Origin of the sequence: Streptomyces sp. NPDC005808, from assembly GCF_042871385.1 — a bacterium.
In the GTDB taxonomy this organism is placed as follows: Bacteria; Actinomycetota; Actinomycetes; order Streptomycetales; family Streptomycetaceae; genus Streptomyces.
In genome coordinates this window covers 1-226,843 of the sequence record NZ_JBIAIK010000001.1, presented here as the reverse complement: position 1 = coordinate 226,843, position 226,843 = coordinate 1, and the positions used below count along the sequence as shown (strand labels likewise).

The 226,843-nt window shown below is 69.8% G+C and carries 202 protein-coding genes, 10 pseudogenes and 1 riboswitch (1 of these 213 cut by a window edge); of the genes and pseudogenes, 93 read left to right on the top strand and 119 right to left on the bottom strand.

Annotation, left to right across the window (positions count from 1 at the left end):
* Both ACFYPC_RS01060 and ACFYPC_RS01055 read left to right on the top strand, forming a co-directional pair.
* On the top strand, positions 1-2,084 hold the 3' portion of the coding sequence (locus ACFYPC_RS01060) for a HAMP domain-containing protein (protein WP_388668663.1). Its footprint begins 2,194 nt before the window's first position; only the last 2,084 of its 4,278 coding nucleotides appear in the window; the start codon falls outside the window, past its left edge; its stop codon occupies positions 2,082-2,084.
* A gap of 157 nt (positions 2,085-2,241) precedes the next feature.
* Positions 2,242-4,596: a SpoIIE family protein phosphatase gene (locus tag ACFYPC_RS01055; protein WP_388669969.1), complete on the top strand. Its 2,355-nt coding sequence runs from the start codon at positions 2,242-2,244 to the stop codon at positions 4,594-4,596.
* Positions 4,597-4,617: 21 nt separating this feature from the next.
* On the opposite strand, the gene ACFYPC_RS01050 is transcribed toward ACFYPC_RS01055, so the two are convergent.
* Positions 4,618-5,322 carry a GAF and ANTAR domain-containing protein gene (locus ACFYPC_RS01050; protein WP_388668660.1) on the bottom strand — a complete coding sequence of 235 codons (705 nt, stop codon included), beginning with the start codon at positions 5,320-5,322 and terminating at the stop codon, positions 4,618-4,620.
* Between the two features lie 315 nt (positions 5,323-5,637).
* Here ACFYPC_RS01050 and ACFYPC_RS01045 point away from each other — a divergent pair, with 315 nt between their 5' ends.
* The gene (locus ACFYPC_RS01045) at positions 5,638-5,895 is read left to right on the top strand and encodes a WhiB family transcriptional regulator (RefSeq protein WP_388668657.1); all 258 of its coding nucleotides are present in this window, start codon (positions 5,638-5,640) and stop codon (positions 5,893-5,895) included.
* 69 nt (positions 5,896-5,964) lie between these two features.
* A complete protein-coding gene (locus ACFYPC_RS01040; RefSeq protein ID WP_388668654.1) occupies positions 5,965-6,399 on the top strand; it encodes an ATP-binding protein in 435 nt (144 codons plus the stop codon).
* A gap of 32 nt (positions 6,400-6,431) precedes the next feature.
* On the opposite strand, the gene ACFYPC_RS01035 is transcribed toward ACFYPC_RS01040, so the two are convergent.
* The 4 genes from ACFYPC_RS01035 to ACFYPC_RS01020 form a co-directional block, all read right to left on the bottom strand.
* Positions 6,432-6,779 (bottom strand): PRC-barrel domain containing protein, encoded by a 348-nt coding sequence (locus ACFYPC_RS01035; RefSeq protein ID WP_388668651.1) that lies wholly within the window; start codon positions 6,777-6,779, stop codon positions 6,432-6,434.
* A 119-nt stretch (positions 6,780-6,898) separates the two neighbouring features.
* Entirely contained in the window at positions 6,899-7,399 is a 501-nt protein-coding gene (locus ACFYPC_RS01030) for a DUF6328 family protein (protein ID WP_388668648.1), read from the bottom strand.
* Between the two features lie 119 nt (positions 7,400-7,518).
* Positions 7,519-8,382, bottom strand: coding sequence for a SigB/SigF/SigG family RNA polymerase sigma factor (locus tag ACFYPC_RS01025; protein ID WP_388668645.1), 864 nt, complete (start codon positions 8,380-8,382; stop codon positions 7,519-7,521).
* Between the two features lie 366 nt (positions 8,383-8,748).
* Entirely contained in the window at positions 8,749-9,201 is a 453-nt protein-coding gene (locus ACFYPC_RS01020; RefSeq protein ID WP_388668642.1) for an ATP-binding protein, read from the bottom strand.
* A 393-nt stretch (positions 9,202-9,594) separates the two neighbouring features.
* Here ACFYPC_RS01020 and ACFYPC_RS01015 point away from each other — a divergent pair, with 393 nt between their 5' ends.
* Both ACFYPC_RS01015 and ACFYPC_RS01010 read left to right on the top strand, forming a co-directional pair.
* Positions 9,595-10,071 (top strand): Lrp/AsnC family transcriptional regulator, encoded by a 477-nt coding sequence (locus tag ACFYPC_RS01015; RefSeq protein ID WP_388668639.1) that lies wholly within the window; start codon positions 9,595-9,597, stop codon positions 10,069-10,071.
* A 47-nt stretch (positions 10,072-10,118) separates the two neighbouring features.
* On the top strand, positions 10,119-10,814 hold the full coding sequence (locus ACFYPC_RS01010; protein ID WP_388668636.1) for an HAD family hydrolase: 696 nt from the start codon (positions 10,119-10,121) through the stop codon (positions 10,812-10,814).
* A gap of 25 nt (positions 10,815-10,839) precedes the next feature.
* Here the strand turns inward: ACFYPC_RS01010 and ACFYPC_RS01005 are convergent, their stop codons facing one another.
* Genes ACFYPC_RS01005 through ACFYPC_RS00990 form a run of 4 tightly spaced genes read right to left on the bottom strand, consistent with a single transcriptional unit; the run spans position 10,840 to position 15,794 of the window.
* The gene (locus ACFYPC_RS01005; protein ID WP_388668633.1) at positions 10,840-12,132 is read right to left on the bottom strand and encodes an XdhC family protein; all 1,293 of its coding nucleotides are present in this window, start codon (positions 12,130-12,132) and stop codon (positions 10,840-10,842) included.
* Positions 12,125-14,239, bottom strand: coding sequence for a xanthine dehydrogenase family protein molybdopterin-binding subunit (locus ACFYPC_RS01000; RefSeq protein ID WP_388668630.1), 2,115 nt, complete (start codon positions 14,237-14,239; stop codon positions 12,125-12,127). The genes ACFYPC_RS01005 and ACFYPC_RS01000 overlap by 8 nt, the downstream gene beginning before the upstream one ends.
* Positions 14,236-15,228, bottom strand: coding sequence for an FAD binding domain-containing protein (locus tag ACFYPC_RS00995; protein ID WP_388668627.1), 993 nt, complete (start codon positions 15,226-15,228; stop codon positions 14,236-14,238). The genes ACFYPC_RS01000 and ACFYPC_RS00995 overlap by 4 nt, the downstream gene beginning before the upstream one ends.
* The gene (locus ACFYPC_RS00990) at positions 15,225-15,794 is read right to left on the bottom strand and encodes a (2Fe-2S)-binding protein (RefSeq protein WP_388668624.1); all 570 of its coding nucleotides are present in this window, start codon (positions 15,792-15,794) and stop codon (positions 15,225-15,227) included. Before ACFYPC_RS00990 ends, ACFYPC_RS00995 begins: the two co-directional genes overlap by 4 nt.
* Positions 15,795-15,968: 174 nt before the next feature.
* Between ACFYPC_RS00990 and ACFYPC_RS00985 the strand changes: the two genes are divergently transcribed.
* Positions 15,969-16,580 (top strand): TetR/AcrR family transcriptional regulator, encoded by a 612-nt coding sequence (locus tag ACFYPC_RS00985; RefSeq protein WP_388668621.1) that lies wholly within the window; start codon positions 15,969-15,971, stop codon positions 16,578-16,580.
* Positions 16,581-16,622: 42 nt separating this feature from the next.
* Here the strand turns inward: ACFYPC_RS00985 and ACFYPC_RS00980 are convergent, their stop codons facing one another.
* Together ACFYPC_RS00980 and ACFYPC_RS00975 are read right to left on the bottom strand one after the other, a co-directional pair.
* Positions 16,623-17,255, bottom strand: coding sequence for a dihydrofolate reductase family protein (locus ACFYPC_RS00980; RefSeq protein ID WP_388668618.1), 633 nt, complete (start codon positions 17,253-17,255; stop codon positions 16,623-16,625).
* A 148-nt stretch (positions 17,256-17,403) separates the two neighbouring features.
* A complete protein-coding gene (locus tag ACFYPC_RS00975; protein WP_388668615.1) occupies positions 17,404-18,771 on the bottom strand; it encodes an FAD-dependent oxidoreductase in 1,368 nt (455 codons plus the stop codon).
* Positions 18,772-19,081: 310 nt separating this feature from the next.
* On the opposite strand from ACFYPC_RS00975, the gene ACFYPC_RS00970 reads away from it, so the two are divergent.
* A complete protein-coding gene (locus ACFYPC_RS00970) occupies positions 19,082-19,903 on the top strand; it encodes a DUF1684 domain-containing protein (RefSeq protein WP_388668612.1) in 822 nt (273 codons plus the stop codon).
* An 88-nt stretch (positions 19,904-19,991) separates the two neighbouring features.
* On the opposite strand, the gene ACFYPC_RS00965 is transcribed toward ACFYPC_RS00970, so the two are convergent.
* From ACFYPC_RS00965 to ACFYPC_RS00940, 6 genes are all read right to left on the bottom strand, one after another.
* Positions 19,992-20,723, bottom strand: a complete 732-nt coding sequence (locus ACFYPC_RS00965) for a GntR family transcriptional regulator (RefSeq protein ID WP_388668609.1) — start codon at positions 20,721-20,723, stop codon at positions 19,992-19,994.
* A 105-nt stretch (positions 20,724-20,828) separates the two neighbouring features.
* Positions 20,829-22,430 carry a sugar ABC transporter ATP-binding protein gene (locus ACFYPC_RS00960; protein WP_388668606.1) on the bottom strand — a complete coding sequence of 534 codons (1,602 nt, stop codon included), beginning with the start codon at positions 22,428-22,430 and terminating at the stop codon, positions 20,829-20,831.
* Positions 22,427-23,506 (bottom strand): ABC transporter permease, encoded by a 1,080-nt coding sequence (locus tag ACFYPC_RS00955; RefSeq protein WP_388668603.1) that lies wholly within the window; start codon positions 23,504-23,506, stop codon positions 22,427-22,429. Before ACFYPC_RS00955 ends, ACFYPC_RS00960 begins: the two co-directional genes overlap by 4 nt.
* Positions 23,503-24,576 (bottom strand): ABC transporter permease, encoded by a 1,074-nt coding sequence (locus tag ACFYPC_RS00950; protein WP_388668600.1) that lies wholly within the window; start codon positions 24,574-24,576, stop codon positions 23,503-23,505. Before ACFYPC_RS00950 ends, ACFYPC_RS00955 begins: the two co-directional genes overlap by 4 nt.
* The gene (locus ACFYPC_RS00945; RefSeq protein ID WP_388668597.1) at positions 24,573-25,661 is read right to left on the bottom strand and encodes a mandelate racemase/muconate lactonizing enzyme family protein; all 1,089 of its coding nucleotides are present in this window, start codon (positions 25,659-25,661) and stop codon (positions 24,573-24,575) included. The genes ACFYPC_RS00950 and ACFYPC_RS00945 overlap by 4 nt, the downstream gene beginning before the upstream one ends.
* Before the next feature lie 78 nt (positions 25,662-25,739).
* Positions 25,740-26,771, bottom strand: a complete 1,032-nt coding sequence (locus ACFYPC_RS00940) for a sugar ABC transporter substrate-binding protein (RefSeq protein ID WP_388668594.1) — start codon at positions 26,769-26,771, stop codon at positions 25,740-25,742.
* Between ACFYPC_RS00940 and ACFYPC_RS00935 the strand changes: the two genes are divergently transcribed.
* Positions 26,662-26,937, top strand: a complete 276-nt coding sequence (locus ACFYPC_RS00935; RefSeq protein ID WP_388668591.1) for a hypothetical protein — start codon at positions 26,662-26,664, stop codon at positions 26,935-26,937. The genes ACFYPC_RS00940 and ACFYPC_RS00935 overlap by 110 nt on opposite strands.
* Positions 26,938-27,200: 263 nt before the next feature.
* Here the strand turns inward: ACFYPC_RS00935 and ACFYPC_RS00930 are convergent, their stop codons facing one another.
* The 10 genes from ACFYPC_RS00930 to ACFYPC_RS00885 all read right to left on the bottom strand — a co-directional run bounded on the left by ACFYPC_RS00930 (position 27,201) and on the right by ACFYPC_RS00885 (position 39,234).
* Entirely contained in the window at positions 27,201-28,040 is an 840-nt protein-coding gene (locus tag ACFYPC_RS00930; RefSeq protein WP_388668589.1) for an ABC transporter permease, read from the bottom strand.
* A 16-nt stretch (positions 28,041-28,056) separates the two neighbouring features.
* Entirely contained in the window at positions 28,057-28,860 is an 804-nt protein-coding gene (locus ACFYPC_RS00925; protein ID WP_388668586.1) for an ABC transporter ATP-binding protein, read from the bottom strand.
* A 63-nt stretch (positions 28,861-28,923) separates the two neighbouring features.
* Positions 28,924-29,934, bottom strand: coding sequence for an ABC transporter substrate-binding protein (locus ACFYPC_RS00920; RefSeq protein WP_388668583.1), 1,011 nt, complete (start codon positions 29,932-29,934; stop codon positions 28,924-28,926).
* 265 nt (positions 29,935-30,199) lie between these two features.
* Entirely contained in the window at positions 30,200-30,631 is a 432-nt protein-coding gene (locus ACFYPC_RS00915) for a heme-binding protein (RefSeq protein WP_388668580.1), read from the bottom strand.
* Between the two features lie 496 nt (positions 30,632-31,127).
* Positions 31,128-32,303, bottom strand: coding sequence for a cytochrome P450 (locus ACFYPC_RS00910; RefSeq protein ID WP_388668577.1), 1,176 nt, complete (start codon positions 32,301-32,303; stop codon positions 31,128-31,130).
* A gap of 610 nt (positions 32,304-32,913) precedes the next feature.
* Positions 32,914-35,310, bottom strand: a complete 2,397-nt coding sequence (locus tag ACFYPC_RS00905; RefSeq protein ID WP_388668574.1) for an ATP-binding cassette domain-containing protein — start codon at positions 35,308-35,310, stop codon at positions 32,914-32,916.
* 322 nt (positions 35,311-35,632) lie between these two features.
* On the bottom strand, positions 35,633-35,986 hold the full coding sequence (locus tag ACFYPC_RS00900; RefSeq protein WP_388668571.1) for a VOC family protein: 354 nt from the start codon (positions 35,984-35,986) through the stop codon (positions 35,633-35,635).
* Positions 35,987-36,322: 336 nt separating this feature from the next.
* Complete coding sequence (locus tag ACFYPC_RS00895) at positions 36,323-36,946, bottom strand: TOPRIM nucleotidyl transferase/hydrolase domain-containing protein (protein ID WP_388668568.1); 624 nt, start codon at positions 36,944-36,946, stop codon at positions 36,323-36,325.
* 142 nt (positions 36,947-37,088) lie between these two features.
* Positions 37,089-38,450, bottom strand: coding sequence for a beta-1,3-glucanase family protein (locus ACFYPC_RS00890; protein ID WP_388668565.1), 1,362 nt, complete (start codon positions 38,448-38,450; stop codon positions 37,089-37,091).
* Between the two features lie 361 nt (positions 38,451-38,811).
* Positions 38,812-39,234, bottom strand: coding sequence for a secondary thiamine-phosphate synthase enzyme YjbQ (locus ACFYPC_RS00885; protein WP_388668562.1), 423 nt, complete (start codon positions 39,232-39,234; stop codon positions 38,812-38,814).
* Positions 39,235-39,395: 161 nt separating this feature from the next.
* On the opposite strand from ACFYPC_RS00885, the gene ACFYPC_RS00880 reads away from it, so the two are divergent.
* Positions 39,396-40,493 carry an NAD(P)-binding domain-containing protein gene (locus tag ACFYPC_RS00880; RefSeq protein WP_388668560.1) on the top strand — a complete coding sequence of 366 codons (1,098 nt, stop codon included), beginning with the start codon at positions 39,396-39,398 and terminating at the stop codon, positions 40,491-40,493.
* Between the two features lie 31 nt (positions 40,494-40,524).
* On the opposite strand, the gene mltG is transcribed toward ACFYPC_RS00880, so the two are convergent.
* Together mltG and ACFYPC_RS00870 are read right to left on the bottom strand one after the other, a co-directional pair.
* On the bottom strand, positions 40,525-41,373 hold the full coding sequence (mltG, locus tag ACFYPC_RS00875; RefSeq protein ID WP_388668557.1) for an endolytic transglycosylase MltG: 849 nt from the start codon (positions 41,371-41,373) through the stop codon (positions 40,525-40,527).
* Between the two features lie 43 nt (positions 41,374-41,416).
* Positions 41,417-43,285, bottom strand: coding sequence for an ABC transporter ATP-binding protein (locus ACFYPC_RS00870; RefSeq protein WP_388668554.1), 1,869 nt, complete (start codon positions 43,283-43,285; stop codon positions 41,417-41,419).
* A gap of 184 nt (positions 43,286-43,469) precedes the next feature.
* On the opposite strand from ACFYPC_RS00870, the gene ACFYPC_RS00865 reads away from it, so the two are divergent.
* Positions 43,470-43,925: a MarR family winged helix-turn-helix transcriptional regulator gene (locus ACFYPC_RS00865; RefSeq protein WP_388668551.1), complete on the top strand. Its 456-nt coding sequence runs from the start codon at positions 43,470-43,472 to the stop codon at positions 43,923-43,925.
* A gap of 156 nt (positions 43,926-44,081) precedes the next feature.
* Here ACFYPC_RS00865 and ACFYPC_RS00860 read toward each other — a convergent pair whose 3' ends face one another.
* Both ACFYPC_RS00860 and ACFYPC_RS00855 read right to left on the bottom strand, forming a co-directional pair.
* A complete protein-coding gene (locus tag ACFYPC_RS00860; RefSeq protein ID WP_388668548.1) occupies positions 44,082-45,509 on the bottom strand; it encodes a cation:dicarboxylate symporter family transporter in 1,428 nt (475 codons plus the stop codon).
* A 150-nt stretch (positions 45,510-45,659) separates the two neighbouring features.
* A complete protein-coding gene (locus ACFYPC_RS00855; RefSeq protein WP_388668545.1) occupies positions 45,660-47,276 on the bottom strand; it encodes a peptide-N4-asparagine amidase in 1,617 nt (538 codons plus the stop codon).
* A gap of 293 nt (positions 47,277-47,569) precedes the next feature.
* Between ACFYPC_RS00855 and ACFYPC_RS00850 the strand changes: the two genes are divergently transcribed.
* The 6 genes from ACFYPC_RS00850 to ACFYPC_RS00825 all read left to right on the top strand — a co-directional run bounded on the left by ACFYPC_RS00850 (position 47,570) and on the right by ACFYPC_RS00825 (position 54,131).
* The gene (locus ACFYPC_RS00850) at positions 47,570-49,414 is read left to right on the top strand and encodes an ABC transporter transmembrane domain-containing protein (protein WP_388668542.1); all 1,845 of its coding nucleotides are present in this window, start codon (positions 47,570-47,572) and stop codon (positions 49,412-49,414) included.
* The gene (locus tag ACFYPC_RS00845; RefSeq protein ID WP_388668539.1) at positions 49,411-51,192 is read left to right on the top strand and encodes an ABC transporter ATP-binding protein; all 1,782 of its coding nucleotides are present in this window, start codon (positions 49,411-49,413) and stop codon (positions 51,190-51,192) included. The genes ACFYPC_RS00850 and ACFYPC_RS00845 overlap by 4 nt, the downstream gene beginning before the upstream one ends.
* A 235-nt stretch (positions 51,193-51,427) precedes the next feature.
* Positions 51,428-51,898 carry a DUF5709 domain-containing protein gene (locus ACFYPC_RS00840; protein ID WP_388668536.1) on the top strand — a complete coding sequence of 157 codons (471 nt, stop codon included), beginning with the start codon at positions 51,428-51,430 and terminating at the stop codon, positions 51,896-51,898.
* Between the two features lie 36 nt (positions 51,899-51,934).
* Positions 51,935-52,201, top strand: coding sequence for a type B 50S ribosomal protein L31 (locus ACFYPC_RS00835; protein WP_388668533.1), 267 nt, complete (start codon positions 51,935-51,937; stop codon positions 52,199-52,201).
* A 368-nt stretch (positions 52,202-52,569) separates the two neighbouring features.
* Positions 52,570-53,349: a tyrosine-type recombinase/integrase gene (locus tag ACFYPC_RS00830; RefSeq protein ID WP_388668530.1), complete on the top strand. Its 780-nt coding sequence runs from the start codon at positions 52,570-52,572 to the stop codon at positions 53,347-53,349.
* Positions 53,350-53,528: 179 nt separating this feature from the next.
* Positions 53,529-54,131, top strand: coding sequence for a hypothetical protein (locus tag ACFYPC_RS00825; RefSeq protein WP_388668527.1), 603 nt, complete (start codon positions 53,529-53,531; stop codon positions 54,129-54,131).
* Between the two features lie 332 nt (positions 54,132-54,463).
* Here the strand turns inward: ACFYPC_RS00825 and ACFYPC_RS00820 are convergent, their stop codons facing one another.
* Positions 54,464-55,258: a metal-dependent hydrolase gene (locus tag ACFYPC_RS00820; protein WP_388668524.1), complete on the bottom strand. Its 795-nt coding sequence runs from the start codon at positions 55,256-55,258 to the stop codon at positions 54,464-54,466.
* Between the two features lie 145 nt (positions 55,259-55,403).
* On the opposite strand from ACFYPC_RS00820, the gene ACFYPC_RS00815 reads away from it, so the two are divergent.
* Both ACFYPC_RS00815 and ACFYPC_RS00810 read left to right on the top strand, forming a co-directional pair.
* A complete protein-coding gene (locus tag ACFYPC_RS00815; RefSeq protein ID WP_388668521.1) occupies positions 55,404-57,917 on the top strand; it encodes a DEAD/DEAH box helicase in 2,514 nt (837 codons plus the stop codon).
* A 19-nt stretch (positions 57,918-57,936) separates the two neighbouring features.
* Entirely contained in the window at positions 57,937-58,803 is an 867-nt protein-coding gene (locus tag ACFYPC_RS00810) for an acyl-CoA thioesterase (RefSeq protein WP_388668519.1), read from the top strand.
* Between the two features lie 17 nt (positions 58,804-58,820).
* Here ACFYPC_RS00810 and ACFYPC_RS00805 read toward each other — a convergent pair whose 3' ends face one another.
* Positions 58,821-59,882, bottom strand: coding sequence for a DUF6397 family protein (locus tag ACFYPC_RS00805; RefSeq protein ID WP_388668516.1), 1,062 nt, complete (start codon positions 59,880-59,882; stop codon positions 58,821-58,823).
* Between the two features lie 181 nt (positions 59,883-60,063).
* A complete protein-coding gene (locus ACFYPC_RS00800; RefSeq protein ID WP_388668513.1) occupies positions 60,064-60,492 on the bottom strand; it encodes a roadblock/LC7 domain-containing protein in 429 nt (142 codons plus the stop codon).
* A gap of 94 nt (positions 60,493-60,586) precedes the next feature.
* Here ACFYPC_RS00800 and ACFYPC_RS00795 point away from each other — a divergent pair, with 94 nt between their 5' ends.
* Positions 60,587-61,015: a PPOX class F420-dependent oxidoreductase gene (locus ACFYPC_RS00795; protein ID WP_388668510.1), complete on the top strand. Its 429-nt coding sequence runs from the start codon at positions 60,587-60,589 to the stop codon at positions 61,013-61,015.
* Positions 61,016-61,088: 73 nt separating this feature from the next.
* Here ACFYPC_RS00795 and ACFYPC_RS00790 read toward each other — a convergent pair whose 3' ends face one another.
* From ACFYPC_RS00790 to ACFYPC_RS00770, 5 genes are all read right to left on the bottom strand, one after another.
* Positions 61,089-61,712, bottom strand: coding sequence for an ATP/GTP-binding protein (locus ACFYPC_RS00790; protein WP_388668507.1), 624 nt, complete (start codon positions 61,710-61,712; stop codon positions 61,089-61,091).
* A gap of 264 nt (positions 61,713-61,976) precedes the next feature.
* Positions 61,977-62,390: a DUF742 domain-containing protein gene (locus ACFYPC_RS00785; protein ID WP_388669966.1), complete on the bottom strand. Its 414-nt coding sequence runs from the start codon at positions 62,388-62,390 to the stop codon at positions 61,977-61,979.
* Positions 62,391-62,409: 19 nt separating this feature from the next.
* On the bottom strand, positions 62,410-62,847 hold the full coding sequence (locus ACFYPC_RS00780) for a roadblock/LC7 domain-containing protein (RefSeq protein WP_388668504.1): 438 nt from the start codon (positions 62,845-62,847) through the stop codon (positions 62,410-62,412).
* The gene (locus ACFYPC_RS00775; RefSeq protein ID WP_388668501.1) at positions 62,844-65,399 is read right to left on the bottom strand and encodes a nitrate- and nitrite sensing domain-containing protein; all 2,556 of its coding nucleotides are present in this window, start codon (positions 65,397-65,399) and stop codon (positions 62,844-62,846) included. The genes ACFYPC_RS00780 and ACFYPC_RS00775 overlap by 4 nt, the downstream gene beginning before the upstream one ends.
* Before the next feature lie 62 nt (positions 65,400-65,461).
* A complete protein-coding gene (locus tag ACFYPC_RS00770; RefSeq protein WP_388668499.1) occupies positions 65,462-66,235 on the bottom strand; it encodes an MHYT domain-containing protein in 774 nt (257 codons plus the stop codon).
* 143 nt (positions 66,236-66,378) lie between these two features.
* Here ACFYPC_RS00770 and ACFYPC_RS00765 point away from each other — a divergent pair, with 143 nt between their 5' ends.
* The 4 genes and pseudogenes from ACFYPC_RS00765 (at position 66,379) to ACFYPC_RS00750 (ending at position 68,757) form a co-directional block, all read left to right on the top strand.
* Positions 66,379-66,987 carry a class I SAM-dependent methyltransferase gene (locus ACFYPC_RS00765; RefSeq protein ID WP_388668496.1) on the top strand — a complete coding sequence of 203 codons (609 nt, stop codon included), beginning with the start codon at positions 66,379-66,381 and terminating at the stop codon, positions 66,985-66,987.
* Between the two features lie 3 nt (positions 66,988-66,990).
* A pseudogene (locus ACFYPC_RS00760) lies at positions 66,991-67,124 on the top strand (PadR family transcriptional regulator); the annotation flags it as partial.
* A 335-nt stretch (positions 67,125-67,459) separates the two neighbouring features.
* Positions 67,460-67,765, top strand: coding sequence for a hypothetical protein (locus ACFYPC_RS00755; RefSeq protein WP_388669963.1), 306 nt, complete (start codon positions 67,460-67,462; stop codon positions 67,763-67,765).
* 137 nt (positions 67,766-67,902) lie between these two features.
* Complete coding sequence (locus ACFYPC_RS00750) at positions 67,903-68,757, top strand: hypothetical protein (RefSeq protein ID WP_388668494.1); 855 nt, start codon at positions 67,903-67,905, stop codon at positions 68,755-68,757.
* Positions 68,758-68,957: 200 nt separating this feature from the next.
* On the opposite strand, the gene ACFYPC_RS00745 is transcribed toward ACFYPC_RS00750, so the two are convergent.
* Positions 68,958-69,140, bottom strand: coding sequence for a hypothetical protein (locus ACFYPC_RS00745; protein WP_081223009.1), 183 nt, complete (start codon positions 69,138-69,140; stop codon positions 68,958-68,960).
* Positions 69,141-69,553: 413 nt separating this feature from the next.
* Between ACFYPC_RS00745 and ACFYPC_RS00740 the strand changes: the two genes are divergently transcribed.
* The 3 genes from ACFYPC_RS00740 to ACFYPC_RS00730 all read left to right on the top strand — a co-directional run bounded on the left by ACFYPC_RS00740 (position 69,554) and on the right by ACFYPC_RS00730 (position 75,133).
* Positions 69,554-72,418 (top strand): DEAD/DEAH box helicase, encoded by a 2,865-nt coding sequence (locus ACFYPC_RS00740; protein WP_388668490.1) that lies wholly within the window; start codon positions 69,554-69,556, stop codon positions 72,416-72,418.
* Positions 72,415-73,701, top strand: a complete 1,287-nt coding sequence (locus ACFYPC_RS00735) for an SWF or SNF family helicase (protein ID WP_388668487.1) — start codon at positions 72,415-72,417, stop codon at positions 73,699-73,701. The genes ACFYPC_RS00740 and ACFYPC_RS00735 overlap by 4 nt, the downstream gene beginning before the upstream one ends.
* Before the next feature lie 88 nt (positions 73,702-73,789).
* Positions 73,790-75,133, top strand: a complete 1,344-nt coding sequence (locus tag ACFYPC_RS00730) for an esterase-like activity of phytase family protein (RefSeq protein WP_388668484.1) — start codon at positions 73,790-73,792, stop codon at positions 75,131-75,133.
* A 75-nt stretch (positions 75,134-75,208) separates the two neighbouring features.
* Here the strand turns inward: ACFYPC_RS00730 and ACFYPC_RS00725 are convergent, their stop codons facing one another.
* Both ACFYPC_RS00725 and xylA read right to left on the bottom strand, forming a co-directional pair.
* On the bottom strand, positions 75,209-75,832 hold the full coding sequence (locus ACFYPC_RS00725) for a hypothetical protein (protein ID WP_388668481.1): 624 nt from the start codon (positions 75,830-75,832) through the stop codon (positions 75,209-75,211).
* Positions 75,833-76,312: 480 nt separating this feature from the next.
* The gene (gene xylA, locus ACFYPC_RS00720) at positions 76,313-77,479 is read right to left on the bottom strand and encodes a xylose isomerase (RefSeq protein WP_388668478.1); all 1,167 of its coding nucleotides are present in this window, start codon (positions 77,477-77,479) and stop codon (positions 76,313-76,315) included.
* 204 nt (positions 77,480-77,683) lie between these two features.
* Between xylA and xylB the strand changes: the two genes are divergently transcribed.
* From xylB to ACFYPC_RS00680, 8 genes and pseudogenes are all read left to right on the top strand, one after another.
* Entirely contained in the window at positions 77,684-79,129 is a 1,446-nt protein-coding gene (xylB, locus tag ACFYPC_RS00715; protein WP_388668475.1) for a xylulokinase, read from the top strand.
* Positions 79,130-79,213: 84 nt separating this feature from the next.
* Positions 79,214-80,434: an ROK family protein gene (locus ACFYPC_RS00710; protein WP_388668472.1), complete on the top strand. Its 1,221-nt coding sequence runs from the start codon at positions 79,214-79,216 to the stop codon at positions 80,432-80,434.
* Positions 80,435-80,913: 479 nt separating this feature from the next.
* Positions 80,914-81,171: pseudogene (locus ACFYPC_RS00705) on the top strand (acetamidase); the annotation flags it as partial.
* Between the two features lie 322 nt (positions 81,172-81,493).
* Positions 81,494-82,093, top strand: coding sequence for an N-acetylmuramoyl-L-alanine amidase (locus ACFYPC_RS00700; RefSeq protein ID WP_388668469.1), 600 nt, complete (start codon positions 81,494-81,496; stop codon positions 82,091-82,093).
* Between the two features lie 118 nt (positions 82,094-82,211).
* Positions 82,212-83,459 (top strand): annotated as a pseudogene (locus ACFYPC_RS00695) (GAF domain-containing protein); the annotation flags it as partial.
* A gap of 383 nt (positions 83,460-83,842) precedes the next feature.
* Positions 83,843-85,366 carry an aldehyde dehydrogenase gene (adh, locus tag ACFYPC_RS00690; protein WP_388668466.1) on the top strand — a complete coding sequence of 508 codons (1,524 nt, stop codon included), beginning with the start codon at positions 83,843-83,845 and terminating at the stop codon, positions 85,364-85,366.
* Between the two features lie 10 nt (positions 85,367-85,376).
* Positions 85,377-85,733: a DUF779 domain-containing protein gene (locus ACFYPC_RS00685; RefSeq protein WP_388668464.1), complete on the top strand. Its 357-nt coding sequence runs from the start codon at positions 85,377-85,379 to the stop codon at positions 85,731-85,733.
* Between the two features lie 90 nt (positions 85,734-85,823).
* Complete coding sequence (locus tag ACFYPC_RS00680; RefSeq protein ID WP_388668461.1) at positions 85,824-87,053, top strand: phosphodiester glycosidase family protein; 1,230 nt, start codon at positions 85,824-85,826, stop codon at positions 87,051-87,053.
* 39 nt (positions 87,054-87,092) lie between these two features.
* Here ACFYPC_RS00680 and ACFYPC_RS00675 read toward each other — a convergent pair whose 3' ends face one another.
* The 6 genes from ACFYPC_RS00675 to ACFYPC_RS00650 all read right to left on the bottom strand — a co-directional run bounded on the left by ACFYPC_RS00675 (position 87,093) and on the right by ACFYPC_RS00650 (position 92,463).
* Positions 87,093-87,287, bottom strand: a complete 195-nt coding sequence (locus ACFYPC_RS00675) for a hypothetical protein (RefSeq protein WP_365440206.1) — start codon at positions 87,285-87,287, stop codon at positions 87,093-87,095.
* A gap of 165 nt (positions 87,288-87,452) precedes the next feature.
* A complete protein-coding gene (locus tag ACFYPC_RS00670; protein ID WP_388668458.1) occupies positions 87,453-88,307 on the bottom strand; it encodes a phosphatidylinositol-specific phospholipase C/glycerophosphodiester phosphodiesterase family protein in 855 nt (284 codons plus the stop codon).
* A gap of 206 nt (positions 88,308-88,513) precedes the next feature.
* A complete protein-coding gene (locus ACFYPC_RS00665; RefSeq protein WP_388668455.1) occupies positions 88,514-89,599 on the bottom strand; it encodes an acyl-CoA dehydrogenase family protein in 1,086 nt (361 codons plus the stop codon).
* Positions 89,596-90,813, bottom strand: coding sequence for an acyl-CoA dehydrogenase family protein (locus ACFYPC_RS00660; RefSeq protein ID WP_388668453.1), 1,218 nt, complete (start codon positions 90,811-90,813; stop codon positions 89,596-89,598). The genes ACFYPC_RS00665 and ACFYPC_RS00660 overlap by 4 nt, the downstream gene beginning before the upstream one ends.
* Positions 90,810-91,787 carry an NADPH:quinone oxidoreductase family protein gene (locus ACFYPC_RS00655; RefSeq protein WP_388668450.1) on the bottom strand — a complete coding sequence of 326 codons (978 nt, stop codon included), beginning with the start codon at positions 91,785-91,787 and terminating at the stop codon, positions 90,810-90,812. The genes ACFYPC_RS00660 and ACFYPC_RS00655 overlap by 4 nt, the downstream gene beginning before the upstream one ends.
* An 85-nt stretch (positions 91,788-91,872) precedes the next feature.
* Positions 91,873-92,463 carry a helix-turn-helix domain-containing protein gene (locus ACFYPC_RS00650; RefSeq protein ID WP_388669960.1) on the bottom strand — a complete coding sequence of 197 codons (591 nt, stop codon included), beginning with the start codon at positions 92,461-92,463 and terminating at the stop codon, positions 91,873-91,875.
* Between the two features lie 116 nt (positions 92,464-92,579).
* Between ACFYPC_RS00650 and ACFYPC_RS00645 the strand changes: the two genes are divergently transcribed.
* The 5 genes from ACFYPC_RS00645 to ACFYPC_RS00625 all read left to right on the top strand — a co-directional run bounded on the left by ACFYPC_RS00645 (position 92,580) and on the right by ACFYPC_RS00625 (position 97,505).
* Positions 92,580-93,515, top strand: coding sequence for an NAD(P)/FAD-dependent oxidoreductase (locus ACFYPC_RS00645; protein WP_388668447.1), 936 nt, complete (start codon positions 92,580-92,582; stop codon positions 93,513-93,515).
* A 236-nt stretch (positions 93,516-93,751) separates the two neighbouring features.
* The gene (locus ACFYPC_RS00640; protein WP_388668444.1) at positions 93,752-95,290 is read left to right on the top strand and encodes an ATP-dependent DNA ligase; all 1,539 of its coding nucleotides are present in this window, start codon (positions 93,752-93,754) and stop codon (positions 95,288-95,290) included.
* A complete protein-coding gene (locus ACFYPC_RS00635) occupies positions 95,287-95,754 on the top strand; it encodes an NUDIX domain-containing protein (protein ID WP_388668441.1) in 468 nt (155 codons plus the stop codon). Before ACFYPC_RS00640 ends, ACFYPC_RS00635 begins: the two co-directional genes overlap by 4 nt.
* Before the next feature lie 100 nt (positions 95,755-95,854).
* Positions 95,855-97,240 carry an NADP-dependent succinic semialdehyde dehydrogenase gene (locus tag ACFYPC_RS00630; protein ID WP_388668438.1) on the top strand — a complete coding sequence of 462 codons (1,386 nt, stop codon included), beginning with the start codon at positions 95,855-95,857 and terminating at the stop codon, positions 97,238-97,240.
* A gap of 25 nt (positions 97,241-97,265) precedes the next feature.
* Positions 97,266-97,505 (top strand): DUF6213 family protein, encoded by a 240-nt coding sequence (locus ACFYPC_RS00625; protein WP_266468554.1) that lies wholly within the window; start codon positions 97,266-97,268, stop codon positions 97,503-97,505.
* A gap of 40 nt (positions 97,506-97,545) precedes the next feature.
* Here the strand turns inward: ACFYPC_RS00625 and ACFYPC_RS00620 are convergent, their stop codons facing one another.
* Complete coding sequence (locus ACFYPC_RS00620; RefSeq protein WP_388669957.1) at positions 97,546-98,220, bottom strand: transcriptional regulator; 675 nt, start codon at positions 98,218-98,220, stop codon at positions 97,546-97,548.
* 181 nt (positions 98,221-98,401) lie between these two features.
* Between ACFYPC_RS00620 and ACFYPC_RS00615 the strand changes: the two genes are divergently transcribed.
* Genes ACFYPC_RS00615 through ACFYPC_RS00605 form a run of 3 tightly spaced genes read left to right on the top strand, consistent with a single transcriptional unit; the run spans position 98,402 to position 101,224 of the window.
* On the top strand, positions 98,402-99,475 hold the full coding sequence (locus ACFYPC_RS00615; protein WP_388668435.1) for a type III polyketide synthase: 1,074 nt from the start codon (positions 98,402-98,404) through the stop codon (positions 99,473-99,475).
* 5 nt (positions 99,476-99,480) lie between these two features.
* Positions 99,481-100,695: a cytochrome P450 gene (locus ACFYPC_RS00610; protein WP_388669954.1), complete on the top strand. Its 1,215-nt coding sequence runs from the start codon at positions 99,481-99,483 to the stop codon at positions 100,693-100,695.
* A 7-nt stretch (positions 100,696-100,702) separates the two neighbouring features.
* A complete protein-coding gene (locus ACFYPC_RS00605; protein ID WP_388668433.1) occupies positions 100,703-101,224 on the top strand; it encodes a cupin domain-containing protein in 522 nt (173 codons plus the stop codon).
* A gap of 18 nt (positions 101,225-101,242) precedes the next feature.
* Here the strand turns inward: ACFYPC_RS00605 and ACFYPC_RS00600 are convergent, their stop codons facing one another.
* Entirely contained in the window at positions 101,243-102,469 is a 1,227-nt protein-coding gene (locus ACFYPC_RS00600; protein ID WP_388668430.1) for an acyl-CoA dehydrogenase family protein, read from the bottom strand.
* Positions 102,470-102,639: 170 nt separating this feature from the next.
* Here ACFYPC_RS00600 and ACFYPC_RS00595 point away from each other — a divergent pair, with 170 nt between their 5' ends.
* Positions 102,640-103,284: a TetR family transcriptional regulator gene (locus ACFYPC_RS00595; RefSeq protein ID WP_388668427.1), complete on the top strand. Its 645-nt coding sequence runs from the start codon at positions 102,640-102,642 to the stop codon at positions 103,282-103,284.
* Positions 103,285-103,343: 59 nt separating this feature from the next.
* Here ACFYPC_RS00595 and def read toward each other — a convergent pair whose 3' ends face one another.
* Complete coding sequence (gene def / locus ACFYPC_RS00590; RefSeq protein ID WP_388668425.1) at positions 103,344-103,883, bottom strand: peptide deformylase; 540 nt, start codon at positions 103,881-103,883, stop codon at positions 103,344-103,346.
* A 153-nt stretch (positions 103,884-104,036) separates the two neighbouring features.
* Here def and ACFYPC_RS00585 point away from each other — a divergent pair, with 153 nt between their 5' ends.
* From ACFYPC_RS00585 to ACFYPC_RS00565, 5 genes are all read left to right on the top strand, one after another.
* Positions 104,037-105,275: a MurT ligase domain-containing protein gene (locus ACFYPC_RS00585; protein WP_388668422.1), complete on the top strand. Its 1,239-nt coding sequence runs from the start codon at positions 104,037-104,039 to the stop codon at positions 105,273-105,275.
* A 19-nt stretch (positions 105,276-105,294) separates the two neighbouring features.
* On the top strand, positions 105,295-106,023 hold the full coding sequence (locus tag ACFYPC_RS00580; protein WP_388668419.1) for a type 1 glutamine amidotransferase: 729 nt from the start codon (positions 105,295-105,297) through the stop codon (positions 106,021-106,023).
* A 165-nt stretch (positions 106,024-106,188) separates the two neighbouring features.
* Complete coding sequence (locus tag ACFYPC_RS00575) at positions 106,189-107,214, top strand: 6-phosphofructokinase (RefSeq protein WP_388668416.1); 1,026 nt, start codon at positions 106,189-106,191, stop codon at positions 107,212-107,214.
* 113 nt (positions 107,215-107,327) lie between these two features.
* Positions 107,328-108,281, top strand: a complete 954-nt coding sequence (locus ACFYPC_RS00570) for a cytochrome c oxidase assembly protein (RefSeq protein WP_388668413.1) — start codon at positions 107,328-107,330, stop codon at positions 108,279-108,281.
* A 173-nt stretch (positions 108,282-108,454) separates the two neighbouring features.
* Complete coding sequence (locus tag ACFYPC_RS00565) at positions 108,455-108,625, top strand: hypothetical protein (RefSeq protein ID WP_385728505.1); 171 nt, start codon at positions 108,455-108,457, stop codon at positions 108,623-108,625.
* A gap of 3 nt (positions 108,626-108,628) precedes the next feature.
* Here ACFYPC_RS00565 and ACFYPC_RS00560 read toward each other — a convergent pair whose 3' ends face one another.
* Genes ACFYPC_RS00560 through ACFYPC_RS00545 form a run of 4 tightly spaced genes read right to left on the bottom strand, consistent with a single transcriptional unit; the run spans position 108,629 to position 112,686 of the window.
* The gene (locus ACFYPC_RS00560) at positions 108,629-109,834 is read right to left on the bottom strand and encodes a sensor histidine kinase (RefSeq protein ID WP_388668410.1); all 1,206 of its coding nucleotides are present in this window, start codon (positions 109,832-109,834) and stop codon (positions 108,629-108,631) included.
* Complete coding sequence (locus ACFYPC_RS00555) at positions 109,831-111,558, bottom strand: cation acetate symporter (RefSeq protein WP_388668407.1); 1,728 nt, start codon at positions 111,556-111,558, stop codon at positions 109,831-109,833. The genes ACFYPC_RS00560 and ACFYPC_RS00555 overlap by 4 nt, the downstream gene beginning before the upstream one ends.
* Before the next feature lie 2 nt (positions 111,559-111,560).
* Positions 111,561-111,920: a hypothetical protein gene (locus tag ACFYPC_RS00550; RefSeq protein ID WP_388668404.1), complete on the bottom strand. Its 360-nt coding sequence runs from the start codon at positions 111,918-111,920 to the stop codon at positions 111,561-111,563.
* Positions 111,921-111,930: 10 nt separating this feature from the next.
* On the bottom strand, positions 111,931-112,686 hold the full coding sequence (locus ACFYPC_RS00545; RefSeq protein WP_388668401.1) for a LytR/AlgR family response regulator transcription factor: 756 nt from the start codon (positions 112,684-112,686) through the stop codon (positions 111,931-111,933).
* A 260-nt stretch (positions 112,687-112,946) separates the two neighbouring features.
* Between ACFYPC_RS00545 and ACFYPC_RS00540 the strand changes: the two genes are divergently transcribed.
* From ACFYPC_RS00540 to ACFYPC_RS00525, 4 genes are all read left to right on the top strand, one after another.
* Positions 112,947-113,450 (top strand): Lrp/AsnC family transcriptional regulator, encoded by a 504-nt coding sequence (locus ACFYPC_RS00540; protein ID WP_388668398.1) that lies wholly within the window; start codon positions 112,947-112,949, stop codon positions 113,448-113,450.
* Positions 113,451-113,573: 123 nt separating this feature from the next.
* Complete coding sequence (gene ddaH / locus ACFYPC_RS00535; protein WP_388668394.1) at positions 113,574-114,386, top strand: dimethylargininase; 813 nt, start codon at positions 113,574-113,576, stop codon at positions 114,384-114,386.
* A complete protein-coding gene (rocD, locus tag ACFYPC_RS00530; protein WP_388668391.1) occupies positions 114,383-115,618 on the top strand; it encodes an ornithine--oxo-acid transaminase in 1,236 nt (411 codons plus the stop codon). The genes ddaH and rocD overlap by 4 nt, the downstream gene beginning before the upstream one ends.
* 468 nt (positions 115,619-116,086) lie before the next feature.
* Entirely contained in the window at positions 116,087-116,812 is a 726-nt protein-coding gene (locus tag ACFYPC_RS00525) for a lysophospholipid acyltransferase family protein (RefSeq protein ID WP_388669951.1), read from the top strand.
* Between the two features lie 108 nt (positions 116,813-116,920).
* Here the strand turns inward: ACFYPC_RS00525 and ACFYPC_RS00520 are convergent, their stop codons facing one another.
* From ACFYPC_RS00520 to ACFYPC_RS00485, 8 genes and pseudogenes are all read right to left on the bottom strand, one after another.
* A complete protein-coding gene (locus ACFYPC_RS00520) occupies positions 116,921-118,516 on the bottom strand; it encodes an alpha/beta hydrolase (protein WP_388668388.1) in 1,596 nt (531 codons plus the stop codon).
* Positions 118,517-118,654: 138 nt separating this feature from the next.
* On the bottom strand, positions 118,655-119,419 hold the full coding sequence (locus ACFYPC_RS00515; RefSeq protein ID WP_388668385.1) for an urease accessory protein UreD: 765 nt from the start codon (positions 119,417-119,419) through the stop codon (positions 118,655-118,657).
* Positions 119,416-120,093 carry an urease accessory protein UreG gene (gene ureG / locus ACFYPC_RS00510; protein WP_388668382.1) on the bottom strand — a complete coding sequence of 226 codons (678 nt, stop codon included), beginning with the start codon at positions 120,091-120,093 and terminating at the stop codon, positions 119,416-119,418. Before ureG ends, ACFYPC_RS00515 begins: the two co-directional genes overlap by 4 nt.
* A gap of 145 nt (positions 120,094-120,238) precedes the next feature.
* On the bottom strand, positions 120,239-120,913 hold the full coding sequence (locus tag ACFYPC_RS00505; protein WP_388668379.1) for an urease accessory protein UreF: 675 nt from the start codon (positions 120,911-120,913) through the stop codon (positions 120,239-120,241).
* Entirely contained in the window at positions 120,913-122,634 is a 1,722-nt protein-coding gene (locus ACFYPC_RS00500) for an urease subunit alpha (protein WP_388668375.1), read from the bottom strand. Before ACFYPC_RS00500 ends, ACFYPC_RS00505 begins: the two co-directional genes overlap by 1 nt.
* On the bottom strand, positions 122,627-122,938 hold the full coding sequence (locus ACFYPC_RS00495) for an urease subunit beta (RefSeq protein ID WP_385728474.1): 312 nt from the start codon (positions 122,936-122,938) through the stop codon (positions 122,627-122,629). Before ACFYPC_RS00495 ends, ACFYPC_RS00500 begins: the two co-directional genes overlap by 8 nt.
* A 16-nt stretch (positions 122,939-122,954) precedes the next feature.
* Positions 122,955-123,257, bottom strand: coding sequence for an urease subunit gamma (locus ACFYPC_RS00490; protein ID WP_365444797.1), 303 nt, complete (start codon positions 123,255-123,257; stop codon positions 122,955-122,957).
* 261 nt (positions 123,258-123,518) lie between these two features.
* Positions 123,519-124,100, bottom strand: a pseudogene (locus ACFYPC_RS00485) (TetR/AcrR family transcriptional regulator); the annotation flags it as partial.
* A 5-nt stretch (positions 124,101-124,105) separates the two neighbouring features.
* On the opposite strand from ACFYPC_RS00485, the pseudogene ACFYPC_RS00480 reads away from it, so the two are divergent.
* A pseudogene (locus ACFYPC_RS00480) lies at positions 124,106-124,734 on the top strand (ABC transporter permease); the annotation flags it as partial.
* Between the two features lie 5 nt (positions 124,735-124,739).
* Here the strand turns inward: ACFYPC_RS00480 and ACFYPC_RS00475 are convergent.
* Together ACFYPC_RS00475 and ACFYPC_RS00470 are read right to left on the bottom strand one after the other, a co-directional pair.
* Entirely contained in the window at positions 124,740-126,383 is a 1,644-nt protein-coding gene (locus tag ACFYPC_RS00475) for an IS200/IS605 family accessory protein TnpB-related protein (RefSeq protein ID WP_388668370.1), read from the bottom strand.
* Positions 126,376-126,954 carry an IS607 family transposase gene (locus tag ACFYPC_RS00470; RefSeq protein ID WP_388668367.1) on the bottom strand — a complete coding sequence of 193 codons (579 nt, stop codon included), beginning with the start codon at positions 126,952-126,954 and terminating at the stop codon, positions 126,376-126,378. Before ACFYPC_RS00470 ends, ACFYPC_RS00475 begins: the two co-directional genes overlap by 8 nt.
* A gap of 68 nt (positions 126,955-127,022) precedes the next feature.
* Between ACFYPC_RS00470 and ACFYPC_RS00465 the strand changes: the two are divergent.
* A pseudogene (locus ACFYPC_RS00465) lies at positions 127,023-127,289 on the top strand (ABC transporter permease); the annotation flags it as partial.
* Positions 127,290-127,685: 396 nt separating this feature from the next.
* Here the strand turns inward: ACFYPC_RS00465 and ACFYPC_RS00460 are convergent.
* Positions 127,686-127,964, bottom strand: a complete 279-nt coding sequence (locus ACFYPC_RS00460; RefSeq protein ID WP_388668364.1) for a type II toxin-antitoxin system Phd/YefM family antitoxin — start codon at positions 127,962-127,964, stop codon at positions 127,686-127,688.
* Positions 127,965-128,085: 121 nt separating this feature from the next.
* On the opposite strand from ACFYPC_RS00460, the gene ACFYPC_RS00455 reads away from it, so the two are divergent.
* The 3 genes from ACFYPC_RS00455 (at position 128,086) to ACFYPC_RS00445 (ending at position 130,070) form a co-directional block, all read left to right on the top strand.
* Positions 128,086-128,721, top strand: a complete 636-nt coding sequence (locus ACFYPC_RS00455; RefSeq protein WP_388668361.1) for an ATP-dependent Clp protease proteolytic subunit — start codon at positions 128,086-128,088, stop codon at positions 128,719-128,721.
* Between the two features lie 7 nt (positions 128,722-128,728).
* A complete protein-coding gene (locus ACFYPC_RS00450; protein ID WP_388668358.1) occupies positions 128,729-129,037 on the top strand; it encodes a hypothetical protein in 309 nt (102 codons plus the stop codon).
* Between the two features lie 391 nt (positions 129,038-129,428).
* Positions 129,429-129,593: riboswitch (cyclic di-AMP (ydaO/yuaA leader) on the top strand.
* Positions 129,594-129,596: 3 nt separating this feature from the next.
* Positions 129,597-130,070: a C40 family peptidase gene (locus tag ACFYPC_RS00445; protein ID WP_388668356.1), complete on the top strand. Its 474-nt coding sequence runs from the start codon at positions 129,597-129,599 to the stop codon at positions 130,068-130,070.
* 370 nt (positions 130,071-130,440) lie between these two features.
* On the opposite strand, the gene ACFYPC_RS00440 is transcribed toward ACFYPC_RS00445, so the two are convergent.
* On the bottom strand, positions 130,441-130,902 hold the full coding sequence (locus ACFYPC_RS00440) for an ATP-binding protein (protein WP_388668353.1): 462 nt from the start codon (positions 130,900-130,902) through the stop codon (positions 130,441-130,443).
* Positions 130,903-131,114: 212 nt separating this feature from the next.
* Here ACFYPC_RS00440 and ACFYPC_RS00435 point away from each other — a divergent pair, with 212 nt between their 5' ends.
* Both ACFYPC_RS00435 and ACFYPC_RS00430 read left to right on the top strand, forming a co-directional pair.
* On the top strand, positions 131,115-131,972 hold the full coding sequence (locus ACFYPC_RS00435; RefSeq protein WP_388668350.1) for a helix-turn-helix domain-containing protein: 858 nt from the start codon (positions 131,115-131,117) through the stop codon (positions 131,970-131,972).
* A 9-nt stretch (positions 131,973-131,981) separates the two neighbouring features.
* Complete coding sequence (locus tag ACFYPC_RS00430) at positions 131,982-132,206, top strand: DUF397 domain-containing protein (RefSeq protein WP_388668347.1); 225 nt, start codon at positions 131,982-131,984, stop codon at positions 132,204-132,206.
* Positions 132,207-132,269: 63 nt separating this feature from the next.
* On the opposite strand, the gene ACFYPC_RS00425 is transcribed toward ACFYPC_RS00430, so the two are convergent.
* Positions 132,270-133,394: an 8-amino-7-oxononanoate synthase gene (locus tag ACFYPC_RS00425; protein WP_388668344.1), complete on the bottom strand. Its 1,125-nt coding sequence runs from the start codon at positions 133,392-133,394 to the stop codon at positions 132,270-132,272.
* A gap of 521 nt (positions 133,395-133,915) precedes the next feature.
* On the opposite strand from ACFYPC_RS00425, the pseudogene ACFYPC_RS00420 reads away from it, so the two are divergent.
* Positions 133,916-134,522 (top strand): annotated as a pseudogene (locus ACFYPC_RS00420) (transposase); the annotation flags it as partial.
* A gap of 313 nt (positions 134,523-134,835) precedes the next feature.
* Here the strand turns inward: ACFYPC_RS00420 and ACFYPC_RS00415 are convergent.
* The 26 genes and pseudogenes from ACFYPC_RS00415 to ACFYPC_RS00290 form a co-directional block, all read right to left on the bottom strand.
* Entirely contained in the window at positions 134,836-135,855 is a 1,020-nt protein-coding gene (locus ACFYPC_RS00415; RefSeq protein WP_388668341.1) for an aspartate-semialdehyde dehydrogenase, read from the bottom strand.
* Positions 135,856-135,871: 16 nt separating this feature from the next.
* Positions 135,872-136,378: a flavin reductase family protein gene (locus tag ACFYPC_RS00410; protein WP_388668338.1), complete on the bottom strand. Its 507-nt coding sequence runs from the start codon at positions 136,376-136,378 to the stop codon at positions 135,872-135,874.
* Complete coding sequence (locus ACFYPC_RS00405) at positions 136,362-137,657, bottom strand: methylaspartate mutase (protein WP_388668335.1); 1,296 nt, start codon at positions 137,655-137,657, stop codon at positions 136,362-136,364. The genes ACFYPC_RS00410 and ACFYPC_RS00405 overlap by 17 nt, the downstream gene beginning before the upstream one ends.
* 1 nt (position 137,658) lies before the next feature.
* Positions 137,659-138,156: a cobalamin B12-binding domain-containing protein gene (locus ACFYPC_RS00400; RefSeq protein ID WP_388668332.1), complete on the bottom strand. Its 498-nt coding sequence runs from the start codon at positions 138,154-138,156 to the stop codon at positions 137,659-137,661.
* On the bottom strand, positions 138,156-139,448 hold the full coding sequence (locus ACFYPC_RS00395; protein ID WP_388668329.1) for an MFS transporter: 1,293 nt from the start codon (positions 139,446-139,448) through the stop codon (positions 138,156-138,158). Before ACFYPC_RS00395 ends, ACFYPC_RS00400 begins: the two co-directional genes overlap by 1 nt.
* The gene (locus ACFYPC_RS00390) at positions 139,445-140,689 is read right to left on the bottom strand and encodes an acetyl-CoA carboxylase biotin carboxylase subunit family protein (protein ID WP_388668326.1); all 1,245 of its coding nucleotides are present in this window, start codon (positions 140,687-140,689) and stop codon (positions 139,445-139,447) included. Before ACFYPC_RS00390 ends, ACFYPC_RS00395 begins: the two co-directional genes overlap by 4 nt.
* Before the next feature lie 39 nt (positions 140,690-140,728).
* A complete protein-coding gene (locus tag ACFYPC_RS00385) occupies positions 140,729-141,802 on the bottom strand; it encodes an LLM class flavin-dependent oxidoreductase (protein ID WP_388668323.1) in 1,074 nt (357 codons plus the stop codon).
* 48 nt (positions 141,803-141,850) lie between these two features.
* Positions 141,851-143,098 (bottom strand): ATP-grasp domain-containing protein, encoded by a 1,248-nt coding sequence (locus ACFYPC_RS00380; RefSeq protein ID WP_388668320.1) that lies wholly within the window; start codon positions 143,096-143,098, stop codon positions 141,851-141,853.
* Positions 143,099-143,107: 9 nt separating this feature from the next.
* On the bottom strand, positions 143,108-145,483 hold the full coding sequence (gene hypF, locus ACFYPC_RS00375) for a carbamoyltransferase HypF (RefSeq protein ID WP_388668317.1): 2,376 nt from the start codon (positions 145,481-145,483) through the stop codon (positions 143,108-143,110).
* Positions 145,484-145,522: 39 nt separating this feature from the next.
* Positions 145,523-146,554 carry a hydrogenase expression/formation protein HypE gene (gene hypE / locus ACFYPC_RS00370; protein ID WP_388668314.1) on the bottom strand — a complete coding sequence of 344 codons (1,032 nt, stop codon included), beginning with the start codon at positions 146,552-146,554 and terminating at the stop codon, positions 145,523-145,525.
* Positions 146,551-147,138 carry a cysteine hydrolase family protein gene (locus ACFYPC_RS00365; RefSeq protein ID WP_388668311.1) on the bottom strand — a complete coding sequence of 196 codons (588 nt, stop codon included), beginning with the start codon at positions 147,136-147,138 and terminating at the stop codon, positions 146,551-146,553. The genes hypE and ACFYPC_RS00365 overlap by 4 nt, the downstream gene beginning before the upstream one ends.
* A complete protein-coding gene (locus ACFYPC_RS00360; protein ID WP_388668308.1) occupies positions 147,135-148,028 on the bottom strand; it encodes an EamA family transporter in 894 nt (297 codons plus the stop codon). The genes ACFYPC_RS00365 and ACFYPC_RS00360 overlap by 4 nt, the downstream gene beginning before the upstream one ends.
* A gap of 3 nt (positions 148,029-148,031) precedes the next feature.
* Positions 148,032-149,243: a hypothetical protein gene (locus ACFYPC_RS00355; protein WP_388668305.1), complete on the bottom strand. Its 1,212-nt coding sequence runs from the start codon at positions 149,241-149,243 to the stop codon at positions 148,032-148,034.
* Complete coding sequence (locus tag ACFYPC_RS00350; protein ID WP_388668303.1) at positions 149,233-150,594, bottom strand: aspartate aminotransferase family protein; 1,362 nt, start codon at positions 150,592-150,594, stop codon at positions 149,233-149,235. The genes ACFYPC_RS00355 and ACFYPC_RS00350 overlap by 11 nt, the downstream gene beginning before the upstream one ends.
* A 424-nt stretch (positions 150,595-151,018) precedes the next feature.
* Positions 151,019-151,522 (bottom strand): diaminobutyrate acetyltransferase, encoded by a 504-nt coding sequence (ectA, locus tag ACFYPC_RS00345; protein WP_388668300.1) that lies wholly within the window; start codon positions 151,520-151,522, stop codon positions 151,019-151,021.
* A gap of 197 nt (positions 151,523-151,719) precedes the next feature.
* Positions 151,720-152,898, bottom strand: coding sequence for an ATP-grasp domain-containing protein (locus ACFYPC_RS00340; protein ID WP_388668297.1), 1,179 nt, complete (start codon positions 152,896-152,898; stop codon positions 151,720-151,722).
* Between the two features lie 10 nt (positions 152,899-152,908).
* The gene (locus tag ACFYPC_RS00335; protein ID WP_388669949.1) at positions 152,909-153,229 is read right to left on the bottom strand and encodes a terpene synthase family protein; all 321 of its coding nucleotides are present in this window, start codon (positions 153,227-153,229) and stop codon (positions 152,909-152,911) included.
* A 19-nt stretch (positions 153,230-153,248) separates the two neighbouring features.
* Positions 153,249-153,404 (bottom strand): annotated as a pseudogene (locus ACFYPC_RS00330) (terpene synthase family protein); the annotation flags it as partial.
* 321 nt (positions 153,405-153,725) lie between these two features.
* On the bottom strand, positions 153,726-155,099 hold the full coding sequence (locus ACFYPC_RS00325; RefSeq protein WP_388668294.1) for a cation:proton antiporter: 1,374 nt from the start codon (positions 155,097-155,099) through the stop codon (positions 153,726-153,728).
* 106 nt (positions 155,100-155,205) lie between these two features.
* Positions 155,206-156,405 carry an acyl-CoA dehydrogenase family protein gene (locus tag ACFYPC_RS00320; RefSeq protein WP_388668292.1) on the bottom strand — a complete coding sequence of 400 codons (1,200 nt, stop codon included), beginning with the start codon at positions 156,403-156,405 and terminating at the stop codon, positions 155,206-155,208.
* On the bottom strand, positions 156,402-158,003 hold the full coding sequence (locus tag ACFYPC_RS00315; RefSeq protein ID WP_388668289.1) for an amino acid adenylation domain-containing protein: 1,602 nt from the start codon (positions 158,001-158,003) through the stop codon (positions 156,402-156,404). The genes ACFYPC_RS00320 and ACFYPC_RS00315 overlap by 4 nt, the downstream gene beginning before the upstream one ends.
* Positions 158,000-158,764, bottom strand: a complete 765-nt coding sequence (locus tag ACFYPC_RS00310; protein ID WP_388668286.1) for a thioesterase II family protein — start codon at positions 158,762-158,764, stop codon at positions 158,000-158,002. Before ACFYPC_RS00310 ends, ACFYPC_RS00315 begins: the two co-directional genes overlap by 4 nt.
* A gap of 11 nt (positions 158,765-158,775) precedes the next feature.
* Entirely contained in the window at positions 158,776-159,042 is a 267-nt protein-coding gene (locus ACFYPC_RS00305) for a phosphopantetheine-binding protein (protein ID WP_388668283.1), read from the bottom strand.
* Positions 159,043-159,060: 18 nt separating this feature from the next.
* Complete coding sequence (locus ACFYPC_RS00300; protein ID WP_388668280.1) at positions 159,061-160,014, bottom strand: chlorinating enzyme; 954 nt, start codon at positions 160,012-160,014, stop codon at positions 159,061-159,063.
* 1,571 nt (positions 160,015-161,585) lie between these two features.
* Entirely contained in the window at positions 161,586-162,959 is a 1,374-nt protein-coding gene (locus tag ACFYPC_RS00295) for a benzoate/H(+) symporter BenE family transporter (protein ID WP_388668277.1), read from the bottom strand.
* 232 nt (positions 162,960-163,191) lie between these two features.
* Positions 163,192-163,707, bottom strand: coding sequence for a helix-turn-helix domain-containing protein (locus ACFYPC_RS00290; RefSeq protein ID WP_388668274.1), 516 nt, complete (start codon positions 163,705-163,707; stop codon positions 163,192-163,194).
* A gap of 118 nt (positions 163,708-163,825) precedes the next feature.
* Between ACFYPC_RS00290 and ACFYPC_RS00285 the strand changes: the two genes are divergently transcribed.
* Positions 163,826-164,317, top strand: a complete 492-nt coding sequence (locus tag ACFYPC_RS00285) for a YbaK/EbsC family protein (RefSeq protein ID WP_388668271.1) — start codon at positions 163,826-163,828, stop codon at positions 164,315-164,317.
* 137 nt (positions 164,318-164,454) lie between these two features.
* Positions 164,455-165,658, top strand: a pseudogene (locus tag ACFYPC_RS00280) (IS1380 family transposase); the annotation flags it as partial.
* A gap of 171 nt (positions 165,659-165,829) precedes the next feature.
* Here ACFYPC_RS00280 and ACFYPC_RS00275 read toward each other — a convergent pair.
* Entirely contained in the window at positions 165,830-166,018 is a 189-nt protein-coding gene (locus ACFYPC_RS00275) for a hypothetical protein (protein ID WP_388668269.1), read from the bottom strand.
* A gap of 565 nt (positions 166,019-166,583) precedes the next feature.
* Here ACFYPC_RS00275 and bioB point away from each other — a divergent pair.
* The 3 genes from bioB to bioD are packed head-to-tail and all read left to right on the top strand — an operon-like array spanning position 166,584 to position 169,762.
* Complete coding sequence (gene bioB / locus ACFYPC_RS00270; protein WP_388668266.1) at positions 166,584-167,759, top strand: biotin synthase BioB; 1,176 nt, start codon at positions 166,584-166,586, stop codon at positions 167,757-167,759.
* On the top strand, positions 167,752-169,044 hold the full coding sequence (locus ACFYPC_RS00265; RefSeq protein WP_388668263.1) for an adenosylmethionine--8-amino-7-oxononanoate transaminase: 1,293 nt from the start codon (positions 167,752-167,754) through the stop codon (positions 169,042-169,044). Before bioB ends, ACFYPC_RS00265 begins: the two co-directional genes overlap by 8 nt.
* Position 169,045: 1 nt before the next feature.
* Positions 169,046-169,762 carry a dethiobiotin synthase gene (gene bioD, locus ACFYPC_RS00260; protein ID WP_388668260.1) on the top strand — a complete coding sequence of 239 codons (717 nt, stop codon included), beginning with the start codon at positions 169,046-169,048 and terminating at the stop codon, positions 169,760-169,762.
* Between the two features lie 75 nt (positions 169,763-169,837).
* Here the strand turns inward: bioD and ACFYPC_RS00255 are convergent, their stop codons facing one another.
* Positions 169,838-172,201 carry a LuxR C-terminal-related transcriptional regulator gene (locus tag ACFYPC_RS00255; RefSeq protein WP_388668257.1) on the bottom strand — a complete coding sequence of 788 codons (2,364 nt, stop codon included), beginning with the start codon at positions 172,199-172,201 and terminating at the stop codon, positions 169,838-169,840.
* Positions 172,202-172,449: 248 nt separating this feature from the next.
* Between ACFYPC_RS00255 and ACFYPC_RS00250 the strand changes: the two genes are divergently transcribed.
* Both ACFYPC_RS00250 and ACFYPC_RS00245 read left to right on the top strand, forming a co-directional pair.
* Complete coding sequence (locus ACFYPC_RS00250; protein WP_388668254.1) at positions 172,450-173,133, top strand: esterase/lipase family protein; 684 nt, start codon at positions 172,450-172,452, stop codon at positions 173,131-173,133.
* Between the two features lie 129 nt (positions 173,134-173,262).
* On the top strand, positions 173,263-173,973 hold the full coding sequence (locus tag ACFYPC_RS00245; RefSeq protein WP_388668251.1) for a class I SAM-dependent methyltransferase: 711 nt from the start codon (positions 173,263-173,265) through the stop codon (positions 173,971-173,973).
* On the opposite strand, the gene ACFYPC_RS00240 is transcribed toward ACFYPC_RS00245, so the two are convergent.
* Together ACFYPC_RS00240 and ACFYPC_RS00235 are read right to left on the bottom strand one after the other, a co-directional pair.
* On the bottom strand, positions 173,968-174,342 hold the full coding sequence (locus ACFYPC_RS00240; RefSeq protein WP_388668248.1) for a fic family toxin-antitoxin system, toxin component: 375 nt from the start codon (positions 174,340-174,342) through the stop codon (positions 173,968-173,970). The two genes, ACFYPC_RS00245 and ACFYPC_RS00240, sit on opposite strands and share 6 nt — an antisense overlap.
* 4 nt (positions 174,343-174,346) lie before the next feature.
* Positions 174,347-174,622, bottom strand: coding sequence for an antitoxin (locus tag ACFYPC_RS00235; protein ID WP_388668246.1), 276 nt, complete (start codon positions 174,620-174,622; stop codon positions 174,347-174,349).
* A 206-nt stretch (positions 174,623-174,828) separates the two neighbouring features.
* Between ACFYPC_RS00235 and ACFYPC_RS00230 the strand changes: the two genes are divergently transcribed.
* The 10 genes from ACFYPC_RS00230 (at position 174,829) to mug (ending at position 185,630) form a co-directional block, all read left to right on the top strand.
* Entirely contained in the window at positions 174,829-175,812 is a 984-nt protein-coding gene (locus tag ACFYPC_RS00230) for an ABC transporter ATP-binding protein (protein ID WP_388668243.1), read from the top strand.
* Positions 175,813-175,819: 7 nt separating this feature from the next.
* Positions 175,820-178,387 carry an ABC transporter permease gene (locus tag ACFYPC_RS00225; RefSeq protein WP_388668240.1) on the top strand — a complete coding sequence of 856 codons (2,568 nt, stop codon included), beginning with the start codon at positions 175,820-175,822 and terminating at the stop codon, positions 178,385-178,387.
* Between the two features lie 37 nt (positions 178,388-178,424).
* Positions 178,425-179,297, top strand: coding sequence for an LLM class F420-dependent oxidoreductase (locus ACFYPC_RS00220; protein WP_388668238.1), 873 nt, complete (start codon positions 178,425-178,427; stop codon positions 179,295-179,297).
* Positions 179,298-179,358: 61 nt separating this feature from the next.
* Positions 179,359-179,784 carry a GNAT family N-acetyltransferase gene (locus ACFYPC_RS00215; protein ID WP_388668235.1) on the top strand — a complete coding sequence of 142 codons (426 nt, stop codon included), beginning with the start codon at positions 179,359-179,361 and terminating at the stop codon, positions 179,782-179,784.
* 169 nt (positions 179,785-179,953) lie between these two features.
* Complete coding sequence (locus ACFYPC_RS00210) at positions 179,954-181,279, top strand: hemolysin family protein (RefSeq protein WP_388668232.1); 1,326 nt, start codon at positions 179,954-179,956, stop codon at positions 181,277-181,279.
* Entirely contained in the window at positions 181,276-182,289 is a 1,014-nt protein-coding gene (locus tag ACFYPC_RS00205; protein ID WP_388668229.1) for a hemolysin family protein, read from the top strand. The genes ACFYPC_RS00210 and ACFYPC_RS00205 overlap by 4 nt, the downstream gene beginning before the upstream one ends.
* 100 nt (positions 182,290-182,389) lie before the next feature.
* Positions 182,390-183,172 carry an SGNH/GDSL hydrolase family protein gene (locus ACFYPC_RS00200; RefSeq protein ID WP_388668226.1) on the top strand — a complete coding sequence of 261 codons (783 nt, stop codon included), beginning with the start codon at positions 182,390-182,392 and terminating at the stop codon, positions 183,170-183,172.
* 60 nt (positions 183,173-183,232) lie between these two features.
* On the top strand, positions 183,233-183,583 hold the full coding sequence (locus tag ACFYPC_RS00195; RefSeq protein WP_388668223.1) for a DUF4326 domain-containing protein: 351 nt from the start codon (positions 183,233-183,235) through the stop codon (positions 183,581-183,583).
* A gap of 59 nt (positions 183,584-183,642) precedes the next feature.
* A complete protein-coding gene (gene purB, locus ACFYPC_RS00190) occupies positions 183,643-185,085 on the top strand; it encodes an adenylosuccinate lyase (RefSeq protein WP_388668220.1) in 1,443 nt (480 codons plus the stop codon).
* Positions 185,082-185,630 carry a G/U mismatch-specific DNA glycosylase gene (mug, locus tag ACFYPC_RS00185; protein ID WP_388669946.1) on the top strand — a complete coding sequence of 183 codons (549 nt, stop codon included), beginning with the start codon at positions 185,082-185,084 and terminating at the stop codon, positions 185,628-185,630. The genes purB and mug overlap by 4 nt, the downstream gene beginning before the upstream one ends.
* Before the next feature lie 96 nt (positions 185,631-185,726).
* Here mug and ACFYPC_RS00180 read toward each other — a convergent pair whose 3' ends face one another.
* Positions 185,727-186,449, bottom strand: a complete 723-nt coding sequence (locus ACFYPC_RS00180) for an ABC transporter permease (protein ID WP_388668217.1) — start codon at positions 186,447-186,449, stop codon at positions 185,727-185,729.
* 2 nt (positions 186,450-186,451) lie between these two features.
* Complete coding sequence (locus ACFYPC_RS00175; protein ID WP_388668214.1) at positions 186,452-187,387, bottom strand: ATP-binding cassette domain-containing protein; 936 nt, start codon at positions 187,385-187,387, stop codon at positions 186,452-186,454.
* A gap of 108 nt (positions 187,388-187,495) precedes the next feature.
* Here ACFYPC_RS00175 and ACFYPC_RS00170 point away from each other — a divergent pair, with 108 nt between their 5' ends.
* From ACFYPC_RS00170 to ACFYPC_RS00160, 3 genes are all read left to right on the top strand, one after another.
* A complete protein-coding gene (locus tag ACFYPC_RS00170) occupies positions 187,496-188,650 on the top strand; it encodes a sensor histidine kinase (protein WP_388668211.1) in 1,155 nt (384 codons plus the stop codon).
* A 24-nt stretch (positions 188,651-188,674) separates the two neighbouring features.
* Entirely contained in the window at positions 188,675-189,337 is a 663-nt protein-coding gene (locus ACFYPC_RS00165) for a response regulator (RefSeq protein WP_388668208.1), read from the top strand.
* A gap of 99 nt (positions 189,338-189,436) precedes the next feature.
* Positions 189,437-190,594 carry an ROK family transcriptional regulator gene (locus ACFYPC_RS00160; RefSeq protein ID WP_388668205.1) on the top strand — a complete coding sequence of 386 codons (1,158 nt, stop codon included), beginning with the start codon at positions 189,437-189,439 and terminating at the stop codon, positions 190,592-190,594.
* A gap of 154 nt (positions 190,595-190,748) precedes the next feature.
* Here ACFYPC_RS00160 and ACFYPC_RS00155 read toward each other — a convergent pair whose 3' ends face one another.
* Both ACFYPC_RS00155 and sigJ read right to left on the bottom strand, forming a co-directional pair.
* A complete protein-coding gene (locus ACFYPC_RS00155; RefSeq protein WP_388668202.1) occupies positions 190,749-191,510 on the bottom strand; it encodes a GntR family transcriptional regulator in 762 nt (253 codons plus the stop codon).
* A 276-nt stretch (positions 191,511-191,786) separates the two neighbouring features.
* Positions 191,787-192,677, bottom strand: a complete 891-nt coding sequence (sigJ, locus tag ACFYPC_RS00150) for an RNA polymerase sigma factor SigJ (RefSeq protein ID WP_388668199.1) — start codon at positions 192,675-192,677, stop codon at positions 191,787-191,789.
* 411 nt (positions 192,678-193,088) lie between these two features.
* Between sigJ and ACFYPC_RS00145 the strand changes: the two genes are divergently transcribed.
* On the top strand, positions 193,089-193,919 hold the full coding sequence (locus tag ACFYPC_RS00145) for an alpha/beta fold hydrolase (protein WP_388669943.1): 831 nt from the start codon (positions 193,089-193,091) through the stop codon (positions 193,917-193,919).
* Between the two features lie 45 nt (positions 193,920-193,964).
* Here the strand turns inward: ACFYPC_RS00145 and ACFYPC_RS00140 are convergent.
* Positions 193,965-194,801 (bottom strand): annotated as a pseudogene (locus ACFYPC_RS00140) (DMT family transporter); the annotation flags it as partial.
* Positions 194,802-194,848: 47 nt separating this feature from the next.
* Here ACFYPC_RS00140 and ACFYPC_RS00135 point away from each other — a divergent pair.
* The 4 genes from ACFYPC_RS00135 (at position 194,849) to ACFYPC_RS00120 (ending at position 201,363) form a co-directional block, all read left to right on the top strand.
* Positions 194,849-196,306, top strand: coding sequence for a PLP-dependent aminotransferase family protein (locus ACFYPC_RS00135; protein WP_388668196.1), 1,458 nt, complete (start codon positions 194,849-194,851; stop codon positions 196,304-196,306).
* Positions 196,307-196,546: 240 nt separating this feature from the next.
* Positions 196,547-198,142, top strand: coding sequence for an alkaline phosphatase D family protein (locus ACFYPC_RS00130; RefSeq protein WP_388668193.1), 1,596 nt, complete (start codon positions 196,547-196,549; stop codon positions 198,140-198,142).
* 327 nt (positions 198,143-198,469) lie between these two features.
* Complete coding sequence (locus ACFYPC_RS00125) at positions 198,470-199,900, top strand: GNAT family N-acetyltransferase (protein ID WP_388668190.1); 1,431 nt, start codon at positions 198,470-198,472, stop codon at positions 199,898-199,900.
* Positions 199,901-200,178: 278 nt separating this feature from the next.
* Complete coding sequence (locus ACFYPC_RS00120; protein ID WP_388668187.1) at positions 200,179-201,363, top strand: GDSL-type esterase/lipase family protein; 1,185 nt, start codon at positions 200,179-200,181, stop codon at positions 201,361-201,363.
* Positions 201,364-201,377: 14 nt separating this feature from the next.
* On the opposite strand, the gene ACFYPC_RS00115 is transcribed toward ACFYPC_RS00120, so the two are convergent.
* A complete protein-coding gene (locus ACFYPC_RS00115; RefSeq protein ID WP_388668184.1) occupies positions 201,378-202,577 on the bottom strand; it encodes a trans-sulfuration enzyme family protein in 1,200 nt (399 codons plus the stop codon).
* A gap of 59 nt (positions 202,578-202,636) precedes the next feature.
* On the opposite strand from ACFYPC_RS00115, the gene ACFYPC_RS00110 reads away from it, so the two are divergent.
* Positions 202,637-203,119, top strand: a complete 483-nt coding sequence (locus ACFYPC_RS00110; RefSeq protein ID WP_388668181.1) for an Lrp/AsnC family transcriptional regulator — start codon at positions 202,637-202,639, stop codon at positions 203,117-203,119.
* 76 nt (positions 203,120-203,195) lie between these two features.
* The gene (locus tag ACFYPC_RS00105; RefSeq protein WP_388668178.1) at positions 203,196-204,887 is read left to right on the top strand and encodes a DUF885 domain-containing protein; all 1,692 of its coding nucleotides are present in this window, start codon (positions 203,196-203,198) and stop codon (positions 204,885-204,887) included.
* Positions 204,888-204,985: 98 nt separating this feature from the next.
* Here the strand turns inward: ACFYPC_RS00105 and ACFYPC_RS00100 are convergent, their stop codons facing one another.
* Both ACFYPC_RS00100 and ACFYPC_RS00095 read right to left on the bottom strand, forming a co-directional pair.
* The gene (locus ACFYPC_RS00100; RefSeq protein WP_388668175.1) at positions 204,986-205,501 is read right to left on the bottom strand and encodes an immunity 21 family protein; all 516 of its coding nucleotides are present in this window, start codon (positions 205,499-205,501) and stop codon (positions 204,986-204,988) included.
* Between the two features lie 246 nt (positions 205,502-205,747).
* Positions 205,748-206,278 carry a rhodanese-like domain-containing protein gene (locus ACFYPC_RS00095; protein WP_388668172.1) on the bottom strand — a complete coding sequence of 177 codons (531 nt, stop codon included), beginning with the start codon at positions 206,276-206,278 and terminating at the stop codon, positions 205,748-205,750.
* Positions 206,279-206,437: 159 nt separating this feature from the next.
* On the opposite strand from ACFYPC_RS00095, the gene ACFYPC_RS00090 reads away from it, so the two are divergent.
* Positions 206,438-206,884, top strand: coding sequence for an Lrp/AsnC family transcriptional regulator (locus ACFYPC_RS00090; protein WP_385728382.1), 447 nt, complete (start codon positions 206,438-206,440; stop codon positions 206,882-206,884).
* 100 nt (positions 206,885-206,984) lie between these two features.
* On the opposite strand, the gene ACFYPC_RS00085 is transcribed toward ACFYPC_RS00090, so the two are convergent.
* The 5 genes from ACFYPC_RS00085 to ACFYPC_RS00065 form a co-directional block, all read right to left on the bottom strand.
* Positions 206,985-209,972, bottom strand: a complete 2,988-nt coding sequence (locus ACFYPC_RS00085; RefSeq protein WP_388668169.1) for an AAA family ATPase — start codon at positions 209,970-209,972, stop codon at positions 206,985-206,987.
* Between the two features lie 196 nt (positions 209,973-210,168).
* A complete protein-coding gene (locus tag ACFYPC_RS00080) occupies positions 210,169-211,332 on the bottom strand; it encodes an exonuclease SbcCD subunit D (RefSeq protein ID WP_388668166.1) in 1,164 nt (387 codons plus the stop codon).
* Positions 211,333-211,426: 94 nt separating this feature from the next.
* Positions 211,427-212,053, bottom strand: a complete 627-nt coding sequence (locus tag ACFYPC_RS00075; RefSeq protein WP_388668163.1) for a YigZ family protein — start codon at positions 212,051-212,053, stop codon at positions 211,427-211,429.
* A 150-nt stretch (positions 212,054-212,203) separates the two neighbouring features.
* Positions 212,204-213,049, bottom strand: a complete 846-nt coding sequence (locus tag ACFYPC_RS00070) for an SDR family oxidoreductase (RefSeq protein ID WP_388668160.1) — start codon at positions 213,047-213,049, stop codon at positions 212,204-212,206.
* A complete protein-coding gene (locus ACFYPC_RS00065; protein ID WP_388668157.1) occupies positions 213,046-214,170 on the bottom strand; it encodes a helix-turn-helix transcriptional regulator in 1,125 nt (374 codons plus the stop codon). The genes ACFYPC_RS00070 and ACFYPC_RS00065 overlap by 4 nt, the downstream gene beginning before the upstream one ends.
* A 76-nt stretch (positions 214,171-214,246) precedes the next feature.
* On the opposite strand from ACFYPC_RS00065, the gene ACFYPC_RS00060 reads away from it, so the two are divergent.
* The gene (locus tag ACFYPC_RS00060) at positions 214,247-214,861 is read left to right on the top strand and encodes a TIGR03086 family metal-binding protein (RefSeq protein ID WP_388668154.1); all 615 of its coding nucleotides are present in this window, start codon (positions 214,247-214,249) and stop codon (positions 214,859-214,861) included.
* A 64-nt stretch (positions 214,862-214,925) separates the two neighbouring features.
* Here the strand turns inward: ACFYPC_RS00060 and ACFYPC_RS00055 are convergent, their stop codons facing one another.
* From ACFYPC_RS00055 to ACFYPC_RS00035, 5 genes are all read right to left on the bottom strand, one after another.
* The gene (locus tag ACFYPC_RS00055; protein ID WP_388668151.1) at positions 214,926-216,452 is read right to left on the bottom strand and encodes an FAD-binding oxidoreductase; all 1,527 of its coding nucleotides are present in this window, start codon (positions 216,450-216,452) and stop codon (positions 214,926-214,928) included.
* Between the two features lie 176 nt (positions 216,453-216,628).
* Positions 216,629-218,329: an NAD(P)/FAD-dependent oxidoreductase gene (locus ACFYPC_RS00050; protein ID WP_388668148.1), complete on the bottom strand. Its 1,701-nt coding sequence runs from the start codon at positions 218,327-218,329 to the stop codon at positions 216,629-216,631.
* Between the two features lie 101 nt (positions 218,330-218,430).
* The gene (locus tag ACFYPC_RS00045) at positions 218,431-219,906 is read right to left on the bottom strand and encodes an FAD-dependent monooxygenase (RefSeq protein WP_388668145.1); all 1,476 of its coding nucleotides are present in this window, start codon (positions 219,904-219,906) and stop codon (positions 218,431-218,433) included.
* A 222-nt stretch (positions 219,907-220,128) separates the two neighbouring features.
* Complete coding sequence (locus ACFYPC_RS00040; protein ID WP_388668142.1) at positions 220,129-220,530, bottom strand: pyridoxamine 5'-phosphate oxidase family protein; 402 nt, start codon at positions 220,528-220,530, stop codon at positions 220,129-220,131.
* Between the two features lie 14 nt (positions 220,531-220,544).
* On the bottom strand, positions 220,545-222,029 hold the full coding sequence (locus ACFYPC_RS00035) for an MFS transporter (RefSeq protein ID WP_388668139.1): 1,485 nt from the start codon (positions 222,027-222,029) through the stop codon (positions 220,545-220,547).
* 191 nt (positions 222,030-222,220) lie between these two features.
* Here ACFYPC_RS00035 and ACFYPC_RS00030 point away from each other — a divergent pair, with 191 nt between their 5' ends.
* Positions 222,221-222,622, top strand: coding sequence for a winged helix-turn-helix transcriptional regulator (locus ACFYPC_RS00030; protein ID WP_388669940.1), 402 nt, complete (start codon positions 222,221-222,223; stop codon positions 222,620-222,622).
* A gap of 59 nt (positions 222,623-222,681) precedes the next feature.
* On the opposite strand, the gene ACFYPC_RS00025 is transcribed toward ACFYPC_RS00030, so the two are convergent.
* Genes ACFYPC_RS00025 through ACFYPC_RS00015 form a run of 3 tightly spaced genes read right to left on the bottom strand, consistent with a single transcriptional unit; the run spans position 222,682 to position 225,039 of the window.
* Positions 222,682-223,218, bottom strand: a complete 537-nt coding sequence (locus ACFYPC_RS00025; protein ID WP_388668136.1) for a flavin reductase family protein — start codon at positions 223,216-223,218, stop codon at positions 222,682-222,684.
* A gap of 13 nt (positions 223,219-223,231) precedes the next feature.
* Positions 223,232-224,584 carry a cation:proton antiporter gene (locus tag ACFYPC_RS00020; RefSeq protein WP_388668133.1) on the bottom strand — a complete coding sequence of 451 codons (1,353 nt, stop codon included), beginning with the start codon at positions 224,582-224,584 and terminating at the stop codon, positions 223,232-223,234.
* Positions 224,581-225,039 (bottom strand): nuclear transport factor 2 family protein, encoded by a 459-nt coding sequence (locus tag ACFYPC_RS00015; protein WP_388668130.1) that lies wholly within the window; start codon positions 225,037-225,039, stop codon positions 224,581-224,583. Before ACFYPC_RS00015 ends, ACFYPC_RS00020 begins: the two co-directional genes overlap by 4 nt.
* A 225-nt stretch (positions 225,040-225,264) precedes the next feature.
* Between ACFYPC_RS00015 and ACFYPC_RS00010 the strand changes: the two genes are divergently transcribed.
* Both ACFYPC_RS00010 and ACFYPC_RS00005 read left to right on the top strand, forming a co-directional pair.
* On the top strand, positions 225,265-225,954 hold the full coding sequence (locus tag ACFYPC_RS00010) for an antibiotic biosynthesis monooxygenase family protein (protein ID WP_388668127.1): 690 nt from the start codon (positions 225,265-225,267) through the stop codon (positions 225,952-225,954).
* A 388-nt stretch (positions 225,955-226,342) separates the two neighbouring features.
* Positions 226,343-226,843: aromatase/cyclase (locus tag ACFYPC_RS00005; protein WP_388668124.1), on the top strand; the 501-nt coding region annotated here is incomplete at its 3' end.

The window sequence follows — 226,843 nt, the reverse complement described above, 5'->3', positions numbered from 1 at the left end:
CGGCTCTGGTGGTACTGCCCATCGTGGTCGAGGAACAGGTGCTCGGCGTGATCGAACTCGCCTCGGTCACGCGCTTCACCCCGGTCCACCAGACCTTCCTGGAACAGCTGATGGAGACCATCGGTGTCAACGTCAGCACCATCGTGGCCAATGCCCGCACCGACGAACTCCTTGGCGAGTCCCAGCGGCTGACGGCCGAACTGCAGGCCCGCTCCGAGGAGTTGCAGGTCCAGCAGGACGAACTGCAGCGTTCCAACGCCGAGCTGGAGGACAAGGCCTCGCTCCTGGTCACCCAGAACCGGGACATCGAGGCCAAGAACCTGCAGATCGAACAGGCCCGGCAGGAACTCGAAGCACGCGCCCAGCAGCTCTCGCTGGCCTCGAAGTACAAGTCCGAGTTCCTGGCGAACATGAGCCATGAGCTGCGGACCCCGCTCAACAGCCTGCTCATCCTGGCCCAGTTGCTGGCCCAGAACCCCTCGCGCAATCTCACGCCGAAGCAGGTCGAGTACGCGGGGATCATCCACTCCGCGGGCTCGGACCTGCTCCAGCTGATCAACGACATCCTCGATCTGTCGAAGGTCGAGGCCGGCAAGATGGACCTCTCCCCCGAACAGGTCTCGCTGCGCCGCCTGTTGGAGTACGTCGAGGCCACCTTCCGTCCCATGACCTCGCAGAAGAGCCTGGACTTCACGATCACCACCGCGCCGGGCGCACCCGACAACCTGCTCACCGACGACTCCAGGCTGCGTCAGGTGCTGCGCAACCTGCTGTCGAACGCGGTCAAGTTCACCGAGCAGGGGCGCGTGGAGCTGCGTATCGAGCCGGCGACCGGAGCCGAGATCCCGCAGGGGGTGCTGCACGCCGGCACCGTCATCGCCTTCCGGGTGAAGGACACCGGTATCGGCATTCCGGAACAGCAACTCGAGACGATCTTCGGGGCGTTCCAGCAGGCCGACGGCACCACGAGCCGCAAGTACGGCGGCACCGGTCTCGGTCTGTCCATCACCCGGGAGATCGCCCATCTGCTCGGTGGCCAGGTCACCGTGGACAGCACCCCCGGCCAGGGCAGCACCTTCACCCTCTTCCTGCCTGTGGCCCGTCCCGACTTCGAGGAGCTGCTGAGCGGCGGCCGGCAACCGGACTCCGCGCCGCGCGAGGACGCCGCCGACGTGGTGAAGGCGGGCAATCCGGCACAGGGCACGGCCGGACCGCCCCGGCAGAACCGGCGTCGGCTACTGGTCGTCGAGGAGCGGCCACGCGGTCTGCTCACCCTCGTCGCCGAGAGCGCGGTCGGGGATCTCACCCGCAGTCGTGACGACAGCGACGCCCGGGAGACGATCGACGTCGTCACGGTGGTGGGCGCGCAGGAGGCGGCGAGCGCGCTGGCCGCCGGCGCGTGCCACTGCGTGGTCCTCGAACTCGGCATGGCGGACGGGGAGGCGGCCGGTTTCCTGGAGGCCGTCGAGGGCGACCCGGCCCTGGCGAACGTCCCCGTGCTCGTCCACAACGGCAGCCGCGTGGACCTCGCCCAGGAGCAGGACCTGCAGTCCCGGTCCGGTCCCCGGACCCTGGAGTTCCTCTCCAGCCTGGACGAGTTGCGCGAGCGCATCGCCCTGCATCTCTCCGCCGAGGAACCGGGGGACGTGCTCCCGCTGGTCCGCGCCGAGAAGCCGCAGCCCCAGGACCCGACGGTCGTCGGCGACGCCTTCCACGGCACCACCGTGCTCGTGGTCGACGACGACGCCCGCAACCTCTTCGCTCTCAGCGGCATCCTGGAGCTGCACGGATTCCAGGTGCTGCACGCGGAGAACGGCAGGAAGGGCATCGAGACCCTGCTCAGCCGTCCCGAGATCGCGGTGGTCCTGATGGACGTGATGATGCCGGAGATGGACGGGTACACGGCCACGGCGGAGATCCGCAAGATGCCTCAGTACGCCGACCTGCCGATCATCGCGGTCACCGCGAAGGCGATGCCCGGCGACCGGGAGAAGAGTCTTCTGTCGGGCGCGAGCGACTATGTGACCAAGCCGGTCGACACCGACGACCTCATCGCCTGCGTCCGGCGCTGGCTGAGCATGTGACACCGCTCGGCGCCCGCCGGCCCGAGCAGCCGGCCGGGCGCCTTCCCCACACCCCTCTTCTCCCCCGCCCACGCGGACGTCCCAGCCGAGGAGCAACCGCACCGTGAGCACTCCCGAACAGCCCCCGGGCACCCGGACGGCCGAACCGACGGACGGCCTGACCGACGTCGCGTCGACGTCCATGGTGGGCAGACTGGCCGCCACGGTGGACCGGTTGCGTCGCGAGGTGCAGGCCGCTCAGGCCGAGGCCGACGGCCGCGCTCTCATCGAGCTCGCCAAGGGCATCCTGATCGAGCGTCTGGGCTGCGGACCCGCGCAGGCCGCCCGACAGCTCACCGAGCTGACCGAGCAGGGCAACGTGGGCATGCTCGAACTCGCCGTCGACGTCATCAACCAGGCGGCGCGCGACCGGCTGTCCGAGGTGACCAGAACGTTCCTCGCCGCCACGACCGGCTCCGACGACGCCCAGGGCACCTCCTCCTCGGCGGTACGGCTGCGGGAGGCGGAGAGCGGTGTGCTGGCCGCCGACGACACCCAGTCGGTGGCCGACTCCCTGCTCCAGCACGCCCTGGCCCCCCTCGGCGCGGTGGCCGTGGCCATCTGGGCGGTCGGCGCCGACGGCTGTCTCACCCTGGCGGGCAGCGCGGGGTTCTCCGTGGCGGAGGCGGAGCGCTGGCGCTCTGTGCCGCCCGGCGTGGCGACAGTGGCGCGCCGGGCCCTGTCCGGTCGTACGACACAGTGGACCGCGTCACTCGCCGAGGCCGGCCAGCCGACCATCGGGCGCACCCACTTCCCGTACGGCGGGAGGGTGGCAGCCCCGGCCGGTGTCGGCGGCCGCATCCACGGCGTCCTCGAAATCGCCTGGCCGTCCCCTCTGGAGAGGCAGTCACCCCAGGTCGTCCGCCAGGTCGAGGCGCTGGCCGAGTTGTGCGCCCACACGTTGGAGAGCGGCCCTCTCCTGAGCGAGCGTCAAAGCGCCAACGGCCCGTACGTCACGCCCGGTGTCGCGGAACTGATCGATCTGATCGACGGACTGCACGATCCCGCGCTGCTCCTCGAACCCCACCTCGACGACGGCGGGCAGCTGGTGGACTTCCGGATCCGCCATGTGAACAGCCGTTTCCTCGACCCGGCCGGCCGGCCCCGCGGTGTCGTCAACGGTGCGCTGCTGCTGGAGGCCTATCCGTTGGCCGCCGGGGAGAGCGAGCTCTTCCAGCACATCGAGCGGGTCTACGCCACGGGTGAGCCGTTCCGGGCCCACCGGATGGACCTCACGGCACTGGTCGACCAGGTACCGCTGCCGAGCGTGGCGGACATCAGCCTCAGTCGGCACGGCGACAGCGTGCTGCTCCTGTGGCGTATCGAGGACGAGGCCGCGCGGCTCGCGAGTCTGCTTCAGCACGCCCAGCGGCTCGGCAGGATCGGCGGCTTCGAGGAGAACCTGCTCACCGGCGAAATCACCTGGAACGGCACGCTGTTCAGTCTGTACGGGCGCTCCGCCTCCGACACGCCCGTGCCGCTCGAGGACCTGCCCGCGCACGCACACCCCGACGACGCCGTGGCGATCGGCCGTTTTCTGCGTACCCTTCTGCACCACCGGCGGCCGGCCACGGCGGCGTTCCGGCTCCAGCGCCCGGGCGGGGTGACCCGGCATCTGCGGGTGGTGGCCGAGCCCGTGCTCGACGCCGAGAACCGGCTGCTCGTCGTACGAGGGGCCTGTCAGGACATCTCGGCCCAGCACTGGACGGAGGTCGCGCTCGCGGCGACGCGTGACCAACTCGCCCACAGCGAGCAGCAGGCGCACGAACGCAACCGGCTGACCCTGCAGCTGCAACACGCGATCATGCCTCCGGCCCAGGCCCCGCTGCAGGCACCGGGGCTCCAGGTGGCCGTCCGCTACCGTCCGGCGGAGACCGAACAACTGGTGGGCGGCGACTGGTACGACGCCGTTGTCCTGCCCTCCCGGCGGGTGCTCCTGTGTGTCGGCGACGTGGCCGGTCACGGGATCGAGGCGGCGACCAGCATGGTGGTCCTGCGGAACGCGCTGCGCGGACTCGCCGTGACGGGTGCGGGGCCCGGCCAGTTGCTGTCGTGGCTCAACATCGTGGCGCACCATCTGACGGGTTCCATCACGGCCACTGCGGTCTGCGGCCTCTACGACCCGGCCCGGCGCACCCTGCGGTGGGCCAGGGCCGGTCACCTGCCGCCTGTCCTGGTCCGTGACACGGAAGCGAACCCGCTGCCCCTCCTCAAGGGGATTCTGCTCGGTGCCGTGCCCGAGGCCACGTACGAGGAGGGCGAGATTCAACTGGCGGTCGAGGACACCCTGTTGATGTACACGGACGGGCTGGTCGAGCGGCGTGACCGGTCGGTCGAGGAGTCGATGGCCCAGCTGCTGACCAGCGCGCGCACGGTGCGCAGCACGCTGGACCACCAACTGGACCGGCTCCTCACCTACAGCAGGTCGGACACCGACGACGACACATGCATCGTCGGGATCCGGGTGTCGTAGCACCGTGCGCCGAGGGCACGCTCAGTCGGGTCTCTCGCCGGTCCGGCAGATCTGACGCGCTATGTCGCGGAGTTTGATGTTGCGGTCCTGGGAGGCCTTCTTGAGTGCCTTGAAGGCCGTGTCCTCGCTCAGTCCGTGGCGTTCCATGAGGATGCCCATGGCCTCACCGATCTCGTGACGTGTCTCCAGGGCGTGGCTGAGCTGTTGCTGCGTGCGGGCGGCGGAGAACGCCACGGCCGCGTGAGAGGCGAGCACCCAGCCCGCGCGCTGCGCCATGTCGTCGAAGGCGTGCGGCACCCGGGAGTAGAGGTTGAGCGCGCCGAGCGCGTCGTCCTCGGTGAACAGCAGAAACCCCAGGGAGCTCCCCATGCCGAGCTTCCTCAGCTCGGGGGCGAAGCGGGTCCAGCGCTCATGCGGCTCACGCAGATCCTCGATGGTGTAGACCTGCCGGCGGTCGACGACGGCGTCGAAGCAGGGCCCCTCCCGCAGATCCTGCTGAATCCGGTCCGCGGTACGCACGAGGTCACTCGTCGCGGACAGAGCGTGAATCTCTCCGTGACGGACGGTGAGGATGCCGGCCTCGTCGACTCCCTTGATCAGAACCGAGGCGTGCGCCACAATCCGGTCCAGGGTGGCCTGCACCGAGTCCTGGGCCAGCAGATCCCGCGCCATGTCCGCCAAGCCGATGGCGAACGGCTCCCAGACGTCGTCGGGTTCCTGCGCCATGTCCCACCTCCCTACTCGTTGGCAGGTGCTGTACGGGACGGCAGGGGACTGCCGTTCGCCCCGGCGCCGGCACCTTGCCTGCCGCGGGATCCGCTTTCCCTGGTTGGTCAAGGTTCAAGCAGACGGTTTTCGGCAGGACATCCGGGCCGGGCGCCAGAGGGCTTTCGGCGCATGCGGCAGCAGGACACCCGGCACACGCGTCGGCAGGACATTCGGGTCATCGGCGCATTTCTGTTTCACCTGTGCCATCACGGGTGACCCGAACACCGAAGGAAACCGCACCGATCCACACGACTGCGAGCGCAGGAGGCCCTCATGGACAACTGGCGCGAATCCGCGGCATGCCGCACCGTCGATCCCGATCTTTTCTTCCCCGTCGGAACCACAGGTCCCGCGATTCTGCAGATCAACGAGGCGAAGGCGGTCTGCCAGGGCTGCCCGGTACGCGACGAGTGCCTGGAATGGGCCCTCGAAACGGGCCAGAGCATCGGGGTCTGGGGTGGTACAAGTGAGGCTGAGCGGCGTTCACTGTGGCGGCGGGCGGCTCGGCGGTCCCGGGACACCGCGGCGTAGGCAGTCCCGGCGAGGGGGACGCGGCCCACGCCGGGGGAGAGCGTGGAGGAGCCCACACGGGAAGGCGAGATGGCAAGCGATCCGAGTGGGAAAAGGGAACCGTCGCAACAGGGGACCGAGACGCTCTCCAAGGTCTTCGCCGGCCAGTTGCGCAACGTGACCGATGCGCGCCTGACAGCGGAGAGCTATCTGACCTCGCTCGCCCAGGCGTCGCCGCCGAGCGCGGTCGAGCACTGGGACGACATCCTGCTGGTGGTCACCGAACTCGTCGCCAACTCGGTCCAGTACGCCCCAGGTCCTTTTGAACTCCATATGCGCCGCACCTTCGACGGCGTCCATGTGACCGTGCGGGACAGCAGCACCACCCGGCCCGCGCCCCGCCCGTTCCATCCGCGGCAGGGCGGTGGCGGAATCGGCTGGCACCTCATTCACACGCTGTGCGACCAGGTCAGCGTGGTGCTGCGGCCCGACGGCAAGGACGTGCACACCTTCTTGCCCTGGTGAGCGGCCGTTGCCAGGGGCGGACCGGGGGCGCCTCAGTGACCGGATCCGTAGTGGCCGCCCAGCTGGTCCCGGTAGGCGGGGTCGCCCAGGTGTTTGTCCTCGTCGAACTCGGGTGACGCCTTGATCTCGGCCTTGCTGAGGGACACATGGACCTGCCGGGCCTCGTGGTCGATGCCCACGATCGTGCCGGCGGGCAGCATGACCTTCCTGCCGAAGATCCACACACCGGTGTCGACCACGACGTACTGGGCGACGACTTCACCCGAGTGTTTGTCGACGGTTCCGATCTGGCCGTCCGTGGCCTCGACCGAGTAACCGGTCAGGTCGTCGTCGGGTGTGTGACCGCTGGTGGGCGCGTAGTTCCACAGGGACTCGTGCACGGGTACTCCAGGTGTCGGGGGTGGTGCCGGTGGCGCAGTGGTTCGGCCGGTCCGTGGTTCAGCCGGTCCGTGGTTCAGCCGCTGGTGTATCGGACGCCGGTGTATCGAACGTCGGCGGATCAGTCGCTGGTGTAGCGGTAGCGCACCCACATGGGCAGGACGAACCAGCAGAACAGGTACCAGGCGACGACCCCGGCGACGAGCCACGGCACATACGCGTCGTGCGTGGCCACCCGGAGGATCAGCAGCAACGACGCGGTCATGGTCGCGAGGAGCAGAACGAGCCCTACGAAGGTCAGCCGCGAAGCCCACCTCACCGCCTGCGGTTTGACGCGCCGCCCGGAGACGATCCGGTGAAGGGCCACGGGACCTATCAGCGCACCAGTGGCAGACGCGCCGAGGACGACCGTGACGATGTAGATGCCCTTGTCCAGCTGCGCCAGCTGCCCGTATCGCGGAGTGAAGACGACGGTGAGCAAGAAGCCGAACAGGATCTGCACGCCCGTCTGAGCCACCCGGATCTCCTGGACGAGCTCGTTCCATCTGCGGTCGGCTCCCTCTTCCTGGGTCTCATCGCGCCCACTCTTCCCGGTGGCTGCTTCGTTTTCCGAGACCGTCAACTTTCCTCCCTGTTCAGGTGTTTCGGTGTGTCGGTTCCAGTGGCTCGGTTCAGTCGCCGACGCGCTCCCGGCCGCTGTCAGTCGCTCATCGGGGACACCAGCGCGGTCTCGGTGACTGGTCAGGTGGTCTGCGTCGGTCCCTCAGGGGCTTGGCGGCGCGCCTCGTCGTCCAGCGCCTCGGCGCGTACGCGGGCACAGCTGTTGGTGATGAGCCGGGAAACGTGCATCTGGGAGATGCCCAGCTGGTCGGCGATGCGGTTCTGGGTCATGCCCTCGAAGAACCGCATGTACAGGATGGCGCGTTCACGCTCGGGCAGGCGGCTCAGCCCCCGCTTCGCGGCCTCGCGGTCCACTACGGTGTCGAAGGTGGAGTCGGCCGCGCCGAGCGTGTCGGCGAGGCTGTATCCGTCCTCGCCGGAGGACAGTTCGGCGTCCAGGGAGAGGGTGCTGAAGCTCTCCATCGCTTCCATCCCGTCACCGACCTCATCCTCCGAGAGACCGGCGTGAGCGGCGATCTCGGCGGTCGTGGGCTCGGGCGACCCGGGGAGCTGACTGAGTTCACGCCGAGCGACCCGCACCTTGTTCCTGAGTTCCTGCACACGCCGCGGAACCCGCAACGCCCACATGCGATCGCGGAAGTGGCGCTTGATCTCGCCGGTGATGGTGGGCACCGCGTAGCTCTCGAAGGCCCCGCGCACCGGGTCGAAACGGTCGACGGCCTTCACCAGACCCAGCGCCGCGACCTGCCGAAGGTCCTCGACCGACTCGCCCCGGTCACGGAAGCGGCCCGCGATGCGATAGGCCATCGGCAGCCACGACTGGACCAGTTCGTCGCGGATGAGGTCGCGTTCGGGCCCCTCACTCAGCTCCGCCAGCCGGGCGAAAGCCGAGGCGCAGTCCGGTGCGTCGTCGTACGGTCGTTTGGCGGCGGACCCGCTCGGAGCGGGGCCGGGGGAAAGGCGTGCGGATACGTCAGTGAGCATGCGAAATCGCTCCTCCACGGTGCTTTCTGGGTCTGACCGCGAGACGCGGTGCCGTCGGGCCCGACGAGGCGCCCGCACGGCATACCACTCCCGCCGGCGCGCCTCCGGTCCGAAGCACGAAATCCAGTTGCCCGGCATTCCTCCGGCCAAACGGGGGGGGGTCGCTTCTTTCGGCGATTCATGTCCATCGCTCGGCTCTTGTCCGAAAAGAACACGTGAGTGCGCGGGAAGAGCACGTGACAGCGCGGGCTCAATTCTCCTCGGTTTCGGACGCCAGGCATATGCACTGCGAGCCGGGGCATGCGGACCGGTCGCGAATATCCCCGGTGGAAGGACGGAAACGCGGCCGATACTCTCCGGAGAGCCTCAGGACGACGCGAGGGGCACCACAGCCGTGATGCGCTTTCCTCCGGTACCCAGATCCGAGACGACGACATCGCGCGCGAGACGGCAGACGATCGGCCAGCCATGGCCTCCCACCCGCAGGTCCACCGCCTCGTCGCCACCACGCACGACCAGCGGCAGTTGCTCGCTTCGATCACTTACCGACAGGAACACTTCGCGGCCGGCCAGCGTGACCTGGAAGTCCGTGACACCGCCCCCGTGCCGAATCGCGTTGGTCGTGAGCTCGGAGGCCACGAGCAAGGCGTCACTGACGGCGTCCTCGTCATCAGCGGTACCGCTGCGGAACCGCCCCTCGAGTGCGCGCCTGACCGCCTGGCGCGCCTCGGCGGGACTGCGCGGCCCGGAGCGCCGCTGCTCCGGGACAGTCACCGTGTCGGTGGAGAGCGTCCGGTTCGTCCGGTGTTCCGCGCACATCCTTCGCTCCTAAGTGTCGTGCTGTGACCTTTTCTTGTGATCCGTTCTCGTGATCCGTTCTCATGACGTGTTCTCAGGACGTGTGATGGCCCGTTGTCATGACGTGTTCTCATGACATGTACTCATGACGTGTTCTCATGACTTTTCTGGGGACCATGTACGTGTTTTTCTCATGGCCTGCTCGCATGAGACGGAATTCCGGTCGTACTTGAACTGATCTGTCGTGTCCTCGGCGGAGGATCCACCTCTACGGCTGACCCCGGAATGCCGCTCCAAACCCCGTCGACAGCGAGGACATGGGGGCATCCGGTACTGGCTCATCAGATTCGTCTCGAGCTGTGCCATTGGTACAGTCAGAAGCGATCACCCGAGGCGGCAGGAGGGCGAAGGACCATGGCTGTGGACGAGCTGGACACCCGTATTCTGCGGCTGCTGCTGGAGCAGCCACGCACCAGCGTGCGTGAGTACGCCCGTACCCTCGGCATCGCCCGCGGCACTTTGCAGGCCCGCCTCGACCGGCTGGAGCGGGACGGAGTGATCACCGGCACGAGCCCGACCCTGTCTCCCGCGGCGCTCGGTCACCCCGTGCTCGCCTTCGTGCACATCGAGGTCACGCAGGGCCATCTCGACGATGTGGGCGACGCGTTGGCCGCCGTACCGGAGATCATCGAGGCGTTCTCGATCACCGGCGGCGGTGATTTGCTGACTCGGGTCGTGGCGCGCGACAACGCGCACCTGGAGGATGTCATCCAGGCGCTGATCAGCCTGCCGGGCGTCGTGCGCACCCGCACGGAAGTGGCACTGCGCGAGCGCGTCCCGCAGCGGTTGCTGCCGCTGGTGGAGTCGATCGGCCGCGCCGCGAAGAGCTGACCCACCCAACACCGGCCGTCCACCGTACTGACGGCATCCTGGACCCCATGAGCACTCTCGGCAGCACCTCAGTCATCTTCGATCTCGACGGGACGCTCGTGGACAGCGAGCCGAACTACTTCGAGGCGGGTCGGCAGTCGCTCGCCGAGCTCGGCGTGACCGACTTCACCTGGTCCGACCACGAGAGTTACGTCGGTATCAGCGCCCGGGAGACACTCGCCCTCCTGAAGGAACGCTACGGCCTGGCGGTGCCGCTCGACACCCTGTTCGCCGAGACGAACCGTCGCTATCTGGAGCTGGCCCGCGCCTCCACCCGCGTGTACCCGGAGATGCGGAAGTTCGTGGAACTGCTGGCCGGGGACCGCGTTCCGATGGCCGTGGCCTCGGGTTCGTCACCGGAGGCGATCGACGCGATCCTGACCGGCACGGGCCTGTCCTCCTACCTGCCGACCGTCGTGTCGTCCGACGAGGTGGCGCACGGCAAGCCCGCACCCGACGTCTTCCTGGAGGCGGCGCGGCGCCTGGGAGCGTCCACGTCCGACTGCGTGGTCCTGGAGGACGCCGCTCCGGGCGCCGCAGCCGCGGACGCGGCCGGGATGCGCTGTATCGCCATCCCCTACGTCGCCGCTCAAGCCGACGACCCGCGGTTCGCCACGGCGGGGCTGCTGCTGCGCGGCGGCCAAGCCGAATTCACGGCACGGGCCGCGTACGACTGGCTCGCGAACTCGGCTCCGGCTTCCTGAACTTCCCGCGCCGACCGACACCGGGTCACGCCGCTTCCTCGGTGCGCGTCGGCGCACCGGCGTCCCTCCCGTCCACGTCGCGATGGATCGGCGTCCCCGATCCGGTCAGCGGTACGCCGGTCCCTCCCCGGCGAGCCGCGACGATCTCCGCAGCGATGGACAGGGCGGTCTCCTCGGGCGTAAGGGCGCCGAGATCTAGCCCGATCGGGGACCGAAGGCGGCCCAACTCAGCCTCGGTTAGCCCGGCTTCACGCAGTCGGCGGTCACGGTCCTGATGGGTGCGGCGCGAGCCCATCGCGCCGACGAACGCGACCGGCAGCCGCAGGGCCGTCTCCAGCAGCGGGATGTCGAACTTGGCGTCATGCGTGAGCACACACAGCACCGTGCGTCCGTCGGTCCCCGTGCTCCGGAGGTAGCGGTGGGGCCAGTCGACCACGATCTCGTCGGCCTCGGGGAAGCGGAGGCGGGTGGCGAAGACGGCACGGGCGTCACAAACCGTCACGTGGTAGCCGAGGAACTTGCCCGCCCGCACCAGCGCCGCGGCGAAGTCCACGGCACCGAACACGATCATGCGGGGCGGCGGCACCCTCGTCTCCACGAAAAGGGTCACTCCGCCCGGGCAGCGTGATCCGTCCTCCGAGATCTCGACCGTGCCCGTCCGACCGGCGTCCAGCATCGCTCGGATCTCCGCCAGCGCAGTCCGGTCCACAGCCGGGAGGTCGTCGGCACCTGCACGAGGGCCTTCGGGACGGCGGTCGTACGAGCCGTCCGGGCCACCTCCGTACGAGGCGCGCACGCCGCCCTCGCGCAGCCCGGCCGAGCCCAACTTCTCCAGGCCCCTCTCGTCCAAGCCCCCGAGCCCCCCGTCGTGCGACCCGTCGGCGTGGACCAACAGCGCGCCGCCGAGCAGCTCGGCCGGACCGCGGACCACCCGGGCCACGGCGACCGCCTCCTGGCGTGCCGCAGCCGACAGGGCCGCCGCGAACACCTTCCTGTCGGGCGCGTCCGCTCGCACCGGCGTGACCAGTACGTCGATGATCCCGCCGCAGGTGAGGCCCACCGCGAAGGCGTCCTCGTCGCTGTAGCCGAACCGTTCGAGCACCGGGTGGCCGTCCTGGAGGGCCTGGACGCACAGCTCGTACACCGCCCCTTCGACGCAGCCACCGGAGACCGAGCCGATGACCGTGCCGTGGCCGTCGACGGCGAGGGCGGCGCCGGGACCGCGTGGCGCGCTACCGCCGACGGACACCACGGTGGCGACAGCGAAGTCCCGGCCCTCCTCGGCCCACCGGTTCAACTCGTCGGCGAGGTCAAGCATGTCCGCCCGCAGTCGCCATCAGCACGCGGTCGGGCCTGATCGGCAGGTTCCGGTGGCGTACGCCGGTCGCGTGCCAGACCGCGTTGGCGATCGCCGCGGCGGCGCCCACGACCCCGATCTCACCGATGCCCTTGATTCCGACGGGGTCCTCGGGGTCCGGGTCGTCCACCCAGTCCGCCTCGATGGGCGGAATGTCGGCGTGCGCGGCGAAGTGGTAGCCCGCGAGGTCGGCGCCGACATGGCCGCCGGACGCCTGGTCCCTGACCGCTTCCTCGTGCAAGGCCATGGACAGCCCCCAGACCATTCCGCCGATGAACTGGCCGCGTGCGGTCAGCGGGTTGATGATCCGGCCCGCGGCGAAGATGCCGAGCATCCGCCGTACGCGCACTTCACCGCTGGTGACATCCACGGCGACTTCGGCGAACTGCGCCCCGAACGCGTTCCTTTCCTTCTTCGACAGGGCGCGGACCGCCTCGGAGGTGTCCGACCGTGCGGTGATCCCCTCGGGTGGAATGCCACCGCCCAGGGCCAGTTGGGCACGCAGCTCGCGGGACGCGACGGCGATCGCCCAGGACCAGGAGCGGGTTCCCATCGAGCCGCCGGCGATGATCGCGGGACCGAAATCGCTGTCGGCTATCCGTACCCGCACCCGTGCCGGTTCCACCTCCAGGGCGTCCGCGGCGATCTGCGTCAGCGCGGTGCGCGCCCCCGTCCCGATGTCCACCGCGGTGATCCGCACGGTGAAGGTGCCGTCCGCCTCCGCCGTCACGGCCGCCGTCGACGGTGCGGAGAGCGTCGGAAACGCGGCCGCCGCCATCCCGGTACCGAGCAGCCAGCGCCCTTCGCGGCGGATGCCGGGGCGTGGGTCGCGGTCCGCCCAGCCGAACCGCCGAGCGCCCTCCCGGTAGCAGGCGAGGACGTTGCGGCTGCTGAACGGCAGCCCGGAGACGGGCCCCACGTCGGGTTCGTTGCGTACGCGCAGCTCGATCGGGTCGATGCCGCACTTCTCGGCGAGTTCGTCGAGCGCGGATTCCACCGCGAACGAGCCCGGTGCCTCGCCCGGCGCGCGCATCCAGCTCGGCGTCGGCACGTCGAGCCGTACGACACGGTTCACTGTGTGATGGGCGTCGGCGTCATACATCGCATGCCCGAAGTTGGCGCTGTTCTCGACGAATTCACGGACGGTCGAGGTCAGACACTCCGCCTGGTGGTCGAACGCGCGGAGCCGCCCGTCGGCGTCGGCCCCCAGCCTGACGCGCTGCGCGGTGGGGCTGCGGTAGCCGACCAGCGAGAACATCTGAGGGCGGGTCAGCACGACCCGGACCGGGCGGTGCAGGACGGTTGCCGCCATCACGGCGAGGACCGAGTGCGGACGGGTCCCCTTGGCTCCGAAGGCGCCGCCGACGTGTTCGGACCGCACCCGCACCGAGTCCCGGTCGAGCGAGAACAGCTTTGCGAGCTCGTCCGCCACGAACGCGCTGCCCTGGTTGGAGTCGACAACTTCGAGCCGGCCGTTGTCCCAGCGCGCCGTCGCCGCGTGCGGCTCCATGGGGCTGTGGTGTTCCTCCGGCGTCGTGTACTCGGCGTCCAGGACGACGGCGGACGCGGCGAGTTCGGACTCCAGATCCCCTTTCGCCGTCTCCGAGTCGTCCGGTGTGTACGTCCCCGGTCGCCCGGCGAAGAACGCGACGTCGTGCGGCTCCTGGTCGTAGCGGACCACCAGCGCCTCGGCGGCCTCCCTCGCCTGCTCGGGCGTCTCGGCGACGACCAGGGCGACCGGCCAGCCGACGAAGGGAACGTGGTCGTGCTGGAAGAGCTGCAGAACAGGGTCGGGCTGCCCGAACCCGTTCACGTAGTTCGCGTCGAGGCGCGGGGCGTTTCCGTGGTGCAGGACTGTGAGGACTCCGGGCATCCCGAGGACGGAAGCGTCCTCCACGGAGCGGATCCGGCCGCGAGCCACGGTCGACAACACCAGCCAGCCGTGGGCGAGTTCGGCGTAGGGGATCTCTCCGGCGTAGCGGGCCGCTCCGGTGACCTTGGCCCTGCCCTCCACGCGGATGTGAGAGGTGCCGACGGCTCGGGGCGTCGTGCTCGTTTCCGTCGTCATCGGGTCGCCTCCTCGGTGAGTTCGGCCAGCACGGCCACCACGAGATTGCGGATCAACGTCACCTTGTATCCGTTGTGGGGCAGCGCTTCGGCGGCCGCCAGTTCGGCGTCGGCCGCGGCGGCGAACGCCTCGGCGCTCACCGGTCCCCCGGTCAGCACCCGTTCGGCCGCCGAGGCCCGCCACGGCCGGGACGCCACCGCCCCGAAGGCCAGCCGCACTTCACGTACGACATCACCCTGCACGTCGAGCGCGGCGGCGACCGAACCGATGGAGAAGGCGTACGAGGCGCGGTCGCGCACCTTGCGGTAGCGGGAGTTGGCGGCGACCCGCGCGGGCGGCAGGGTGACGCCGGTGATCAGCGCGCCGGGTGGCAGTGCCGTCTCCAGATGAGGGGTCTCACCCACGGGGAGGTAGAACTCCGCGAACGGCAACTCGCCCGGCCCGTACGCCGTTTCGTACGACACGACGGCGTCGAAGGCGGCGAGTGCGACCGCCATGTCCGAGGCATGGGTGGCCACGCAGTGTTCGGAGGCACCGAGAATGGCGTGGTTGCGGTGCTCGCCCTCGACGGCGGGGCAACCGCTGCCGGGGGCACGCTTGTTGCAGGGTTTCGACAGGTCGGTGAAGTAGCCGCAGCGGGTGCGCTGAAGCAGGTTCCCGCCGACCGTGGCCATATTGCGCAGCTGGCCGGAGGCGCCGGCCAGCACGGCCTGTGTCAACGCCGGGTAGTGGCGGCGTACTTCGGGGTGGGCGGCGAGGTCGCTGTTGGTGACCGTCGCGCCGATGCGCAGTCCGTCGTCCGGCGTGAACTCGATGCGGTCCAGGGGCAGTTCGCGTACGTCGACGAGCCGTCTGGGCCTCTCCACGCCGGCCTTCATCAGGTCGACCAGGTTGGTACCGCCGCCGAGGAAACGTGCCCCGGGATCGGCGTCGAGCAGGGCGACCGCGCCGGCGACGTCGAACGCGCGCTGATAGTCGAACTCCCTCATGCCGCTGCCCCTTCGGTCTGGCTGTCGCTCTCGGCCGCCTGGGCCTGCGCGGCCCGCTCGACCGCCCGTACGATCGACACATACGCGCCGCAGCGGCACAGGTTGCCGCTCATCCGCTCACGTATCTCCTCGGCGGTGAGCGGCGGAACCTCCGCGTCGGGCCGGACATCGGCGGTGACGGCGCTCGGCCAGCCCGCCGCGTGTTCCTCGATCACCGCAATGGCCGAACAGATCTGCCCCGGCGTGCAGTAGCCGCACTGGTAGCCGTCGAGATCGAGGAAGGCCTGCTGGACGGGGTGCAGCTGCTCACCGTCCGCCACTCCTTCGATGGTGGTGACCGCCCGCCCCTCGGCGGCGACCGCGAGCTGCAGGCAGGAGAGGACCCGGCGCCCGTCGAGCAGCACTGTGCAGGCGCCACACTGGCCCTGGTCGCAGCCCTTCTTGGTGCCGGTCAGGTCAAGGCGCTCGCGGAGCGCGTCGAGCAGGGTGGTGCGGTGGTCGACGGGCAGCGTGTGTTTCTCCCCGTTGATGTTCAGGGTGATGGCGCTCGACGTCGAGGGAGCCATGATCGGCCTTCTTTCGCATAGCACTGGAGGTGGGGGAGTCGGTGGCGGTGGAAATCAGTCGGCCATACTGGCCTGATCCGCCACTACAGTGGACTCTAAGCGGACAGCTGTCCGGTACTCCAGAACCTAACGGACAGCTGTCCGCTTAGCAAGACCCGGCCGGAAGGAGGACGCGTGCGGCCCGAGGAGAACACGAGCGACAAAGACACTCCCCTGCGTTCGGACGCGCAACGCAATCGCGAGCGCATCCTCGCGGTGGCGCTGACGGAGTTGACATGCGCGGCGGACGCCCCGCTGAGCGTGATCGCGAAGAAGGCCGGCGTCGGGCAGGGCACGTTCTACCGGAACTTCCCGAACCGCGAGGCACTCGTCCTCGAGGTCTACCGCTACGAGGTGCAGCAGGTCGCCGACACCGCGGCTCAGCTGCTGGAGACCCGCGCCCCCGACCAGGCCCTGCGGGAGTGGATGGACCGCCTCGCCCAGTACGCCATGGCCAAGGCCGGTCTGGCCGACGCGCTGCGCAAGACCGCAGGCCCGCCGCACGGCACCCTTTCCAAGGTGGGGTACGGCCCGGTGACCTCGGCCGTCACCCTGCTGCTGAAGGCGAACGAGGAGGCCGGCACCATCCGCCCGGGAGTGACCCCCGACGACTTCATTCTCGCCATCGCCGGACTCTGGCAGATCGATCCGCACGGAGAGTGGCAGCCGCGCGCCCGACGGCTGCTGGACCTGGTCATGGACGGCTTGCGGGCGGGCGCACCCGGGTCTCGACACGGCGGCGCATGAGCCTCGTCCGTCGGGGCGAACGAGCCGGTCAGGTGCGGCTGGTCAGCGACGGAGCAGCCTGGCGTGCGTGACGGCCGCCGAGCTGACCAGCTCCGCGACCCGGTAGCCGTCGACTCCGTCCCCCAGGTTGTCGAACAGGCGCTCACCCCTCCCGAGGAGATTCGGGAAGATGGCGAAGTGCATCTCGTCGATCAGGCCGGCGCGCAGATACTGCTGAACGGTGGCCGCCCCTCCGCCGATCCGCACGTCCTTGCCCGCCGCCGCCTCGAACGCCCGCTCCAAAACCCTCTCGACGGGCTCGTCGGTGAAGTGGAACGTGGTCCCGCCCTCCATCACCAGCGCGGGACGCAGGTGGTGCGTGTGCACGAACACGTCGTTGTGGTAGGGCGGGTTGTCGCCCCACCAGCCGCGCCAGGTCTCGTCCGGCCACGGTCCTCGCTGGGGCCCGAACATGTTGCGCCCCATGATGGTGGCCCCGATGTTCTCCTCACTGCGGGCGACGTGCTCGACATCGATCCCCGTCCTGCCCTCGGCCAGGTCGCCCAACGCGGCGAACATCCATGCGTGCATGTCCTCCCCGAAGCCCTCGCCGAGCGGATACTCCAGTCGCTGGTCGGGCCCGGCGGCGAAGCCGTCCAGCGAGATCGTGATGTTGTGTACGCGCAGCTTCGGCATGGCCGTACTCCTTGGGTTCGCCGTTTCCCGTTCTCACTCCTACGTCGAACAAGAAACACCCGGATCGACAGCCCCCGACGACGACTTGCGGATCAGGAGGATAAGTCGCGCTGGCACCGGCGCCCGGCAGGCACGGCGAGCCGGAGTCCTACGCGCCGCTGGCGTCCAGCATCTCCTCGCGCTCGACGATCTTCACGCGCTCGCGGCCCTGCGGTTCACCGAGCGACTTCTCCGCGGCGTCGAGGCGGTACCAGCCCTCCCATGTGGTGTAGCGGACGTTCCGCTCGGCCAGGAACGCGTCCACGGCCTCCGGGGCGGGTGCGACAGGGGTGTGCAGGCGGCCGTTGCCGTGGTCGTCGAGCAGGCTGGCCACCGTCTCGTTGGCGTCGCCCTTGGTGTGACCGATCAGACCGACCGGGCCGCGCCGGATCCAGCCGGTGACGTACGTCGACTGCATGTGCTCACCGGTCTCCTCGATCACCCGGCCGCCCTTGTCCGGAACCGTGCCGGAGTCGACGTCCCAGGGCAGCTTGGGCAGCTTGTCGGAGAGGTAACCGACGGCACGGTAGACGGCGCCGAGGTCCCAGTCCTTGAACTCGCCGGTGCCCTTGACGTTGCCGGTGCCGTCCAGCGCGGTGCGCTCGGTGCGCAGGCCGACCACCTTGCCGTCCTCGCCGAGGATCTCGGTGGGCGACTCGAAGAAGTGCAGGAAGAGCTTGTGCTGCCGGTTGCCGACGTCGCGGATGGCCCAGTTCTCCAGGGTCTTGGCGACCATGTCGGTCTGCTTCTCGCCGCGCCGGGCGGCGATCGAGCCCTCGTCGTAGTCGATGTCCTCGGGGTCGACGATGACCTCGATGTTCGGGGAGTGGTCCAGCTCCCGCAGCTCCATCGGGCTGAACTTCGCCTGCGCCGGGCCGCGACGGCCGAAGACGTGGACCTCAAGCGCCTTGTTGGCCTTGAGGCCGTCGTGGACGTTCGGCGGGATCTCGGTCGGCAGCAGCTCGTCCGCCGTCTTGGCCAGGATGCGGGCCACGTCGAGGGCGACATTGCCGACGCCGAGGACGGCGACCTTCTCGGCGTCGAGCGGCCAGGTCCGCGGCACGTCCGGGTGCCCGTCGTACCAGGAGACGAAGTCCGCCGCGCCGTACGAGCCGTCGAGGTCGATGCCGGGTATGGCGAGCGCCCGGTCCGCCGTCGCGCCCGTGGAGAAGATCACCGCGTCGTAGAAGGCACGCAGGTCGTCGAGGTTGATGTCGCCCGGGTAGTCGACGTTGCCGAAGAGGCGGACCTGGGGCTTGTCGAGGACCTGGTTCAGGGCCTTGACGATGCCCTTGATTCGCGGGTGGTCGGGGGCGACGCCGTAGCGGATCAGTCCGAAGGGGGCCGGCATCCGCTCGAAGAGGTCGATGGAGACACCGGGCTCGGTCGCCGCCACTGCGGACTTCAGCAGCGCGTCGGCAGCGTAGATCCCGGCGGGGCCGGCTCCGACAATGGCTACCCGCAGAGGGCGAGGCATGTTGAGGTTCCCTTCGAGCGACAAATGACGTACTCGCGGGAAGCCTAAACTAAGGCAAGCCTAAGTCAGTAGCCGGGTTCGATCTATGACCTCATAAGTCCGGCTTATGAGGCGACGGTCCTGAAAATCGCCCCGCCAGACCCCCAGAAACCCGAGGGACGCGGCCATCACCGACCCGGCTGGGTGATCGCGGCCCGACCCCTGCGGCAATGCGGAATCACCTACCGGGCTCCGCAGTTGCATTCAACAGATGAGTGCGGCGGACGGGCGGTGCGCCTGTCCGCCTCGGGCACCATACGAGGGAGCGGGAATGACGGTCCAAGATGTCGACCTGGTGAGCTTCGTACGGGAGTGGGAGCAGTGGCACCTCGCGAAGGAAGAAGTGCTCGCGGGTCCGCACGGGTTTCTCGCGATCACGAGTCTGCGCTGGCTGAGCGCGGAGCCGGCTCGGTTCGAGGACGCCCCGGGAGCCTGGTCGAGCACCGCCGACGGGGTGGTGGTCGAGCTGGACGAGGGTGAGGAACTGACCGTCGACGGCACGACGGTGCGCGGCCGGTACAGCTTCGGGGTCATCGCCGAACGGGCCGGCGTCCAGGCCGGCTGGGGTGACGCGGTGATCGAGGTCGCCAAACGCGGAGGCCACGACATCGTGCGGCCCCGCCACCCCGACAACACGCTGCGCACCGCCTTCACCCGGACCCCGGCGTACGCCCCCGACCCCCGCTGGGTCCGCACCGGGCGGTTCCTGCCCTTCTCCGAACCGCGCCCGGTGACCGTCGGCGCCGCCGTCGAGGGCCTGGAGCACGTCTACGACTCGCCCGGCCGGATCGAGTTCGAACTGGACGGCACGCCGTACCGGCTGACCGCGTTCAACGGCACGGTCCCGGGCAGCCTGATGGTGCTGTTCACGGACAAGACCTCAGGTGTGACCACGTACGCCGCGAACCGCTCCCTCCAGATCGCTCCCCCGGACGGCGAGGGCAGGGTGACCGTCGACTTCAACCGCGCCGGCAACCTCCCCTGCGCCTACACGGACCTGGCGACCTGCCCGCTCCCGCCTACGGAGAACCGGTTGCCGGTCGCTGTCGAGGCGGGCGAGAAGATCCCGCTGGAGCGCGGCGGACAGCTCTGACCTTGCTTCGGGCCGGGTCTTGCGGAGGGGGCGGCGACGGAACCGTTCGCCGCCCCCGGCCAAGCGCGGACACCCCGGTCCCGCCGGTTCAGCTGCCTTCGCGGAAGCAGATCAACTGGCGCTCGAGACTGCGCTCCAAGTGCTCCCGCATGGATTGCGCGGCTCGGTCGGCGTTGCGTCTCAGTACGGCACGCAGGATCCGGTCGTGTTCGGCGACCGTCGCCGGGCCCGCACCCGCGATGGCGCTGAGACGGAAGATGTGGAGGTGGGCGTGGAGGCGCTCGACGGCGTCCGCGAGCAGACCGCGCCCCGTGGCCCTGGCGAGCGCGTCGTGGAACTGCTGGTCGAGGGCGGCAAACCGGCCGTACACGGCGTAGCTCCCGCCCTCCTCCGGCTCGCCCCGCATCTCCTCCATGAGCGCTTCTATCCGGTCCAGTTGGGCTTCGGTGGCCCTCTCGGCCGCCAGCGCCGCGGCGTGCGGTTCCAGCAGCAGCCGCATTTCGAAGAGCTCCTGGATGCCCTCGACAGTGAGGAGTTCGGTGGCGCGATAGCCGGCGAGGGACCGCTTGGTGACCAGGCCGTCCGCCTCCAACCGGGCAAGGGCCTCGCGCACCGGCGTGGGTGACACCTCCAGGGTGCGGGCGAGCGCCTCGATGCCCACCCGGGCTCCCGGCTTGATCTGGTGGTCCATCACCATGGCCTTGATGGCTTCGTACACACTGTCCGCGAGAACCTGCCGCTGAGGCATGACCCGGGGCGGCGGGACGGCGCCGGCCGGAGCACTGTCCGGCACATGGGCGTCAGGCTCTTCCGACAGCATGTCCTGCCTCCCCCCTTGAACCTTTCCGACTGAACCTTTCCGACCAGGTAACGCCTGTGAATCATATAGGGATTCGCGTGTCACGGCCCGAGTCCCGCGTCGGGTTCACCTGTCCGCGGATGCTGCCTTGTCGGTGGACGCCTTGTCGGTGGACGCCTTGTCGCTGGGCTCCTTGTCCCTGGACTCCCCGTCCCTGGGCGCCTGTCCGTGGATGAGGCGGATGACCTGGCCGCTCATCCGCTCGTAGTCGTGTTCGTTGCTGATCTCTCCCCGGATCCGGTAGTCCGCCATGACGAGGATGCGGTCGGCCAGCGTCACCATCTCGCCGAGGTCACTGCTGATCAACAGGATGGGCAGACCGTCCCGGGCGAGTTCCCAGATGAGTTCGTGGAAGGCGTGCTTGGTGCGGACGTCGACGCCGACGGTCGGCTCGTCGACGACGAGCAACCGGGTGTCCGCCGCAAGCCACTTGGCGAGGCTCACCTTCTGCTGGTTGCCGCCGGACAGTTCACCGGCGTTCTGCTCCAGTGAGGCGATGCGGATGCCGAGGCGTTCCACGAGGTCTTCGGCGACGCTCCTTTCGCGCTTGTCGGAGACGTAGCCCAGGGCCTGCGCCAGCTTCTTCCACACGGTGACGGTGATGTTCCGCAGAATCGGCTGTTCGAGGAAGACGCCTTCCTCTTTGCGGTTCTCGGTGAGATAGCCGATTCCGTACTCGTGCAGTGCCTGCCGCGGGGAGGAGATCCTCGCCGGCTCGCCGTACACCCGGACCTCTCCGGCCGTGACGCGTTCGAGGCCGAGGACGGCCCGGACCAGTTCGCTGCGGCCGGCGCCGACGAGGCCGTACAGCCCGACGATCTCCCCGGGGCGCACCTGCAGAGCGATGTCGTTGTGGCCCGCGGCGGTGGCCACACCCGTGAGGGACAGGGCCGGATCCGCCTTCTGGTCCACCGTCCGCGGGGAGAGTGTGGAGGCCTCGTGGGTGCGGCCCACCATCAGGCTCACGATCTCGTCGTGAGTGTGCTCGGCGAGGGGAGCCGACCGCAGTACGGAGTGCCCGTCGCGCAGCACGGTGACGGTGTCGCAGACCGCGAACACCTCCTCCAGTTTGTGGCTGACGAAGACGACGCAGGTGCCCCGTACCGTCAGCCGCCGGATCACCTCGAAGAGCCTCTCCGCCTCCTGCGGCGAGAGGGACGCCGTCGGTTCGTCGAGCAGGAGTACCCGGCTGTCGGTGTGGAGCGCCTTGGCGATCTCGACCAACTGCTGCTGGGCGACCGAGAGTTCGCTGACGGGTGTGTGCGGGTCCAGGTCGAGCCCGACGTCCCGGAGACAGCGCTCCACCGGGTCGGTCATGGCCGCGCGGTCGATGAGGCCGCGGCGTGCCGGGGGCTTCAGGAGCGTGATGTTCTCCGCCACGGAGAAGGCGGGGATCAGATTGCGTTCCTGGTGCACCACACCGATTCCGGCGCGGGTGGCGTCCAGCGGGTTCCTCAGCTGAACCTCGCTGCCGCTCACCAGCAGACGGCCGCCGTCCGGAGGGTGCACCCCGGTCAGCACCTTGATCAAGGTCGACTTGCCGGCGCCGTTCTCGCCCAGCAGGGCGTGCACGGAACCGGCCGTGAGGCGCAGGGCCACCCGGTCCAGGGCGCGCACTCCGGGAAAGACCTTGACGATGTCCTCGCACTCCAGCAGTACGTCGTTCACTGGGCACCCCCGGTGCTCGGCAGGGTGGTGGCGGGCGCCGCCCGGTTGTCGGGGGGCCGTTGCCCGTTCTTGTGCGGACGTGCGGTGCTGACGTGTGCCTGGTGGAGGCGGCCGCCGACGACCGTGGCGAGCACGACGACGCCGATGAGGAAGTTGACCCAGCTCGGATCGAGCGAGAACTCGGCGCGTGCGGAGTCGATGAGCCGCATGACGAAGGCGGCCAGTACGGTACCGAGAATCGCCACCGACCCGCCGGTCAGGGCCACACCGCCGATGATCGGGGCCGCGAAGCTGGGGAGGAGCCAGTCGCCGCCGACGCTGCGATTGACCCCGGGCAGTGACGCGGTCGCGATCAGCGCGGCCACGCCGATCAGCAGGCCGGACAGAGTGTGCGCCAGGACGATCTGGCGGTCGGTGGAGATGCCGGAGAGCCGTGCGGCCAGCGGATTGCCGCCCGCCGCGAGGAGCCGCCGGCCCGCGATGCCCCGGTGCATGAACACGGCGAGGAGAGCGGCCACGACAAGCGCCGTCACGAGGACGAGCGGAATGTTCGCGGGGGCGGCCCTGCCCAGGTCGCGCAGGGTCGCGGAGTAGCCGTCGACGGTACGAGTGCCCGCCAGCCGGTACTGCGCCCCCAGCAGGATGGTCATGGTGCCGAGCGTGACGATGAATCCGTTGATCTGGGTGACCACGATGAACACACCGGTGACAGCTCCGATCGCGGTGGCCGTCAGCACACCGATCCCGACGGCGAGTCCGGCCGGCATACCGGCATCGGCCATGAGAACGCCCATGGCGCAGGCGGTGAATCCGCCCAGTGCGCCGACCGCGAGATTGAGCTGTCCGACGCACAGACAGACCATCTGCGCGAGCCCGATGAGGATGGGAGTCGCCAGGTACTGCAGGAACGTCCGGACCGAGTTGCCCTCGAAGAACGAACCGGACGACGCCACACCCAGGCCGATGTAGCCGGCCACCACGACGCAGAGCAGGGTCAGCGAGGTGGAGCGGGAGAAGCGGCGCAGCGAGGAGAGGGCTTCGGCCTTCCAGGGGCGGGCAGTTGCGGGCGCCGTCATGTCGAACGCACCACCTTTCGGTAGCTGACGATGTGGCGCACCCGGTCGGCCGAGAGGGCGAGGAGCAGCACACAGCCCAGGTAGATGTTGAGGCTCTCCAGCCCCACACCGAGCAGGTCGAGGCCCTTGCGGATGACGCCGACGAGCGAGGTGCCCAGCAGAGCGCCGATGACCGAGACGACGCCGCCGGTGAGCAGGGTGCCGCCGAGGACGGCTCCGAGGAACGACGGCAGCATGAAGTCGTCCCCGATGGACGCGCGGAAGGTCCCGGTGCTGACGGCGGCCATGAATCCGGCGAGCGCGGCCAGCAGACCCGACAGCATGTGTGCCGTGATGACGCGGCGGGCGGTGGGGATGCCCGACAGTTCCGCGGCGGCCGGGTTGGCGCCCGTGAGCAGGAGTTCCCTGCCGGTACGGGTGTAGCGGTAGAGGAAGCCGAGTCCGAGGACGGCCAGGACGGTGAACTGGGCCAGTTGCGGGATCGCCGGTGAGCCGCAGACGGGACCGACGCAGATGTCGGCGAGCGAGTACTGGCGCAGCTCCGTCATCCCGGACGGTGTGCTGGTGAAGGCGGCGTTCTCGGTGAGCGCGGAGTACAGCAGGGACACCAGCCCGAGGAGGGCGAAGTCCATGGCGAGCGTCACCACGAAGGAGCTCACGCCGGTGCGCGCGATGATCCATCCGCTCAGGGCGCCGATCAGGGCTCCCGCGAGCAGGCAGACCAACAGGCCCACGGACAGCGGCAGTCCGAAGCGGTCGTAGCCGAACCCGGCGAACAGCGCGCCGAACGAGGCCATACGGCCCACGGCCAGGTTCATGTGCCCGACGGACAGGACGACCATCTGGGCCAGTGCCACCACGGTCAGCGTCGAGATGTCGCGCAGCAGCGGGAAGAGGACGAGTCGTGCGTCGAAGAACGCCGGGCGAAGCAGGCCGAAGAGGACGACCAGCGCGACGACCAGTCCGAGCAGGCCCAGTTGCTGGGGGGCCAGGATGCGCCGCCGGGGCGTTCGGCGCTGTGGCACCGGTGGCCGGTCGATGTCCGCCGGAGGCGGCGAGGTGGTGGTCATGCCACCCTCCGGTCGTCGATCGCGTCGTGGTCCCAGTCGATGCCGATGCCCGGCTCGTCCGGCGCCACCGCCCGGCCGTCGCGCACGGTCAGTTCGGTGCGGGTGACGGCCCGCAGCTGCGGGATGTACTCGACATACAGGCCGTTGGGCACCGCCGCCGCGAGGCTCACGTGCAGTTCCATCAGGAAGTGCGGGCAGACCATGACGTTGTACGCCTCTGCCAGGTGGGCGACCTTCAGCCAGGGGGTGATGCCGCCGACGCGTGCCGCGTCGACCTGCACCACCGAGGCCGCTCCGGCCTCCAGGTACTGCCGGAACTGCCCCAGCGAGTAGAGGGTCTCCCCCACCGCGATCGGTACGTTGGTCGCGCGGGCCAGCTTCGCATGGCCGCTCACGTCGTCCGCCGGCATCGGTTCCTCGAACCAGAACGGTCCGTGGGGTTCGAGCGCCGAGGCCAGTCGCACGGCCGAGGACAGCGTCTGGGACTGGTTGGCGTCCGTCATGATGTGCAGCGCGGGCCCGACGGCCTCGCGGACCGCGCGCAGTCGTTCCACGTCCTCCGCGGGGTGCGGCTTGCCCACCTTGATCTTGACGCCGGCCCATCCGGCGTCGCGGGCCGCCAAGGCCGACTTGACCAGGTCCTCGGTGCTCAGATGCAGCCAGCCGCCTTCGGTGTCGTACAGCGGTATCTCCTGACGGTGGCCGCCCGCCAGCCGCCACAGCGGCTCGCCGGCCCGCTTGCATCTCAGGTCCCACAGAGCCGTGTCGACCGCGGCGAGGGCCAGCGAGGTGATGGCTCCGACAGCGGTCGCCCGCGTCCGGGCGAGCAGTAGCTGCCACAGGGCCTCGACGTTACGGGCGTCCTGACCGGGCAGAGCCGGCAGCAGATGGTCGTTCAGCAGGGCCAGCACGGAGGAGCCGCCGGTGCCGATGGTGTAGCTGTAGCCGATGCCTGCCAGTCCGTCGTCGGTGGCGAGGTCGACGAATATCGTCTCCTGCTTGATGAACGCCTGGACGGCGTCGGTGCGGTTCTGCTCCACGGCGATGTCGGCCAGCCTGGCCGTGGCGGTCGTGATGATGCTCATGGGGGTGTCCGGGTCTCCCTGGTCAACGGCCGTGGTCGGTGGCCGTGTCGGCGCGGTAGGTGCGGAACTACGTCGGGGTCAGCCGCAGTTGAGGAGCTTGTCGGCGAACTCCGTCTTGAGCTCGGCGGTCTTGCTCTGCCGCGCCTTGTCGTAGTCGGCGACGTTCGCTTTGGTGACCACGAAGGATCCGGAGTCCACGACCGCGCCCGGGGTGCGCATGACGCACTGCTTGCTCTGCAGCAGCGCGAGCGCCCAAGTGCCCACAGCCGCCTGGCCTGTCGGGTTCTGTACGACGGTGGCACTGACGGAGCCGTCCTTGATGGAGCTGATGATCTTGGCGTCGTCGTCGATGGCCACGACCTTCGCCTTGGATCCCGAGCTCCGGACGGCCTCGGCGGCGGCGACCGCGGGGTTGTAGGCGGTGGTGACGATGCCCTGGATCTCGTTCCCCTTGGCGGCCAGGAGATCGGACACCGCCTTCTGCGCGGTCTGCAGGTCCTTGTCGATGTCGGTGACCGTCTGCAGGAGTTTCACCTTCCCCTTGGTCTCGTCCACCGCATCGGCCACGCCCTTGATCCGGAGTTGGGTGTTGGCGTCCACGTTGTTGCCGGTCAGATGGACCAGGGTGCCGGTGCCGTCCATGGCGTCGATGGTGGCGCGGGCCGCGCGGTAGGCGGCGAGTTCGACGTCCGTGGACAGGCAGAAGTCGGCGTCGTTCACGTCACCGGCCGGGCACGAACCCAGTGAAGCCACCGCGTAGCCCTGCGACTTGAGATCGGAGAACGTGCTGTTGATATCGGTGGGCGAGACGCCGAATACGCCGAAGGCGTTGTAGCCGCGCGCCGCGAGCGTGGACAGCAGGTCGTTCTGCTGTTGCTGATCCCACTCGGCGGTCTCGTCGAACGTCACGCCCCCGAGGCCGTATTCGTCGCGCGCCGCTGCTCCCGCCGTCTTCCACGGCTGGAAGTACGGGTGGGCACCGCCCGGCACGAGCGCGACCTTGACGGCGGAGCCGTCGGCCAGCTCGGCCGTCCCGTTTCCCGTCCCCTGTGCGGAGGCCACGCTTGCCCCGGCCGGTTCCCCGGAGTTCTTGAGAGTGCATCCCGCCAAGGCACTGGTGAGTACCGCCACGACGGCAGCACCGGACAGGACAGGCCTGATGCGGAAGTACGACGTCACTGTCACAACTCCCCTTGGATTCCATAGGATATTCGCGGGGAGATGCTGCGACAGACACCGGCTCACGTCAAGGCGTTCGACAAGAGTGGGCAACTGAAGCGTATTTGAGGCGCTTTTGGTGCTCGCGCGGCCATCGCCGCACAGGACTGCACGGCAGCCGCGCTACCCGACCAAGGCCCAGAGCTCAGAATCCCATAGGAAAGTAGAAGCCTTGCATCGCGTAAACAGCCGCAGTTACGTGGGCACGTTCGTCGAGATGGGCCGCCCTGGTGAAGCGTGTTCCGCCGGACGGCCCCCGTCGGAGCCCAGCGAGCCGTCGTACGACCGCGACCGCTGGGCTCCGTCGGGTGCGTCACCCGGTCAGTCGCGCTGCCACTTCAGCGCCCGCCGCTCGAAGACGCCGATGAGCGAACTCCCGAACACCACCATCGCCACGATGATCACCAGCGCGGCGAACAGTCCGGCCGGGTCGAACTGCTGGGTCGAGGTCATGGAGTAGTAGCCCAGTCCCTTGTCCGCCGAGATGAACTCGCCGGCGATGACGCCGATCATCGCGAACGACACACCGGCCTTCAGTCCGGCGAACAACGGCACGCTGACGGACGGCAGAACCACCTTGCGCACCACGAACATGCGCGACGCACCCATGGACTGAGCCACCTCGACGAGCGGCTGTGGCACATTACGCATGCCCGAGTAGACGTTGAAGAAGACGAGGAAGAACACGATCATGCTGGCGATCGCGATCTTCGAGCCCATCCCAAGTCCGAACCAGAGCAGCATCATGGGTGCGAGGGCGACCTTGGGAATCCCGTTGACCGCGTTGAGGATCGGCTCCATGATCTCGCCGGCGGTCCTGAACGCGCCGAGCGCCCAGCCCACCACGGCGCCCGCGGACGCCCCGAGCGCCCAACCGAGGATCAGTTCCTGGCCGGTGGCCATGATGTGGCCGTGCATCGTGCTGTCCCCGAGGACGTTGTAGAGCTTGGCGACGACGTCGACGGGGTTGCTGATGAGGAAGTAGTCGATCACGCGCCCGCTGAGGAGCTGCCAGACCCCCAGGAAAAGCAGCACGATGCCGAGCTGCCCGAGCATGACCATGGTGCCGTGGCGTCCGCGTGGACGCCCTTTGGGGTTCTTCGGCCGGACCGCCCGGCCCCGTCGCATGGTGAGTGGTTCCTGCTCGCCGACGACAGCCATTGCGCTCTCCTTCTCCTCAGGCCTTGGGATCGATGTCGATGTCGGTTTCGAGCAGGCTCCACAGCTCGCGCCGCAGCTCCTGGAAAGTCGCCAGATCCGTGATGTTGAAGACGTCCCTTGGCCTGTCGAGGGGAATGTCCACCGTCCGCCGGATCCGGCCGGGGCGCCCCGTCATGACCGCGACCCGGTCCGAGAGGGCGATCGCCTCGGTCAGGTCGTGGGTGATGAAGATGACGGAGGTCTGGCGCCGCTGCCACAGGTCCAGAACGGTCTTCTGCATCGTCTGCTTGGTGATCGCGTCGAGCGCGCCGAAGGGTTCGTCCATGAGCAGTACTTCGGGCTCGTAGACCATGGTGCGTGCGATCGAGCAGCGCTTCTGCATTCCGCCGGAAAGCTGCCGCGGATAGTGGTTCTCGAAGCCTTCCAGGCCGACGATCTTGATCCATTCCCTGGCGCGCTCGATCCGCTCCTGCTTGGGAACCCTGCGGATCTCCAGCGGCATCATGATGTTCTCGATCACGGTGAACCAGGGGAAGAGATTGGAGTCCTGGGTGATGTAGCCGATCTCCAGCTTGTCCAGTTCCCGGTCACCCTTCAGACACCGGATGGTGCCGTCGGTCGGCTGGAGCAGACCGGACGCGATGTTCAGCAGGGTGCTCTTTCCGCAGCCGCTGGGCCCGACGACCGTGAAGAACTCCTTTTCCCGGACCGTGAGGGACACATCCCGCAGGACGTCCATCATCTTTCCGCTCGGAGTGACGAACCGGTGTGTGAGATCCCCGAGGATCACCGCCGGCCGCTCAGTACTGACGTCCTGCATATCTTCCTCCGCCTCGTCCCTGCCCCGGCGTCAGCACAGACCGTGCCGGCGTTCCGCTCCGGTTCACTTCTGGTAGTCCGACGTGTAGGCCCCTTCGACCACTTCCGCGGACGGCTGCTCGAACATGCCGAGTCCGGCGAGGACTTCGACGCTCTTGGCGAACTGGTCCTCACTCATCGCCGCGTCCTTCGCCCACTTGTAGGTCTCCATGCTGTCCGCGAGGACTTTCTCGTCGAACGAGTTCATGTCCTTGTGCAGGGTCTTCGCGGCCTCGTCGGGGTGCTCGTCCAGGTAGTTGTTGGCCTTGCCGACGGCGTTGCAGATCTTCTCGCTGATATCGGGGTGCTCGGTGGCATAGGTCGTCGAGGAACCGATTCCCGACCAGGAGACTCCGTCCAGTTCGGAGAACAGGTCGGAACTCCCGGTGTCGTAGATGATGCGGCCCGGAGCCACCGAAAGAACCTGGTCGGGGATCGGCTGCGGCTGAAAGACCAGACCCACCTGGCCCTTCTGGAACGCGGCTGTCGACGCGGCGGTACTGGCCTGCGAGAGCACGCCGATCGATTCCGCGGGAAGGCCTTCCTTCTTCAACAGGCTTTCCAGCAGCTTCGCGCCGGGATTGACGGTGCGGCCGCCGATCGCGGTGATGTTCTCGCCCTCCAGGGCCGCCAGTTTCTCCTTGAGCGTCATGGACTCGTCCATGTTGTTCCGGTCCCATGCCACATTGCTCACCGCGAGGATGTACGACGGGTCCACCTGCGTCACACAGACCTGCTGCAGATCCGTGTCCTGCGCCGCCGCCTGGATGACCGTGCTGGTGTTCACGGCGCCGTACTGCACTTTTCCTGTGGCGATCTGCAGACTCGCGTTCGCGATGATCTGCACCTTGACGTCGAGGCCTTCGTCCTCGAAGTAGCCGAGCTCGTCGGCAAGGAAGATCGGGGCGTTCGCCGGCGCCGCTATGGAGACCGACACGGTGATCTGGTCTCCCGCACCGGGATTGGAGCCGCCGGCGCAGCCCGCGGCCGCCGTCAGCGCGATCGCCGCTGTGACGGCGCCCAGGCGCCGTCTCACTGGCCCGGACAGTGCTTTCGATGAAGCGCCGTTGCTTCGGTTGTTCATTTCAGGTCCCTATCTCGCGACTCTTCAGGTCCCGATCTCGCGGCTCTCGGACGCTCACACGGCTTGGTCCGAACTCTCCGCACCTTCAAGTGCTGGTCGTAGCAGCCCGTGGTGCCCTGTGGGCCGGGCAAGAGGCGGTTGGAACTTCTCTTCGATGCCGAAAGCGCTTGGCTGTACGGCGAGTTCGATGCCGTCGGCCTCGCCGGAGACGGAACGATCAGCCCGCGTCGGCGACCAGGCCGGCCTTCTCCACCCCGAAGACGGCGACGGCCTCGTCGTTGTCGGGCCGGTCACCGCTGACGCCGACCGAGCCGAGCAGTTCGCCGTCCTCGTCCCGGATCAGCACACCGCCCCTGGACGAGGCGACCCGTCCCTCGGAGATCGCGGCCAGCGCCGCGAAGAACGCCGGGTCACGGGTGGCGTGGCGAGCTCCCACGGCGCCGCCCTGGCCGGTACCGAGAGAGCCCCAGGCCTTGGCGTGGGCGATCCCCGGACGCAGAATGCCCGCCCCGTCCTCGCGTTTGACGACCTTCGGATGACCGCCCGGGTCGAGCACGGTGACCGTCAGGGGACGCAGTCCCAGCTCACGTGCGTGGCTCAGGGCCGCGTCCACGATTTCCGAAGCCTGGGTCAGGCTCAGTCCACTCATGTCTGTCGCTCCTCGTTTCTTGTCGGTGTGGGAGTGATCGATGGAGCAGGTGGGAGCCGGGGCTCGTGGGGGCTCTTCGCGGGCGCCTGTTGTCGAGTGCGCAGCCCTGCACGACCGGCCGGCCGGCGGGAAGGTACAGAACGGGGCGTACAGCATGGGCGCGATCGGTCGAAATGTGGTTCTTCCGCAGTCCCGTTGCGGAGTCCCTCAACACGTCCGGCCGCCTTGAGACCAAGAAACCTTCTTAGTAGGTATGGTGTCAAGGTAGGTGACGGGTATTTCATGACGGGCCTTTTACCCGGAGGCGCCGGCGGCTGCCCGGCGCGCAGGAAGGGGCTGCGCCTGCGGCCCGCCGCCGATGCTCGACACTGTGACCGCCCTGTGCAGCGCGGCCGACCCGCCCCGCAACTGGGGCGCTTCACCACGTCCGCCGCCAGGCCACCGGGTCAATCCGGTGCGCGCTTCCGTAGGAGTCATCCGCGACGCCTGAGGGCAGTCAGGCGGTGCCGTCCCACAGCACATGCAGGGTCGAGGGCTTGCGGAAGACCAGGCCCTGCACGGTGGCGGGGCGCTCGGGGTCGAGTCTCAGGGCAGGGAGGAGTTCGAGGAGGCGCTGGAGGGCGATGCGGGTCTCCAGGCGGGCGAGGTGGGCGGCGAGGCAGTGGTGCGGGCCGTGTGCGAAGGCCAGTTGGAGGCGGGCGTTCTCGCGGCGGACGTCGAAGTGGTCGGGGTCGGGGAAGACATCGGGGTCGCGGTTGGCGCCGGCCAGGGAGACGGTGACCAGGTCACCGCGGCGGATCGCGGCCGGCCCGAGGACGGTGTCGCGGGTGGCGTACCGGTCCACTACCGCCGCACCGGGTTCGAGGCGCAGGGATTCTTCGATCGCGCCGTCCAGCAGACTGAAGTCGGCCTGGACGAGAGCGAGTTGGTCTGGGCGTCGCAGCAGGTGCAGCAGCGCGTTTGTGATCATCCCCTCGGTGGTCTCGATGCCTCCGAACATCAGCACCGCGGCATTGGACGCCACCTCGGGCACCGTCAGTTGTCCGGTGGCGGAGCCGAGGAGCGACGCTGAGCCGGTCTGTGCGACGGTGGCTTCCACAGCGGCCCGCAGCTCCGCGTACGCCGCCGTACCGGCGGGCCCCGCCTCGCGTCCGGCGGTGATGTCGGAGACCGCGCGCACGATGGAGTCGTACCAGGCAAGGACCCTGGCCGGGGTGGCGCCGACGAGCCCGAGCGCCTCGGTCACGACGGCGACCGCTAGCGGGCCGGCGAAGGCGCGTCGCAGTTCGACGGCGCCGGCCGGTTCCAGTGCGGTGATGAGCCGGTCGGTCTCCCGCTCGATGAACGAGGCGAAGCCGGCACGGACTTCCCGGAGGCGGAAGGGAGCGGTGAAGGGCTCGCGGTGGCGGGCGTGCTGGTCGCCGTCCAGCGACAGCATGCTCGGCCCGACGACCTGTGCGGTGGAGAAGCGGGGGTCGTCGACGGTGAACGTCGCGGCGTCCCGCATCACGCTCAGCGCGAGGTCGCGCCGGGTCACCAGCCAGCCGTCCAGCTCGGGCAGCCAGGACACGGGCTCGCGCTCACGCAGCAGCGCCAGTCGGGGATGCGGATCCCGGGCGAGTTCGGCGAGCGTGGTCGCGGCACCGAGGGGGAACGAGTCGACGACGCTCATCACGAGCCTTGGCCGGGGAGCAGGCTTGAGCGCGGTCCGGGCCCGGGGGCGGGTGCCGGCCCGGGGGCGGGTGCCGGCCCGGATGCGGGCGCCGGCCCGGATGCGGGCGCCGGCCCGGATGCGGGCGCCGGCCCGGATGCGGGCGCCGGTATGGATGCGGGCGCCGGCCCGGATGCGGGCGCCGGTATGGATGCGGGCGCCGGTATGGCGAAACCGATCACAGCCAAGGCTAACAATCGCCCCTGGCGCGGTGCGGACCGGTACACCCCGGCGCCCGCCTCCACGGGCCTGACCGGCCGGCGCAGCCGAACGATTTCCTGGTCGTGCAGGACCTGACCGACCCGTTCTGTCCGGCGCCGGCCCGCGGCCTGCGGCAGACCGCCGCCGAACGCGGCCACATCGTCCTGCCGGCCGGCGTGGGCACCGGTGCTCCGACGCGTTCCTCGGTCAAACCGTGCAACGCCGGGTGGACGGAGACGTGCTCGCCTCCAGCGGGCACCAGCCCACCAGCCCACCGGGCACCGCCCCTCCCCGCCCCGGGCGCGCGGGGAGAAGGCGCGGGGCTGAGAGCGGGAGAGCGCCTGCTCGACTTCGTCGAGCGCCACCTCGGTCAGCCGCCGACGTACGCCGCGAGGTGCTCGCCGGTGAGGGTGGAGCGGGCGGCGACGAGGTCGGCCGGTGCGCCCTCGAAGACGATCTTGCCGCCGTCGTGGCCGGCGCCGGGCCCCAGGTCGATGATCCAGTCGGCGTGTGCCATGACCGCCTGGTGGTGCTCGACGACAATGACCGACTTGCCGGAGTCGACGAGCCGGTCGAGCAGGCCGAGCAGCTGCTCGACGTCGGCGAGGTGGAGCCCTGCGGTGGGCTCGTCGAGGACGTAGACGCCGCCCTTCTCCGCCATATGGGTGGCCAGCTTGAGCCGTTGCCGCTCGCCGCCGGATAGCGTGGTGAGCGGCTGGCCGAGGCTGAGGTAGCCGAGCCCGACGTCGGCGAGCCGGCGGAGGATGGCGTGCGCGGCCGGCGTACGCGCCTCGCCGGCGCCGAAGAACTCCTCGGCCTCGGTCACCGACATCGCGAGCACCTCGCTGATGTCACGTCCGCCGAAGTGGTACTCGAGCACCGACGCGTCGAACCGCTTCCCCTCGCAGTCCTCGCAGGTGGTCGCGACGCCGGCCATCATCCCCAGGTCGGTGTAGATCACGCCGGCGCCGTTACAGGCGGGGCAGGCGCCCTCCGAGTTGGCACTGAAGAGGGCCGGCTTGACGCCGTTGGCCTTGGCGAACGCCTTGCGGATCGGTTCGAGCAGTCCCGTGTAGGTCGCGGGGTTGCTCCGCCGCGAGCCGCGGATCGCGCCCTGGTCGACCGACACCACACCCTCGCCGGCCGGGATCGACCCGTGCACGAGCGAGCTCTTGCCGGAGCCCGCGACGCCGGTGACCACGGTCAGCACCCCGAGCGGGATGTCGACGTCGACATCCTGGAGGTTGTGCGTCGAGGCGCCGCGGATCTCCAGCATCCCGGTCGGCTTGCGCACCGACTCCTTGAGGGTGGCCCGGTCGTCGAAGTGGCGGCCGGTGATGGTGCCGCCGGTCCGCAGCCCCTCGACGGTGCCCTCGAAGCAGACGGTGCCGCCCCCCGTACCGGCGCCGGGGCCGAGGTCGACGACGTGGTCGGCGATCGCGATCGTCTCCGGCTTGTGCTCCACGACGAGCACTGTGTTGCCCTTGTCGCGCAGCCGCAGCAGCAGGTCGTTCATCCGCTGGATGTCATGCGGGTGCAGGCCGATGGTGGGCTCGTCGAAGATGTAGGTGACGTCGGTGAGCGAGGAGCCGAGGTGGCGGATCATCTTGACGCGCTGCGCCTCACCGCCCGACAGCGTGCCGGAGGGCCGGTCGAGCGAGAGGTATCCGAGGCCGATCTCCACGAACGAGTCGAGGGTCTGCTGCAGCGCGGTGAGTAGCGGCGCCACCGAGGGCTCGTCGAGGCCACGGATCCATTTGGCCAGGTCGCGGATCTCCATCGCGCAGGCGTCCGCGATGCTGATCCGCTTGATCTTCGAGGACCGGGCCCCCTCACTGAGCCGGGTGCCGTCGCACTCGGGGCAGGTGGTGAAGGTGACCGCCCGCTCCACGAACGCCCGGATGTGCGGCTGCAGCGCCTCCTTGTCCTTGGACAGGAACGACTTCTGGATCTTGGGGATCAGCCCTTCGTAGGTGAGGTTGACGCCGTTGACCTTGACCTTGACCGGCTCCCCGTAGAGGAAGTCCCGCAACTCCTTCTTGGAGTACTCGCGGATCGGCTTGTCCGGGTCGACGAAGCCGGACTGGGCATAGACCTGCACGGTCCACTGGCTGTCCGACTTCCAGCCGGGAATGGTGAAAGCGCCCTCCGCGAGCGACTTGGAGTCGTCGTAGAGCTGCGTGAGGTCGATGTCGGAGACCGCGCCCCGGCCCTCGCAGCGCGTACACATGCCGCCGGTGCGGTTGAAGGTCGCTTTCACGGTCTTGGTCCTGTCGGCGCCGCGTTCGACGGTGATCCCGCCGCTCGCCCGGACCGAGGCGGTGTTGAAGGAGTACGCGCTGGGCGGGCCGATGTGCGGTTTACCGAGCCGGCTGAAGAGGATGCGCAGCATGGCGTTCGCGTCGGTGGCGGTGCCGACCGTGGAGCGGGGGTCGACACCCATCCGCTGCTGGTCGACGGTGATCACGGTGGTGAGCCCGTCGAGGACGTCGACCTCGGGCCGCGCCAGCGTCGGCATGAAGCCCTGCAGGAAGGCGCTGTACGTCTCGTTGATCAGCCGCTGCGACTCCGCGGCGATCGTGTTGAACACCAGCGAGCTCTTGCCCGAGCCGGAGACTCCGGTGAACACCGTCAGCCTGCGCTTGGGGATCTCGATGCTGACGTCCTTGAGGTTGTTCACGCGCGCCCCGTGCACGCGGATCATGTCGTGGCTGTCGGCGAGGTGCGGCGCAGGCGACTGCGTGGGGGTCCTGGCGGCCATGCTCATCGTCTCTCCATCTGTCGGGCGGGGGCGCCTTCGCGGCCTCCGTCGTCGCCTGGCTCGGAACTGACCGGCTTCGAGCAGTACGTCTGGTTCTACTTCGTCGACACCGTCGCGGGCAACGGTCCGGCGTCCGTCCGATCAGCGGTGTCGGCCGGGGCGGCGCGCCCGGCCGAGGCGTCGGACCGGCCTGCGGTACGACGTGGCCGGTGCACCCGGGCCGAACCGGCGTACGCGCTGACCTACGCGCCGACGTACGCGCCGAAACCCTCTCCCCGCTCCTGCGGGGCGAGACGACGCCGGGCTCTGGAGCGGGGGGCGGTACCCATCAGTCCTGAAGCAGCCCGAGGACGTTGCCGTCGGGGTCGACGACCGCGGCCACCAGACGGCCGCCACCGACGTCGTGCGCGGGCTCCTTCACGGTGGCTCCCGCGGCGATCACCTCGGCCAGCTTGGCCTCGATGTCCGGCACGTGCCAGTAGGCCACCGGTGACTCCATGCTCTGTGGTCCTTTGCCCGGCACCAGCCCGATGTGCTGGCCCCCGGCCTCGAAGCCGACGTAGTAGGACTCGTCGGTCGTGGGCGCCACGCCGAGCAGGGCGGCGTACACCGCCTTGGACTTCGTCAGGTCGGACACGGGATGCAGCACGGTCTTGATTCCCTGGGTGGCAGAGCTGGTCATGGTCGCTCCTAAGTCGTGGGTCTCATCGACCCGGTGGGGCTGCGGGCGCTGCGGGGCTCGGAGAGGAACTCACGTGGACCGTGATGTCCATGACCTTCACGCTAGCTCCGGCACGATGACCGGCGCTTCTCGAATCCTGACCGGTCTGTTCGGCTGTCCCACAGCGGTCTGGGTCAAGCCGGCAGGCAGGCGTCGGGACGGCAGGAAAACCCGGCGCGCAAACGTCAGAAGGCGCGTGTGCAACAGAGGGGCCCGGGCGCGCAGTTCGGCCAGGATGAACAGAGCGACGTAACCCGAGATCGCTCCGGCCGCGACCGACGGCGGCCCTCGGAGGTCTCAGGCGGCGGCGTCCGCGAGCAGGAGTTCCAGGGGCCGCGGCACGCGTGCCGGATCGAGGTGCTCCACGAGCGCGCGTGCGTACTGCGCCTTCCTGCCGCTGTGTGTGCCCAGGAAGCGCCGGAGCTGTTGCTCCACGGTGCGCCGGCGCTGAGCCGGCTGCTTCTGGAAGGTGCGGAACGAGCGCAGCTCGCCCTGTTCCTCGACGACCTGCTGGACCGAGTCGGCGCCGAGTGCGCGGATCAGCTCGTCCTCGAGGTCGGCTTCGCAGACGTAGAAGGCGCTGAAGCCGAGTCCCACCTGCTCCAGGCGGCGCCGGAAATAGGGCTCCTCGCCGATATCGCAGAGGCCGGCCAGCCGCAGTCCGAGGCCCTGCGGACCGAAGAGCTTCAGGAACCTTCCGATGCTCATCGCACCCCCCAGCGGCACGATCGCGATGCCCTCCTCGTCGAGATCCCGGCCCCGGCGTGCGGCCAGAGCTTCGAGGGCGGCCTGGTCGCTGACGCCCTCGACGAGTACCACCATGCGCAGGCCGGCGGCCAGTTCCTGCGCCGCCGGGGCGGCATGGGTACCCCCGGCCGCCCACTCAACTGCCGCCCGGCTGAAGCGTCTTGTCTCATCCATGGGCATGAGTGTCTCTCGCCGTCCGGCGCACCGCCTCGGCAATATTTCCAGGGAGGTATCCATGCCTCAGCCTCAGGCGTACGTGCGCGCCCCGCCCGGACGCTGCGGCGAGCAGCGTACGGGCGGGGACCACCACCTCGGGTCAGAAGCCGACGGCCACCGACAGCCACTGCGGGTTGGCATGGGAGATGAAGGACGACTGGCTCGCGACGTCGTCGTAGGGGAAGCCGTAGGCGAGCTTGTTGATGGCGTTGTCGTGCCAGAACTTGGCGTAGTAGTTGGCCGGGGCCGACAGGTAGTACTGATTCGGGTCCGCCTGGCCCGAGGACGGCAGTGTGGCGACGTGCCGGTTGAGCGCCGCGCACATGTCGGGATCGCCGGCCATGCTGCCGGCGCAGCCGAAGATGTACTGCGTCGTCTCGTTGACGCCGACCGACTGGGCGTAGGAGGTGAAGTAGTTCGCGTTCACACCGCCCGGCTGGAAAGTCGGGTCGCTGCCCGGGGCGATGATGCGGTACGGGGCCTGACTCTGCGCCAGCACCTTGAACTCCTGCGGCACGGCGTTGATGAAGTCCTGGAAGACCTGGGTACGGGACTTGGCGAAGAAGGCCTGGGTCTCCCCGACCTGGACGTCGTAGCCGTCATAGGAGTGCAGTCGCATCGCGAGAGGCAGGCCGTAGGCGTCCACGCGCGTGGTGTTGCCGTTGAACACGCCGCCGCCGACGGTGAATTCGATGAAGTCGTAGTACTGGCTGGTGGGTGAGCCGACGTAGAAGTACATCCGGCCGGCCGAGTTGGCGGGCATGTCGAAGTAAGGCTGCTCCGCGATGGAGTGCGTCTGGCCGTTGTAGCTCCAGTACACCTGGCTGTCCGGGTAGGCGCCGTTGGTCCGGTTGAGGATCGCCACCGTGACCGCGTTCTGGGGGTTCGGGATGGCGCTCGTGTCGCCCCAGAACGCGTCCGGCGGGGTCGTGGTGCCGCCGGTGCCGTAGACCTGGAACTCCCAGAGGGAGAAGCCGTACGCGCTGGCCCGGGCGGTGCCGTACATGCGGACGTACCGTCCCGAGCCGGTGACGTTGAGCGTCTGCACGCCACCCGTGCCGGTGGTGGTGGAGTAGATCGAGGTCCAGGTGGTGCCGTCGGCGGAGGTCTGGATCTGGAAGGCGGTCCCGTAGGCGGCCTCCCAGTTGAGGACCACCTGGCTGATCTGGGCCGTGGCACCGAGATCCACCTGAAGCCACTGCGGGTTACTGAACGCGCTGGACCATCGTGTGGTGGTGGAACCGTCCACGGCGGCCGAGGCGGGGGTTCCCGCCGCCTCGGTGGACGAGGCGGTGGCCGGCTTCCCCTGCGAGAGCAGGGTGTCGACCGCGTGGGCCTGGGGCTGGGCCACAGCGACCAGGAGGGCCGCCAGCAGGGCGACCAGCAATGCGATGACAAGAGGGGTTCTTGGCTTGTGCCGAACCGGCTGCCGATGCGCCGGACACGTGGGGTTGCTCGGCATGATGTCTCCTCAACAGGGTGGGGTCCTGGGGATCCTGAGGTGCTGCCTGGCAATCCTGAGTGAGCGCCGTAGACTTCCTGAGGCTTCTTGAGAGCGCTCTCTCAGGGGTGATTGGTATGTACCTTCGCCAATGCGCCCGTGTCAATGAAAATGACATCCGCGCGGGGAACGGCGCGGACTGTGACAATCGCGCGGCGCCCGGACCACCACCGCGGGCACCGCCTTCCGGAGCGGCGTCTTCCGAAGCAGCGTCTTCCGGAGCGCCGCCTTTCCGAAGCAGCGTCTTCCGAAGCACCGCCTTTCGGACAGCGTCTTCCGAAGCAGCGCCAAAGGCGCCGGGATGAGGCTGCCGCTCCCCTCCTCAGCCAAGGAATGACAGCCGAACCAGCCTGTCCGGATTGTCGCGATTGATATCCACCAGACACACCGACTGCCAAGTCCCCAGCTCCAGCCTCCCGCCCAGCACGGGAAGCGTCGCGTGGGGCGGGACGAGGGCGGGGAGTACGTGGTCGCGGCCATGACCGGGGCTGCCGTGACGGTGTTGCCAGCGGTCGTCCGCGGGAAGCAGGGAGTGCAGGGCGGTGAGGAGGTCGTCGTCGCTGCCGGCGCCGGTTTCGATGATCGCGATGCCGGCGGTCGCGTGGGGCACGAAGACGTTCAGGAGGCCGTCGCGGCCGGCCGCCGCCTCCCTGAGGAAGGCCTCGCAGTCGCGGGTGAGGTCGACGACCGTCTCCGAGGAACCAGTGGCAACGTTCAGGACTCGGGTGGTGAAGGCATCGGACATGCCGCAATCCTCGCTCATACGTGGCTTCTCGCACCTGCTGCGACAGGGAACACCACGGCCGCCACCGCCCCGCGAAGTATCCGGCAGGATTCGCGACACCTCGGCCCGCCGGGAAGATTCCGGACCCCGGTCCGGTTAGTGGAAGCGTGAAAGACACCGGGGTGCAAGTACGCGAAGCCGACGCCGAGGCCGGCACGGACGTCGATGTCGTGGTGATCGGGGCCGGGCAGGCCGGTCTGTCCAGCGCCTATCACCTGGCTCGCACCGGTTTCGAGCCGGGGCGGGGCTTCGTGGTCCTCGACCACGCGCCGCGTCCCGGCGGCGCCTGGCAGTACCGCTGGCCCTCGCTGACGTACGGCAAGGTGCACGGGATGCACTCGCTGCCCGGCATGGAACTGACCGACGCGGACCCGACCCGACCGTCGGCCGAGGTCGTCGCGGAGTACTTCGACACGTACGAGCGCGCCTTCGACCTGCGGGTACGCCGCCCGGTCGACGTGCACGCGGTGCGCGAGGGCTCAAGGGACCGGCTGCTCGTGGAGACCTCGGCCGGAAACTGGTCGGCCCGCGCGCTGATCAATGCGACGGGTACCTGGGACCGGCCGTTCTGGCCTCGCTATCCCGGTCAGGAGACCTTCCGCGGGCGGCAGTTGCACACGGCGCAGTACCCGGGCCCCCGGGAGTTCGCCGGACTGCGGGTGGTCGTGGTGGGCGGCGGCGCGTCCGGCACGCAGCACCTGATGGAGATCTCCCCTTACGCGGCCGGGACCACATGGGTGACGCGCCGGCCGCCCGTCTTCCGCGAGGGGCCCTTCAACGAGGAGTTCGGCCGGGAGGCCGTGGGATTGGTCGAGGAGCGGGTCCGTCAGGGGCTGCCGCCGCAGAGCGTCGTCTCGGTGACCGGACTCCCGCTGAACGACGCGATCCGGCAGGCTCTGCACGACGGAGTCCTGGACCGGCAGCCGATGTTCGACCGCGTCACCGCGGACGGTGTCGCGTGGGACGACGGGCGTCACGTGAGCGCCGACGTCATCCTCTGGGCGACCGGCTTCCGGCCCGCCATCGACCATCTGGCACCCCTTCGGCTGCGCGAGCCGGGCGGCGGCATCCGTGTCGAGGGAACGCGCGCGGTCGCCGATCCGCGAATCCATCTGGTCGGGTACGGGCCCTCGGCGAGCACCATCGGCGCCAACCGGGCGGGGCGTGCCGCGGTCCGGGAAATCAGGCGACTGCTGGCGGGAGCGCCGGTCGACGCCTGATGCTCCGTAGGACTGATGCCCGTACGACGGCTCAGTGGGTGGGGCCCGGGGAGGCGGAGGTGCTCTTCCGGTTCTGGTTGAACTCGGCGACGTTCTTCAGATGGTCCTCGTAGCTGACCGTGAAGCGGGTGTCGCCCGGCTTGACCGTGACGAAGTACAGCCAGTCACCCGGCGCCGGAGAGATCGCTGCGCGCATCGCCTCCTCGCCGGGGTTGGCGATCGGCGTCGGCGGCAGACCCATGCGTTGATACGAGTTGTAGGGGCTGGCGATCTTCGTGTCGTTCTGGCTCGTGTTCAAGGTGAAGCGGTTCAGGGCGTAGTTGATGGTGGAGTCCATCTGCAGCGGCATGCCCCTCTCCAGGCGGTTGAAGATCACCCGGGCCACCTTCCCCATGTCCTCCTTGGTCGCCGCCTCTGCCTGGACGATGCTCGCGATGGTGACCGCCTGGTAGACGTTCATCGCGTTGTGCTGCGCCCCGGCCGCGATCGGGGCCTTGTTGAACTTCTGGTTCGCGGTGCTGACCATGAAGGACAGCAGTGACTCAGGAGTCGACTTCTTGTCGATCGGATACGTCGCCGGGAAGAGGTACCCCTCCGGGTTGCCCTCCGCGTCGTTCGGCAGCTTCAGGTTGGCCTTCCCGAGCGACTTCTTTGCGGTGCCCGGCGGGATCCGGAGAACCTTGTCGACGGCGTCGTAGATCTGGCCCGAGCGCCAGCCCTCCGGGATCACGAGGGCCGCGGGCGGCGCTTCCTCGCCTCCCATACGCAGCAGCGGCACCGCCACGGCGGTGGCCGCCACGACAGCTCCGGTCGCGATGAGGGCGCCCCGGCCCCGGCGCGTCAGTCGAATCGTCTTCCGTGGCGGAATGTTCATCTGCATGCGGGCACGGTAACCCGCTAATGCATATAAACCCGACATATCGTCATCCTGTCGGCTCCAGTTGGGCGTCCCGGTGGACGAGGGCGGCATAGCGCCCGTTCTGCTCCAACAGCTCCTCGTGCGTGCCCCGTTCGACCGCGTGACCGGCATCGAGGACCACGATCTGGTCGGCCCCCCGAATGGTGGACAGCCGGTGCGCGATGGTGAGTGTGGTCCGGTTGGCCGACAGAGCGTCGATGGCCTCCTGCACGGCGTGCTCCGTACGGGTGTCCAGGGCGCTGGTCGCCTCGTCCAGGATGAGCACCGGCGGGTCGCGCAGGATGGTGCGGGCGATGGCGAGGCGTTGCTTCTCGCCGCCCGAGAAGCGGTGGCCGCGCTCGCCCACGACCGTGTCGTACCCGTCCGGAAGAGACGCGATGTGGTCGTGGATCTGGGCCGCCTGCGTCGCCGCCCGCAGTTCCTCGTCGGTGGCGTCCGGCTTGGCGAAGCGCAGGTTCTCGGCGACCGAGGCATGGAAGAGGTACGTCTCCTGGGAGACGACGCCCACCGCGCGCGCGAGCGTGTCGAAGTCCAGGTCGCGGACATCGACCCCGTCGAGCGTGACCCGCCCGCCCGTGACGTCGTACAGCCGCGGCACCAGATAGCTGAGCGTGGACTTGCCTGCTCCGGTCGGGCCGACGACGGCGAGGCTGCCGCCTGCGGGGACAGTGATGTCGATGCCGTCGAGGATCGGGCCGCTTCGGTCGTCGTAGCGGAACTCGACGTCCTCGAAGCGGATCTCGCCCTCGACCCGGTCGAGGTGGACGGGGTTCTCCGGCTCGGTGATGTCTATGGGGAGGTCGAGGTACTCGAAGATGCGCTGGAAGAGCGCGAGCGAGGTCTGGATCTGCACGCCGGTCGACAGCAGGCTGACCGTCGGGCGGAACAGGCCCTGCTGGAGCGAGACGAAGGCGACGAGTGTGCCGATCGACACGGTCGGGCCGCCGAGCTGGAAGGCGATGCCGGCGGTCCAGTAGATGACGGCGGGCATGGCGGCCATCACGATGGTGATGACGGCCATCCGCCAGCGGCCCGCCATGTTCGACCTCACTTCGAGGTCGACAAGGCGCTCGGATTCGTCCCCGAAGGACTTCGTGAGCGAGTCGGCACGGCCCATGGTGCGGCCGAGCAGGATGCCGCTGACGGAGAGCGACTCGGTGACAGTGGCGGCCATCGTGGCCATCTGCTTCTGGCGTTCCGTGGCGATCTTCTTACGCTCGCGGCCGACCCGGCGGCTGATCCAGACGAAGACCGGCAGCAGGAGCAGTGAGACGGCGGTGAGCCGCCAGTCCAGCGCGAGCATCGCCACGATCGTGGCGACGACGCTGGTGAGGTTGGAGACCAGCGAGGTGGCGGTGGAGGTGACGGTCGCCTGCATACCGCCGATGTCGTTGGCGATGCGGGACTGGACCTCGCCGGTGCGGGTCCGGGTGAAAAAGGCGAGCGACATGTGCTGGAGCCGGCCGTAGACGGCGGTGCGCAGGTCGTGCATGACACGCTGGCCGACGGTCGTCGAGATCAGGGTCTGCAGCACGCCGAAGATGCTGGTGACGACCGCGCTGAGGATCATGCCGAGCGCGAGCAGGCTCAGCAGGCCGGTGCGGCCCTGCGGGATCGCCACATCCAGGATTTCCTTCAGCAGGAAGGGCGTGGCGACGGAGACGAGGGACGCGGCACCGACCAGCAGGCCGACGATCCCGAGACGGCCCCGATAGGGCCGGAACAGCTTCAGAATGCGCCGTACCTGCCGCGGCTGTTCCTTGTCGAAGCGCGGCCGTTCGCCGTCGGCGCGCGGCCGTTCATGGTCAGTACGTGACGGGGTCCAGGTGGATCGGTCGGGACGGTCAGGTCGGTCAGGTCGGTCGGGACGCATGGGCTCCTACGGGAGGTGAGACGGGCAGGGCGTGCGGTAATCAGCGATCACGGCTCGCGGAGACGAGTGATCACCGCTTGCGGTCGTTGACGATGGGGGCTCACGGTGGGCTGGAGACGACTGACGGAGCTTAGCTCACTGTTACCTATACTCACAATGAACTAGGTCCTGATATTGTTCCCACATGACCACCCCCGATGTCGACGGCTTGCTCGCTGAGCAGCTGCTGCGGCTGACGCGCCGAGTGCACCGCATCCAGAAGCACCATCTGGAGCATCGCGAGCTGGGCATCACACCGGCCCAGTCCCGCCTGCTGCGCACGCTCGCGCACTACGGCTCACCGCCCCGCATGGCCGATCTGGCCGAGCGCCTGGAAGTGGTGCCCCGCGCCGTGACCACTCTGGTCGACGGCCTGGAGACGAGCGGCAAGGTGCGCCGGGTACCCGATCCCACCAACCGCCGGGTGATCCGCATCGAGGTCACGGACGATGGCCGCAAGGCGCTGGGCGAGCTGCGCGCCGCTCGCCGGTCGGCCGCGGACGAGATCCTCGCTCCCCTCACGGACGAGCAGCGCGAGGTGCTCGGCGGGCTGTTGAACACACTGGTGGACGGGGCGCCCGGGCGGCAGCACGACTGCTGACCGGACGACAGCACGGCTGCTGAAGTGCACGGCTGTGCTGAGCTCCGCCACTTCGCACGGGCCGGATCAGGCCCCGAGATACGACGCAACGGGCTGCGGCGCAGACTCCGTACCGCTGGAGTCTGCGCCGCAGCCCGTTGCCTGGGACTGCTTCGGTCAACCGACCTCGGGTGCGGGCTCCATGGCCTTCTCAGCGGGCACGTCGACCTCGCCCGCTTGCGCGGGAACGCCGGCCTTGACCAACTGAGGCTCCCGCACCGGCGCCTCGGGCTCCGCTTCGTCTTCCGCCACGAACACGATCTCCCCGTCCAGCACCTTCTTCGCCCGGTCCACGTCCAGCGCGCCCTCCCAGCGGGACACGGCGAAGACCGCGACGCAGTTGCCCAGCAGGTTCGTCACGACGCGCATCGAGTCCATGATGCGGTCGACACCCAGAAGCAGGGCGACGGCGCCGGCCGGGATGGCTCCCAGGGAGGACGCGGTCGCGGACAGCGCGAGGAATGCCGAACCGGGAATGCCCGCCATGCCCTTGCTGGTCAGCATGAGCACGAGGATCACGGTGATCTGCTGGCCCAGACTGAGGTCCACACCCACGGCCTGCGCGATGAACAGCGTGCCGATGGACAGGTAGAGCGAGGCACCATCGAGGTTGAAGGAGTAGCCCGTCGGCAGCACCAGACCCACGGCGTCGTCACGGGCGCCGGCCCGGCGCAGCTTCTGCATCACCCGCGGCATGACCGACTCGGTGGAGGCGGTGCCGAGCGCGAGGAGGATCTCCTCACGGATGTAGCGGACGAACTTCCACAGGCTGAGCCCGGTGACCAACTTGAGCGCGACGCTGAGCAGCGCGACGAAGAGCGCGGCGGCGGCGTAGCACAGGATGATCAGCTTGGCGTACGTCTCGATCACGCCGAGCCCGTACTGGCCGATGAGGACGGCCATCGCACCGAACACCGCGATCGGGGCGAGCCGCATGATGAAGCCGACGACCGCGAAGATGATCTCCTGGGCCTGCTCGATGGCGGGCAGGACCTGCGGCACCCTGGTGTGACCCAGGTGCAGCAGCGCGGCGCCCACCAGGCAGGCCAGGATGAGCACTTGAAGGAGCTCGTTCTCGGCGAAGGCTCCGATGAAACTGGTGGGCAGCGCGTTGAGGACGAACTCCGTCGTCGAGGGCAGTGAACCGCCACCGGTCTTCGCGTCGACCGCCGAGGTGTCAAGTGTGGACGGGTCGACGTTCATGCCCGAGCCGGGCTGGACGACATTGGCGGCCACGAGACCGATGAAGAGGGCGGCCGTGCTCGCGACCTCGAACCAGATCAGGGCCTTGAGCCCGATCCGGCCGAACGCCTTGAGGTCGCCGGCCTTCGCGATACCGACGACGACCACGCAGAACACCAGGGGCGAGATGATCGTCTTGATGAGCCGGGTGAAACCGTCGCCGAGCGGCTGAAGGTCAGCGGCCGTGCCCGGCCACAACTTCCCGACGATGATTCCGAGCACGAGCGCGCAGGCGACCTGCGCGAACAGTGAGGTACGCAGTATGTGTGCGACGCGTCGCGGGGACGGTACAGACGGCGGCACGGGCACTCCTCCGAGCAGACTTCTGGTATGCGGAAAACCGCTTCCGCGGTGATCACTATTGAGGAGTGATTAATTCCGCTGGAGACCTCCGTGTCACGTCCATGTAAATCATGGACGTGACACGCGACGCCTCCCCGTCCCCCTCCCGCCTCAGCAGCCGGTCCGGTCCACGGTCAGTACGCCCTGCACGGTGGCCACGCTGCGGTCATGGCAACCCGCCGAGCCGTACAGCCGGTAGTGCTCGCTGGTCGAACCAACCGCGTGGCGCTGGTCACGCGGCACGTTCGCTGTATACGTCGTATCGCCCGCGTAGGTGTCGTCGAGCCGTGACCACGCGGTGCGCCGCCCGCCACGCTTCTCATCGACCGCCGCCCGATCGCCGAGCGTCAGAACGGTGCGCAGCCGGTCGTCCGCGCCCAGCGTGGTCGTCCCGTCCATCGTGTACGTCCGCTGCGTGCGGGTCACGGTGGCCGGCCCCCGCCCGTCGACGGTGACCGTCTCGTCGTCGGTCCAGGTGGCCTTGAGACCGTCCGTGTTCTCACCGTCGGTCCAGCGGTGCACGGAGGTGTTCGCCAGCTTGCGGCTCACCGTGGTCTTCACCCGGCCGTGCGAGGTGTCGACGTACCCGGCGACCGTCAGCCGGTGGCTGCCCTCGGTATCCAGACGGTGTTCCGAACCGGGTGTGTACGTCGAGGAGTTGGCGAGGGTGCCTGCCTTGGCCTCCGTCAGCGCACCGCTCACGTGCTCCTTGTTCGCGTCCTGCCAGACGAGCACATTGACCGGGGCGCTCCATCCGGTCTGCCCCTCGGGGACACCGACGACGGAGACATCGATGCGGTGCGGGCGACCGTCGTTGAGGAGTCCCGCGAATGGCGTCAGGTCGTACTCGATGGGCTTGATGTCAAAAGCGCGCGGACCCGGAATCACGTACCAGAGGAAAGGGTTGGACCAGCCGCCCGTCCACACGGTCGGGAACGGCTCCGCGATACCGGCGAGTTGACCGTCGACCTTGATCTGCACCTCCCGGTAGGGGCCGTTGTCGGCCTCGCAGGAGTACGGCGCCGATGCGGGAACCGTCAGATACCAGTACTCCTCGCAGCCGCCGCCGGATCCGGTCGCGTACACCTCGGCGACGATGCGCTCGCTGTTGCGCGGTGTGGTGAGGGCGCCGTCCTGGAGAGTGAGGACGCGGTCGGGGGTCTCGGCCGTGGCCTGCTCGTCGGTGCCCTCGGCGGCGTAGAAGGTCAGCGTGACCTTGACGTCGATGATGCCGGTGTACGTGCTGTCGACGACGTTGCCGATGAGCATCTCGACGGGCTGCTGCGCGCGCAGGGTTTCGCTGTACCGCGTGACGTCCTTCTCGACCGACCACTCGATGCCGTCGGGCGAGGGCTGGGGAGTGGACGTACGGAAGATCTCGACGCCGCCGATGTGGAGGTAGCCGAGACGGTCGAACTGCCGTCCCTTGACGTTGCCCTCGAGCCGCAGCACGACCTTGCTCCAGCGGTCACCGCAGTCGCCGGGCGGCGCGTAGCTGCCCTCGTACGGCGTGAAGTCCTTGAACTGGGCCTGGGCCACGGTGACTTCACATGACCGCGTGTCGGGCTTGGTGACGGGTGGCGCTGCGGTCAGCGGGTCGTGCCAGTCGGTGCCGAACTCGGCGGGTGGGTCGGCGGATCGGGCGGCGGACGCCGGGCTCGCTCCCAAAAGGGTGCTCGCCAGGAGGGTCACTCCGGAGAGCATGGACATGATGATCCGTCTTCTCATGAGCGGTGTTCTACGGGGAGTTGGCGCCGGCCGCAACGGCCTCTCCCGTCACACTCTCCTCACTCGGGCCCTCAGGTCCGTCTTGTCGCCCCTCACCACGACCGCGTGACGCCGTTCCGGTGTACGGAAGAACGCCGCGGCCGATTCCTTGCCCTGGGGCGAAAAATCGTTTGCTTCCGACCACGCTGCGACGCGAACCTTTCACGGTTTGTTGCCGACAGTTGCCGAGCCCCGCAGTCGACCGACCGCGATTCCGCGACCCCCTCCCGCCTGACACGAGCCCCTGGGACGTCATGCAGATTCAAGACCTTCCGTACCCCGACCCCGGGGTGCCCGACGCGCGCTCGGGTCCCCGATTCCTCTGGTGGCTCGGCCGAAATCAGCTCGGCGGGCAGTTCAAGGCCCTCGCCTGGGGGCTGCTGCACTTCGTGTCGGTCTCCGCGCTGCCGTTCTGCGTGGGCCTCGCCGTCCAGGCAGTCGTCGACCGCTCCGGCTCGCGGCTGGCGCTGGCCGGCGGAGTGATGGTGCTGTGCGGGGCGGGCATCGCGCTGGGCGAGACCATGCTGCACCGCGCGGCGGTCACCAACTGGATCATGGCCGCGGCACGCGTCCAGCAGCTGCTCGCCCGCAAGACCGCCCAGCTCGGCTCCGCGCTGACCCGCCGGGTCGCGGCCGGCGAGGTCGCCTCGGTCTCCACGGGTGACGTCGAGAAGATCGGCTGGTTCGTGGAGGCGGTGTCCCGGTTCACGGCGGCGGCGCTCACCGTCGTGCTGGCCTGTATCGGTCTGGTCGTGTACCAGCCGGCGCTCGGCGTGATCGTCGCCGTGGGGGTGCCCGTCCTGGCACTCGCCGTACTGCCACTGCTGCCCCGTGCCACCCGGCGCGCCGACTTCCAGCGCGAGAAGGCCGGCCGCGCCACCGAGCTGGCCTCGGACACCGTCGCGGGCCTGCGGGTGCTGCGTGGCATCGGCGGCGAGGAACTGTTCCTCGACCGCTACCGCCGCGCCTCCCAGGAAGTCCGCCACGCGGCCGTACGCAGTGCCCGGATGTGGTCGCTGATCTCGGCGATCCAGGTGCTGCTACCCGGTCTGCTGCTGATCGCCGTCATCTGGCACGGCGTGGGTCTGGCCCGCGACGGCCGGATCACGGTCGGCGAACTCGTCACCGTCTACAGCGCGGTCATGCTGCTCAGCTACCTGCTGCGGCACTTCGAGGAGATCGCCATGGCGTACTCCTTCTCACGCCCGTCCGCCAAGCGAGCGGCCCGGGTGCTGTCTCTCGAACGCGCCATGGACAGCGACGGGTCACGATCGGCAGAGGTGCCCGTCGGGGATCTGTACGACCCGGCGACCGGGCTGCTCGCGCCCGCCGGGCAGCTCACCGCGGTGGTGTGCGGCGACCCGGACATGGCGGGACTGCTCGCCGGGCGGCTGGGCGGACATCCCGGAGTCGAGGGCACTTCGGCGCTCCTCGGCGGAGTCCCGCTGGACGAACTGCCTCTCGACTCGGCCCGCACCGCCGTCCTCGTCCAGGACAAGGACCCGGTGCTGCTGTCCGGCTCGCTGCGCGAGCTGCTCGACGTGCCCTCGTCGGGCACGGTGAGCGCAGCCGAGGCGCTGGCAGCCGCGCAGTGCGGCGACGTGCTGGACGCGCTCGGCGAGGGGTCGCTGGACGCGGAGGACCCGATGGACGCCCACGTCACCGAACGTGGCCGCTCACTGTCGGGCGGCCAACGCCAGCGTCTCGCGCTGGCCAGGTCGCTGGTCACCGATCCCGAGGTGCTCGTCCTGGACGAGCCGACCTCCGCCGTCGACTCGCACACCGAGGCACGGATCGCCGACGGTGTGAGCGCCCTGCGCACCGGCCGCACCACCGTGGTCTTCACTTCCTCGCCGCTGCTCCTGGACCACGCCGACCGTGTCGTACTGGTCCACGAGGGCGAGGTCGCGGCGGTCGGCGTACACCGCGAGCTGCTCCACAGCGAGCCGAGGTACCGGGCCGTGGTGACCCGGGAGACCGACGAAGAGACCTCCGCGGGCGGCGCACTGGCAGACGTGCTCAAAGCGGAAGCCGCGCTGGAAGAGATCGACGCAGACGTGATCGAAGACGTATTCGAAGAAATCGAGGAGACCGCATGATCGGCCTGGCGCCACCGGCATACGATCCGGCGGCTCCGACGACGGCGAACACGCTGCCCGTCGGCGCCCCCGCGACCGTGCGCGCCTACGTGGCCGAACTGTTCCAACGGCACCGACGGGCCTTCCTGCTGCTCATCACCGTCAACACCGTGGCCGTCGTGGCCTCGATGGCCGGCCCCTACCTGCTGGGCTCGCTCGTCGAAGGGGTCTCGGACCACGCGCGTGAACTCCATCTGGAACGCACGATCGCGCTGTTCGTCCTCGCCCTCGTCATACAGACCCTGTTCGTACGTCAGGTGCGGCTGCGCGGCGCCATGCTCGGCGAGCGAATGCTGGCCGACCTGCGCGAGGACTTCCTCGTACGGTCGGTCGGACTGCCGCCCGGCGTGCTGGAACGTGCCGGAACGGGCGATCTGCTGTCCCGCATCACCACGGACATCGACCGGCTCGCCAACGCGATGCGCGAGGCCGTGCCCCAGCTGGCCATCGGCGTCGTATGGGCTGCGTTGCTGCTCGGCGGACTGGCGGTGACGGCGCCGCCGCTCGCCCCCGCCGTGCTGATCGCCGTACCGCTCCTGGTGGTCGGATGCCGCTGGTACTTCAAGCGCGCGCCCTCCGCCTACCGCTCGGAGGCCGCAGGCTACGCCGCCGTTGCCGGCGTCCTGGCCGAAACCGTGGACGCCGGGCGCACCATCGAGGCTCACCGGCTGGGCAAGCGCCGCATCGACCTGTCCGACCGCCGGGTCAAGGAGTGGACCTCCTGGGAGCGCTACACGCTCTTCCTGCGCTCGGTGCTCTTCCCCGTCGTCAGCGTCACCCACGTCACGGTCATCTGCTCGGTCCTGATGGTCGGCGGAGCGTTCGTCCTGCAGGACTGGATCAGCGTGGGCCAGCTGACGACAGGCGCGCTCATCGCGCAGATGCTCGTCGACCCGGTGGGACTGATCCTGCGCTGGTACGACGAGTTGCAGGTCGCCCAGGTCTCGCTGGCCCGTCTGGTCGGTGTCCGGGACATCGAGCCCGCCGCAGGAGACCCAGGGGTCGCTCCGGACGGGCGTGACGTGCGCGCGGACCAGGTGCACTTCAGCTACCGCGCCGGCGTGGACGTCCTGCGGGACGTCTCTTTGGCGGTCGCGCCCGGTACCCGGCTCGCCCTGGTCGGCCCCTCCGGCGCGGGCAAGTCCACCCTGGGCCGCCTGCTCGCCGGGATCTACGCACCCCGGAACGGGCGGATCACCCTGGGCGGCGCGGAGCTGTCGCGGATGCCCGCCGAGGATGTGCGCTCCCACGTGGCCCTGGTCAACCAGGAGCACCACGTCTTCGTGGGCTCCCTGCGCGACAACCTGCTGCTCGCCCGGACGGGTGCCGTCGACGCCGAGCTGTGGGCAGCACTCGGCGCGGTCGACGCGGACGGCTGGGCTCGGGCACTGGACGACGGCCTGGACACCGAGGTCGGCTCGGGCGGGCTGGCGCTGACTCCGGCCCAGGCCCAGCAGATCGCGCTGGCCCGGCTGGTGCTCGCCGATCCGCACACGCTGGTCCTGGACGAGGCGACCTCGCTCCTGGACCCGCGCGCGGCCCGTCACCTGGAACGCTCCCTGGCCCGCGTCCTCGACGGCCGCACCGTGGTCGCCATCGCCCACCGGCTGCACACCGCTCACGACGCGGACATCATCGCCGTCGTCGAGAACGGCCGCATCAGCGAGCTCGGCGGCCACGACCAGTTGGTCGCCGCCGACGGTGCGTACGCGGCACTGTGGCGGTCCTGGCACGGGTGAGTGAGCGGGCCGGGCCCGGGCCATGTGCGCCCCTGGACACCCATGGGCGCACATGGTCGGACCGTGTGGCGTTGCGCGGTGCCGAAGGGGGGTGGAAGGCTGGACGTGGACACCGGCCCGGGGAATCCCCGGAAACCACCCGGATCGCACCGGTCGACGCCTGTGTCCAGCGGCCCGCGCGCCCGCCGTCGAGCGCGGCGCTACCGGGCCCGGCCCGCACCACCTGGAGGTAGCCGTGGACAGCTCCGACGGATGGGGAGACGACGTCTACCAGCCCGACGGGTCCGAGGTGCAGGACGACGCGGGGCTGCTCGACGCCGAGGACACCCTCGACGCCGACGGAGTCGGTGACCCCCTCGACCGGGGCTGGTCACCGCCGGAGCGGCCGTGGGCCGTGGAGCACTCCGGGGTGACCGCCGCGGAACGCCACCAGGGCGAGACCCTGGACCAGCGTCTCGCGGAGGAAGTCCCCGACATCGCCGAACCCGACGGAGACGGCATCGGCGACTGCCAGAGCTCCGACGGCGAACCTCTCGACAACGAGGTGGGCACCCTGCGCTCCGGCCGTCTCGTGGCTCCCGACGAAGGAGCGCACGAGGACGAGGAGAGCGGGCTCATCGCCACGGACATAGGCATCGACGGCGCCGCGGCCTCCGCCGAGGAGGCCGCGATGCACATCGTCGACGAGGACTCGCCGTACGGCTGACCGGGCCCCACCACTCCCCCGCAAGGAGCATCCACCATGCAGCAGGACAAGCAGCCCGACTACCACCCCGTCGTCTTCCGCGACCGCGCCGCCGGCTACGCCTTCCTCACCCGCTCCACCGCGACGAGCGACAGGACCATCGATTGGGACGACGGCGAGACCTACCCCGTCGTGGACGTCGAGATCTCCTCGGAGAGCCATCCGTTCTACACGGGCAAGGCGCGGACAGTGGACACGGAGGGACGGATCGCTCAGTTCGAGCGGCGGTACGGGGGTGCCGGGCAGCAGGCCGACGGGGCGTGACGGGCTGCCGCGGTCGCTCGTCCCGCAGCCGCTGATGACGGCCTGCTGCTCGCCGGCTTCGTGGTCACTCACCGCGTCGAGCAGCGTCGCACCGGGCCGCTCACACTCCAGGGCGAAGTAGCTCCAGTCGGCTGGTACGCACCCGGTGGGCGGGATCTCCCGCAGGCAAGCACAGCGCGCGTAGCAGAGACCGCATGCGCGGAAACCTCACGGCCCTATGGGCTCTGGACCTCCCGGGCGGGCGGTCAAAGGGCCGCGTCATCCCCTCGCATGCATGCTTCCGGCATGGTCGCCGCGTGTGAAGTGGACGGATCTCCAACCGAGCACGCAGGCTCCCTCCGCGTGGGACGATGGGCGGGGAGGTGCGGATGCTGGACTGGGAACCTCGGGACATGCTCCAGGAGTGGCTGAATACGAACACCTATCCGGCCCGTGTTTGCGAGAACTACCGGCGTTCCGCCGCGCGTTGGCTTGCTCATTGCGCCGAGGAGGGCCTCGGGTGGGACAGAGTCGCCGCTCAGCACATCGCGCTGTGGGCGCACGTGCCCGGAGCACCCCATAGATCAACTGCGCAACGGATCTCCGCAGTTCGTTCCTTCTACGCCTACGCCGAGTGCCAGAACGCGCTCCCGTACAACCCGGCGGCGCGCGGTCCCCGGCTGACCAGTGCCGCACAGCTCACCCCGTCCCGCTTGGACCCCTGGCAGTCCGCGGTCCTGCTCGCCGCCCTCGACGAGCGGCGACGGACCGACTCACCACAGCCTCGCCTGGACCGTGTCTGCGGCTATCTGCAGGTCGGCCTGGGCCTTCGGTCTGCCGAGATCGTGCGCATCACCCTCGACGACCTCACGACCGTCCGTGACATCGGTGGCGGCCCCGACACCCTGCGGCTGTACGACTCCGGCGGCCATCAGCGTCTCGTACGGCTCCCAGCGGTGGTCCGCAGCGTGGTCAACGCCTACCTTCCGCACCGACGCCCTCCCCGCGACCCCGTACACGGCGGCCCACTCCTCACCAGCCGGGCGGGGATCAAGATCCCGCACCACCAGCCGATCGAACTGCTACGCAGTGTGGCCGCGGAGAGCGGGCTGCTGCATGTGCCCGCATCCGCGGCCCACCCGCGGACGGCAGGAATCGGTCGCCACTGACGGAGCGCGTCAGTCGCGTAGCAGCACGCCAGTTTCCATCTGTGCCCACAGCGGCGGCTCCGTGTGATGAGGCACATACACAACGACGCCGCGGCTTCTGCCTGACCCACTGTCCGATCCGCCCAGACGCGCGCCGATACCAGCCCACAGCCCACATCGTCCTGACAAGGAGTCGCCATATGACCGACCACACGCCCGAGAGACCCGGGACCGCGGCCCAGGCCCCGGTCCTGGCAACTGCCACGCAGCCGTCGTTCCCCACGGCACCGCCCACCGTTCCTGCGGCCGCCACGGCCGGCCCCCAGCGTCACCCTCGCAAGCTGGCCCTCATAGCCGCCGTCACCGTCGCGGTCCTGCTCGTCGGCGGAGGGATCACCTGGCGGGCCCTGGCTGACGGTGACGACCCGATGAGCCACGTCGAGGTCACGGGCGGCAAGATCACGGAGAGCGAGAACAGCCTTCTCGAAGACGGTGAGGTATGCGACGACGCCGACGAGTTCACCTACAACGACTGCGACGCCAGCGTCGCCTACGAGTTCATATACAAGATCACTAACGAGGGCGACGAACCTGCCAACTACGCCGTGATCGTCAACGGCTTCGACGAGGACGGCGAGTTCGTCGGCCAGTCGTTCGTCAGCGCGACCCACCTCGGTCCCGGCAAGATCGACGCCGACACCGGAGAGTTCGGCGACTACGCCGAGCTCGCAGGCGACCACAGTGTGTCCGACATCGCATCCGTCAAGGTCGCCCACGTAGAGCGGGTCTCTCTGGCCAACTGACCCACCGGTGAGCCGATGCGTCCCGGCGGCGTACGCCACGACATCACCGCCGGGATACGCGGATTCAGCCTCAGGCCCCCGACACGGAGTCCACGAACCATGACCATCCTTCACGGCAGGTAGCGGGGCCTCGGCCCCTTCAACCCGCTCGTGAGCGTCTCCGTCAGGGACCGGGCGTGGGCCCGCGTACTGGACATACGTGGGTCCGCGCCCGGTGCGGCGAGTGGGGGCACCTCCCACACCCTTAAGGCGGTGGGGGAGCGTGCATGGCGTCGCAAGGCGGACGGGAATTGTCAGACGGGCTCTGGGGCTGCTCCCCCGACGGCTGCGGCTCAGAACACATTGAGCGCCGCCGCACACCCCACCCCGCCCAGCAGTATGAACACCGGCATCAGCACCTTGAGCTCCACCCAGCTGCCGGCCCGGAAGCGCAGCATCTTGGGCGGGCCGATCGGGTACCAGCGCTTGCGGCCGACCGGGATCGGCCACAGGATCGGGCAGCCCGAGACCGTCAGCGCGTCCCCGATGTCGTGGACCAGAGCGCCCAGGACGACCGGCAGCCCGAGCCACAGGTACTCCTGGCCCGGGGCCGTGAACAGCCAGTCCGAGCCGTTGCCCGGCTTGTCCAGGGTTCCCGCGAGGATCCAGGCACTGGTCGCGGCCAGCAACCAGACCAGGACGTCGGCGCTGGAACCGCGGGTCGCCCGCCAGAGCAGCCCCTCGATGGCGAGCACCAGGTGCACGAACAGGATGCCCAGGACCGCCCAGCGGCCTCCCGTGATCGCGGCGACCGAAGAGCCCACGCCCAGCAGCACCGCCCACAGCCAGGTGTGCGTCAGCGTTCGATGACCGCCGGAGCGGCGCGGGTCGCCCGGCTTGCGTGTCCCCTTGTAGACGGCGTACGAGAGCTTGTCGACGACCTCGCACAGCCACTTGGACACAGGCCCGAAGGCACGCGAGATGGTGGCCGCCTTGTGGTCCAGGTCGGGGGCTAGCGCCGCCCCCGCGCAGATCAGCGCGCCGACCAGAAGGACCGGCCAGGGCATGGCATGACCGGCGGCTGCCGCCGCCGCTCCGACGCCGAGCCAGGCCGCAGCTCCCGACAGTGAGTGTGCTGGTCCCATCATGGCCGTTCCCCGCCCCATTCCTCTTGTGCCGCTGTCCAGTTGCCCGCATGCGCTGACACTTCGTCGGCGGCACAGCGTAACGTTCGCGATCTTCGGACCGGCATCCGATTCCCGCATCGAGTGGGTTCACAGGCAAGATGGGGGCGTGACCCTTATCGATCAGCTGCCGCAGACCGCAGATCCCGACGCCCTTTACGAAGCCTTCGAGTCGTGGGTCGAAGAACGCGGTCTCACCCTCTATCCCCACCAGGAGGAGGCGCTGATCGAGGTGGTTTCGGGTGCGAACGTGATCGTCTCGACACCCACCGGCTCGGGCAAGAGCATGATCGCCGCGGGCGCGCACTTCGCGGCGCTCGCGCGCGACGAGGTCACCTTCTACACGGCACCGATCAAGGCGCTCGTCTCGGAGAAGTTCTTCGAGCTGTGCAAGATGTTCGGCACAGAGAACGTCGGCATGCTGACCGGGGACGCCTCCGTGAACGCCGACGCGCCCATCATCTGCTGTACCGCCGAGGTACTGGCTTCGATCGCGCTGCGCGACGGCAAGCACGCCGACGTCGGCCAGGTCGTGATGGACGAGTTCCACTTCTACGCCGAGGGCGACCGCGGCTGGGCCTGGCAGATCCCGATCCTGGAACTGCCCCAGGCGCAGTTCATCCTGATGTCGGCGACGCTCGGCGACGTCTCGATGTTCGAGAAGGACCTCACCCGGCGCACCGGCCGTCCCACGTCGGTGGTCCGCTCGGCGACCCGGCCCGTGCCGCTGTCCTACGAATACGTGCTGACCCCGCTGACGGAGACCCTCACCGAGCTGCTGGCGACCAAGCAGGCTCCCGTCTACATCGTGCACTTCACGCAGGCCCAGGCGGTGGAACGGGCGCAGGCGCTGATGAGCATCAACATGTGCACCCGTGAGGAGAAGGACCGGATCGCCGACCTGATCGGCAACTTCCGCTTCACCACCAAGTTCGGCCAGAACCTCTCCCGCTACGTGCGCCACGGGATCGGCGTGCACCACGCCGGCATGCTGCCCAAGTACCGACGTCTCGTGGAGAAACTGGCCCAGGCCGGCCTTCTGAAGGTCATCTGCGGTACGGACACTCTCGGCGTCGGCGTCAACGTCCCTATTCGCACCGTGCTGTTCACGGCTCTGACGAAGTACGACGGCACCCGGGTCCGGACCCTCCGCGCCCGCGAGTTCCACCAGATCGCCGGCCGTGCCGGCCGGGCGGGCTTCGACACCGCGGGCTTCGTCGTCGCCCAGGCGCCCGAGCATGTGATCGAGAACGAGAAGTCGCTCGCCAAGGCCGGCGACGATCCGAAGAAGCGCCGCAAGGTGGTGCGCAAGAAGGCTCCCGAGGGCTTCGTCGGCTGGACGGACAACACCTTCGAGAAACTCATCACCTCCGAGCCCGAGCCGCTGACCTCCCGCTTCCGTGTCACGCACACCATGCTCCTTTCGGTGATCGCCAGGCCCGGGAACGCTTTCGAGGCGATGCGGCATCTGCTGGAGGACAACCACGAGCCCCGCAAGCAGCAACTGCGCCACATCCGGCGGGCGATCGCCATCTACCGCTCGCTTCTCGACGGCGGCGTCGTCGAGAAGCTCGACAAGCCGGATGCCGAGGGCCGCATCGTGCGCCTCACCGTCGATCTCCAGCATGACTTCGCGCTCAACCAGCCGCTGTCGACCTTCGCGCTCGCCGCATTCGAACTCCTGGAGCCCGAATCCCCCTCGTACGCCCTGGACATGGTGTCTGTCGTCGAGTCCACGCTGGACGATCCGCGGCAGATCCTCGCAGCCCAGCAGAACAAGGCGCGCGGCGAAGCCGTGGGGGCGATGAAGGCGGACGGCGTCGAGTACGAGGAGCGCATGGAACGGCTCCAGGAGGTGTCGTACCCCAAGCCCCTGGAAGAGCTGCTCTTCCACGCCTACAACATCTACCGCAAGAGCCACCCGTGGGTCGGTGACCATCCGCTGTCGCCCAAGTCCGTCATCCGTGACATGTACGAACGGGCCATGACTTTCACGGAGTTCGTCTCCCACTACGAACTCGCCCGTACCGAAGGCATCGTCCTGCGCTACCTCGCCAGTGCCTACAAGGCCCTTGAGCACACCGTCCCGGACGACCTCAAGTCCGATGACCTGGAGGACCTGATCGCCTGGCTGGGTGAGATGGTGCGTCAGGTCGACTCCAGCCTCCTCGACGAGTGGGAACAGCTCGCCAACCCCGAGGTGATGACGGCAGAGGAGGCCCAGGAAAAGGCCGACCAGGTCAAGCCGGTCTCCGCGAACGCCCGCGCCTTCCGCGTCCTCGTCCGCAACGCCATGTTCAGGCGCGTCGAACTCGCCGCCCTCGACCATGTGAACGAGCTCGGCGAGCTGGATGCCAACTCCGGCTGGGACGCCGATGCCTGGGGCGAGGCAATGGACAAGTACTGGGACGAGTACGAGGACCTCGGCACCGGCCCCGACGCCCGTGGACCCAAACTGCTGTCGATCGTGGAAGAGCCGCAGAACGCCCTGTGGCGCGTCCGTCAGACCTTCGCCGACCCGAATGGCGATCATGACTGGGGCATCAGCGCGGAGGTCGATCTCGCGGCCTCCGATGCCGAGGGCCGAGCGGTCGTCCGGGTCACCGACGTCGGCCAGTTGTGAGCACAGGAGATCTCCACACATGACGAATCCAGCCGAGCGCCTTGTCGACCTGCTCGACCTTGAGCAGATCGAAGTCAACATCTTCCGTGGCCGCAGCCCGCAGGAGTCACTGCAGCGGGTGTTCGGCGGCCAGGTGGCCGGCCAGGCCTTGGTCGCCGCCGGGCGCACCACGGAAGGCAACCGGCCGGTGCACTCCCTGCACGCGTACTTCCTGCGGCCGGGAATCCCGGGCGTGCCGATCGTGTACCAGGTCGAACGGGTCCGGGACGGGCGGTCGTTCACCACCCGTCGCGTCACCGGCGTGCAGCAGGGCCGCACGATTTTCAATCTGACCGCCTCCTTTCACAAGCCTGAGGAAGGGAGCTTCGAGCATCAGCTGCCGCCGGCCCGCGAAGTCCCTGATCCGGACTCGCTGCCGACGTTGGCCCAGGAGATCAAGGAGCATCTGGGCACTCTCCCCGAAGCGTTGGAGCGCATGGCGCGGCGCCAGCCTTTCGACATCCGCTATGTGGACCGGCTCCGCTGGACGCCCGAGGAGATCAAGGACGCCGAGCCGCGCAGCGCGGTATGGATGCGCGCCGTCGGGCCGCTGGGCGACGACCCGCTCGTGCACACCTGCGCGCTCACGTACGCGAGCGACATGACCCTCTTGGACGCCGTCCGCATTCCGGTGGAACCGCTGTGGGGTCCGCGAGGATTCGACATGGCGTCGCTGGACCACGCCATGTGGTTCCATCGGCCGTTCCGCGCGGACGAGTGGTTTCTCTACGATCAGGAGTCCCCGATCGCGACGGGTGGGCGCGGGCTGGCCCGCGGACGCATCTACGACCTGCAGGGCCGCCTGCTCGTCTCGGTTGTCCAGGAAGGGCTTTTCAGGGCTCTGTAGGGATTTGCCCAGGGCGGTCAGAGGTTCTTGCGGCGCAGCCGGCCGAGCAGCTTCCACGATCGCCCAGGCTCTTCGGATTTTTCGGCTGCTTCGGGTTTCTCGGGCTCTTCGGGCTTGGGCCGGTCCGGCAGGAGGAGCGGCACTGGCTGAGAAGACATCGGCTGTGCGGCCGGGGACGGTGAAGAAGCCGGCTGTGCGCCTGTCAGCTGTGAAGCCTTTGGTACAGGGCGCGGCGCGGGGCGGAGGTCTCGGGCCTCGGCGAGCAGCTGCGCCAGGTCGGCCCGGAGCCAGCTGATCTCGTCGGGATCGCCCGCCGTCATGATTCGCGAGGCGGTCTGTGCGGCGGGAGAGTCGGGTGTGCCGTGCGAGGCTCGTTCGGGCCGGAGCCGATTCACATATGCGCGCTCGTACGGATCCCTGACGATCTCGGCCACGTCGACCGGGTTCAGCAGGGACCCCACGATCGCGGCCCGCTCCCAGGGGTCCTCGCTCTGCCGCAACAGGAATCCCATGTGTCGCCCCCGCCAGTTACGGGGACGGAGGTCCAGCCCTTCGTCCAGCTGGTCCCGGAGTCCTTCGGGCGTACGGCCGCTCAGCAGCCTGGCATTGTTCTTGTCGGCCGCGAACTGCCGCAGCTCTTCTGCCAGATACAGCCACACGACCGCACGGTAACGGTTGAGGTAGAAGGCCACCGGAACCGCCAGACCCAGCCGAGCCAGCCGCGTGAACCTGGCGGTCGTCACCTCCATGAGGGCGGCGGCCTCGGTCGTACCCACGGTTTTGACGCGGTTCCGCAGGGACTCGGGATAGCCGTCCGCGGAGCGCACCCGGTCGATCTCGGTGCGGGAGACTCGGCGTCCGCCTCCCCCTTCGTCGGGAACAGTCCGGACGCAACCGAGGTGCACGGCGAGATCGAACTCCCTGCGCCTGAGATCGAGTTCCCGCGCGGCACGGCTGAGCGCGAGGGCCCGTGGGCGTGTCCCTGTGCCTGCGGGAACCGAGGCGGGTGTGGCGGGCACGGAGATGCGGGCCGCGGACGTGGCGGTTGGTGTGACGGCCGTGATGGTGTTGCCGGACATGGCGGTTCTCCCCCGTCTTACGAGTTGCTCGCGCTGGCGTGCGCTTGCTTCGGGAAAAACCGTAGCCGGTTCGGCCGATCTCACGTCCGGCCTGTGGATAACTCTGACCGCGACGACGTATGTGCAGGTCAGAGGCCTTAAACAAGTGCATGCTTCGGGGATCTCCGACCGGGGGCACGTTTCAGAGGTCTTCGACGGGGGCGCGGTCTTCGGCAGGTGCGTTCTCCGGATGTCGCTCGTCCACGCCGAGGTGTTCGCCCACACGGTTCACAAGCAGGGTCATCTCGTACGCGACCTGGCCGATGTCGGCCTCCGCCGCAGCGAGGACACACAGACAACTACCGGCGCCCGCCGCAGTGACGAAGAGCACCGCGGAGTCGAACTCGATCATCGTCTGGCGCACCCGGCCCGCGCCGAAGTGGAGGCTGGAGCCCTTGGCGAGGCTGTGCAGACCTGACGAGACGGCTGCGAGATGCTCGGCGTCCTCACGACGCAGGCCCGTACTCGCGCCCCTCACCAGCCCGTCGTTGGAGAGCACCAACACGTGCCGTACGTGTGCGACGCGCTCTGTGAGATCGTCCAGCAACCAGCCGAGTCCCGTCCGCGCCATGAATCGGTCCCCCCGTGGTGGCCCTCCCCCTGACCGGAGGATCTGGCCAGCCAGCCTTCACCACAGCCGCTGCCCCGGCAAGGAGGATGGACGCATGGCACAGAAGATGACCGATGAGCAATGGCGGGCGTTCGTCTCGCACGGAACCCGCACCGGAAAACTGTCGACCGTCCGAGCCGACGGAGGACCCCATGTGACGCCGATCTGGTTCCTGCTGGACGGTGACGACCTGCTCTTCAACACCTCGAAGGAGAGCGTCAAAGGACGGAATCTGTCCCGGGACGGACGGGTCGCGTTGTGCGTGGACGACGACCGGCCGCCCTTCGCCTTCGTCGTCCTTGAAGGGCAGGCCGAACTTTCGGAGGATCTCGACGAACTGCGGCACTGGGCCGCCCGGATCGGCGCCCGTTACATGGGCGAGGAGCGCGCCGGGGAATTCGGGGAGCGCAACGGGGTCCCCGGTGAACTCCTCGTACGTGTAAGGATCAGGAAGGTTCTGGCCTACGCCGCGGTGGCCGACTGAAAGTCGCGATCCCGCCCGCGGCCGGGCCATGGCCACGGAACGGGCCAAGGCCACGGAACGGCCGCGACATGTCTCAGCCGACGGAGTCGAGCAGCCGGGCCGTGTGCACGCGCCCGGCGTACTCGACCAGACGAATCAGAACTTCCTTCCCGGAGTCGCGATCACGCGCGTCGCAGAGCACCACGGGCGTGCCCTGATCGAGATCGAGGGCACGGGACACGTCCTGGGCACCGTAGGCGCGGGCACCCGTGAAGCAGTTGACGGCCACCACGAACGGGATGTGCCGGTGCTCGAAGTAGTCCACCGCAGGAAAACAGTCCTCGAGCCGCCTGGTGTCCGCGAGGACCACGGCGCCGAGGGCTCCCTGCGAGAGTTCGTCCCACAGGAACCAGAACCGGTCCTGGCCCGGGGTTCCGAAGAGATAGAGCGAGAGACCGGACCTGATGGTGATCCGGCCGAAGTCCATGGCGACGGTCGTCGTGACCTTCTGGTCCACACCGTCGGTGTCGTCCACCGACTGCCCCGCCTCGCTCAGCAGTTCCTCCGTGCGCAAGGGCCTGATCTCGCTGACCGCGCCCACCAGGGTGGTCTTGCCCACGCCGAATCCACCGGCGACCAGTATCTTCAACGCCAGGGCGGTCATGTCACCATCCGAGGCGTCGGAGTTCTCGGAGCTTTTGGAGTTCTCGGAGACCATCGATCACTTCTCTCGGGAGTGCCGGCAACGATCGACGTGAGTACGTCCGTTCGAGTTCCGGGTCGGCAACGTCGTATGGGTGCGCGAATTCAGCATCATGACAACTTCAGTCCCCCTTCGAGGGATTGGACCGCTATTTGTTCGATGCGGACGGCTACCGCGCATCCGGTATCCGGATGTGCCAGCAAATGAGCGCAAGACAGGGCGCCTTGGTTCTTCGGTTACTCGCCGGTCGCTGACTTCGTTCATCCTCACCTGGTTCATCTAGAGCGCCCTCAGCCCGTCGATCACCTCGCGCAGGATGCGCTCGTCGGGCAGTTGGGCGGGTGGCACGGGGCGGCTCACTGTGACGCAGCCCAGTTCCAGGAGATCGCCCAGGAGCACCCTGACCACGCCCACAGGCAGGTCGGCGTCGGCGGAAAGTTCGGCCACCGACTGTGTCTCGATACGGCACAGCTCGATCAAGGTCCGGTGTTCCGGTCCCAGTGAGGTGTCGTCGTCGACGCAAGGTGCGCCCGTATCCAGCGTGACAAGGGCGATCAGGTCGAAGCGCACGCCCGTGGGGCCGGGTTTGGTGCGCCCACCGGTCATCGCGTACGGGCGGACGAGGGGGCCGGCCTCGTTGTCGTACCACTGGCTGCCCTCCTGCTGGAGGGCGCCCGGCATGTCCTCGGTCATCTGCACCGACCGTCCTCGTTCATCCGGCTGCGGGCGGCTGCGCGCCGACGCGCGCCGGTGTGTAGAGGTGCTCACCGACCCTCTTGACCAGCAGCGCCATCTCGTACGCGACCAGGCCGATGTCGGCTGTCACGGCGGTGAGGACAGCGAGGCACGAGCCGTCGCCCGCGGCCGCGACGAACAGGAAGCCGTCGTCCATCTCGACCATGGTCTGACGTACTCCCCCGGCCCCGAAGTGCCGTCCGGCACCCTTGGCCAGGCTGTTGAAGCCTGAGGCGACCGCGGCGAGGTGTTCGGCGTCCTCGCGCCGCAGCGCGGTGGACGCGCCCACCGCGAGTCCGTCGTTCGACAGCACCACCGCGTGCCGCACCTCGGCCACGCGCAGCACCAGGTCGTCCAGCAGCCAGTCGAGTTCGCCGGACTGCGGGGCGGCCCTCATGTTCGGATCCTGGATCATGCGGGGTCTCCTTCGCTGCTGTCGTTGCCCGCTTCGGGATCGGGATCGGGATCGGGTGTGGCACGGGGGCCGGGCGGCCGGCCTCCGCCGCGCGTCCAGCCGTCGCGGTAGGCCGACATGCGGTCCCGCGCGAGTTCGGGGGTTCGCTGGTCGTCGGTCCGGTCGCCCGGCGTTTCGACCGGCTCTTCTGAGCGCTTTGCGCGCAGTTGGGGCGCGAGGCTCGCCTGCCGCACCCGCCGGGGGAGGTCGTCGGACTCGTCAGGGGTGTCCTGGGGCCGGTGCAACCGCAGTGTGGTGATTCCAGAGGGTCCAGGGGGCGGGTTCTCGGGCGAACCGTTCACCGGGGCTTCCACGCCTGTCTGTATGGGGGGCACCAGTGCGGGACGCTCCGTGACTGCCTGGACGGAGCCCGTCTCCGGTGCGGCCGACACCCGCGCATACTCGCGTTCCGCGGTCCTTTCCGTGTCGGCCCGGCGAGGGGAACGTTCCACCGCGCCGCCCTGCAGCAGGCTGGTGGGCAGCAGGACGACCGCGGTGGTGCCGCCGTAGGGCGAGGTCCGCAGGTGCACCTTGATGCCGTGCCGGGCCGCAAGCCTGCTGACCACGAAGAGGCCGAGCCGGTCGCTGTCGAAGAGGTCGAGCGCCTCGGACTGCTCGATCCGGCGATTCGCCTCGGCGAGTGTCTCCTTGCCCATGCCGAGGCCCCGGTCCTCGACCTCCACGACGTAGCCGTTACCGACGGGCTCGCCGCTGACCCGGACTCGGGTGTGCGGCGGCGAGAACTGGGCGGCGTTCTCGACGATCTCCGCCAGGAGGTGGGTGAGGTCGGCCACCGCGCCACCCACCACCGGCGCCTCGGGGAGGTGTCGTACCTCCACGCGCGCGTAGTCCTCGACTTCGGACACGGCCGCGCGGACGACGTTCGTCAGCGAGACAGGCATCCGCCAGGCGCGGCCGGGTGCGGCCCCGGAGAGGATGATCAGGCTCTCCGCGTGGCGCCGCATCCGCGTGGTGAGGTGGTCGAGGCGAAAGAGGTCACTCAGCTCGTTCGGGTCGTCGGACCTGCGCTCCATGCTGTCCAGCAGGCTCAGTTGACGGTGCACGAGAACCTGGCTGCGGCGAGCGAGATTGACGAAGACCCCGGAGATTCCGCCGGCGAGCTCGGCACGCTCGACGGCGGCGCGAAGCGCGGCTCGGTGCACGGTACCCAGGGCCTCCGCGACCTGCCCGGCCTCGTCCTCCGCGGGTGGTCCGGGCGGAGCCTCGGCGCGGACGTCGATCTCCTCTCCCGCGCGCAGTTTGCGCATGGCTTGCGGGAGTTTGCGGCGCGCGATCTCAAGGGCGCTGTTGCGCAGGCTCACCAGCTCGACGACGAGCCCGCGTCCGATGCGCACCGAGATGACGAGCGACGCGGCGACCGCGCCGAGCCCGAGCAGAACCGCGGCACCGGCCGGAGTGAGCACTCCGCGTGTGAACGGGTCGGCCCGGTCCGCGACACCGCGGGCCGCGTTCTCCTCGATCGTCCGCATCGCCCCCTGCACGCGCGCGTGGGCGGTGTTCCAGTCGGCTTCCGGCGCGGCGGCGATCGCCTTGCCGCCACCTCGGGCCGCGAGCACCTTCTCCTCGACGGCGCGCACGTCCTCGTACGCGCCCCCCTCCACGAGCGTGTCCCAGGCGGCTCGTTCGGGTCCGCCGAGATCCGCCACAGCCGCGTCCGTCAGCGTACGGCGGGTGTCGACGGCCCCCGTGAACAGCCGCAGTCGCTCTCCGTCGAGAGTCCCGGCGAGCCGGGCGCTGGAGAGCACCGCGTCCTCCTGGGCGAGCGTCTCCCCGGCCCGGGAGAATTCGAGCAGCACGCGCGCGTCGGAGCCCAGTTCGGCGTCCTGGATGCCGGTGAGCGCGCCGTCCACGGCGTAGGCCGTCGTGATGGTTTCGGTGTATGTCCTGTACGTGTCGTCCCAGCCCTTACGGCGGTCCAGTACGGCGGCGCGCAGGGATCGCAGTCGCTCGGCTCCGGTGACGAACGCGTCGAGGCGCGCGGCCACTCCAGCGGGCAGGTCGGCGCCGTCGGCGACGGTGTTGTGCTCGCCCAGTCGCAGCTTCGCGACCGCGCGGTCGGTGCGCCTGCCCAGCTCCTTGAAGTTGTTCTCCTGCGCAGCGGAGGGGGCAGTCGCGTACCGGACAGCGGCCACGCGTTCGGTCTGGAGCGCGGCGACGGCGGCGTCGACCGGTGCCCGGACCGTCGAGTCCACGCTCTGCAACTGCCGTAGCCGTGCGACGTCCTGAGCGGTCGTCACTGTGGCGTACGCCCACAGTGCGAGCAACGAGACGACCGGCACCATCAACAGGCAGACGATCTTGGCCCGTACGGTGCGGGGGCGAATGCGCCACGTTCCCGCGCGCGAGGGTGCTTCCGGCGGCGCGTCGGTGACGGTTTCGTCGACGTCCACGCGCTCGTCGGCCGGCGGGCCGGCGTGCGCGCGGCGGCCTCGTGCCGGGGGCTGGGGCGACGGCTCGGCGCCCGCCTTGGGGGTCCTACCGGGTGTACGCATGGCCTCCTCGCTCGGATGGTTTCGGCTCGTGCCTGCCGGCCTGTCGTGGCCGGGGGGCGCCGCTAGCGGGCAATGGACTCGACCGGCCGCTGGGCCGACGCGGATGCCTCGCGCTCACCGGTCGTCGGCGACAGGGCGACGAACGCCGATGTCAGGAAGAGATAGGACCCGAGGCCCACGGCAAGGGGGAAGATGAACTGCATCGCCGTGGCCCCGGGCAGGGCCTCGCCGGAGGGGCTGACACGCACGTTCACCGCGATCATCCCGGTGTAGTGCATGCTGCTGACGGCCCCTCCCATGACGAGGGAGGCGACAGCGACCGCCACCGGCGACTTGATGTTGAGTGCCGCCCACAACGCCGCCGTGGCGGCGACCACGGCGATCACGACAGAGAGTCCGACAAGGGCCGGGTCGTAGTGCACGTCTCCGTGCAGCCGCAAAGCAGCCATACCCAGGTAGTGCATGCTCGCGACGCCGAGACCGGTGGTGAGCCCGCCGACGGCGAGGGCTCGGCCGCGGTCGCGGCCGTATCCGACGGCGAAGACGCCCGCACCGACGACGACCATGGCGACGAGCAGGCTGACGATCGTCAGCGGCACGTTGTAGCGCATTTCCGTACCACTGACGCTGAAGCCCAGCATCGCCACAAAGTGCATCGTCCAGATGCCGGTGCCGATCGCCGAGGCCGCGGTGAGGAGCCAGTTGCGGCGCGAACGCCCCGTGGCACCGAGCGCGCGGACGGTGCAGCGCAGCCCCAGGGCTGCGCCGATGCAGGCCATCGCGTACGACAGCACGGGTGTGAGCCAACCGAAGGTGGCGTGGTCCAGGTGTCCCATGGCTCAGGGACGCTAGTCCTGCCAGGGGCGCACAAAGGGGGCGCATTTCGAAAGGTGTTGAAATATGACGGAGAGGTGTGACTGAACGATCGCGTCCCGCTCGAACGTGTGCGCCGGGTCGTACTTCGTGTCGGTGAGGGATCATGCGGAACATGAGCGACCACCACACACATGTCCAGGAGTTCTTCGGGGCACGCGCGGCCGACTGGGACACCCGGTTTCCCGACGACGGCCCCGCATACGCGGCAGCGGTCGCCGAACTGGGACTGCGCGAGGGCGCCCGCGTGCTCGACGCGGGCTGCGGCACCGGGCGCGCCCTGCCGCCACTGCGAGCGGCCGTGGGGCCCTCCGGAGTGGTCCTGGGAGCCGATCTGACTCCTGCCATGCTGGAGGCCGCCGTGCGGGCCGGACGGGGCCGCGAGGGGCAGCTACTGCTCGCGGATGTCGCCCGGCTGCCGCTGCGCACCGAGTCGCTGGACGCCGTGTTCGGGGCGGGCCTCATCGCCCACTTGGCCAACCCCGCGGAGGACCTGCGGGAGTTGGCACGAGTCGTGCGACCCGGCGGGATCCTGGCACTCTTCCACCCGATCGGCCGGGCGGCGCTCGCGGCCCGCCAGGGCCGGCGGATCACTCCGGACGACCTGCGCGACGTGGCCAACCTCCGCCCCCTACTGGCCCGCTCCGGCTGGGACATGACGTCGTACGTCGACGAGGACAGCCGATTCCTCGCGCTGGCCGCCCGCCGCGCCTGACGCCTCAGGCCCGAAGAGGTGGACGATCCCTTCCGGCGCGGCATCCTCACCATCGCGCGGGCAACAGCCAGGCCGAACTGGGCTGGCTGCGGGTCACTGTCGACTCACTCGACGGGAGTGGTGAGGGGAACCGATGAGGCCAGAGGGACTGGTGAACGTGAGACAAGAGTGAGTGAGAGGGACTGCTGAAGGTGACACGCGAGTGAGATGAGAGGAACTGCTGAAGGTGAGACACGAGTGAAGTGAGAGGGATCGGTGAAGGATGAGATGGGTGAGGCAAGAGGGATCGGTGAGGGATGAGAGACGGTTGAGGCGCACACAGCGCATCCGCGGGCGTGCCGGGTCAGACCGCTTCACCGGCCCGACCCTCTTCTGTCGCCGAGGCTCCAACTCAACGTTGAGTAGCATTAGTTGACCGGTGAGCGACGGCCCCTCGGGTCGTCACTAGGGGGAAGGCGGCCAGATGTCCGGAATATTCGGCAGACTCCGCAAGACGTGGGGCAAGAGGGCGGCCGAGCGGTCCCTGGGAGAGCCGGCCACGACACGACGGCCGGAGAAGGCGCGGCACAACCTGTTCGAGGCGGCTGCGGCGTACGTGTCGGCGTGCGCGGAGGACGACCAGGACCGGCTCGAAGAGGCCGCAGCCTGGGTGTCACCAGAGGCCCTGTCGTTCGGCGTGAACGAGCTGGCCTGCCGGGCTGTCATCGCCCTGGCACGGGAGCGCGACGAGTCGCCGCAGACGGTGGCCCGGACACTGCTCGGACTGCCCGCCGCGTGACGGGGGAGAGCCCCGGACGGTCTTTTCACCCCTGTCCAGCCGGATAGCCGCAGCTCCACCTGCGCCGGGCACTCGTGACAAGCGCCTTCCGGTCGCACTAGGGTGCGCCGACGGACACAGGCGATGGGGAGGCTGGGATGGCCGGGACGGACGATGACGCCGTCGCCGCCGGGGACGACGACGCGCTTTATGTGCTGACGGCGGTGCTGCTGACACCGGCGAAGTTCCCCAGCGTACTGGGGGACGACTACCCGGCGGCCTGCGCCGCACTCGACCTGGTACCCCTGACCGACGGCTACGGCCTCGTGATCGGCCAGGACGGCGAAGGCGCGCGGTGGACTGTTGTCATCGACGACGTCTCTCTCGTCGCCGTCGCCATCGCCTCCTGGGACTGCGGCATGGAGCACGATCTGTCGCCGGACGAGCGCACGGTCGTCTCCGCGCTGCCCGGCTGGCCCCTCGATGTCGCCGTCGCGGCCCCGGGGGTGCCGGCCCCGCACGATCCCGCACCCGAACTCACAGAGCGGCCCCCGCTGCGCCCACCGGACACCACTACCTGGGGTCCGGCTCAACGGCGCCTCGGCGCCGACGAGATCGCACAGCAGTGGGCGATCTGGCGCGAGCAGATCGACGACACCGATTTCGTGAAGCCGGACGGTGAGACGCCGACCGAAGAGACCCCTCGGGATCATCCGGACCAGCCCGAGAGCACCGACGGCGAGGCACTCAGCGGTGTCCGCCGGGCCCTGGCGGAGGCACGCTCCTACCTGGACACGCCACCTCCACTCGGCCGCGTCCGCTCCGCCTTCGCCAATGGCGAGGCCCGGACCCTGCGCGCCGACGGACCAGGCTGGTCCCTGGTCGCCAGGACCGACGACATCGCTTTCGTCCTTCTCGACGAGGAGCCCGGGGAAGTCCTGCCCATCGGCCGCGGTCCGGAGCTGCCGGGCCTCCTGGACGCCCTGGACAAGATGGCAGTACGCCCCAGCTGAGGGCCGTGCCACGCGATACCCGGACGAGACGGCCGCCACCGGGATGAGCGCCCCGAGCTTCCGGGCCGCCACCGTGCGGAGCGAGGCATGGGAGCAGGGCGCACATCACCGCTCGCGGACGGCGCCAGTGGCAGGCCCGCGAGCGGTGATGTGGTCGGCTCCGGCGCGCTGGGCGGAGGCGTGACCGGTCGGTGGCGTATCTAGCGACCGATCTCCTTGCGCGTGACGCGGCGCAGCCTGCGCCGCTGCGAGGGGTCCAGCGCCAGGTACGCGGCCGCCGGGACTCCCAGCACGATCAGGAAGGCGGCCCACCAGGGCAGCCAGATCAGCAGGATGAGCCCGACCGCCACACCCCCTGCGGCGATCTTCGCGTTTTTCGACATGTGTCGCCTCCTTCGCGGCTGATGCCGCTCTCTGTTCTGAGAACGGGTCCGCGCCTCCCACGGTTCCGGACCGAGACCCTGATACGACCCTGAGGCCCGACCCCTAGCCAACCCTGAGAGGCCTTCCCGCCCTCGCGTGTGTGGCGCAAGGCCTGTCGGCAGGAATCGACGAGCCCGGTATCCGTATAGGGGATACCCAAATCTTGGCAGCGCGCGCCAATCAGTGGCCGGGCGACCGCGTACAGGGCGGGGCCTCTCACTGCCCGCGCCGCTGGGCAGGCAAGCCGTATGCCGATGCGAGACCGAGCAGTGCCTGGCCCCCAGCAGGAAGGTACCCACACCACAACATCCGTTCTCGCCTCTCACCCAAGTGCTGTACCCTCGGCGACTCGCCCGGTAGTCAAATTTGAGGAATGCGCATCGTTGTGCAGAGGATTCCTGCGGCAACTCCCGCCGAGATCACTGAACTGGCCCACTGCTGTGCCGTTTTCGTACCCCCCGGTCCGTCCCGCGGCCCCAGCGTCGCCTTCTGGCATCCGGATGGCGAAGCTCCTCCCGAGGTGGCGTCCGGTTCCGCGGAGAGTCTGACCGTCGTCCTGCCCGCGGACGAGGACGTCGACCTCGTGACCGTACCCGCCGTGTTTCTCTCCGTGCGTGCCGCTCTACCGGTCCTCACACGCGCGCGTGCGGCGGCGCAGGCGCACCGGGCAACCTCGTTCTGGGGCGCGGCCGCCGTGCTCGCTCTCCAGTTCGCCGCGCGCGGACTGCTGCTGCCCGGCCTGACCGCCGATGACCACGACACCTGGCGCGCGGGGCCGCTGCGGCCGCAGGACCTGGAGCAGATCCGTGCGCTGGCCGCCGCGATGCCGCCCCATGCGCACGCGGCGCCGGTGGCGGGCGACGGGCCACTGCGGCTGCCCGATCCGGAGTGGCTGCTGCGGGCGTTCCTCGACGCGGTCGCCGATGCGCTGCCCCGCTCGCCCGCGGCGGCGCTCGCGGCAGGCGGTCGGGCCTTCGCGGCCCAGGAGCCGCAGCATGTGCCCGAGCAGCGCGCCTGGGCCGCGCACATCGCCGCGGGACACGACTCGGACGTACGGATTTCTCTGCGCATCGAGGTACCAGGGCTCGCTTCGGCCGTGTCGGAGGAGACCCGGCTGCCGTTCCGCGCGGTGCCGCAGGTGCACAGTGAGAGCGATCCCCATCTCGTCGCGGACGCCTCCGCCGTCTGGGCCGGCTCCTCACCCTTCGGCCCGCGCGCGCGGATGACCGCCCTGCTCGCGCTGCGCCGCGCTGTCCGGGCCTGGGACCCGCTGGCCCCCCTGCTGTCGGCAGCCGTACCGGATGCCGTCGAACTCGCCGACGAGGACGTCGCGGAACTCCTCGGCGAAGGCGTCCGCAAGCTGGCCTTCGCGGGCATCGACGTGCACTGGCCGAAGGAACTGGCGCAGAAGTTGACCACGCGCGCGGTGATCGGCCCGCCGGAGGACGAGAAGGGCCCGGCCAAAGCGTCGTCGGACGCGCCGTCGTTTCTGTCCGCGGACGCCCTGCTCGCCTTCAACTGGAGGTTCGCGCTGGGAGATCAGCAGCTCACCCGGCAGGAACTGGACCGGCTCGCCGAAGCGAACCGGCCCATGGTGCGGCTGCGCGACCAGTGGGTGCTCGTCGACCCGCAGGAGGTACGTCGCGCCCAGGCTCAGCAGGACCGCAAGGTCACGCCCATCGACGCGCTGAGTGCCGCTCTGACGGGCTCCACGGAGGTGGACGGCCTCCGGGTCGAGGTACGGCCCACGGGGTGGCTGGCGACGCTGCGGGAACGGCTTGCGGACCCGGAGGCACAAGAGCCCGTCGAGCAGCCCGCCGCACTCACCGCGACGCTGCGGGACTACCAGCTTCGGGGACTCAACTGGCTCGCCCGCATGACCTCCTTGGGGCTGGGCGGCTGTCTCGCCGACGACATGGGGCTGGGCAAGACCATCACGCTGATCGCCCTGCATCTGCACCGGCAGAGGGACGAGTCGGCCGCGGGCCCCACCCTCGTGGTCTGTCCGGCCTCCCTGATGGGCAACTGGCAGCGCGAGATCGAGAGGTTCGCCCCCGGCACCCCCGTACGGCGTTTCCACGGCGCCCGGCGCAGCCTGGAGGGCCTGGCCGCCGGGGAGTTCGTCCTCACGACGTACGGCACGATGCGGCTCGACGCACCACGGCTCGCCGAGGTGACCTGGGGCATGGTCGTCGCGGACGAGGCCCAGCACGTCAAGAACCCCTACTCCGCGACGGCACGAGCACTTCGCACGATCGGCTCACACGCGCGTGTGGCGCTCACCGGCACGCCGGTGGAGAACAACCTCTCGGAACTGTGGGCGATCCTCGACTGGACGACTCCCGGACTGCTCGGCAGGCTCGGCACGTTCCGTACCCGGTACGCGCAGACCGTCGAGGGCGGCGAGGATCCGGCGGCGGCGGAACGGCTCGCCCAGCTCGTACGACCGTTCCTGCTGCGCCGTCGCAAGTCCGACCCGGGCATCGCGCCCGAACTGCCGCCGAAGACCGAGACCGACCGTGCCGTGTCGCTCACCAAGGAGCAGGCGGGGCTGTACGAGGCGGTGGTGCGCGAGACCCTCGCGGAGATCTCGGGCGCGGACAGCATGGCGCGACGGGGTCTGATCGTGAAGCTGCTGACCGGGCTGAAGCAGATCTGCAACCACCCTGCGCAGTTCCTCAAAGAGGATCAGCCGAAGATTCCGGGCAGGTCCGGGAAGCTTGAGCTGCTGGACGAACTGCTCGACACCATCCTCTCCGAGGGAGCGAGCGTCCTGGTCTTCACGCAGTACGTGCGGATGGCGCGCCTCATCGAGAGTCACTTGGCGACGCGCGGTGTGTCGACGCAGTTCCTGCACGGAGGGGTGCCCGTCAGCGAGCGCGAGGCGATGGTGGACCGCTTCCAGGCAGGCGAGATCCCTGTCTTCCTGTTGTCGTTGAAGGCGGCGGGAACGGGGCTGAACCTGACGCGGGCCGAGCATGTCGTGCACTACGACCGCTGGTGGAACCCCGCAGTCGAGGCGCAGGCCACGGACCGCGCGTACCGCATCGGCCAGAGCCGGCCCGTGCAGGTGCACCGGTTCATCACCGAGGGGACCATCGAGGACCGGATCGCCGACATGCTGCGGCACAAACAGCTGTTGGCGGACTCGGTGCTCGGCGCCGGGGAGGCGGCCCTCACGGAGTTGACCGATGCCGAACTGGCCGACCTGGTGGAGCTGCGAGGGGGCGCCCGATGACTGATCGCGACAAGGAGCGCACGTTTGCCGCTCTGCCGCCCGCGCACGGGCGTGGCTTCGCGCAGACCTGGTGGGGCCTGGCCTGGCTACAGGCCCTGGAGGACGCGGCATTGGACTCCCGGCAGGTGAAAACGGGGCGCAGGCTCGCGCGTGCCGGGGCAGTGGGCGCCGTCTCGGTGCGTCCGGGGCGCATCACAGCCGTCGTACAGGACCGCGACGGCACCGCGCACCGTGCGGATGTGCTGCTTCAGGAGCTGTCCGGCAGGCAGTGGGACCGTTTCCTGGACATGGCCGTCGCACGCGCGGGGCACATCGCCGCGCTGCTCGACCGCGAGATGCCCCCGCATCTGGTCGAGGACGCGGCGGCTGCCGGAGTCGAACTCCTGCCGGGACTGGGCGATCTGGAGGCGAAGTGCGACTGTGAGGCCTGGGACCACTGCAGGCACACCGCCGCGCTCTGCTATCAGACGGCGCGGCTGCTGGACCAGGATCCGTTCGTCCTGCTGCTGATGCGGGGGCGGGACGAACACACCCTCCTGGAGGAGCTTCAGGCGCGTGGCAGCGCGCCCGCACAGGAGCCGGCGGACACGCCGAACCCTGGTCCTGTGGATAGCGTGAGCGCCGCCGAGGCCTACGCGGTCGGGGACCTCCTTCCGCCGCTGCCTGCTACTCCGGTGCTGCCGGAAGGGCCGGGGCAGCCGCCTTCCCTGGACACGGAGGCCGCTCCGGCACCGGGAATCAACCCGGCCGCCCTGGAGTTCCTGGCAGCCGCGACCGCAGGCGAGGCATATCGGTTGCTCACCGAGGCACTCCGTCCCGGGCACGGACAGCGGGCCGTCGAGACGGAGTTGACGCTTGCCCAGGACGCGGTCCGGATTGCTGCCCACCACCCGGAGACTTCGATCGCCCAGCGGCTCGCGGAGGGGTCGGGGCGCCACGCCGAGGAGCTGGAACTCGCCGTACGAGCCTGGCGGTACGGCGGTGTGGCCGCGCTGTCCGTTCTTGAGGACGAGTGGACCGGCGAGCCGGAATCGCTGGCACGCGCGCGTGCCGCGCTGGAGTCGGCCTGGGAGGAGGACGAGCGTCCGCGGTTTCGTGCAACCACAAACCGCTGGAGCCAGGTCGGTGCGTCGGCTCAGCTGCGGTTGGGGCGCGACGGCCGATGGTGGCCCTATCGCAAGGAGCGGGGCCTGTGGAGCCCTGCGGGGCCGGCGGTCGCGGATCCCGCGACGGCTCTCGCCCTTGCCGAAAGGGACCTGAGCGGTGGTCCGACGAGTGGTTGACGTGCCGCGTTCACCTAGGGATCATGCTGCGTTTGGTGCCAGGGCGAACCCTGGCCGCTGTCAGCCAACTTGTGCCCCAGGAGGCCAAATGTTCCCGCACGCCGCCAGTCGGCGCCGCGTCCGCCGATCCGTCGCCGCGGGCATGCCGCTCGCCGTGGTGGCCGCCCTCGTGGTGACCGGCACCGCGAGCGCGGAGGGCCACCCGGCGCAGCCGCTGGTGACGGGCACCGCGACGCTCGGCGACATCCCGCTGGGCACCTTCAGCAACGCGCTGCTGCCGGGCAGCGTGGCCGACGACCGGGGCGTGGACCTCGGTGGCATCGGCAGCGACATCTACCCGGCCGGGCGTAAGGGCGAGTTCTGGACGGTGACCGACCGTGGGCCCAATGGCCAGATCAAGGTGGACGGCACCAAGCGCCGCACGTTCCCGGTGCCCGGCTTCGACCCGGCGATCGTGAAGATCCGGGTGTCCGGTGACACCGTGCAGGTGCTCGACTCGATCCCGATCACCACGTCCGGCGGGAAGCCCGTCACCGGGCTGCCCAACCAGGCGGGGCGCGACGAGGCGCCGTACTCCTACGACGCGCAGAGCCCGCTCGCTTACAACCCGAACGGTGTCGACACCGAGGGCATCGTGCGGGCCGCCGACGGCACGTTCTGGCTCGTCGACGAGTACGGCCCGTCGCTGATCCATGTCTCCGCGCGCGGGGAGGTACTCACCCGCTATGTGCCCAAGGGGCTGAACCTGTCGGGCACGGACTACCCGGTGGTCGAGGCGCTGCCCTCCGTTCTGCTGCATCGCAAGACCAACCGGGGCTTCGAAGGGCTCGCCCTGCTCCCCGGTGGTGACCTGGTGCTCGCGGTGCAGAGCCCGCTCTCGCTGCCGGACGGCGACGCGGGAGACGCCTCGCTCACGACGCGGCTGCTGCGCTTCTCGCCGAAGAAGCGGGCCGTCACCGCCGAGTACGCCTACCGCTTCGACCCGGTGAACGTGGTCGACCCGAGCGAGGACGACACCTCTGAGCTCAAGATCTCCTCCGTGGTGGCCGTCGGCCGCGACGAGCTGCTCGTGGAGGAGCGCACCGACAAGGCGGCGCGCCTGCAGACGGTCGAGCTCACCAGCAGCGCGAACATCCTCGGCAGCCGGTGGGACACCGACACGACGTCGCCCTCCCTGGAGCAGCTCGCCGACCCGGCGGCCTCCGGCGTCCCGGTGCTGCGCAAGCGGCTGGTCGTGGACCTGGGGACGGTCGAAGGGGTGCCCGGCAAGATCGAGGGCGTCGCGCGCGTGGACGACAGGACACTCGCCCTCATCAATGACAACGACTTCGGGATGACCGACGGGACCGGCGCGTTCGACGCGCAGGGCCGGCTGGTGGACAGCGGAATCGAGACGACCGTCACATACGTGCGGCTGCCTCGCGGTATCTGATCCGTCCCCTGAAGAGGAGGTCTTCGTACGGCACGCGCGCGTGAGCCGCGAACGTCGGCCACGCACGCGTGCCGTTCACTTCAGAGGCTGCATGAGCTTGTGGGTACCGCTCCCGATGTCGGCGGCGAGGCTGCAGGCGACGTTGTCTATGCCGACCTCGTAGCCGCCGGGGTCCGGGTACTGCACGAGAGTGCCGCGTACGGTCCCCGCCGGCTGTTGGGCCGCCTTGCGTTCCAGAGGGGCTTCGCACAGAGCCGACGCGGCCTTCTGGAGGGCTGCGTCGGTCGAGTAACTCCCGTTGAGCTCGGCGACCTTCACGACTTCGGCGTCATGCGGGGTGCCGCACGAGCGCCTGGCGGCCTGCCCTGGCTGACCGTCGTTCGCGTTGAAGCAGTCGCCGGTCCTCAGCAAGTAGAACGGCACTTCGTCGTCCGCAAGGCTCGGGAAGAGCGACTCCAGGCCGCTCGGCAGCTCCGACGGAAGATCACTGGGGAATTCCGAGGGCAGTTCACTGGGCAGATCAGAGGGTAGGGACGGCAGTTCGCTGGGGAACTCGGACGGGATGCTGAACGACGGGGAGGGTGATCGCGTGCTCCCGCCACTCTCAGTGGGTGACTTCTTGTCGTCGTCGCCATTCCCGCTGGTGGTCACCAACGCCACGGCGACGACGACTGCGAGGCCCACCAGTACAGCGAGCACAAGGAACAGGGTGCCGTGGCGCCGTCCTCCACGATGGCCGCCCGGTCCGCCCGGTGATCCCGGCGGTTGCGGTGGCTGCCCGCCTCCCCCGCCCTGCGACGGTGGACCGTAGTAGCCGCCGGAGCCGCCGGATGGAGGCCCGTAGCCGCCGGAGTCTGCGGGTGGAGGCCCGTAGCCTCCTGACGACGGTGGGCCGAAACCACCGCCTCCAGAAGGCGGGGACTCTCCCGGTGGCCGAGGAGGTTGGGGCGGTAAGGGCGGCATGGCCATACCGTCAAGAGTCGCCTCGAACCGGTCATGAGGCGACCCCTGTGCGGAAGTTGATACGGACCCATGCCATGGATCGCATGATTCCGGAGAATTCCGCGCGGAGAACACCGGAAAGCAGCGCAGACCGACCGCATGAAGCGGGGGCCGCCCACAAGCGCCGCCCCCGGCCCCCCTCCGGCCACCCCCTGCCGCCCCCAGCCGCCCCGCGGATCAGCCTCGCGCGCCCAACAGGTGGTCCATGGCCAGCTGGTCCAGCCTCTCGAAGGCCATGCCGCGCGCGGCGGCCGCCTCAACGTCGAAGTCCTCGAAGGACGCGCGGTCCGCGAGCAGCCCCTTCAGGCCGTCCGCGGCGGTGAGCTGCGCCAGCTCGTCCAGCCGCGAGGCGCGCAGCGCGGCCTGGACCTCGGAGTCGGCACGGAAGGCGGCCGAACGCTCGCGCAGGATCAGGTAGTTGCGCATGCACCCCGCCGCCGATGCCCATACGCCGTCCAGGTCCTCGGTGCGCGGCGGCTTGAAGTCGAAGTGCCTGGGCCCCGCGTAACCGGCACTCTCCAGAAGGTCGACCAACCAGAACGCCGAACGCAGATCGCCCGCCCCGAAGCGCAGGTCCTGGTCGTACTTGATGCCGGACTGACCGTTGAGGTCGATGTGGAAGAGCTTGCCCGCCCACAGCGCCTGCGCGATACCGTGCGTGAAGTTCAGCCCGGCCATCTGCTCGTGGCCCACCTCGGGGTTGACGCCGTACATCTCCGGGCGCTCCAGGCGCTCGATGAAGGCCAGTGCGTGGCCGACCGTGGGCAGCAGGATGTCGCCGCGCGGCTCGTTCGGCTTCGGTTCGATCGCGAACTTCAGGTCGTATCCCTGTGAGATCACGTACTCGCCGAGGAGGTCGAAGGCCTCCTTCATGCGGTCCAGGGCGACGCGTACGTCCTTGGCGGCGCCTGACTCGGCACCCTCGCGGCCGCCCCAGGCGACGTACGTCTGGGCGCCCAGCTCGACCGCCAGGTCGACGTTGCGGACCGTCTTGCGCAGCGCGTAGCGGCGCACGTCACGGTCGTTGGCGGTGAACGCGCCGTCCTTGAAGACGGGGTGCGTGAACAGGTTCGTGGTGGCCATCGGCACCTTCATCCCGCTGGCGTCGAGGACCTGCCTGAACCGCTTGATGTGGGATTCGCGCTCGCTGTCCGAGGACCCGAAGGGGATCAGGTCGTCGTCATGGAAGGTCACTCCGTGGGCGCCGAGCTCGGCCAGGCGCTGCACCGACTCGACCGGGTCCAGGGCGGGCCGGGTGGCGTCGCCGAACGGGTCCCTTCCCTGCCAGCCGACGGTCCACAGGCCGAAGGTAAACCTGTCCTCGGGGGTGGGCTGGTAGTTCATATCGCGGCTCCCTGCTGGCCTCGGCTATTTCGTCATGGCGCTTAACAAATTAGTATGCTGAGGCATATCTGGGAAGAGACACGGTGCCTGAAGACGGGGACAAGCTGTCTGAGGGCAGGGACAAGGTGCGAAACCCGCGTCACAGTGGTCCAGGGCACTTCGAAAACAGGCCGATCCCGCGAAGGCGCGGAAGAGGGAGAACCGATGTCAGCAGCCGAGGGTCCGCTTGTCGTCGGGGTGGACTCGTCCACCCAGTCCACCAAGGCCCTGGTCGTCGACGCAGCGACCGGACAGGTCGTGGCGAGCGGGCAGGCGCCGCACACCGTGACCTCCGGAGCGGGCCGCGAGAGTGACCCGAGGCAGTGGTGGGACGCGCTCTGCGAGGCACTGCACCAGTGCGGCGACGCGGCGCGCGAGGCCGCGGCGGTGTCGATCGGCGGCCAGCAGCACGGTCTGGTCACACTCGACGCCCAAGGCGACCCCGTACGCCCGGCCCTGCTGTGGAACGACGTCCGTTCGGCACCACAGGCCCGCCGACTGGTGGAGGAACTGGGCGGCCCGAAGGCCTGGGCCGAGCGCACCGGCAGCGTGCCCGGCCCCTCCTTCACCGTCACGAAGTGGGCCTGGCTGGCCGAGAACGAACCCGACGCCGTCCGCGCGACTGCGTCCGTGCGCCTGCCCCACGACTACCTCACCGAACGTCTCACGGGACAGGGCACCACCGACCGCTCGGACGCCTCCGGCACCGGCTGGTGGGCATCGGGGACCGAGGCGTACGACGACGAGATCCTCGCGCACGCAGGCCTGGACCCCGCGCTGCTCCCCCAGGTGGTCCGCCCCGGCGAGGTAGCCGGAACCGTGCACTCCAGGGGTGGGCTGCCCTTCTCCAGAGGCACGCTGGTCGCCGCCGGCACCGGCGACAACGCGGCCGCCGCGCTCGGACTCGGGCTGCGCCCCGGCACGCCGGTCCTGAGCCTCGGCACCTCTGGCACGGTGTACGCCGTCTCCACGCGCCGCACCGCCGACCCGACCGGCACAGTGGCGGGCTTCGCCGACGCGCGCGGCGACTGGCTCCCGCTGGCCTGCACGCTGAACTGCACACTCGCTGTCGACCGCGTGGCCGCGCTGCTCGGTCTGGACCGCGAGGCCGTCGAGCCCAGCACAGGCGTGACCCTCCTGCCCTACCTGGACGGCGAGCGCACCCCGAACCTGCCGCATGCCTCGGGGCTGCTGCACGGGCTCCGGCACGACACGACCGGCGGGCAACTGCTCCAGGCGGCGTACGACGGCGCCGTTCACTCCTTGCTGGGCGCCCTCGACCTGGTGCTCGACCCTGACGCCGACCGCTCCGCGCCACTGCTGCTCATCGGAGGGGGCGCTCAGGGTGCGACCTGGCAGCAGACCGTACGTCGTCTGTCGGGGCGGCCCGTCCAAGTACCGGAGGCCAGGGAGCTGGTGGCACTGGGCGCCGCCGCTCAGGCCGCGGGTCTGCTGACCGGCGAGGACCCGGCCGCGGTGGCGCGCCGCTGGAACACGGCCCGCGGGCCCGTGCTCGACGCGGTGGAGCGGGACGAGGAGACGCTCGCCAGGATCGCCGGGGTACTCTCCGACGCGGCCCCGCTGCTGGAGCGGGAGCCGAACGGGAACTGAAGCGGCGCGTGTGAATACACGACCCGCACAAGGACTGAGAGCGGACCGCCTGAACGGACAGGCCGCACAAGGACTGAGAGAGGCATGACCGCACCGTTGCACGAGGCCCATCCGAACGGTTCCGGCCGGCGCCTGCCCGACACCCAGCAGGGCATGCGGCGCCGCAACCTCTCCCGGGTCATGCACACGGTCAATGCCGAGGGGCCGTTGTCACGTGCCGCCGTCGCCTCGCGCATCGGCCTGACCCGAGCAGCCATCTCGACGCTCGTGGACGAGTTGATCCGCTCGGGGCTCCTCGAAGAGCTGGGACCCGAGCGGCCGGGGCGGGTGGGGCGGCCCGGCTCGGCGCTCGCTGTCAGCGCTCACGGTCCGGCGGGGATCGGCGCGGAAGTGGGCGTCGACCATCTCGCGGTGTGCGCGGTCGATCTGCGCGGCGTGGTGCGGGCGAGGGCACTGCGGCACGGGAAGAATCGCGGCCGGGCGCCCGCACCCGTGATCGCGGAACTCACCGGAATGATCCGTCAGGTCATCGCCGAGGCGGAGCGGGAGCGGCTGTGGCCCGCAGGCCTGGCGGTCGCCGTGCCCGGTCTGGTGGCACGGGACGCACGGACCGTGGTCCGCGCCCCCAACCTCGACTGGCACGACACGGACCTCGGCGCCCTGCTGCCCGGCGAGCTGCCGCTGACCGTGGACAACGAGGCCAACTTCGGGGGCCTCGCGGAACTCTGGCTCGGCGACGCGACTCCGCGCGACTTTCTGCATGTTTCGGCGGAGATCGGGATCGGTGCGGCAGTGCTCGTCGACGGGCAACTGCTGCGCGGAACGCGCGGTTTCGCAGGCGAGTTGGGGCATGTACCGGTCCGGCCGGAGGGGCCCGAGTGCCCGTGCGGTGGCCGCGGCTGCCTGGAGCAGTACGCCGGTGAGGAGGCCGTTCTGCGTGCCGCCGGGCTGGAGCCTGGCGGCGACCGCGTCGGCCTGCTCGCCGAGCGTGCGGCTCGGGGCGACGCGGATGTACGTCGTGCGCTGCGCGGAGCGGGAACCGCGCTCGGCATCGCCCTCACCGGAGCGGTCAACCTGTTGGACCCGGAGACCGTCGTGCTGGGCGGAGCGCTGTCCGGCCTCGCACCATGGTTGTTGCCCGCGCTGGAAAGCGAGTTGGCGCGACGCACGGCGGGGCCCGCCTGTGCCGTGTCCGTTTCGCGGCTGGGTCCTGAGGGACCACTGCTGGGCGCGGCGCACTCGGTGGTACGCACCGTGCTCGACGATCCGGCGTCCGTGGCCGTGGCCGTGGCAGGGCGGTCCTAGTGTCCTGCGTCCGAAGTTTGCGGGCAGTTCCAGCTGTGCCATGAACGGCCGGGACGCCTGGTCGGCGTCCCGGACTCGGCGATAGCCGTAGAGCAAAACTACCGACGGATTACCGGCGCGGGACGTTGGCGGATGGCCGACAGAGGCAGGCGCAGGAAGCCGTCGGCGTACGTCAGGACTCCCGTCGCTGGAGCCCTGTTCCCCCTTTCGGGTGGCCGAGTTGTCCACAGTCCGGCCGCTGTCCCCTGATTCAGGGCCGTCTCCTGTGCTCAACCGGTAGGCGCCGTACCGTGATTCACGCGAGGCACAGCCGTCGGACCGACGGCAGCGTGTCCCGGCCCACCGACCCCGGAAGAGCGGAGCTGTCCAGCCATGAGCGACCCCCGAATCCTGACCGTGCGGCCCGAACCCGGTGAGTTCGCGTGGACGTTCGGCGGCGCGCCGCCGGTCGCTCGGATCGCGCCCGGCACCGGACGATCGGCTCCGCACGCCCGTTGGAGGACGCGTTCCGGATATCCCAGCTCGGCCTGGTGCGACGGCTGGTGCGCGACTACGGATTCAGCGAGCTGGACGCGTACCAGTTCGCGCCCAAGGCGGTCGGGTCGCCGCCCGCCAACGACTGCGACACCAATTGCACGTGCATCGCCAAGCTCCGCAAGGAATGGCTTCCGGCACGCGAGACTCATGGCGGACTGCACGCGCAGCTGCGCGGGACGGCCGCGGCACTCGGGCCGTGAGCCGACCGTTTCCAGTACAGCAGCGATCACGTGCCAGCACTGAAGCCATGGCGATCCGGCGCCGAGCCGATGGCGATCCGGCACTGAAACTCCAGCAGTACGGCAGCACTCAGGCCACAGCTCTCCGGCACTGAGGTCATGGTTCACCGGCACTGCGCCATGGCTGTCCGGCAGGTCACGGTTCACCGCCACTGCGCCACGGCTGTCCGGCACTGAGGTCATGGTTCACCCTGCGGTCAGGGCATGGCTCCCCGGCGTGGGGCCGCCGAGCCCAAGTGTCTCGCGGGGCGTTCGCCCCGCCACAACGAAAGGCAGACACACCATGGAACGGGCCAGATGGTCCCCCAGCCGGCGACGCGTCCTGAAGGGCGCCGCTCTCACCGCCCTCCCCTACGCGTTACTCCCCGACGCACGGGCCACGGCACAAGCCGCGGCCGTCGACTACCCGCCGGCCGAGTGGGTTCCGGCGACCACCTCCAACTACACGGCGTCCAGCCGGCCGACGAGCTATCCGGTCGACTACGTGATCATCCATGTCACCCAGGAGAACTACTCCGACACCCTGTCCATCTTCCAGAACCCGCAGAAGAAGGTGTCGGCCCACTACCTGGTGAGATCGGCCGACGGGCATGTGGCGCAGTGCGTGAGGGAGCGGGACATCGCCTGGCAGGCGGGGAACTGGGACTACAACACGCGCAGCATCGGCATCGAGCACGAGGGCTGGGTGGACCAGCCCGTCTACTTCACCAACGCCCTGTACGAGGAGTCCGCCAAGCTCACCGCGGCGGTCTGCACCAGATACGGCATTCCCAAGGACCGCGCGCACATCATCGGCCACTACGAGGTGCCGGGCTCGGACCACACCGATCCGGGGCCGAACTGGGACTGGACGCGCTTCATCAGACTCGTCAACTTCGCCTGAGCCACCGGCCACCGGCCCGTCAGCTGTCCGTCCGGCCGGGGGAATGGTCACAGAGCTTGTCCGGATCCGCACCGCGCGTGACGATGGGGCCAGCCGCATCGTTTTCCGGGAGGCCGAGTTGACCGATCCATGGGTGGCTCTGGAACCGGGCGCCGATCCCGCCGAGCGGGTGCGGGTCATGCGCCGTGCCCACAAGGCGTTCACCGAGGCGGGCACGGTGCCGCGGCCGGTCCGCTCGGTGGTGGCCGACTCGTGGCGGCGTTCGGCGCGGGCCGGTGTCATACCGGACGGCACCGCGAGCGTGGAACTGACGGACGGTGATCTCGGCTCGTACCGGGCGGAGCATCCGCTGGCCCGGGTCATGCCGCTGTTCCGGGAGCTCATGGGGACGTTCGCGGCCGACGGGGAACATCTCCTGGCGGTGTGCGACGCCCAGGGCAGGCTGCTGTGGGTCGAGGGCCATCCCGTGACGCGGCGACAGGCGGGGCGGATGAACTTCGTACCGGGTGCGCGCTGGTCGGAGACCTCGGTCGGTACGAACGCGCCGGGCACGGCGGTCGCGGTGGACCGGCCGGTTCAGGTGTTCGCGGCCGAGCACTTCTTCCGCCGGGTCCAGCCGTGGACATGCGCGGCGGCGCCGGTGCACGATCCGCGCACCGGGCGGATGCTCGGTGCCGTCGACATCACCGGCGGGGACCGGCTCGCGCATCCGCACAGTCTCGGATTCGTGCAGGCGGTGGCGAGGGCCGCGGAGTCCCAGTTGGCGTTGCTCGCACCGCCGCGGGCAACCGCCGGCGCCATCGAGCTGTCCGCGCTGGGCCGCGACGAGGCTCAACTGGTCACGGGCGGCAGGAAAGTCGGGCTCAGCCGCAGGCACAGCGAGATCCTTGTGCTGCTGGCACGGCACCCGGAAGGACTGACGGGTGACGAGCTGCTGTGTGCGCTGTACGAGGACGAATCGGTGTCGCCGGTGACACTGCGCGCCGAGCTCACCCGGCTGCGTCGGCTGCTCGGCCCGGCGCTGCTGGACTCGCGCCCCTATCGGCTCACGACGCCGGTCGAGTCCGATGTCGCGGTCGTCGAACGACGGCTCGGGACCGGTGCGGTGACGGCTGCCGCGTCGGCGTACACGGGTCCGTTGCTGCCCGGTTCGGGGGCCCCGGCGGTGGTGAGGTTGCGGCGCAGGCTCGCCGACGGGCTGCGCATGGCGCTCATCGCCCGCCGGGATCCCGACCTGTTGGCGGACTGGGCCCATGCGCCGTGGGGCGAGGAGGATCTCGACGTATGGCGGGCGCTGGCTGCCGTGCGGCCGACTGCGGCCGTACGAGCGCACCTGAGCGCGCTGGAGTCCGAGCTGTCGGCCCCCCGCTCGGACTTGGCCACTCCGTCGCACTCGGCAGCCCTCTCGTACCCGCCCGTCCCGTCACACTCGGCGGCCTCTTCACTCTCGGTGGCTTCTTCGCGCTCCGTGGCTTCTCCGCACTCCGTGGCTTCTCCGCACTCCGTGGCTTCTCCGCACTCCGTGGCTTCTCCGCACTCCGTGGCTTCTCCGCACTCCGTGGCTTCTCCGCAGTCGGAGGCTTCTCCGCAGTCGGAGGCTTCTCCGCAGTCGGCGGACCCGCCGCGGACGCGACCGGCACCCGAGGGGGATCCACGAACCTCCGCAACGTACTTGCAACGTCGCCGCTCCTAGCCTCGCGGCGAGAGCTGCCCAACGGCGGGCGGCGCTTCTCCGGGAGGCAGACCAGCATGACTCGTTACACGGCGCCCGGCACGGACGGCGCGATCGTCTCCTACCAGGCGCGTTACGACCACTTCATCGGCGGAGAGTACGTTCCGCCGGCGCGTGGCCAGTACTTCGACAACCCGAGCCCGGTGAACGGGCAACCGTTCACGGAGATCGCGCGGGGCACCGCCGAGGACGTGGAGCGCGCGCTCGACGCGGCGCACGCGGCCGCGCCCGCCTGGGGGCGTACCTCGGTCGCCGTGCGCGCCGACATCCTGCTGAAGATCGCCGACCGGATGGAGGCGAACCTGGAGAAGCTGGCGGTCGCCGAGAGTTGGGAGAACGGCAAGCCGGTGCGCGAAACCCTGGCCGCCGACATCCCGCTCGCGATCGACCACTTCCGCTACTTCGCGGGGGCGGTGCGCGCCCAGGAAGGCTCGGTGGGCGAACTGGACGACGACACAGTCGCCTACCACTTCCACGAGCCGCTCGGCGTCGTCGCGCAGATCATCCCGTGGAACTTCCCGATCCTGATGGCGGTCTGGAAGCTCGCCCCGGCCCTCGCCGCGGGCAATGCGGTCGTCATCAAGCCCGCCGAGCAGACCCCGGCGTCCATCCACTACTGGATGAGCCTGATCGTGGATCTGTTGCCGCCGGGTGTGGTGAACATCGTCAACGGTTTCGGCGTGGAGGCGGGCAAGCCGCTGGCGTCCAGTCCGCGGGTGGCGAAGGTCGCGTTCACCGGCGAGACCACGACGGGGCGGCTGATCATGCAATACGCCTCGGAGAACATCAAACCGGTCACGTTGGAGCTGGGCGGCAAGTCGCCCAACATCTTCTTCGACGACGTCTGGGCCAAGAACGACGACTTCCGCGACAAGGCCCTCGAAGGCTTCACGATGTTCGCGCTCAACCAGGGCGAGGTGTGCACCTGTCCGTCCCGGGCGCTGATCCAGCGCGGAAACTACCGCGAGTTCCTGGAGGCGGCGGTCGCACGCACCGAACTCATCAAGCCGGGACACCCGCTCGACACCGACACGATGATCGGTGCGCAGGCCTCCAACGACCAACTGGAGAAGATCCTCTCCTATCTCGACATCGGCCGGCAGGAGGGGGCCAAGGTTCTCACCGGCGGTGAACGCGTCGATTACGACGGGGAGCTGAAGGGCGGCTACTACGTCCAGCCGACGATCTTCGAGGGCGACAACCGGATGCGGATCTTCCAGGAGGAGATCTTCGGCCCGGTCGTCTCGGTCACGTCCTTCGACGACTTCGACGACGCCATCAAGATCGCCAACGACACGCTGTACGGGCTCGGGGCCGGCGTGTGGACGCGGGACATCAACACCGCCTATCGCGCGGGCCGTGCCGTCCAGGCGGGCCGCGTCTGGACGAACTGCTACCACGCCTACCCCGCACACGCGGCGTTCGGCGGCTACAAGCAGTCCGGCATCGGCCGCGAGAACCACAAGATGATGCTCGACCACTATCAGCAGACCAAGAACCTGCTGGTCAGCTACTCCCCTCAGAAGCTCGGCTTCTTCTAGAGCCGCTGTTGTGGAACCCACCCCGCGCGTGGAGCTGACCCCCGCGGCCGCCGAACTGGTGCGGCGGCTGCGGGACATCCACGGACCCCTGATGTTCCACCAGTCCGGCGGCTGCTGCGACGGCAGCGCGCCCATGTGCTATCCGGAGGGCGAGTTCCGCACCGGCGGCTCGGACGTCCTGCTCGCCGAGTTGGAGGTCGAGGGCGTCGAGGAGCCGGTGACGTTCTGGATGGCGAAGAGCCAGTACGAGCTGTGGAACCACACGCGGCTGATCGTCGATGTCGTGTCGGGCCGAGGCAGCGGCTTCTCGCTGGAAGCACCCGAAGGAGTGCGTTTTCTGACCCGTTCCCGTCTGGTCGGCGGGTAGCCACTGCTACGGACACCCGCCTTCTGATGAACTCCCCTTGAGTTCTCCGGCAGTTGATGAGACATCAGAGACATCAGGGGGCAGGGCACAGTGACACGTCGCAGTGGACGATTCAGAACAGTACTGACGGTTGTCGCGGCAACAAGTGCGCTGGCCGGTACCGCCCTTGCGGGGGCGGCACCGGCCAGCGGCGCGCCGAGCGGCACACGGATCGCGGCCGGCGTCCAGTACACGGAGATGGACATCCACGCCGCAAAGGGTGTGACGCACGCACATGTGCTGACCGTCGATATGCGCGACCCACATGTAAGGGTCGACCTCATGTACCCCGGAGCGGTCGCGTCCCGTGCGCCCCTCTCCCAGCTCGCCGGCGCCCGAGGTGCCGTCGCGGGCATCAACGGCGACTTCTTCAACATCACGGAAACCCAGCATCCTGGAGTCACGGCGACGGGCGCGAGCGTGGGCCCGATGATCGCGAGCGGGCGCGCCCTGAAAGCGGCGGTCCCGGACGGACAGCGCTTCGGACCGGCTCTGCCGCCGGGAAGGACCACCGAGGACGTGCTCGGCGTGGGCGTCGACCGCAAGGCCCGGCTGGACGGCCTGGCCCTGGACGGCTACGTACGCAGCCAGGAGGGGAAGTGGCCGCTCGGCGGGCTCAACCAGTACGCGCTGCCGGTGGGTTCGATCGGCGCGTTCACCTCGGACTGGGGAAGTGTCTCCCGGGTGCGTGCCACCTGCGGCACGGACACCGACCGAGCAGCGCCCTGTAGTACGGACACCTACGAGGTGACGGTCCGCAAGGGGCGGGTCGTGTCGACGGCCGACACACCCGGTAACGGGCCCATCGCTACCGGCACGACCGTCCTGGTGGGCCGCGAAGCGGGCGCCCAGGAGCTACGGAAGCTGTCGGCGGGCCTGCCGGTCCGGGTGGGTCACCGTCTGGTGGCGGACACCTCCAGGATCCCGTACAGCTTCGCGCTCGGCGGCTATCCGGTGCTCGACGACGGCCTCCCGCTGCCCGGTCTCAACGACACGACCGCGGCCGTACGGACCGCGGTGGGCATCGCGGACGGCGGGCGGCGTCTGTATCTCCTTGCCCTGGACGGCGCGCCGGAGTACCGGAGCGGACTCACCATCGCCGAGGTCGCCGAGATCATGCGGGAGTTGGGATCCGTCGACGCCTTCAGTCTCGACGGCGGCGGCTCCACCACGATGGTCGCCGAGCAGCCCGGGGCGAACGCCGTCAGCGTCGTCAACCACCCCAGCGCAGGCGCCGAACGCCCGGTACCGAACGCCATCGGCGTGTTCTCAACCCCGTGACGCCACCGCCGACAGTGCGCCTCATCGACCGCCGGGGGCTCACGGCTTGAGGCTGCTCACGATGTCCGCCGTCGCCGTGAGGCCGTCATGGATGGTCGGCGCCATGCTCGTGCTCGCCAGATAGAACCCGAGCAGTACGCAGACCACGGCGTGCGAGAGCTTCAGTGCGCCGTTGCGCACGAAGACCACCGCGAGGATCAGGAGCAGTACCACCACAGAGATGGAAATGGCCATCGTCAACCTCCTCCGCCACGTCGACACCGCGGCTTTCGGCCGCAAGTGTCGCGTAGCGGAGGGTTCGTCCGGGCGGCTGACGTGTCCCCCGAACGTGTGATGTCTACGACCAGTCGTGCGGTCGCTCAAGCGTGCGTATGCGTGCGTGCGTTGTGCTGCCTGGAACTAGTGGACGTCCAGGAACGCTTCGAGGCCCGCGAGGTCGTCGGTGTTGACGTAGTCGACGTCGGCGGCGAGGAGTTCGGTCCACAGCGCGTCCCGGGCCGGCCCCGCCAGATCGGGCGTCGCCCAGAACCGCACCTTCTGCCTACGCGCGTGCGCCGCGGCGATGATGCCCCGCAGCTTTTCACGCTCGGCGGCCGGGAAGGGCCCGTTGCCCAGCCAGGTGAAGTTGAGCGTCCAGTTGTCGCTGATCAGCGGCACGAAGGAGGCGGGCGCCGCGCTGCCGAGGTCGGCGAGCCGGCCGTCGTAGAAGGCGCGCCGCACGCTCTGGGCTTCCATGGGCGTACGGGCGGCACGGTCACCGGAGATCACGGCCGTGACCGCGCCGGGGTACACGCGGCCGTGCTTGTACGTGGTGAAGAGGTTCTTGTAGCGGTGCAGGTGACGGTCGAGTTCGAGGTACGTCGAGGACCCCTCGGTCTTGATGTCGATGAGGAGTTGCAGGGGCGTGCGGTAACCCCGGTACACCGAGCCGTGGTTGGCCTTCACTCGGGCGGCGAGGGGGTCGAGGTAGAGGGACTCGATGGTGCGGGCCGGGTCGAGGTCGACGGGGTCGTGGGCGACGAGGAGTTGGTCGCCGACGAGGTAGATGTCGACCTCGACGCTGCCGAAACGGTGGTCGAGGGCGTCGAAGAGGGGGCGCGGGTGCTCGTAGTCGTTGTGCGCGTGGGCGCGCCACAGCGGGCGCGGGCGGTGCTTCGACTCGACCGCGAACGTGGAGGCGGCGGGTGGCGCGAGCGTGCCCGCAAGGGCGGCGCCGAGGGTGGTGAGGGCTCTGCGACGGGTGATGAGGGCCATGTCTGCCTCCCTGGAAGTGCCGTAAAGGACCTCAGCGAGTATGCGATCCAGCGGCACCCAAGGAGCAGGCCCGTGCCGGGAGTTGGCTGGACTGTCTCAGTAGGTTCACCTCGTAGGCCGTACGTTCAGACGCGGGCCCCGCGACAGGTAACACAAAGGGCCCGCCCCCGAATTGGGAGCGGGCCCGGTAGAAACGAAATCTTGGCTCAGGGCGCCTGAAGGTCGACCAGTGCGGCCAGCGCCTCGCGGTGCGCCCCCGCCGTGCCGTACGCGATCGAGTCCGCCTTGGCGCGCTTGAGGTGGAGGTGGAGGGGGTGCTCCCAGGTCATGCCGATGCCGCCGTGCAGTTGGAGGGCTTCCTCCGCGGCGTGGACCGCGACGGGCGCCGCGTACGCCTGGGCGACGGAGACCGCCACGTCGAGGTCCTCGCTGCCGGTGGCGAGCGCGTCGGCGGCGTTCCGGGCGACGGCGCGCGTGTTGACGACTTCCAGCCACAGCTGCGCGAGCCGGTGCTTGAGCGCCTGAAAACCGCCCACGGGCCGGTTGAACTGCTTGCGCTCCTTCAGGTAACGGACCGTCTCCGTCAAGCACCAGTCGGCCGAACCGAGTTGCTCGGACACGAGCAGTCCGGCACCGGCGCGCAGCGCGCGTTGTACGGCGGGGTCGGCATCCCCGAGCACACGACCGGACACGCCGTCGAGGGTCACCTTCGCCAAGGGCCGGGTCAGGTCCAGGGACACCTGCGCGGTGACGGTCACTGCGGAAGCGTCGACCGCGTACAGCCCGCCGTCGTCCGCGGGCACCAACAGCACGTCGGCAATGGCCGCGTCGGCGATGCCGGTCAACTCCCCGTGCAGGGCGCCGCCCTCGTGCCGTACGACCTTGTAGGCGCCGCCGGGCGGCACGGACAGGGCGACGGAGAGAGCGCCCACGGTCCGTCCCGACGCCAGCGCGCCCAGCAGCTCCGCGGCCTCCTTGCTCTCGCAGGCGAGCAGCGCCTCCGTGGCGACGACGGCACTCGTCAGGTAGGGCACGGGCGCGACCGCGCGGCCCAACTCCTCCAGGATCACGGCGACTTCGCGGTGCGTGGCGCCCTGGCCGCCCTGCGATTCGGGCACCAGGAGACCGGCGAGGCCCATCCCGTCGGAGAGCGCCTTCCACAGGTCGCGGTCGTGCGGCGCGTCGGACTCCGTGCGCGCGATGACGCTCGCCGCGTCGCAGTGGTCGGCGAGGAGGCCGCGAACAGCGGCGCGCAGCGCCTCTTCCTCCTCCGAGTACAACAAGTCACTCATCGCGCGAGGTCCTTCCATGCGACGTCCTTGTCGGTGCGCGGCTCGGAGGGCAGGCCCAGCACGCGTTCGGCGACGATGTTCAGCAGGACCTCGCTGGTCCCGCCCTCGATGCTGTTGCCCTTGGAGCGGAGGTAGCGGTAGCCGGCGTCGCGGCCGGTGAAGTCGACCAGCTCCGGTCGGCGCATGGTCCAGTCGTCGTACAACAGGCCTTCCTCGCCGAGGAGTTCGACCTCCAGGCCGCTGATCTCCTGGTTGAGGCGGGCGAAGGAGAGTTTCAGCCCGGAGCCTTCCGGGCCGGGCTGGCCCGCGACGAGCTGCTGGCGCACCCGCTCCCCGGTGAGGCGGGCGACCTCGGCCTCGACCCACAGCTTCAGGAGCCGCTGGTGGAGGTCGTGGGTGCGCAGTTCGGGGCGTTCGCGCCAGGTCCTGGAGACCGGGCCGATCATGCCGCCCTCGCGCGGGATGCGCATACCGCCGATGGATACGCGCTCGTTCATGAGCGTGGTCTGTGCGACCCGCCAGCCGTCGCCGACCTCGCCGAGGCGGTGCGCGTCCGGGATGCGTACGTCGGTGAGGAAGACCTCGTTGAACTCGGCCTCGCCGGTGATCTGGCGCAACGGCCTTACCTCGACGCCCGGGTCGGTCATGTCGCAGATGAAGTACGTGATGCCGCGGTGCTTGGGCACGTCCGGGTCGGTGCGGGCGATGAGGATCGCCCAGCGGGCCAGATGGGCGCTGGACGTCCACACCTTCTGCCCGTTGACCACCCAGCCTCCCCCACTCTCGGCTTCACTCGAGCGGGAGGGGCCCCCATCCTCCCGAACGGCCCGGGTGCCGAGGGCGGCGAGGTCCGAACCGGCTCCCGGCTCGCTGAAGAGCTGGCACCAGACCTCCTCCCCGACCCAGAGCGGGCGCAGGAAACGCCGCTTCTGCTCCTCCGTGCCGTACCCGAGGATCGTCGGCGCGGCCATGCCGAGGCCGATACCGATCCGCCGGGGGTCGTTGTCGGGCGCGTCGGCGGCCTCCAACTCGGCGTCCACGACGGCCTGGAGCGTGCGCGGGACACCGAGGCCGCCGAGGCCCTCGGGGTAGTGCACCCAGGCGAGTCCGGCGTCGAAACGGGCCTTGAGGAAGGCCGCCCGGTCCATCGACAGCGGCGGGTGGGCGGCCAGCAACTCCTGTGTACGGCGGTGCAGTTCGGCTGCGTCGGTCATGTGGCTGCTCCGTTTCCGAGCGCGGGGACCACGACGACGCGGCCCGTCGTGACGCCGTCGGCGACCCGCTGCACGGCCGCCGCGGCACCGCCGAGCGGCACGCGCTCGCTCACCAGCGGCTTGATCGCACCCTGCGCGGCCAGCTCGGTGAGCCGCTCGTTGCACTGCTGGACGAGCTTCGGGTTCTTCGTGTTGTAGAGGCCCCAGTGCAGGCCGAGGATCGAGTAGTTCTTGACGAGGGCGTGGTTCAGCGCCGGGCTCGGGATGGTTCCGCTCGCGAAGCCCACGACGACGATCCGGCCCTCGAAGGCGACGACCTTGGTGGACTGGGTGAAGGCCTCGCCGCCGACGGGGTCGTAGATCACGTCGGCGCCCCGGCCGCCGGTGGCCGCTTTCACGGCGCCGATGACGTCCTCGGCGCGCCGGTCGATGACGACGTCGCAGCCCAGCTCGCGGGCGACGGCGGCCTTGTCGGCCCCGCCGACGACGCCGATGACCGTGGCACCGGCGGCCTTGCCGAGCTGCACGGCGGCGCTGCCGACGCCTCCGGCCGCCGCGTGCACGAGGAGGGTTTCGCCTGCTTCCAGGCCGGCACGCCGGTGCAGACCGAACCAGCCCGTCTGGTAGCCGATGTGCAGAGCCGCCGCCTCGGCGTCGTCGAGGGCCTCGGGCGCGGGCAGCAGGGCGGCGGCATCCGCGACGGCGTACTCGGCGAAACCGCCGTACGGCAGCGCGGGGTTGGCGAGTACACGGCGGCCGTCCTCCGTCTCGCCGCAGATCTCCACACCGGGCGTGAACGGCAGCGGCGGCCTGACCTGGTAGTGGCCGCGGCACATCAGCGCGTCCGGGAAGTTGATGTTCGCCGCGCGCACCCTGAGCAGGACCTGGCCCTCGGCGGGCACCGGCCGCGCCACGTCTTCGAGGCGCATCACCTCGCCCGGCTCGCCGTTCTGGTGCACTTGCCATGCCTGCATGTGGAGCCTCCACGGACTTCTTCGTCTGACCGGGGTCCATCGCATACTAAGCGGTCGCTTGCCCATGAGGAAACCGTCGTGTGCGTCACGACCGGCTGGGCCGCGCCCTGACATGCATCCGCTCCCCCTGCGGACCGAACAGGCTCAGGAACTCCGCCGGCCCGTCCCCTGTCGACCCGAACCAGTGCGGTACGCGGGTGTCGAACTCCGCGGCCTCCCCGGGTCCGAGTACGACGTCGTGCTCGCCGAGCACCAGCCGCAGCCGCCCGGAGAGCACATACAGCCATTCGTAGCCCTCATGGGTCCGCGGGTCGGGCTCCATCCTGCGAGCGGGTTCGAGCACCTTGAACGCCTGGAGTCCACCGGGCTGCCGGGTGAGCGGCCAGTACGTACGGCCGTGCAGCACCATCGCCTTGGAGCGGACCCTCGGATCGCTCACCGGTGGCGCCCCGACCAACTCGTCCAGCGCCACCTGGTGGGCGCGGGCGATGGGCAGCAACAGCTCCAGGCTGGGCTTGCGCAGCCCGGACTCCAGCCGCGACAGCGTGCTCACCGAAATGCCTGTCGCCTCGGACAGCCCCACGAGCGTGGCCCCCCGCTCCTTCCGGATCCGCCGCAGCCGTGGCCCGACCTCGGCCAGAACCTCATCCGCCTGCACATCCTCTTTCGCGCTCATGTCGCTCGCGCCCGTGTCACCCATACCCGTGTCACTCACTCCCGTATTGCGGAATCAGCAAAGCCATTTGTCAATCCTGCCACCTTCGAGCGACCTTCTCCATGGAGGTGGTCACCATGACCGAGAGGTACGAAGCGATCGTCATCGGCGGCGGCGCGGCAGGACTGTCGGCCGCGCTCGTCCTGGGGCGCGCCCGGCGCTCCACCCTGGTCGTCGACGCGGGCGAGCCGCGCAACGCACCCGCCGCGCACATGCAGGGTTATCTGACGCGGGACGGTGTGCCGCCCACGGAGTTCCTCGCCGAGGGCCGGCGGGAGATCGAGCGGTACGGCGTGGAACTGGTCCGGGACCGTGTGGTGGACGTGATCCGCGACGACGCCGGGGAGTTCGACGTGACCCTGGCGGACGGGCGGACCGTGCACGCGCGACGGCTGGTCGTCGCCACCGGACTGGCCGACGAGCTGCCGCCGGTGCCGGGTGTCGCGGAGCGGTTCGGGCGGGACGTCGTGCACTGTCCGTACTGCCACGGCTGGGAGGTCCGCGACCAGGCCTTCGGGGTGGTGGCCGGCACGCCGATGAGCGTGCACCAGGCGCTGATGGTCAGCCAGTGGTCGAAGGACGTGACCCTGTTCCTGCACACGGTCGCCGAGGCCGAACTGACCGATGACGACCTCCGCCGGCTCGCCGCGGCCGGGGTCTGTGTGGTGCCCGGCGAGGTCGCGGGGCTCGTCGTCGACGACGACCGGCTCACCGGGGTGCGGCTCGCGGACGGCACGGTCCACGCCCGCTCGGTGGTGTTCGTCGCACCCCGTGCGGTCCCGCGCACCGGCCTGCTGGAACGACTGGGCGCCGAGCTGCGGGAAACCCCCTTCGGCAGGTATCCCGTGGTCGACGAGACCGGGCAGACGACCGTCCCGGGCGTGTGGGCGGCGGGCAACGCGATGGGGTTCGCGGAGCAGGTCGTCAACGCGGCGAGCGCCGGCTACCGGGCGGGCGCCACGATCAACGGAGACCTGCTCTTCACGGACCTCGACGCGACCGTGCGGGCGTAAAGCAGCCCCGGGGACCCAGAGCGGCAACGGGGGTGCGGAACGACCGAGCAGGGTGCGGAGCGACCCGCAGGCGCAAAGGAACTGTGCGGAGGCGGAGCAGCCCGCAGGCGCACAGCAACCCCGCGGAGGCAGAGCAGCCCGCAATCGCAAAGCAGCCGTGCGGATGCAGAGCAGCCCCGCCGCCGTAAAGCAGCCGTGCGGGTGTGTATCGGCCGGCTCCGTAGCACCATGGCTGCATGCTGCTGAGCCGGCTCGCCCACGTGTCCCAGGAGGTCGCCGCCACCTCGGCGCGGTCCCGGAAGACCGCTCTGCTCGCCGAGCTCTTCCGGGACGCCGAGGCGGACGACGTGCCGGTCGTGATCCCGTATCTGGCGGGCCGCCTGCCGCAGGGACGCCTCGGCATCGGCTGGAAGATCCTCAGTACGCCCGTCTCCCCCGCGCCGGAACCGACACTGACCGTCCGCGAGGTGGACGCCCGGCTCACCGAACTCGGCGGCGTCTCCGGTGCCGGATCGCAGGCCGAACGCGGGCGCCTGGTGGGCGAGTTGATGGCGGCGGCCACCGCGGACGAGCAGCGTTTCCTGTTCGGGCTGCTCACCGGTGAGGTACGGCAGGGCGCGCTGGACGCCGTCGCGGTGGAGGGGCTCGCCCAGGCGACCGGCGCGCCGTCCGCGGACGTACGACGGGCGGTGATGCTCGCCGGATCGCTGCAGACGGTGGCGCAGGCGCTGCTCTCCGGCGGCCCGGCGGCGCTGGACGGCTTCCGGCTCACCGTCGGCCGCCCGGTGCTGCCGATGCTGGCGCGCACTGCCCCTTCGGTGTCCGAGGCGGTCGACAAGCTCGGCGACTGCGCGGTCGAGGAGAAGCTCGACGGGATCCGCGTGCAGGTCCACCGCGACGGCGACGACGTCCGGATCTACACCCGCACCCTCGACGACATCACCGACCGACTGCCCGAACTCACCATTGCCGCGAGGGAGTTGAAACAGACCCGGTTCATCCTGGACGGTGAGGTCATCGCCCTGGACGAGGACGGGGTGCCGCGTTCCTTCCAGGAGATCGCAGGGCGGGTGGGCTCGCGCGTGGACGTGGCCACCGCCGCCGCAGCGGTGCCGGTCTCCCCCGTTTTCTTCGACGCGCTGTCCGTCGACGGGCACGATCTGCTGGACCTGCCCTTCATCGAGCGACACGCGGAGCTGGCGCGGCTGGTGCCCGAGCCGATGCGGGTGAGGCGCACGCTCGTGGCAGGACCCGAGGACCTCGCCGGGGCGGAGAAGTTCCTCGTGGACACACTCGCCCGGGGCCATGAGGGCGTCGTCTGCAAGGCCCTCGACGCCCCCTACAGCGCGGGCCGGCGCGGTGCCTCCTGGCTCAAGGTCAAACCCGTACACACCCTGGACCTGGTGGTTCTTGCAGCCGAGTGGGGCCACGGGCGACGCACCGGGAAGCTGTCCAACCTGCATCTGGGCGCGCGGAACGAGGACGGCTCCTTCGCCATGCTGGGCAAGACCTTCAAAGGCATGACCGACGCGATGCTGACCTGGCAGACCGAGCGGCTGGGAGAGCTGGCCGTCGAGGACAACGGCCACGTCGTGACCGTACGACCGGAACTCGTCGTGGAGATCGCGTACGACGGCCTGCAGAGATCCACCCGCTACCCGGCCGGCGTCACCCTCCGGTTCGCCCGCGTCGTGCGCTACCGCGAGGACAAGACCCCGGCCGAGGCCGACACGGTCGGGACGCTGCTCGCCGCGCACCCCGAGGTGACCCGGTGAGGACAGGCAGGCGCAGCTCCGGATTGCTGTTGTTCCGGCGCACGGACCGCGGCCTTGAGGTGTTGCTCGGCCATATGGGCGGGCCTTTCTTCGCGCGGCGGAACGAAGGCGCCTGGACCGTGCCCAAGGGCGAGTACGAGCCCGACGAGAGCGCCTGGGACGCCGCACGCCGCGAGTTCCAGGAGGAACTGGGCCTGCCGCCCCCCGACGGCAAGGCCGTGCCGCTCGGCGAGATCCGGCAGACGGGCGGCAAGGTCGTCACCGCCTGGGCGGTCGAGGCCGATCTCGACCCGGCGACCGTCGTCCCCGGCACCTTCGAGATGGAGTGGCCGCCGAAGTCGGGGCGCAGCCAGGAGTTTCCGGAGCTGGACCGGGTCGAGTGGCTGGGTCTGGACCGGGCCAGGTCGCTGATCGTGAAGGCGCAGACGGAGTTTCTGGACCGGCTGGCGGAGCACACGGGGTGAGAGCCGGTGTCCGTACCGGCCCTGACAGTGAGCCCGCCACGTTGCGCCGTACCCCGCAGCGCGGGAGGGTCGAGGAACAGCCAGCTTCAGGAGGTCGGCCATGCCCATCGCGACAGTGAACCCGGCGAACGGCGAGACGCTCAAGACGTACGAGGCCCTCGGCGCCGAAGAGATCGAGCGCAGGCTCGCGACCGCCGAGGCCGCGTTCCACGTACATCGCGCCACGTCCTTCGCCGAGCGGGCGCGCCTGCTCCACAAGGCCGCCGACCTCCTCGAACAGGACGAGCAGGACATCGGCCGGGTGATGACCACCGAGATGGGCAAGCCGGTCAAGCAGGCCCGCGCGGAGGCCGCGAAATGCGCGAAGGCGATGCACTGGTACGCCGACCACGCCGAGGAACTCCTCGCCGACGAGGAGCCCGCCGAGTCCGACGTAAAGGACTCCGGCGCCTCCCGGGTCATCGTGCGCTACCGCCCGCTGGGCCCGGTGCTTGCCGTCATGCCGTGGAACTTCCCGCTCTGGCAGGTCGTCCGGTTCGCCGCGCCCGCGCTGATGGCGGGCAACGTGGGCCTGCTCAAGCACGCCTCGAACGTGCCGCAGACCGCCCTCTACCTGGAGGACCTCTTCCGCCGCGCGGGCTTCCCCGAGGGCTGTTTCCAGACGCTGCTCATCGGCTCCGGCGCCGTCGAGGACATCCTGCGCGACCCGCGCGTCAAGGCGGCCACGCTCACCGGGAGTGAACCGGCGGGGCGTGCGGTGGCCTCGGTCGCCGGGGACGAGGTCAAGAAGACGGTGCTGGAGCTGGGCGGCAGCGATCCGTATGTCGTCCTGCCGTCGGCCGACATCGAGCGGGCCGCCAAGACCGCCGTCACGGCACGTGTGCAGAACAACGGGCAGTCGTGCATCGCCGCCAAGCGGTTCATCGTGCACACGGACGTGTTCGACGCCTTCGCCGAGCGCTTCACGGCGGGTATGCAGGCCCTGAAGGTCGGCGACCCGCTCGCCGAGGACACCGACGTCGGGCCGGTCTCCACCGAGCAGGGCCGCAGCGACCTGGAGGAACTGGTCGACGACGCGGTCGAGGCCGGCGCGACGGTGCTGTGCGGCGCGGAACGCCCCGAGGGACCCGGCTGGTACTACGCGCCGACGATCCTCACCGACATCACGCCCGAGATGCGCATCCACCAGGAGGAGACCTTCGGCCCCGTGGCAACGCTCTATCGCGTGGCCGACCTGGACGAGGCGGTGGCCCTCGCCAACGACACGCCCTTCGGGCTGAGTTCGAACGTGTGGACGCGCGACGAGGCCGAGGTGGACCGGTTCGTCCGCGACCTGGAGGCTGGTGGCGTGTTCGTCAACGGGATGACGGCGTCCCATCCCGCCTTCCCGTTCGGCGGGGTGAAGCGGTCCGGCTACGGGCGTGAACTGTCGGGGCACGGAATCCGCGAGTTCTGCAACATCACCACCGTATGGCACGGAGCGTGAGCGTTCCGCGGTTACGATCCCCTCTGTGAACCGCGAAGTGACCCTGCCTCTGATCGTCGACGACCGCGGCACGTTGCAGGTGGCGGCCGCCGACGTCAGCAAACTGCTGCGCACGGTGGGCGGCCGGTGGCTGCATCTGGTGGAGGCGGGCCAGGACGGACTCGACGAGGACACGGTGGCGGCCCTCACGATCGAACTCGCCAAGCTCGCCGACCGCATCGACGTGGCCTGCATCGCGCACAGCAGCGGCACGACGTCCGACTGACCGCCTCGCACGCATCGACCGGGCGTCGGCCGACACTCTGTCAGCCCGGACGCCCGTCGAGCTCCCACAGGGCGTGCCAGAACTTCTCCTCGCAGCCCTGCAGCAGGCGCCCGAACCTGAGCACCTCGGCCTCGTCGACGCGTCCCGCGTCCAGCCCTGCCTGCACGGCGGACAGCGCCAGTCGCTCCAGCTCCGGCGCGGGTTCGGCGAAGAAGTCGAAGAAGCCACACGCCTCGTCGTCGAAGCCGTAATGACCGCGCAGGGCCTGCGCGATGGTCGCGCAATAGCCGCCCCATGCCGCGAAGTTGGCGCTCAGCGCGAGCACCACGTCGGCCGGTGAGCCGTTGAGCGCCAGCCAGGCGACGTAGGCGGGATAGGCCCGGCAGTCCGCGAGCGGCTCGTATCCGGCGGCCCACTCCTCATCCGCCCCGCACGCGGCGGCGTACGCACCCAGCCTGTCCTCGGCCAGCGCCTCACCCTCTGCGAGAGCGGCGAAGAAGGCGGCGCTTTCCGGCCCGGAGTCCGGGCGTTGCGCCAGATGCAGGAACGCACGGCGGTCCGCGGCGATCACATGGCGCTGTTCGAGGGCCAGGGCGGCGAGTGTGGAGCGCTGCGCCGCACCTCGGGCGATCAGGGGCAGAAGGCGGTTGGCGTGGGGGTCTGGAGCGAGCTTCCCGGTGGCGCTCTCCCGCAGGTCAGTGGCCGTCCTCGTCATCATGTCCCCTTCGCTTCGGCGGTCTGCGAGCTCCTGCGACCAGGGTCCCACTCATTGGGGGCGTGTCCCCGATCTGGCGTAATCCGACGAGATATCCGCGCCCTGCCGGGTGATCGTGGGTGAACCACCCTTCCGCCGGGGGACGAACGGTTCCCCGGAAGGCGAAAGTAGGCGCTTCCTCATGGCGACTTTGTGCAGACCCGCGGTCTCAGTCCCCGAGTACGTGATCACAATGGAGGAGACGCTGGAGCTGGCACGCTCCCGTCACGCCGACCACCCCCAACTCCCGCTCGCCCTGCGGCTGATCGAGAACACCGGCGTTCGTACCCGGCACATCGTGCAGCCCATCGAGGAGACCCTCAAGCACCCGGGCTTCGAGGACCGCAACAGGGTCTACGGCAACGAGGCGAAGGCCCGTGTCCCCGCCGTCGTACAGCGGGCGCTGGACGACGCAGAGCTCCTCACCACCGACATCGACGTGATCATCTACGTGTCGTGCACCGGGTTCATGATGCCCTCGCTCACGGCCTGGCTGATCAACGCGATGGACTTCCGCAGCGACACCCGACAGATACCCATAGCCCAGCTGGGCTGCGCGGCGGGCGGCGCCGCGGTCAACCGGGCGCACGACTTCTGCTCGGCCTACCCCGAGGCCAACGCACTCATCGTCGCCTGCGAGTTCTGCTCGCTCTGCTACCAGCCCACCGACCTGGGCGTCGGCTCACTGCTCTGCAACGGTCTGTTCGGTGACGGCATCGCCGCCGCGGTCGTCCGCGGCAAGGGCGGCACCGGCATCAAGCTTGAGCGCAACGCCTCGTACCTGATCCCCAAGACCGAGGACTGGATCATGTACGACGTCCGCGCCACCGGCTTCCACTTCCTGCTGGACAAGCGGGTGCCGGCCACCATGGAGCCGCTCGCCCCGGCGCTCCACAACCTCGCGCGCCAGCACGGCTGGAACGCCTCCGACCTGGACTTCTACATCATCCACGCGGGCGGCCCGAGGATCCTGGACGACCTCAGCAAGTTCCTCGAGGTGCCGCCGGAGGCCTTCCGGTTCAGCCGGGCGACCCTCACCGAGTACGGGAACATCGCGAGCGCCGTCGTCCTGGACGCGCTGCGCAGGCTGTTCGACGAGGGCGGGGCGGAGCACGCCTCGCGCGGAATGCTGGCCGGCTTCGGCCCCGGTATCACCGCGGAGATGTCTCTTGGCCGCTGGAGCAACGGGAACAACACCGACACTGAAACGACGTGACCTGGATGACCGAGAAGACGATCACCGAGCCCCTGCCGCCCGTCCGCCACTGGCCGGCGCTCAACCTGACCGGCGTGGACTTCGACCCGGTCCTGACCGAGCTGATGCGGGAGGGCCCGGTCACCCGGATCCAGCTGCCCAACGGCGACGGCTGGGCCTGGCTGGTGACGCGGTACGACGACGTCCGCATGGTGACCAACGACGCCCGGTTCAGCCGTGAGGCAGTCATGGGGCGGCAGGTCACCCGGCTCGCCCCGCACTTCATCCCGTCGGCGGGCGCGGTGGGCTTCCTCGACCCGCCCGACCACACGCGGCTGCGCCGCTCGGTGGCCGCGGCCTTCACGGCGCGCGGGGTGGAGAGGCTGCGCGAGAGTGCCCGGCGGATGCTCGACGAACTCGTCGACGAGATGCTGGAGTCCGGTCCGACCGCCGATCTCACCGCGGCGATCCTGAGCCCGTTCCCCATCGCCGTCATCTGCGAGCTGATGGGCGTCCCGGCCACCGACCGGCACCTCATGCACACCTGGACCGGGCTGATCCTGTCCTCCTCGCACGGCGCGGAGGTCAGCGAGAAGGCCAAGAACGAGATGGGCGCGTACTTCACGAAGCTCATCGGCGAGCGTGCCGGCAGCACGGGCGAGGACGTCGGTTCGCTGCTCGGCGCGGCCGTGGGCCGGGAAGAGATCACCATGGACGAGGCCGTCGGTCTCGCGGTGCTCCTCCAGATCGGCGGCGAAGCGGTCACCAACAACAGCGGGCAGATGTTCTACATCCTGATGACCCGCCCCAAGCTGGTCGACCAACTGCGCGACGATCCGGCGATCCGGCCCCAGGCGATCGACGAGCTGCTGCGCTACATCCCGCACCGCAGCGCCGTCGGCCTCTCGCGGATCGCCATGGAGGACGTCGAGATCAGCGGCGTACGGATCCGGGAGGGCGACGCGGTGTACGTGTCGTACCTGGCCGCCAACCGCGACCCGCAGGTCTTCCCGGACCCCGAGATGATCGACTTCTCGCGCAACCCGAACCCGCATGTGTCGTTCGGCTTCGGCCCGCACTACTGCCCGGGCGGAATGCTCGCCAGGATGGAGTCCGAGCTGATGGTCGACGCGCTCCTGGACCGGGTGCCCGGGCTGCGGCTCGCCGTCCCACCGGAGCAGGTCCCCTTCAGGAAGGGCGCGTTGATCCGCGGACCCGAGGCCCTGCCCGTGACGTGGTGAGCGCGGGATGACAGCGTCCGAGGGGTTGCTCGTACCGCCCGGTCACGGCCGGGTCGTGCAGACGCCCGCCCAGCATGTGACGTTCAAGGTCACCGGCTCGCACTCGCGGATGGCGTCCACCTTCGAGGTCGTGGTGCCCCCCGGCTTCGACGTGGGCGCCCATGTGCACACGCGCAGCGAGGAGTTGTTCTACGTCCTCGAAGGCGAGCTGGACGTCCTCGCCTTCGAGCCGCGGGTGCGGACACCCGACAACTGGCAGCGGTGGGAGTCGAGTTCGGGCACCCGCGTGGTGCGGGCGACCCCGGGCACGGTCATCGTCGTACCCCCGGGGTGTCCGCACGCGTTCTCCAACCCCACCGAGACGCCCGCGAAGATGTTCTTCCAGGCGTCACCGCCGCCGGACCACGAGCGGTACTTCGACGAACTGCTGGAGATCCTGGGCACGGGCGGCCCACCGGACTGCGCCGCGATCGAGGAACTCCGTGCGAGGTACGACATCGAGCAGCTCACGCCGCTGAAACACCGGTGAGGAGGGCTTCCCGCAGGCTCAGCGGATCGGCATCCCCGACAGGGTGCGCGCGATCACCAGCCGCTGGATCTCACTCGTGCCCTCGAAGATCGTGTAGATGGCGGCGTCGCGGTGCATGCGCTCGACCGGGTACTCACGGGTGTAGCCGTTGCCGCCGAGGATCTGGATCGCCTGCCCGGTGACCTTCTTCGCGGTCTCACTGGCGAACAGCTTCGACATCGAGCCCTCGGCGGCGGTGAACGGCTTCCCGTTGACCGCCATCCAGGAGGCGCGCCACGTGAGCAGTCGCGCCGCGTCGATCGACGTCCGCATGTCGGCGAGCTGGAAGGCGACGCCCTGGTTGTCGATGATCGGTCGCCCGAACTGCTCACGCGTGATCGCGTACTCGAGGGCCACCTCGTACGCGGCCCGTGCGGTGCCGACCGCCATCGCGGCGACAGCCGGACGGGACGCCTCGAAGGTGGCCATCGCCGCGTTCTTCACGCGCTCACCACCCGACTTCGCACGTTCGCGGGCGCGGGCGAGGCGCTCGTCCAGCTTCTCCTTGCCGCCGAGGAGGCAGGAGCCGGGGACGCGGGCGTTCTCCAGGACGACCTCGGCGGTGTGCGAGGCGCGGATGCCGTGCTTCTTGAACTTCTGCCCCTGGGACAGGCCCGGCGTGCCCGGCGGGACGATGAAGGAAGCATGCCCCTTGGAGCCCAGCTCGGAATCGACGACCGCGACCACGACGTGGACGTTGGCGATGCCGCCGTTGGTCGCCCAGGTCTTGGTGCCGTTGAGGACCCACTCGTCCTTGGCCTCGTCGTAGACGGCACGCGTGCGCATGGAGGCCACGTCCGAGCCGGCGTCGGGCTCGGAGGAGCAGAAGGCCGCGACCTTGACGTCGCCTGCATCGCCGTACATCTGGGGGATCCAGGTGCCGATCTGCTCCTCGGTGCCGTTGGCGAGGACGCCCACGGCGGCGAGGCCGGTGCCGACGATCGACAGGGCTATGCCCGCGTCGCCCCAGAACAGCTCCTCCATGGCCATCGGTATGCCGAGCCCGGTGGGGTCGAAGTACTGCTGCGCATAGAAGTCCAGGGAGTAGATGCCGACCTTCGCGGCCTCCTGGATGACCGGCCACGGTGTCTCTTCACGTTCGTCCCATTCGGCGGCCGCGGGACGGATCACATCGGCGGCGAACCCGTGGATCCAGTCCCGCACCTCCTTCTGGTCGTCGTTGAGCTCCATCGTGAACTCGGCCATGACCCCTCCATACAATGCACTAAGGTGTTACTTGCGGTAACTAGAGTCTGTTACCGGCCAGTAGGAAAAGTCAACTCCCGAGCCAGGCTCGGTAGCCCGTTCGATACACATGTGCCCTTGGGTGTTAGTTTGCGCAGGCGTCACCGATTCAGCACGGGTGGGGAGAGGCCATGGACACCACACAGCGCACCGATCAGCAGAGGTCCGCCGACCGCCGTCGGCGCGAGCTGCTGGAGGCCGCGGACAGAGTGGTTCTGCGTGACGGCCCCGGAGCCTCGATGAACGCCATCGCCGCCGAGGCAGGCATCACCAAGCCGATCCTCTATCGCCACTTCGGCGACAAGGGCGGACTCTACGCCGCCCTCGCCAAGCGGCACACGGACGCCCTCCTCGGATCGCTGCGCGCCGCGCTGGACGCACCGGCCGAACGCCGTGAGCGCGTCGAGGCCACGCTCGACACGTACTTGGCGGCCATCGAGGCGCACCCTCAGGTCTACCGGTTCCCGATGCATCCCACCGAGGGCGGCCAGCCGGGGGATCCCGGCTTCGACGTGGGCAAGCACTCGGCGCCGCTGCTGCGCCGCATGGGCGAGGAACTCGCCGAGGTCATCGAGGAGCGGGTGGATCTCGGACCCGGCAGCCAGCAGCTCGCCCGGGTGTGGGGGCACGGGATCGTCGGCATGATGCACGCCGCCGGCGACTGGTGGATGGGTGAACGGCCCTGCTCGCGGGCCGAGTTGGTACGGAGCCTGGCCGACCTGCTGTGGGGACGGTTGGCCGCCGCCGGGGACCGTGTCGGCGGTCCGGGGTTCTGACGGCCGCCTTCACCCGCGGGGCGCTCAGCCCCGTCCGGCCCGCAGCCGACCGGCGACGGTCACCGCCCCCAGGACGCCTGCGCCGCCTGCCTCATCACCCTGCGGTGACGCCAGCCCGTGAGCCGGTCCACGTACACGCCACCATCGAGGTGATCGCTCTCGTGCTGCAGGCATCGCGCGAACCAGCCGGTGCCGTGCACCTGCACCGGGCTGCCGTCCACCGTGAAGCCCTCGACGACGGCGTGGTCGTACCGCTCGGTCCCCGCCTCCAGGCCCGGCAGCGACAGACAGCCCTCCGGCCCGCGCAGAACCACTCCGTCCGCTTCGACGAGACGCGGGTTCACCACATGCCCGACATGGCGGACGTCCTCGTCGTCGGGGCAGTCGTATACGAACACCCGCAAGGACTCGCCAAGCTGGTTCGCGGCGAGGCCGACGCCCTGGGCGGCGTACATCGTCGCGAACATGTCCTCGACGAGCCGGGCGAGTTGGGGGCCGAACTCGGTGACCTCCGCACACGGTGAGTGCAGGACGGGGTCGCCGAGCAGGGTGATGGGCCGGACGCGCCCTCGGGAGCCCGGGATGGAGCTGTGTCGCATGGCCGCAAGGGTACGGTCCTGGGTGGCGCGCGAATGTCGCGCGGGCACCGTCGTGGTGCCGCGTTTCGGGCACGTGAGTGGATCTCGATAGGCTGAGGGCCACACGATGCCGGAGGCAGAGGCGCGGCGCGTACGCAAGGAGGATCGGACACGATGTCAGGCAACTCGGACCCGCTGACACCGCGGGCCAAGCTGGCCGTGACGGCGGGCAAGGCGGCAGCGGCCGTCTCGCGCGCCGCCGGACGCGGCAGCGGATCGGTGATCGGCGGCCGGGTGGCACTCAAACTCGACCCCGACCTGCTCGCACGGCTCGCCACGCACCTGGACGTCATCCTGGTGTCGGCCACCAACGGCAAGACCACCACGACCCGGCTGATCGCGGAGGCGCTGAGCGCCGCGGGCCCGGTCGTGTCCAACGCACTGGGCGCGAACATGCCCGCGGGTATCACCTCGGCGCTGGCCGGGGGTTCGGACTCCCGGTACGCGGTCATCGAGGTCGACGAGAAGTACCTCTCCGGTATCGCGCGGGACACCGACCCCAAGTGCATCGCACTCCTCAACCTCTCGCGCGACCAGCTCGACCGGGCCGCCGAGACCCGGATGATGGCCGAGCACTGGCGCGAGGGCCTGGCGGGTTCCAAGGCCGTCGTGATCGCCAACGCCGACGATCCGCTGGTCGTGTGGGCCGCGTCCTCCTCCCCCAACGTGGTGTGGGTCGCCGCCGGTCAGATGTGGAAGGACGACGCCTGGTCCTGCCCGTCCTGCGGCGGTGTGATGCAGCGCCCCGGTGACGACTGGTACTGCGGCGAGTGCGGCTTCCGCCGTCCGACGCCGAGCTGGGCGCTCTCCGGCGACCACGTCCTGGACCCGCACGGCTCGGCCTGGCCGATCCACCTCCAGCTCCCTGGCCGCGCCAACAAGGCGAACGCCGCCTCCTCGGCCGCCGTGGCCGCCGTCTTCGGCGTGCCGCCGCAGGTCGCCCTGGAACGCATGTACCAGGTGCAGGCGGTGGCCGGACGCTACGACGTGGTGCAGTTCATGCAGCGCGACCTGCGTCTGCTGCTCGCGAAGAACCCCGCCGGCTGGCTGGAGACGTTCTCGCTCATCGACCCGCCGCCGACCCCGGTCATCCTCTCGGTGAACGCGCGCGGCGCCGACGGCACGGACACGTCCTGGCTGTGGGACGTCGACTACACACAGCTCACCGGTCACCCGATCTTCGTTCTCGGCGACCGCAAACTGGACCTCGCGGTGCGCCTGGAGGTGGCGAACCAGCAGTTCCAGGTCTGCGAGAACCTCGACCAGGCCGTGCAGCTGGCACCGCCCGGACGCATCGAGGTCGTCGCGAACTACACCGCTTTCCAGGACCTGAGGCGTCGTGTCGGCAACTGAGCCACGAAGGACGAAGAAGATGAGTGACAACAGCCTGCGTCTCGTCTGGATCTACCCGGACCTGCTGAGCACCTACGGCGACCAGGGCAACGCCCTCGTCGTGGAGCGCCGGGCCCGTCAGCGCGGCCTGGACGTGGCCCGTCTCGACGTACGCAGCGACCAGCCGATCCCCACCTCGGGTGACATCTACCTGATCGGCGGCGGCGAGGACAGGCCGCAGCGGCTCGCGGCGGAGCGGCTGCGCCGCGACGGTGGTCTGCATCGCGCCGTCGGCAACGGCGCGATCGTCTTCTCGGTGTGCGCCGGTTACCAGATCCTCGGCCACGAGTTCATCAACGACCTCGGGCAGCGCGAGCCGGGCCTCGGTCTCCTCGACGTGGTCTCCGTGCGCGGCGAGGGCGAGCGGTGCGTCGGTGACGTGCTGGGCGACATCGATCCACGGCTGGGCCTGCCTCCTCTGACAGGGTTCGAGAACCACCAGGGCGTGACCCATCTCGGCCCCACCGCGCGCCCGTTCGCGAACGTGCGGCTCGGCAAGGGCAACGGCACGGGCGACGGCACCGAGGGCGCGTACAACGACACCGTCTTCGGTACGTACATGCACGGGCCCGTCCTCGCCCGCAATCCGCTGATCGCGGACCTGCTGTTGAAGCTGGCGCTGGACGTGAACGCGCTGCCGCCGATCGACGACCGCTGGTACGAGGCGCTGCGCAACGAGCGCATCACGGCCGCGCAGCAGCCCGCCTGATCCCTACCGCACGGCCCGTCTGACAGGGCTTGCGCTCACGTGTGCGGGGGCGTCCAGCAGGCGGACGCCCCATACGGCCCCGCCCCCTCCCGCCGGTAGGGTGGCGGGGACAGTACCGGACAACGTGGTCCGGATCCGGCCCACGTTGAGAAGGTATTTCGGGCGATGCGCATTGGTGTCCTCACGTCCGGCGGCGACTGCCCCGGCCTGAACGCCGTCATCCGGTCCGTCGTGCACCGCGCCGTCGTGGACCACGGCGACGAGGTCATCGGCTTCCGCGACGGCTGGAAAGGCCTCCTGGAGTGCGACTACCTCAAGCTCGACCTCGACGCGGTGAGCGGCATCCTGGCTCGCGGCGGCACCATACTCGGCTCCTCCCGGGTCCAGCCCGAGCATCTGCGTGACGGAGTTGAGCGGGCCAGGGGCCATGTCGCGGACCTGGGGCTCGACGCGATCATCCCGATCGGCGGCGAGGGCACTCTCAAGGCGGCCCGCCTCCTCTCGGACAACGGCCTGCCGATCGTCGGCGTGCCGAAGACCATCGACAACGACATCGCTGTCACGGACGTGACCTTCGGTTTCGACACGGCCGTCGGTGTCGCGACCGAGGCGCTGGACCGGCTGAAGACCACCGCCGAGTCCCATCAGCGCGTGCTGATCGTGGAGGTCATGGGCCGCCACACCGGCTGGATCGCCCTGCACTCCGGCATGGCGGCGGGCGCCCACGCCATCGTCGTACCGGAACGCCCCTTCGACATCGAGGAGTTGGCCGCCAGGGTCGGCGAACGCTTCGACGCGGGCAAGCGGTTCGCCATCGTCGTGGCCGCCGAGGGCGCGAAGCCCCGAGAGGGCTCGATGGAGTACGACGAGGGCGGCAAGGACGTCTACGGGCACGAGCGGTTCGCCGGTATCGCCCGCCAGCTCTCCATCGAGTTGGAGGAGCGCCTCGGCAAGGAGGCGCGGCCGGTGATCCTCGGGCACGTCCAGCGGGGCGGTACCCCGACGGCGTACGACCGGGTGCTCGCCACGCGCTTCGGCTGGCACGCCGTGGAGGCCGCGCACCGTGGTGACTTCGGCAAGATGACGGCGCTGCGGGGGACCGACATCGTCATGGTGTCGCTCGCCGAGGCGGTCGAGACGCTCAAGACGGTTCCGGACGAGCGGTACGCCGAGGCCGAGTGCGTGCTCTGAGTCGTACGCGCGGAAAATAGTGGGAAGTGCCCCCGGTCGCAGCGGCGACCGGGGGCAGTTCTAGTCTGGTGCGGACAGACAGCGCACAACCAGTACGAAACAGGAGCCGGCGGATGGATCACAGCGGGCACGGCATGACCATGGATCTGCCGCCGTTCACGCTGGGGCGGGGTCTGGAATGGTCGACCGACCCGTTCTTCCTTGTCGCCTGCCTGGTCGGACTCGGCCTGTACGGCTGGGGAGTCGTGCGGCTGGCGCGGCGCGGCGACAAGTGGTCGGTGGGCCGCACCATCTCCTTCGTCATCGGCGTACTGACCGTGCTGCTCGTGATGTGCACCAAGCTGAACGACTACGGCATGGTCATGTTCAGCGTGCACATGGTGCAGCACATGGTGATCAGCATGCTGTCGCCCATCCTGATCCTGCTCGGCGCGCCGATCACACTGGCACTGCGGGCGCTGCCGGTGGCATCGAAGCGCGGCGGCAAGGGCCCCCGTGAGCTGCTGCTGATGTTCCTGCACAGCCGGTTCATGCGGATCATCACGCACCCCGCCTTCACCATCCCGCTGTTCATCGCAAGCCTCTACGGGCTGTACTTCTCCCCGATCTTCGACTTCCTGATGGGCTCCAAGGTGGGGCACACCACGATGATGTGCCACTTCCTCGCCGTCGGCCTGGTCTTCTTCTGGCCGATCATGGGCGTGGACCCGGGGCCGCACCGGCCGGGCTATCTGATGCGGATGCTGGAGCTGTTCGCGGGCATGCCGTTCCACGCGTTCTTCGGCATCGCGCTGATGATGGCGTCCGGGCCGATGGTGCAGACGTACGAGAATCCGCCGGCCTCGCTCGGTATCGACGCACTCGCCGACCAGACCGCGGCAGGTGGCATCGCCTGGGCGTTCAGCGAGATCCCCTCCGTCCTCGTGCTGCTCGCGCTGCTCTTCCAGTGGCACGCCTCCGAGAGCCGGCAGGCCCGTCGCACGGACCGGGCGGCGGACCGCGACGGCGACAAGGAACTCGAGGCGTACAACGCCTATCTGGCCTCACTCAACGCACGCAGTCGCTGAATCGACTTCTTGAAGAAGTTCTACCAGGTGGTCTGTGCGATCGAGCGTCTGGACGGGACTGCGATGCGCGGGGGTGAGTAGGCCGCCCGGCCCTGGCGAATCCCGCCCTGTCGGGTGAAAATGGGCCAAGGCCACGGCACGCGCCGCGGACCCGCCCGAAGGAGGGTGCTCAGATGCCCGGTTCGACGCCTGGTTCGACGAAGGCAATGGGGGTGCTGACCGTGGGCGGGCTCGTCGTGGTGACGGCCTACACGGTGGCGCTCGGCAGCAACGGCTGGCTGTGGTTCGGCTGGGTCGTGCTCGGCCTGATCACGCTGGGCATGGTGGCCTCACGCAGCGCCTGACGTTCACTGACGCGGCAGTCGTGCGGCCGAATGCACACCCGGCTGGTATTTCGGCAGCCGGGCGGTGATCTTCATGCCCGCGCCCACCGCGGTCTCGATGACGAGGCCGTACTCGTCCCCGTACACCTGGCGCAGCCGGTCGTCCACGTTGGACAGCCCGATGCCGCCCGAGGGACTGACCTCTCCGGCGAGAATGCGGCGCAGCCGCTCGGGGTCCATTCCGGTGCCGTTGTCCTCGATGACGACCAGTGCCTCGGCGCCCGCGTCCTGTGCGGTGATGCTGATGTGGCTCTTGTCGGTCTTGCCCTCCAGGCCGTGCTTGACGGCGTTCTCCACGAGGGGCTGGAGGCAGAGGAAGGGCAGCGCGACCGGCAGCACCTCGGGCGCGATCTGCAGTGTGACGGACAGACGCTCCCCGAAGCGCGCCCTGACAAGTGCCAAGTAGTGGTCGATGGCGTGCAGTTCGTCGGCGAGGGTGGTGAAGTCGCCGTGCCGGCGGAACGAGTAGCGGGTGAAGTCGGCGAATTCCAGGAGCAGTTCGCGGGCGCGCTCGGGGTCGGTGCGGACGAAGGAGGCGATCACCGCCAGTGAGTTGAAGATGAAGTGCGGGGATATCTGCGCGCGAAGTGCCTTGATCTCGGCCTCGATCAGGCGGGTACGGGACTGGTCGAGGTCGGCGAGTTCCAGTTGCACCGAGACCCAGCGGGCGACCTCGCCCGCGGCTCGTACGAGGACCGCGGACTCGCGAGGTGCACAGGCGACGAGCGCGCCGTGCACCCGGTCGTCGACGGTGAGGGGGGCCACGACAGCCCAGCGCAGCGGGCAGGCGGGCTCGAAGCAGTCGAGCCGGAAGGCCTCGCCTCGGCCGGTCTCCAGTGCTCCTGCGAGCCGCGCCATGACTTCGGTGCGGTGGTGCTCCCCCACGCCGTCCCAGGCGAGCACGGTCTCCTGGTCGGTCAGGCACAGCGCGTCGGTGCCCAGAAGTGTGCGCAGGCGTCGGGCGGACCGGCCCGCCGTCTCCTCGGTCAGGCCCGCGCGCAGCGGGGGCGCGGCGAGCGAGGCGGTGTGCAGGGTCTGGAAAGTGGCGTGCTCGACGGGCGTGCCGAGGCCGCCGAGGTTCTGGGGCCGCGCGGTGCGCCTACCGAGCCAGAAACCGGCGGCGAGCAGCGGGAGCACGGCGACACAGAGCCCCGCGATGAAGCCGCTCACGACTTGGCCTCCGCTCGGACGTGGTCTCCGGCCAGTTCCTCCGGCAGGTGGAAGCGCGCAAGGATCGCCGCGGTGCCCGCCGGTACCCGCCCCGCCGTGGCCAGGGACACCAGCACCATCGTCACGAATCCCAGGGGCACCGACCACAGGGCGGGCCAGGCGAGGAGGGCGTGCAGTGAGCCCGTGCCCGGATAGCCCGCCATGGTCGCGCCGACGGCGACGAGCGCGGAGCCGCCGCCGACCAGCATCCCGGCGGCCGCGCCCGGCGGTGTGAGCCGTCGCCACCAGATGCCGAGGACGAGCAGTGGGCAGAACGACGAAGCGGACACGGCGAAGGCGAGCCCGACGGCGTCGGCGACCGGCAGTCCGCCCACGAGCATGCTCGCCGCGGCCGGCACCGCCATGGCGAACACGGTGCCGAGCCTGAAGTGCCGGACCCCGCGCGAGGGCAGCACATCCTGGGTGAGTACGCCCGCCACCGCCATGGTCAGTCCGGACGCGGTCGACAGGAACGCCGCGAAGGCCCCGCCTGCGACCAGCGCGCCGAGGAGGTCGCCGCCAGTTCCTCCGATCATCCGGTCGGGCAGCAGCAGTACGGCGGCGTCCGCGTCGCCGGTGAGGGTGAGCTCGGGTGCGTACAGCCTGCCCAGCGCGCCGTAGACGGGCGGGAGGAGATAGAAGGCGCCGATCAGGCCCAGTACGACGACCGTGGTACGGCGCGCGGCGACACCGTGCGGGCTGGTGTAGAAGCGGACGACCACGTGCGGCAGTCCCATCGTGCCGAGGAAGGTGGCGAGGATCAGTCCGTACGTGGCGTACAGCGGGCGCTCTTCGCGGCCTGCCGCCAGCGAGGTCGACATGCCGATGTTGCTGTCGCGTTCGGCCACCGGAACCGGGTCGCCCTTGGTGAAGGTGAGCCGGGTGCCGCGCTCGATGTGGTGGACGCCCGCGGGGAGTGCGACGTTCTCGTCCTCGTACCGGTGGCCGTCGACGGTGCCCGTCGTCGTGACACGCAGCGGCTGCGAGAGCAACAGGTCGAGGCTGTCGTCGACGCGGACGACACTCTGCTCGCGGAAAGCCGCCGGTTCGTCGAAGGCGTCGCGCGGGGAGCCGTCGCTCTGCCAGGCGAGGACGAGGAAGAGCGCGGGGACCAGCAGGGCGGTGAGCTTCAGCCAGTACTGGAAGGCCTGTACGAAAGTGATGCTGCGCATGCCGCCCGCGGCGACGGTGGCGACCACGACGACGGCGACGAGCACTCCGCCGAACCAGTCGGGCGCGTCGGTCAACACGGCCAGGGTCAGTCCCGCGCCCTGCAGTTGTGGCAGCAGGTACAGCCACCCGACGCCGACGACGAAGACACTGGCAAGGCGTCGCACGGCCTGGGAGCCGAGCCGCGCCTCGGCGAAGTCGGGCAGGGTGTACGCGCCGGAGCGGCGCAGCGGGGCCGCGACGAAGAGCAGCAGGACGAGATAGCCGGCCGTGTAGCCGACGGGGTACCAGAGCATGTCCGGGCCCTGGACGAGCACCAGGCCCGCGATGCCCAGGAAGGAGGCGGCGGAGAGGTACTCGCCGCTGATCGCGGCCGCGTTGAGCCGTGGCCCCACGGTGCGCGAGGCGACGTAGAAGTCGGAGGTGGTCCGGGAGATGCGCAGGCCGAACGCGCCGACCAGGACGGTCGCCACGACCACCAGGGCCACCGCGGGGACGGCGTAGTTCTGGTTCACGTTCAGCGGTCCTCGACCAGACGCACGAAGTCCCTCTCGTTGCGTTCGGCGCGGCGCACGTACCAGCGGGCGAGCAGTACCAGCGGCGGGTACACGCCGAATCCGAGCACGGCCCACTCCAGGCCGGCGCCGTCCGGCATCGCGGCGAACACAAGAGGCAGCGGTCCGACGAACAGCACGAACACGGCCAGCACCACGAACGCGGCCCGGAGTTGACTGCGCATCAGGGAGCGGACGTAGGTGTGACCGAGCGTGGTCTGTTCGTCGATCTCGGTTCTGGGCCGGTAGTAGCCGGACGTTCTGCGGGTGCGCCGGGGCACGCCGGTGACCGTGACGCGGCGTTCGGTCGGATCCTGTGGCACACCGTCCCCCTCAGCCGGTGGTCCGGCGCAGCAGCAGGTCGCGCAGTTCGCGGGCGTGACGACGGCTGACCTGGAGTTCGACGGAGTCCACCAGGACGCTCACGGTACCCGCGTCCAGGCGGAGCTCGGCGATGTGTCTCAGCGCGACGAGATGGCGGCGGTGGATCCGGACGAAGCCGCGGGACCGCCAGCGCTCTTCGAGGGTGGACAGCGGGATCCGTACGAGGTGGCTGCCCTGGGCGGTGTGCAGGCGGGCGTAGTCGCCGTGCGCCTCGACGTGGGTGATGTCCTCGACGGCCACGAAGCGGGTCACTCCGCCGAGCTCGACGGATATGTGGTCCGGGTCGGGTTCGTGCACCGGTATCAGCGGGGCGGCGTCCCTGAGCTGGGCGGCCCGGCGTACGGCCTCGGCGAGGCGTTCCCGGCGTACCGGCTTCAGAACGTAGTCGACGGCCTTGAGGTCGAAGGCCTGGACGGCGAATCCCTCGTGGGCGGTGACGAAGACGACGAGCGGCGGATCGGCGAACCCGGTGAGCAGCCGGGCCAGGTCCAGGCCGTCAAGGCCGGGCATGTTGATGTCGAGGAAGACGACGTCGATCGCCTCGGGGCCGTCGGGGCCGGACTCCAGCGCCCGGTTGATCCTGCGCAGGGCCGCGGTCGCGTCGCTCGCGCCCTCGGCACTTGAGACCCGAGGATCGGCCTTCAGCAGATACAGGAGTTCCTCGAGGGACGGTTGTTCGTCGTCGACGGCGAGGGCGCGCAGCATGAAGGTGGAGTGTAGGAGGTATTTCCACGTTCGGACACGTTCGGGACGTGGACCTTGTCGCTGGACAGGCGTGGGCACTGTCACTGCGCGGGCGTGGGCACTGTCGCTGCACAGGCGTGCGCGCTGCCGCTGGACGGGCGTGGACACTGTCGCCGCACGGGCGTGCGCGCTGCCGCTGGACGGGCGTGGAGCCGCCACGGGGCCCGGGCTGGGCGCAGCCGCCGCACGGTCTGGGAGCTGTCGATGGATACAGTGCCGCCATGAGCAGCAAGCCCGCGATGTTCGACGATCTCGACCGCAGGATCATCACCGCGCTGATGGCGAACGCGAGGACCAGTTTCGCGGAGATCGGCGCGACGATCGGGCTCTCGGCCACGGCGGTCAAGCGCCGTGTGGACCGGCTGCGCGAGACCGGCGTGATCACCGGGTTCACGGCCACGGTGAAGCCGGCGGCGCTCGGCTGGCGTACGGAGGCGTATGTCGAGGTGTACTGCGAGGGCGCGGCCCCGCCCCGGCGGATCGCGGAGGTCGTGCGCAACTACCCCGAGATCGCCGCGGCCATGACCGTGACCGGCGGCGCGGACGCGCTGCTGCACGTGCGGGCCACCGACGTGGAGCACTTCGAAGAGGTGCTGGAGCGGATCCGGGCCGAGCCGTTCATCCGGAAGACGATCAGCTACATGGTGCTGTCCCATCTGCTGCCGGAGGCCCCGGAGGCGGGAGCGACCCACGCCGCTCCGGAGGACGCATCAACCGTGCGCTGAGGCGTTCAAAGACGCAGCAATCCTGCGCAGACACGCAGCTCTCGTCGCTTGTCGCACGTATCCCCGTTTCTTACCGTGGAGACACCCTCAGCCACCACCGCGGGAAAGCGGAGGAATCTCTCTGTGCCTGACAGCCGTGTGCCGCGCCTTCGGCGCTTTCTCGTCTGCGAACCCAGACACTTCGCCGTGCAGTACGCGATCAATCCCTGGATGCACCCGGACACGCCCGTGGACGTGGACCTCGCCCAGGACCAGTGGCAGGCGCTGATCCGCGCCTACCGCACCCACGGTCACACCGTCGACGCCGTCGAGCCGGTCGCCGACCTCCCGGACATGGTGTTCGCGGCGAATTCGGCGCTCGTCCTGGCCGGCCGCGTCTTCGGCTCGTACTTCCACGCGCCCCAGCGGCGCCCCGAGTCCACCGTCTACGAGACCTGGTTCAAGTCGGCCGGTTTCGACGTCTACCGCTCCGAGTCGGTGTGCGAGGGCGAGGGCGATCTGATCCCCACCGGCCGGTTCATCCTGGCCGGCACCGGATTCCGTACGACTCGCGAGGCCCATCACGAGGTGCAGGAGTTCTTCGGCGTCCCGGTGATCAGCCTCAAGCTGGTGGACCCGCTCTTCTACCACCTCGACACCGCGCTGTTCGTGCTGGACGAGGAGAACATCTGCTACTACCCGGAGGCGTTCTCGCCCGGCAGCCGGGAGGTGCTCGCGCGCCTCTTCCCCGACGCGGTGCTCGCCACCCAGGAAGACGCCATGGCCTTCGGCCTCAACTCCGTCTCCGACGGCCGGCACGTCTTCGTCTCGCCGCAGGCCGAGGCGCTCGCGGGCCGGCTCGCGGACCACGGCTATGTCCCCGTCCCCGTCGACCTCTCGGAGTTCCACAAGGCCGGCGGTGGCATCAAGTGCTGCACCCAGGAGATCCGCTCATGACCGCTCCCGCGCTCACACAGACGTCCGACGAGCTGATCCGCGCCGAGGCGCCCGTCCTCGCGCACAACTACCATCCGCTGCCCGTGGTCGTCGCCCGCGCGGAGGGCACCTGGGTCGAGGACGTCGAGGGCCGCCGCTATCTCGACATGCTGGCGGGCTACTCCGCCCTCAACTTCGGCCACCGCAATCCGGTGCTGATCGAGGCCGCACACCGCCAGCTCGACCGGCTGACGCTCACTTCGCGTGCCTTCCACAACGACCGGCTCGCCGAGTTCGCCCGGTCGCTGGCCGAGTTGACGGGCCTGGACATGGTGCTGCCCATGAACACGGGTGCCGAGGCGGTGGAGAGCGCCGTCAAGGTGGCCCGGAAGTGGGCGTACGAGGTGAAGGGCGTCGCACCGGACCGGGCGACGATCGTGGTGGCCGCCGACAACTTCCACGGCCGTACGACGACCATCGTCAGCTTTTCCACGGACGAGACAGCCCGGGCCGGCTTCGGGCCCTTCACGCCGGGTTTCCGGATCGTCCCGTACAACGACCTCGCCGCGCTCGAAGCGGCCGTCGACGAGACGACGGCGGCGGTGCTGATCGAGCCCATCCAGGGCGAGGCGGGCGTCGTCATCCCGGCCGACGGCTACCTCACCGGGGTCCGCGAACTGACCCGCCGCAAGGGCTGTCTGTTCATCGCGGACGAGATCCAGTCGGGCCTCGGCCGCACCGGCACCACCCTCGCCGTCGACCATGAGGCCGTCGTGCCGGACCTTCTCCTCCTCGGCAAGGCACTCGGCGGCGGCATCGTGCCGGTCTCCGCGGTGGTCGGGCGCCGGGACGTACTGGAAGTACTGCGTCCCGGTGAGCACGGCTCGACGTTCGGCGGCAATCCGCTCGCCGCTGCGGTCGGTTCGGCGGTCGTGGAACTGCTGGAGACCGGCGAATTCCAGCGCAGGGCGGCCGAGCTGGGCGTACTCCTGCGGGAGGGCCTGGACGCGCTGGTGGGCAGGGGCGTCGAGGGCTTCCGCTCGCGCGGGCTCTGGGCAGGCGTGGACATCGATCCCGCCATCGGCACGGGGCGTGAGATCAGCGAGGGCCTGATGCGGGAGGGGGTGCTGGTCAAGGACACTCACGGTTCGACGATCCGGCTGGCCCCGCCGCTGACCATCACGGGCGAGGAACTGCGGTCGGCTCTCGGCGCGTTGGAGAGGGTTCTGGCTCAGGGGGCGCGGCGCGTCTAGGAGTGTGCCGACGCAGCGCGGGGAGTGACGCCGGGCCCGGGACTGTCCGCGCTGTGCCGTCGAAGGACCGGAAGAGCGTTTGCCTCCCGCCCTCAGGGTCACCCGAAAAGGGCGCTGAGCAGGGCTGCGAACAAAGGCGCCGGATGGTCGGGGCCGTCAGCCTCTGATGCCGCCCCCTCTGGATCGGTGCAAGGACAACGGCTCGGCGCTCCGCCGAGCCCGGCAGGACGACCTCAGCGCGCTCCACGCCACCTCCGTGGCACTCCACTCGGCATGACATACGGTCAGGAAACAGCGGCCGGACGTGAGTACCTGTCCGGTCGGACAACGGCCCGGCATCGGTCCGAGTCCGGTCGGGCACAGTGCCGTCGGGCCGCACCTGCCCCTACACTGACACCTCACCGCATGCCCGCTGACCTGCTAGAACACGGCGCGGTCGAGCCGACCGCCGGAGTGAGGAGCGCCCCGATGTTCTACTACGTGCTCAAATACGTGCTTCTGGGTCCGTTGCTGAGACTGGTCTTCCGGCCCCGGATCGAGGGCCTTGAGCACATCCCGTCGTCGGGCGCGGCGATCATCGCGGGCAACCATTTGTCCTTCTCCGACCACTTCCTGATGCCCGCGATCCTCAAGCGCCGCATCACCTTCCTGGCGAAGGCCGAGTACTTCACCGGCCCCGGCGTCAGGGGCCGCCTGATCGCCTTCTTCTTCCGCAGCGCCGGGCAGATCCCGGTGGACCGCTCCGGCAAGGACGCCGGCCAGGCCGCGATCCGCGAGGGGCTCGGCGTCCTGAGCAAGGACGAGCTGCTCGGCATCTACCCCGAGGGCACCCGCTCCCACGACGGCCGCCTCTACAAGGGCAAGGTCGGCGTCGCGGTGATGGCCTTGAAGGCCCAGGCACCCGTCATCCCCTGCGCGATGATCGGCACCTTCGAGGCCCAGCCGCCGGGCCGGAAGATCCCGAAGATCCACCCCGTCTCCATCCGCTTCGGCAAGCCTCTCGACTTCTCCCGCTATGCCGGGATGGAGAACGAGAAGGCCATCCTGCGCGCCATCACCGACGAGATCATGTACGCCATCCTCACCCTCTCCGAGCAGGAGTACGTCGACCGGTACGCCGCCGTCGTCAAGGCCGAGGAGACCGCCGAGAAGGCGGAGAAGGCCCGCAAGTTCCCGCGCATCCCGCTCAGTTGAGTCAGATTTGTACGTCTACGCGGCCGAGGATGCCTGGTTGGCGACGTCGGCGACATGAGTACAGGGCGGCCGGGAAACCGGCCGCCCCGCACTTCAAGCCCTCATGCCTTACGGCTTGGGCGTGGCGTGCGGCGCGCAGGTCACGTCGGCCGCGTCCGTCTTCCCGGTGAGCAGGTAGGTGTCCACCCGCGTGTTGATGCACGGGTTGACCAGGCCGGTCACGCCGTGCGAGCCCGCGTCCTTCTCGGTGATCAGGCGGGAGCCCTTGAAACGCTTGTGCAGTTCGACGGCGCCCTCGTACGGGGTGGCGGCGTCATTCGTGGACTGCACGATCAGGACGGTCGGCAGCCCCTTGCCGGTCTTGACGTCGACCGGGGTCTGCTGCTTGACCCCCCAGGTGGCGCACGGCAGGTTCATCCATGCGTTGGCCCAGGTCATGAACGGATAGTCCTTGTTGAGCAGCGTGTTGTCCCGGTCCCACTTCTGCCAACTGGTGGGCCACTTGGCGTCGGTGCACTCGACCGCGGTGTAGACGGCGTTGCCGTTCTCCGCGGAGGCGTTGCCCGCGGTGTCCGACAGGTCGGGTGCGGCGGCGTCGACGATCGCCTGGGTGTCACCGGCGACGTACTTGCTGAACACCGTGGCGACGGGCACCCACGAGGAGTCGTAGTACGGGGCGCTCTGGAAGAAGCCGATCAGCTCGGCGGGACCGACGACCCCGCCGATCGGGTTCGCCTCGGCGGTGGCCCGCAGCTTCAGCCACTGGTCCTGCACCTCGGCCCGGGTGTCACCGAGGTGGAAGGTCGCGTCGTTCTTGGCGACCCAGTCCTCCCAGTCCTTCCAGCGGCCCTCGAAGGCGACGTCCTGGTCGAGGTTGGCCTCGTACCAGATCTTCTCGCGCGACGGGTTGACGACGCTGTCGACGACCATGCGACGGACGTGCCCCGGGAAGAGCGTGCCGTAGACGGCGCCGAGGTACGTGCCGTAGGAGACGCCCAGGAAGTTGAGCTTCTTCTCGCCGAGTGCGGCCCGGATGACGTCCAGGTCGCGCGCGGTGTTCGGCGTGGTCATCTGCGGCAGCATCTCGCCGCTGCGCTCGGCGCAGCCGTCCGCGTACTCGGCGGCCAGCTTGCGCTGCGCGAGCTTGTCCGCCTCGGAGTCCGGGACGGGGTCGGCCTTGGGCGCCTTCACGAACTCCTGCGGGTCGATGCAGGAGATGGGCGCCGAGTGGCCGACGCCGCGCGGGTCGAAGCCCACGAAGTCGTACGCCTTGGCCGTGTTCGCCCAGATCGGGTTCTTGTTGGTGACCCTCGTCGGGAAACGCAGGCCGGAGGCGCCAGGGCCGCCCGGGTTGTACACGAGGGCGCCTTGGCGCTCCTCCTTCGTGCCCGTGTTCCCGATGCGGTCGACGGCGAGCTTGATCTGCTTACCGTTCGGGTGGGCGTAGTCGAGCGGGACGGTGACCCAGCCGCACTGGATCGGCTTCGCGAGGGCCCAGTCTGCCGGACAGTCCTGCCAGTCGATCCCGGCCCTGGCCGCCTTGGCGGCGGCGATCGCCGCGCCACGTGCCTCACGGTCCTGCCCGCGGCCGGCGTCGGCGGTGGCCGACGGAGCCGCCACCGCTCCGGCTATCAGGGTCGCCGTGACGAGCGCTCCGGCCGAACCGAGCGCTGTCACCCGTTTCGTCGGTCTGATGCCCCTCAAGTGGGACCTCCCCGTACATTGTTGCGATTGGTACGTGGATCCTTTCGGCTGTGGGGTCCCTGAGAACAGATGTGGCGGGGGTTTCTTTACTCATCCGATAACCGGTGAGGCATACCCCGTTGAGCGGAGAGACCCACGTCACATGTGCTGGCGGAGTGAGTTCAGCGCCTCGTCCAGCACCCGCCGCAGCCTCAGCCCGTCGGACGCCAGCGCGGTCACGAGCACGGCGGGCCCTGCGAGCGGCATGAGCGAGGCGTACTCGCCAAGGAGCCTCGCCTGCACCGGCTTCTCGGCGAACCCAGGCCGTACGACGAGGAGTTGCCCCAGCGCGCGCTGCCCTGCCAGGACAGCGGGACCGTCCCAGCCGCCGGGGGCGCCGGGTCCGCACGCCACCTCCTGGTCCAGCAGCATCCGTCCGCCTAGCCGCACGGTGAGCCGGCTGCTGAGTCGCCCGGGTTCCTCACCGGCACGGCCGAGCACCTGCTCCTCCCGGAAGACCAGCCGGGCGCCCGCCGCCAGCTCGATACTCGAGGAGACGCGGAGATCGCTCCCGTTGACGGAGATCAACTGCTCGGGCAGCCAGCACAGTTCGCCCCCGCCGGCGACCTTCAGGCGTACGTCGTAGCGCGACTCGCCCTTGGCCTGCCCCGGCAGGGCGATGGTGGCGGCCGCCGACTTGATGTGCAGCCGGGCACCTTCGGCGGCCTCCGCCTGCACGGTGAAGTGGTCACCGCCCAGCGGACCGCTCATCGCGCCGACCAGCATGACCCGCGCCTCGGATCCGACGCCCCGGGTGCGCCGCAGTGCGAGCGGCCCGTCCCCGTCCAGCACCGGCAGGGAGGTACCGCCCCGGCCGTCGTCCCGCGCCGCGATCCGTGCGGTGGCCCGGACCCCTGCCGTCATGCCGTCCACGCGGCGAGCCGCTCCCGCACCCACGCGGCGACGTCACCGACCCCGCCCTCGGCCCGCAACGACTGGAACACCACCGGCAGTTCGGCCCGCTGCGCCTTCGCGTCCGCCGCCATCCGCCCCAGGTCCGAGCCCACGTAAGGCGCGAGGTCCGTCTTGTTGACGACCAGCAGGTCGGCGGTGGTGACCCCGGGCCCGCCCTTGCGCGGGATGTCGTCGCCGCCTGCCACGTCGATCACGAAGATCTGTGCGTCGACCAGTCCCTTGGAGAAGGTCGCGGTGAGATTGTCACCCCCGGACTCGACAAGGATGAGGTCCAGCGGCCCGACCTCGTCCTCCAGGTCCTCGACCGCTTCGAGGTTGGCGGAGATGTCGTCCCGGATCGCGGTGTGCGGGCAGGCCCCTGTCTCGACAGCGGTGATCCGCTCGGGCGGCAACACCGCTTCCCGCAACAGGAACTCGGCGTCCTCACGCGTGTAGATGTCGTTCGTCACGACAGCGAGCGACAACTCCTCGCGCAGTACCCGGCAGAGGGCGGCAACGGTCGCGGTCTTGCCCGAGCCGACCGGCCCGCCGAGCCCAATACGAAGGGCACGGCGACTGCCGTCGGGGCGGTGGGCGTCAGCGCTGAGGGCGGAGGGCCCGTCGTGGGAGTGGTCGAGGTGCATGGTGGCGGCTCCAGATTCAAGGCCCGGCCGGAGATCTTTCAGCCCGTCCGGCGTTCGAGGACGAGGCCGTCCAGGCCGATGGCGGGGGTCTGGGGGCGGCAGCCCCCGGATACGGGACGGGTAGGGGCGGAGGGGGCGAAAAACTCTACGACGCGAACAGCCGTACAGGCCAAGCCGCATGCACCTCCGCACTGATCTCCAGCAGCGGCGCGGAGGCAGCAGGCAGCGAGTCGATCCCGTCTTCGAGCGCGCGCCGAGAGGCCTCGGCGGCAGCACGCGCCACCTGGTCCAGCTCCGGCGCGAGCCGGGCCAGCGCCCCGGTGGCATCGAACGGATCCAGACTCAGCAACCGCACCGTCGCCGTCGCCGGCCCGCTGACCGCCTCGTACACGGAGCAGTACGCGGCGTCATCGGGCCCGAGCCCGGCAGCCCGCGCCGCCAGCCCCAGCACCACCGGCTGATGCGCCCCCTTGGGGAACTCCCGCGCCAGTGCGTCGAGTTCGGCGGACGGCCAGGTCGCCCGGGCCGCCCGCATCAACTGCCGCCCGAGCCGACGTGCGGCGCCGCGCAGGGCCGGCGACGGCGTACGGGCGTCCGCGGCCGCGTCCAGCGCCACCGGGTCGACTCCGATCGCGGCGGCCGCCGCCAGCGAGGCCGACACGAGCCCCGCCGTGTGCAACCGACCCCGGCAGAAGTCCTCCAGGCTCGCCGCACCGGTGATGCGCCCGGCCTTCACGGCGGCCTCGGCCCCGCCGGAGTGCGCGTGACCCCCTGCGGGAAAGCGGCCGTCGGCCAGGACGAGAAGCGCTGCCCTGGACATCAGAAGAGGAAGTAACGCTGGGCCATGGGCAGTTCGGCGGCCGGAGTCGCCTCGACCAGCTCCCCGTCGATATGCACGGCGAAGCTGTCCGGGTCGATCCGGACGCGTGGCCGCGCGTCGTTCTCGCGCATGTCCGCCTTGGTGACCGCCCGCGTCGATTCGATGGCGACGAAGCGCTTCCCGAGCGAGAGCCGCTCCGGCAGTCCGTCCTCGATGGCGAGCGGAGCGACGAAGTTGAACGAGTTGGACGCCGGCGCCCTCCCGATCGCCCCGAACATCGGGCGCGGCAGAATCGGCTGCGGCGTCGGGATGGAAGCGTTGGCGTCGCCCATCTGCGCGTAGGCGATCTGCCCGCCCTTGATGACCAGGTGCGGCTTGACCCCGAAGAACGCGGGCTCCCAGAGCACGAGGTCGGCGAGCTTGCCGGTCTCCACGGAGCCGATCTCGCGGGCGAGACCCTGTGCGAGTGCGGGGTTGATCGTGTACTTGGCGACATAGCGACGCACACGGTGGTTGTCCGCACGGCCGTCACCGGGGAGGGACCCGCGGCGCCGCTTCATCACGTGCGCCGTCTGCCAGGTCCGCATGATGACCTCGCCGACCCGGCCCATTGCCTGGGAGTCCGAGGAGATGATCGAGATGGCGCCGAGGTCGTGCAGGATGTCCTCGGCCCCGATTGTCGAGGGCCGGATCCGGGACTCGGCGAAGGCCAGGTCCTCGGGCACCGCCGCGTTCAGGTGGTGGCACACCATCAGCATGTCGAGGTGTTCCTCGGCGGTGTTGACGGTGTAGGGCCGGGTCGGGTTCGTGGAGCTGGGCAGCACGTGCGGTTCGGAGACCACGGTCATGATGTCGGGCGCGTGCCCGCCGCCGGCGCCCTCGGTGTGGTACGCGTGGATGCCGCGTCCGGCGATGGCGGCGAGGGTGTCGCCGACGAAGCCGGACTCGTTCAGCGTGTCCGTGTGGATGGCGACCTGGATACCGGTCCGGTCGGCGACGGTCAGCGCGGCGTCGATGGCGGCGGGCGTGGACCCCCAGTCCTCGTGGATCTTGAGGCCGAGCGCTCCGCCGCGGATCTGCGACATCATCGCGTCGCGCGAGACGGTGTTGCCCTTGCCCAGCAGACCGAAGTTGAGCGGGTACCCCTCCATCGCCTCCAGCATCCGCGCCAGATGCCAGGGGCCGGGAGTGACCGTCGTCGCCTTCGAGCCCTCGGCCGGACCGGTGCCACCGCCGACCAGCGTGGTGATCCCCGAGGCCAGCGCCTCGTCGGCGATCTGCGGGCAGATCAGATGGACGTGCGCGTCCACGGCACCCGCGGTCAGGATCCGCCCGTTGCCCGCGATGATCTCGGTCTCCGGTCCGATCACCAGGTCGGGATGCACGCCGTCCATGGTGTCCGGGTTGCCGGCCTTGCCGATGCCGGTGATCCGGCCGTCGCGCATGCCGAGGTCGGCCTTGACGATCCCCCAGTGGTCGACGATCACCACACCCGTGATGACCGTGTCCGGGGTGCCGTCCGCGCGCGTGGCGCGAGACTGGCCCATCGATTCGCGGATGACCTTGCCGCCGCCGAACACCGCCTCGTCACCGGCGAGTCCCGGGCCGCCACTGCGGTCCTCCTCGATCTCGATCAGCAGATCGGTGTCGGCGAGCCGGATGCGGTCGCCGGTGGTCGGGCCGAACAGGTCGGCGTACGCGGCACGCGAGATCTCAGGCATCGAGGGCACCTCCGGTCTCGCCGCGCAGTCCGGGCACCACACGGGCACCGGCGAGCGGAACGAGTTCGACGTCGACGGGGATCCCGGGCTCGAAGCGCACGGCGGTGCCGGCAGCGACGTTCAGCCGCTTGCCGCGCGCGGCGGCGCGGTCGAACTCCAGACCCGGGTTGGCCTCTGCGAAGTGGTAGTGGGAGCCGACCTGGACGGGCCGGTCGGCGGCGTTGAGGACGGTCAGCCGGGTGACCTCACGGCCTTCGTTGAAGGTGACGGGCCCGTCGGCGAACAGGATCTCTCCGGGGATCATGGCTCTCGCTTCCCCGTCAGACGATCGGATCGTGGACGGTGACGAGCTTGGTGCCGTCCGGGAAGGTCGCCTCGACCTGGACGTCGTGGATCATCTCGGGGATGCCGTCCATGACGTCGGCCCGGGTGAGGATCTTGCGTCCGGAAGACATCAGTTCGGCGACGGTACGGCCGTCACGCGCGCCTTCGAGGATGTGCGACGTGATGAGCGCGACAGACTCGGGATGGTTCAGTTTCAGTCCACGGGCCCGGCGCTTCTCGGCCACGTCGGCGGCCACATGAATCAGCAGCCTCTCTTGCTCGTGCGGGGTCAGTTGCACGGCGTCCCACCTCACAGTCCTTGCTCCGGACCGTGCGGGGCCCGGTGGCCGCAGCCACCAAAACCCCTGGTGGCGTGGATGCGCAGGCTAGTTGGACGGCGTTTCAACGACGTTAACCAGCCTTTGATCCATCCGGGACCGCGAAAGGTCCATTCGGGACCGCGAGGGGCCCATCCGCGACCGCGAAAAGTCCATCCGCGACGGCGAGGAGACTCCGCCCGTGACCATGAGGAGGCTCCGCGGTGACCACGGCTGATCCGCTCATGGCCGCAAGCCGGCTTCTCCCATGCTCATCAGACCCCGCAGACCGTCCTGCAGCATCGAGACGGGCACGTCACCGAACAGGGCCAGCTGCGCCAGGTACCCCTGAGCCAGGGCGATCATGATGCGCGCGACGCTCTCGGCCGGCACGTCGTCCCGCATCATGCCCGTGTCCTGATAGGCCTCGACCACCTTGATCCACCCCCCTCTGACCTTGGCGTACCCGTCATTGATGACCGTCGACAAGTGTTCGTTGCGCAGCGTTTCGGCCCAGACCTGGATGATCAGGCGGGGGAGGATCGACTCCCCCTCGTGAGTCAGCCACGGCCTCTTGTCCAGCATCTTGGTCAGAACCCACCCCAGGAGCACATCGGGCGGTGGCGGCGGGCTCTGCCGGGCACCCTCCTCGAACGTCTCGCGGACCTCGTCGAGCACCTCGGTGACGATGGCGCCGATCAACTCCTCCTTGCCGCTGAAGTAGCGGTATACGGCCCCGGCCGAGAGGTCGATCTCCTTCAGCACGTCCTGCATCGACGTGGCATGGAACCCGTTGCGGTTGAAGCAGACGGCCGCGCCGTCGAGGTTCTACCGCGCCCCGCGACCTGCCTCTCGGTGTGGCGGGTTCGGCGACGGCGACCACGCCGACAGAGAAGCAACTGGACCACCAGGACGGCGCCTTCGAGATCCACCGGTACGCCGATGAGGCCGCCGCCCGGGACGCCGTCGAAGACCGGACCGTATACGGCGCGATAGTCGCCACCGAACAGGGTCCCGGCTGTTGACGGCGTCCGCGGCGAGCCCGCTGGTCGCCCAGATGCTCCAGCAAGCGGTGACCGCGCAGGCCCCGGAGGGCACGAGCATCACCACCGTCGACGTGGTCCCCGCCCCGGCGGAGGATCCGCGAGGCGCGGCCCTGACGTCGAGCGTGCTCCCCATGGGGCTGGCCGGCGTGGCCGCGGGGTCCATCGTGACTCTGCTCGGGCTCCGCCGCGTCCGCGCCGTCGGAGCACTGACCGGCTCGGCCATCCTGGTCGGCCTGGTGGCCGCCACGCTCACCCACAACTGGCTCGGCGTCCTCACCGGCGACCGGTGGGCCGAGGCCGGTGTGCTGAGCCTGTCGACGCTGGCGGCGAGTGGCGCCAGCGCTGGGCTCGCGGCGCTCGTCGGACCGCCCGGCATCGCGATCGGCGCTTCCCTGGTCGTCCTGCTCGGCAACCGTTCCTAAACAGTGTCCAGGAGTGACATTTGCTGCCAGTTCCCGGAACTGCGCGCATCCCCAACGGTGTTGGATGCGCTGGGTTCCCGCGTTCGCTGAGCCCCGGTCCGGCGACGTGCATCGTGTGCACGTTCCGTGACGGGTGGGCGGGTTCCCTCACGCCCTCGGTCACCTGGTCCGGCCTGGGCGGTCCGATGCCCCGCACGATCACTCTGGTCATGTGGGGGCGGTGCCGTCCGTCGCCGGATCGGGTGTCCGAGGGCGCGTCGTCCGATCGCGATGCCTGCGGCATCGTGTCGGGACATCTTGCGGGTCTTGCTGGTCAGGGGCTTGCGCCAGTGCTGATCGCCCCACATCGATGTGTATGCCGGATCGACGGCCACGATGGACAGGCCGTGCGCGGCGGCCATGGAGACGAGCCGGGCTTTGAGTTTGCCGGTGGGGATGCCGGAGATGAGCTGACGGAACCGCTTCCTGCGGCCGTGTTTCTCGCGGGTCTTCTCGGCGGTGAAGTCCAGGTTCTCCAGGCCGATGGCCTTGACGCCGCACCGCGTTGTCCATTGCAGCAAGCGGCTGATGGCGTGCCGGATCTGTGCGTCGCGGTGATCGGAGGTGCCGGACAGGTCGTAGAAGAAGCAGCGTGGTGCGCCGACGGGGTTGCCGTGCCGGTCGAGTTGGTAGGCGGCGAAGTGGTCGGCGTTGGTGTCGACGCCGATCATGCCTTCGGCGCGGGCGGTCTCCAGAGGCACGGTCTCGACCGGCGGGATTGTCCACGAGGCGGTGAGATACCAGCGCTCTCGGGCCACGTCCAGGTGGATGCGGTAGGCCACGGCCCGGTTCGCTTCGATACGGTCGCGCCATTCGGTGCCCCGGTGCGCGAAAGCAACCTTCGAGGCGAGGACGTACCGGCCGCGTGGAGAGTTGGCCAGGTGGGCGAGCGGGGCGGGCAGCTTGATGCTGACCTCGCCGTCGCAGGTGACACGGATCGTCTCGTTCCCGTGCTTCTTGCCGGACTCGCCGTCAGCAGCGAGGAACCAGCGTTCCGTTTCCCACCGGTTGCGCCACTGGGGCTCGGTGAGCTGGGCGGCTTGGAGGTTGTGACGGTTTCCCAGGAGGCGCCGGCCGCCGCGCACGACGTGCACGACACCCGCCTCACGCTCGGCGCGGGCCTCATCGAGCCTGTGTTCCAGAGTCGCCAGGCGGCGGGACTTGTGGAACCACTCGTTCTTGCTGCGGTATCCGCCGGGTGTCCGCTTGGTGCCCTTCTCGCCGATCGGCTGGGACAGGCGGTGCATCAGCGTGCGCACGCCGGCTTCAAGCCCTTGGATGTGGGCGAGTTGGCAGCGCCGGGACAGCGCCCACTGATCGTGGGTGGCCTTCGTGATCGCACCCGCCCAGCGGGACGACGAGTCTGCGGTCAGGCCCTGCTTCCGTGCCGCCCACGAGTCGCTGTTGTGGTCCAGCCCGTCGGCGCACCGGGTCTTGAGGTCCAGCGACGCCAGGCGTCCGAGGTGGGCGCCGACCAGGCGCAACACCTTGTCGTCCTCGCCGGTGAGGTGCTTGAGGCGGTCGCGTATCGCCACTCCGGACGGGCCGAGCACAACGAACGGGTCCTCGATTGTGCGGAGCTTCTTCTTCGGCTCACTCATCGGCGGCAGCCGCCTCAAGGGCCTTCTGCGCCCGGTTTTCCGCCGACCGGCGCCCGTACAGGCGGGCACAGAACGAGGTCAGCACTTCGGCCATGTCCCGCACCAGGTCGTCTTCCACCTCGCCGTCATCGAGCACGACCAGGCGGCGGCCCGTGGCGGACAGGGCGGCCTCGACCAGTTCGACGTTCATCCGGCCGAGACGGTCTTTGTGCTCGACCACGACCGTGGTCACCTTCGGATCGGCCAGTAGCCGCTTCGCCTTGGACCGGCAGCCGTCCATTCCCGAGGCGATCTCGGATTCGACACGGACGACCTTGTGTCCGGCCTTCGCCGCCCACGCCGACAACCGGACGGTCTGCCGCTCCAGATCCGGCTTCTGATCGTGAGAGGAGACACGGGCATACAGACCCACACCACCGGTCACATCGGGTGAGGCGTTCGCCTCCATATTCACCAGGATCGTGCGCGGTCCCACTCGTTCCGCAGGGACCGGCAACGTGCCCTCACGGAACCAGCGGTACGCAGTACGCGGGGCGATCCCCTGTGCGCGTGCCCATTCCGTCAGGTTCATACACAAGACCATACGACACTCATGACATCTCAAGGACACTCATGGACACTTAGCCGAGAGCAGCTAACAACCCCTTCTCCGGCGCGTCCTCGGCGCCGGAGATGCTGCCCGAGCCGGCCGGCGCCATCGGCCAGTGGCTGCCGCCGGGAACGGGTGCGTCACTGCTGCGCTCGGTGTCGTTCTTCGACGGTGCCGCCGCGACCGGGCCCGCACTGACCCTGAGCTGGTGGGCCACGCTCGGCCTGGGAGCGGTATTGCTGGGCAGCACGCTCAAACGACGTCGATCGGCCACCGCCGAGACAGTCACCGCACGGGAGCCCGCACTGGTGAACTGACGCAAGGCCGCACGGTTGGCGACGCGCCGCGAGAGCGGACGCGCACCGCGCGCCGCACGGGATCTGACCGCGGGGCGGGCCCGGCTGCCGAGGCGGGTGCGCATGGCCGGTTCCGTGGGGGTATCGGCTCGCCAGCGGTTCAGGGATGCGGGATCGCGTGCCGCCCAGGCGGATCATCCGCAGGATCGGGGCAAACTGCCGCGGCGGTTCACCACGACTGGGGCAAACTGCCGCGGCGGTTCACCGCAGTGGATCACCGGCGCCAGGCGGGCCGTCACGAAGGTGGGGGTGGGGGGGGGGGGGGGGGGGGGGCGCCCCCCCCCCCCCCCCCCCCCCCACCCCCGCCTTATGACCGTTGCTCGCAGCTGCTCGCCGCTTCACCGAACGGCCCAGCGCCTACGACGCGTTGGGCCCCCGGTGCTCCGCCGCGATGCCGAACCTCTGTCGCTCGCGCGGAGCGGGCGCGGCCTCGCGGGCGCTGGGGTAGGAGCTGACCACGCGCTCGGACGCGGGGTCCTGGAGTTCTTCGAGGCGTTCCAGGTCGGCGGCGGAGACCAGGGCGACGAGGGGCTTGCCATGCCGCGTCACGACGACGCGCTCGCCGCCGTACACCACGCGGTTGATCAGATCGGCGAGCTCAGCCCTGGCTTGCGTCACCGGAATCTCGTAGGCCATGCCCTCCAGCTTAGACCGGGCCCTGACACCTTCCGCCGAGAGCGATCACGCCGTCGACCGAGCGTACGTCCTGTACATTTTTTACAGATGCCGATCAGGTCGACCAGAGGAGGCGCGCGCCATGGACAGCCCGTCCGCCCGCTATGTCCTGCCCGAGTTCACCGAACGCACGAGTTCGGGGCAACGAACCCTGGACCCTTACTCGAAGTTGTTCGAGGAGCGGATCGTGTTCCTCGGGACGCCGATCGACGACACCTCGGCGAACGACGTCATGGCGCAGTTCATGCACTTGGAGCACGTGGAGCCGGACCGGGACATCTCGCTGTACATCAACTCCCCCGGCGGCTCGTTCAGCGCGATGACCGCCATCTACGACACGATGCGGTTCGTGACCTGTGACGTGGAGACCATCTGCCTCGGGCAGGCCGCGTCGGCAGCGGCCGTGCTGCTGGCCGGCGGTACGGCGGGAAAGCGGTTCGCGCTGCCGGGTGCGCGTGTGCTGATCCACCAGCCGTCGTTTCCCGAGCCGATCCAGGGGCAGGCTTCTGATCTGGCCATCCGGGCCGAGGAGTTGACGCGTACTCGGAGGATGCTGGAGGAGATGCTCGTGCGGCACACAGGTCAGAGTCCGGAGCGGGTCGCCGCGGACATCGAACGGGACAAGATTCTGGACGCGCCGGCGGCGCTCGCGTACGGGCTGATCGACGGGGTCATCCCGAGCCGCAAGGCTCCTCGGCCCACACCCGGCGCGAGGTGAGCGGCCGATGCTCCCACCCGAACTGCCGCCGCTGCCCGCACTGACGCGCGCGGAAGCGGAGTTGATAGACCGTTACCTGGACGTGGTCGACCTGCTCGGCCGCATCAACCCGGCCCGCCCCGGGGACACCTACCGAGGGCTGAGGGCCGCTCAGGCTCTGGTGGCCAAGGCGACGGCGCTGCGGGACGCCCTCGCGCTGATGCACCAGCGTGGCGAGAGCGAGGTGCACGCCCCGACCCTGGCACAGGCGCTGCGCGTCCTGGACGGCGAACGGCGGGCGGCCCGCGTCACCCTGCCACCCCGTGCCGAAAGTTGACGCAGTCACACCGTGCGGCTGACGCATAGGCACCCCGGGCCGCCGCACACGTCGATCCGCGAGGCGTCCGGCCCGGGCTTCAAACGGCCCGGATGGTGTACCCCCGATCGGCGTAGACGCGGGTCCTTTCAACGGCGCGGAGAAGTTGCGCAACGCGCGTAGCGCGGATGCGGACTTGAGCCCTCCGTCGCTGGTACGGGCGTCGTCGGCCTTCTGGACACTCGCTCGAACGGCAGAGTGTCCACCCGAACGGGTGAGTGGTGAGTAAGCCCACAAACTGCCGATTCCGCTCGGACTTTCCGACATCTATGCGTGAAGATCCCTTGCGACGACAAGCCCCCGCCGCAGCGGCGGGGCGGTCCGGGCGGACGCCGAGTCCTGCCGCCGCCCGGATGACCGGTCGACAGATGTGCATCGGCAGGAGTGGAGGACCCAGCACGACGGTCCGCCGGAGACATCCGGGCGGTCCTTGGGGTGAAGCCGCACCACGCGGCCGGGCTACTTCGCCAGCCCGAATCCGACAGGTCATCCTTCACAGGCGGTTGACGAAGGGTTGCGCATGACTGCGCTCAATCACGTCCCGTCGCTGTGGACAAGGGCCGGTACGGCCTCGGCCCTCACCATCGCCGCCGTGGGCGGCAGCCTCGTGGTCCCGGGCGTCGCATCCGACGCTCAGGCGGCCACTACGGCGACGAAGGCACTCCAGGTCGCGGCTTCCAAGAAGGGCTCCCCGTACAAGTACGGCGCCGCTGGGCCACGCCGCTTCGACTGCTCCGGGCTCACGCTCTACTCGTACAAGAAGGCAGGCAAGAAGCTGCCTCGTACGGCCGCGGCGCAGTACAACAAGACCCACCATGTCTCCGCCTCGAAGCGCAAGGCCGGAGACCTGGTGTTCTTCCACTCGGGCCGGAGCGTGTATCACGTCGGCATCTACGCCGGGAAGGGAAAGATCTGGCACTCCCCGAAGTCGGGTGAGGTCGTAAAGCTCCAGAAGATCTGGACGAAGAGCGTCTGGTACGGACGGGTCAGCTGACCCGTCCGTGGGGGTGACGGCCCACGCCGCCACCCCCACGGGACGCGAAACCTGGCTTGAACGGGGACGAACCGGTGAGTCGTCCACCCATGGCCGCCGCCCTCTTCACGCGCCCGCCGCCGTGCGCCGAGCGCTGTTCCAGCAGAACGCCGAACCCGCCATCGACCGGGTCTCCTCCTGGCCCACCCACCCCGGCCTGTATGTGCAGATGCCCGCGTTCAGCGGATCGGTGCTCCTCGTCCGCCGCGGAGGATCGCGGACGATCGCAGACGATCGCGGAAAGTCGCGGAAAGTCGCGGAAGAGGATCAGACCCAGCCGCGTGAGCGCGTGCCGCTGCCTTCTCTGTCTCCGTGGTCCTCTCCATGGTCCTCAGGGCTCCTGCGGCCCCCCCGCCGTCACCACCGGCTCGGCCGGCGCCGTCCAGGGCAGTTCGATGGCGATGGTCTTGCCGCCTTCACGGGTGGGCCGGACGGTGAGTCTGCCGCCGCACTCGGCGGTCAGCCAGCGGATGATCACCATGCCGCGCCCGTTGTCCTGCTGGACGGCGGCGGGCAGCCGTTTGGGGAACCGTGGGTGACTGTCGGTGACGCCGAGGCGCAGGTGTTCGTCCCGGTCGAGGCGGACGTCCACTCTGAAGGTGGGCGACTGCCCGAAAGTGTGCTGGACGGCGTTGGTGGCTAGTTCGGACACGATCAGGCGTACGGTGTCGGCGACTTCGGAGTCACTCGGCAGACCCCATTCCGCCAGCACTTCGGCGACGAATCTCCGGGCAGCGGAGACCGAGGCTGGATCGCTCGGCAGAGTGACGGATGCTTCCTGGTGGTCTGCCATGGCGCGGTCGTCCCTTTCCCACGGGACCGGGGTCCGACACGGAGCGGATGGTTCGAGTACGGTCCCGGACTGGTGCTTCGCGCCAGACTGCCATTACCAGGCCCGTCACGGGTGCGATCCACGGAGATATGCATATATCTGTCGCTCGAAGCGGTGAACTCTGCGACGGAGGACCGTATTTGGGCGGCTCGGAAGGAGTAAGGAGTACGGCCATGCAGAACGGTCCCGCAGTACGCCGCCGTAAGCTCGGTGCCGAACTGCGCTCCCTGCGCGTCGGCGCGGGTCTCACCAGCGGCGAGGTGGCCCGCCTCCTGGGGTGGCACCAGTCGAAGGTGAGCCGGATCGAGACGGGCACCAGCGGTGTCAAACCCCCCGACGTGGAACGGCTCCTGGACGCGTACGCCGTCGAGGAACCCGAGTTACGGGATCTCCTGGTCGCACTGGCGGGCGCGGAGGGTGACGGACGGCACCACTGGTGGCATGCCTACCGGGGTGTCCTGCCGCCGGCGTACCGCGACTTCATCAGTCTGGAGTCCCAGGCCAGCGAAATGCGCACACTGGAGACGTGCGTGGTGCCGGGGTTGCTGCAGACGCCCGAGTACGCCCGTGCGGTGACGCAGGCCGCCGTAGGGGGACTTGAGGACGGCAAGCTCGACACGCTCGTCGAGGTGCGCCTGGCCCGGCAGGACGTGCTGCGTTCGAATCCGCCGCTGAAACTGAGCGCCGTCCTGGACGAGGCGGTCCTACGACGGGACGTCGGCGGTCCGGAAGTCATGGCACGCCAGCTGCACCGGCTGCGGGAGGCCGCCACCCTGCCCCAAGTGCGGCTTCAGGTTCTCCCGTTCGCCGCCGGGGCTCATATCGGAGTCACAGGACCTTTCGTTATCTTCTCATTTCCGAACACATCTGATCTGGATGTGGTTGTTCTAGACCACTTGACGAGTAGCCTCTATCTCGAACGGAAAGAAGACCTAGAGGCCTACAGCGAGGCCTTCAACGCTCTTCAGATCCAAGCCCTTTCGCCCGAGGACTCATTGGATTACATCGCCGTGATAGGTGACGGCGCGTAAGGAGGCACCATGTCTGCACTGCCTCGGTACGTACCTTCCAGTACTTCGCTGCACGACGTGCGCTGGCTGCGCAGCAGCCGAAGTACGGGGATGAACAACTGCGTCGAGACGGCCCGGCCGGGCCCAGGAATCTGGTCCGGACTCGTGGCCGTCCGCGATTCCAAGAACACGGCAGGTCCCGCCCTGCTGTTCACCCCCGCCACCTGGGAGGGATTCATCGCCGGACTGAGCTGAGCATCGTCGCCCTGGGCTGAGCATCACCGCCACGGGATGAGCGTCATCGAAGAGGACCGAGCATCATCGGGTTGAGCCGATCACCCGTACCGCGTGCTCGATCTGTGCGTCGGTGAGGTCCGCGCGTGCGGTCAGCCTCAGCCGGGAGATGCCGTCGGGCACGGACGGTGGGCGGAAGCAGCCGACAGCGAGTCCCGCCTCGCGGCAGTCGGCGGCCCACCGTACGGCCCGTTCGGGGGACGGCGCACGCACGGAGACGACGGCGGCGTCGGGTCGTACCGCTTCCAGGCCTTCGGCCGTCAGGCCGCTGTGGAGCGCCGTCGCGACCGTGCGGGCTCGTGCCGCACGCTCCGGCTCGCGGCGCAGCAGTCGCAGCGCCGCGAGGGCCGCGCCCGCCGCCGCGGGCGCGAGACCGGTGTCGAAGATGAAGGTGCGCGCCGCGTTGACCAGGTGGTCGATCACCGGTGCGGGGCCGAGGACGGCGCCGCCCTGGCTGCCCAGCGACTTGGACAGCGTGACCGTCACGACGACGTCCGGGGCGCCCGCCAGGCCCGCCGCCTGGGGAGCGCCCCGGCCGCCGTCGCCCAGCACGCCGAGTCCGTGCGCGTCGTCGACGATCAGCCCGGCCTCGAACTCCCTGCAGGCGGTGGCGAGAGCGGCCAGCGGCGCCGCGTCCCCGTCCACCGAGAACACCGTGTCGGAGACGGCGACGGCGGGTCCCTTGTGGGTGCCGAGCGCCTTGCGCACGGCGTCGGGGTCGGCGTGTGCCACGACCTGGGTGGTGCCGCGGGCCAGTCGGCAGCCGTCGATCAGCGAGGCGTGGTTGCCCGCGTCCGAGACGACGAGGGAGCCGTGCGGTGCGAGCGCGGTGACGGCGGCGAGGTTGGCCGCGTAGCCGGAGGAGAAGACGAGCGCGGACTGGAAGCCGCAGAAGTCGGCCAGCTCGCGTTCGAGTTCGCCGTGGAGCTCAGTGGTCCCGGTGACGAGCCTGGAGCCGGTGGCTCCGCCGCCCCACGTCCGCGCGGCTGCCGCGGCGGCCTCGGTGATCTCAGGGTGGCGGGCGAGTCCGAGGTAGTCGTTGCTCGCGAGATCGAGCAGCGGGGAGTGTGCGGGACGCGGGCGCAGGGTGCGGACGAGTCCGGCCCGACGGCGCGCCTGAGCCTGCTCGTCGATCCAGCCGAACGCCATGGGTCCTCCTCCGGACCGGAGGGACGGGTGCTGTGCCGCCGGTGCTCTTGTGGCCGTGGTTTTTGTAGGCAGTGCACAGACCCTAGCGGCCGCCCCGGCCACCCAGGATGTGGCAATACCCACACGTCGAGTTATCAAGCAGGGAATCAACGCAGGTCAGAGGCTATATCACACCCTAGACCGAAGGTCGTTTCTCACGGCCGCGTCCAGGGAAGGCAGCTTGTCGAGCACGTCACGGGCCGCCCCAAGGGTCTTGGGGTTCTTTTTGATGTAGTGCTTCCTGGTCGTTGCTGCCGACGTGTGGCCGGCCCAATCCGCTAGGACCTGGTCCGGCGTTCCAGCATTGGCCAGCAGCGTGAGCGTTGCCGACCGAGCGAAGTACAGCCGGACCTTACGCAGACCCGTATCCGCTCATGAGCCGGTACGCGTAGCGCTTTCGCCGACCACACGCTCCCGGCGTCCGCGGCGTGCCGCACCATGAACGCGGTCACCTGCACGCCATCCAGCCGAGCCAGAGTGTCCGCATGAAGGAGCCCACCGGCGACCGCAGCGCACCCCGCTACAAGCCCACGCTCGTCGACCCCTACCGCGACCACCTGCCCACCCGCCGCGCACAGGACCCGGCCGTCCCCGTCCTCCAGCTCTTCCGGTAGATCAAGGAACTGGGCTACACGGGCAGCCTCAACCTGCTCTACCGCTACATCACCCAGGGCCGCGCCGAGGGCGACAAGCCGGTCACCACCCCGCAGCGCTTCACCCGCCTCCTGCTCACCCGCCCCGAGAACCTGCGCGACGACACCGCACTCCTGCGGGAACTCACCGAGGCCTGCCCCGAGATGACCGAACTCGCCCGCCTCACCAGCGAGTTCGCCAGCTACTCACCTCAGCCGAGGGCAATGACACCAAGCTCACCGACTGGATCACCACAGTCCGCGCCGCTGACCTGCCCCACCTGCACTCCTTCGCGAACGGCCTCGAACTCGACCGAGCCGCCGTCGACGCCGGACCCACCCTCCGGTACCACAACGGCCGCACCGAGGGCGGAAACACACGAACCAAGCAGATCATGAGGCCGATGCCCGGCCGAGCCGGGTTCCCCTGCTCCGCCACCGCATCCCCCTCCAGTGACCACACAGCGCTCCCCCGATCACGGGACAGAGCCGATTACAGGACAGAGCCGTTCGTTTGACAGACCCGTGCCCTGGCCGTCGCGCGTCTGGCAGTCGTGTCGTTGTCCCCGCCGGCGGGGTTGGCGTGGCCTTTTCTTCCGGCTCAGCGCCAAGAAGACGTGTTGGCGGTGCTTGATCGCCTGGTTCAGTGGACGCACGCAGCGATGCCCCGCTCCCGAGCCGATCAGTAGGCGGCCGGGGCCGCGCAGGCCGGAACCCGAGGCAGACTCAGGCCGGAAGTCGCTCCCCCACAGGCACTCGACGGGGCCGGCTCAAACGGCCGAAGTGGGGCCACCCGCAACGACGAGTTCGGCGATCTGCAGGGCGTTGAGCGCGGCGCCGATGCGCAGGTTGTCGGCGACGAGCCAGAACAGAGCCCGGGTCGGCCGCTCGGGGTCCACCCGGACGCGGCCGACGTGCACGTGGTCGGGGCGTGCCGTCACCGTCCGCGGAGTCGGCACCCGGTCCGTCCAGACCTCGGCCTCGGGCTGGGCCGCGAACAGTTTGGTCAGCGCCACGACATCCACAGGTCTTTCGCAGTCGACGACGACAGCCTCGCTGTGGCCGTTCTCGACCGGAACACGGACGCAGGTGGCGACCAGGTCGAGGCGGGGAAGGCCGAGGATGCGCCGCGACTCCTGCCGCATCTTCTGCTCCTCGAGGGTGAAGCCGTCGTCCTGGAACCGGTCAATGGCCGGGACCACGTTGAAAGGCAGCGGCTCGGGGAACCGCTCGGCGGCCGCGGGCAGGCCCGCGAGCACGTTCCGCGTTCCGTCGCGCAGCTCCTCGATGCCGCTCTGACCGCCACCGGAGGCCGCCTGGTAGGTCGCGACGGTGACCTGCCGCAACCCGTACTCCTCGTGCATCGGCCGCAGCAGTCGCACAAGCGGGATGGTGGAGCAGTTGGGATTGGCGACGATGCCCGAGACGGGCCGCTCGGCCAGCAGTGCGCCGTTGACCTGGGGAACCACCAGCGGGGAGTCCGGGTCCATCCGGAAGGCGTTGGTGTTGTCGATGACCAGGGCGCCGGAGGCAGCGGCCTTGGCCGCCCACCGTGCGCTCAGCGAGGTCCCGGCCGAGAAGAACGCGATGTCGGTGCCGGTGAAGTCGGCCGTGGCGAGATCCTCGACGACAGTGGTGAGGCCCAGCGCCGTGACGGTCGTACCGGCGGAGCGCTCTGAGGCCATCAACCGCAGTCCCGAGAGCGGAAAGGACCGCTCCTCGAGGAGGTGGAGCAGCGTACGGCCCACGGCACCGGTGCCGCCGACGATCGCTATACGAGGGGTGTTCACGCAGGGGTCCTTTCCCTCATGCGACAGAATCGGCGTACTGCGGCCGCCACACGCTGTAGCGGCCCTTGCGATAGAGCAGTGGTTCGCGCGGGAAGACGGCGGTGCCTTCCACTCTGGCGATGAAGAGCCAGTGGTCGCTCGCCTTGACCACGCTCTCGACCCTGCACTCCGCGTAGCCGAGGGCGATGCCGGCGAGCAGGGGTGCGCCTTCCGCGAGGGCCGACGGCTGCCACTCCACGCCCGCGAACTTGTCCGCGGCCTTGCTCGCGAACACCTGCGAAGCGCTCTGGCCGAGCGCGGAGAGGAAGTTGACGGCGAACGCCTGTGAAGAAACGATCGCCGGCAAGGTCCTTGACTCCTCGCCCACCGAGATGAGGAGCGTCGGCACGGCCGCCGACACCGCGCAGACCGAGTTGCTGGTGAATCCCATCGGCTCGCCGTCCGCCCCCATGGCCGTCACGATCGCGATCGGCGCCGGGAACGAGCCGAAGAGTTCGCTGAAACGCTCAGAAGCTACGGTCATTGAGTTCCTCCCCGGGGCGGCTCACGATGCGCCGCCCGGCTGGGCCGTTGTCGTAACGGTCAGCGACGTGGTTGAGCATTCTGTAGAGGTCGCCGGACCGCAGCGGTGCCACCTCGGCCTGCCGGGTCCGGCCGGAAATAGGTAGATTCCCGGCATTGCCCCACATGAGGGCCCCCCGCTCGTCGAGCGTGCAGGTCGCCTCGTGCCGGTTGTCGCGGTGCAGGCAGAAGGGAATGTCGAGGATTCCCGTCTCGAAGGCCCTGATCAGGGCCTTACCGACATCCGGATCGAGGTTGAGGACGGCGTCTACGATGCACCGCGCCTCCTCCAGGACCTCGGCGAAGAACGCTTCCTCCAGGGCCGGGGCGGCGTTCCTGGAGCCAGGCATCGCGGTGGCTGCCAGTCTGAGTGCCCGCACGTTCTCGGCCACACTCGGTATCTGCCATGCCTCCGAGACCGTCTTCACGATGAGGCGCTCACAACCCGTGTCCCGGGCCAGCCGCGCGCTGTCGCCGATCAGGGCAATCGCGCCGGCCGGAGTACGGGGGAAGAGGCCCATATAGGTGTAGAGCACCACGTGCCACGTGGCGTCCCCGAGGTACAGCCGGGCCAGTTCCCGCAGGGCGCGAAGAGCTCCGCGGTCCTGATCTCCGTGCGTTCCCTGCGCGTAGCTGAGCGACATGTACCGCACTCCGTGCTGCAGGAAGAACCGGCCCTCCAGGACGGTCATCGCCACGAGCAGGGAGGGCGGGCACAGTTGCCCCAACAGGCACCCACCGAAACTCTCGATGTGGCCGCGCTCGGTTTCGTTCGCCAGGAAACGGCACCCCTCGGCCCAGGCCTCCACCGCCTGGGCGAGCGGAAGCCTGCTGTAGGGCAGGCAGTAGGAGACGGGGCCGCCCTCGGTGGTGTCCAGGCCGGCCCGCACCAGACTCTCGATCACCTTCTGCGGGAGTGCCGTACCGTGCCGGACCTGGATGGGGAACGACGGGCCGTAGAGACCGTCCAGCATGTCGCGGGTCCGCTCGGGCCGGTGCGTGACGATGGGATAGCCGTTGAGCTCCTCTCCCTCCATCAGGCGTTCGAGGGGCCTGACATGGTCGCCGACGCGGGTGTAACTGTCGACGGTGATGGTGCCGACGGCCGGGATGCCGAGAGCGGCGACCTCACGGAGGCCGGCTCGCATCGTGTCGATCGTCCCGAAGCCCATGCGCGGCTGCACCACAAGCTCTCCCCGGCTGCGCGCCTCGGCAACGAACCGGTCCAGATATCCGGACACGTCAACGCCCTGGGCTGAGGTTCTTCAGGGCGTGCGCGGGGCCGTCCCACGGCGCGACCACCGGTGCGTCGGCCCGCCACGCCGAGAAACCGAACCGGACACCGAAGTCGAGCAGCGCACGGAAGCGGTCGACGGCGTCCTCCTCGATGAAGACGTCGGTGAAACCGTGCGCCAGCAGGTCGCGGCGGACGCGGTCGTTGTCCGAGGCGGCGGTGGTGAGCTTGCCGCCGACGACACAGGCCACGTCGAGACCGGCGAGGTGGATCCGCGAAAGCAGCTCACGCGCCCCGTGATAGCCGTGCCCGTTGACGCTCGACACCACGAGGAGATCCGGCCGGTACGCGGCGAGTTCCTCGACGACGAGGTCGGCCGGGGTGCAGGCCCCCAGGTTGTGGACCAGCGCTCCGTGTTCTTCGAGGACCTTTTCCAGGTAGATGAGATTCCAGAAGTGCGAATCCGATTCGACCGTCGTCAGGAGGCATCGGAAGCCGACGTCCATCACTCCACCCCCGCCGGCAGGGCCTCGCGTGCTGATGCGGCGAGGCCGAAGGCGCGGATAGTCAGCGGCAGCATGACCGCGCCGAACACGCTGAGCGCTAGCGCCAGTACGGCGACCAACCGTTGGGGTCCCCAGCTGGATCCGACGCCTGCCACCAGGAGGCCGCCGATGGGCAGGGACAGCAGGTTGAGGAGGTAGAAGGGCCCCATCACCTTGCCCAGGTGCTCCTGCGGTATGACCTTGATGCGCTGGGTGCGGTTGAAGATGTTGAAGTAGGTCACGCCGACCATCGCGGCCACGAACGCGGGCCCGTACAGCAACAGCGAGGGGGCGAACCCCAGCACGGCCAGGCTCACACATACGAGGGCGAGACCGAAGACGCCCAGCGCCCGCACCTCGATGTGCCGCAACAGGAACGGGACCACGAGGAGATTGACCGCTCCCAAGACGCCGACGCCGATGTTGAGCAGGGCATACGCGGACTCGGGCGCGTGGAACACGCCGGTGATGAGGGCCGCGTTGGCGCTGAGTACGGTGGCGAAGACCAGGTTGATCGAGAAGTTGAGGACGGCCAGCAGCACGATCGGCCGGTTGCCCACCAGCAGCGACCAGCCCAGCCGGAGCTCGGCCAGACTCTCCCGCGCGCTGCTGCCGCTGGACGCCCGTACCCCACGGGGCAGCGGCAGCCAGCAGGCCGCCGCCGCGAGGAACGCCGCGGCCGCGCAGGCGAGGAGCCCGAACTTCCCGATGAAGGCCACACCCAGCAGTGCGAGGGCGGGGCCCACGGCCATCGCCGAGACCTCCATGCTCTGGACCAGGCCCTGGGTCTTCGCCAGTTCTGTGCCCTCGGCCAGTTGGGGCACCACCTTCTCGATGGACATCCGTACCGGCGCCATCAGAAGGGAGAGCAGTCCTCCGGAGGTCATGAGGATCGGGGTCAGCAGGGACGGAGCCGCCAGGCAGCCGACGAGGGCGCCGACGAGAACCACGGCCCGGCCCGTGGAGACCAGGGAGAACAGCCGTGCGCCGCCGTCCCGGTCAGCGAGGAGTCCCGCGAACGGATAGGCCAGCAGAGCCGGGAGCCACTCGATGGCGTAGGCGAATCCGAGCGCGGAGACCTTGCCGGTGTCCTGGAAGATGATGAGTGGTACCGCGAACAGCACGATCTGTTCCGCGACGACACCGAGCAGCACACCGCAGCCGAAGAGGCGGCGCCCCAGTCGTTGTCGGCTGATCGTCGAATCGTGTGCCTTCTCGTCCGCGGTCTGATCCGCGGCGTGCGGCGCCGTCATTCCCGCACCGGTGCTGTCTCGATGCGGAAACCGGCGATGACCGTACGAATGTCTGCCTCCACCGCGGCCTCGTCGCCGACCAGGATGTATCGCCCACTGTGCACCGCGTCGTAGCTGCCGCCCGGTTGCATGACCTCGCCCGCGTCCGGCACCAGTTCGCGCCAGACCGTCGCGAGGGACTCGCGCGGGGACGTCACCGAGACCACCCGCGCCGGCAGCTCCCGCGGTTTCGGAATGATCAGCCAGCCACCCGACGGATCCCCGGCCCGGGGCGGAAGCGTCACCGTTCCCTCGCACAAGGCGTTCAGCCAGACCTGACAGAGGTTGACTCCGAAGAGACGGTGCGTGAGGTACGGAACCTCCGCTCCGCCGATGCGGCCGGCGACCTCCAGGAAGACCAGCTCTCCGGTCTTCGTGACGAAGAGTTCGAGGTGGAACGGCATCGACTTCATGCCCAGGGCCGACACGCATGTGCGGGCGAACTCCTCGATACGCGTCCGTAGTTCGGAGGACTGCATGACCACCGAGCCGAGCGGCTCACCGCCGGCTTCGAACGACAGGCAGTCGTTGATGTAACGGGACACCGACTGGAACGGGATCTGGGACTCGTTGTCGGCGAATCCGTCCACGTGGTGGATGGTCCCCTCGATGAACTCCTCGAGCTCGTAGTCGTCCGAATCGACTGCCTCGAGCAACGACAGGAGCGCGGCTTCGTCGTCCACTTTGTGCACGCCGATGCTCGCCGCCCCGGCGACCGGCTTGAGGATCAGCGGGTATCCGACCGAGCGCGCGAAGGCGATGGCGGGTTCCGCGTCGCCGCACGGCACGAAACGGGGCACGCGCACCCCTGCCTTCGCGACGAGTTCCTTCATCGTCAGCTTGTTCCGGTAGACCGCCACGTCCTGGGGGCGCGGACCCGGGATGCCCAGAGTCTCGCGGACTTCCGCCGCGATCCCGAGCGTGAACTCCGACAGTGCGACGAGCTGGTCGACCCGCCCCACCTGGGCCTCGACCTCGCGCACCGCCCCGCAGAGCGCCTCGAAGTCGTTGACGTCCGCGATCTCCACGAGGCAGGCGATCTTGGCGGGCTCCGCGAGCACGCCGGTCGCACCGACCGCGTCGACGACGTAGCTGACCCGGTGCCGGTCGTGGTCGATGAACTCGTCGAAGCGGCTGAGCTCATGATCCCAGCGCCGCCCGTCGGAGAAGCGCGGCCAGCGGTTGATGACAACAATGTGCATGAGCTGTTCCTCAGCCTTCACTGCGGGGATGAACGGGGTTCACGACAGGGACGTCCCGGACTCCGCACTCTCGAGGTCTCGGATCAGAGGCACCACGTGGGTGAAGAAGTTGCGCATCTCATCCCGGGTGGGCCAGCCGGAGAAGATGAACTCGCTGACCCCCGCGGCCTTGTACTGGTGGATGTACTGGGCCACCTCTTCGTAGCTGCCGACGACGCAGAGCGCGGAACCACCGCGGTAGGAGACGGCACCGGTCCAGATGAAGGGCGACAGCCATTCACCGTCGACCTCATCGGCCAGCCGGTAGGAGGACTTCACCGCTTCGGAGTCCACCGTCGCCACGAAGTCCCGGATGTACGCTTCGTGCGCCGCGTCGGGGTCGCGCATCAGCTGGGCGAGTTCCGCGACCGCCTCGGCACGCGTGGCCCGGGCCAGGACATGCATCCTGGTGCCGACGCGGCGGCCGCCCTCGACGAGCGGCCGGCTCGCCTTGGCGATCCCCTCAGGGGTGTCCCCGTACCGCAGCCAGCAGTCACCGAGGGCGAGCGCCGTCTCCTGGGCCACCGCAGACGCGCCGCTGATGTAGATCTCAGGTCGGCCTCCGCCCTTGTAGCCGAGGCCGAGCTCCGCGTCCTTGATGGTGTAGTGCGCCCCGTCGTAGCTCAGGGGCGACTTGCTCTCCCAGAGCCCGCGGATGATCTCCAGGAACTCGCGGGTCCGGGCGTATCGCTGGTCGTGGCTGAGGAAGTCGCCGTAACCCGCCTGCTCGGCGGGCGAGATCCCCGCGACGATGTTGAGGGCTATGCGGTCGTCGGACATCCAGGACAGGGTGTTCACGACCTGCGCGAAGAGGGTCGGCGACAGCAGGCCCGGACGGTACGCGAGCATGAACTTGACCCGGTCCGTCACCTGCGTCAGGGCCCCCACGACGGGCAGCGGGTCGGGCAGGTAGTGGCCGATCCCCAGCAGCAGGCTGTCGACGCCGAGTTCCTCGGCCTCCTGGACGAAGTCGACGACCTGAACCATGTCGAGCGTACCGATGTTGTACTTGTCGGTGGGTTTTGCCTGACCCGTGTCCGGCGGCGAGCACCAGTGAATCCGCAAAGGGTCCATATTCCCCATCCTCGCTGTGCGTTGTTCGAATCCTTGGTCGTGCGGCTCTCAGTCGGTGAGCACGCGCACGCGTTCGCCGATCTCGGCCCAGCGCTCGTGCGCCTCGGCGGGTGATCCGGCCGTGAACACGACGACGGCCACCCTGCAGCGGTAGTCCGCCTCGTTCGTCCTGATGGCCGCGCCCGGTTCGATCAGAACCTGACCCGTCGTCACCCACGGTTCGGCGGTCAGCTCTTCCCAGCCCTCGAGCCGCGTGTACGCCCCTGATCCGCCCGCCGTCAGGAAGCGGATACCGGCCGCCGCGGCGGCCGGCTCCCGGAACGCGCCCAGACTGACCGGGTCGGACCCGGTGGCGGCCGCGAGGACCATCCTGGGCAGTACCAGCCCGGTGGCCGTCTCCATGAGTTCGGTGATCTTGTCGCCGGGGAGGCGGGCGGCAATCTCCATGAGCACCGGGCGGTTGTCACCGTCGAGGCGCAGCTCGCAGTGGAACGGTCCTACCGTGATTCCGACCGCCTTGGCGACACCGACCGCGTACTCGGTGATCTCGCGTCGGGTGTCCTCGTCCAGCGGGGCCGGAGTCAGATGCCCGATTTCCAGGAAGCGCGGCTCGGGACCGAGCAGCTTCCTCGTCACCGCCACGACGACGACCTCACCGTCGCGCACGTAGCCGTCGGCGCTGTACTCCGGGCCGGCCACGTACTGCTCCAGGACGGCGTCGGTGTCGAGCGGCCTGTCGAACTCGAGCTCGTCGTCGGCGTACATCGCGGCCAGCGCCGTGCGGGCCTGCTCCACCGTGTCGACGCGTGAGACATGGATGCTGCCGCCGGACTCGACGGGCTTGATGACGGCGGGAAAGCCCACGTACGCACAGGCGGCCTCGAGCTCCGCCGGGTCGCGGACCACGGCGAACCGCGGCACCAACAGGCCCGCGTCGGCGACCGCCTGACGCATAGTCGGCTTATACCGGACCCTGTCGACGGTGGCGGGGTCCAGGCCGGCCAGCCCGATCCGCCGTGCCAGCCGGGCGGCGGCCGGCACGTAGAACTCGCCGCCCGCGACAACGGCGTCGATCCTGTTCCGGCGGTGGGCCTCGTCGACCGCGGCCCCGAGTGCCTCGCTGTCGTTGGTGTCCACGGTGATGCTCTCCGTGGCGAGGGACCGCACGGTCTCGGCCACCACGCGGCTCCCGGCCTCGTGGGAGGCCACGAGGACGTCCCAGCCGAGGGCACGGGCGTGGGTGACATAGGCGATCGCGGAGAACGCGGGCTGCACCATCAGTACGCGATAGGACATGAACACTCCTCAGACTCTGCTGTCGGCCAGATGGCGTGCGGCTCGGCGGCGCTCCGCCTGTCTGGCGCTCGCCACCATGACCTGGCCCAGCGAGATGCCGCCGTCGTTGGTCGGGACGAGCCTGTGGCAGTGGGCGTCGAATCCGGCGCGGCGCAGAGCGACGAGACAGTTGACGAGCAGGAACTCGTTGAGGAACACGCCTCCCGACAACACGACCTGGCTGATCCCGCGCCGCTGCCGGACGGCCTCGCACTCGGCGACGACCATGTCCACGATCCCGGTGTGGAAGCGCCGGGACATCACGGCCTCAGGGGCGCCGGCCGCGACGTCGGCGGCGAGGGCCCCGATCAGCGGCCGCCAGTCCAGCTCCACCGCGCCCGTGCCGGGCTGCCGCAGCACCTGGTAGCCGTCCGACCGCTCCAGCTCCAGGTCGCGTCCGAGCAGGCCCTCGAGCTCGATCGGTCCCTGCGCCTCGTACTCGGCGTGGCTGCAGATCCCCAGCAGCGCCGCCGCGCCGTCGAAGAGCCGGCCCATGCTCGACGCGAGCGGCGAGTTGATGCCGCGCGCCGCCATGACGCTGTACACGGAACGCTGCTGCTCGTCGAGCACGCCCAGTGCGGGAAACGAGGCCACGGCCGCGTCCTTGCCGCCGAGCGCGTCCGCGGCGAGTGCGAATCCGGTGCGGACCGGCTCGCGTACGGCCTGGTCCCCGCCGAGGAGAGGCAGGCGGCGCAGGTGGGCGACCCGTTCCACCGCGCGGTAGTCCCCGAGCAGGAACTCCCCTCCCCAGATGGTGCCGTCCAGGCCGTATCCCGAGCCGTCGAACACCACGCCGATCGTGGTGCCGGTGAGCTGGTTCTCCGCCATGCAGGCGGACATGTGGGCGTGGTGGTGCTGAACCTCCTCGACGTCGCCGCCGTAGGTGTCCCGGGCGTACCGGGACGCCCGGAAGTCCGGGTGGAGATCGCACGCCGCGAGGCTCGGCGCGAGCTCGTAGAGCCGTGCGAGATGGTCGGCGGCCGTGCGGTGCGACTCGAAGGTCTCGTCGTTCTTCACGTCGCCGATGTGCTGGCTCATGTACACGCTGGAGCCGCGCGCCAGCGACACCGTCACCTTGAGTTCGGCACCCAACCCGATGACCGGCTCCAGGTCGGCCGGGACCTCCAGGGCGTACGGGGCGTAGCCGCGCGAGCGCCGCAGGAACGAGACCAGGGGACGGTCCAGGTCCGGGTGGTCCGAGGTGCGGACCACGGAGTCGTCCACCCGGGTCTCGATGTCGCGGTCGTGGTGGAGGACGAGATCAGCCACCTCGAACAGCCGGGCGAGGGCGTCCTCGTTGCGGAACTCGATCGGGTAGCCGGACACGTTGCCGCTCGTCATGACGAGGACGTCCAGGCCCTCCCGCTCGAGCAGCAGGTGGTGCAGCGGGGCCGACGGCAGCATGACGCCGAGACTGGGATTGCGGGGCGCCACGCTGTCGGGCAGTACGCCCTGCCGCTTGCGCAAGAGGACGATCGGGCGGGCATGGGAGAGCATGAGCTCGTCCTCGGCCGGAGTGTGCGAGGCGACCTTCTCGACCGACGCCAGGTCGCTCACCATGACGGCGAACGGCTTGCTGTCGCGCCGCTTGCGCTCGCGCAGCAGGGCGACCGCGTCGGCATTCCGCGCGTCGGCCGCCAGGTGGAACCCTCCGACGCTCTTGACGGCGACGATCCCGCCGCGCTGCACCACGTCCAGGGCCGCGTTCAGCGCGACGTCGCCCTCCCCCGCCACCTGTCTTCGGCCGTCCTGGTCCCGGACCGAGGCGGTGAGCCTCGGCCCGCAGTCGGCACAGGCGGTCGGCTGGGCGTGGTATCGGCGGTCCAGCGGGTCGCGGTACTCGGCGGCACAGGCCCCGCACATGGGGAACGACGCCATCGTGGTGGCCGCCCGGTCGTACGGAAGGCCACGGATGAGCGAGTAACGCGGTCCGCAGTGGGTGCAGTTGACGAACGGGTACCGGTATCGCCGGTTGGCCGGATCGCGCATCTCGGCAAGGCAGTCGTCGCAGACGTACGAGTCGGCCGGTACGACCGTGGTGGCCGTACCGGAGTTCTCGCTCTCCCGGATGACGAATGAGTCGGCCTGCTCCGGTGAGGGCGCCAGCCGTTCACGCACCGAGACCTCGCTCACCCGGGCGAGCGGGGGCGCCTCGGCCGACAGGGCGGCGGTGAAGGCAGAAAGGTCCGGCAGGCGTCCCTGAGCCTCCAGGAACACGCCTGCGCTGTCGTTGTTGACCCAGCCAGTGAGCGAGTACTCGTGCGCCAGCCGGTAGACGAACGGCCGGAAGCCGACGCCCTGGACCACGCCCGTCACCCGCACACACCACCGCTGTGTGCTCTCCATCGATTCCATGTCTCCCTCTCTCGCCCTACCCGGCCCCGCTCAGCAGAGCCTGGGCAGCTCGGCTCCGGCGAGTTCGGCGAGCGTCTCCCGCCGGCCGTCGGCGTTCAGCAGCTGGACTCGCGGCACCTCTTCGTGGGTGATCTCGCCGATCACCACGGCCTCGGCGCCGTACGGGTGGCTGCGCAGGGCCTCCATGACCGTGTCCACCGCCGACGGGGCGACGAACAGGCAGGCGCATCCCTCGTTCGCGGCGTTGAGCGGGCTGACGCCCAGCATGTCCATGGCCATCCGGGTCTCGGCCTGTACCGGGAGCGCCGGCTCGTCGACCAGTACGGTCCTGCCGAGCGAGGACGCGTACTCGTTGAGGACCGCGTTGAGGCCGCCGCGGGTGACGTCGCGGACGGAGTGCACTCCTTCCCCGCCGGTCGCCTCGAACACGGCCGCCAGCATCCCGTTCAGCGGCGCGCAGTCACTGAGCACCCGCTGCTCGAAGCCGAGGCCCTCGCGGATCGAGAGCAGGTGCACCGTGTGGTTCCCGATGGGACCGCTGAGGATCACCTTGTCGCCGGGTCGCACGTCCCGCATACGGAGCGGCGGACGCCGGAAGATCCCGACCCCGGTGGTGTTGAGGTAGATCTGGTCGGCCTCGCCCTTGCGTACGACCTTGGTGTCTCCGGCCACGATCACGACGCCGGCTTCCTTCGCGGTCTCGCGGACCGAGGTCAGAACGCGGACCAGCGTGGAGAGCGGCAGCCCGTCCTCGAGAATCATGCCGAGGGTGAGGTAGCGCGGCTCCGCGCCGGCGACGGCGAGGTCGTTGACGGTTCCGCAGACGGCGATCTTCCCGATGTCGCCGTTGCCGAAGAGGACCGGGTCGACCACGAAGGAGTCGGTCGTGATGGCGATCTCCGAGGAGTCCACGCGCAGGATCGCGCTGTCCTCCATCTCGCCGGTGTAGGCGTCGCCGAGGGTGGCCGCGATCAGCTCCACGAGCTCGCGGCTGCGGCGGGCGCCGGTGCCGTGGTCGAGGATGACGGTGTCCGTGTCGGTGATGACGGGCGCTGTGGTCACGGGGTCACCACTTCCTTGCGCGGGAGCTCGCCCCGGGCATCGAGGGTCTGCAGGATGCTCGCGGAGTCCGAGACCGTCGCGCAGTAGCCGTCCAGCCACTCCAGCGCGCGCTGACGGTCGGCTTCGTGCGCCGAGACGACGCAGTCGGAAGGAACCCAGACGTTGTAGCCCCGGAAGAACGCGTCGGCCGCCGTGGTCTGGACGCAGATCTGGGTCTGCATACCGGTGACGATCACGGTCGTGACGCCCAGCGCCTGGAGGCGGTCGTGCAGGTCCGTCTCGTAGAACCCGCTGTCCTTGTGCTTCTCGACGACGATGTCCGAGTCCGCGAGGAACTCGGCCATGATCTCCGCGCCCTGCGTGCCCTTCTCGACCGGCAGGTAGCCGTCGGCCCAGCGCTCGGCGTTCGGGTCGTCCGGCAGGTTGACTATCTGCAGGTGCACGACGTGGTGTCCCCGGTCCCGGATGCCCGTGAGGAACTCGGTGAAGCGGGGAACCGACTCCGTCACCGCGTGGAGGCGCTCCGGATTCTTGTTGACCAGCTCGTACTGCAGGTCGTTGGTGAGAACCGCTACTTTACTCATGACTGTGTCTCCATTAATCGATGAGCGGCAGGCACTTGCTGCCTGCGGTGGACACTGACCTGGTTCACACAGAGCCCGAGGATGAGCAGGCCGCAGGCGGCGGCCTTGGGCAGGGTGATCCGTTCTCCGAAGATCAACATCGACGAGGCCAGACCGAACACCGGGACCAGCAGGGTGAGCGGCGCGACACGGCCCGTTTCATACCTCTGCAGGAGTGCGTTCCAGACGGAATACCCGATGACCGTCGTGGGGTACGCGATGAAGAGCAGCGCGCCGAATGCGGTCCAGTCCATGGCCCGAACCGATGACTCGATCGATGTGTAGCCTTCGACGACGAGCGAGCAGGGCAGCAGGATCGCTGCCGGTATCGGGCTCGACCATACGATCAGCCCGAGGGGATCCGCGTGGTCCATCCTCTTGACGAGGACGTTGGCCGCTCCCCAGGACATCGCCGCACACGTGACCAGTAGCAGGCCGACGATCGTCACCGTTCCCTTGGTGATCCCGCCGACCATGACCACACCGGCGAACCCCAGGACGAGTCCCGCGACCTGGCCTCGTGTCATCCGCTCCTTCAGGAGCAGCGCGCTGAACGAGATCGTGAAGAACACCTGGAGCTGCAGTACCACGGAGGCAAGGCCGGGCGAGAGTCCGGCCTTGATGCCGAAGAAGAGCAGACCGAACTGACCTATCCCGAACGCCAGTCCGTAGCTCGCGAGTTGCCTTAGTGGGACCTGCGGGCGCCGGACGAAAAACACCGCCGGCAGGAAGCACAGCACGAACCGCAGGACCAGCAGGAACAACGGGTCGAAGGTCTCCTGCGCGATTTTGATCATCGAGAAGCTGAGGCCCCATACGGCTGTCACGATGAGGCCGAGGACGATCCGCATGCATTACTCCCGGGTGGCGGCCGTGAACGCGCCGGAGTCCGCCGTCGGGGCCGCCGAGCCTAGGAGCAGTCCGCTGTATCGCGAGCGCTCTTTGGACGGGGCCCGGGATTCGTCTCCGGCGTCGGGCACTCCGTACAGGTCCTCGTGTACGGAGCGGACGGTGCTGTCGACGTCCTCGCGGGCGACGAGTCGTCTCGTGGCGGTGCCGTCCGGCGCGACCACCGAGACCATGCCCAAGCCTTCGACGGGTTCCGCGTCCAGGCCCAGGTCCGCCAGTGAGCGTCCGGGTTCCTGTCCGGCGGGGAACGCCAACAGGGCGGTACCGTGCTGGTCGACGACGTGCGCCACGAGATTGGCCTCGCGCAGTGCCCGGACCGGCGCGTTGGCGTCGCTCGCGGCCGGCAGTCGGTACAACCGGATGCGCGCGTCGCCCACGACGGCGGTCTCGCCTGGTCCAGCGCCCACAGAGGTCCCCGGTGCGGCCTCCCCCGCGAGCGCCGCGGCAGTCCGCAGGCAACGGATCACGACCCCCTGCTCCTGTGCGTACCGGACCGCTCCCCAGTGCAGCACCTTCGCGCCCGACTCGGACATCTGACGGCACTGCCGGTACGTCAGCCGCGGCATCAGCCGGGCGGACGGCACGACATGGGGATCGGCCGTGAAGACGCCGGGTGTGTCGCCGTAGATGTGGCACTGCCCGGCCGACAGGCTGGCCGCGAGGGCGACGGCGGTGAGGTCGGAACTGTTGCGGCCGAGCATGGTGATGCGGTTGTCGTCGTCCATCGCCTGGCCGCCGGCCACGACGACCACCCGGTGCTCGGCGAAGGCGTCGCGGAGCGGGCGGGGATCGATGGAGACGATCCGGGCCTGGGTGGCCGCGTTGTCGCTGCGGATGCCCGCCTGCGGTGCCCAGAGGTCGGTGGTCCGGCAGCCGGCCGCGCTCAGCGCGGCGCGCAGGAAGCTCGCGCTGACCATCTCCGCCGTGGACAGAACCTGGTCCTGGACCTGCGGGTGGAGATCTGGATCGATGCTCAGCGCGGCTTCGAGCAGTCGTCCAGTGCTTCCGGACATGCCGCTCACCACGACGGCGATCCTGGCGTCCGCGGATGTGAGCATTCCGGTCACGTAGGCGGCGACGTCCGTGTAGTCCGACAGGTCGAGGAACGAGGATCCGCCGAACTTGAGGACCTGCACGGGGTGCGTGTCAGCGGTCAAGGTGTCCTCGCAGGGACTCGGCTGATTCAGCAACCTCACCAATCGCCGCGGCCAGGATGTCCAGGGCCTCGTCCGCCTCTTCCCTGGTCAGGTTGAGCGGGGGAAGGAAGCGGGCGACGCATCCGTCGCGTCCGGCGGGCTCGAAGATCAGACCCCGACGGAGCGCGGCCGTCCGGACCCGGTCGACCACCTCGCCGGCCGACCAGGAGCCGAGCGGCGCGAACTCGACGCCGAGCATCAGGCCCAGGCCACGGACGTCGCCGATGAAATCGTGACGCTCCTGCAGCCGGCGCAGGCCGTCCTTCATGTGGACCCCGACCTTGCGCACGTTACCCAGGACGTCATCGCGTTCCATCACCCGGATCTGCGTCGCGCCCGCGGCGAAGGCGAGCTGGTTGCCGCGGAAGGTTCCGGTGTGCGCGGCGGGCTTCCAGCCGTCGAGACGCTCGTCGAAGAGAATCACCGATACGGGATGTCCGCCGCCGAGCGCCTTCGACGAGACGACGACCTCGGGCTCGATTCCGTATTGCTCGAAGGCGTACCACGTACCGGTGCGGCCGCACCCCGTCTGCACCTCGTCGACGATCAGCGGAATATCGAGTTCGCGGGTCAGCTCTCTGAGCCGACGGACGAAATCGAGGCGCGCTGGAATGACGCCACCTTCGCCCTGGACCAGTTCCAGAATTACTGCGGCAGGTCTGGGCGTGCCTCCGCTCGGATCGTTCAGCATGTTCTCCAGATACTGGATGCAATTCACTGAACAACTCTCAGGCGACAGCCCGAGGGGACACTTGTGGCAATAGGAGTAAGGAAAGAAGGAGGAGATCGACGGATTGCCGGGAAGTTCCTTCGAGGCCCGCAGCCCGGTCAATGCCAGCGTGCTCTGCGTACTGCCGTGGAACCCGCCGTGGAAGGAAACGACACCGCTTCGTCCCGTGAACGTCTTGCATAGCTTGACCGCTGCCTCGACCCCGTCGGCCCCGGTCGGTCCGCAGAAGTGGATCTTCGTCTTGTTGCGCATCGCCTCGGGCAGCATCCGCAGGAGCTCGCGGGTGAAGTCCTGCTTCGCCGAGGTGGGAAAGTCCAGCCCGTGGGTGCTCACCTCAAGCTGCGCCTGCGCCGCGCGCAGCAGTTCGGGGTCGTTGTGGCCGAGCACCAGCACCCCGGCTCCGGTGAGGAAGTCCAGGAAGACGTTGTCGTCGACGTCGGTGAGGTAGGCGCCGTCCCCGTGACTGATGGCAATCGGCGTGAGCCGAGGATAGGCGCGCGCCGAGGATTCGACGGCCGCCTGTTCGGCGAGCAACCGCCTCGATGCCTCGCCGGGGATTTCAGTGATGACCCGTGCACTCATTCGGCGCCCGTCGCCCGCACGGGACCGCTGGCGGCAATAGGTGTCCGCGGCGCTAAATAATCCGGCAACGACGCCTCCCCGGTTGAATTTCTGATGCGCGGCGATGACGCTGCGCGACCTGGGCAGACCCCCTGCACCAGTGATCTTTTAGGAGAATACCGACCGCCGCCGACCTGAGCAACGATGACGGGCAGGTTTCCCAGATAGTGAGATCAGGATTCTGCATGCGGCCGGCTCCACGAAGGATGTCCCGTTTTGCCTGGCAGAAGCGAGAACAACTCTTCCATTTACGGGACGAATTTGATTGTCATACAACGGGGTCTTGTGCGGCCCTCAGTCGACATGTCTGTTTTCGCTTTCCTGTGACGGCGGGACGGGTGGCGGATGGGGTCCGGGACGAGCAGGAATCGGGCGCACGGCCGGATCAGCGGGACCGCGGGACGAGCGGGCCGATCCGGAAGAGCACCTCGGGGAGGTGACCGCCCTCGGGAAAGAGCTCGCTGCCGAAGAGCACCGTGCGGTCGACACCGGCCCCGTGCCGTTCCGCGAAGGACGTGAAGAGCCGGATCGAGGCGTCGTTGTCGGGGGTGATGGTGGTCTCGACACCCTCCAGGCCGCTGTCGGCGGCGACCCTCTCGGTAAGCGCGTCCAACAGCGCGGCGGCGATTCCCTGACCGCGATGCTCCCGGTCGACGGCGACCTGCCAGACGACCAGCACCCGCGGGTGGTCGGGCCGGACGTACCCGGTGACGAAGCCGACCGGCTCCCCGTCAGCACCGCGGGCCACCACGGATGTGGCGGCGAAGTCCCGGCACCACAGCAGGTAACTGTAGGACGAGTTCAGGTCGAGCGTCTTCGAGTCCCGGGCGATCCTCCAGATGGCCGCGCCGTCCCGGAGTGCCGGGCTGTCGATCTTTGCCGTGGTCATGCGATTCGAACCTCACGATCGAGTTCCCGCTCCGCTGTGGCCCCGTCATCTCCCGGCCCGCCCCCACGACGGCCGCACGGTCCGACGGATTGGACGCCAGGCCGACCCCGACCAAGCGGGGTTCCACCCGTACCCCCCGCCTCCGCGCCCAACGGGCCGACGAGACGGCGGGGTTCCGTGTCAGCGCGGGTTCGTCCCTAACGGGTCGTCACCTGGAGAGTGCGGCGCACGTCGTCGAGCGCGGCTTCGAGCGTCCGCGCGTCCGGCGCCTTCAACAGCACGTGCCCGACGCGTCCGGCCGACGACCGCAGCGGAGCGACGGCGTCGCCCGGCGCGACGCCCACCTCCGCCTCGACGACGCAAGGATGGTCCAGGACTTCGACCAGGCCCCGCACCTCGGCGACCGTTCCCGGCCGTGCCGAGGGCAGGTAACTCGCAGTGCGGCACAACGCGGCGGGAGGCTGCGGGAGTTCGCGGCCCAGTGCCAACCGGATGACCATCTCGTACCAGTCGATGCCGTAGGTCATCCCCAGCAGATCCATCAGGCGATCGCCCGGAGTGCGCACCGCCACCTCCATCACCGCCGGGCCGCTCGGCGTGAGCCGGAACTCCAGGTGGACGATGCCAGTATCCATCCCCATGGCGTCGAGAACGGCGGCACCGAGGCCGGCGACCTCCGCCCGGACCTCGTCGTCCACCTCGGCCGCCGTGCGGTGCGCCGTCTCCACGAAGTACGGCGGGCCGGTGGTCTCCTTCGCCGTCAGGTTGGCACACCACACCTTGCCCTCGCGGACGAGCGCCTCCCAGCTGTACTCCGGTCCGGTCACCGCGCGCTCCACCAGGAGCTTGCCCTCACCGTCCCGGCGCGCTACGGCTTCGTCGTACGCCGAAATGTCCGCCACGAGTTCCACGCCCGCACTGCCGGCGGAGGACAGCGGCTTGACCACCACCGGCATGCGCCCGGCGGCCCAGCCCCTGGCATCCCCCAGTCGCTCGGCTACCAGGAACTCCGGCTGGCCTATCCCCGCCGCGGCGAATCGGGCCCGCTGCAGCGCCTTGTTGCGCGACAGTACGGCAGCCTTCAACGTGGGCCCAGGCAGGCCGAGTTCATCCGTCAGGAGCGAGGCGGCCAGCACATGCGGTTCGCTGAAGGCGACCACACCGTCGGGCGACGCCGCACGCGCCGCCTCGCTCACCGCCTCGTACCACGCCTCGTCCGACATACCCCGGCACACCGTGACCTCGTCGACGCTGCCGGCCAGCGCCTCAGCCTGCGGCTTCGTCTCCACCACATGGAGCCGTACCCCGAGTCGCCGGGCCGCCGCGACATACGGCCGCCCCGTCAGCCCCACACCCACCAGCAAAAGCCTTTGCATCAACTACCCCTTACATCATGCCAAGTTCACGGCCACGGACGTTACACCGGCTCCGAGACCCCGACCCCGGACACCGCGGCCTGAGATGGCGCTCGGTGCTCACTCGCTCGTACGGGTCGCAGGACAGGCGTTCACAGACGGCGGGTGTCCCTGCCGCGAGACGCTGAAATTCCTCCGCCAGCCGACCGACCCCGTGGCGTATCCCGTCGATCACCTGCTCGTGACTGCGTCCGCTCGCGGCCTCGAGAACGAGCACCAGGTTGGGAATGTCTCCGCGGGCCTCTTCGCGCTCGACGCCATGGACATCGTTGCAGTGGGCGAGGATGTCCATGGCGTCGAGATACACGTACCGCCGTGGTCTCCCGGCGCAGGGCCACATAGCCCTCCAGGCCGGGGACGGTGCGGGAACGGCGGGCGTCGGCCTCCGCGAGGAGAGACCGAAGGAAGCGAGCCCAGTTGCGGGCGGCCCCCCGTCGGCTGGAGCAGTCCGTGCCCGACCGGCCCAGTCCACGCCTCTTCGTCGAGCCTGCTCGACCGCAGCGGCTACCGGTCGCGGCGCGGTGAAGGGGAAAGGGAAAGGGGAGTCGACGTCCGTGGGCATGTGCTTCGGTCCTTCCTTTCGCTTACCGGGGGTGCCTCGCCAGGCCACCGGATGGGGCAGCGTCCGCAGGTGCCGGTGGCGAGCGTCGTGAGGAGGAGGAGGATTTCGCGTCATGGGCGGGGCCCGGCGCCGAGGAACCGAACCGCGGGGGGTGACATGCCGCATGGGGAGCGGCCGAAGCCAAGGTCGCGCACCGTGTCGACCACGCGTGGCAGCCGGCCGGGGCTCAGGCGCGCGGCGCGAGCTCCCCGGCCGACGGTTCGGCCGGGGCCGGTTCACGGCTGTCGCTGCGGCCCGGCCCGGTCGCTTTGAGCAGGCGCAGCAGGGGACTCGTCATCACGGTGGTGCCCAGCGCGACCAGGGTGAGGATGGCGAGCATCTTGGCATCGATGATCCCCGCGTCGTATCCGATCTGGATGACGATGAGTTCCGTCAGGCCACGGGCGTTGAGCAGGACCCCGAGAACGAGCGCGGGCCGCCGCTCCATTCCGGTGAGCCAAGCGCACAGGCCGGGCCCGGCGATCTTGCCAACGGCGGCCAGGACGAGCAGCCCGAGGAAGACCAGGATTGTCCCGCCGTCCCAGTGCAGGGCGCTCAGGTCGGCCGTCAGCCCGAAGCCGAAGAAGAAGAACGGCAGCAGCACGGTCTTGGCCGTGCCCGTCAGTCGCTCGGCGACGGCCGCCCCGCGGACCGGCCAGGCCAGGCCGACCAGCAGGGCGCCGATCAGCTGGTGCAGACCGATCACGGCCGTGAGCGTGGCCGCTCCGGCGACGCCGCCGACGAGGAGCACCCCGGTCGCGGCGCCGCCGCGCTGGTCTCGACCGGCCCAGCGGGACAGCAGGCGTTTGACGGGGCCCAGGAACACCGCGGCCATGACGACGGCGACAAAGCCGTTGAGCAGCAGAGCAGTGGGGTCGGAGCCATGGGCGACGGCCAGGATCGCCGCGAGGATCAGCCAGCCGATCCCGTCGCCCACAGCCGCCGCGAAGAGACTGAGCCGTCCCGCCTCGGTGCGTGAGATCCCGAGGTCGGCAAGAATTCTGGCGAGGACGGGGAAGGCCGTGATGCTCAGGGCGCAGCCGATGAACAGGACGAAGGCCATGTCGCCGTTCCGCCCCGCGTAGCGTTCGGCAAGCGGTACGGCGACGGCCGCGCCCAGCGCGAACGGCACCAGTACCGAGGCTTGGCTGACCAGGAGGGCCCGCGTCGCCGCGCCCCGCAGGCGCATGCCGGCGAGTTCTTGGCCCACTCCGAACATGAAGAGGATGAGGCCCAGTTGGGCCAGTCCCTCCATGGGTTGGCGGCTGTCGGTCGGGAACAGCCAGGCCATGGACCCGGGCGCCAGGTTGCCGAGCAGTGACGGCCCCAGGGCGAGGCCGGCGAGGATCTCACCGATCACGCTGGGCTGGCCGAGTCGGCGGGCGAGTGCGCCGCCGAGGTGGGCCGCGGCCAGGACGACGACGACGGCGAGGAAGAAGTGGCCGGTGGCGCCCAGCTTCGGCGCGCTGCCTGCTCCCGTCGCAGTTTCGGGGCCGGGCAGGCCCACGGCGATGGCGGCGACGACAGCGATGGGGATGACGGCGGTCACCACGACAGCCACGGCCAGGCCCCGGCGCGGTTTCGATCCCGGGCTGTCGGTTCCGTTCGGATCTGCCGTCGGTGCGGAAGCGCCGGCGGGCACAGGCATGGTGCTTTTCCCCGCCATCTCAGCTCGCCTCGAAAATCATGTCACGCATGAGCTCGCTGGCCCCTGCCGCGATGGTTCCGGCCGTCGCGTCCCGGTGCAGACGCGCCACGGCGGACCCTTCGAGGTACCCTTGCGCGCCGTGGTACTGGGCGCACACCTGGGCCGCGGCCAGCGCCAGTTCGGTGGAACGCAGCTTCAGGACCGACGCCGTGCAGGTGTCGAGACGGCCCTTCGAGTGCAGCCAGGCCGCGTGGAAGGCGTATCGACGCACCATGTCGAACTCTCCGTACAGCTCACCGAGACGGTGCCGTACGGACTGGTGCGAAGCCAGGGGCACGCCCTTGACCCTGCGGGCGCGGACATGCTCGTCGAGCAGACGCAGGGTGTGCCGTACGCCGCCGACCGCCAGCAGTCCCGCCACCAGCCGTTCGAAGTCCAGGGCGCGCATCACCTGCATCAGCGCTCGGTCCCGTCGGCCGAGCAGGGCATCGGCGGGGACCTCGACCCCGTCGAACGTGATCTCGGTGATGTCGGCGGCGCGCCAGCCCAGCATCGGCTGCGGGCGCCGGGTGATCCCAGGGCTGTCGGCGTCGACGAGCAGCATGCTCGCCCCCGTCAGCCCGTGCTCCGCCCCGGCGTCCGGGGCGGGCCGGCGCGTGCGGGCCAGCACGACGAGCAGACCGGCGCCCATGCCGTTGGCCACATAACTCTTGTGTCCGTCGAGCACGAAACCCGCGGCGGCGTCGGAGCCGCTCGGCGCCGCGTAGGTCCGCAGACCGCGCAGATCCGATCCGGCCCCGGTCTCGCTGATGGCCAGTGCGGTGATGCGCTCGCCACGGTGGGCGGCGGGCACATGTGCCGCCTGCTGTTCGGGAGTGCCGAACAACAGGACGTAGGAGAGTGCCATGTATGCGTGGACTCCGATGGAGGCCCTGATCCCGGCGTAGCCGGTCGAGCCCAGTTCCTCGAGCAGCACAGCGCTGCGCAGGAAGTCCTCGCCGGTGTGACCCACGTCCAGGAGGCCGGCCGCGCCGAGTTCCTTCCAGGCGTCGGCCGGGATGCCGTGCTGCTCCTCCCAGGCCTCGGCCCGGGGCAGCACGCTCTCGACGATGCGGGCGCGGATCCGGGCGCGGAACGCGTCGTGGTCCGAGCCGAAGAAGGGGAATTCCAGGGCCAGTTCCCGGTCGGTGGGCCGGCGACCGGTGAGCGAGGTACTCATGACGACGCTCCTGCGGGAATCGTGAGGGGTTGGTGAGCGGCGAGCAGGGTGCGCCGGTCCACCTTGCCCGTGGCGGTCAGTGGTAGTTCGGCACAGAACCGGATGACGGGTGGCACCATGTAGGCGGGCAGGATGCCCCGCAGGTGCGCGCGGATCTCCTCGGGGTCGCGGTCCACGGTGTCGGGTACCGCGAAGGCGATGATCTCTTGTCCGCCCTGCGTGTTCGGCCTGGTGGTGACAAAGCTCTGGCGCACGGCGGGGTGCGTGTCCAAGTGGTAGGCGATTTCGCCCAGTTCGATGCGGAAGCCGTTGACCTTCACCTGGTCGTCCAGCCGGCCCTGGAACATTAGGTGACCCTGCTCCGAGAGGCGGGCGCGGTCGCCGGTGCAGTAGAGCCGTTCGCGGACCCCGCCGATGTCCGCCTCCACGAACTGGCGCGTGTTGGTCTCCGGCAGCCCGAGGTAGCCCGGGGACAGACCGGGTCCGGCGAGCAGGAGCTCACCGGTTTCCCCCGGTTCGCACAGCCTGCCGTCATGGACCACGTAGGCGCGGGTGTTCTGGACAGGCCGGCCGATGGGGAGGCTGGACTCGTCCGGGTGGAGCGTGCGGACCGGGTGGTAGGTGGCGAAGGTGGTGCACTCGGTGGGCCCGTAGACACTGACGATCCGATCAGCGCCATACGCGCGAAGAGCGGTGGCCATGTGGGACAGGGAGTGCGCCTCGCCGCCGGTCAGCAGCGTGGTGACGCTGTCGAGAGTCTCCGGGGCCTCGTCGACGACGGTATTGAAGAGGGCGGTGGTGAGGAAGAGTACGTTCACCCGGTGCTCGGTCAGGACACGGCGCAGTCGGCCGAGCCGGACGAAGGAGTCCGGGTACAGCACGCACGTGCCGCCGTTGAGCAGCGCACCCCAGATCTCGAAGGTTGCCGCGTCGAAGGAAGCTGGTGCCAGCTGGAGAAGGACGGTGTCCCCGTCCAGCCGCGCGTAGCGGGCGTTGTGGACGAGGCGGACGATGCCACGGTTGCGTATGGGGACGCCCTTGGGGACACCCGTGGAGCCGGAGGTGAAGTTGATGTACGCGATGTCGTCCGGGGAGCCCTGGTACGACGGCGGCTCCCGCCGTTCGGTCAGCGAGCCCAGTTCGACCGGGACGACGGTCCGGCCCGGCAGCCGGATGCCGACGGCGCCGGTGTCGGCGGCGCGGGTGAGGACATGGCTGCTGCCGGTGCATTCCAGCAGAGTGCCCAGTCGGCCGTCCGGCCAGGACACGTCGGCGGGAAGGTAGGCGGCTCCGCACTTGGCCGCGGCCAGCAGCGTGACGATCAGCTCTGCCGAGCGGGCGATGAGTACCGCGACGGTGTCGCCGGGGCGGACACCCGCGTCTTCCATCCGCGCGGCGAGGTCGTTCGCGAGCCCGTCCAGCGCCCGGTAGGAGAGACGGCCTTCGGGATGGACGAGCGCCGTCGCGGTGGGGCGTCGGGCCGCCTGGGCCTCGAACAGCTCCTTGACCGAGAGTTCGGGGTACGGGGTGGTGGTGCCCTGGTTGAGGGCACGGTGCGCCGCCAGGGCAGCGGCAGTGGCGCGGTGTGGTGTGGTCATGAGGGTCCCCCCAGCCTCGTGTTGATTGCTTCCAGCAGTCGTTCGCGGTGCGTGTCCAGGAAGAAGTGCCCCCCGGGCATCTCCACCACTTCGCAGTCGCGGGTGCTGTAGAGCTTCCAGTCGCGCATGGCGGCGTGTCCGTCGACAGGGTCGTCGCGTCCGTGGAGTGCGGTGATGGGCACGTCCATACCGCGGGCGCCATGGCGGTCGCCCCAGAGCTCCGCCAGCCGCATGTCGGCCCGCATGGTAGGCAGGAACAGCCGCATCATGGCTTTGTCGTCGAGGATTTCGGCGGGTGTGCCGCCCATGCCGCGGACCGCGTCGAGGTAGGCGTCCTGCGGCAGTTCGTGCAGATAGGGGCGCACCTGCGGGAAGTTGGGGCTGCGGCTGCCCGACACGAACAGTCGCCGGGTGGTTCCCTTGTACATCCGGGCGGCCAGGTGGGTCATCTCGTAGGCTAGCCGGCCTCCGAAGCTGTGTCCGTAGAAGGCGTGCGGTGCGCTGAGCAGGTCGCCTGAGCACAGTGCGGTGAACGTGTCGGTGAGCAGGGCCTCCCAGTCTTCGTACATCGGCTCACGGAGCCGGGGTCCCCGGCCGGGCAGCCTGACAGCGACCAGTTCCACTCCGTCGTCCAGACCGGCCGCCCAGCTCCTGAAGAGGTCGGGGCCGCCCCCCGCGTACGGGAAGCAGATCAGCCGGATGCGGCGGGTTCCCACCGCGGGCCGGAGTACCGGCGTCCAAATGCCGCTGTCGGGCCGCACGGCCGGCTCCCTCAGCCCTGGATTTTCTGGAGGATCGACGCGGCGACGTCGCGGACGGCGCCGCGGGCGAAGAGGTCGTCCGGGGACAGGGCGTCCTCGCCGAAGGCCTCGTCCGCCTGGGCGATCAGGCGTATCGCGGTCAGTGAGTTGCCGCCGGCCTCGAAGAAGTCGTCATCGGCGTTCTCCACGGCGAGACCGAGGTCCCGGCAGGTGGTGAGGACCCACTGCTCCAGATCCTGCTGGGTCGGGGTCCGCGTGCTCTGGGCGTCGTTCGACACGGTGGCTGTCCTCTGTTTTCAGTTGGTGCGGAACGGGTGGCCGTTGACCGTGCTGTCCACGAAGCGGTTGTGGCCGTAGCTGTCCCGGCCCGAGGTCAGGACGTTGCCGAACTGGGCGAGGCTGGCCTGTCCGCCGAACTCCTCCAGCTCGGTGGAGTACGGGTAGACCTTGACCGAGGTCGGCAGGTAGCGGCCGGCGAAGCCCAGCCGCATCTGGTCGGTGAGACCGCTGTGGGGGTGCGAAGCGTGCATGAGCGTCGACCAGAAGACGATGAACTGGCCCTGGCGCATGACCTGGGAGACGGCCTTCGACTCGTCCGGGCTCCAGTTGGGGTCCTTCTGGAGCTGGCGGTAGTCATGACCGAAGAAGCCACGGCGGATACCGTTCTTCTCCGTGCTGTTGATGGCGTCCGGGTTGTAGTCCATGGTCTTGGACTCGTCGTAGTTCATCGTCTTGTGCGAGCCCGGGATGAACTGGAGGCAGCCGTTCTCGACGTTGGCCTCGGTGAAGGCCGTCCAGACGGTGATGGTCCCGCCGAAGTCCGCGTCCTCGGGCCAGACGATCTGCGGGTGCTTGGACCCGGCGACGTTCGAGAAGTTGTCGGCCTGGTGCCAATCGGTGCCCTCGTCGCCGGGGTACTTCGGGAAGAACTCCGAGCGCCAGCACAGGGTGTCCGGGCCGAGGATGCTGGAGACTCGGTCGACGATCTCCGGGCGCGTGATGTGGTCCGCGAGGAAGTCGACGTCCAGGTGGCGGTCGTAGTTCGCCAGGTTGGTGTTGCCGGAGACGGCCTTGCCGTCACCGTAAATGGCCTTCTTGGTGCTCAGCAGCTTCGGTCGGAGGGCCTGGAGGTTCGCCTCCATCTCCTCCTTCTCGTAGAGGTCGAACGGACCGATGTATCCGTCACGCTGGAATTTCTCCAGCTCTTCGGCGCTGAGGGAGAATTTCTTGGTCTCGGCGATCTGATTCATTTCTCCACTTTCTTGTGATGAGCAGTACAGGAACGTGCGCGAGCGGCAGTACTGGCATGGTCGGTCACAGCGGTACGGGTTTATCGGCGCATGCGGAGCACCGCACGGGAAAGGGAGCCTGCGAGCATTCCTGCGGGGCAAGCCCTTCAGACGTCTCCGAGTTCACCATGCAGCTTTTGGTAACGTCAACAGAACCTTCGCCACGTTTCCCGGGCAGTCTTCAATTCACAGGAATGGACGTTCGCAAGCCCGCGGACTTCACGGTGTTCCGAGTGGCGCCGGCGGCGGGTCATCGGTCGACGAGGGATTCGTCGATCTTTACGGGACCACCCGAGCGTGCCGAGGCGACACCCCGATCCCGAGCGCAACCCTTCAGGGCGCGACCATTCAGCGCACGACAACGCTCCGGGCGGTGCACCCGTGATCCGAGATCGTCCGACACGCTACGAGGAAATACGGCATCACGGCCTGGCGATCCGGACGAGAACACGTACCGATCACCGCGGCCATCCGCGCATCGGTCAGGAGAATCTTGGTCCGGCGAACGCGACAGGAACGGGCCGAGACGCTCCGGCCGGACCGGTTCGACACCGGTCTACGTCGTGGTGTCCGTCACGACCGTGGCGCCGTACCGCCGGCTCGGCACTGTGCGGAGCTGCGGGACGCGCAGGGAAACCGGTCCAGGTCCCGTGGTGCGTGACCGGCAGATGGCGCGGCTTCGCCGGCAGCCCGGTGACGCGCCGGCTGAGCCTTCGACGCCAGTTCAATGCCCGACAGAACACGGATTGCCTCAGGCGCGAGTACATCCAAATCCGACATAATTCCCCCATTGAACCGCGAGTGACGACATCTAGTGCGAGGTTCCGCACACAGTGAAGATAAGGGTCAAGTTGATCCTCGGAAGAGGTGCCTGAACATTTAACCGTACAAGGACAAGCGTTATACGGTCATTGCATTCATGCTCGCATCTTCTGCCGCAAAGAACAAGCAGATCACGGCGGGAACTTGGGATGACTGGATTGCCGCTGGCCACATGTTTCCGTACGGGCCACCTGGGTGTCCGAAGAGTGGACGGCGCGGGCACAAACCTATGAAGACTTGGGAGAATGCCGAGAGTTCAGGCATCACTGTGACCATTTCCATATTTCACGCCCCAAGAGCGCCAGGACGGCATTTGCTCATTGCCAGTCAGCCGGCGGAAGACTCGTTCGGATCCCTCTCTCATCTTTGTGCCCTCCCCTCTGGTCTTTATACTCTCCCTCTCACCTTTGCACTCTCCTCCCTCACGAGGAGCTCATGGCACAGTGCCGTCCCGCCGATGAGGCACCGGATACCGGGAATGCAGAGCCCGCTGGATGGACGGTGTGGAGTGCACGTGAACGTGTCCTCCGTCGATCGTCGCGGTTGCCGGCCGACTGGGTGGCTCGTGGCGGGACTACTTCGCGCCGGAAAAACGGGCCCGAAGGTCCTCGTTCAGAGGGCGAGGGGGCGGCGGGGTGAGGTGTGCGTCCCGCACGGCCATTCGCTCTACGAGCGCGTCTTCTTTGGCCGACCCCCTGATCAAGGTCATCTCACCTTGTGGAACGTGTAGTTGAGGCTCGTGCATGAGTGAAGGCGGAGGAAACCGGTCGCTCGGCGGGAGACTCGGGCGCGTCGGCGGCCGTGGTGCTGGAGGGCGTGGTGCTGGAGGGCGTGGTGCTGGAGGGCGTGGGCACAGCGGCGGGCCGGGCCTGCTCCTGCGAAGTGCCGGTTTCACGCGGACGGTGGCGTCCGCGCGTCACCGCGACGGTCAGCGCTCCGGCCAGCAGCCCCCAGAACGCGGAACCCACGCCGAGCAGGGTCACCCCGGACGCGGTCGCCAGGAACGTGACTACCGCGGCCTCCCGCAGACTCTCGTCCGAGAGTGCGGAGGCCAGGGAGTTCCCGATGGTGCCCAGCAGTCCGAGCCCGGCGATGCCGAGGATCAGGGCCGTGGGCAGCGCGGTCAGCAGCGAGGCCACCGTTCCGCCGAAGATACCCACAGCCAGGTAGAACAGTCCCGCCGAGACCCCCGCCAAGTAGCGTCGGTCCGGGTCCTCGTGTGCTTCACGCCCGGTGCAGATGGCCGCCGTGATGGCAGCGAGGTTCAGTCCGAAGCAGCCGAACGGCGCGAGCAGCAGATTGGTGAAGCCCGTCCAGGTGATCAGCGGCGACACCGGCACCCGGTCGTAGCCGTCGCCGCGCAGGACCGCGACGCCCGGCAGATTCTGCGAAGCCATCGTCACGACGAACAGTGGCAGCGCGACACTGATGATCACCTGCCATGAGAATGCGGGGGCCGTGAAGACCGGTTCGGCGAAGGCGAACCGAATTCTGCCCGGTCGCAGCGAACCCTGTGCGGCCGCGACCGCGACACCGACGGCGAGCGCCAGGATGATCGCGTAGCGGGGCAGCAGCCGCCGGCCCAGGAGATAGACCGCGAAGATGGAGAACACGACAGCGAAGTGGCCGTCCATACTGGCGAAAAGTCCGGTGCCGAACTGTACGAGCACCCCGGCGAGCAGACCCGCCGCTAGCGGTACCGGAATTCTGCCCATCACGCGCTCGAACCAACCGGTCAGTCCGCTGAGCACGATCAGTGCGGCGGAGACCAGAAAGGCGCCGACGGCCTGAGCCATCGTCACCCCGTGCAGGCCGGACACCAACAGCGCCGCCCCGGGGGTGGACCACGCGGTGACGACCGGGGCCTTGTACCGCAGGGACAGACCGATGCAGGTGACCCCCATGCCGACCCCGAGGGCCAGCATCCAGGAGGTGAGCTCCCGCGGTCCCGCCCCTGCCGCTTCGGCAGCGGTGAAGACGATCGCGGCAGAACTGGTGACTCCCACGAGCACCGCGATCAGGCCGGCTAACACGGCGGTGGCCGACGCGGCCCTGGGTAACTTCGGATGATCGATTTCGCTCACCGGCCCAATTCTTGCCAGCCCTTCTCACGCCGGGCAACCCGCGTCCCACCATCCGAGACCGGGTTGCGGAGGAGCGCGATCCGGTATTTTGACGGTGTGTCACAGACGGACCGGGACGGGGCGGCCCCCGGCTGCCCACACCTCGGCGAAACCGGGGCGAAGCCCGCTCCCGCCCATGGCGAAGCCCCTCACGAGAAGCCGGAAACCTGCCGAAGCAGGAGCCGGTGGAGCATCACTGTGGGTAACGCACGACCAGCAGGGCCTCGACGTCTCCCCAGGGCGCCTCATACAGGTGCCCGAGGTCGGCGGCCCAACTGCCGTGCATGCCGGGGCCGATCAGAGCAGGCGCACCCAGTGCACCAACACGTGCGGTGCCGGCGAAGACGATGATGTGCTCTGTCGTGCCGGTCGCATGAGGTGCGGACTCCTGCCTCTTCCCGGCACGGATGCGAACCCGGTAGGTTTCCGCGACCGAGGCGTCGGCCTCGAACCGCTCGACGAGGACGGCGTCGACCGCGTCACCGGAGATCTGGGCGGAAGACGCGAGATCACTCAGCGCGGCGCTCAGTGGGACCTTCATCGCCGTCGTCACCGCGTAGAGCGTTTCCAGAGTGGGGTTGCGGCGACCGCTCTCCAATTCCGAGAGTGTCCCCTTGCCGATCCTGGACCTGCGAGCCAGTTCCGACAGGGTCAGACCCTGCGCTTCGCGCAACTCCCGCAAACGCAAGCCGACGCGAGTCAGATCCATGGCGCCTCCACTCCTCGCCCAGGGAAGTTGCCCGATCGCCCCGAGGGTCCTACCGTTCCACAAACAGAACGTTCTGTTTACGGAACGCACGAAGGTGCCACCGCACGAAGGAGTCAGCATGGCGCCCCTGGACGGCACGTCCCTCCCCGTTCGCACCATGGAGGTGGCCCGCGCCCTCGCAGCGGCGGGCATCGTGAGCGAGGTGCGCGAGCTCTCGGAGTCGACCCGCACCGCCGCCGACGCAGCCGCGGCCCTCGGCTGCGATGTGGGCGCGATCGCCAACAGCCTCGTCTTCATCTCGGACGACGAACCGGTGCTGGTGCTGACCAGCGGTCGGCACAAGGTGGACGTCACGGCACTTGCCACCCGGTGGGGACGTGGCAAGCTCCGGCGTGCCACCCCGGAACAGGTACGCCAAGCCACCGGGCAGGCGATCGGAGGCGTGGCTCCCGTCTGCCACCCACAGCCGCTTCCCACCGTGGTCGATGAGGCACTGGGCGACTACCCCCGACTCTGGGCCGCCGCCGGGACCCCCCACACCGTCTTCCCCACCACAGTCACCGAACTCCTCCACCTCACCGGAGGCATCCTGCTGCCCGTCGGCCCATGACCAGGGTTCCGCCGAGTTGAGCAGCACGTCGATCGAACAGTGAGCGACTCTGTCGGGAATCTTGATTGCGCCGTGAACGCGAGGAACCGGCGTCTTACGTCCCTTAGTCTCGCGCTTTCACGAGGTGGGGTGTCCGAGGCTTGATCCTGCTGGACCTGGCCCTGGGCGGTCGCGCTGGGCGGAGACTGCCTCGCGGATGTCGCCATGCTGCGGGCCGGGCCGGCCGTGTTCGGTCCGGTGGCCTCCGACCCGACGGTCTCCCGCCTCATCGAGGCCCTGGCCACCTCCGGAGAGAAGGCCCTGCGGGCCATCCGTGCCGCGCGGGCTGAAGTCCGCCGACATGTCTGGCGGTTGGCCGGACGGGAAGCGCCTGACGCGGGCGGGACGGTGACCGTGGACCTCGACGGGGTGCTGGTGATCGCGCACTCGGACAAGGAGGACGCCGCACCCACGTGGAAGCGAACCTACGGCCACCACCCGCTGATGGGGTTCGTCGACCACGGACCGGGCGGCACGGGTGAACCGGTGGCGGCCCTGCTCAGAGCAGGCAACGCAGGATCGAACACGGCCACCGACCACATCACCGCCGCCCAACTGGCCCTGGCCCAGCTGCCGAAGAAGTACCGGCGCTGACGCCAGCCCCTGATCCGCACCGACTCCGCGGGCGGCACCCACGACTTCGTCGCCTGGCTCGCCCGGCGGGGACGGTGGCTGTCCTACTCGGTCGGCATGGTGATCACCGAGGCGATCCACCAGCAGGTGCTGAAGGTTCCGGCATCGGTCTGGACGGCGGCCGTCGAGGCGGACGGCGAGGTCCGCGACGGCGCCTGGGTCGCCGAACTCACCGGCGACGTCCAAGACGGCTGGCCCAAGGGAATGCGGCTGATCGTCAGGAAGGAACGACCGCACCCCGGAGCCCAGTTGCGTCTCACGGACGCGGACGGCATGCGGCTGACCTGTTTCGCCACCAACACCTTGGGCCGGCCGATCGCCGAACTCGAACTCCGTCACCGGCTGCGGGCCCGGGCCGAGGACCGCATCCGCGGCGCCCGGGCCACCGGCCTGCGCAATCTGCCCCTGCACCGCACGGCCCAGAACCGGGTCTGGCTGGAGATCGTGCAGATCGCTCTCGACCTGCTGGCATGCATGCCGATGCTCGCTCTGACAGGAAAGGCCAGGCGCTGGGAGCCCCGCCGACTACGGCTCCGCCTGTTCATCGCGGCCGGACAGCTCGTGATCACCGGTCGCCGACGGATCCTCCGCTTGGCCCGGCACTGGCCCTGGACCGGTCACATCGCCGCGGCCCTCGACCGGCTCAACCAACTGCCGGACCCTGGCTGACCAGCGAATTCCCCGTCCCTTCGACAGCACCTCAACACCCGGAGCAGTGGAATCCGGCGCCATCCCGAGGCGGCGCTCGGGTCTTCGGCCTGCTCAGCCTCAGTCCACGGCACGAAAACGGTCCACCGACTCCGTCGGCGGACCGTCAAGAAAGCACCGCAGCGGTTGGTCTCATTGCCCTCCCCGAGGTGCGGGCAGGGTTTCCGGCTTGTGTCGATCTTGGCCGGCCGTGAAGCCGTGCCCGAAACCTCGTTCGACGTACGTCGCGAGGTCGTGCATACGTGCATGAGGAACCTCGGGGTAGCGATACTCCGCCACCAACTGCTCGTTGAAATAGGTCACCAAGTCGGCCACCTCCATGCGCCTGCATTTCCTGATGACTACTTACGCGTCCGTATGGCGGCCGCTCCGCGTTACGGCCGTGAACCACCTAGAGAGCCCCTGAAGGGGCTTCACACAGACAGGAACCCAGCAACGCCGGGGGTTCCTTTGCGTCTCAGAGAGCCGTACAGAGTCTCTGTGGCTACCGACCAGCCCACCGGCCACAGCCGGTAACGGGATGCTCAGCGAGCCGTTCTCTCAGATATCCGGTTGTCCGCTCGATTTCGAGGGGGCACTCGTATCGAGGGGCACTCGTTTCGAGGGGGCAACCCGTCCAGCGTGCTGCGGAGCGTGATTGCCGCGTGCATGGCTCGTTCGCTCTGTAGGAACCCTCCATACTGATCCACTGGCCCCTTCGTCTCACTCATGTCTGTCACCAAATCGGCGGCGAGATGCGGACTTTAGGCCTCTGACCTGGTCTTCCATGCTCTCCGTGGACCCTACGTACTGGGGTGGTCGTGTTACATACCCCACACGGCGAACCGCGGCTGTTGTGCAAACTCTCCTTGGCCGCGAGCGGTCGCATACGTCAGGATCGGACCTCATGGACCTGCTGAACACGCTGGTGGACAAGGGGCTTCGGCGCGAGCTGCCGACCCGTGACGAAGCTCTGGCCGTGCTGGCCACCTCCGACGACGACGTGCTCGACGTGGTGGCCGCGGCCGGGAAGGTGCGCCGGCACTGGTTCGGCCGACGGGTGAAACTCAACTACCTGGTCAACCTCAAGTCGGGTCTGTGCCCCGAGGACTGCTCGTACTGCTCGCAGCGGCTCGGCTCGAAGGCCGGCATCCTGAAGTACACCTGGCTCAAGCCGGACGAGGCCTCCAAGGCCGCCGCGGCGGGCCTGGCCGGCGGCGCCAAGCGGGTCTGCCTGGTGGCCAGCGGACGCGGTCCGACCGACCGTGACGTGGACCGGGTCTCCGACACGATCAAGGCCATCAAGGCCGGGAACGAGAACGTCGAGGTGTGCGCGTGCCTCGGTCTGCTGGCCGACGGCCAGGCCGAGCGGCTGCGCGAGGCGGGCGCGGACGCGTACAACCACAACCTCAACACCTCCGAGGGGACGTACGGGGACATCACGACCACCCATACGTACGCCGACCGGGTGGACACCGTCCAGAAGGCGCACGCGGCGGGCCTGTCCGCCTGCTCAGGCCTGATCGCGGGCATGGGCGAGAGCGACGAGGACCTGGTCGATGTCGTCTACGCGCTGCGCGAGCTGGACCCCGACTCCGTTCCGGTGAACTTCCTGATCCCGTTCGAGGGCACCCCGCTCGCCAAGGAGTGGAACCTGACGCCCCAGAGGTGCCTGCGGATCCTGGCGATGGTCCGGTTCGTCTGCCCGGACGCCGAGGTCCGTATCGCCGGTGGCCGCGAGGTCCACCTCCGCACGATGCAGCCGCTCGCCCTGCACCTCGCCAACTCGATCTTCCTCGGCGACTACCTCACCAGCGAGGGCCAGGCCGGCAAGGCGGACCTGGACATGATCGCGGACGCCGGTTTCGAGGTGGAGGGCGCGGGCGAGGTGACCCTGCCGGAGCACCGGGTCGCCGCGGGCGGGGGCTGCGGCTCGCACGAGGGCGGCGGCGGTGGCACGTGCGGTGCGGCTTCGGCCGCTACTGCCGCTTCGGGTTCCGCGGGAACGCCCGCCGAGGCGCGTACGGACCTGGTCGCCGTACGCCGCCGGGGTGCCGGAACGGATCTCGCGCCCAATGCCTGACCTGCCCGCGCCCGGGTCCGTACGCGAGCTGCTCGATCTCGACCGGCGGCATGTGTGGCATCCGTACGGGCCGATGCCGGGCCGGCAGGAACCGCTCGTCGTGGAGTCGGCGAGCGGCGTACGGCTGCGGCTGGCGGACGGCTCGGGCGAGCTGATCGACGGTATGTCGTCCTGGTGGTCGGCCATCCACGGCTACAACCACCCCGTGCTCAACGACGCGGCGCGCGGCCAGCTCGAACGCATGAGCCATGTCATGTTCGGCGGGCTGACCCACGAGCCCGCCGTACGGCTGGCAAAGCGACTTGTCGATATCTCGCCCGAAGGGCTTGAGCACGTCTTCCTCGCCGACTCCGGATCGGTCTCGGTCGAGGTCGCCGTCAAGATGTGCCTTCAGCACTGGCGCTCGCTCGGCCGCCCCTCCAAGCAGCGCCTGCTGACCTGGCGCGGCGGGTACCACGGGGACACCTGGCAGCCGATGTCCGTATGCGATCCCGAGGGCGGGATGCACGAGCTGTGGCAGGGCGTGCTGCCGCGGCAGATCTTCGCGGACGCACCGCCGGACTCGTACGAGGAGTCCTACGCGGACCAGCTCCGCTCGCTCATCGAGCGGCATGCCGACGAACTGGCCGCCGTGATCGTCGAGCCGGTGGTGCAGGGCGCGGGCGGGATGCGGTTCCACTCCCCCGCCTATCTGCGAGTGCTGCGTGAGGCATGCGACGCGCACGACGTGCTGCTCGTCTTCGACGAGATCGCGACCGGCTTCGGGCGCACGGGCGCGCTGTTCGCGGCGGAGCACGCGGGCGTGACGCCGGACGTGATGTGCGTCGGCAAGGCGCTGACCGGCGGCTATATGACGATGGCGGCAACGCTGTGTACGGCGCGGGTCGCCGACGGCATCTCACGGGGCGAGGTCCCGGTGCTGGCCCACGGGCCCACGTTCATGGGCAATCCGCTGGCGGCCGCCGTGGCCTGCGCCTCGATCGACCTGCTGCTCGGGCAGGACTGGCGGACCGAGGTGAAGCGGATCGAGGCGCGCCTGCGGGAGGGCCTTGAGCCCGCCCTCGATCTGCCGGGCGTTCGGGATGTACGTGTCCTGGGGGCGATCGGTGTCGTCCAGCTCGATCACGGGGTGGACATGGCGGCGGCGACGCGTGCCGCCGTCCGCGAGGGGGTCTGGCTACGGCCGTTCCGCGACCTCGTGTACACGATGCCGCCGTACGTCACCGGCGACGCCGACCTGGCACGGATCACCCGCGCGGTGTGCGCCGCGGCACGGGAGGGATGACATGACGATCCTGGTCATCACGGGGACGGGTACGGAGGTCGGCAAGACGATCGTCACAGCCGCCGTCGCCGCAGCAGCCGCTGCGGCCGGGAGTTCCGTGGCCGTGCTCAAGCCCGCGCAGACCGGCGTACGTCCGCACGAGCGCGGCGACGCCGACGAGGTGGCCCGGCTCGCGGGCGCCGTGACCACGCTCGAACTCGCCCGGTATCCCGAGCCGTTGGCGCCCGCGACGGCCGCTCGACGGGCCGGTCTCGCGTCGGTGCGGCCTTGCGAGGTGGCGGACGCGGCGGCCAAGCTGGCCACCGAGCACGACCTGGTCCTGGTGGAGGGGGCGGGCGGACTGCTCGTACGGTTCGACGACGAGGGCGGAACGCTGGCGGACGCGGCACGGTTGCTGAACGCGCCGGTACTGGTGGTCGCGTCGGCGGGCCTGGGCACGCTGAACACGACAGAGCTGACGGCACGGGAACTGCGCCGCCGGGGGCTGGACTTCGCCGGAGTGGTGATCGGCAGCTGGCCCAACGAGCCGGACCTGGCGTCCCGTTGCAATCTCGCGGACCTTCCGGTGGTGGCGGAGGCTCCACTGCTCGGAGCGGTGCCGGAGGGGACGGGGGCGATCGAGCCCGCGGACTTCCGTGCGTGGGCGCCGAGTTGGCTCGCGCCAAGGCTGGGCGGGACCTGGGACGCGGTCGCTTTCAGTGCCGGGTGCGCCCCGTAAGGGCGCGGGACTGTGACACTGTGCGGCTCCGCCGCGACCAGCCACGGACCACCCGCAGCCAACGAACCGCACCCGTCACCGCTCCCCGATCAACCGCACCAACTCGATCCGTGATCGGATACCCAACCGGGCGAAGACACCGCGCAGATGGTGATCGATGGTGCGCGGGCTGAGCAGCAAGCGGGCAGCGATCTCCCGGTTGGTGGCCCCCTCCGCAGCCATGCGGGCCACCATGAGCTGCTGAGCGGTCAGACGGGCGGCAAGATCGTCGCCGCCCCGTGCGGGCGAGGCGGGCTCCCCCAGGGCGCGAAGCTCAGCACGGGCCTGCGCGGCACACCGCGGCGACCCGAAGTGCTCGAACGCTGCGAGGGCGCTGTGCAACCGGTCGCGTGCCTCAGTACGGTGCCTCAGCCGTCGTAGCGCACCGCCGAACAGCAGCTCCGTGCGGGCCCGTTCGAAGTCGCGGGTGCCGGCAGCGTGCAGGTCGAGTGCGGTGCGGTAGTGCTCGACGGCTTCGGGACCGGAGGCCAGGAGCGCGCGGCAGCGGGCGCTGAGGGCGAGTTCGTCGGCGCTGCGGACGGTGCGGGCCCAGCGGTCGTAATCGGCGTGGGCGGCCCGGGCGACGCGGGTGTCGCCGCTGCGGACGGCGGCCTCGACGTAGATCGGGGTCGCTATGTGGCGGATGGCGCGGTGCCCGTGACCCGGTCCGAATCCGGCGAGGGCGCGCAGCCGGGCCGCGGAGGCGGCGAACCGGCCGGCGCCGAGGTCGAGGAAGGCGAGCGCGAACAGGGCCAGCGCGGCGGGCAGGCCGAGCCCACGGGCCAGGGCGTAGGAGCGGGCGGCCCCGGCACGCTCCCGGCATACGTCCTCGTCACCGGCGAGGGCGGCGAACATGGCCAGGGCTGCCTGGAGATGACAGGCCCCGTTGTCCTGACCTGTGGCGTACGCCTGACGCAACGCGTCGAGGGTGTCGGCCTCCGCGGCGCGGGAGCGGCCGGTCCAGAACTCGGCGTACGCCCTGAACTCCATCGCCTGCGGCACGGTCACCATCTCTCCCCTGGTGCGGGCCGAGGCGGCGGCCCGTACGGCGGCGGAGGCGGCTCGCGCGTGGTCGCCGAGAAGCAGAGCCGCGATCGCGGCGTGGATGAGCAGAGTGGGGTCTCCACCGGGTCCGCACGGCCCGGCTGCCCCTGCGAGCAGGTCCCGCGCGTCCTCGTAACGCCCCTCGAAGGCGGCGGCCAGGCCGCCCAGCGTGCCGGGCGGCACGATCCCGATCCGGTCCGCGACGGCGACCGCCTCCCGGCACCGGCGCAGATCACCGGTGTAGATGGCGGCCTCCGTGACCCTGGCGAGGAGGTGCACTGCGGCACCCTCGGCAGGGCGGTCCTCGCCGGTCGGGCGATCCCTGTCGGGTCTGCGAAAGCCCGCCCCGAGGCGACCGGTGTCCACCGGCGGCTCGTCGGAATGCCCGAGGCCGACCTCGCCCACCAGCGGCTCGTGGGACACAGCCACCGCCGGCTCGCCGATGGCGGCGTGCACGCCAGGCGTGGCGCGGACGGGAGCCTCCGGCAGCCCAGGACCCCGGCCGGCGAGACCCTCGTCGGCCGCAGGCCGGTGCGCGGCGCGTGCGCCCTCGCTGCCGGACGCCCCGGTGGGCGCGCTCACGCCCGGCCCCGCGCAACGGACCGCCGCAGTGAGCAGTGCGTCGAACGCGTCGAACGCGTTGCCCGCGCGCAGGGCCAGCAGGCCGCTGAGTGCGTCGTCGGAGGTGGACGCGGCCAGCCGGCGGGCGCGGTCGGTGTCGCCGGAGTGCCAGGCATCGGTGGCGGCGCGGACGAGCAGGTGGGTGCGGTCGCGCGGATCGGGCGCCAGAGCGGCGGCGCGCTCCAGAAGGGCGCAGGCGAGGGCGTGTTCACGCGCGGCGCGCGCCAGATCCGCGGCCCCTCGGAGCCGCGCGGCAAGCCTTCGGCTGGGCCCGAGCGCGGCGGCGCCGTGATGCCAGGCGCGGCGCGGCTCCTCGCCCTCGCCGCGCAGGACCCGCGCCAGCAGTTGGTGGACCTCGCGCCGGTCCGACGGACGGGCCGTCTCGTACGCGGCTATCCGGGTCCCTGGGTCGCGGAACGCGATCCCGTCGGCCGTGGCGTGTGCCAGCCCGGCCGCCTCGGCGGCATCGAGGTGGCGGGTGTCGAGCCGGGCTGCGGTGACCGCGCGGAGGTAGGCGTGGGTGGGCACCGGGTGCTGGTCGGCCGCCGCGAGGAGCAGGAGGAAGCGGGTGCTGTCCGGCAAGGCGCGGACTTCCTGGCGGTAGGGGCGCAGCAGCGCGGGCGGCCGCGCCGGGAGCGGGTCCAGACCGCTCAGTTGACGCTCCGTCAGCAGCGTGGCGAGTTCCGCGGCTGCGTGCCGGTCGCCGAGCGCGGCACGCAGCAGCCGTACGCGCACGCCTTCGGAAAGCGAGCGGCCGAGCCCGGGCTGTGGGGCGAGTGCGGGCTGTGCCGGATCAGGTTGCTGCCGCGCAGAAATGCGTGACGGTGGCGAAGTGCGCGGGAGAGGTGGGGGGTTCACCGGAGTCACCACATGAATGACGTTACTGGCGCGTTAACTCACAAGTAAAGACCGGCGAGTTCACCGATGCGCCGCGCGTAGACCCGGCTGACACTCCTGATACCCCCCACCCCTCAGGAGGCACCATGCAACCCCGCATGCGTCGCATCGCGGCGTTCTTCTCCGCCGTGGCCGCAGCGCTCCCTCTGTCGCTCTCCCTCTCCGCGCCCGCACAGGCCGCGACCCACAATCCCGTGGTCTTCGTCCACGGGCTGAGCAGTTCGGCAAGCACTTGGGACGACTGGATCGCCGACTTCAAGGCCGACGGTTACACCGACTCCGAGCTGTACGCGTGGTCGTACAGCTGGGGACAGTCCAACGTCACGACAGCCCAGCAGCTCGCCACCAAGGTCCAGAGCGTGCTCGCGGCGACCGGCGCGTCCAAGGTCGACCTGGTCACCCACTCCATGGGCGCGCTGAGCGGCCGCTACTACCTCAAGAACCTCGGCGGTACGGCGTACGTGGACGACTTCGTCTCGGTCGCCGGGACGAACCACGGCACGAGCCTGGCCGGGTGGTGCGCATGGCTCTACGCGTCCTGCGCCGAGATGAACACCGGCAGTTCCTTCCTGACCGCGCTCAATTCGGGTGACGAGACACCGGGCAGCGTCTCGTACGCCACCTACTGGTCGAACTGCGACGAGTCCATCGACCCGGACAGCAGCGCGCTTCTGAACGGCGCCACGAATGTGGGAGTCGGCTGCATCGCGCACTCCGAGACGAACAACGACTACGGCGTCTACACCCAGGTGCGCGACTTCGTCGCCTGACGAGCCTGCCTGACGTGCCGGAGCGCCGCCGCTGTGTGGTTCCCGAGCCGCCGGGACCCCACAGCGGGGGTGCCACGGACCTGTACGGGGGACAATCGCGGTAAGCCCCGTCCTCCCGGGAGGTCCGTCATGCCGTTCCGGTCCGCCAGCTCCGGCAAGGTGTCACGGGACCCCGTGCACCATCCTCTGTTCGCCCGCTACTACGCCCGTGTCAGCGTCGCGGCCGAGACACGGATGGGCATGGGCGGCGTACGCGACCGGCTGCTCACGGGGCTCTCGGGGCGGGTCATCGAGATCGGCGCGGGCAACGGTCTGAACTTCGCGCACTATCCGAGCACCGTCTCTGAGGTCGTCGCCATCGAACCCGAGCGGATGCTGCGGCAGTTGGCGGTCGAGGCGGCCCTGCGAGCCGCCGTGCCCGTCGACGTGGCGCCGGGCACGGCGGAGGCGCTGCCGGTCAAGAGCGAGGCCTTCGACGCGGCGGTGGTCTCGCTGGTGCTGTGCAGCGTCCGCGATGTGCCGCGCACGCTTGCCGAACTGCGGCGCGTGCTGCGGCCCGGCGGCACCCTGCGGTTCTTCGAGCACGGCAGGGGCGGTGGGCGTTCGATGACGTGCACCCAGCGCGGTCTGGACCGCACGGTGTGGCCGCGGCTCAGCGGCGGCTGTCATCTGGCGCGCGACCCGATCGCCGCGCTGCGGGACGCCGGGTTCGAACTGGGCCCGTACAGGCGGATGTTGATGCCCGAGAAAGGCCCGCGGCTGCCCACCTCGTACTGCGTACTGGGCACCGCCCGCCGCCCCCTCGAAGGGGAGAGCGAGCCGGCGGCGCAGGCCTCATGAGCTCCACTGCCGGAGTTCCCGGGCGATGTCGTGCACGGTCGCGTCGCCGCCCTTGACCAGGCGAGCGAGTTCCCGCACCTGCTCGGGGGAGGTGACGACCTTGAGGCCGCTGGCGACGAGATAGCCGTACGCGACGGCCGAGGCGAACATCGCGTTGGAGCGTTCGAGCGCGGGTACGTGCAGCAGGAGCTGGAGCAGTGCGGCGGCGCGGGCGTGCGGGCTGTCGTAGACGGGAATGCCGAAGATCTCCGCCTCGTGCCGGCTGACGGCGGCGACGAGGGCTCCCCAGTCGGTGACCTGGGGGTCTCCGGGCGTCTTCTGTTCGGCGATCATGAGGAGCCAGGCAAGGTCGACTCTGAGACTGCTCAAGGGATCAACGACGACCTTCGCGCGTGCTCTCGTGGTCGCCGGCCCGGTCGGCCACCCGACTTCCTTCGCGGTCCGTGCCGAACTCCTCGGCGAAAACGGACTCGTACTGCTTCATGAAATCTGCGGCGGCATCGACGAAGGTGTGGCCGACTTCCCCGGTGTCCTGTCTGACCAGCTCTTCGATGTAGCGGTTCACGCTCATCCCGCGCTCCAGGGCTCGTTCGCGAGCGGCCCGGGCTGTGCCCTCGTCCACCCGGACGTTCAGCTGAGTCTTCGCCATACCTAGAAGCTAGCGCCGAATCGCTAGCATCGGCAAGGGGGCATCCCTGACCCCCGAGGGTGGAGCTTGCCCCTTACACGGGCATCAGGGGCAGGACCTGGGACGGAGAGGACCTGACACCTCGGGGGGATACCGAGTGTGCCCGGGATCACACTAGGCTCGGCCGCGACAAGGGAGTCGGGACGTCCATCACTGAGGAGGCGGCCTTGTCCACACCTGCTGCGGAGCACGTCGTCGGCCGGGCGGAAGCCGAGGGGACCGCCGCTCGCGCCCGCGGCCTGACCAAGGCGTACGGCTCGGGCGAGACGACCGTGCTCGCCCTCGACGCGGTCGACGTCGACATCGCGCGTGGCCGTTTCACCGCGGTCATGGGTCCGTCGGGCTCCGGGAAGTCCACCCTCATGCACTGCCTGGCGGGGCTCGACACCGTTTCGGCCGGACAGGTGTGGCTCGGCGACACCGAGATCACCCGGCTCAAGGACCGGGAGCTGACCAGGCTGCGGCGGGATCGGGTCGGCTTCATGTTCCAGTCGTTCAACCTGATTCCGACGCTGAACGCGGCCGAGAACATCACCCTGCCCATGGACATCGCGGGCCAGAAGCCCGACCAGAAGTGGCTGGACCAGGTCATCGACACGCTCGGCCTGCGGGACCGGCTGAAGCACCGGCCGTCCCAGCTCTCGGGCGGCCAGCAGCAGCGCGTTGCCTGTGCCCGCGCGCTCGCCTCGCGCCCCGAGTTGATCTTCGCCGACGAGCCGACCGGCAACCTCGACTCCCGCGCGGGGCTCGAAGTCCTCGGCTTCCTGCGCGAGGCGGTCGACACACTGGGCCAGACCGTCGTCATGGTCACGCACGACCCGAGCGCCGCCGCCCACTCCGACCTGGTGCTCTTCCTCGGGGACGGGCGGATCGTCGACGAGATCGAGCGGCCGACGGCGGATGCGGTGCTGGAGCGCTTGCGCCTCTTCACGGGCGGACAGGGGCGCCCGCAGGTGTCCGGTGCCGATGCGACTCCGGTGCCCCTGGACGACGGGGACAGCACCAGCTCCGGTGCCGGAACACCTGACGTCAGCTCCGGTGCCGGGACCACCGACGGCGGCTCCCGTCACACAGCCACCAACCCCGACCCCGACGCCGCTCGCGCGAGCGCCGACGGCGACTCCCGCGACGTAACCCTCGACAAGGACTGAGGCAGTCGTGCTCAAGGCGACACTGCGGAGCTTTCTCGCGCACAAGGGGCGACTGCTGCTCTCGGCGCTGGCGGTCGTGCTGTCCGTGGCGTTCGTCGCGGGCAGCCTCATCTTCTCTGACACTGTCACCCGCACCTTCGACCGGCTCTTCGCCTCCACTTCCGCCGATGTGACGGTGGGCCCCAAGGACGATCTCAACTCGCAGATCCCGTCCGGGGCCGCCGAGACCGTGCCCGCCGCACTGGCCGGCCGCATCGCGGAGATCGACGGGGTCGAGTCCACCCACGCCGACGCGTCCGTCGAGAACATCACGGTCGTCGACAGCGAGAACGAGTCCGTCGGCCCGACCACGGGCGCGCCCACCATCGCCACCGACTGGCACCTCACCGACCGCAGCCCGGTGGAGCTGACCTCCGGCCGCGCGCCGGAAGGGGCCAGCGAGGCGCTGCTCGACGCGGACACCGCCGAGAGCAAGGACCTGGGGCTCGGCGACACCCTGACGGTGCTCGCGCAGCCCGGCACGTTCAAGGTGGAGATCGTCGGCATCGCCACCTTCACCACCACCAACCCCGGTGCCGCGCTGGTGTTCCTGGACAGCCGGACCGCGCCGGACCAGCTGCTCGGCAACCCGGACGCCGCCACCAGCATCTCGGTGGACGCGGCCCCGGGTGTCACCGACGCCGTGCTGAAGCGGCGCATCGCCGCCGAACTCGGCACGGCCGCCTACGACGTGAAAACGGCCGACGAGCAGGCCGAGGACGCGGCCGCCCAACTCGGCGGATTCCTGGACGTCATCAAGTACGTCATGCTCGGCTTCGCGGGGGTCGCCGTACTCGTGGGCGTCTTCCTGATCGTCAACACCTTCTCGATGCTGATCGCCCAACGCACCCGCGAGCTGGGCCTGTTGCGCGCGCTCGGCGCCGACCGCCGTCAGGTGCGCCGCTCGGTGCTGACCGAGGCGCTGCTGCTGGGTCTCGTCGGATCGACCCTGGGCCTGGCCGCGGGCATCGGACTGGCGGCCGGACTGATCGAGCTCATGGGCCTGTTCGGCATGAACCTCAAGTCCACCGAGATGGTGATCGGTGTGGCGACTCCCGTCTCGGCGTACGTCGTCGGGGTGGGCGTCACCTTCGTGGCGGCCTATCTCCCGGCGCGGCGCGCGTCGGGTGTCTCTCCCATGGCAGCGCTCGCGGACGCCGAAGTCGCCGGTGTGGGACGGCCGTTGCGGGTACGTGCGGTGGTCGGATCGGTCGTCGGGGCGGCGGGCGCCGCCGCGCTCGCGGGCTGCGCCGCCTCGTCGAGCACGGCGACCTCGTCCTCGTTGCTGGGACTCGGTGTCGTCCTGACGCTCATCGCCACGGTGATCGCCGGCCCGCTGCTGGTGCGGCCGGTGATCCGGGTCCTCGGCGGGGCCTTCCCCGCCCTGTTCGGCTCGGTCGGCCGGATGAGCCAGCGCAACGCGCTGCGCAATCCGCGCCGCACGGGCGCCACCGCGGCGGCGCTGATGGTGGGTCTCGCCCTGGTCGGCGGGATGTCCGTGGCGAGCGCGTCCATGTCCAAGTCGTTCGACGAGCAGATCGACAAGACGCTGGGCGCCGACTTCGTGGTCCAGAACAGCAACTTCGTGCCGTTCTCACAGGAGGTCACCGACAAGGTCCGCGGCACGGAGGGCACCGGGCTCGTCGTCCGCCAGCGCTTCTCGCCGGTCGCCGTGCGACTGCCCGACGGCAAGCGGATCGAGACGACGGCCACCGCCTATGATCCGCAGCTCGACGACGTCGCCCGGGTCACGTACACGCAGGGAGACAGCGCGGCCGCGCTCGGCGACGGGAAGATCGCCATGGACGTGGACTTCGCGAAGGACCACGGTGTACGCGTCGGCAGCACGATCCCCGTCGAGTTCCCCGCCGGACGGAGCACCGAGCTGACGGTGGGGGCGCTCACCGACCAGGACGGCTCCGACGGGTTCGGGATGCGGGGCGGGCTGTTCTTCGGCTTCGCCACGATCGAGAAGTACGTGCCGGGCGGTCAGGACTCCGCGCTGTACGTGAACGCGGCCTCGGGCACCGGTGCCGACACGCTGCGCTCGAATCTGGACGAGACGCTCGATCCGTATCCGCAGGTGCAGGTACGTGACCTGGCCGACTACAAGAAGCTGGTCCACGACCAGATCGCCGTGCTGCTCTACCTCGTGTACGCACTGCTCGGGCTCGCGATCGTCATCGCGGTGCTCGGCGTGGTCAACACCCTTGCCCTGTCGGTCGTGGAGCGCACCCGCGAGATCGGGCTGCTGCGCGCCATCGGGCTCTCCCGGCGTCAGCTGCGCCGGATGATCCGTCTCGAGTCGGTGGTGATCGCCGTGTTCGGCGCGATCCTCGGTCTGGCGCTCGGCCTGGTCTGGGGTGTCTGTGTGCAGCAGGTGCTGGCACTTCAGGGCATGAAGGCGTTCGCCGTTCCGTGGACGACGATCATCGCGGTGGTGGTCGGAGCGGCGCTCGTGGGCATTGTGGCGGCGCTGCTGCCGGCGCTGCGCGCGTCGCGCATGAATGTGCTGGCTGCCATCGCTCACGAGTGATGTACTCCCGTCACTGGCCAATGGCTGAGGAGAGTTCATGCCGCGCCGCTTCCGCTTCGGCGTCAATCTGACGAACCCCGCCCCCTCCGACGAGTGGCGCGAGAAGTGCCGCCGGGCCGAACGGCTCGGCTACGACGTGATCTTGGTGCCCGACCACCTCGGCATGCCCGCACCGTTCCCGTCCCTGGTGGCCGCGGCCGAGGCGACCGACAGGCCCCGCGTCGGCACGTTCGTGCTCAACGCGGGCTTCTGGAATCCCACACTGCTGGCCCGCGAGGTGGCCACCACGGACGCACTGACCGGCGGCCGCCTCGAACTCGGGCTCGGCGCCGGCTACATACAGGCCGAGCACGACGCCGCGGGCGTGCCCTTCGGCTCCGCCCGAGAGCGGGTGGACCATCTCCTGCGTACGGTCGGGGAGTTGGAGCGGCTGCTCGGCTCGGCCGAACAGCCGCTGCGGGTACCGCTGCTGATCGGAGGCAACGGCGACCGGATACTGCGGCTCACCGCCGAGCACGCCGACATCGCGGCGTTCACGGGGGCCCGATCGGTGCCCGGCGACACCACGGGGACACTGGCGGCGATCACGGCGGAGGAGCTGGACGAGCGGGTGGCGGAGTACCGGCGCCTGGCGGCGGGCCGTAAGGAACCCGCCGAGCTGAACGTGCTCATCCAGATGGTCGTCGTCACCGACGACCGCGAGGCCGCGGTGCGGGAACTGCTCCCTCAGCTGCCCCATCTGACCGTGGAACAGGCCCTGGACCTTCCCATCCTCCTGATCGGCACGCCGGAACAGCTCAGTGCGCAGGTGCGGGCGCAGCGGGAGCGGTACGGGTTCTCATACCTGACGGTCCTGGAGCCGTACATGGAAGCCTTCGGAACGGTGATCGAGGCATTGCGCGAGGAGTGACCCGCTGTCCGGGTAGTGGAATTCCGCGATGGGCCACAGCCGCGCGTGATGACATCGCGGCATGACTGAACTGCGGATACGGGCCGCGGCGCCCGACGATCTCGACGCCGTGCTGGCCTTCTGGAAGGTGGCCGCCGAGGGCGTCAGCATCAGCGACGACCGTGACGGCGTGGAACGGCTGATCGCCCGCGACCCCGAGGCCCTGCTCCTGGCCGAGCGTGCGGGCGAGCTGGTCGGTACGGTGATCGCGGGCTTCGACGGCTGGCGCTGCCATCTGTACCGGCTCGCGGTGCATCCCGGAAGGCGCCGATCGGGAATCGGCTCGGCGCTTCTCACGGCCGCCGAGGAACGGTTCGTAGGACTGGGCGGGCGTCGCGGGGATGCGATGGTGCTCCGACGGAACGAGACCGCGCAACATGCGTGGCGGGCGGCGGGGTATGCGCCCGAGGAGCAGTGGCGCCGTTGGGTGAAGCCCCTCGACGACTAGGCCCCTTTACCATTCCTTTACCACGGGTCGATCCGTCGGCCCTTTGAAAGGTGTGTGAACGTCCGTCCATGGGCGAGCCTCCCAATGTCCGACGCCTCGACTCCCGCGGCGTCGGACGACATCGCGCGGTCCCCCCGCCCCCGGCTGATCATGGGACGGAGGTGACCCGATGACCGAACTGCTCCTCCTCCTGGTGGCGATCCTGCTCTCGCTGGCCTGCGGCGCGTTCGTCGCGGCGGAGTTCTCGCTGACCACGGTCGAGCGCAGCGAGCTGGAACGGGCCGTCGAGCGGGGCGAGGTGGGCGCCCAAGGCGCCCTGAAGGCCGTACGGAACCTGACTTTCCAGCTGTCCGGCGCTCAGCTCGGCATCACCGTCACCAATCTCGTGGTCGGCATGCTCTCCGAGGCGTCCATCGCCAAGCTGATCGCGGGCCCGCTGGAGTCGGCCGGCGTCTCCACCTCCGCGTCGCACTCGGTGGCGCTGGTCATCGGCACGGGCGTGTCGACGGTCTTCCTGATGGTCGTCGGCGAGCTGGTGCCCAAGAACTGGGCGATCTCCTCTCCGCTGGCGGTGGCCAAGCGGGTGGCGACGCCGCAGCGCTGGTTCAGCGCCGCCTTCCGGCCGTTCATCGCGCATCTCAACAACATGGCGAACCGTGTCGTACGACGCTTCGGCCTCGAACCCTCGGAGGAGCTGGCCTCCGCGCGCGGACCGCAGGAGCTGGTGGCCCTCGCCCGGCACTCCGCCAAGGAGGGGGCCTTGGAGGCGGACACCGCGGAGCTGTTCGTGCGGACCCTGAACCTCGCCGACCTGACCGCGGAGAACGTGATGACCCCGCGCGTCCAGGTCATCGCGCTGGACACACAGGCGAGCTGCGAGGACGTGGCGAACGCGACCCGGGCGACGGGGCTGTCCCGGTTCCCCGTCTACCGCGGCAATCTCGACTCGGTCTTCGGCGTCGTACACATCAAGGACGTGCTCGGCGTGCAGGCGGAGCACCGCGCGCGCACTCCCGTTTCCCAGATCATGCGCGAACCCCTGTTCGTACCGGAGTCGCTGACCGTGGATCGGCTGCTCGACCGGCTGTCCGGCAAACGCACGATGGCCGTGGTCATCGACGAGTACGGCGGGACCGCCGGGGTCGCCACGCTGGAGGACATCGTCGAGGAGGTCGTCGGTGAGGTACGCGACGAGCACGATCCGCACGAGTTGTCCGACCTGGCACCGGTCGGTACGGACGACGACGGCCGCGCGCTGTACTCGGCCGACGGATCCCTGCGCACCGACCAGCTCGCACGGGTCGGGCTCAGGGTGCCCGACGGGCCGTACGAGACTCTCGCCGGCCTCGTCGCGACCGAGCTCGGACGCATTCCCGCTGTCGAGGACAGCGTCGAGGTCGCCGGGTGGCGGCTGGACGTGGTGGACGCCTCGGGCCGACGGGCCGCACGCGTACTGCTGCACGCGCCGCGCACCGAGGACGAGGGGGCACGATGACCGCCGTACAACTGCTGATCGGCCTCGCGACGCTGGTCGTGAACGCCTTCTTCGTGGGCGGCGAGTTCGCGCTGATCTCGGTCCGCCGCAGCCAGATCGAGCCGCACGCCGAGAACGGGGATCGGCGGGCGCGCAGCGTGCTGTGGGGGTTGGAACATGTGTCGGCGCTCCTTGCGGCCGCGCAGCTGGGCATCACCCTGTGCACCCTCGTCCTCGGCATCGTGGCCGAGCCGGCGATCGAGCACCTGCTGGAGCCGGTGTTCCACGCGGTGGGGGTGCCGGACAGCGCGGGCCACGCGGTCTCCTTCGTGATCGCGCTCACCCTGGCGACCTATCTGCACATGCTGCTGGGCGAGATGGTGCCGAAGAACGTCGCGCTCGCGGAGCCGGTGCGCACCGCGCTGCTGCTGGGACCGCCGCTGGTCTGGCTCTCCCGGGCACTGCGTCCGGTGATCTTCACCATCAACACCTTCGCGAACACACTGCTCAGACTGCTCAGGGTCGAGGCGAAGGACGAGGTCTCGGCGACCTTCACGGATGACGAGCTGGCCCGCCTCGTCAGGGACTCCGGCGCCGCGGGACTCATCGACGACCGCGCCCAGGAGCGGCTGAACGACGCCCTGGAACTCGGCCGCCGAGCCGTCCGCGATGTCGTCCTCCCGCTGGAACGCGTGGTCTACGCGCGCGTGGGCGTCACTCCGGAGCAGTTGGAGCAGTTGTCCGCCGAGTCGGGCTTCTCGCGCTTCCCCGTCGTGGACGAGGGGCGCCGTATCGTCGGCTACCTCCACGTCAAGGACGCCCTGGACGCGACGCCGCGCGACCTCCCGTTCGATGTGCGGGACATGCGGCCCATCGCGCGCGTCCGTGAGAGCACCCCGCTGGACGACGTACTCACCGCGATGCGGCGCAGTCGTACACATCTCGCCGCGGTGCTGGGCAGCGACGGGCGGCTCGCGGGCCTGGTGACGATGGAGGACGTGCTTCGGGAGCTGTTCGGGCAGCCGGCGTGAGGGCGGGTCCGCGGTGACGAGGGCCGGGCCGGCGCGCTCGGTTGTTCCGACGGAGCCTGACCTACCGACCGGTATGCGTGCGGGTTAACATTTTTGGGCCATGCAGACGAATTCCACCTACACCAGCCTTGTCGCGGTCGGCGACTCCTTCACCGAGGGCATGTCGGACCTGTTGCCCGACGGCTCCTACCGAGGCTGGGCCGACCTCCTGGCGGCTCGGATGGCCGCGCGGACGCCCGGGTTCCGGTATGCCAACCTCGCGGTCCGCGGAAAGCTCATCGGGCAGATCGTCGAGGAGCAGGTGGACGTGGCGGCCGCGATGTCGCCCGACGTGATCACGCTGGTCGGTGGGCTCAACGACACGCTGCGGCCCAAGGTCGACATGGGACGGGTCCGCGGGCTCCTGGAGGAGGCCGTGGAGCGCCTGGCCCCCGCGTGCGCGCAGCTGGTCCTGATGCGCAGCCCGGGCCGCACCGGTCCGGTTCTCGAACGGTTCAGGCCCCGCATGGAAGAGCTTTTCAACCACGTCGACGACCTCGCGAAGCGGCACGGCGCGCTGGTGGTCGACCTGTACGGGGCGCCCTCGCTCGCGGACCCCCGTATGTGGGACGTGGACCGGCTGCACCTGACCGGCGAGGGGCATCGCCGCGTCGCCGAGGCCGTGTGGCAGGCCCTCGGATACGGCCCGGAGGACGCGGACTGGCACACTCCGATGCCGCCCATACCCCCGCCCGGCTGGATCTCCCGCCGGACCGCCGACGCCCGCTTCGCCAGGCAGCACCTGCTGCCCTGGATCGGCCGCCGCCTCACGGGACGCTCGTCGGGGGACGGGCTCATGCCGAAGCGCCCCGAGCTGTATCCGTACGAAGAGCCGCCGGCGTAGGCCCCGACACGCCTGATCATCGAGGTCGCGTCACCTCACGTTCGACCGAGCGGAGTCGCTGTGAGCGCCACCGTCATCAACCTCAAGGGCCGTATCCACGACTTCGGCCCCCGGCTCGAACACGCCCCCGCGGACCTCGTCTACGTCGGCCGCCGCTGGACCATGGGCCACTGGGACCTCCCCCAGCACCCGCTCTACAACCCGTTCGCCTACGACACCGCCACCAAGAGGCGGGACGGCACCCGGGCCGAGGTCATGGACAAGTACCGCGCACATCTCCTCGAACGCCCCGACCTGCTCGCCCAGGTACCCGCCCTGCGCGGCAGGACCCTGGCCTGCTGGTGCGCCCCCGAGCTGTGCCACGCCGACATCCTGGCCGAGATCGCGGAGAGCGCCGGCCTGGCCTCGTAGGTTCCGACGAACGACCCCGCGGCGCTGGCCTGCAGGAATCGCCAGTAGAATCCGTACACGTGACTGCCGCGCCCGCAAAGCCCCGTATCCCCAACGTCCTCGCCGGACGTTACGCCTCCGCCGAGCTCGCCACGCTCTGGTCGCCCGAGCAGAAGGTACGGCTGGAGCGTCAGCTCTGGGTCGCCGTGCTGCGGGCTCAGAAGGACCTCGGGATCGAGGTGCCGGACGCCGCCATCGCCGACTACGAGCGGGTGCTCGACCAGGTCGACCTGGCCTCGATCGCCGAGCGCGAGAAGGTCACGCGGCATGACGTGAAGGCGCGGATCGAGGAGTTCAACGATCTCGCCGGGCACGAGCAGGTCCACAAGGGCATGACGTCCCGGGACCTCACGGAGAACGTCGAGCAGCTGCAGATCCGGCTCTCCCTGGAGCTGGTGCGCGACCGTACGGTCGGCGTCCTGGCGCGGCTGGGCAAGCTCGCGGGCGAGTACGGCGAGCTGGTCATCGCCGGCCGCTCGCACAACGTGGCCGCGCAGGCCACCACCCTCGGCAAGCGGTTCGCGACCGCCGCCGACGAGCTGCTGGTGGCGTACGGCCGGGTCGAGGAGTTGCTGGGCCGCTACCCGCTGCGCGGCATCAAGGGCCCGGTCGGCACGGCTCAGGACATGCTCGACCTGCTCGGCGGCGACGCGGCGAAGCTGGCGGACCTGGAGCAGCGGATCGCCCGGCACCTCGGCTTCTCGCAGGCGTTCACGTCCGTCGGCCAGGTCTATCCCCGCTCGCTCGACTACGACGTGGTGACCGCGCTGGTGCAGCTGGCGGCCGCCCCGTCCTCGACCGCCAAGACGATCCGGCTGATGGCCGGGCACGAGCTGGTGACCGAGGGCTTCAAGCCCGGCCAGGTCGGCTCCTCGGCGATGCCGCACAAGATGAACACCCGTTCCTGCGAGCGCGTCAACGGCCTGATGGTGATCCTGCGCGGCTATGCCTCGATGACCGGCGAGCTGGCGGGCGACCAGTGGAACGAAGGCGATGTGTCGTGCTCGGTCGTACGCCGGGTCGCGCTGCCCGACGCGTTCTTCGCGCTGGACGGCCTGCTGGAGACCTTCCTGACCGTCCTCGACGAGTTCGGCGCGTTCCCGGCCGTCGTGGCCCGTGAGCTGGACCGCTACCTGCCGTTCCTCGCGACGACCAAGGTCCTGATGGCCTCGGTGCGCGCGGGCGTCGGCCGGGAGGTCGCGCACGAGGCCATCAAGGAGAACGCCGTCGCCTCGGCCCTCGCCATGCGCGAGCAGGGCGCCGAGCGCAACGAACTGCTCGACAAACTCGCCGCGGACGAGCGCATCCCGCTGGACCGCGCTCAGCTCGACGAACTGATGGCCGACAAGCTGTCCTTCACGGGCGCCGCCGCCGACCAGGTCGCCGCCGTCGTCGGTCGTATCGAGGAGATCGTGAAGCAGCACCCGGAGGCCGCGGGATACACGCCGGGGGCGATCCTCTGACCCGCTTCACCCCGCAGGAGTTGGAGGCCGCCCGCGACCGTCTCGTCCCCGACGTGGCCGCGGCCGGCCTCCGCGTCCTGTTCTGCGGCATCAACCCTGGCCTCATGACGGCCGCGACGGGCCACCACTTCGCCCGCCCCGGCAACCGCTTCTGGCCGGTGCTCCACCTGTCCGGCTTCACGCCGCGGCTCATGGAGCCCGCGGAACAGGGCGAGTTGCCGTCGTACGGACTGGGCATCACGAACGTCGTGGCGCGCGCGACCGCTCGTGCCGACGAACTGACCGCCGAGGAGTACCGCGACGGCGGGCGGCTGCTGACCGCCAAGGTGGAGCGGCTGCGGCCGCGCTGGCTGGCCGTGGTGGGCGTGACCGCGTACCGGGCGGCGTTCGGCGACCGCAAGGCCGCCATCGGTCCCCAGGAGGGGCTGCTCGGGGGCAGCAGGGTGTGGGTGCTGCCCAACCCCAGCGGTCTCAACGCGCACTGGACGGCGGCGACGATGGCGCAGGAGTACGGGCGGTTGCGGAGCGCTGCCGCCGAGGCCTGAAGGGTCCGCGGGATCGCCCTCGGCGAGGCTGAGGCCCGACGGGGCGGGGGCTCCCCTCGGCGGGCCGACATCCGCCTCCCGCTTCGTGATGACCGGTCAGGCGTCGCGGCGCCGAATGCTCCACGCGCCGGCCGCCAGGGCCACCGCAGTCCAGGCCCCGGTCACGGCGAGCCCCGTCCAGGGTCCGAGGGCGCCGTCCCACGTCTCGTGAAAGACCACCTGGCCCGCCTTGTCCGGCAGAAAGTCGGCCACTCCGGCCGACGCGCTGCCGACGACGAAGGAGACGATCAGGAGGAAGGGGATCAGGATGCTCAGCGTGGCGACACCGCTGCGCAGGGCGGCGGCGAGACCGGCCGCGAACAGCGCCATGAGCATCAGGTAGATGCCGCAGCCGACAACACCCCGCAGACCCTCGCTCCAGCTCAGCCCGCTCGCCTTCGTGCCGAGAGCCGCCTTCCCGACGGCCAGACTCACCACTCCCGTGATCAGGCCGACGGCCAGCACGGGAACGGCGATCGCCACCGCCTTGGCCGCGAACCACCGCAGCCGGTCGGGTGCCGCGGCCAACGACACACGCAGCGCACCGCCCTGGAACTCGGCCGAGACGGCCTGCGCACCGAAGGTGATCGCCGCGATCTGTCCGAAGCTGACGCCGAAGAACGCCGAGAACAGCGGATCGAAGTCCTCCCCTTCGGTGTCGAGCCCGGCGATCGCCGAGAAGAGCGCGGTGGCGAGGAGGACCCCGCACAGTCCTCCGACCAGCGACCGCAGGGTCCGGATCTTGATCCATTCCGCGTGGAAGGCGGGTGCGAACGTCATGGTCAGGCCTCCTGGGGCTGCGTCGTGGACGGCGTGGCGGCGAACTCGGTCTCGGCGGCCGTCAGATCCAGATAGGCCTGTTCCAACGTGCCTGCCTCCGCGGCGAGTTCGAGAATGGGCACCCGCGCGGCCGAGGTGAGGAGGCCGATGTCCTCCACGCGCGTGTGGAGGACGGTCCAGCGTCCGTCGTCCCCTTCGACCGCCTCGATGCCGTGCTCCGCGAACAGGCCGCCCAGAGCGCCGCCATCGGTGGTGCGGACCCGGACACGGGGCTGCACGCGCGCGTCGATGAAGTCCCGCATGGGTGTGTCGGCGAGCAGCCGGCCCCGGCCCAGGACGACGAGATGGTCGGCGAAGGACGCGGTCTCGTTCATGAGGTGGCTGGAGACAAGGACGGTGCGGCCCTCGCGGGCCAGCCGGCGCATCAACTCCCGGATCCAGATGATCCCTTCGGGGTCGAGCCCGTTCGAGGGTTCGTCGAGCAGCACCACCGGCGGGTCCCCCAGAAGCGCACCCGCGACGCCCAGCCGCTGGCGCATACCCAGGGAGTACGTCTTCACCCGGCGCCGCGCGACGGAGGCGAGCCCCACCTCCTCGAGCACCGCGTCCACCCGCCGCTCGGGTATGCGGTTGCTCGCGGCGAGCGCCCGCAGATGGTCCCGCGCGGTCCGCGATCCGTGCGGGGCCTGCACGTCTAGCAGGGCGCCGACGTGGCGCAGGGGCTCACGGACTGCGGCGTAGGCACGGCCGCCGACGGTGGCGGTGCCGGACGTGGGCCGGTCCAGGCCCAGCACGAGCCGCATGGTGGTGGACTTTCCGGCGCCGTTGGGACCGAGGAAGCCGGTGACGCGGCCGGGGAGAACGCTGAAGGTGAGGTGGTCCACGGCGCGCTTGCTGCCGTACTCCTTGGTGAGGTCTTGGACGTCGATGCTGGTCATGGCCCCAGCCTGGCCGCCGGTGAGGGTGCGTCACCTCCCCCGCGGGGGGACATCGTCTCCCCCGCCCGGGGGAAGCCCGCTGTCAGTGGGGCCTGTCACGATGACCCAATGGCCCGTTTTCTGCGCCCGTTGCTTCGGGGGACGACGTACACCCGCTGGTTGCACCTGTGGGTGCCGATGCTGTTCACCAGCGTGTGGCTGTTCATCGACATGTCGAGGCCGTGGGTGCCCGCTGTGCTGCTGGTTCCGCTGGGGCTGATTCCGGCCGTCCGGCGGGGCGAGGGCGTGCAGGCGCAGTTCATGCTGGCGCGAGACGGCGGGGAAGCGGCCTTCTCCGTCGCTCCTGCGGGCACGTGGCGGGACCGGTGGCGGACCGTGCTCTGGCTGGAGATCCGGCTGGCGAGCGGGTGGGTGGCTTGTGGGCTCACCGTATGGCTGCCACTGATCGTCGCCGAGCTCATCAACGTGGCCATGGGCAATCCGGCGACCGACAACCCCTTCGTGCCTGTCTCAGACCCGCACTGGGCCTACGCGCTGCTCGTCCCCTTCCCGCTGCTCGCCCTGTACGGCGCGGTCGTCGGCCTCGGTGAGCTGATCACGGTGGCAGCGCGCCGTCTGCTCGGTCCTTCGCCCTCCGAGCGGCTCGCCTCCCTGGAGGAGCGCACCGAGCAGCTCCTGGAGCGCAACCGCATCGCCCGTGAGCTGCACGACTCCATCGGTCACGCGCTGACCGTCGCGGTGGTGCAGGCGGGGGCGGCCCGGGCGGCCGGCGACCCCGCGTTCACCGACCGGGCACTGGGCGCCATCGAGGACACCGGCCGGGCCGCCCTGGAGGACCTGGAGAGGGTGCTCGGCGTGCTGCGGGAGGCGGAGCGTCCGGTGAGCAGCCGCCCCACGCTGACCGAGGCCGACCGGCTCCTGGAGTCGGCGCGCGCGTCCGGCGCCAAGGTCGACGCCGAGGTGACAGGTCCGGTGGAGACCGTGCCGGGGCCGCTGTCCCGCGAGGGCTACCGGATCCTCCAGGAATCTCTCACGAACGTCCTGAGGCATGCGGGGAGTGTCCCGGCGCGGGTCCGTATCGAGGTCCGGGACGGCAGGCTCGTCCTGGAGGTCCGCAACACGCTCACCGCGGAGATACCGGGGCCCGGCCGGGGCAGCGGGCTGCGCGGCATACGGGAGCGTGCGGCACTGCTCGGCGGCCGGGCACGGACGGGACCGGACGAAGGTGACTGGCAGGTGCATGTGGAACTGCCACTGCGCTGATCTACGCTGATCTACGCTGGCCGGATGCCGGTCACCGTTCTCCTCGTCGACGACGAACCCCTCGTCCGCGCCGGTCTGCGTGCCGTCCTGGAGGCCCAGCCCGACATCGAGGTCGTCGGAGAGGCGGCCGACGGCGCCGCGGTGATCCCCCTGGTGCGGCAGCTGCGGCCCGACGTCGTCGCCATGGACGTACGGATGCCCCTGATGGACGGCATCGAGGCCACCCGCGCGGTGCTGCGGACGGTGCCCGACCCGCCGAAGATCCTCGTGGTGACGACGTTCGAGAACGACGAGTACGTCTACGAGGCGCTGCGCGCCGGAGCCGACGGGTTTCTGCTGAAGCGGGCTCGGCCTGCCGAGATCGTGCACGCCGTGCGACTCGTCGCCGAGGGCGAGTCACTGCTGTTCCCCGCCTCCGTACGGCAGTTGGCCGCCGAATACGGGGACAGCGCCGGGAACCCCGCCGCGCGGGCCGCCATGGAGCGGGCCTCGCTGACCGAGCGAGAGGCGGAGGTGTTGCGGCTGATGGCCAGGGGCCTGTCGAACGCGGAGATCGCCGCACGGCTGATCGTCGGGACCGAGACGGTCAAGTCCCACGTCAGCGCCGTACTGACGAAGCTGGGGTCCCGGGATCGTACGCAGGCGGTCATCGCGGCGTACGAGTCGGGCTTTGTGGCACCCGGGTGAATCCGACTCGTCAGTAGGTAACTGGTCCCCGGCACTCGCCGAGGGCCGCCGCGCCGAGTACGATCCGGCCAACACGCGCACGAGCTGGGAGGACGGACGTTGGGGCAGTTGACCGGCGGGGATCCCTCTCTGCTGCGAAGGATCAATTCCGCAGTGGTGCTGCACGCGCTGCGCACCACGGACTGCGCGACCCTCACCGAGATCACCCGGGTGACCGGCCTTTCCCGGCCCACGGTCGAGGGAGTCGTCGAGGGGCTCATGGAAGCCGGCCTCGTGGTCGAGAAGGCGGCCGAGGAGGGCGCTGCCCGGCGCCAGGGCCGTCCGGCACGCAGGTACCGGTTCCGGGCCGAGGCGGGGCATCTGCTGGGCCTGGAGATCGGCCCGCACCGGGTGGCCGCGCTGCTCGCGGACCTGGACGGCCGGGTGCTGGGCTCCATGTCCAAGGATGTGGAGGAAACGGCGTCGGCCGACGAACGGCTGGAACGGCTGCGTACGGCGGTCGCCGAGTTGCTGCGCCGGGCCGGTGTCGCCCGCAGTTCGCTGCGCGCGGTCGGGGTGGGTAGCCCCGGGATCGTCGAGGCGGACGGCACCGTGCACCTGGGCACAGCGCTGCCGGAGTGGACCGGCCTGCGTCTCGGCGAGCGGCTGAGCCGCTCCTTCAAGTGCCCGGTGCTGGTCGAGAACGACGCCAACGCGGCGGCGGTCGCCGAGCACTGGAAGGGGGCGGCCACCGAGTCGGACGATGTCGTGTTCGTGCTGGCCGGGCTGAGTCCGGGCGCCGGTTCGCTGATCGGCGGACGGCTGCACCGTGGATACGGGGGCGCGGCCGGGGAAATCGGCGCGCTGCATCTGCTGGGCCGTGAGGTGACACCGGAGACGCTGCTGTCCACCACGGACGAACCGCTGCACCCACTCGACGAGCAGGCGGTCGCCGAGGTGTTCGCCTTTGCCCGGGGCGGCGACCAGCGGGCCGTCGCGGCGGTCGACCGTTTCATCCAGCGTCTCGTTCACGACGTCGCGGCACTGGTCCTGGCGCTCGACCCCGAACTGGTCGTCGTCGGCGGCTGGGCGGCCGGTCTGGACGGCGTACTGGAGCCGCTGCGGCGCGAGTTGGCGCGCTACTGTCTGCGCCCGCCGAAGGTTGCGCTCTCCCTGCTGGGTGAGGCGGCCGTGGCGACGGGTGCCCTGCGGCTGGCTCTGGACCATGTGGAAGCGCAGTTGTTCGCGGTGGAGGGGACCGTGACCGCGCGCCGCTGAGCGGAGCAGTTGTTGCGGTGCAAGGAACCGTGACCGCGCGCCACTGAGCGGAACCGGCCCGTGGAGCATGCAAAACGTCCCGCCCCGGAGTCTTCGGGGGCGGGACGGTCGTGCGGTGGGCTGCTGCTCGGTGGCAGTCCGCCCTTCTCGCGGCTCAGGAAGCCTTGCGCTCCGGGTCGTGGTGGATCTCCACGCCGCCGGAGTCGCCGAAGGTCAGTCGGCAGGTGTCGGCGCGGTAGGTGGCGATGGATACCGCCGCGGTGCGTCCCTCGGCGAAGAAACGGGTCGTCACGACGAGGACGGGCGCTCCGGGAAGCCGGTCGAGCTCCCTGGCGTCGTCCGCGCGGGCCGAGCCGAGCTCCACGGCGCTGTCCTGACCGTCCAGGTCAAGGCGCTGCAGCTCGCGCAGTACGGCACGTGCCCGTGCCGGTCCCGAGGGCGCGTCTATGGCGGACAGGTCGGGCACCGAGGACGTCGGGATGTAGAGCAGTTCGGCGGCGACCGGCTGACCGTGCGTCACCCGGGACCGGCGCACTGTGTGCACCTGCTCGTCGTCGCCCGATTCCAGGATGCCGACGACGGCCGCGGGCGGGACCGCCGGCGTGCAGTCCGCGGGCTGCCAGGCATCGCCGACCGCGCCCGGCCACACGTGCTGCTCGGCGCCGACGGCCACACCCACACGCGGCGGGGCGACGGTGGTGCCCACCCCACGGCGGCGCTGCAGACGGCCTTCGAGTTCAAGCTGTTCCAGTGCCTGGCGGAGCGTGGCACGGGCGACCCCGAACCGCGCGGCCAGATCGCGCTCGTTGGGCAGGATCTCCCCCACCGTGAAGTCGGAGTCCAATGCCTCACTCAGCACGGTCTTGAGATGCCAGTACTTCGGCTCCGGTACCGATTCCAGCTGCTGGGTCCCCACCCTGTCCTCCGCAATCGCCGTGGCCCGGCGGCGTTTTAGCGCCCTTGTTTATTAAAGGTTCCTGCACTATCCCTGTGACCATATGTCCACCCCCGCACTTGGTCAAGACCAATCCTCAATCCCTTACGGATTGCACAGAAGTGGTGCCGCAGAGCGTTCACAGGACGTTGGTACTGGGTGATGTTCGCGACACAACGCCGAAAACCCCCGTCCAAGGGACGGGGGCCGGCGGTCACCCAAAGGGGCCTGGGCGGTTACTCCGGGCCTTCCGACGGGCTACTGCTCGGGGAGCCCCAGCAGCTTCTCGGGGTTCCGCACGATGTAGACGCACTGGATCCGGCCGTCCGCGACGTCCAGTTGGAAGACGCTGTCGGGCTTGCCGCCGAACAGGGCGAGGATCGCGGTGCCGCCGTTGACCTCCAGGAGGCGGAAGGACACGTCGGCGCCACCCATTCCCTTGCGTGCAGCGCCGTGGAGGAAGCGGCCCACCTTGTCGGCGGACTCGATGACCCGCAGCGGCGCCTGGGAAAGTCCACCGCTGTCGCCGACCAGCCGCACGTCAGGCGCCAGCAGGGACATGAGCCTTGCCAGGTCGCCCTCGGCCGCCGCGGCGAGGAACCGTTCGGTGAGTTCGCGGCGTTCGGCCGGGTCGACCTCGTGGCGCGGACGCCGTTCGTCGACGTGCCGGCGGGCCCGTGCGGCGAGTTGGCGTACCGCGGGCTCGCCCCGGTCGAGGACGGCCGCGATGTCCGCGTACGGAAACCCGAACGCCTCCCGGAGGACGAACACCGCACGCTCCAGGGGCGACAGGGACTCCAGGACGACGAGGACGGCGAGCGAGACGGAGTCGGCGAGTACCGCCCGCTCCGCGGCGTCGGGGACGGTGTCCCCGAAGTCGGTGACGTACGGCTCGGGCAGCCGGGGACCCACGTACGCCTCGTTGCGTGACTTCACCTGGCGCAGTCGGTCGATGGCGAGGCGGGTGGTGACGCGCACCAGATAGCCGCGTGGTTCGCGCACCTCCGCCCGGTCGGCGCCCGACCACCGCAGCCACGCTTCCTGGACCACGTCCTCCGCGTCGGCCACCCGACCCAGCATGCGATAGGCGACGCCCATCAGGACGGGCCGGTGCTCTTCGAAGATCTCAGTCGCGGTGTCGGTGGTCACTATTCCATCCCATACGACTCGCCGTGTCCGTGTCCAGGCGGAATCGGACCGAAGAACCTACGGACGCGTGGGTTCATGACGACCTGCGCGGGTGGGTCACGACGGCCTGCGGTGGTCGGCCTGCGGTGGTTCACGACGACCAGCGCGCGTGCCTGCTTCGTGACGACCTGCGCGCGTGCCTGGTTCGTGACGACCTGCGCGCGTGCCTGGTTCGTGACGACCTGCGCGCGTGCCTGCTTCGTGACGACCTGCGCGCGTGCCTGCTTCGTGACGACCTGCGCGCGTGCGTGGTTCCTGACGACCTGCGCGCGTGCGTGGTTCCTGACGACCGGGGGCTACCCGTCGGTAGGAGTTGCTGACAAGCTGTCTACGAGACGAGCCCTCAGCGTGTCCCAGACGAGGAGCAGCAGCATGTCCGCCACGGTCTCCTTCAGCCTCCCCTCTCCGCGCGGTCCAAGGACCGTGACCCTGTCCTACGCGCGCGTGGGCACCGGCGAGCCGCTGCTCCTGCTGCACGGCATCGGCCACCACCGGCAGGCCTGGGACCCGGTCGTCCACATCCTGGCGGGCGAGCGCGATGTCATAGCGGTCGACCTGCCAGGCTTCGGCGAGTCCCCGCCGCTGCCCGAGGGACTCACGCCCGACCTCGGGACGGTGGTGCCCGCGCTCGGCGCGCTGTGCGAGGCACTGGAGATCGAGCGGCCGCATGTGGCGGGCAACTCCCTGGGCGGCCTGCTGGCACTGGAGTTGGGCCGCGAGAAGCTCGTACGCTCCGTCACGGCGTTCTCGCCGGCAGGGTTCTGGTCGCAGGCCGAGCGACGGTACGCCTTCGGTGTGCTGCTCGCGATGCGGCACACCGCGGGGCGCATTCCCGTCCCGGCGGTCGAGACGCTCTCCCGTACGGCGGCAGGGCGCGCGGTGCTGACGGGCACCATCTACGCCCGGCCGGGCCGCCGTTCACCCGAGGCCGTCGTCGCGGAGACCCTTGCACTGGCGCACGCCGAGGGTTTCGCGCAGACCCTCCGGGAGGGCGCCACCGTCCAGTTCACCGACGACGTCCCCGGGCTTCCGGTCACTGTGGCCTGGGGCACCAAGGACCGGCTGCTGGTGCGCCGCCAGGGAATCCGCGCGAAGCATGTCATTCCGCGCGCTCGGCTGGTCAGGCTGCCCGGATGCGGTCACGTCCCGATGAACGACGACCCTGCGCTCGTCGCCCGCGTCATCCTCGACGGCAGCCGCTGACCGACGCCGGGTGCGTGCCAGCACTCCGGACCCCAGGGCGACCCCTACGCCGACGAGCGCGCTCCCGACGGCCTGCGCGGCGCCGTAGGATCCCGTGCCGACGAGCGGCGCGCTGCCGACCGCCGCGACGGGGATGAGGCCGGTGAAGAGCGTGGCGTGTTCCACGCCGATACGGCGCATGCCCGTGTACCAGCACAGGAAGCCGACGACGGTGACGACGACCGCCTGCCACAGCAGCGCGGCGACCTCGGTCGCGTCCGGCCTCCGTAGCCAGGCGCCGCCGTCGACGAGCACGCCGAACGCCGCCGACTCGACCGCGGCGATCCCGCAGACGGCGGCCGTCAGCAGCCGTGGCCCGAGCAGTCGCAGTACGGGCACCGCCAGGACCGCGAAGCCCACCTCTCCGACCAGCGCGCACACGGAGTACGCGACCCCCATGGCGTCCGTGCGACCCCACCCCTGGACGGTGAACGCGCCCACCGCCACGAGCAACGACCCGTACAGGACGAGGCGTTGCGGACGGCGTCCTTCCCGAAGGGGAACGATGACGGCCACGACCACCGGGGCACAGCCCACGAAGACGCCCGGAACCGCCGGTTCCGCGGTCCGTTCGGCGGCGATCACCGCGAGGTTGAAGCCGACCATGCCGACCGCGGCGAGCAATGCGAGGCGGCCCCACTGGCGCGGTGCGAGCTTGCGCAGCGGTGCCGCGCCGTGCCGGCCGACCAGCGGCAGCAGCAGCGCGAAGGCGAGGCCGTAGCGCAGGAACTGGCCGCCCGCGTACGGATAGTGGCCCAGGACACTGTTGGCGGTGAAGGAGGCTCCGACGAGAACATAGGCGAGCGTGACGAGCAGTGCGCCTCGGACGGCGGTGACGTTCATGGAAGCGACGTTATGCAGGGACGCGGTCCGGTTTAAGGTCCACTTCCATGACGTCATCGGGGACCAATCCGAAGGACACCCCATCACCCGGGTCCGGGGCATCGGCGCCGGCTCCCTGGTCCGCCGCCTGGGAGCTGCTCCTGCCTGCCGCGTCGGCACCGGCACGCGCGCGTGGGCGCACGCTTCAGGAGGGGCTGCGCCAGTCGGTCCGTTCGGGCCGGCTCGCTCCGGACACCCGGCTGCCGTCCAGCCGTGAACTCGCGGCCGATCTCGGGGTGTCCAGGGGGCTGGTCACGGAGGCGTACGAGCAGTTGACCGCGGAGGGGTATCTGCGCAGTGGCCGGGGCTCAGGGACCTGGGTCGGCGGTGCCGTGCGCGCTGCCCGTCCGGGCGCGCGTGATCTCGCTCCGCGAGCGGCCGACGCGCGGGCCGACTTCGTTCCCGGGACGCCGGACCTGTCGCTGTTCCCGCGCGCCGCGTGGGCCGCCGCGCAGCGCGGGGTTCTCGCCGAACTCCCCCACCACGCACTGGGTTACCCGGATCCGCGCGGCCTCCCCCAGTTGCGCACGGCGCTCGCCGAGCTCCTTTCCCGACGCCGTGGTGTGGTCGCCGACCCGGAGCGGGTCGTCGTGGTCTCGGGGGTCGCGCAGGCGATGACGCTGCTCGGATTCGTGCTCCACGCGCGCGGGGTGCACGACATCGGCGTGGAGGATCCGGGCAGCCCCGAACATGGCGCGCTGTACGCCTCGGCCGGCGTCGGCACCGTACCGCTGCCCCTGGATGAGGAGGGGCTGGTCCCAGGACCGCTGGCGGCATCGGGTGTACGGGCGGTGGTGACGACGCCCGCCCATCAGTTCCCGTCGGGAATCGCGTACTCCGCGCGGCGCCGCGCCGAACTGCTCGACTGGGCGCGGTCGGTGGACGGTCTGGTGATCGAGGACGACTACGACGGCGACTTCCGTTACGACCGTGCTCCCGTGGGCTCGCTGCAGGGGCTCGACCCGGAGCACGTCGCCTATACGGGGTCCGTCAGCAAGTCCCTCGCCCCGGGGCTGCGGCTCGGCTGGCTGCTCGTGCCCGCGTCGCTGGCCGAGGAGGTCGTCGAGCGCAAGCGCACCATGGATCTCGGGAACCCCGTCGTCGACCAGGCACTTCTGGCCCGCTTCATCGAGCGGGGCGACTTCGACCGGCAACTGCGGCGCTGCCAACGCGCCTACCGGGAGCGGCGCGACACCCTCGTATCGGCCCTGGAGGAGCATTTTCCCGGCACGGAGGTGTCCGGGATCGCGGCAGGTCTGCACGTGATCGCCGTGTTGCCCGAGCGGTACGGGCCACACGACCGCTTCCTGGAACGGGCCTCGGCAGCCGGGGTCGCCGTACGGCCGCTGGCGCACTACGGGGAGGCGGTCGTCGACGGCGTACGGCTGGTGCTGGGGTACGCGCACCTGTCGCCGTCGCGGATCCGCGACGGCGTACGGCTGATGGCGGACGCCGTGCGCTTCTGAGACACGCGTTCCTTGTCGGCAGTCACCGGTTCGCTACCGACGGGCACCGTTCCTTGTCGGCAGTCACCGGTTCGTTGGCGGCGCGTGCCGGTTCGTTGTCGGCGAGCACCGGTTCGTTGTCGGCGGATGCCGGTCCCTTGTGTTCGCGTCAGCTGTTCACTCGTGGTTTCCGTGTGCGCTTCGGCGCACCAGTAGTTGTGGCATTGCCCATTGGCCGGATCCGTCCCTGGAGGCGCATTCATGTCACATCGTCCGCAGCATCCGTTCCCCGGTCGCCGCAGCGTTCTGCGTGGCTCCCTGGCCGCCTCCGCCGCACTGGCCCTGCCGGCCGCGCTCGGCACGGCGCCGGCGTTCGCGCTGTCCGGGCGGCCGAAGGCGGGGTGGGGCGTCCAGAGCGGCGACGTGACCGCCGACTCCGGACGGGTGTGGGTACGCTCCGACCGCCCGGCCCGAATGATCGTCGAGACGTCGGCGACCGAGTCGTTCCGCCACACCCGCAGGTGGCAGGGCCCGCTGCTCGGCGCCGGCAGCGACTTCACGGGGACGACCCGGCTGCACGGGCTGCCGGCGGGTGAGCAGATCCACTACCGCGTCCTGCTCGCCGACCCCGACGACCCGCGCCGCACGGGCGAACCGGTGACCGGTACCTTCCGCACCGCTCCGGCCGGGCGGCGCGACGGAGTGCGTTTCCTGTGGTCGGGCGACCTGGCGGGACAGGGCTGGGGCATCAACCCCGATCTCGGCGGCTACCGGATCTACGAAGCCATGGCCCAACTCGACCCCGACTTCTTCCTGTGCAGCGGCGACAACATCTACGCCGACGGCCCGATCGCCGCGACGGCGACGCTTCCCGACGGCAGCATCTGGCGCAACATCACCACCGAGGAGAAGTCCAAGGTCGCCGAGACGCTGGCCGAGTTCCGCGGAAACTTCCGCTACAACCTGCTGGACGAGAACCTGAAGCGCTTCAACGCCCAGGTTCCGTCCATCATCCAGTGGGACGACCACGAGGTGCGCAACAACTGGTATCCCGGTGAGGTGATCGCGGCCTCGGATCCCCGCTACACCGAGAAGAGCGTCGACGTCCTGGCCGCCCGGGGCCGCCGCGCGTTCAGCGAGTACTTCCCCCTCTCGACGCTGCGACCGGACAACCAGGACGGCCGTGTGTACCGGGTCCTGCGCCAGGGCCCGCTCCTGGACGTGTTCGTCCTCGACATGCGGACCTACCGCAACGCCAACTCCCCCGGCACGCAGACGACCGACCCGCAGGGCATTCTCGGCGCCGAGCAACTGGCCTGGCTCAAGCGGGAGTTGTCACGGTCGCGTGCCGTGTGGAAGGTGATCGCCGCGGACATGCCGATCGGCCTGGTCGTGCCGGACGCCACCGAGGGGCAGCCGAACATCGAGGCGGTGGCCCAGGGCGACCCGGGTGCGCCGCTCGGGCGTGAGCTTCAGATCGCGGAACTGCTGCGGTTCGTCAAGCACTGGCGGATCACCGGCACGGTGTGGCTGACGGCGGATGTGCATCACACCTCGGCGCAGCACTACCAGCCGTCGCGGGCCGCCTTCACCGACTTCGAACCGTTCTGGGAGTTCGTCTCCGGACCGCTCAACGCCGGCGCCTTCCCGGCAAGCGCGCTGGACAGCACCTTCGGTCCGGAGCGCGTGTTCGTGAAGGCGCCGACCGCCTCGAACGTCTCGCCCGCCGGCGGTTTCCAGTTCTTCGGCGAGGTCGACATCGACGGCGCCAGCGGCGAGCTGACGGTGCGACTGCGCGAGCAGGACGGAACCGTGCTGTTCACGCAGGTGCTTCAGCCGGGCCGCGTAGGGCAGTAGCACCCGAGCCGGGGTGACGCGTCGTTCGTTCGGACCGGCGGCTCTCCCGTATTCTCGAACCGCCGACCGCGTACCGGAGTCATCCCCCGGTGCGCGGTCCCGTTCACTTTCCTCTCGCCGATGGCGCCAAGGGCGTGGGCCGGCCAAGGGCGTGGGTCGCGGGCCGCGGGTCGCTCTGACCAGGGCATCACGTATCCGCACGACAGCGGAAGCAAAACCCCCGCAAAAAGAACCACAAAAGGTACGGAACGACACTTAACCGATCAGTCACAGACCGTTCGTGATCACGCAACACCGTTGCCCCACAGTGGCTGTATGACTCCAGACATGTCTGATGTGACGCGAGCGAAGCACGGGCGCCCCGTCCACCACTGGCGGCGGGACGTCGTCGAACTCGCCGCCCTGTTCACGGCCGTCGCGGTGGCGGACGCCGTCGCCAACCTGATCGGGCACGGACCCGACGGCATCGCCCTGCTGATGATCTCGGCGGGCGTCCTGGTCGCCACGGCCGGTTTCCACACATGGTGGGCACGACACCACGGTCACGCCCCACCGGCGGACGACACCGGTGGCCGACCACTCGCCGACGGGCGCCGGGCCGAGTCGTCCGATGAGTCCGTGGCGGAGCCCGAGGCCGTCTCCGGGGCGACCACGCTGTGGCGGTTGCGGACGACGGTGAAGGACACCCCGGGTTCGCTGGCCGTGTTGTGCTCGGCAATGGCGCGGTACCAGGTCGACATCCTCAGCCTGCAGACGCATCCGCTGGCAGAGGGCACCGTGGACGAGTTCCTGCTGCGCGCACCCGCGGAGCTGGCCGCCTCCGAGATGACCCGCGTCGTCTCGCAGGCCGGCGGCACGGAGACCTGGATCGAGCGGGGCGACGCCCACGACCTGGTCGACGCGCCGACGCGGGTGCTGGGTCTGGCCACCCGCACGGCCCTGGACGCGGCGGAACTGCCGCTCGCGCTCCGGCAGTTGCTCGGCAGGTGCACCATCCGCTCGCTGCCCGCCAAGTCGCCCCGAGCCAGTCGCACGGAGGATGGCGCTCCCGTCGAGGGAGCACTTGAGGACACGGTGATGCGCCTGCGGGCGCCGGAGGGTGAGGTGATCACGGTGGAGCGGCCGTATCTGCCGTTCACGCCGACGGAGTTCGCGCGAGCCCGGGCGCTGGTCGAGCTGGACGCGCGGCTCGGCCCGCGGATCCCGCGCAGCCAGGACACGCTGACGCTGCCGGAAGGCAACGCCATCAGCGTGCGGCGCGCCGACCCCGCCGACCTCGACGCCGCCAAGGCGATGCACGAGCGCTGCTCGCCCCACACCCTGCAGATGCGCTACCACGGTCCGTTCGGCGACGCGGACCGCTACCTCAACCACCTGCTCAGCCCACGCTTCGGGCGCACCCTCGCTGCGCGGACGGCGTCGGGGCGCATCGTCGGGCTCGGCCACCTCCTCTGGGACGGCGACGAAACGGAGATCGCGCTCCTCGTCGAGGACGACTGGCAGCGCCGCGGTATCGGGGGCGAACTGCTCGGCCGCCTGGTGACGATGGCGGTCGAGGCGGGTTGCGAGAGCGTGTACGCCGTCACGCAGTCCTCCAACACCGGCATGGTCGCCGCGATGCGCGGCCTCGGCCTTCCCCTCGACTACCAGATCGAGGAGGGCACCTTGGTCATCACGGCCCGCCTGGACGCGACTCCGGTGACATCACGGCTGCCGTACGACGGAGGACAGCGCGGGGAGCCGGTGGTGCGGGACTGATACCGGCTGTGTTCCGCGGACCGCGCCGCGGACCGCAGACCGCAGACCGCAGACCGCAGACCGCAGGACTTAGGGGCTGACAGGGCTGGGCAGGCGGGGCTGGCCGGACTGACGGGCTGACGGGCTGACGGGCTGACGGGCTGACGGGCTGACGGGAAAAGGCGACCCAGCCATCGCTGTCAGCCACCCGCCAGCTCGGCCTCCGCCATCCACTGTCCGCCATCCCGCCATCCGTATTCTCATGTGCGTGCCGGCGGCCGCGTTGACATGCTGGGGCCATGAATCATCAGCACGACTGGATCCCCACCCCCATCACCGCAGACCTCGTGCGCGGTGCGCTAGACCTGGAGCGGACCGAGCACGGAGTGCTGCCCCACCGGCTGCCCGCCCGGGCCCGCGTGCAGTCCCCCGATGGCCAGTTGGCCATGGCGGAGGCCCAACCGTCCGGCGTACGGCTGGTCTTCCGCACCCGGGCCACCGCTGTCGAGCTGGACACACTCCCCACCAAGACGGTCTACCTGGGAGCGCCGCCGCGCCCCGATGGGGTGTACGACCTGCTCGTCGACGGCCGCCTGGCGGGCCGGGCGAGCACGCCGGGCGGCACTGTGCTGACCGTGGACATGACCACCGGCGCCACAGAGACCCGGCCCGGCCCGGTCGGCACCGTTCGGTTCACCGGGCTGCCCGACCGCGAGAAGGACGTGGAGATCTGGCTGCCGTACAACGAGATCACCGAGTTGGTCGCGCTGCGCACCGACGCCCCTGTCGAGCCCGTACCGGACGGGGCTCGCAAGGTGTGGCTGCACCACGGCAGTTCGATCAGCCACGGCTCCGACGCGGAGAGCTCCAGCACCACCTGGCCGGCGGTGGCCGCCTCCCTCGGTGGCGTGGAGCTGATCAACCTGGGGCTGAGCGGCAGCGCCGTGCTCGACCCGTTCACCGCCCGCGCCCTGCGCGACACCCCCGCGGACCTGATCAGCGTCAAGATCGGCATCAACGTGGTCAACACCGACGCGATGCGCCTGCGCGCCTTCACCCCGGCGGTGCACGGCTTCCTCGACACCATCCGCGAGGGGCACCCCACCACGCCGCTGCTGGTCGCCTCTCCCATCCTGTGCCCCATCCACGAGGACACCCCGGGCCCCACCACGGTGGACTTCAGCGGCCTGAGCGAGGGAAAGCTCCGTTTCCTGGCGGCGGGAGACCCGGCGGAGACCGTCGCGGGGAAGCTGACGCTCAACGTCATCCGGGACGAGCTCTCCCGTATCGTGAAGCAGCGGGCGGCCGACGACCCTCACCTGTACTACCTCGACGGCCGTGAGCTCTACGGCGAGGCGGACTCCGCCGAACTGCCGCTGCCCGATCTGCTCCACCCGGACGCCGCCGCACACCGCCGCATCGGCGAGCGCTTCGCCGAACTGGCCTTCCGCACCGGCGGACCGTTCGCCGCCCGACCCGCCTGAGAAACCAAGGCACTTCAGGATCGGGCGCCTGGCCCGCCCAGCGCCTGATCCAGGTCGGCCCACAGGTCATCCACGTCCTCCAGCCCCACCGACAGCCGCAGCAGCCGGTCGCCGACCCCGGCGTCGCGGCGGTCCGCCGCGTCCACGACACGGTGACTGATGGAGGCCGGATGCTGGATGAGGCTGTCCACGCTGCCGAGGCTCACGGCGGGCGTGATCAGCCGGACCCCGGCGATGACGGCGTGCGGGTCGCCGTGCACCTCGAAGGCGATCATGGCGCCGCCGATCCGCGGATAGCGGACGCGGGCCACGCGCGGGTCGGCGGTGAGACGTCGGGCCAGTTCCGCGGCGTTCGAGGATGCGGCCCGGACTCGTACGGGCAAGGTCGACAGGCCGCGCAGCAGCAGATAGCCGGCCAGCGGATGCAGAACACCCCCGGTGGCGAACCGCACTTGGCGCAGCCGGCCGGCGAGCTCCTCGTCGCAGGCCACCACCCCGGCCATCACGTCGCCGTGGCCGCCCAGGTACTTCGTGGCACTGTGCAGTACCAGCCTCGCCCCCTGCTCGGCGGGGCGTTGCAGAACGGGCGTGGCGAAGGTGTTGTCGGCGAGCAGGGGAACGGATCCGCAGGCGTGTGCGAGTGCCCTCAGGTCGAGTTCGGCGAGCGTCGGGTTGGCCGGGGACTCCACCATCACCAGGCCCGTGTCGGGGCGCAGCGCGTCCGCGATGCCGGCCGGGTCGACCCAGGTCACCTCGGAACCCAGCAGCCCGGCGGTGAGCAGATGGTCGCTGCAGCCGTACAGGGGCCGTACGGCGACGACGTGGCGCAGGCCCAGCGCGTTCCGTACCAGCAGTACGGCGCTCAGCGCGGCCATACCGCTCGCGAAGGCGACCGCGCTCTCGGTGCCTTCGAGGCGCGCGAGGGCGGTCTCGAAACGGGCGACGGTCGGGTTGCCCAGCCGGCCGTAGACGGGCGGCCCCTTGGGTTCGGCGCCATCGGTGGCGAACGCGTCGATCCGGGCGGCCTCGCCACGGCTGTCGTACGACGGGTAGGTCGTGGACAGATCGATCGGAGCCGCGTGCAGGCCCTGCCGCGCGAGGTCCTCGCGCCCGGCGTGCACGGCCTCGGTGGCGAGCGCGCGGGTAGGACCGGCACCGGCGGAGCCGTGTCTCGGCGATCTCGGTTCGCGTGTGTCGTAGCTGACGGAGTCCATGCCCCGAGCCTGAACAAGGAGCGGGTTGGCAGCGCCATAACCCGTGCTATGTTCGCCGCATGGCCGATTCTGTCGTACTCGATCCGGTGGATCTCCATCTGCTGCGGCTGCTGCAGAACGACGCCCGGACGACGTACCGCGATCTGGCCGCGCAGGTCGGTGTCGCGCCCTCGACCTGTCTGGACCGGGTGACCAGGCTGCGCCGTGCGGGAGTCATTCTCGGCCATCAACTGCGGCTGGATCCGGCGAAGTTGGGGCGCGGCCTGGAGGCGTTGCTGTCCGTGCAGGTCAGGCCGCATCGGCGGGAGTTGGTCGGGCCGTTCGTGGAACGGATCAGGGCCATGCCGGAGTCGCGCACCGTCTTCCATCTCACCGGACCCGACGACTATCTGGTCCACGTGGCGGTTGCCGACATGGCTGACCTGCAGCGACTGGTCCTGGACGAGTTCACGTCCCGGCGTGAGGTCGCGCGCGTCGAGACCCGGTTGATCTTCCAGCAGTGGGACTGCGGGCCGCTGCTGCCCCCGCGGCACGAAGGCTGAACCGAAGGGCCGCAGGGAGCCATGCCCTGAGCGAATCCTGATGACGCGGACCGTGTCCTCGTATGAGGATGTCCGCATGTCAGAGACGAAGAGCCCGCTGCCCCGCGAGGTCGCCGACGCCTATGTCGACGACCTCATCGCCCTCGACCCGGTCACCGGTACGTACCTCGGTGACAAGGCGAGTTCCAGCAAGCTGCCGGATGCCTCGCCCGCGGGTCAGGCCGCCCTCGCCGAGCTGGCGCGCAGAACTCTGGAGCGGCTCGACGAGGCCGAACGGCAGCCGGGCGCAGACAGCGACATCGAGCGCCGCTGCGGCCGTCTGCTGCGCGAGCGGCTCACCGCCGAACTCGCCGTGCACGACGCCGATGACCACCTGCGCCAGGTCGGCAACATGCACACGCCGGCGCACGCGGTGCGCGAGGTATTCACCCTCACGCCCACGGAGACCGACGAGGACTGGGCCGCGATCGCGGAGCGGCTGCGCGCGGTGCCGGGCGCGCTGGACGGCTACCGCGAGTCCCTCGCCCTCGGCCTGGAACGCAAGTTGTACGCGAGCCCGCGCCCGACCGCGACGTTCGTCGAGCAGCTCACCGAATGGTCCGACACGGACGGCCAGGGCCGCGGCTGGTTCGAGGACTTCGTCACGCCCGGTCCCGAAACGCTGCGCGCGGAGCTGGACGCCGCCGCCCGGACCGCGACCGAGGCCCTGGTCGCCCTGCGGGACTGGATGCGTGACGTGTACGCGCCCGCCATCGAGGGCGCGCCGGACACGGTCGGCCGCGAGCGGTACGCCCGCTGGTCGCGCTACTTCAACGGTACGGACCTCGACCTCGACGAGGCCTACGCGTACGGCTGGTCGGAGTACCACCGCCTCCTCGCCGAGATGAAGCGGGAGGCCGAGAAGATCCTGCCCGGCGCCGAGACCCCCTGGGTGGCGCTCGCGCACCTCGACGCGCACGGCACGCACATCGAGGGTGTCGACGAGGTCCAGGCGTGGCTGCAGAACCTGATGGACGAGGCGATCGACAAGCTGGACGGAACACACTTCGAACTCGCCGAGCGGGTACGAAAGGTGGAGTCGCGCATCGCGCCGCCCGGCAGCGCCGCGGCCCCGTACTACACGGCACCGTCGGAGGACTTCTCGCGGCCGGGCCGTACGTGGCTGCCGACGATGGGCCAGACCCGCTTCCCCGTGTACGACCTGGTGTCGACCTGGTACCACGAGGGCGTCCCCGGCCACCACCTCCAGCTCGCGCAGTGGGCCCACGTCGCCGGGGACCTCTCCCGCTATCAGGCCACCGTCGGTGGAGTCAGTGCCAACGCCGAGGGCTGGGCACTGTACGCGGAGCGGCTCATGGACGAGCTCGGCTTCCTCACCGACGCGGAGCAGCGCCTCGGCTACCTCGACGCCCAGATGATGCGCTCGACGCGTGTCATCGTCGACATCGGCATGCACCTGGAACTGGAGATCCCGGCGGACTCGCCCTTCCACCCGGGTGAGCGCTGGACTCCCGAGCTGGCGCAGGAGTTCTTCGGCGCGCACAGCAGCCGTCCGGCCGACTTCGTGGAGAGCGAGCTGACCCGCTACCTGACCATCCCGGGGCAGGCCATCGGCTACAAGCTCGGCGAGCGTGCCTGGCTGCTGGGCCGCGCGAACGCGAAGAAGCGCCACGGCGACGCCTTCGACGCGAAGGCCTGGCACATGGCTGCCCTGTCACAGGGGTCGCTGGGCCTGGACGACCTGGTGGACGAGCTGTCCCAGCTCTGACGGTCGGCGGCGGAGGCCGGGCTCAGCGAGCCCGGCCTGCGCCGTACACCGACAGCCCCTGACAGGTGAGTTCGCACGGCCCCGCCGGTGACGCACGCTCAGGTGGGCAACCGCCGCAGCTGTACGAGGCCCACCCACGTCTCGGGCCCCGGCTCCACGTACGTCGCACGCACCGCGTACCTGCCCGGCTCGAGCCCGACCCTGAGATGGTCCGTGCGCGTCGAGGCGGTCCCGGGCCAGGCCGCGTCGAACAGGACCACCGGACCGGGCACGTTCCAGTGCACGTCCGGCTCCCAGACCGCCGCTTCGAGTGCGGCCGGGACACAGGCGAGCAGCTCCTCCGCGGAGTCGGCTGCGCACCACCGTACGAAGGTGCTGTGCTCGGGGAGGAAGGAGGTCGAGGCGGGCTCGTCCCCGAGGACCAGGGCCCGGGTGTCGCCGACGGGTACGAGGCCGATGAAGCCGTCCACGTCGCACGCCCGGTCGTAGTCGGAGTACATCTCGTCGCCGTCCGCGCCGGACCAGAAGGACAGCACCGTCTCCGGGATCGCTATGAGCGGCCCGCCGCCGGACTCCACCCACTCGACCGCGCCCAAGTCGTCGTTTCTCGCCATGCGCAGAAGCTACACGGCGTGTGGCGGGCGGAAATTCACTGTCCCCTCCCTGTCCGATAAGCCACCCTCGACACCCGCGACCGCCCGAACTCCCTTCCGGCCCCAACGCGTTACGGCGACCGGACGCATCCTCGACGTGGTGCTGCGCGCGGCCCGCCCGGCACGGAGTTCGACACGGCGGACCGCGGCTTCCAGCGGCCGGTGACCGAGGTCGTACGGGACTGAAATCGCCGTACCGTACGGGGCTCAGCAGCCGCAGTCCGCCCCGTCCACCGGTGCTGTCAGCGGGTCCGCGGCGCGGCGCTCGCGCCCCTCCCAGGTCTCGAACTCGAAGCCCTCGCGCGCCCAGTACTCGAAGCCGCCGAGCATCTCCTTGACCTGGAAGCCGAGTTCGGCGAGCGCCAGGGCTGCGCGGGTCGCTCCGTTGCAGCCGGGGCCCCAGCAGTACGTGACGACGGGCACCGACTTGTCCAGGAGCTGCTCGGCCTGCTCGGGGATGAGCGCGGTCGGCAGATGGATCGCCCCCGGGATGTGGCCCTGGTCCCAGGACTCGGTCGAGCGGGAGTCGAGGACGACGAACCCGCTGTCACCGTCACCGTCGCCGTCACCGCCGCCGCCGGCGGCGAGGGCGGCGGCGACATCGGACACGTCGGCGTGGAAGGCGAGGTTCGCGCCGAAGTAGGCGGCAGCCGCGGCCGGGGACGCCGGCGCGACACGTAGAACGGGGTTCACGACGGTAGAGGTGCTGGTCACAGCGGTGTCAGCGGTCACATTCATGGTCTTGCCTTCCCTCCCGGTCCCGCCGAACCGGTGCCGTTCGCGCCGGCCGCGCAGGGCTTCCTGGTCAAAAACCTACGTCCGGCACCGCTTCCCCTGAAGTGGCGATCCACGGCATCACTCTTGATCCGCCGGGGATTTCCCTGCTATCTCTCACACATGACCGCGTATTCCCCGGACGCCACCGACTGGCATATTCTCGATGTCCTCCAGCGTGAGGGCAGGGCCAGTTTCGCCGAGCTGGCCCGTGCCGTCTCCATGTCCGCGAGCGCGGTCACCGAACGGGTCCGCCGACTGGAGGAGGCAGGTGTCATCCAGGGGTACGCGGCCGTCGTCGACCCGGAGAGCCTGGGCCTGCCGATCCTCGCGTTCGTGCGGCTCAGATACCCGAACGGCAACTACAAGCCCTTCCACGACCTGGTCGGGACGACGCCCGAGATCCTGGAGGCCCACCACGTCACGGGCGACGACTGCTTCGTCATCAAGGTCGCGGCGCGCTCCATGAGCCACCTGGAGGAGGTGGCGGGCAAGATCGGCACCCTCGGCTCCGTGACCACGAGTGTCGTCTACTCCTCGCCGCTCCCCCGGCGCCCGCTGGGCCACTGAGCGAACGGGTGCTCCGGGCACCCCCTTGTGCTCCGGCCTGGTCGTCGGTTCGGCTCCCGGCGCCCGGTGACCGGTTCGGCTCAGGCCTGCGGGTGCCGATTCAGTCCTGGTCGCCCCGCTGCCGTACGACCGAACCCGTTCTCCCCTTCACGACCTCCAACTGGGCGTGGATGCGACGCCGCAGGTCGGCGACATGGCTCACGATCCCCACGCTGCGGTCGCGCTCCCGCAGGGAGTCGAGCACGTCGAGGACCTCGTCGAGGGTCTGCTCGTCGAGGCTGCCGAAGCCCTCGTCGATGAAGAGGGTGTCGAGCCGCACGCCGCCGGCCTCGTCGGTGACGACGTCCGCGAGGCCGAGGGCCAGCGCCAGGGAGGCGAAGAACGTCTCGCCCCCGGAAAGCGTCGCCGTGTCCCGCTCACGCCCGGTCCAGGCGTCCACGACATGCAGCCCCAGCCCGCTGCGACCACGCCCGGCACGGTCGTCGGAGTGCACGAGGGTGTAGCGCCCGGAGGACATCCGCAGCAGCCGTACGGTCGCGGCGGCGGCGACCTGTTCCAGGCGGGCGGCGAGGACGTAGGACTCCAGGCGCATCTTGCGCTCGTTGTCCGCCGACGTACCGGCCGCGAGACCGGCCATGCGGGCCACGCGGTCGTACGCCTCCCTCAGCGGCGCCAGGCGGCGTACGGACGCGGTCGCGCGCGTGGACAGCCTGTCGAGCTCGCCGCAGCGCCGGGCGGCCGCGTCCTGCGCGGAGGAGGCCTCCCGCAGCCGGCGGGCGGCGGAATCGGCGGCCTGTTCGGCGGCCGGCAGGTCGGCGGGCGGCTGCTGGGCGGCGGCCATCGTGTCAGCCTCGGCGAGTACGGCCCGTACCGCCGACTCCTCCGACTGCCAGGCATCCAGCCGCCGTTGGAGGTCCCGGTGAGCCGCGTCGTCGAGCAGTGCGTCGGCGGCCGCCCGCGGTGTGTCGAACCCGGCGCGGAAGGCAGCGTCGGCGAGTCGCGCATCGGCGTCCTTGAGCCGTTGAGCGGTGTCCTCGGCGGCGCGCACCGCGTCGGCGGCCTCGGTGAACAGCGCCACCTGTCGCTCCAGCTCCCCGGCCCGCGCGGCAACGCTGCCCGCGGCGCCCCGGGCCTGGTCCAACTCCCCCTCCAGGGAAGCTTTTTCCTGATCGTTCCGGTCGCGGTGCGAGACCCGGGCCGCGGCGCGGAGCGCGGCCTGCTGCTGGGCGGCCACCCGCCGCTCGTGTTCCAGCCTTGCCTGCGCGAGTCGCTCACGCGCGGTGTGCAGCCCCGATGCGGCGGCGCGCGCCTCGGCGTGCTCCCGCTCCAACTCCCCCGCCTGCTCAGCGAGTTGTGCCGTCGGTACGTCGCCCGCCTCCGCGGTCGCCGCGGCCAGCGCCTCCCGGACCACGCCGAGCCGCCGTTCGGCCTCGGTGCGCTGGTCGTCCGCGAACTGATAAGCGGCGAGGGCCTGTTCCTCGGCTTCCCGGCCGACGTGGCCGGCGATCTTCCGTGCGGGCGCCGGGTGTTCGGTGCCGCCGCACACGGCGCAGGGCTCGCCGTCGACGAGACCGGCGGCGAGTTCCGCGGCGATGCCCTGGAGCCGCCGTTCCTTCAGGTCGAGCCAGTGGGCGCGCGTCTCCGTGGCGCGTTCACGGCAGGCGAGGGCCTGCTGCCGGGCGTCGTCCGTGTCGCGGGCGAACTGATCGCGCTGACGGGCCGCGTTGAGCCGGGCCTGCGCGGGGTCGCGCTGCACGGCGAGCTGCTCGGCGCGCGTCGCGGCCCCCTGCGCGGACTCGATACGCTCCTCGAACGCGGTCCGGGTCGCCTCCCAGGTGGCGAGCCAGCTCTCCGCGTCCTGGAGCGCCTCCTCGTCGGCGCGCTCCTGGCGGTCCAATTCGACGCGCTCCGCGGCGAGTTCGGCCAGTCGGCGCTCGGCGCGCCGCGCCGACTCGAGACCGCCCAGCTCCTCGGCGGCCCTGCGCGCGGCGGAGACGAGCCCGGGTGCGCCGGCTCCGGCGAACGTCTCCGGCAGAGCGGCACGCGTGCGTGTCTCCTCGGCGGTCGCGCGCCGGTTCTCGCTCTCGGCACCGGCGCGCAGGTCGAGCGCGGGGGCCACCGCCTCGGCCTTGCGGCCGCGCTCCATCCGCGCCTGGGCCGCGCGATGGGCGTCGGCCCGCTCCTCCAGACGCGCGGCCTGCTCTCGCGCCTGCGCGAACCGGCGCTGCAGCCGGGCCACCTCGCGCACGTCGTCCAGTAGGCGGCCGGCCGCGGCCTGCGCGGATTCGGCGGCCATACGCGCGCTGTGGGCGATGGTGAGCCGTTCACGTGCGGTGCTTCGGGCGACCGCGGCGCAGCCCAGGATGGCGTCGGCGAGACCGGGGTCTCCCGGCGCGAGGGCGGGCAGCTCCATGGCGTCGCCTGCCGCCTGCTGCATGCGGTGTGCGTCGGCGAGCAACGCCGTGTCCCCGTCGCGCACTTCGGCCTCGGCCGCGCGCCGCCGCTCTGCGAGCCGCTTCTCGACCTCGGCGAACCGGTGCGTGTCGAAGAGGCGTCCGAGCAGCTTGCCGCGGGCCTCGGCGTCCGCCCGCAGGAAGCGCGCGAAGTCGCCCTGGGGAAGCAGCACGACCTGGCAGAACTGTTCCCGGCTCATACCGAGCAGCTGGGTGATCTCCTCGCCGATCTCCTGGTGGGAGCGGCTGAGGTCCTTCCAGGAGCCGGCCGAGGCGTCGTACTCGCGCAGCCGGCTCTGGGCCTTCTCGGTCGTCGTGCCCGCGACGCGCTTCTTGGGCCGCTCGAAGGGCGGCTGCCGGGTGATCTCCAAGCGCCTTCCGGCGACGGTGAGTTCGAGGATCACCTCGGTGCGCGTGGTGGGTGCCGCGTGGTCGCTGCGCAGCGAACCGCCCTGTCGGGCGCCCGGCACCGCTCCGTACAGCGCGAAGCAGACCGCGTCGAGCACGGACGTCTTGCCCGCTCCCGTCGGGCCGTGCAGCAGGAAGAGCCCCGCGGCGGACAACTCGTCGAAGTCGACCCGCTGCGAGCCGCCGAAGGGCCCGAACGCCGTGATGTCCAGGCGGTGCAGCCTCATCGGGCGGCTCCCATGGCGGGCCGAGCAAGTGCCGTCTCCCATGGAGGTGCCACATCCAGTGGATGTGCTCCCTCTTGTGGAAGTCCGGTCTCCCGTGGATGTTCCGTCTCCCGTGGAAGTCCGGTCTCCCGTGGATGTTCCGTCTCCCGTGGAAGTCCGGTCTCCCGTGGATGTTCCGTCTCCCGTGAATGTGTCGTCACCGGGCGACCTCCCGTACGGCCTCGTCGGCGCGGACCGCGTCGAACGCGTCCCGCAGCACCGCCTGTTCGCGTGCGTCCGGTCCCGCGCCACGCACATGGGCGACGAAGTCCTCCGCGATCTGCTGCTCGCCGCGGCCCGCCAGACGCCGGGCGTACGAGAGATCCGGGTCCTCCGGCGCCCTGCGCGGTTCGAAGACGAGGCTGAGTGTGTGCGGGAAGCGCTCGGTCAGCCGGGCCATGGGCTCCGCCGGGCGCACCGGGTCGGTGAGGGTCGCCTCGACCCACGCCTCCTCGTGCCTCTCCAGCTCCGGGTCGGCGAGCAGTTCCTCCAGCTCTCCCCGGATGCGGGCGAGCGCCCGGGGGACGGGGCAGTCGATCCGCTCGGCGCCGAGCAGGCCCCCGGGGCCGAGGTCCACGAGCCACATGCTCTTGCGGTGGTCGGTCTCCGAGAAGGAGTACGGCAACGGGGAGCCCGAGTAGCGCACGCGCTCGGTGATGGTCTGGCTGCCGTGCAGATGCCCGAGCGCGGTGTAGTCGACGCCGTCGAAGACCCCGGCGGGCACGGCGGCGACCCCGCCGACCGTGATGTCCCGCTCGCTGTCGCTGGCCTGGCCCCCGGTGACGAAGGCGTGCGCGAGGACGACGGAACGGGTGCCGGGCGCGCGCGTGGCGAGGTCGGCGCGGACCCGGTCCATCGCTGCGGCGAGCACCGCCTCGTGGCCCGCCTTCTCCACCCCGAACTCGTCCTTCACCAGCGCCGGTTCGAGATACGGCAGGCCGTAGAAGGCCACGTCGCCATGCGGGTCGGCGAGCACCACGGGCGTACCGCAGGCCGCGGCCTCGGTCCGCAGATGGATTCCCGCCCGCCCGATGAGCCCGGCGCCGACCCCGAGCCGGCGCGCCGAATCATGGTTCCCGGAGATCATCACCGTCGGCACACCGAGGTCGGCCAGCCGGTGCAGTACGTCATCGAACAGCTCGACCGCGGCCAGCGGCGGCACCGCCCGGTCGTACACATCCCCCGACACGACCACCGCGTCCACGTCGCGCTCGCGCACGGTCGTCACGAGGTGACCGACGAACTCGGACTGGGCGCCGAGCATGTTCACCCGGTGGAACGCCCGGCCCAGATGCCAGTCGGATGTGTGCAGAAGCCTCATGATCCCCGAGACTAACGGGCGGGTCCGACATCACGGGCGGCTACTCCCGTATCGGTCCTGCCGGCAGACACCAGGCAGGCGCCCGACCTCCCGGTCACGCGTCCCCGTACGCCTCGCCGCCGAGTTCCAACCCGGCGGTCCCGGCGGTGACATCGGCCAGCCACGCCCGGAACGGCTCCACCTCCGCGTCCGGCAACCCGATCTCGATCGTTACCGCCTCGCCGTAGCGAACGTCACGCACCTGGCGCCCGGTCGAGCGCAGATCGTTCTGAACCTTGCCGGCCCGCTGATGGTCGACGGTCACCGTGGCCAGCCGGAACCTCCGGCGTGTGAGGGTCCCCAGGGTGTCCAGTGCCTCGCCCACCGAGCCGCCGTACGCCCTGATCAGTCCGCCCGCGCCGAGCTTGACCCCGCCGTAGTAGCGGGTGACGACGGCGACGACGTACCGCATGTCGCGGCGCAGCAGCATCTGGAGCATGGGAACGCCGGCGGTGCCGCCCGGTTCACCGTCGTCGCTCGCCTTCTGGACGGCGGCGTCGGCTCCGATGACGTACGCGAAGCAGTGGTGGCCGGCGTCGGAGTGCTTCTTGCGGATGCCGGCGATGAAGGCCTGGGCCTCACGCTCGGTGGCGGCCGGGGCGAGGGCGCACAGGAAACGAGAGCGGTTGACCTCGGTCTCGTGCACGCCCGCGCGGGCCACTGTGCGGTACTCGTCCTGCATCCCGCCAGCGTATGCGCCTCCACGCGCGCGGGAGGCACACCGGTACCTTCACCGTGCGGTACGGGGCACGCATTCCTCACCCGCGGCCACGACCGAGACCCGCCGCCCCCACGGCCCGCTCGAAACCCGAGCGGGCCCCCGGGGCCCGCTCTACTTGAAGGCAGGCAGGCTGCGCGCCACCCAGGCACTGAAAGGCGCGGCCGGGCGGCCGAGGACCTTCTCGACGTCCGGGCTGACGGTCTGCTCGGCCGGCAGCGGCAGACCCAGGATGTCGAGGGTGCCCTCGACGACGCCCGGCGGCATGAACTGCGACAGGTGCGCGTGAGCGGCTTCACGGGTCAGCTCCACGAACGCGACCTGCTCGCCGAGGACTTCGGCGAGGGCGGCGGTCTGTTCGCGCGGGGTGACCGCGATGGGGCCGGTCAGCTCGTAGGTCTGTCCGGCGTGGCCCTCTTCGCGGAGCGCCACGGCGGCGACCTCCGCGATGTCCGTCGGATCGACGACCGGCAGCGCGACATCACCGAACGGGGCAAGCACCGTGCGGTCGGACCTGACCGAATCGGCCCAGGCGAAAGCGTTGGAGGCGAACCCGCCGGCGCGCAGGATCGTCCACTCCAGCCCGGAGCCACGAACCGCGTCCTCGAACTCGCGCAGCCTGCTGTGGGATACGGAGTCGGGGCGGGTGGCGATGATCTGGGAGGAGAGCAGGACGACCTTGCGTACGCCGGCCTCCTTGGCGACAGTGAGCAGCGCCTCGGGGCTTTCACCCCCGCCGAGCAGTTCTCCGGCGAGCAGCAGGAACAGGGCGTCGGCCCCCTTCAGGGCGCCACGCACGCTTTCGGCCTTGCCCAGGTCGGCCTGGACATGGCGGGCACCCTTCGGCGTGTCCCCGGCGAGCGGGTGCCGCGAGACGGCCGTGACATCTGCGCCCGCCGCGGAGAGAGCGGCGAGCAGCGGACGGCCCACATTGCCGGTGGCTCCGGTGACAACGATCATGAGAAAGCTCCTCTATCAGGGGTTTTACTGGAAGAAAGCCGCTGCCGGGGGCTTCGACGCGGTGCGTGCACGGGGTCCTTCGCCGTGACACCGGCGACGTTAACATCCTCGATATAGTAGGTACCTAGAGGATAGTGACTTTCACTCCTTGGCGCCGACACGGTGGAGCGGTGCGTCCGCCCGTGTACAGCAATGAGTTCATGGCCGAGTCGCGCCAGACGGGCGCGCGCCTCGGGGGGTCCCAGCACCTCGACGCGGGCGCCGAAACCGGCGAGCTGAGCGGTGAGCAACTCGATCGACGGGCCGTCGGCCTCGATGTCATGGCGCCCGTCAGGCCGTAACGACCCGACACGCAGCCGGTCACCGAAGAGCTCCCCGAGGTCGGCGAGCGCACGGGAATCCACCGCGGCGCGCACCCGTACGGCACGCATGCGCCGTTCGTCGTCCTCGGCCAGCGCCCGCCAGGCCGACGCCAGGTCGAAGTCGTCCGGCCTCCGGGCAGGCTGACCGGTGGGGTTCACGGAGGTGACCCAGGTGTGCCGGAAGGAGCGCATCCCTTCCTCGGTGTCGGCCACCAGGAACCAGTTCCCCGCCTTGCACACCATCCCGAGCGGGTCGACCGTCCAGATGCGGTGCGGATCATTCGGCGCCGGGTAGCCGAGGGTGACCCTCTCCTGGTCCAGCACGGCACGCTCCAGGGCGTGGTGGTGCGGCCCGCCGCCTGCTGCCAGCGCGGCATGCGACCGGTCCAGGCCGTCCACGACGAGCGCCTTGGACGCGGCCTCGGCGTGCGGACGCATCGGCGCCGGGACCGCCTGCACCAACTTCCGCAGTGCTACCCGGAGTTCGGGAGAGGCGGACAGCGGCCCCGCGGCCAGGAACAAGGCCCCGATCTCCCGCTGGGTGAAACCGGTCAGATCCGTACGCGCCCCGCCCACCAGGCTCCAGCCGCCGCCGCGTCCGCGCTGCGAGTACACCGGGACACCCGCGACGGCCAGTGCCTCCAGATCGCGCCGTGCCGTGCGTTCGGAGACTTCGAGTTCGGCGGCCAGCTGCCGCGCGGTCACATGTCCCCGCGCCTGGAGGAAGAGCAGCGTGGCGACCAGACGATCAGCCTTCATGGTGTGCGTCGGCCCTTTCGGAGAGGCCCTTCCAAAGAGGCCATGAGGTGGCCTGTTTCGCCGGGAAGATGGAGACATGAAAGAGACCGTGAGCGAATCCGGCAGTCCTGCCGCCCGCCCGTCCACCGACCCGCGTGGCGGCCTGTTCAAGGCGGTCGCGCTGGCGCCGAGCGTCCTCGCCGGCATCCGCCCCGACCAGTACGACAACGCCACACCCTGTCCGGACTACTCGGTCCGGGACCTCGCCAACCACATCGTTTCCGTGCTGCGGCGCGTCGCCGTGCTCGGTGCCGGCGGATCCTTCATGAGCGTTCCGCACTTCGCCGACGACATCGCCGACGGTGGATGGGCCGCTGCGTGGACGGAGTCGGCCAAGGAGTTCGACGCCGTCTGGTCCGACCCGCAGATCCTGGGCCGGAACATCGCGCTGCCGTGGGGTCCGGTCCCGGGCGCGGTCGCGTCGGTGATCTACACCAACGAGTTCGTGCTGCACCTGTGGGACATCGCCAAGGCGACCGGCCAGAGCCCGCAGTGGGACCCGGAGATGCTCGCCGCGCCGCTGGCGAACATGCGGCGCGCCGTACCGGCCGAACCGCGCGGTGGCCAGGTGCCGTTCGGTCCCGTGGTGGAGGTTCATGAGGAGGCTCCCGCCATCGACAGGCTGGTGGGCTGGTACGGGCGTCGCCCCTGACACGCCGTCAACAGGGGGCCGCCGTCACCGACGGCGGCCCCCTCCGTGCTGTCCGGGGCGGGGGTCAGGCGGTGGAGCCGATGCCCTGTGCGAAGGAGAAGAACCGGCCGGGGTCGTACACCTTCTTGACCGTGGCCAGCCGGGAGTAGTTCTCGGCGTAGTAGGACTGCTTCCAGTCCGTCAGCTCGGGGTCCATCCAGTTCTGGTACGTCTCTCCGTTGGACAGCGGGTCAATGACGGCGAACCCGTTGTCGATCCACCGGGTGGCGACGTCCCGCGAGGCGGCCGTGTTGTGCGCCGGGTCGTTGATCAGGACCCGGTAGTTCACCGAGAACAACGAGTCGCGGTGGACGTACGCCGTGGCGGTACGGGCCGGGTCGTTCGCCGCTCCCCCGAAGAAGTGCAGGTCGAGGTAGCGGGCCTGCCCGGCGGCGCGGTCGGCGTCGAAAGCGGTCATCACGTCGGCCCAGCCGCTGTGGCTGTAAGGAGTGGTCCCCAGCCGGGTGCGCTCCAGCCCGAACTCGGGGCGCGCCAGCACCCCGGAGGGGGTCTTGTCCGCGCGCCTGCACTCGTCCTCGGTGAGCGTGCCGCATCCGAAGATCAGCGTCATGAGCTGCCGGTACGTCATCACCGCGTCCTGGCGGGCCAGTGGAGCTCCCGTCATGGATATCAACCGGGCCGCCTCCGCGGTCAGTTCGGCCGGGGTACCGCGGGAGGCCAGCATGACGTTGACGTTCGGCACCGAACCGGGAGCGGCGTCGGGCTGCACCACGTATCCGCCGCCGCCGATGGTGCGGGGCGCGTCCACGAGCCAGCGGGTGGTGGCGTCCAGCACGTCCGCCGCGCGGTCGTAGGGGAAGATCAGGTTGGTCATGGCCATCTGGTCGCCGCTGTGCGGGGTGACCGTGAAGCGGGTGACGACGCCGAAGTTGCCGCCACCGCCGCCGCGTATCGCCCAGAACAGGTCCTGGTGCGAGGTGGGCGACGCGACGACGATCCGGCCGTCGGCGAGCACCACCTGGGCCGAGGTGACGGCGTCGCTGGCCATCCCCAACGGCCGGGTCAGGAAGCCGAAGCCGCCGCCCTGGAGGAAGCCGCCGGCCGCGACGGTCGGGCAGCCCCCCTCGCTGACCACGAGTCCGTGCGGAGCCAGCTTGTTGAGGATGTCCACGTTCATGGCGCCGGGGCCGATGTCCACGGAGCCGTTGCCGACGGACACGCCGTTCAGACCGGACACGTCGATGACCAGGCCCGGGCCGGTCGAGTAGCCGCCGAAGCTGTGGCCTCCGCTGCGGATCGCGGACGGCACACCGTTGTCCTGTGCGAAGCGCAGCGCGAGCGAGACGTCGGAGGCGTCGGTGCAGTAGGCGACGGCCTTGGGGTTGACCGCGTCGAACTGGCCCAGTTCGAGCTGCTTGGCCACGCCGTACGAGGGGTCGTCCGGCAGCACGATCCGGCCCTTGAAGCTGCCGGTGAGCTGGGGCCACGCGCTGCGGCTCGCCGCGGTGGCGGTGGAAACGGAGGTGGCGGGCAGGGCGGCCAGGCCGGCCGCGGCCGTACCCGCACCGAGAATTGCTCTACGAGTGATCACGGATGTCCCAGTGGTTGACGCGGTTACGTGGTGAATCCACGGCCTGCGGGCGGAGACGTAACGGTGGTCTGCGAGGTCCCGGCGGACAGGCCGTGGCGGAGATCGGCGCCGGCGGCCGATCCCGCCGGGGGGGGGGAGGCGGAAGGGCAGCCGGCGCCGGGCATGAGAGGGGCTGCTCAGGAGACCTTGCGTCCGCGCGCGGCGTTCTTGACCACGCCCTTGAGCATGGAACGGCCCAAGTCGCGCATCTCCTTGGGGCCCTGGGTGCTGGCCCACCACATGAACTTCATCATCGTGGGGGTCGTGGCCCGGAAGAACCGGAGGTCCTCGGGGCCCTTCCAGCCGAAGGGCGTGTTGACGGACTCGCAGTCCCGGATCGCCTCGAACACGATGTCGGCGGCCTTGTCCCCGTCGATCTCACCGGCCTCGAACCGCTCGCACGTCTCCACCGTGGTGTCGAAGAGGACCTTGAAGGCGGGGCTGTCCGGCCACCACAGGCCCGTGTAGGGCGAGTTCTCCATCTCCTTGAAGTGACGGTCGTCGCCGTCCAGGGAGAAGTTCTGCCGGGCCTGGATCTGCCGCATGGTCGCCGGAGTGGTGAAGCAGGCCCACACGCGGAAGACCGCGTTCCAGAGGCGGAAGTGGCTGAAGGCGATGTAGGAGCTGTTGACGATGTTGTCGTTGTACTCCAGCAGGCCCTGCTCCAGCTTCTCGACGTAGGCGAAGCGCTCCACCGAGAAGTCGTCCTCCTTCAGCGCGTCCAGGACCCGCCAGGCCAGCGCGTCCACGACCTCGAAGGTGTTGGACAGACCGCGGGAGTACAGCGGGTCGACGAAGCCCGCCGCGTGCGACATCAGGCACCAGCGGTCGCCCACCGTCTGCCGGGAGGAGTACTGGATACGGTCGGTGGAGACCCACTCGCGTACCCGCTTGGCGCCGTCGAACTGGCGCTTCACCGCCGGGTACATGTCGAGGTAGTGGTTGAACTCCTCGTCCGGTGTCATGTCCTGCGGCTTGGGGTACAGCCGCTCGTCGAAGGTGAGACCGACACTGCAGACCGGGTTCTTGGAGTCCTTGTAGTTGTCGAACGGGATGATCCAGAACCAGCCGCGTTCGATGAGGTGGTGCAGGGTTCCCCCGTGGAAGGGCGACTCGGCCGGCGGCCGCAGCGCCTCGGGGTAGTTGCACACGTCGTCGTACGGCTTGATGCCGACGTAGTGCGTGAACAGCGAGCGCGCGTGGTGCTTGAGCCGTGACGGCTGCTCGCGCAGGTCGAACTTCTCGGCGAGCGGGGAGCGGAACCCGCTAGCGTCGATCACGTACTTCGCCCGGAACACCTCGCCGTTCTGACCGGTGACGGTGACACCGTCGTCGTCGAAGTCCAGCGAGGTGGCACGCCAGTTCTGCCGGAGCGTACAGCCGTACTTCGCGGCGACGTTCAGGTAGTACGAGTCCGTGTCCTGCCGGAAGAGATGGATCGCCTCCGTCAGCATCTTGGGTATCACGAACATCGTGGCTTCGTGGGGGTCGGGTTCCTTGTTCTTCGGCTGCGACACGAAACCGAAGCTCTGCTTACGGCCGTGGTGCGGGCCCATGTGCTCGGTGATCGCCTTGATGTCGAGCAGGTGCTTGATCTCGGGAACGTCGTAGCGCACGGCGAGTATGTGCAGCCACTCGACGAGTTGCGGGTTCTGGGACTCACCGACGGCGAACCGGGGATGCTGACCGGCGTCGATGAGAGCAACGTTCGCCCCCTGGCGAGCCAGGATCGCGCCGGTGATCGACCCGGCAAGGCCCGATCCCAGGATCAGGACGTCGCACTCGTTCCACTGTTCGGCCTTGGGGGCCGCTTCCGTTGCCTCAGCCTTGGTGGGCAAGACCGCACTCCTCTTCCTGGGTTCCTGGGGTCCTTGGGCTCTGGGGTTCTGGAGTTCCTGGGGTGACGCGGCGCCCGACCGGATGCCGGCCGGGCGCCGCGTCAGGCCTCCTGGCGCGGGCTGCCGAACCAGTCGGTCAGTGCCTGTCCGAGGCCTTCGCAGGAGCCGTCGACGCCGACCCAGGCGACATATCCGTCGGGGCGGACCAGCAGGCTCGCCGCGGGGGCGCCGCTGTCGGGGCGGCTGGCGGTGACGACGTCGACACGGTCCGTCCATGCGGCGGCCACGGTGCGCAGTTCGGCACTGTCCTTCACGTCGATCAGGACCGGCCGGCCGTGGTGGAGCAGCTCGTACGTGCTCGACTTCTCGCCGCCGACGAGCAGCTCCTGGTCGGGCAGCCGGTGGCCGAGCAGCGGGTGATCGCCCGGTGCGGCGCCGTAGGTGATGTCGAGGCCGGTGACCACGCCGACGAGGTGGCGTCCCACGTCCTCGATCCGGGTCAGCTCGGTGAAGATGTCGCGCAGCGGCTGCATCTCGGGCCCGCCGAGGTAGAGCGAGCGCTGGACCAGGGTGTTGGCGACGACGCGGGCGCCGACGGGGTGCCGCTCGGCGTGGTAGGTGTCGAGCAGGCCCTCGGGCGCGTGGCCCTTGACCGCGGCGGCGAGCTTCCAGCCGAGGTTGACCACGTCGCCGACGCCCGCGCTGATGCCCTGGGCGCCGATGGGCAGGTGGATGTGGGCGGCGTCGCCCGCGAGGAAGACACGGCCCTTGCGGTACTGGGCGGCCTGACGGCTGGCGTCCGTGAAGTAGCTCGTCCAGATCACGTTGGCGCCGCTGATGTCCTCGCCGGTCACCCGCTCGAAGGACGCGGCGACCTCCGGGAAGGTGGGCGGCTCCTGCGTGGGCCGGACACCGGCGCCGCGCTCGAAGACCACGACGCGGGTGGCGTGCGGGCCGAGCGGCAGGACGACGACCATGCCGGACTCGCCGACCTCGCCGGTCGGGCGGATCCGCAGCGGGATGCCCGTCACGTCGGCCATCTTCATCTCGATGGTGGCGTTCGTGCCCGGGAAGTCGATGCCGGCCAGGCGGCGGACCACGCTGCGGGCTCCGTCACATCCCACCAGGTAGGAGGCGCGCAGGAGTTGGGGGCCCTCGGGTCCCGTGACCTCGACCTCGACACCGTCGCCGGTGTCCGTCAGGCCGACGACCTCGTGACCCCGGCGTATCTCGGCGCCGAGTCCCACGGCCCACTTGAAGAGAATTCCTTCGGTGCGGGACTGCGGAACGCCGCGGACTCCGAAATTTCCGCCCTCAATGATGGTGTAGTCGAGGGGAATTCCGCCGAAGTGGCCTCCGGGAATGGTCTCCAGTTCGCCGAATTCCGCGAGGAGGCCGCGCTGTCCGAACTCCTCGATTGTCCGGGCGGAGAATCCAAGGGCTCGCGACTGCTGCATCGGCTCCGTGAGACGTTCGAGCACGATGACGGAGAGCCCGGAAAGTCGCAGCTCCCCCGCGAGCATGAGTCCCGAAGGGCCGGCTCCGGCAATGATCACATCGGCATTCAAGGTGTCCATCTTCCCTCTCCCGCTGGCGTTTTCTTCAGTATTCCGAGTGGGCCGGGCAAGCTGAATGGGATCGAATACAGGACTCTGACAAGTTCGTCAGATCTCCGGCGCCTGTGTCAGGCGCGCGGCGTGCGATGTAAGCGCGGTCCCTTCAGGGGAAGCGAGAGGGTGCCAGAAGCGCGTGCTCCTGGCACCCTCTCGTGGTGCGTTCCTTCGCCGGTGCGGCCGGTCTCAGCCGCCGAGCACCCGGTCGACCCGGATCTCGACGACCGCCAGGTGCGGCGGCTGCGGCGGTGGGCTCCGGTACCGCTTGGTGTAGCGGCGGATGCCCTCCATGACCCGGTCGGGGTCGGTGGAGATCGTGGCCGCCCCTTCCAGGGTGATCCAGCGCCAGCCGGCCGACTGGCAGACCGACACCCGACTTCCCGGGGCGACCAGCAAATTCCTGGCCTTGCGCCGCGTCATCGTGGTCATGACGCGGGCCAGTCCGCTCTCGCTCTCCCAGGTGAAGCGGACGGGCGCCGTGTGCGGACTGCCGTCGGGGCGCAGCGTGGTGAAGGTGCAGATGTGGTTCTCGGCCAGGAACGCCTCGGCCTCGGCGGACAGGACGGTCAGTCGGGGTGATGGTGGCACCGGGCGCTCCCTTCTCAGGCAACCGGCGTGGTGACCGCGTCCTTGGCCTTGGTCAGCGGCAGGAGGACCAGGGTGATCAGCAGACCCAGTGCCGCGAAGGCGGCGCTGATGAGGAACGCGTCGTGGAAGACCGTGGTCCGGGCTTCCTTGACCAGGGCGGGCACACCGTTGCTCTCAGCCTCCAGCTCAGCGACCCGGCGGAAGGCGTAGGTGGCGGCGACGGCGAGGCCGAGGGCGCCACCGATCTCCTGGGAGGTGTTGATGAGGCCTGCGGCGAGACCCGACTCGTGCTCCTCGGAGCCCGCGAAGGCGGAGATCTGCAGCGGTACGAAGGAGAAGCCCAGGCCCAGACCGCAGATGACGAACGCCGGCAGCAGGTCGACGAGGTACGAGGCGTCGGACGGCGCGCGCCACAGCAGCAGCATGCCGGTGGTGAGGAGGGCCAGGCCGACCAGCAGGACGGGCTTCGCGGCGACCTTGGTGACGATCTGGGAGGCGACGCCGGCGCCCACCGCCGTGGTCAGGGCGAGCGGGACGTACGCGAGGCCGGTGGAGACGGCCGACCAGTCCAGGACCTGCTGCATGAAGAGGCTGGCGAAGAAGAACAGGCTGACGCAGGTGCCGAGCAGCAGGATCGCGATGATGTTCGCGGCCCGCAGGGACTTGCGGCGGAAGATGCGGAGAGGCATCAGAGGCTCCGCGACCCGGCGTTCGATGAGCAGGAAGCCGATCAGCAGGGCCGCGGCGAGGGCGAATCCGCCGTAGATGCGGCCCATGGGGACGTCGGAGTCGTCGACGGTCTGGCCGAGGGTGAAGATGAGCAGGATCAGGCCGGCGGTGAGGACGACGGCGCCGGCGACGTCGAAGCTGCGGGTGCGCTCGGCGGCCCGGCTCTCACCGACGATCTTCGGGGCGACCAGGGCACCGATGATTCCGATCGGCACGTTGATGAAGAAGATCCAGCGCCAGCCGGGGCCGTCGGTGAGCAGTCCGCCGAGGGTGACACCGACGACGGCGGCGACACCGCTGAGCGCGCCCCAGGCACCGAGCGCCTTGTTGCGCTCCGCGCCTTCCTCGAAGTTGTTGGTCAGCAGGCTGAGTGCCGCGGTGGCGATGAAGGCGGCGCCAAGGCCCTGTGCGGCGCGAGCACCGATCAGCGTGGCCGAGCTCTGCGCGAAGCCGGCGAACAGCGAGGACAGGGCGAAGAGGATCAGCCCGGTCTGGAGCATCCGGCGGCGGCCCAGTGTGTCGGCGAGGCGGCCGGCCAGCAGCAGGAAGCCGCCCAGGAGCATGCCGTAGGTGGTGACGACGTACTGAAGTGCCGTCTGGGAGATGTTGAGTTCGTCCTCGATGGTCGGCAACGCGACGTTGACGATCGACACGTCGAGGAAGGTCATGAAGCCGGCCACGCAGAGAAAGGCCAGGATGAGCCCTGGGCGGTGCGCGGGCCCTACGGCCGTATTCGCGGGGGAGACTCGCGACGAATCTTGGACAGACATGCCACTCCTCGGAGCACAGAACGGATTCAAGAGGGGACGGGAGCACGGGACGAGCGGGAGCTGTGACGCAGACGTCCGCCTCGTTGTGGGGGGCGTTCTTCCGCGGCTTCCAGGAAGCTAGCATCGCCGGTATAGTAGGTACCTAGAGGAAAGTGACTCGCTGGAGGGTTCGCATGAAGAGCAGCACCGCCATGTCGGGTACGACAGTCAGCGCCACGGGAGACGTGACCTCGGAACAGGCCTGTCCCGTCGCGCCCGTGGTGGACCTCGTCTTCAGCAGGTGGACGACGCCGATCCTGTGGACGCTCAACGCCTTCGGACGCCAGCGCTTCGTGGTGCTGCAGCGCACCATCGGCACGATCACCCCGAAGGTGCTCACCCAGCGCCTGCGGCAGCTCGAACGGGACGGACTCGTGGTGCGGACCTACCACCCCGAGGTGCCCCCCAGGGTGGAGTACGAGATCAGCGACCTCGGGCGCAGCCTGGCGCCGCTCTTCGCCCACCTCACGGACTGGTCCATGGAGAACCTGCCCAAGGTGGAGCAGGCGCGGGTGGAGTTCGACCGGGCGGAGGAGGCGTCCACCGGACGCTGAGCGGCAGCCCGGGCAGTGACGGCTCCTCGTGGCTCCACGGTGCGCGCGGACGGCGTGACTCAGTGCGGCGGGCGGGTGATCTCGCGGTCTAGTTCGCGCATGGAGCCCCGGTAGAAGACCAGCGGGTCCTGTCCCTCGGCCGACGAACCCAGTTCGACGACCTCGCCCAGCAGGATGGTGTGGTCGCCGCCGTCGTAACCGGCCATCAGCCGGCAGTCCAAGAACGCCAACGCCTCGCTGAGCACCGGCAGTCCGGCCTCCGAGCGGTGGTGCGGCAGGTCCTCCACGCGCGCCGAGTCGCGGCGGGCGAAGGCGTGCGCGACCCCGCGCTGCTGCTGGGTCAGGACGTTGACGACGAAGCCGCCGGACTCCTGGATCACGGGCAGCAGACGGGAGTCGCGGTGCAGGCAGATGAGCACCAGCGGCGGCTCCAGGGAGACCGAGGAGAAGGAATTCACCGTGGTTCCGGCGGTGTTGGCACCGGTGCCCGAGGTGATGACGGTGACACCGGTGGCGAACTTGCCGCACACGTCACGCAGCGCGCGGCCGTCGACGGGGGCGAGGTTCTCGGTGGTGGCTGAGGAAACGGGTATCACGACAGGCCCTCTCTCAGGTCCGTGGGGTGATGTAGTCCCCGGCGGTGTCGGACGCGCGCGGCGCGTCCGGGTCCTCCGGTGACTTCGCGGTCTCGTACGGTGGGGCCACGGCAGATGGACGCCGGCGCACCGACAGCAGGGGGCCCGCCATCGCCGTCGTGACCAGCGCCATGAGCACCAGCATCGTGAACATGCTCTCGTCCAGGACGCCCAGGCTGACAGCCGCGTTGAGGATGATCAGTTCGGTGAGGCCGCGGGTGTTCATGAGCAGGCCCAGATCCCTGGAGTCGCGCCATGACAGGCCCGCGATCCGGGCCGGGACGATCGCGCCGATCAGTTTGCCCAGGCAGGCGCACGTGATGATCAGAACGAGAGCGATGTAGTCGCCGCCGGTCAGGGAACCGAGGTTCACACCGAGGCCGGTGACGATGAAGAACACGGGCAGCAGGACCACGCTCACGTTGTCCATCGGCTTGCGCAGGTGCTCGGCCAGGACACGGGTGGGTTCGCGTGGCATCACGAAGCCGAACAGGAACGCGCCGAAGATCGCGTGGATGCCGATGAAGGTGGTCAGCACCGACGATCCCAACGCTCCGGCGCACAGCACCGCGAGCAGCGCCGACCAGCGTTCCGCGGCGGCCCACCGCCACACGAGGCGGGCGACCAGTGGCCTTACGACCAGGAGCATCCCGGCGACGTAGACGACGCTGAGCAGGCCGATCCGGGCCAGGGCCGAGTAGTCGCCGTCCGAGGCCACCAGGGCCGAGACATAGGCGAGCAGACACCAGGCGAGCAGGTCGTCGATGGCCGCGCTCGCGAGCGCCAGCGAGCCCACCCGGGTTCCCATCATCCGGTTCTCGGTGAGGATGCGGGCCAGCACCGGAAACGCGGTGACGGACATGGCGGTACCCAGGAAAGTGGCGAAGGCGATGAACGAGATCTCCTGCCCGGCCACGGTGGCGTGGTCGGGGTACAGGACGGGGGCCAGAGCCACACCGAAACCGAAGGCCACGGCGATGGACGACATCGAGACGCCGGCGGCGAGGCGGGCGTGCGGACGGATCAGTCGCTTCTCGAACTCCCAGCCGACCACGAACATGAAGAGCACCAGGCCGACTTGGGCGACCGAGGACAGCAACGGCCGTATCTGCGCGGGGAAGAGGTACTCGGTCGGGTTGCCGGGGAGCAGTCCGAGAGCGCTGGGACCAAGGAGGATGCCGGCTGTGATCTCGCCGACCACGGCGGGCTGGCGCAGTCGTTGGGCGAGCCTGCCGAGAGCGGCGCCGGCCAGCAGCACGATCCCGATCGCGAGCATCAACCTCGCCAGCGTCGACTCCGTGATGGCCGCTGCCGCCAGGGTGTTCACCGCGACGCCTTCGGCGCGGCGGGGGTGCCTTCGGTCCACAGCACACGGAACGACAGTGACGCCAGCCGCCAGCCGTCGTCCGTCCGCACGGCCTCGCCCGTCGCCAGGGTGCCCGCGGTGAACAGCGGTCGGCCGGTGCCACCGGGGTGGTGGACGTGTGTCGAGACGAGGTTGGCGCGCAGCCTGGCGCGCCCGCGGCCGTCCTCGCCCTCGATCTGGCGGTCCACCACGGCCGGCGAACCCAGGTGCTGGGTGGCCGCGAAGGCCGCCAGCGACTCACGGTGGTAGGCGGCGAGGCCGTCGAGGCCCTTGTGGCCGCTCATGGGGAACTCGACCCGGGCATCGCGCGTGAACAGGCGCGACGCCCACGCGTCGTTGAGTTCCTCGTCGTCGAGACCGATCAGATACCGGTCCAGCAGGGCACGTATCTCATCTGTTTCCTCGGCTGGATGCATTACCCGAGCATGTGGGCCATTCCAATGGGAGACCAAGGTCGTTTTCACAGACCTGACGTAGTTGAGGAAGATCTTAAGGCGCCTCCGAAAACTTGACAGAATTGCGCAGGATCCTGACGGATACCACCTTTCGCTGCCAGCATTCCTCTTGCCATGCTGAATCGGGAACACCGGCCCAGCGGATATGGCCGTTCGTGCACATTTCCTCGAATGGAAGAGACGAGAATGCCGAAGATTGCAGCCGACGGTCAGCACCTGACTGTTCTCAACCTGTTCTCGACCGACGCTTCGGAGAAGCAGGTCAAGCTCCTCGACGCGATGCGCGAGATCGTCGACTCCGCGGCCTACGAGGGTTGGATCTCCAGCACCGTCCACGCCGGCGTGGACAAGCCGGGAACCGCCAACTTCATCCAGTGGCGCAGCACGGAGGACCTCGAAGCACGCTATGCGGGCGAGGAGTTCAAGCACCGCACCCTGCCGCTCTTCGGTGAGATCACGACCTCGATCCGGCTGCTCCAGAACGAGATCGTCTTCACCCAGGCGAAGCCGGAGCTGGGTGGCACGGAGATCTCCCCGGACCGTGACGACTACACGGTGATCGAGCTGTTCGGTGTCGCGGAGGAGGGCCAGGAGGACCTCGTCGACGCGCTCGGCGCGTCTCAGGAGTGGCTCCTGGATGTGCCCGGCTACCGCACCCACACCGTGCTGCGTGGTCTGCGGGCCCGCGGTATCGAGGGCAAGTTCGTCGTCAACTACGCGCAGTGGGACAGCAAGGAGGCGTACGACGCGTTCCAAGCCACGCCCGAGGCGGACCGCGCGCCGGCGCGTCAGAAGGTCGATGCCCGCGTAGCCGCGCTGTCGACCTGGCAGGACTCGAACACCTACCGCGTGGTGCACACGCGCGCCGCCGGTTAGGACCTGGTCAAGACCCGGCCCGGCCGCGGTTCGCGGCCGCCGCCGGGCCTGAGCCGGGCCGTCGTAGGTCGCTGTCCCTCGGCAGAGCCCATGACGGCTCCCCCACGGATTGCCGCTGCCGGATCGCCCACCCGGCAGCGGCAATTCCCTTTTGGACGGTGCCCCAGGTTCTCCCTGTGCCCCGGTGCTCCGGTGCTCCGGTGCTCCGGTGCTCCGGTGCCCCGATGCCGTCGGCACGTCCGCCGTCCCGTCCGCGGACGGCACCCCACACGTTTCACGCGGGCACCGCGGTCGTCCGGTTCCTCTCGTCGGTGCCCGGCCACGGCCACCCGCGGTGGACCCGGCGCCCGTGAATCCCGCGCCGTTCAAGGACGAGGAGTCCCCCAGCATGACTGAAGCGGGAGTACGCCGCACGGCGCACGAGATCACCGTCGCGGCCCCGGCCGCCATCGTTTATCGGTTGATCGCCGAGACGGACAATTGGCCCCAGATATTTCCCGCGACCGTGCATGTCGCACACGAGGACAGCCCACCCGGTGAGCAGCGACTGCGTGTCTGGGACACCCTCCACGGTGACCTGCGGTCCTGGGGGCTGCGCCGCATCGTCCAGGAGGCCGAACTGCGGGTCAACTTCGAGTTCCTCGCCACCGAACCGCCCGTCGCCGCCCTGGGTGGGGCGTGGGTCGTCGAGCCGTTGGAGGACGGCGCCTCACGCGTCCGGCTGCTCCAGGAGTTCCGCGTCGCCGGTGACGATCCGGCGGAGCTGGACCGGGTCGGGGAACAGGTCGACCGTGACAGTCGTGCGGAGTTGGCGGCGTTGAAGGAGAACGTGGAGTTCGCCCACGCCGCCGAAGCCATCACCTTCTCCTTCGAGGACTCCGTCATCATC

Bases quoted from the DNA above. Each gene is read 5' to 3' on its own strand.
- ACFYPC_RS00900 (WP_388668571.1), bottom strand. From the start codon at position 35,986: ATGACCAGCTCTGCCACCCAGGGAATCAAGACCGTGCTGCATCCCGTG.
- ACFYPC_RS00545 (WP_388668401.1), bottom strand. From the start codon at position 112,686: ATGCTGCGCGCCCTCGCCGTCGACGACGAACAACCGTCCCTCGAGGAA.
- xylB (WP_388668475.1), top strand. From the start codon at position 77,684: ATGTCAGCAGCCGAGGGTCCGCTTGTCGTCGGGGTGGACTCGTCCACC.
- ACFYPC_RS01005 (WP_388668633.1), bottom strand. From the start codon at position 12,132: ATGCTTGACCTCGCCGACGAGTTGAACCGGTGGGCCGAGGAGGGCCGG.
- ureG (WP_388668382.1), bottom strand. From the start codon at position 120,093: ATGCACCTCGACCACTCCCACGACGGGCCCTCCGCCCTCAGCGCTGAC.
- ACFYPC_RS00130 (WP_388668193.1), top strand. From the start codon at position 196,547: ATGTCACATCGTCCGCAGCATCCGTTCCCCGGTCGCCGCAGCGTTCTG.
- ACFYPC_RS00015 (WP_388668130.1), bottom strand. From the start codon at position 225,039: ATGCATCCAGCCGAGGAAACAGATGAGATACGTGCCCTGCTGGACCGG.
- ACFYPC_RS00090 (WP_385728382.1), top strand. From the start codon at position 206,438: ATGACCGCGTATTCCCCGGACGCCACCGACTGGCATATTCTCGATGTC.
- ACFYPC_RS00065 (WP_388668157.1), bottom strand. From the start codon at position 214,170: ATGAAGGCTGATCGTCTGGTCGCCACGCTGCTCTTCCTCCAGGCGCGG.
- ACFYPC_RS00400 (WP_388668332.1), bottom strand. From the start codon at position 138,156: ATGGACGTCGGCTTCCGATGCCTCCTGACGACGGTCGAATCGGATTCG.
- ACFYPC_RS00395 (WP_388668329.1), bottom strand. From the start codon at position 139,448: ATGACGGCGCCGCACGCCGCGGATCAGACCGCGGACGAGAAGGCACAC.
- ACFYPC_RS00495 (WP_385728474.1), bottom strand. From the start codon at position 122,938: ATGATCCCCGGAGAGATCCTGTTCGCCGACGGGCCCGTCACCTTCAAC.
- ACFYPC_RS00565 (WP_385728505.1), top strand. From the start codon at position 108,455: ATGCCCGGTTCGACGCCTGGTTCGACGAAGGCAATGGGGGTGCTGACC.
- ACFYPC_RS01045 (WP_388668657.1), top strand. From the start codon at position 5,638: ATGGACAACTGGCGCGAATCCGCGGCATGCCGCACCGTCGATCCCGAT.
- ACFYPC_RS00750 (WP_388668494.1), top strand. From the start codon at position 67,903: ATGGCCGGGACGGACGATGACGCCGTCGCCGCCGGGGACGACGACGCG.
- ACFYPC_RS00885 (WP_388668562.1), bottom strand. From the start codon at position 39,234: ATGTCCGATGCCTTCACCACCCGAGTCCTGAACGTTGCCACTGGTTCC.
- ACFYPC_RS00615 (WP_388668435.1), top strand. From the start codon at position 98,402: ATGGCGACTTTGTGCAGACCCGCGGTCTCAGTCCCCGAGTACGTGATC.
- ACFYPC_RS00125 (WP_388668190.1), top strand. From the start codon at position 198,470: ATGTCTGATGTGACGCGAGCGAAGCACGGGCGCCCCGTCCACCACTGG.
- ACFYPC_RS00905 (WP_388668574.1), bottom strand. From the start codon at position 35,310: ATGAGCATGGCCGCCAGGACCCCCACGCAGTCGCCTGCGCCGCACCTC.
- ACFYPC_RS00430 (WP_388668347.1), top strand. From the start codon at position 131,982: ATGTCTGCACTGCCTCGGTACGTACCTTCCAGTACTTCGCTGCACGAC.
- ACFYPC_RS00105 (WP_388668178.1), top strand. From the start codon at position 203,196: ATGTCAGAGACGAAGAGCCCGCTGCCCCGCGAGGTCGCCGACGCCTAT.
- ACFYPC_RS00475 (WP_388668370.1), bottom strand. From the start codon at position 126,383: ATGAGTGAGCCGAAGAAGAAGCTCCGCACAATCGAGGACCCGTTCGTT.
- ACFYPC_RS00250 (WP_388668254.1), top strand. From the start codon at position 172,450: ATGCAACCCCGCATGCGTCGCATCGCGGCGTTCTTCTCCGCCGTGGCC.
- ACFYPC_RS00275 (WP_388668269.1), bottom strand. From the start codon at position 166,018: ATGGAGGTGGCCGACTTGGTGACCTATTTCAACGAGCAGTTGGTGGCG.
- ACFYPC_RS00540 (WP_388668398.1), top strand. From the start codon at position 112,947: ATGAGCAGCAAGCCCGCGATGTTCGACGATCTCGACCGCAGGATCATC.
- ACFYPC_RS00575 (WP_388668416.1), top strand. From the start codon at position 106,189: ATGCGCATTGGTGTCCTCACGTCCGGCGGCGACTGCCCCGGCCTGAAC.
- ACFYPC_RS00570 (WP_388668413.1), top strand. From the start codon at position 107,328: ATGGATCACAGCGGGCACGGCATGACCATGGATCTGCCGCCGTTCACG.
- ACFYPC_RS00450 (WP_388668358.1), top strand. From the start codon at position 128,729: ATGCTCCCACCCGAACTGCCGCCGCTGCCCGCACTGACGCGCGCGGAA.
- ACFYPC_RS00610 (WP_388669954.1), top strand. From the start codon at position 99,481: ATGACCGAGAAGACGATCACCGAGCCCCTGCCGCCCGTCCGCCACTGG.
- hypF (WP_388668317.1), bottom strand. From the start codon at position 145,483: ATGGAGAGCACACAGCGGTGGTGTGTGCGGGTGACGGGCGTGGTCCAG.
- ACFYPC_RS00795 (WP_388668510.1), top strand. From the start codon at position 60,587: ATGGCACAGAAGATGACCGATGAGCAATGGCGGGCGTTCGTCTCGCAC.
- ACFYPC_RS00300 (WP_388668280.1), bottom strand. From the start codon at position 160,014: ATGAATCAGATCGCCGAGACCAAGAAATTCTCCCTCAGCGCCGAAGAG.
- ACFYPC_RS00070 (WP_388668160.1), bottom strand. From the start codon at position 213,049: ATGATCGTTGTCACCGGAGCCACCGGCAATGTGGGCCGTCCGCTGCTC.
- ACFYPC_RS00640 (WP_388668444.1), top strand. From the start codon at position 93,752: ATGCTGCTGAGCCGGCTCGCCCACGTGTCCCAGGAGGTCGCCGCCACC.
- ACFYPC_RS00775 (WP_388668501.1), bottom strand. From the start codon at position 65,399: ATGCGTACACCCGGTAGGACCCCCAAGGCGGGCGCCGAGCCGTCGCCC.
- ACFYPC_RS00085 (WP_388668169.1), bottom strand. From the start codon at position 209,972: ATGAGGCTGCACCGCCTGGACATCACGGCGTTCGGGCCCTTCGGCGGC.
- ACFYPC_RS00500 (WP_388668375.1), bottom strand. From the start codon at position 122,634: ATGCCTGAGATCTCGCGTGCCGCGTACGCCGACCTGTTCGGCCCGACC.
- ACFYPC_RS01050 (WP_388668660.1), bottom strand. From the start codon at position 5,322: ATGGCGCAGGAACCCGACGACGTCTGGGAGCCGTTCGCCATCGGCTTG.
- ACFYPC_RS00385 (WP_388668323.1), bottom strand. From the start codon at position 141,802: ATGGACCCTTTGCGGATTCACTGGTGCTCGCCGCCGGACACGGGTCAG.
- ACFYPC_RS00980 (WP_388668618.1), bottom strand. From the start codon at position 17,255: ATGCCGAAGCTGCGCGTACACAACATCACGATCTCGCTGGACGGCTTC.
- ACFYPC_RS00780 (WP_388668504.1), bottom strand. From the start codon at position 62,847: ATGATCCAGGATCCGAACATGAGGGCCGCCCCGCAGTCCGGCGAACTC.
- ACFYPC_RS00850 (WP_388668542.1), top strand. From the start codon at position 47,570: ATGCAGATTCAAGACCTTCCGTACCCCGACCCCGGGGTGCCCGACGCG.
- ACFYPC_RS00810 (WP_388668519.1), top strand. From the start codon at position 57,937: ATGACGAATCCAGCCGAGCGCCTTGTCGACCTGCTCGACCTTGAGCAG.
- ACFYPC_RS00470 (WP_388668367.1), bottom strand. From the start codon at position 126,954: ATGAACCTGACGGAATGGGCACGCGCACAGGGGATCGCCCCGCGTACT.
- ACFYPC_RS00205 (WP_388668229.1), top strand. From the start codon at position 181,276: ATGACCGCCGTACAACTGCTGATCGGCCTCGCGACGCTGGTCGTGAAC.
- ACFYPC_RS00915 (WP_388668580.1), bottom strand. From the start codon at position 30,631: ATGAGTGGACTGAGCCTGACCCAGGCTTCGGAAATCGTGGACGCGGCC.
- ACFYPC_RS01000 (WP_388668630.1), bottom strand. From the start codon at position 14,239: ATGACGACGGAAACGAGCACGACGCCCCGAGCCGTCGGCACCTCTCAC.
- rocD (WP_388668391.1), top strand. From the start codon at position 114,383: ATGACCGCTCCCGCGCTCACACAGACGTCCGACGAGCTGATCCGCGCC.
- ACFYPC_RS00010 (WP_388668127.1), top strand. From the start codon at position 225,265: ATGCCGAAGATTGCAGCCGACGGTCAGCACCTGACTGTTCTCAACCTG.
- ACFYPC_RS00135 (WP_388668196.1), top strand. From the start codon at position 194,849: ATGACGTCATCGGGGACCAATCCGAAGGACACCCCATCACCCGGGTCC.
- ACFYPC_RS00410 (WP_388668338.1), bottom strand. From the start codon at position 136,378: ATGACCGTAGCTTCTGAGCGTTTCAGCGAACTCTTCGGCTCGTTCCCG.
- ACFYPC_RS00285 (WP_388668271.1), top strand. From the start codon at position 163,826: ATGGCGCCCCTGGACGGCACGTCCCTCCCCGTTCGCACCATGGAGGTG.
- ACFYPC_RS00145 (WP_388669943.1), top strand. From the start codon at position 193,089: ATGTCCGCCACGGTCTCCTTCAGCCTCCCCTCTCCGCGCGGTCCAAGG.
- ACFYPC_RS00320 (WP_388668292.1), bottom strand. From the start codon at position 156,405: ATGAGTACCTCGCTCACCGGTCGCCGGCCCACCGACCGGGAACTGGCC.
- ACFYPC_RS00235 (WP_388668246.1), bottom strand. From the start codon at position 174,622: ATGGCGAAGACTCAGCTGAACGTCCGGGTGGACGAGGGCACAGCCCGG.
- ACFYPC_RS00095 (WP_388668172.1), bottom strand. From the start codon at position 206,278: ATGAATGTGACCGCTGACACCGCTGTGACCAGCACCTCTACCGTCGTG.
- ACFYPC_RS00290 (WP_388668274.1), bottom strand. From the start codon at position 163,707: ATGGATCTGACTCGCGTCGGCTTGCGTTTGCGGGAGTTGCGCGAAGCG.
- ACFYPC_RS00505 (WP_388668379.1), bottom strand. From the start codon at position 120,913: ATGTCCAGGGCAGCGCTTCTCGTCCTGGCCGACGGCCGCTTTCCCGCA.
- ACFYPC_RS00365 (WP_388668311.1), bottom strand. From the start codon at position 147,138: ATGAGTAAAGTAGCGGTTCTCACCAACGACCTGCAGTACGAGCTGGTC.
- ACFYPC_RS00360 (WP_388668308.1), bottom strand. From the start codon at position 148,028: ATGCGGATCGTCCTCGGCCTCATCGTGACAGCCGTATGGGGCCTCAGC.
- ACFYPC_RS00665 (WP_388668455.1), bottom strand. From the start codon at position 89,599: ATGAGTGACTTGTTGTACTCGGAGGAGGAAGAGGCGCTGCGCGCCGCT.
- ACFYPC_RS00200 (WP_388668226.1), top strand. From the start codon at position 182,390: ATGCAGACGAATTCCACCTACACCAGCCTTGTCGCGGTCGGCGACTCC.
- ACFYPC_RS00820 (WP_388668524.1), bottom strand. From the start codon at position 55,258: ATGATGGGACCAGCACACTCACTGTCGGGAGCTGCGGCCTGGCTCGGC.
- ACFYPC_RS00425 (WP_388668344.1), bottom strand. From the start codon at position 133,394: ATGGCGTTCGGCTGGATCGACGAGCAGGCTCAGGCGCGCCGTCGGGCC.
- adh (WP_388668466.1), top strand. From the start codon at position 83,843: ATGACTCGTTACACGGCGCCCGGCACGGACGGCGCGATCGTCTCCTAC.
- ACFYPC_RS00080 (WP_388668166.1), bottom strand. From the start codon at position 211,332: ATGAGGCTTCTGCACACATCCGACTGGCATCTGGGCCGGGCGTTCCAC.
- ACFYPC_RS00030 (WP_388669940.1), top strand. From the start codon at position 222,221: ATGTCGGGTACGACAGTCAGCGCCACGGGAGACGTGACCTCGGAACAG.
- ACFYPC_RS00995 (WP_388668627.1), bottom strand. From the start codon at position 15,228: ATGAGGGAGTTCGACTATCAGCGCGCGTTCGACGTCGCCGGCGCGGTC.
- ACFYPC_RS00660 (WP_388668453.1), bottom strand. From the start codon at position 90,813: ATGACCGACGCAGCCGAACTGCACCGCCGTACACAGGAGTTGCTGGCC.
- ACFYPC_RS00060 (WP_388668154.1), top strand. From the start codon at position 214,247: ATGAAAGAGACCGTGAGCGAATCCGGCAGTCCTGCCGCCCGCCCGTCC.
- ACFYPC_RS00515 (WP_388668385.1), bottom strand. From the start codon at position 119,419: ATGACGGCAGGGGTCCGGGCCACCGCACGGATCGCGGCGCGGGACGAC.
- ACFYPC_RS00210 (WP_388668232.1), top strand. From the start codon at position 179,954: ATGACCGAACTGCTCCTCCTCCTGGTGGCGATCCTGCTCTCGCTGGCC.
- ACFYPC_RS00215 (WP_388668235.1), top strand. From the start codon at position 179,359: ATGACTGAACTGCGGATACGGGCCGCGGCGCCCGACGATCTCGACGCC.
- ACFYPC_RS00445 (WP_388668356.1), top strand. From the start codon at position 129,597: ATGACTGCGCTCAATCACGTCCCGTCGCTGTGGACAAGGGCCGGTACG.
- ACFYPC_RS00265 (WP_388668263.1), top strand. From the start codon at position 167,752: ATGCCTGACCTGCCCGCGCCCGGGTCCGTACGCGAGCTGCTCGATCTC.
- ACFYPC_RS00100 (WP_388668175.1), bottom strand. From the start codon at position 205,501: ATGGCGAGAAACGACGACTTGGGCGCGGTCGAGTGGGTGGAGTCCGGC.
- ACFYPC_RS00710 (WP_388668472.1), top strand. From the start codon at position 79,214: ATGACCGCACCGTTGCACGAGGCCCATCCGAACGGTTCCGGCCGGCGC.
- bioB (WP_388668266.1), top strand. From the start codon at position 166,584: ATGGACCTGCTGAACACGCTGGTGGACAAGGGGCTTCGGCGCGAGCTG.
- ACFYPC_RS00745 (WP_081223009.1), bottom strand. From the start codon at position 69,140: ATGTCGAAAAACGCGAAGATCGCCGCAGGGGGTGTGGCGGTCGGGCTC.
- ACFYPC_RS00805 (WP_388668516.1), bottom strand. From the start codon at position 59,882: ATGTCCGGCAACACCATCACGGCCGTCACACCAACCGCCACGTCCGCG.
- ACFYPC_RS00740 (WP_388668490.1), top strand. From the start codon at position 69,554: ATGCGCATCGTTGTGCAGAGGATTCCTGCGGCAACTCCCGCCGAGATC.
- ACFYPC_RS00245 (WP_388668251.1), top strand. From the start codon at position 173,263: ATGCCGTTCCGGTCCGCCAGCTCCGGCAAGGTGTCACGGGACCCCGTG.
- ACFYPC_RS00870 (WP_388668554.1), bottom strand. From the start codon at position 43,285: ATGCGTCCCGACCGACCTGACCGACCTGACCGTCCCGACCGATCCACC.
- ACFYPC_RS00045 (WP_388668145.1), bottom strand. From the start codon at position 219,906: ATGGACACCTTGAATGCCGATGTGATCATTGCCGGAGCCGGCCCTTCG.
- ACFYPC_RS00955 (WP_388668603.1), bottom strand. From the start codon at position 23,506: ATGACGGCGCCCGCAACTGCCCGCCCCTGGAAGGCCGAAGCCCTCTCC.
- ACFYPC_RS01040 (WP_388668654.1), top strand. From the start codon at position 5,965: ATGGCAAGCGATCCGAGTGGGAAAAGGGAACCGTCGCAACAGGGGACC.
- ACFYPC_RS00675 (WP_365440206.1), bottom strand. From the start codon at position 87,287: ATGGCCATTTCCATCTCTGTGGTGGTACTGCTCCTGATCCTCGCGGTG.
- ACFYPC_RS00340 (WP_388668297.1), bottom strand. From the start codon at position 152,898: ATGCAAAGGCTTTTGCTGGTGGGTGTGGGGCTGACGGGGCGGCCGTAT.
- ACFYPC_RS01015 (WP_388668639.1), top strand. From the start codon at position 9,595: ATGGCTGTGGACGAGCTGGACACCCGTATTCTGCGGCTGCTGCTGGAG.
- ACFYPC_RS00735 (WP_388668487.1), top strand. From the start codon at position 72,415: ATGACTGATCGCGACAAGGAGCGCACGTTTGCCGCTCTGCCGCCCGCG.
- ACFYPC_RS00845 (WP_388668539.1), top strand. From the start codon at position 49,411: ATGATCGGCCTGGCGCCACCGGCATACGATCCGGCGGCTCCGACGACG.
- ACFYPC_RS00950 (WP_388668600.1), bottom strand. From the start codon at position 24,576: ATGACCACCACCTCGCCGCCTCCGGCGGACATCGACCGGCCACCGGTG.
- ACFYPC_RS00180 (WP_388668217.1), bottom strand. From the start codon at position 186,449: ATGACGTTCGCACCCGCCTTCCACGCGGAATGGATCAAGATCCGGACC.
- ACFYPC_RS00175 (WP_388668214.1), bottom strand. From the start codon at position 187,387: ATGACCAGCATCGACGTCCAAGACCTCACCAAGGAGTACGGCAGCAAG.
- ACFYPC_RS00120 (WP_388668187.1), top strand. From the start codon at position 200,179: ATGAATCATCAGCACGACTGGATCCCCACCCCCATCACCGCAGACCTC.
- ACFYPC_RS00825 (WP_388668527.1), top strand. From the start codon at position 53,529: ATGACCGACCACACGCCCGAGAGACCCGGGACCGCGGCCCAGGCCCCG.
- ACFYPC_RS01020 (WP_388668642.1), bottom strand. From the start codon at position 9,201: ATGTGCGCGGAACACCGGACGAACCGGACGCTCTCCACCGACACGGTG.
- ACFYPC_RS00925 (WP_388668586.1), bottom strand. From the start codon at position 28,860: ATGCAGGACGTCAGTACTGAGCGGCCGGCGGTGATCCTCGGGGATCTC.
- ACFYPC_RS00380 (WP_388668320.1), bottom strand. From the start codon at position 143,098: ATGTCCTATCGCGTACTGATGGTGCAGCCCGCGTTCTCCGCGATCGCC.
- ACFYPC_RS00830 (WP_388668530.1), top strand. From the start codon at position 52,570: ATGCTGGACTGGGAACCTCGGGACATGCTCCAGGAGTGGCTGAATACG.
- ACFYPC_RS00945 (WP_388668597.1), bottom strand. From the start codon at position 25,661: ATGAGCATCATCACGACCGCCACGGCCAGGCTGGCCGACATCGCCGTG.
- ACFYPC_RS00835 (WP_388668533.1), top strand. From the start codon at position 51,935: ATGCAGCAGGACAAGCAGCCCGACTACCACCCCGTCGTCTTCCGCGAC.
- ACFYPC_RS00785 (WP_388669966.1), bottom strand. From the start codon at position 62,390: ATGACCGAGGACATGCCGGGCGCCCTCCAGCAGGAGGGCAGCCAGTGG.
- ACFYPC_RS00165 (WP_388668208.1), top strand. From the start codon at position 188,675: ATGCCGGTCACCGTTCTCCTCGTCGACGACGAACCCCTCGTCCGCGCC.
- ACFYPC_RS00645 (WP_388668447.1), top strand. From the start codon at position 92,580: ATGACCGAGAGGTACGAAGCGATCGTCATCGGCGGCGGCGCGGCAGGA.
- ACFYPC_RS00035 (WP_388668139.1), bottom strand. From the start codon at position 222,029: ATGTCTGTCCAAGATTCGTCGCGAGTCTCCCCCGCGAATACGGCCGTA.
- ACFYPC_RS00460 (WP_388668364.1), bottom strand. From the start codon at position 127,964: ATGGCCTACGAGATTCCGGTGACGCAAGCCAGGGCTGAGCTCGCCGAT.
- ACFYPC_RS00335 (WP_388669949.1), bottom strand. From the start codon at position 153,229: ATGGACATCCTCGCCCACTGCAACGATGTCCATGGCGTCGAGCGCGAA.
- ACFYPC_RS00990 (WP_388668624.1), bottom strand. From the start codon at position 15,794: ATGGCTCCCTCGACGTCGAGCGCCATCACCCTGAACATCAACGGGGAG.
- ACFYPC_RS00585 (WP_388668422.1), top strand. From the start codon at position 104,037: ATGTCAGGCAACTCGGACCCGCTGACACCGCGGGCCAAGCTGGCCGTG.
- mltG (WP_388668557.1), bottom strand. From the start codon at position 41,373: ATGCAGATGAACATTCCGCCACGGAAGACGATTCGACTGACGCGCCGG.
- ACFYPC_RS00110 (WP_388668181.1), top strand. From the start codon at position 202,637: ATGGCCGATTCTGTCGTACTCGATCCGGTGGATCTCCATCTGCTGCGG.
- ACFYPC_RS00595 (WP_388668427.1), top strand. From the start codon at position 102,640: ATGGACACCACACAGCGCACCGATCAGCAGAGGTCCGCCGACCGCCGT.
- ACFYPC_RS00220 (WP_388668238.1), top strand. From the start codon at position 178,425: ATGCCGCGCCGCTTCCGCTTCGGCGTCAATCTGACGAACCCCGCCCCC.
- ectA (WP_388668300.1), bottom strand. From the start codon at position 151,522: ATGACCACGGCAAAGATCGACAGCCCGGCACTCCGGGACGGCGCGGCC.
- ACFYPC_RS00315 (WP_388668289.1), bottom strand. From the start codon at position 158,003: ATGACCACACCACACCGCGCCACTGCCGCTGCCCTGGCGGCGCACCGT.
- ACFYPC_RS00630 (WP_388668438.1), top strand. From the start codon at position 95,855: ATGCCCATCGCGACAGTGAACCCGGCGAACGGCGAGACGCTCAAGACG.
- ACFYPC_RS00170 (WP_388668211.1), top strand. From the start codon at position 187,496: ATGGCCCGTTTTCTGCGCCCGTTGCTTCGGGGGACGACGTACACCCGC.
- ACFYPC_RS00525 (WP_388669951.1), top strand. From the start codon at position 116,087: ATGTTCTACTACGTGCTCAAATACGTGCTTCTGGGTCCGTTGCTGAGA.
- ACFYPC_RS00930 (WP_388668589.1), bottom strand. From the start codon at position 28,040: ATGGCTGTCGTCGGCGAGCAGGAACCACTCACCATGCGACGGGGCCGG.
- ACFYPC_RS00730 (WP_388668484.1), top strand. From the start codon at position 73,790: ATGTTCCCGCACGCCGCCAGTCGGCGCCGCGTCCGCCGATCCGTCGCC.
- ACFYPC_RS00600 (WP_388668430.1), bottom strand. From the start codon at position 102,469: ATGGCCGAGTTCACGATGGAGCTCAACGACGACCAGAAGGAGGTGCGG.
- ACFYPC_RS00855 (WP_388668545.1), bottom strand. From the start codon at position 47,276: ATGAGAAGACGGATCATCATGTCCATGCTCTCCGGAGTGACCCTCCTG.
- ACFYPC_RS00765 (WP_388668496.1), top strand. From the start codon at position 66,379: ATGCGGAACATGAGCGACCACCACACACATGTCCAGGAGTTCTTCGGG.
- ACFYPC_RS00350 (WP_388668303.1), bottom strand. From the start codon at position 150,594: ATGAGTGCACGGGTCATCACTGAAATCCCCGGCGAGGCATCGAGGCGG.
- ACFYPC_RS00115 (WP_388668184.1), bottom strand. From the start codon at position 202,577: ATGGACTCCGTCAGCTACGACACACGCGAACCGAGATCGCCGAGACAC.
- ACFYPC_RS00655 (WP_388668450.1), bottom strand. From the start codon at position 91,787: ATGCAGGCATGGCAAGTGCACCAGAACGGCGAGCCGGGCGAGGTGATG.
- ACFYPC_RS00605 (WP_388668433.1), top strand. From the start codon at position 100,703: ATGACAGCGTCCGAGGGGTTGCTCGTACCGCCCGGTCACGGCCGGGTC.
- xylA (WP_388668478.1), bottom strand. From the start codon at position 77,479: ATGAACTACCAGCCCACCCCCGAGGACAGGTTTACCTTCGGCCTGTGG.
- ACFYPC_RS00790 (WP_388668507.1), bottom strand. From the start codon at position 61,712: ATGGTCTCCGAGAACTCCAAAAGCTCCGAGAACTCCGACGCCTCGGAT.
- ACFYPC_RS01010 (WP_388668636.1), top strand. From the start codon at position 10,119: ATGAGCACTCTCGGCAGCACCTCAGTCATCTTCGATCTCGACGGGACG.
- ACFYPC_RS00700 (WP_388668469.1), top strand. From the start codon at position 81,494: ATGGAACGGGCCAGATGGTCCCCCAGCCGGCGACGCGTCCTGAAGGGC.
- def (WP_388668425.1), bottom strand. From the start codon at position 103,883: ATGCGACACAGCTCCATCCCGGGCTCCCGAGGGCGCGTCCGGCCCATC.
- ACFYPC_RS00670 (WP_388668458.1), bottom strand. From the start codon at position 88,307: ATGGCCCTCATCACCCGTCGCAGAGCCCTCACCACCCTCGGCGCCGCC.
- bioD (WP_388668260.1), top strand. From the start codon at position 169,046: ATGACGATCCTGGTCATCACGGGGACGGGTACGGAGGTCGGCAAGACG.
- ACFYPC_RS00910 (WP_388668577.1), bottom strand. From the start codon at position 32,303: ATGAGCGTCGTCGACTCGTTCCCCCTCGGTGCCGCGACCACGCTCGCC.
- ACFYPC_RS00800 (WP_388668513.1), bottom strand. From the start codon at position 60,492: ATGGCGCGGACGGGACTCGGCTGGTTGCTGGACGATCTCACAGAGCGC.
- ACFYPC_RS00895 (WP_388668568.1), bottom strand. From the start codon at position 36,946: ATGGATGAGACAAGACGCTTCAGCCGGGCGGCAGTTGAGTGGGCGGCC.
- ACFYPC_RS00580 (WP_388668419.1), top strand. From the start codon at position 105,295: ATGAGTGACAACAGCCTGCGTCTCGTCTGGATCTACCCGGACCTGCTG.
- ACFYPC_RS00770 (WP_388668499.1), bottom strand. From the start codon at position 66,235: ATGGGACACCTGGACCACGCCACCTTCGGTTGGCTCACACCCGTGCTG.
- ACFYPC_RS00390 (WP_388668326.1), bottom strand. From the start codon at position 140,689: ATGCACATTGTTGTCATCAACCGCTGGCCGCGCTTCTCCGACGGGCGG.
- ACFYPC_RS00970 (WP_388668612.1), top strand. From the start codon at position 19,082: ATGACGGTCCAAGATGTCGACCTGGTGAGCTTCGTACGGGAGTGGGAG.
- ACFYPC_RS00455 (WP_388668361.1), top strand. From the start codon at position 128,086: ATGGACAGCCCGTCCGCCCGCTATGTCCTGCCCGAGTTCACCGAACGC.
- ACFYPC_RS01025 (WP_388668645.1), bottom strand. From the start codon at position 8,382: ATGCTCACTGACGTATCCGCACGCCTTTCCCCCGGCCCCGCTCCGAGC.
- ACFYPC_RS00650 (WP_388669960.1), bottom strand. From the start codon at position 92,463: ATGAGCGCGAAAGAGGATGTGCAGGCGGATGAGGTTCTGGCCGAGGTC.
- ACFYPC_RS00075 (WP_388668163.1), bottom strand. From the start codon at position 212,053: ATGCAGGACGAGTACCGCACAGTGGCCCGCGCGGGCGTGCACGAGACC.
- ACFYPC_RS00975 (WP_388668615.1), bottom strand. From the start codon at position 18,771: ATGCCTCGCCCTCTGCGGGTAGCCATTGTCGGAGCCGGCCCCGCCGGG.
- ACFYPC_RS00890 (WP_388668565.1), bottom strand. From the start codon at position 38,450: ATGCCGAGCAACCCCACGTGTCCGGCGCATCGGCAGCCGGTTCGGCAC.
- ACFYPC_RS00965 (WP_388668609.1), bottom strand. From the start codon at position 20,723: ATGCTGTCGGAAGAGCCTGACGCCCATGTGCCGGACAGTGCTCCGGCC.
- ACFYPC_RS00440 (WP_388668353.1), bottom strand. From the start codon at position 130,902: ATGGCAGACCACCAGGAAGCATCCGTCACTCTGCCGAGCGATCCAGCC.
- ACFYPC_RS00620 (WP_388669957.1), bottom strand. From the start codon at position 98,220: ATGACGAGGACGGCCACTGACCTGCGGGAGAGCGCCACCGGGAAGCTC.
- ACFYPC_RS00865 (WP_388668551.1), top strand. From the start codon at position 43,470: ATGACCACCCCCGATGTCGACGGCTTGCTCGCTGAGCAGCTGCTGCGG.
- ACFYPC_RS00435 (WP_388668350.1), top strand. From the start codon at position 131,115: ATGCAGAACGGTCCCGCAGTACGCCGCCGTAAGCTCGGTGCCGAACTG.